At 58.2% G+C, this 226,425-nt stretch carries 218 protein-coding genes, 1 pseudogene and 1 other annotated feature (1 of these 220 running past the window's edge); of the genes and pseudogenes, 98 read left to right on the forward strand and 121 right to left on the reverse strand.

Annotation, left to right across the window (positions count from 1 at the left end):
• Window positions 1-435 precede the first annotated feature (435 nt).
• On the forward strand, window positions 436-1,068 hold the full coding sequence (locus SPE70_RS09710; protein WP_016160693.1) for an ECs1377 family protein: 633 nt from the start codon (window positions 436-438) through the stop codon (window positions 1,066-1,068).
• Here SPE70_RS09710 and SPE70_RS09715 read toward each other — a convergent pair.
• Complete coding sequence (locus SPE70_RS09715; RefSeq protein WP_032691162.1) at window positions 1,047-1,235, reverse strand: hypothetical protein; 189 nt, start codon at window positions 1,233-1,235, stop codon at window positions 1,047-1,049. The two genes, SPE70_RS09710 and SPE70_RS09715, sit on opposite strands and share 22 nt — an antisense overlap.
• Before the next feature lie 467 nt (window positions 1,236-1,702).
• Here SPE70_RS09715 and SPE70_RS09720 point away from each other — a divergent pair, with 467 nt between their 5' ends.
• Together SPE70_RS09720 and SPE70_RS09725 are read left to right on the forward strand one after the other, a co-directional pair.
• Window positions 1,703-2,389 (forward strand): KPN_01159 family EAL domain c-di-GMP phosphodiesterase, encoded by a 687-nt coding sequence (locus tag SPE70_RS09720; RefSeq protein ID WP_016160694.1) that lies wholly within the window; start codon window positions 1,703-1,705, stop codon window positions 2,387-2,389.
• A 129-nt stretch (window positions 2,390-2,518) separates the two neighbouring features.
• Window positions 2,519-2,929 (forward strand): Spy/CpxP family protein refolding chaperone, encoded by a 411-nt coding sequence (locus SPE70_RS09725; RefSeq protein WP_049138355.1) that lies wholly within the window; start codon window positions 2,519-2,521, stop codon window positions 2,927-2,929.
• 75 nt (window positions 2,930-3,004) lie between these two features.
• Here SPE70_RS09725 and SPE70_RS09730 read toward each other — a convergent pair whose 3' ends face one another.
• Complete coding sequence (locus SPE70_RS09730; RefSeq protein ID WP_012542133.1) at window positions 3,005-4,507, reverse strand: UbiD family decarboxylase; 1,503 nt, start codon at window positions 4,505-4,507, stop codon at window positions 3,005-3,007.
• A gap of 120 nt (window positions 4,508-4,627) precedes the next feature.
• On the opposite strand from SPE70_RS09730, the gene SPE70_RS09735 reads away from it, so the two are divergent.
• A complete protein-coding gene (locus SPE70_RS09735; RefSeq protein WP_008807694.1) occupies window positions 4,628-5,518 on the forward strand; it encodes a LysR substrate-binding domain-containing protein in 891 nt (296 codons plus the stop codon).
• 6 nt (window positions 5,519-5,524) lie between these two features.
• On the opposite strand, the gene SPE70_RS09740 is transcribed toward SPE70_RS09735, so the two are convergent.
• Both SPE70_RS09740 and SPE70_RS09745 read right to left on the reverse strand, forming a co-directional pair.
• Window positions 5,525-7,309, reverse strand: a complete 1,785-nt coding sequence (locus SPE70_RS09740) for a sensor domain-containing diguanylate cyclase (protein ID WP_064170192.1) — start codon at window positions 7,307-7,309, stop codon at window positions 5,525-5,527.
• A 73-nt stretch (window positions 7,310-7,382) separates the two neighbouring features.
• Entirely contained in the window at window positions 7,383-8,591 is a 1,209-nt protein-coding gene (locus SPE70_RS09745) for an HD domain-containing phosphohydrolase (RefSeq protein WP_022066222.1), read from the reverse strand.
• A gap of 308 nt (window positions 8,592-8,899) precedes the next feature.
• Here SPE70_RS09745 and fraE point away from each other — a divergent pair, with 308 nt between their 5' ends.
• The 4 genes from fraE to SPE70_RS09765 all read left to right on the forward strand — a co-directional run bounded on the left by fraE (window position 8,900) and on the right by SPE70_RS09765 (window position 12,636).
• Window positions 8,900-9,943: a fructose-asparagine asparaginase gene (fraE, locus tag SPE70_RS09750; RefSeq protein WP_016160699.1), complete on the forward strand. Its 1,044-nt coding sequence runs from the start codon at window positions 8,900-8,902 to the stop codon at window positions 9,941-9,943.
• Between the two features lie 656 nt (window positions 9,944-10,599).
• Window positions 10,600-11,514 (forward strand): kdo(2)-lipid IV(A) palmitoleoyltransferase, encoded by a 915-nt coding sequence (gene lpxP, locus SPE70_RS09755; RefSeq protein ID WP_008807690.1) that lies wholly within the window; start codon window positions 10,600-10,602, stop codon window positions 11,512-11,514.
• Between the two features lie 89 nt (window positions 11,515-11,603).
• Window positions 11,604-12,242 (forward strand): leucine efflux protein LeuE, encoded by a 639-nt coding sequence (gene leuE, locus SPE70_RS09760; protein ID WP_004203730.1) that lies wholly within the window; start codon window positions 11,604-11,606, stop codon window positions 12,240-12,242.
• Between the two features lie 130 nt (window positions 12,243-12,372).
• Window positions 12,373-12,636 (forward strand): DUF2534 family protein, encoded by a 264-nt coding sequence (locus SPE70_RS09765; RefSeq protein WP_004203731.1) that lies wholly within the window; start codon window positions 12,373-12,375, stop codon window positions 12,634-12,636.
• Window positions 12,637-12,695: 59 nt separating this feature from the next.
• Here the strand turns inward: SPE70_RS09765 and SPE70_RS09770 are convergent, their stop codons facing one another.
• The 4 genes from SPE70_RS09770 to SPE70_RS09780 form a co-directional block, all read right to left on the reverse strand.
• Window positions 12,696-12,821: a hypothetical protein gene (locus SPE70_RS09770; protein WP_012542130.1), complete on the reverse strand. Its 126-nt coding sequence runs from the start codon at window positions 12,819-12,821 to the stop codon at window positions 12,696-12,698.
• A gap of 119 nt (window positions 12,822-12,940) precedes the next feature.
• Window positions 12,941-13,015 carry a protein YoaJ gene (gene yoaJ / locus SPE70_RS26410; protein ID WP_004892898.1) on the reverse strand — a complete coding sequence of 25 codons (75 nt, stop codon included), beginning with the start codon at window positions 13,013-13,015 and terminating at the stop codon, window positions 12,941-12,943.
• Window positions 13,015-13,116: a YoaK family small membrane protein gene (locus SPE70_RS09775; RefSeq protein ID WP_004150782.1), complete on the reverse strand. Its 102-nt coding sequence runs from the start codon at window positions 13,114-13,116 to the stop codon at window positions 13,015-13,017. Before SPE70_RS09775 ends, yoaJ begins: the two co-directional genes overlap by 1 nt.
• Window positions 13,117-13,173: 57 nt before the next feature.
• Window positions 13,174-14,187, reverse strand: a complete 1,014-nt coding sequence (locus tag SPE70_RS09780) for a sensor domain-containing diguanylate cyclase (RefSeq protein WP_022066221.1) — start codon at window positions 14,185-14,187, stop codon at window positions 13,174-13,176.
• Between the two features lie 301 nt (window positions 14,188-14,488).
• Between SPE70_RS09780 and SPE70_RS09785 the strand changes: the two genes are divergently transcribed.
• The gene (locus SPE70_RS09785; protein WP_008807687.1) at window positions 14,489-14,728 is read left to right on the forward strand and encodes a putative hemolysin; all 240 of its coding nucleotides are present in this window, start codon (window positions 14,489-14,491) and stop codon (window positions 14,726-14,728) included.
• Here the strand turns inward: SPE70_RS09785 and SPE70_RS09790 are convergent.
• Complete coding sequence (locus SPE70_RS09790; RefSeq protein ID WP_168443357.1) at window positions 14,718-15,056, reverse strand: DUF488 domain-containing protein; 339 nt, start codon at window positions 15,054-15,056, stop codon at window positions 14,718-14,720. The two genes, SPE70_RS09785 and SPE70_RS09790, sit on opposite strands and share 11 nt — an antisense overlap.
• A gap of 4 nt (window positions 15,057-15,060) precedes the next feature.
• Complete coding sequence (locus tag SPE70_RS09795; protein ID WP_012968516.1) at window positions 15,061-15,570, reverse strand: 2-thiouracil desulfurase family protein; 510 nt, start codon at window positions 15,568-15,570, stop codon at window positions 15,061-15,063.
• Window positions 15,571-15,715: 145 nt separating this feature from the next.
• Between SPE70_RS09795 and SPE70_RS09800 the strand changes: the two genes are divergently transcribed.
• A complete protein-coding gene (locus SPE70_RS09800) occupies window positions 15,716-16,408 on the forward strand; it encodes a CTP synthase C-terminal region-related (seleno)protein (protein ID WP_049164006.1) in 693 nt (230 codons plus the stop codon).
• Between the two features lie 31 nt (window positions 16,409-16,439).
• Here the strand turns inward: SPE70_RS09800 and SPE70_RS09805 are convergent, their stop codons facing one another.
• Window positions 16,440-17,615 (reverse strand): CynX/NimT family MFS transporter, encoded by a 1,176-nt coding sequence (locus SPE70_RS09805; protein WP_162493322.1) that lies wholly within the window; start codon window positions 17,613-17,615, stop codon window positions 16,440-16,442.
• A 106-nt stretch (window positions 17,616-17,721) separates the two neighbouring features.
• Here SPE70_RS09805 and SPE70_RS09810 point away from each other — a divergent pair, with 106 nt between their 5' ends.
• Window positions 17,722-18,516, forward strand: coding sequence for an AraC family transcriptional regulator (locus SPE70_RS09810; RefSeq protein ID WP_008807682.1), 795 nt, complete (start codon window positions 17,722-17,724; stop codon window positions 18,514-18,516).
• On the opposite strand, the gene SPE70_RS09815 is transcribed toward SPE70_RS09810, so the two are convergent.
• From SPE70_RS09815 to SPE70_RS09825, 3 genes and pseudogenes are all read right to left on the reverse strand, one after another.
• A complete protein-coding gene (locus SPE70_RS09815) occupies window positions 18,500-18,946 on the reverse strand; it encodes a DUF441 domain-containing protein (protein WP_012968512.1) in 447 nt (148 codons plus the stop codon). The genes SPE70_RS09810 and SPE70_RS09815 overlap by 17 nt on opposite strands.
• Before the next feature lie 117 nt (window positions 18,947-19,063).
• Entirely contained in the window at window positions 19,064-19,564 is a 501-nt protein-coding gene (locus SPE70_RS09820) for a YbaK/prolyl-tRNA synthetase associated domain-containing protein (RefSeq protein WP_008807680.1), read from the reverse strand.
• A 95-nt stretch (window positions 19,565-19,659) separates the two neighbouring features.
• Window positions 19,660-19,819 (reverse strand): annotated as a pseudogene (locus tag SPE70_RS09825) (hypothetical protein).
• Between SPE70_RS09825 and SPE70_RS09830 the strand changes: the two are divergent.
• Window positions 19,814-20,950, forward strand: a complete 1,137-nt coding sequence (locus SPE70_RS09830) for a glycosyltransferase family 9 protein (RefSeq protein ID WP_168443356.1) — start codon at window positions 19,814-19,816, stop codon at window positions 20,948-20,950. The pseudogene SPE70_RS09825 and the gene SPE70_RS09830 sit on opposite strands and share 6 nt — an antisense overlap.
• A gap of 171 nt (window positions 20,951-21,121) precedes the next feature.
• Here the strand turns inward: SPE70_RS09830 and SPE70_RS09835 are convergent, their stop codons facing one another.
• The 3 genes from SPE70_RS09835 to umuD all read right to left on the reverse strand — a co-directional run bounded on the left by SPE70_RS09835 (window position 21,122) and on the right by umuD (window position 23,312).
• A complete protein-coding gene (locus tag SPE70_RS09835; RefSeq protein ID WP_002901096.1) occupies window positions 21,122-21,364 on the reverse strand; it encodes a DinI family protein in 243 nt (80 codons plus the stop codon).
• Between the two features lie 263 nt (window positions 21,365-21,627).
• Entirely contained in the window at window positions 21,628-22,890 is a 1,263-nt protein-coding gene (gene umuC, locus SPE70_RS09840; protein WP_008807677.1) for a translesion error-prone DNA polymerase V subunit UmuC, read from the reverse strand.
• Between the two features lie 2 nt (window positions 22,891-22,892).
• Complete coding sequence (gene umuD / locus SPE70_RS09845) at window positions 22,893-23,312, reverse strand: translesion error-prone DNA polymerase V autoproteolytic subunit (protein ID WP_008807676.1); 420 nt, start codon at window positions 23,310-23,312, stop codon at window positions 22,893-22,895.
• 494 nt (window positions 23,313-23,806) lie between these two features.
• On the opposite strand from umuD, the gene SPE70_RS09850 reads away from it, so the two are divergent.
• A complete protein-coding gene (locus SPE70_RS09850; protein WP_023339960.1) occupies window positions 23,807-24,583 on the forward strand; it encodes a BPL-N domain-containing protein in 777 nt (258 codons plus the stop codon).
• Window positions 24,584-24,609: 26 nt separating this feature from the next.
• Here the strand turns inward: SPE70_RS09850 and SPE70_RS09855 are convergent, their stop codons facing one another.
• Together SPE70_RS09855 and SPE70_RS09860 are read right to left on the reverse strand one after the other, a co-directional pair.
• Window positions 24,610-25,197 (reverse strand): TetR/AcrR family transcriptional regulator, encoded by a 588-nt coding sequence (locus SPE70_RS09855; protein WP_022065835.1) that lies wholly within the window; start codon window positions 25,195-25,197, stop codon window positions 24,610-24,612.
• A 386-nt stretch (window positions 25,198-25,583) separates the two neighbouring features.
• The gene (locus tag SPE70_RS09860; RefSeq protein ID WP_023322391.1) at window positions 25,584-26,792 is read right to left on the reverse strand and encodes a pyridoxal phosphate-dependent aminotransferase; all 1,209 of its coding nucleotides are present in this window, start codon (window positions 26,790-26,792) and stop codon (window positions 25,584-25,586) included.
• 68 nt (window positions 26,793-26,860) lie between these two features.
• On the opposite strand from SPE70_RS09860, the gene SPE70_RS09865 reads away from it, so the two are divergent.
• The gene (locus SPE70_RS09865) at window positions 26,861-27,958 is read left to right on the forward strand and encodes a glutamine amidotransferase-related protein (RefSeq protein ID WP_023322392.1); all 1,098 of its coding nucleotides are present in this window, start codon (window positions 26,861-26,863) and stop codon (window positions 27,956-27,958) included.
• Here the strand turns inward: SPE70_RS09865 and SPE70_RS09870 are convergent.
• Genes SPE70_RS09870 through SPE70_RS09900 form a run of 7 tightly spaced genes read right to left on the reverse strand, consistent with a single transcriptional unit; the run spans window position 27,942 to window position 34,620 of the window.
• Window positions 27,942-28,865, reverse strand: a complete 924-nt coding sequence (locus SPE70_RS09870) for a dihydrodipicolinate synthase family protein (protein WP_023297410.1) — start codon at window positions 28,863-28,865, stop codon at window positions 27,942-27,944. The two genes, SPE70_RS09865 and SPE70_RS09870, sit on opposite strands and share 17 nt — an antisense overlap.
• Window positions 28,866-28,875: 10 nt before the next feature.
• Window positions 28,876-30,045 (reverse strand): M24 family metallopeptidase, encoded by a 1,170-nt coding sequence (locus SPE70_RS09875; RefSeq protein WP_016160709.1) that lies wholly within the window; start codon window positions 30,043-30,045, stop codon window positions 28,876-28,878.
• Complete coding sequence (locus SPE70_RS09880; RefSeq protein ID WP_064170190.1) at window positions 30,032-31,132, reverse strand: mandelate racemase/muconate lactonizing enzyme family protein; 1,101 nt, start codon at window positions 31,130-31,132, stop codon at window positions 30,032-30,034. Before SPE70_RS09880 ends, SPE70_RS09875 begins: the two co-directional genes overlap by 14 nt.
• On the reverse strand, window positions 31,129-32,304 hold the full coding sequence (locus tag SPE70_RS09885) for a M20 family metallopeptidase (RefSeq protein WP_049154942.1): 1,176 nt from the start codon (window positions 32,302-32,304) through the stop codon (window positions 31,129-31,131). Before SPE70_RS09885 ends, SPE70_RS09880 begins: the two co-directional genes overlap by 4 nt.
• Window positions 32,305-32,317: 13 nt before the next feature.
• Window positions 32,318-33,058, reverse strand: coding sequence for an amino acid ABC transporter ATP-binding protein (locus SPE70_RS09890; protein WP_012968502.1), 741 nt, complete (start codon window positions 33,056-33,058; stop codon window positions 32,318-32,320).
• A complete protein-coding gene (locus SPE70_RS09895; protein ID WP_008807665.1) occupies window positions 33,055-33,780 on the reverse strand; it encodes an amino acid ABC transporter permease in 726 nt (241 codons plus the stop codon). The genes SPE70_RS09890 and SPE70_RS09895 overlap by 4 nt, the downstream gene beginning before the upstream one ends.
• Before the next feature lie 27 nt (window positions 33,781-33,807).
• Window positions 33,808-34,620, reverse strand: a complete 813-nt coding sequence (locus SPE70_RS09900; RefSeq protein WP_022065841.1) for an ABC transporter substrate-binding protein — start codon at window positions 34,618-34,620, stop codon at window positions 33,808-33,810.
• 192 nt (window positions 34,621-34,812) lie between these two features.
• Between SPE70_RS09900 and SPE70_RS09905 the strand changes: the two genes are divergently transcribed.
• Both SPE70_RS09905 and SPE70_RS09910 read left to right on the forward strand, forming a co-directional pair.
• Window positions 34,813-35,709, forward strand: a complete 897-nt coding sequence (locus SPE70_RS09905; protein WP_012542124.1) for a GntR family transcriptional regulator — start codon at window positions 34,813-34,815, stop codon at window positions 35,707-35,709.
• Between the two features lie 51 nt (window positions 35,710-35,760).
• Window positions 35,761-36,546, forward strand: a complete 786-nt coding sequence (locus SPE70_RS09910) for an SDR family oxidoreductase (RefSeq protein ID WP_012542123.1) — start codon at window positions 35,761-35,763, stop codon at window positions 36,544-36,546.
• A gap of 122 nt (window positions 36,547-36,668) precedes the next feature.
• Here the strand turns inward: SPE70_RS09910 and SPE70_RS09915 are convergent, their stop codons facing one another.
• The gene (locus tag SPE70_RS09915; protein WP_012542122.1) at window positions 36,669-38,111 is read right to left on the reverse strand and encodes a DHA2 family efflux MFS transporter permease subunit; all 1,443 of its coding nucleotides are present in this window, start codon (window positions 38,109-38,111) and stop codon (window positions 36,669-36,671) included.
• Window positions 38,112-38,276: 165 nt separating this feature from the next.
• On the opposite strand from SPE70_RS09915, the gene SPE70_RS09920 reads away from it, so the two are divergent.
• Window positions 38,277-38,864, forward strand: coding sequence for a TetR/AcrR family transcriptional regulator C-terminal domain-containing protein (locus SPE70_RS09920; protein ID WP_012542120.1), 588 nt, complete (start codon window positions 38,277-38,279; stop codon window positions 38,862-38,864).
• A gap of 143 nt (window positions 38,865-39,007) precedes the next feature.
• Here the strand turns inward: SPE70_RS09920 and SPE70_RS09925 are convergent, their stop codons facing one another.
• The 7 genes from SPE70_RS09925 to SPE70_RS09955 form a co-directional block, all read right to left on the reverse strand.
• Window positions 39,008-40,141: an FAD-dependent oxidoreductase gene (locus tag SPE70_RS09925; RefSeq protein ID WP_032732801.1), complete on the reverse strand. Its 1,134-nt coding sequence runs from the start codon at window positions 40,139-40,141 to the stop codon at window positions 39,008-39,010.
• Window positions 40,142-40,467: 326 nt separating this feature from the next.
• Window positions 40,468-40,812, reverse strand: coding sequence for an SLOG family protein (locus SPE70_RS09930; RefSeq protein ID WP_022065847.1), 345 nt, complete (start codon window positions 40,810-40,812; stop codon window positions 40,468-40,470).
• Window positions 40,813-40,877: 65 nt separating this feature from the next.
• On the reverse strand, window positions 40,878-42,530 hold the full coding sequence (locus SPE70_RS09935) for a Na/Pi cotransporter family protein (protein ID WP_110236038.1): 1,653 nt from the start codon (window positions 42,528-42,530) through the stop codon (window positions 40,878-40,880).
• Between the two features lie 14 nt (window positions 42,531-42,544).
• Window positions 42,545-42,769, reverse strand: a complete 225-nt coding sequence (locus tag SPE70_RS09940; RefSeq protein WP_032732804.1) for a hypothetical protein — start codon at window positions 42,767-42,769, stop codon at window positions 42,545-42,547.
• A gap of 75 nt (window positions 42,770-42,844) precedes the next feature.
• Entirely contained in the window at window positions 42,845-45,538 is a 2,694-nt protein-coding gene (mgtA, locus tag SPE70_RS09945; protein WP_012542116.1) for a magnesium-translocating P-type ATPase, read from the reverse strand.
• A 315-nt stretch (window positions 45,539-45,853) separates the two neighbouring features.
• Window positions 45,854-46,060, reverse strand: coding sequence for a hypothetical protein (locus SPE70_RS09950; RefSeq protein ID WP_224224395.1), 207 nt, complete (start codon window positions 46,058-46,060; stop codon window positions 45,854-45,856).
• A gap of 439 nt (window positions 46,061-46,499) precedes the next feature.
• On the reverse strand, window positions 46,500-47,405 hold the full coding sequence (locus SPE70_RS09955; protein ID WP_016160723.1) for a LysR family transcriptional regulator: 906 nt from the start codon (window positions 47,403-47,405) through the stop codon (window positions 46,500-46,502).
• A 167-nt stretch (window positions 47,406-47,572) separates the two neighbouring features.
• Between SPE70_RS09955 and SPE70_RS09960 the strand changes: the two genes are divergently transcribed.
• Window positions 47,573-48,322, forward strand: a complete 750-nt coding sequence (locus SPE70_RS09960) for an SDR family oxidoreductase (protein ID WP_012542112.1) — start codon at window positions 47,573-47,575, stop codon at window positions 48,320-48,322.
• 89 nt (window positions 48,323-48,411) lie between these two features.
• Here SPE70_RS09960 and SPE70_RS09965 read toward each other — a convergent pair whose 3' ends face one another.
• Together SPE70_RS09965 and SPE70_RS09970 are read right to left on the reverse strand one after the other, a co-directional pair.
• The gene (locus SPE70_RS09965) at window positions 48,412-49,005 is read right to left on the reverse strand and encodes an ester cyclase (protein WP_023297418.1); all 594 of its coding nucleotides are present in this window, start codon (window positions 49,003-49,005) and stop codon (window positions 48,412-48,414) included.
• Window positions 49,006-49,007: 2 nt separating this feature from the next.
• Window positions 49,008-50,117 (reverse strand): alkene reductase, encoded by a 1,110-nt coding sequence (locus SPE70_RS09970; RefSeq protein WP_022065495.1) that lies wholly within the window; start codon window positions 50,115-50,117, stop codon window positions 49,008-49,010.
• 100 nt (window positions 50,118-50,217) lie between these two features.
• On the opposite strand from SPE70_RS09970, the gene SPE70_RS09975 reads away from it, so the two are divergent.
• On the forward strand, window positions 50,218-51,153 hold the full coding sequence (locus SPE70_RS09975; RefSeq protein WP_032739602.1) for a LysR family transcriptional regulator: 936 nt from the start codon (window positions 50,218-50,220) through the stop codon (window positions 51,151-51,153).
• A 13-nt stretch (window positions 51,154-51,166) separates the two neighbouring features.
• On the opposite strand, the gene SPE70_RS09980 is transcribed toward SPE70_RS09975, so the two are convergent.
• Together SPE70_RS09980 and SPE70_RS09985 are read right to left on the reverse strand one after the other, a co-directional pair.
• Entirely contained in the window at window positions 51,167-51,997 is an 831-nt protein-coding gene (locus tag SPE70_RS09980) for an oxidoreductase (RefSeq protein WP_032739978.1), read from the reverse strand.
• A 102-nt stretch (window positions 51,998-52,099) separates the two neighbouring features.
• Window positions 52,100-53,107: an AraC family transcriptional regulator gene (locus SPE70_RS09985; RefSeq protein WP_064170186.1), complete on the reverse strand. Its 1,008-nt coding sequence runs from the start codon at window positions 53,105-53,107 to the stop codon at window positions 52,100-52,102.
• A 226-nt stretch (window positions 53,108-53,333) separates the two neighbouring features.
• Here SPE70_RS09985 and SPE70_RS09990 point away from each other — a divergent pair, with 226 nt between their 5' ends.
• The 7 genes from SPE70_RS09990 (at window position 53,334) to SPE70_RS10020 (ending at window position 59,550) form a co-directional block, all read left to right on the forward strand.
• The gene (locus SPE70_RS09990; RefSeq protein WP_008807647.1) at window positions 53,334-54,191 is read left to right on the forward strand and encodes a MurR/RpiR family transcriptional regulator; all 858 of its coding nucleotides are present in this window, start codon (window positions 53,334-53,336) and stop codon (window positions 54,189-54,191) included.
• A 128-nt stretch (window positions 54,192-54,319) separates the two neighbouring features.
• A complete protein-coding gene (locus SPE70_RS09995; protein ID WP_022065498.1) occupies window positions 54,320-55,648 on the forward strand; it encodes an aspartate aminotransferase family protein in 1,329 nt (442 codons plus the stop codon).
• Window positions 55,645-56,199, forward strand: a complete 555-nt coding sequence (locus SPE70_RS10000; RefSeq protein WP_012968484.1) for a carboxymuconolactone decarboxylase family protein — start codon at window positions 55,645-55,647, stop codon at window positions 56,197-56,199. The genes SPE70_RS09995 and SPE70_RS10000 overlap by 4 nt, the downstream gene beginning before the upstream one ends.
• Window positions 56,200-56,326: 127 nt before the next feature.
• On the forward strand, window positions 56,327-57,079 hold the full coding sequence (glnH, locus tag SPE70_RS10005) for a glutamine ABC transporter substrate-binding protein GlnH (protein ID WP_008807644.1): 753 nt from the start codon (window positions 56,327-56,329) through the stop codon (window positions 57,077-57,079).
• Window positions 57,080-57,130: 51 nt separating this feature from the next.
• Window positions 57,131-57,787 (forward strand): glutamine ABC transporter permease GlnP, encoded by a 657-nt coding sequence (gene glnP / locus SPE70_RS10010; RefSeq protein ID WP_012542106.1) that lies wholly within the window; start codon window positions 57,131-57,133, stop codon window positions 57,785-57,787.
• Window positions 57,788-57,789: 2 nt separating this feature from the next.
• A complete protein-coding gene (gene glnQ / locus SPE70_RS10015; protein WP_012542105.1) occupies window positions 57,790-58,512 on the forward strand; it encodes a glutamine ABC transporter ATP-binding protein GlnQ in 723 nt (240 codons plus the stop codon).
• A 21-nt stretch (window positions 58,513-58,533) separates the two neighbouring features.
• On the forward strand, window positions 58,534-59,550 hold the full coding sequence (locus SPE70_RS10020; RefSeq protein ID WP_064170185.1) for a C45 family autoproteolytic acyltransferase/hydolase: 1,017 nt from the start codon (window positions 58,534-58,536) through the stop codon (window positions 59,548-59,550).
• On the opposite strand, the gene SPE70_RS10025 is transcribed toward SPE70_RS10020, so the two are convergent.
• The gene (locus SPE70_RS10025) at window positions 59,547-60,737 is read right to left on the reverse strand and encodes an MFS transporter (RefSeq protein WP_032730094.1); all 1,191 of its coding nucleotides are present in this window, start codon (window positions 60,735-60,737) and stop codon (window positions 59,547-59,549) included. The genes SPE70_RS10020 and SPE70_RS10025 overlap by 4 nt on opposite strands.
• Window positions 60,738-60,912: 175 nt before the next feature.
• Between SPE70_RS10025 and SPE70_RS10030 the strand changes: the two genes are divergently transcribed.
• On the forward strand, window positions 60,913-61,794 hold the full coding sequence (locus SPE70_RS10030) for a LysR family transcriptional regulator (protein ID WP_022065501.1): 882 nt from the start codon (window positions 60,913-60,915) through the stop codon (window positions 61,792-61,794).
• Between the two features lie 9 nt (window positions 61,795-61,803).
• Here the strand turns inward: SPE70_RS10030 and SPE70_RS10035 are convergent, their stop codons facing one another.
• The gene (locus SPE70_RS10035; RefSeq protein ID WP_064170184.1) at window positions 61,804-62,856 is read right to left on the reverse strand and encodes an SDR family oxidoreductase; all 1,053 of its coding nucleotides are present in this window, start codon (window positions 62,854-62,856) and stop codon (window positions 61,804-61,806) included.
• A 97-nt stretch (window positions 62,857-62,953) separates the two neighbouring features.
• Between SPE70_RS10035 and SPE70_RS10040 the strand changes: the two genes are divergently transcribed.
• Window positions 62,954-63,841, forward strand: coding sequence for a LysR family transcriptional regulator (locus SPE70_RS10040; RefSeq protein WP_049138604.1), 888 nt, complete (start codon window positions 62,954-62,956; stop codon window positions 63,839-63,841).
• A gap of 105 nt (window positions 63,842-63,946) precedes the next feature.
• A complete protein-coding gene (locus SPE70_RS10045; protein WP_012968478.1) occupies window positions 63,947-64,258 on the forward strand; it encodes a hypothetical protein in 312 nt (103 codons plus the stop codon).
• Window positions 64,259-64,379: 121 nt separating this feature from the next.
• Here SPE70_RS10045 and SPE70_RS10050 read toward each other — a convergent pair whose 3' ends face one another.
• On the reverse strand, window positions 64,380-64,862 hold the full coding sequence (locus SPE70_RS10050) for a glutathione peroxidase (protein ID WP_012968477.1): 483 nt from the start codon (window positions 64,860-64,862) through the stop codon (window positions 64,380-64,382).
• Window positions 64,863-65,020: 158 nt separating this feature from the next.
• Here SPE70_RS10050 and SPE70_RS10055 point away from each other — a divergent pair, with 158 nt between their 5' ends.
• The gene (locus tag SPE70_RS10055; protein ID WP_050887684.1) at window positions 65,021-65,584 is read left to right on the forward strand and encodes a hypothetical protein; all 564 of its coding nucleotides are present in this window, start codon (window positions 65,021-65,023) and stop codon (window positions 65,582-65,584) included.
• 45 nt (window positions 65,585-65,629) lie between these two features.
• On the opposite strand, the gene SPE70_RS10060 is transcribed toward SPE70_RS10055, so the two are convergent.
• Both SPE70_RS10060 and yeaG read right to left on the reverse strand, forming a co-directional pair.
• Window positions 65,630-66,913 (reverse strand): YeaH/YhbH family protein, encoded by a 1,284-nt coding sequence (locus SPE70_RS10060; protein WP_012968476.1) that lies wholly within the window; start codon window positions 66,911-66,913, stop codon window positions 65,630-65,632.
• Window positions 66,914-66,998: 85 nt separating this feature from the next.
• Window positions 66,999-68,933, reverse strand: a complete 1,935-nt coding sequence (gene yeaG, locus SPE70_RS10065) for a protein kinase YeaG (protein WP_008807632.1) — start codon at window positions 68,931-68,933, stop codon at window positions 66,999-67,001.
• A 416-nt stretch (window positions 68,934-69,349) separates the two neighbouring features.
• On the opposite strand from yeaG, the gene SPE70_RS10070 reads away from it, so the two are divergent.
• Both SPE70_RS10070 and SPE70_RS10075 read left to right on the forward strand, forming a co-directional pair.
• Entirely contained in the window at window positions 69,350-70,096 is a 747-nt protein-coding gene (locus tag SPE70_RS10070) for a MipA/OmpV family protein (protein WP_008807631.1), read from the forward strand.
• Between the two features lie 61 nt (window positions 70,097-70,157).
• Window positions 70,158-71,042 (forward strand): aldo/keto reductase, encoded by an 885-nt coding sequence (locus SPE70_RS10075; RefSeq protein WP_023297424.1) that lies wholly within the window; start codon window positions 70,158-70,160, stop codon window positions 71,040-71,042.
• A 55-nt stretch (window positions 71,043-71,097) separates the two neighbouring features.
• On the opposite strand, the gene SPE70_RS10080 is transcribed toward SPE70_RS10075, so the two are convergent.
• Window positions 71,098-71,982 carry a D-hexose-6-phosphate mutarotase gene (locus tag SPE70_RS10080; RefSeq protein ID WP_008807629.1) on the reverse strand — a complete coding sequence of 295 codons (885 nt, stop codon included), beginning with the start codon at window positions 71,980-71,982 and terminating at the stop codon, window positions 71,098-71,100.
• Between the two features lie 74 nt (window positions 71,983-72,056).
• A complete protein-coding gene (gapA, locus tag SPE70_RS10085) occupies window positions 72,057-73,052 on the reverse strand; it encodes a glyceraldehyde-3-phosphate dehydrogenase (RefSeq protein WP_008807628.1) in 996 nt (331 codons plus the stop codon).
• Between the two features lie 337 nt (window positions 73,053-73,389).
• On the opposite strand from gapA, the gene msrB reads away from it, so the two are divergent.
• A complete protein-coding gene (gene msrB / locus SPE70_RS10090) occupies window positions 73,390-73,803 on the forward strand; it encodes a peptide-methionine (R)-S-oxide reductase MsrB (RefSeq protein ID WP_008807627.1) in 414 nt (137 codons plus the stop codon).
• Window positions 73,804-73,846: 43 nt separating this feature from the next.
• The gene (locus SPE70_RS10095; RefSeq protein WP_004203787.1) at window positions 73,847-74,125 is read left to right on the forward strand and encodes a YeaC family protein; all 279 of its coding nucleotides are present in this window, start codon (window positions 73,847-73,849) and stop codon (window positions 74,123-74,125) included.
• A gap of 96 nt (window positions 74,126-74,221) precedes the next feature.
• On the opposite strand, the gene yajD is transcribed toward SPE70_RS10095, so the two are convergent.
• The 5 genes from yajD to sppA all read right to left on the reverse strand — a co-directional run bounded on the left by yajD (window position 74,222) and on the right by sppA (window position 79,800).
• Window positions 74,222-74,566, reverse strand: a complete 345-nt coding sequence (gene yajD, locus SPE70_RS10100) for an HNH nuclease YajD (RefSeq protein WP_002901254.1) — start codon at window positions 74,564-74,566, stop codon at window positions 74,222-74,224.
• A 147-nt stretch (window positions 74,567-74,713) separates the two neighbouring features.
• Window positions 74,714-75,967, reverse strand: a complete 1,254-nt coding sequence (locus tag SPE70_RS10105; protein ID WP_032735322.1) for a chitinase ChiD — start codon at window positions 75,965-75,967, stop codon at window positions 74,714-74,716.
• A 170-nt stretch (window positions 75,968-76,137) separates the two neighbouring features.
• Entirely contained in the window at window positions 76,138-76,779 is a 642-nt protein-coding gene (pncA, locus tag SPE70_RS10110; RefSeq protein WP_023339980.1) for a bifunctional nicotinamidase/pyrazinamidase, read from the reverse strand.
• A 9-nt stretch (window positions 76,780-76,788) separates the two neighbouring features.
• Window positions 76,789-77,808 (reverse strand): asparaginase, encoded by a 1,020-nt coding sequence (ansA, locus tag SPE70_RS10115; protein WP_008807624.1) that lies wholly within the window; start codon window positions 77,806-77,808, stop codon window positions 76,789-76,791.
• A 138-nt stretch (window positions 77,809-77,946) separates the two neighbouring features.
• A complete protein-coding gene (gene sppA / locus SPE70_RS10120) occupies window positions 77,947-79,800 on the reverse strand; it encodes a signal peptide peptidase SppA (RefSeq protein WP_008807623.1) in 1,854 nt (617 codons plus the stop codon).
• A gap of 165 nt (window positions 79,801-79,965) precedes the next feature.
• Between sppA and SPE70_RS10125 the strand changes: the two genes are divergently transcribed.
• The gene (locus tag SPE70_RS10125; RefSeq protein WP_008807622.1) at window positions 79,966-80,517 is read left to right on the forward strand and encodes an NAD(P)H nitroreductase; all 552 of its coding nucleotides are present in this window, start codon (window positions 79,966-79,968) and stop codon (window positions 80,515-80,517) included.
• 623 nt (window positions 80,518-81,140) lie between these two features.
• On the opposite strand, the gene phoC is transcribed toward SPE70_RS10125, so the two are convergent.
• On the reverse strand, window positions 81,141-81,887 hold the full coding sequence (gene phoC, locus SPE70_RS10130) for an acid phosphatase PhoC (protein WP_008807621.1): 747 nt from the start codon (window positions 81,885-81,887) through the stop codon (window positions 81,141-81,143).
• A gap of 225 nt (window positions 81,888-82,112) precedes the next feature.
• On the opposite strand from phoC, the gene selD reads away from it, so the two are divergent.
• The 3 genes from selD (at window position 82,113) to SPE70_RS10145 (ending at window position 86,259) form a co-directional block, all read left to right on the forward strand.
• Window positions 82,113-83,156 (forward strand): selenide, water dikinase SelD, encoded by a 1,044-nt coding sequence (gene selD / locus SPE70_RS10135; protein ID WP_008807620.1) that lies wholly within the window; start codon window positions 82,113-82,115, stop codon window positions 83,154-83,156.
• A gap of 4 nt (window positions 83,157-83,160) precedes the next feature.
• Window positions 83,161-85,107 carry a DNA topoisomerase III gene (locus tag SPE70_RS10140; RefSeq protein ID WP_016160745.1) on the forward strand — a complete coding sequence of 649 codons (1,947 nt, stop codon included), beginning with the start codon at window positions 83,161-83,163 and terminating at the stop codon, window positions 85,105-85,107.
• Window positions 85,108-85,278: 171 nt separating this feature from the next.
• Complete coding sequence (locus SPE70_RS10145) at window positions 85,279-86,259, forward strand: NAD(P)H-quinone oxidoreductase (protein WP_016160746.1); 981 nt, start codon at window positions 85,279-85,281, stop codon at window positions 86,257-86,259.
• A 43-nt stretch (window positions 86,260-86,302) separates the two neighbouring features.
• On the opposite strand, the gene gdhA is transcribed toward SPE70_RS10145, so the two are convergent.
• The gene (gene gdhA / locus SPE70_RS10150) at window positions 86,303-87,646 is read right to left on the reverse strand and encodes an NADP-specific glutamate dehydrogenase (protein ID WP_064170181.1); all 1,344 of its coding nucleotides are present in this window, start codon (window positions 87,644-87,646) and stop codon (window positions 86,303-86,305) included.
• 182 nt (window positions 87,647-87,828) lie between these two features.
• Window positions 87,829-88,239: a pyrimidine (deoxy)nucleoside triphosphate diphosphatase gene (locus SPE70_RS10155; RefSeq protein ID WP_038422809.1), complete on the reverse strand. Its 411-nt coding sequence runs from the start codon at window positions 88,237-88,239 to the stop codon at window positions 87,829-87,831.
• Window positions 88,240-88,325: 86 nt separating this feature from the next.
• On the opposite strand from SPE70_RS10155, the gene SPE70_RS10160 reads away from it, so the two are divergent.
• Window positions 88,326-88,940 carry a CDP-alcohol phosphatidyltransferase family protein gene (locus tag SPE70_RS10160; protein ID WP_064170180.1) on the forward strand — a complete coding sequence of 205 codons (615 nt, stop codon included), beginning with the start codon at window positions 88,326-88,328 and terminating at the stop codon, window positions 88,938-88,940.
• Between the two features lie 49 nt (window positions 88,941-88,989).
• Here the strand turns inward: SPE70_RS10160 and SPE70_RS10165 are convergent, their stop codons facing one another.
• From SPE70_RS10165 to xthA, 8 genes are all read right to left on the reverse strand, one after another.
• Window positions 88,990-90,297 (reverse strand): sulfurtransferase, encoded by a 1,308-nt coding sequence (locus SPE70_RS10165; protein ID WP_023297431.1) that lies wholly within the window; start codon window positions 90,295-90,297, stop codon window positions 88,990-88,992.
• Window positions 90,298-90,390: 93 nt separating this feature from the next.
• Window positions 90,391-91,023, reverse strand: coding sequence for an ATP-binding cassette domain-containing protein (locus tag SPE70_RS10170; RefSeq protein WP_023297432.1), 633 nt, complete (start codon window positions 91,021-91,023; stop codon window positions 90,391-90,393).
• On the reverse strand, window positions 91,023-92,558 hold the full coding sequence (locus SPE70_RS10175; protein ID WP_064170179.1) for an ABC transporter permease family protein: 1,536 nt from the start codon (window positions 92,556-92,558) through the stop codon (window positions 91,023-91,025). The genes SPE70_RS10170 and SPE70_RS10175 overlap by 1 nt, the downstream gene beginning before the upstream one ends.
• Window positions 92,531-93,709, reverse strand: coding sequence for an ABC transporter substrate-binding protein (locus SPE70_RS10180; RefSeq protein WP_012542085.1), 1,179 nt, complete (start codon window positions 93,707-93,709; stop codon window positions 92,531-92,533). The genes SPE70_RS10175 and SPE70_RS10180 overlap by 28 nt, the downstream gene beginning before the upstream one ends.
• Before the next feature lie 2 nt (window positions 93,710-93,711).
• Window positions 93,712-94,272, reverse strand: coding sequence for a carboxymuconolactone decarboxylase family protein (locus SPE70_RS10185; protein WP_008807736.1), 561 nt, complete (start codon window positions 94,270-94,272; stop codon window positions 93,712-93,714).
• Entirely contained in the window at window positions 94,269-94,979 is a 711-nt protein-coding gene (locus tag SPE70_RS10190) for a TVP38/TMEM64 family protein (protein WP_012968466.1), read from the reverse strand. Before SPE70_RS10190 ends, SPE70_RS10185 begins: the two co-directional genes overlap by 4 nt.
• On the reverse strand, window positions 94,966-95,622 hold the full coding sequence (locus tag SPE70_RS10195; RefSeq protein ID WP_012542082.1) for a TVP38/TMEM64 family protein: 657 nt from the start codon (window positions 95,620-95,622) through the stop codon (window positions 94,966-94,968). Before SPE70_RS10195 ends, SPE70_RS10190 begins: the two co-directional genes overlap by 14 nt.
• Before the next feature lie 213 nt (window positions 95,623-95,835).
• On the reverse strand, window positions 95,836-96,642 hold the full coding sequence (xthA, locus tag SPE70_RS10200; protein ID WP_064170178.1) for an exodeoxyribonuclease III: 807 nt from the start codon (window positions 96,640-96,642) through the stop codon (window positions 95,836-95,838).
• A 438-nt stretch (window positions 96,643-97,080) separates the two neighbouring features.
• On the opposite strand from xthA, the gene astC reads away from it, so the two are divergent.
• From astC to spy, 6 genes are all read left to right on the forward strand, one after another.
• Window positions 97,081-98,301: a succinylornithine/acetylornithine transaminase gene (gene astC, locus SPE70_RS10205; protein ID WP_064170177.1), complete on the forward strand. Its 1,221-nt coding sequence runs from the start codon at window positions 97,081-97,083 to the stop codon at window positions 98,299-98,301.
• Window positions 98,298-99,332 (forward strand): arginine N-succinyltransferase, encoded by a 1,035-nt coding sequence (gene astA, locus SPE70_RS10210; protein WP_002901491.1) that lies wholly within the window; start codon window positions 98,298-98,300, stop codon window positions 99,330-99,332. Before astC ends, astA begins: the two co-directional genes overlap by 4 nt.
• Window positions 99,329-100,807, forward strand: a complete 1,479-nt coding sequence (gene astD, locus SPE70_RS10215; protein ID WP_008807741.1) for a succinylglutamate-semialdehyde dehydrogenase — start codon at window positions 99,329-99,331, stop codon at window positions 100,805-100,807. Before astA ends, astD begins: the two co-directional genes overlap by 4 nt.
• A complete protein-coding gene (gene astB, locus SPE70_RS10220) occupies window positions 100,804-102,129 on the forward strand; it encodes an N-succinylarginine dihydrolase (protein WP_008807742.1) in 1,326 nt (441 codons plus the stop codon). Before astD ends, astB begins: the two co-directional genes overlap by 4 nt.
• Window positions 102,130-102,138: 9 nt before the next feature.
• Complete coding sequence (astE, locus tag SPE70_RS10225; RefSeq protein ID WP_032735341.1) at window positions 102,139-103,104, forward strand: succinylglutamate desuccinylase; 966 nt, start codon at window positions 102,139-102,141, stop codon at window positions 103,102-103,104.
• Window positions 103,105-103,447: 343 nt separating this feature from the next.
• A complete protein-coding gene (spy, locus tag SPE70_RS10230) occupies window positions 103,448-103,933 on the forward strand; it encodes an ATP-independent periplasmic protein-refolding chaperone Spy (protein WP_008807744.1) in 486 nt (161 codons plus the stop codon).
• An 88-nt stretch (window positions 103,934-104,021) separates the two neighbouring features.
• On the opposite strand, the gene cho is transcribed toward spy, so the two are convergent.
• Window positions 104,022-104,885 carry an excinuclease Cho gene (gene cho / locus SPE70_RS10235; protein ID WP_043875474.1) on the reverse strand — a complete coding sequence of 288 codons (864 nt, stop codon included), beginning with the start codon at window positions 104,883-104,885 and terminating at the stop codon, window positions 104,022-104,024.
• A 98-nt stretch (window positions 104,886-104,983) separates the two neighbouring features.
• Window positions 104,984-105,811, reverse strand: coding sequence for an ammonia-dependent NAD(+) synthetase (gene nadE, locus SPE70_RS10240; protein ID WP_008807746.1), 828 nt, complete (start codon window positions 105,809-105,811; stop codon window positions 104,984-104,986).
• Window positions 105,812-106,093: 282 nt separating this feature from the next.
• Here nadE and osmE point away from each other — a divergent pair, with 282 nt between their 5' ends.
• The 8 genes from osmE to chbG all read left to right on the forward strand — a co-directional run bounded on the left by osmE (window position 106,094) and on the right by chbG (window position 112,018).
• Window positions 106,094-106,432, forward strand: a complete 339-nt coding sequence (osmE, locus tag SPE70_RS10245) for an osmotically-inducible lipoprotein OsmE (RefSeq protein ID WP_008807747.1) — start codon at window positions 106,094-106,096, stop codon at window positions 106,430-106,432.
• A 278-nt stretch (window positions 106,433-106,710) separates the two neighbouring features.
• The gene (chbB, locus tag SPE70_RS10250; RefSeq protein ID WP_002901547.1) at window positions 106,711-107,031 is read left to right on the forward strand and encodes a PTS N,N'-diacetylchitobiose transporter subunit IIB; all 321 of its coding nucleotides are present in this window, start codon (window positions 106,711-106,713) and stop codon (window positions 107,029-107,031) included.
• 19 nt (window positions 107,032-107,050) lie between these two features.
• A complete protein-coding gene (locus SPE70_RS10255; RefSeq protein WP_012542074.1) occupies window positions 107,051-107,167 on the forward strand; it encodes a hypothetical protein in 117 nt (38 codons plus the stop codon).
• Window positions 107,168-107,178: 11 nt separating this feature from the next.
• Window positions 107,179-108,537, forward strand: coding sequence for a PTS N,N'-diacetylchitobiose transporter subunit IIC (gene chbC / locus SPE70_RS10260; protein WP_008807749.1), 1,359 nt, complete (start codon window positions 107,179-107,181; stop codon window positions 108,535-108,537).
• Between the two features lie 53 nt (window positions 108,538-108,590).
• Window positions 108,591-108,938 (forward strand): PTS N,N'-diacetylchitobiose transporter subunit IIA, encoded by a 348-nt coding sequence (gene chbA / locus SPE70_RS10265; protein WP_004140356.1) that lies wholly within the window; start codon window positions 108,591-108,593, stop codon window positions 108,936-108,938.
• Between the two features lie 27 nt (window positions 108,939-108,965).
• Window positions 108,966-109,790: a transcriptional regulator ChbR gene (gene chbR / locus SPE70_RS10270; RefSeq protein WP_012968458.1), complete on the forward strand. Its 825-nt coding sequence runs from the start codon at window positions 108,966-108,968 to the stop codon at window positions 109,788-109,790.
• A 110-nt stretch (window positions 109,791-109,900) separates the two neighbouring features.
• A complete protein-coding gene (locus SPE70_RS10275) occupies window positions 109,901-111,247 on the forward strand; it encodes a 6-phospho-beta-glucosidase (RefSeq protein ID WP_064170175.1) in 1,347 nt (448 codons plus the stop codon).
• Window positions 111,248-111,259: 12 nt separating this feature from the next.
• Window positions 111,260-112,018 carry a chitin disaccharide deacetylase gene (gene chbG / locus SPE70_RS10280; protein WP_008807752.1) on the forward strand — a complete coding sequence of 253 codons (759 nt, stop codon included), beginning with the start codon at window positions 111,260-111,262 and terminating at the stop codon, window positions 112,016-112,018.
• Window positions 112,019-112,075: 57 nt separating this feature from the next.
• Here the strand turns inward: chbG and katE are convergent, their stop codons facing one another.
• Window positions 112,076-114,334 (reverse strand): catalase HPII, encoded by a 2,259-nt coding sequence (gene katE / locus SPE70_RS10285; protein ID WP_064170174.1) that lies wholly within the window; start codon window positions 114,332-114,334, stop codon window positions 112,076-112,078.
• A 205-nt stretch (window positions 114,335-114,539) separates the two neighbouring features.
• Here katE and cedA point away from each other — a divergent pair, with 205 nt between their 5' ends.
• Complete coding sequence (gene cedA, locus SPE70_RS10290; RefSeq protein WP_004151919.1) at window positions 114,540-114,779, forward strand: cell division activator CedA; 240 nt, start codon at window positions 114,540-114,542, stop codon at window positions 114,777-114,779.
• A gap of 57 nt (window positions 114,780-114,836) precedes the next feature.
• On the opposite strand, the gene SPE70_RS10295 is transcribed toward cedA, so the two are convergent.
• The 4 genes from SPE70_RS10295 to hxpB form a co-directional block, all read right to left on the reverse strand.
• Window positions 114,837-116,228, reverse strand: a complete 1,392-nt coding sequence (locus tag SPE70_RS10295) for an L-cystine transporter (protein WP_008807755.1) — start codon at window positions 116,226-116,228, stop codon at window positions 114,837-114,839.
• Window positions 116,229-116,363: 135 nt separating this feature from the next.
• Window positions 116,364-116,954 carry a metal-dependent hydrolase gene (locus SPE70_RS10300; protein ID WP_002901611.1) on the reverse strand — a complete coding sequence of 197 codons (591 nt, stop codon included), beginning with the start codon at window positions 116,952-116,954 and terminating at the stop codon, window positions 116,364-116,366.
• A gap of 91 nt (window positions 116,955-117,045) precedes the next feature.
• Complete coding sequence (gene kduD, locus SPE70_RS10305) at window positions 117,046-117,807, reverse strand: 2-dehydro-3-deoxy-D-gluconate 5-dehydrogenase KduD (protein WP_063106090.1); 762 nt, start codon at window positions 117,805-117,807, stop codon at window positions 117,046-117,048.
• A 149-nt stretch (window positions 117,808-117,956) separates the two neighbouring features.
• Window positions 117,957-118,625 carry a hexitol phosphatase HxpB gene (gene hxpB / locus SPE70_RS10310; protein ID WP_012968454.1) on the reverse strand — a complete coding sequence of 223 codons (669 nt, stop codon included), beginning with the start codon at window positions 118,623-118,625 and terminating at the stop codon, window positions 117,957-117,959.
• A gap of 188 nt (window positions 118,626-118,813) precedes the next feature.
• Between hxpB and SPE70_RS10315 the strand changes: the two genes are divergently transcribed.
• Window positions 118,814-119,350: a YniB family protein gene (locus tag SPE70_RS10315; RefSeq protein ID WP_008807758.1), complete on the forward strand. Its 537-nt coding sequence runs from the start codon at window positions 118,814-118,816 to the stop codon at window positions 119,348-119,350.
• Window positions 119,351-119,379: 29 nt separating this feature from the next.
• Here SPE70_RS10315 and yciA read toward each other — a convergent pair whose 3' ends face one another.
• The 5 genes from yciA to SPE70_RS10340 form a co-directional block, all read right to left on the reverse strand.
• The gene (yciA, locus tag SPE70_RS10320; protein ID WP_008807759.1) at window positions 119,380-119,778 is read right to left on the reverse strand and encodes an acyl-CoA thioester hydrolase YciA; all 399 of its coding nucleotides are present in this window, start codon (window positions 119,776-119,778) and stop codon (window positions 119,380-119,382) included.
• A 99-nt stretch (window positions 119,779-119,877) separates the two neighbouring features.
• Window positions 119,878-122,061 (reverse strand): TonB-dependent siderophore receptor, encoded by a 2,184-nt coding sequence (locus tag SPE70_RS10325; RefSeq protein ID WP_032730986.1) that lies wholly within the window; start codon window positions 122,059-122,061, stop codon window positions 119,878-119,880.
• A gap of 271 nt (window positions 122,062-122,332) precedes the next feature.
• On the reverse strand, window positions 122,333-122,872 hold the full coding sequence (locus tag SPE70_RS10330; protein ID WP_008807761.1) for a septation protein A: 540 nt from the start codon (window positions 122,870-122,872) through the stop codon (window positions 122,333-122,335).
• 54 nt (window positions 122,873-122,926) lie between these two features.
• The gene (locus tag SPE70_RS10335) at window positions 122,927-123,670 is read right to left on the reverse strand and encodes a YciC family protein (RefSeq protein ID WP_008807762.1); all 744 of its coding nucleotides are present in this window, start codon (window positions 123,668-123,670) and stop codon (window positions 122,927-122,929) included.
• A gap of 25 nt (window positions 123,671-123,695) precedes the next feature.
• The gene (locus tag SPE70_RS10340) at window positions 123,696-124,109 is read right to left on the reverse strand and encodes a YkgJ family cysteine cluster protein (protein WP_074188469.1); all 414 of its coding nucleotides are present in this window, start codon (window positions 124,107-124,109) and stop codon (window positions 123,696-123,698) included.
• 269 nt (window positions 124,110-124,378) lie between these two features.
• On the opposite strand from SPE70_RS10340, the gene ompW reads away from it, so the two are divergent.
• On the forward strand, window positions 124,379-125,017 hold the full coding sequence (gene ompW / locus SPE70_RS10345) for an outer membrane protein OmpW (protein ID WP_012542066.1): 639 nt from the start codon (window positions 124,379-124,381) through the stop codon (window positions 125,015-125,017).
• A gap of 84 nt (window positions 125,018-125,101) precedes the next feature.
• Here the strand turns inward: ompW and ybiX are convergent, their stop codons facing one another.
• The 3 genes from ybiX to SPE70_RS10360 form a co-directional block, all read right to left on the reverse strand.
• The gene (gene ybiX / locus SPE70_RS10350) at window positions 125,102-125,779 is read right to left on the reverse strand and encodes a PKHD-type hydroxylase YbiX (RefSeq protein WP_008807765.1); all 678 of its coding nucleotides are present in this window, start codon (window positions 125,777-125,779) and stop codon (window positions 125,102-125,104) included.
• A gap of 48 nt (window positions 125,780-125,827) precedes the next feature.
• On the reverse strand, window positions 125,828-128,146 hold the full coding sequence (locus SPE70_RS10355; protein WP_162822772.1) for a catecholate siderophore receptor Fiu: 2,319 nt from the start codon (window positions 128,144-128,146) through the stop codon (window positions 125,828-125,830).
• Window positions 128,147-128,814: 668 nt separating this feature from the next.
• Entirely contained in the window at window positions 128,815-129,762 is a 948-nt protein-coding gene (locus SPE70_RS10360) for a quinone oxidoreductase family protein (protein ID WP_064170173.1), read from the reverse strand.
• A 74-nt stretch (window positions 129,763-129,836) separates the two neighbouring features.
• On the opposite strand from SPE70_RS10360, the gene SPE70_RS10365 reads away from it, so the two are divergent.
• On the forward strand, window positions 129,837-130,295 hold the full coding sequence (locus SPE70_RS10365) for a MarR family winged helix-turn-helix transcriptional regulator (RefSeq protein ID WP_021441594.1): 459 nt from the start codon (window positions 129,837-129,839) through the stop codon (window positions 130,293-130,295).
• 43 nt (window positions 130,296-130,338) lie between these two features.
• Here SPE70_RS10365 and SPE70_RS10370 read toward each other — a convergent pair whose 3' ends face one another.
• Window positions 130,339-131,247, reverse strand: a complete 909-nt coding sequence (locus tag SPE70_RS10370; protein WP_012542062.1) for a LysR family transcriptional regulator — start codon at window positions 131,245-131,247, stop codon at window positions 130,339-130,341.
• A 128-nt stretch (window positions 131,248-131,375) separates the two neighbouring features.
• Here SPE70_RS10370 and SPE70_RS10375 point away from each other — a divergent pair, with 128 nt between their 5' ends.
• The 3 genes from SPE70_RS10375 to SPE70_RS10385 are packed head-to-tail and all read left to right on the forward strand — an operon-like array spanning window position 131,376 to window position 135,051.
• Window positions 131,376-132,686, forward strand: a complete 1,311-nt coding sequence (locus SPE70_RS10375; protein WP_032701181.1) for an MFS transporter — start codon at window positions 131,376-131,378, stop codon at window positions 132,684-132,686.
• A 14-nt stretch (window positions 132,687-132,700) separates the two neighbouring features.
• Window positions 132,701-133,789, forward strand: coding sequence for a tartrate dehydrogenase (locus tag SPE70_RS10380; RefSeq protein WP_064170172.1), 1,089 nt, complete (start codon window positions 132,701-132,703; stop codon window positions 133,787-133,789).
• A gap of 2 nt (window positions 133,790-133,791) precedes the next feature.
• On the forward strand, window positions 133,792-135,051 hold the full coding sequence (locus tag SPE70_RS10385) for a glycerate kinase type-2 family protein (protein WP_022065857.1): 1,260 nt from the start codon (window positions 133,792-133,794) through the stop codon (window positions 135,049-135,051).
• A 218-nt stretch (window positions 135,052-135,269) separates the two neighbouring features.
• Here the strand turns inward: SPE70_RS10385 and trpA are convergent, their stop codons facing one another.
• From trpA to SPE70_RS10410, 5 genes are read right to left on the reverse strand one after another with little or no spacing between them, the layout of a single operon-like run.
• Complete coding sequence (trpA, locus tag SPE70_RS10390; protein ID WP_038422372.1) at window positions 135,270-136,079, reverse strand: tryptophan synthase subunit alpha; 810 nt, start codon at window positions 136,077-136,079, stop codon at window positions 135,270-135,272.
• Window positions 136,079-137,272, reverse strand: coding sequence for a tryptophan synthase subunit beta (gene trpB, locus SPE70_RS10395; protein WP_012968449.1), 1,194 nt, complete (start codon window positions 137,270-137,272; stop codon window positions 136,079-136,081). The genes trpA and trpB overlap by 1 nt, the downstream gene beginning before the upstream one ends.
• A gap of 9 nt (window positions 137,273-137,281) precedes the next feature.
• On the reverse strand, window positions 137,282-138,640 hold the full coding sequence (gene trpCF / locus SPE70_RS10400; RefSeq protein WP_064170171.1) for a bifunctional indole-3-glycerol-phosphate synthase TrpC/phosphoribosylanthranilate isomerase TrpF: 1,359 nt from the start codon (window positions 138,638-138,640) through the stop codon (window positions 137,282-137,284).
• A gap of 3 nt (window positions 138,641-138,643) precedes the next feature.
• Window positions 138,644-140,239, reverse strand: coding sequence for a bifunctional anthranilate synthase glutamate amidotransferase component TrpG/anthranilate phosphoribosyltransferase TrpD (gene trpD / locus SPE70_RS10405; protein WP_004148109.1), 1,596 nt, complete (start codon window positions 140,237-140,239; stop codon window positions 138,644-138,646).
• The gene (locus SPE70_RS10410) at window positions 140,239-141,801 is read right to left on the reverse strand and encodes an anthranilate synthase component 1 (RefSeq protein WP_064170170.1); all 1,563 of its coding nucleotides are present in this window, start codon (window positions 141,799-141,801) and stop codon (window positions 140,239-140,241) included. Before SPE70_RS10410 ends, trpD begins: the two co-directional genes overlap by 1 nt.
• 34 nt (window positions 141,802-141,835) lie before the next feature.
• Window positions 141,836-141,931: a sequence feature (Trp leader region), on the reverse strand.
• A 159-nt stretch (window positions 141,932-142,090) separates the two neighbouring features.
• Here SPE70_RS10410 and rnm point away from each other — a divergent pair.
• Together rnm and SPE70_RS10420 are read left to right on the forward strand one after the other, a co-directional pair.
• Window positions 142,091-142,954 (forward strand): RNase RNM, encoded by an 864-nt coding sequence (gene rnm, locus SPE70_RS10415; protein WP_012542055.1) that lies wholly within the window; start codon window positions 142,091-142,093, stop codon window positions 142,952-142,954.
• A gap of 16 nt (window positions 142,955-142,970) precedes the next feature.
• Window positions 142,971-143,591: an L-threonylcarbamoyladenylate synthase gene (locus tag SPE70_RS10420; protein WP_008807778.1), complete on the forward strand. Its 621-nt coding sequence runs from the start codon at window positions 142,971-142,973 to the stop codon at window positions 143,589-143,591.
• A gap of 21 nt (window positions 143,592-143,612) precedes the next feature.
• On the opposite strand, the gene SPE70_RS10425 is transcribed toward SPE70_RS10420, so the two are convergent.
• Window positions 143,613-144,521: a DMT family transporter gene (locus SPE70_RS10425; RefSeq protein WP_023339994.1), complete on the reverse strand. Its 909-nt coding sequence runs from the start codon at window positions 144,519-144,521 to the stop codon at window positions 143,613-143,615.
• Between the two features lie 111 nt (window positions 144,522-144,632).
• Between SPE70_RS10425 and gcvA the strand changes: the two genes are divergently transcribed.
• Complete coding sequence (gcvA, locus tag SPE70_RS10430) at window positions 144,633-145,532, forward strand: transcriptional regulator GcvA (protein ID WP_032691360.1); 900 nt, start codon at window positions 144,633-144,635, stop codon at window positions 145,530-145,532.
• Between the two features lie 929 nt (window positions 145,533-146,461).
• Here the strand turns inward: gcvA and SPE70_RS10435 are convergent.
• The 3 genes from SPE70_RS10435 to SPE70_RS10445 all read right to left on the reverse strand — a co-directional run bounded on the left by SPE70_RS10435 (window position 146,462) and on the right by SPE70_RS10445 (window position 148,680).
• Window positions 146,462-147,838 carry a PAAR domain-containing protein gene (locus SPE70_RS10435; protein ID WP_044650180.1) on the reverse strand — a complete coding sequence of 459 codons (1,377 nt, stop codon included), beginning with the start codon at window positions 147,836-147,838 and terminating at the stop codon, window positions 146,462-146,464.
• Window positions 147,838-148,344 carry a PAAR domain-containing protein gene (locus SPE70_RS10440; protein WP_004190748.1) on the reverse strand — a complete coding sequence of 169 codons (507 nt, stop codon included), beginning with the start codon at window positions 148,342-148,344 and terminating at the stop codon, window positions 147,838-147,840. The genes SPE70_RS10435 and SPE70_RS10440 overlap by 1 nt, the downstream gene beginning before the upstream one ends.
• A gap of 102 nt (window positions 148,345-148,446) precedes the next feature.
• Window positions 148,447-148,680 carry a hypothetical protein gene (locus tag SPE70_RS10445; protein ID WP_071527864.1) on the reverse strand — a complete coding sequence of 78 codons (234 nt, stop codon included), beginning with the start codon at window positions 148,678-148,680 and terminating at the stop codon, window positions 148,447-148,449.
• 147 nt (window positions 148,681-148,827) lie between these two features.
• Between SPE70_RS10445 and rluB the strand changes: the two genes are divergently transcribed.
• Window positions 148,828-149,730, forward strand: a complete 903-nt coding sequence (rluB, locus tag SPE70_RS10450; RefSeq protein WP_008807781.1) for a 23S rRNA pseudouridine(2605) synthase RluB — start codon at window positions 148,828-148,830, stop codon at window positions 149,728-149,730.
• A gap of 60 nt (window positions 149,731-149,790) precedes the next feature.
• On the opposite strand, the gene cobO is transcribed toward rluB, so the two are convergent.
• Both cobO and SPE70_RS10460 read right to left on the reverse strand, forming a co-directional pair.
• Window positions 149,791-150,381, reverse strand: a complete 591-nt coding sequence (cobO, locus tag SPE70_RS10455; RefSeq protein WP_002901749.1) for a cob(I)yrinic acid a,c-diamide adenosyltransferase — start codon at window positions 150,379-150,381, stop codon at window positions 149,791-149,793.
• Window positions 150,378-151,139, reverse strand: a complete 762-nt coding sequence (locus SPE70_RS10460; protein ID WP_008807782.1) for a YciK family oxidoreductase — start codon at window positions 151,137-151,139, stop codon at window positions 150,378-150,380. Before SPE70_RS10460 ends, cobO begins: the two co-directional genes overlap by 4 nt.
• Before the next feature lie 255 nt (window positions 151,140-151,394).
• On the opposite strand from SPE70_RS10460, the gene sohB reads away from it, so the two are divergent.
• Window positions 151,395-152,441 carry a protease SohB gene (gene sohB / locus SPE70_RS10465; protein WP_046881583.1) on the forward strand — a complete coding sequence of 349 codons (1,047 nt, stop codon included), beginning with the start codon at window positions 151,395-151,397 and terminating at the stop codon, window positions 152,439-152,441.
• Between the two features lie 47 nt (window positions 152,442-152,488).
• On the opposite strand, the gene SPE70_RS10470 is transcribed toward sohB, so the two are convergent.
• Window positions 152,489-152,740 (reverse strand): YciN family protein, encoded by a 252-nt coding sequence (locus SPE70_RS10470; protein WP_002901761.1) that lies wholly within the window; start codon window positions 152,738-152,740, stop codon window positions 152,489-152,491.
• 406 nt (window positions 152,741-153,146) lie between these two features.
• On the opposite strand from SPE70_RS10470, the gene topA reads away from it, so the two are divergent.
• From topA to acnA, 4 genes are all read left to right on the forward strand, one after another.
• The gene (gene topA, locus SPE70_RS10475; RefSeq protein ID WP_008807785.1) at window positions 153,147-155,744 is read left to right on the forward strand and encodes a type I DNA topoisomerase; all 2,598 of its coding nucleotides are present in this window, start codon (window positions 153,147-153,149) and stop codon (window positions 155,742-155,744) included.
• 341 nt (window positions 155,745-156,085) lie between these two features.
• A complete protein-coding gene (gene cysB, locus SPE70_RS10480) occupies window positions 156,086-157,060 on the forward strand; it encodes an HTH-type transcriptional regulator CysB (RefSeq protein WP_008807786.1) in 975 nt (324 codons plus the stop codon).
• Between the two features lie 245 nt (window positions 157,061-157,305).
• Window positions 157,306-157,473, forward strand: coding sequence for a YmiA family putative membrane protein (locus tag SPE70_RS10485; RefSeq protein ID WP_002901776.1), 168 nt, complete (start codon window positions 157,306-157,308; stop codon window positions 157,471-157,473).
• Window positions 157,474-157,863: 390 nt separating this feature from the next.
• The gene (gene acnA, locus SPE70_RS10490; RefSeq protein ID WP_324726582.1) at window positions 157,864-160,536 is read left to right on the forward strand and encodes an aconitate hydratase AcnA; all 2,673 of its coding nucleotides are present in this window, start codon (window positions 157,864-157,866) and stop codon (window positions 160,534-160,536) included.
• 46 nt (window positions 160,537-160,582) lie between these two features.
• On the opposite strand, the gene ribA is transcribed toward acnA, so the two are convergent.
• Window positions 160,583-161,185, reverse strand: a complete 603-nt coding sequence (gene ribA, locus SPE70_RS10495; protein WP_008807788.1) for a GTP cyclohydrolase II — start codon at window positions 161,183-161,185, stop codon at window positions 160,583-160,585.
• A gap of 163 nt (window positions 161,186-161,348) precedes the next feature.
• Between ribA and pgpB the strand changes: the two genes are divergently transcribed.
• From pgpB to yciH, 5 genes are all read left to right on the forward strand, one after another.
• The gene (gene pgpB, locus SPE70_RS10500) at window positions 161,349-162,116 is read left to right on the forward strand and encodes a phosphatidylglycerophosphatase B (RefSeq protein ID WP_032730147.1); all 768 of its coding nucleotides are present in this window, start codon (window positions 161,349-161,351) and stop codon (window positions 162,114-162,116) included.
• A gap of 136 nt (window positions 162,117-162,252) precedes the next feature.
• Window positions 162,253-162,561 (forward strand): LapA family protein, encoded by a 309-nt coding sequence (locus SPE70_RS10505; RefSeq protein WP_012542047.1) that lies wholly within the window; start codon window positions 162,253-162,255, stop codon window positions 162,559-162,561.
• A 6-nt stretch (window positions 162,562-162,567) separates the two neighbouring features.
• Window positions 162,568-163,737, forward strand: coding sequence for a lipopolysaccharide assembly protein LapB (gene lapB, locus SPE70_RS10510; protein ID WP_008807790.1), 1,170 nt, complete (start codon window positions 162,568-162,570; stop codon window positions 163,735-163,737).
• A gap of 191 nt (window positions 163,738-163,928) precedes the next feature.
• Window positions 163,929-164,666 carry an orotidine-5'-phosphate decarboxylase gene (gene pyrF, locus SPE70_RS10515; protein ID WP_012542046.1) on the forward strand — a complete coding sequence of 246 codons (738 nt, stop codon included), beginning with the start codon at window positions 163,929-163,931 and terminating at the stop codon, window positions 164,664-164,666.
• On the forward strand, window positions 164,666-164,992 hold the full coding sequence (gene yciH / locus SPE70_RS10520) for a stress response translation initiation inhibitor YciH (RefSeq protein WP_063106095.1): 327 nt from the start codon (window positions 164,666-164,668) through the stop codon (window positions 164,990-164,992). The genes pyrF and yciH overlap by 1 nt, the downstream gene beginning before the upstream one ends.
• A gap of 129 nt (window positions 164,993-165,121) precedes the next feature.
• On the opposite strand, the gene osmB is transcribed toward yciH, so the two are convergent.
• The 7 genes from osmB to SPE70_RS10555 all read right to left on the reverse strand — a co-directional run bounded on the left by osmB (window position 165,122) and on the right by SPE70_RS10555 (window position 171,667).
• The gene (gene osmB / locus SPE70_RS10525; RefSeq protein WP_002901783.1) at window positions 165,122-165,340 is read right to left on the reverse strand and encodes an osmotically-inducible lipoprotein OsmB; all 219 of its coding nucleotides are present in this window, start codon (window positions 165,338-165,340) and stop codon (window positions 165,122-165,124) included.
• Window positions 165,341-165,613: 273 nt separating this feature from the next.
• Window positions 165,614-166,363: a DNA-binding transcriptional regulator YciT gene (locus tag SPE70_RS10530; protein ID WP_008807793.1), complete on the reverse strand. Its 750-nt coding sequence runs from the start codon at window positions 166,361-166,363 to the stop codon at window positions 165,614-165,616.
• A 71-nt stretch (window positions 166,364-166,434) separates the two neighbouring features.
• A complete protein-coding gene (locus SPE70_RS10535) occupies window positions 166,435-166,614 on the reverse strand; it encodes a protein YciZ/DeoL (RefSeq protein WP_012542045.1) in 180 nt (59 codons plus the stop codon).
• Between the two features lie 158 nt (window positions 166,615-166,772).
• On the reverse strand, window positions 166,773-168,707 hold the full coding sequence (locus tag SPE70_RS10540) for an exoribonuclease II (RefSeq protein WP_063106096.1): 1,935 nt from the start codon (window positions 168,705-168,707) through the stop codon (window positions 166,773-166,775).
• A gap of 81 nt (window positions 168,708-168,788) precedes the next feature.
• The gene (locus SPE70_RS10545) at window positions 168,789-169,946 is read right to left on the reverse strand and encodes a carboxymuconolactone decarboxylase family protein (RefSeq protein WP_012542042.1); all 1,158 of its coding nucleotides are present in this window, start codon (window positions 169,944-169,946) and stop codon (window positions 168,789-168,791) included.
• A gap of 190 nt (window positions 169,947-170,136) precedes the next feature.
• Window positions 170,137-170,925, reverse strand: coding sequence for an enoyl-ACP reductase FabI (gene fabI / locus SPE70_RS10550; RefSeq protein ID WP_064170168.1), 789 nt, complete (start codon window positions 170,923-170,925; stop codon window positions 170,137-170,139).
• Between the two features lie 199 nt (window positions 170,926-171,124).
• A complete protein-coding gene (locus tag SPE70_RS10555; RefSeq protein WP_063106167.1) occupies window positions 171,125-171,667 on the reverse strand; it encodes a HutD/Ves family protein in 543 nt (180 codons plus the stop codon).
• Between the two features lie 247 nt (window positions 171,668-171,914).
• Between SPE70_RS10555 and SPE70_RS10560 the strand changes: the two genes are divergently transcribed.
• Window positions 171,915-173,294, forward strand: a complete 1,380-nt coding sequence (locus tag SPE70_RS10560) for a purine-cytosine permease family protein (protein WP_063106097.1) — start codon at window positions 171,915-171,917, stop codon at window positions 173,292-173,294.
• A gap of 44 nt (window positions 173,295-173,338) precedes the next feature.
• Here the strand turns inward: SPE70_RS10560 and sapF are convergent, their stop codons facing one another.
• From sapF to SPE70_RS10590, 6 genes are all read right to left on the reverse strand, one after another.
• Window positions 173,339-174,148, reverse strand: coding sequence for a putrescine export ABC transporter ATP-binding protein SapF (gene sapF / locus SPE70_RS10565; RefSeq protein ID WP_004140269.1), 810 nt, complete (start codon window positions 174,146-174,148; stop codon window positions 173,339-173,341).
• Window position 174,149: 1 nt separating this feature from the next.
• Window positions 174,150-175,142 (reverse strand): putrescine export ABC transporter ATP-binding protein SapD, encoded by a 993-nt coding sequence (gene sapD, locus SPE70_RS10570; RefSeq protein WP_008807804.1) that lies wholly within the window; start codon window positions 175,140-175,142, stop codon window positions 174,150-174,152.
• The gene (gene sapC / locus SPE70_RS10575) at window positions 175,142-176,032 is read right to left on the reverse strand and encodes a putrescine export ABC transporter permease SapC (RefSeq protein WP_008807805.1); all 891 of its coding nucleotides are present in this window, start codon (window positions 176,030-176,032) and stop codon (window positions 175,142-175,144) included. The genes sapD and sapC overlap by 1 nt, the downstream gene beginning before the upstream one ends.
• On the reverse strand, window positions 176,019-176,984 hold the full coding sequence (sapB, locus tag SPE70_RS10580; RefSeq protein WP_008805241.1) for a putrescine export ABC transporter permease SapB: 966 nt from the start codon (window positions 176,982-176,984) through the stop codon (window positions 176,019-176,021). The genes sapC and sapB overlap by 14 nt, the downstream gene beginning before the upstream one ends.
• Window positions 176,981-178,624, reverse strand: a complete 1,644-nt coding sequence (gene sapA / locus SPE70_RS10585) for an ABC transporter substrate-binding protein SapA (protein ID WP_012542027.1) — start codon at window positions 178,622-178,624, stop codon at window positions 176,981-176,983. Before sapA ends, sapB begins: the two co-directional genes overlap by 4 nt.
• Before the next feature lie 333 nt (window positions 178,625-178,957).
• Complete coding sequence (locus SPE70_RS10590) at window positions 178,958-179,866, reverse strand: SDR family oxidoreductase (RefSeq protein WP_162499979.1); 909 nt, start codon at window positions 179,864-179,866, stop codon at window positions 178,958-178,960.
• A gap of 107 nt (window positions 179,867-179,973) precedes the next feature.
• Between SPE70_RS10590 and SPE70_RS10595 the strand changes: the two genes are divergently transcribed.
• On the forward strand, window positions 179,974-180,816 hold the full coding sequence (locus SPE70_RS10595) for a helix-turn-helix transcriptional regulator (protein ID WP_008805238.1): 843 nt from the start codon (window positions 179,974-179,976) through the stop codon (window positions 180,814-180,816).
• Here the strand turns inward: SPE70_RS10595 and SPE70_RS10600 are convergent.
• Window positions 180,771-183,104 carry a helix-turn-helix domain-containing protein gene (locus tag SPE70_RS10600; RefSeq protein ID WP_064170166.1) on the reverse strand — a complete coding sequence of 778 codons (2,334 nt, stop codon included), beginning with the start codon at window positions 183,102-183,104 and terminating at the stop codon, window positions 180,771-180,773. The genes SPE70_RS10595 and SPE70_RS10600 overlap by 46 nt on opposite strands.
• A 171-nt stretch (window positions 183,105-183,275) precedes the next feature.
• Here SPE70_RS10600 and SPE70_RS10605 point away from each other — a divergent pair, with 171 nt between their 5' ends.
• A complete protein-coding gene (locus SPE70_RS10605) occupies window positions 183,276-184,445 on the forward strand; it encodes a M20 aminoacylase family protein (protein ID WP_008805236.1) in 1,170 nt (389 codons plus the stop codon).
• A gap of 25 nt (window positions 184,446-184,470) precedes the next feature.
• Window positions 184,471-185,862, forward strand: a complete 1,392-nt coding sequence (locus SPE70_RS10610) for an MFS transporter (RefSeq protein ID WP_008805235.1) — start codon at window positions 184,471-184,473, stop codon at window positions 185,860-185,862.
• Here SPE70_RS10610 and pspF read toward each other — a convergent pair.
• Complete coding sequence (gene pspF, locus SPE70_RS10615) at window positions 185,853-186,842, reverse strand: phage shock protein operon transcriptional activator (protein ID WP_008805234.1); 990 nt, start codon at window positions 186,840-186,842, stop codon at window positions 185,853-185,855. The two genes, SPE70_RS10610 and pspF, sit on opposite strands and share 10 nt — an antisense overlap.
• A 152-nt stretch (window positions 186,843-186,994) precedes the next feature.
• On the opposite strand from pspF, the gene pspA reads away from it, so the two are divergent.
• The 8 genes from pspA to SPE70_RS10655 all read left to right on the forward strand — a co-directional run bounded on the left by pspA (window position 186,995) and on the right by SPE70_RS10655 (window position 193,999).
• On the forward strand, window positions 186,995-187,663 hold the full coding sequence (pspA, locus tag SPE70_RS10620) for a phage shock protein PspA (RefSeq protein ID WP_004203910.1): 669 nt from the start codon (window positions 186,995-186,997) through the stop codon (window positions 187,661-187,663).
• A gap of 55 nt (window positions 187,664-187,718) precedes the next feature.
• Window positions 187,719-187,943 carry an envelope stress response membrane protein PspB gene (pspB, locus tag SPE70_RS10625; RefSeq protein WP_002901911.1) on the forward strand — a complete coding sequence of 75 codons (225 nt, stop codon included), beginning with the start codon at window positions 187,719-187,721 and terminating at the stop codon, window positions 187,941-187,943.
• Window positions 187,943-188,302, forward strand: a complete 360-nt coding sequence (gene pspC, locus SPE70_RS10630; protein ID WP_004203911.1) for an envelope stress response membrane protein PspC — start codon at window positions 187,943-187,945, stop codon at window positions 188,300-188,302. The genes pspB and pspC overlap by 1 nt, the downstream gene beginning before the upstream one ends.
• A gap of 28 nt (window positions 188,303-188,330) precedes the next feature.
• Window positions 188,331-188,549: a phage shock protein PspD gene (pspD, locus tag SPE70_RS10635; RefSeq protein ID WP_064170165.1), complete on the forward strand. Its 219-nt coding sequence runs from the start codon at window positions 188,331-188,333 to the stop codon at window positions 188,547-188,549.
• A 102-nt stretch (window positions 188,550-188,651) separates the two neighbouring features.
• Window positions 188,652-190,049 (forward strand): YcjX family GTP-binding protein, encoded by a 1,398-nt coding sequence (locus tag SPE70_RS10640; protein WP_008805233.1) that lies wholly within the window; start codon window positions 188,652-188,654, stop codon window positions 190,047-190,049.
• Window positions 190,046-191,107 (forward strand): YcjF family protein, encoded by a 1,062-nt coding sequence (locus SPE70_RS10645; RefSeq protein ID WP_008805232.1) that lies wholly within the window; start codon window positions 190,046-190,048, stop codon window positions 191,105-191,107. The genes SPE70_RS10640 and SPE70_RS10645 overlap by 4 nt, the downstream gene beginning before the upstream one ends.
• A 197-nt stretch (window positions 191,108-191,304) precedes the next feature.
• On the forward strand, window positions 191,305-192,846 hold the full coding sequence (gene tyrR, locus SPE70_RS10650) for a transcriptional regulator TyrR (RefSeq protein WP_012542019.1): 1,542 nt from the start codon (window positions 191,305-191,307) through the stop codon (window positions 192,844-192,846).
• Between the two features lie 100 nt (window positions 192,847-192,946).
• The gene (locus tag SPE70_RS10655; protein ID WP_023297459.1) at window positions 192,947-193,999 is read left to right on the forward strand and encodes an AbrB family transcriptional regulator; all 1,053 of its coding nucleotides are present in this window, start codon (window positions 192,947-192,949) and stop codon (window positions 193,997-193,999) included.
• A 70-nt stretch (window positions 194,000-194,069) separates the two neighbouring features.
• Here SPE70_RS10655 and tpx read toward each other — a convergent pair whose 3' ends face one another.
• Entirely contained in the window at window positions 194,070-194,576 is a 507-nt protein-coding gene (gene tpx, locus SPE70_RS10660; protein WP_008805229.1) for a thiol peroxidase, read from the reverse strand.
• 102 nt (window positions 194,577-194,678) lie between these two features.
• Between tpx and ycjG the strand changes: the two genes are divergently transcribed.
• The gene (gene ycjG, locus SPE70_RS10665) at window positions 194,679-195,644 is read left to right on the forward strand and encodes an L-Ala-D/L-Glu epimerase (RefSeq protein ID WP_032735364.1); all 966 of its coding nucleotides are present in this window, start codon (window positions 194,679-194,681) and stop codon (window positions 195,642-195,644) included.
• Here the strand turns inward: ycjG and mpaA are convergent.
• Window positions 195,641-196,348 (reverse strand): murein tripeptide amidase MpaA, encoded by a 708-nt coding sequence (mpaA, locus tag SPE70_RS10670; RefSeq protein ID WP_008805227.1) that lies wholly within the window; start codon window positions 196,346-196,348, stop codon window positions 195,641-195,643. The genes ycjG and mpaA overlap by 4 nt on opposite strands.
• Before the next feature lie 72 nt (window positions 196,349-196,420).
• On the opposite strand from mpaA, the gene SPE70_RS10675 reads away from it, so the two are divergent.
• Complete coding sequence (locus SPE70_RS10675) at window positions 196,421-196,537, forward strand: hypothetical protein (protein ID WP_012542015.1); 117 nt, start codon at window positions 196,421-196,423, stop codon at window positions 196,535-196,537.
• Window positions 196,534-198,150 carry a peptide ABC transporter substrate-binding protein gene (locus SPE70_RS10680; protein ID WP_022066380.1) on the forward strand — a complete coding sequence of 539 codons (1,617 nt, stop codon included), beginning with the start codon at window positions 196,534-196,536 and terminating at the stop codon, window positions 198,148-198,150. The genes SPE70_RS10675 and SPE70_RS10680 overlap by 4 nt, the downstream gene beginning before the upstream one ends.
• Before the next feature lie 37 nt (window positions 198,151-198,187).
• On the opposite strand, the gene SPE70_RS10685 is transcribed toward SPE70_RS10680, so the two are convergent.
• From SPE70_RS10685 to SPE70_RS10700, 4 genes are read right to left on the reverse strand one after another with little or no spacing between them, the layout of a single operon-like run.
• Window positions 198,188-199,594 (reverse strand): MmgE/PrpD family protein, encoded by a 1,407-nt coding sequence (locus SPE70_RS10685; protein ID WP_064170164.1) that lies wholly within the window; start codon window positions 199,592-199,594, stop codon window positions 198,188-198,190.
• Window positions 199,595-199,600: 6 nt separating this feature from the next.
• Window positions 199,601-200,275, reverse strand: a complete 675-nt coding sequence (locus tag SPE70_RS10690; RefSeq protein ID WP_064170163.1) for an amino acid ABC transporter permease — start codon at window positions 200,273-200,275, stop codon at window positions 199,601-199,603.
• Window positions 200,275-201,066: an amino acid ABC transporter ATP-binding protein gene (locus SPE70_RS10695; RefSeq protein WP_008805223.1), complete on the reverse strand. Its 792-nt coding sequence runs from the start codon at window positions 201,064-201,066 to the stop codon at window positions 200,275-200,277. The genes SPE70_RS10690 and SPE70_RS10695 overlap by 1 nt, the downstream gene beginning before the upstream one ends.
• Window positions 201,067-201,071: 5 nt before the next feature.
• On the reverse strand, window positions 201,072-201,860 hold the full coding sequence (locus SPE70_RS10700) for a substrate-binding periplasmic protein (protein ID WP_016160850.1): 789 nt from the start codon (window positions 201,858-201,860) through the stop codon (window positions 201,072-201,074).
• 95 nt (window positions 201,861-201,955) lie between these two features.
• Between SPE70_RS10700 and SPE70_RS10705 the strand changes: the two genes are divergently transcribed.
• Both SPE70_RS10705 and SPE70_RS10710 read left to right on the forward strand, forming a co-directional pair.
• The gene (locus SPE70_RS10705; RefSeq protein ID WP_008805221.1) at window positions 201,956-202,843 is read left to right on the forward strand and encodes a LysR family transcriptional regulator; all 888 of its coding nucleotides are present in this window, start codon (window positions 201,956-201,958) and stop codon (window positions 202,841-202,843) included.
• Window positions 202,844-203,014: 171 nt separating this feature from the next.
• Window positions 203,015-203,959, forward strand: coding sequence for a LysR family transcriptional regulator (locus SPE70_RS10710; RefSeq protein ID WP_064170162.1), 945 nt, complete (start codon window positions 203,015-203,017; stop codon window positions 203,957-203,959).
• On the opposite strand, the gene SPE70_RS10715 is transcribed toward SPE70_RS10710, so the two are convergent.
• Window positions 203,956-205,023 (reverse strand): ABC transporter substrate-binding protein, encoded by a 1,068-nt coding sequence (locus tag SPE70_RS10715; protein ID WP_023297462.1) that lies wholly within the window; start codon window positions 205,021-205,023, stop codon window positions 203,956-203,958. The genes SPE70_RS10710 and SPE70_RS10715 overlap by 4 nt on opposite strands.
• Before the next feature lie 223 nt (window positions 205,024-205,246).
• On the opposite strand from SPE70_RS10715, the gene SPE70_RS10720 reads away from it, so the two are divergent.
• From SPE70_RS10720 to SPE70_RS10730, 3 genes are read left to right on the forward strand one after another with little or no spacing between them, the layout of a single operon-like run.
• Window positions 205,247-206,815 carry an ABC transporter permease gene (locus SPE70_RS10720; protein ID WP_012542007.1) on the forward strand — a complete coding sequence of 523 codons (1,569 nt, stop codon included), beginning with the start codon at window positions 205,247-205,249 and terminating at the stop codon, window positions 206,813-206,815.
• Entirely contained in the window at window positions 206,812-207,555 is a 744-nt protein-coding gene (locus SPE70_RS10725; RefSeq protein ID WP_008805217.1) for an ABC transporter ATP-binding protein, read from the forward strand. The genes SPE70_RS10720 and SPE70_RS10725 overlap by 4 nt, the downstream gene beginning before the upstream one ends.
• Window positions 207,556-207,578: 23 nt before the next feature.
• Window positions 207,579-209,366 carry an aryl-sulfate sulfotransferase gene (locus SPE70_RS10730; RefSeq protein WP_110216534.1) on the forward strand — a complete coding sequence of 596 codons (1,788 nt, stop codon included), beginning with the start codon at window positions 207,579-207,581 and terminating at the stop codon, window positions 209,364-209,366.
• A 152-nt stretch (window positions 209,367-209,518) separates the two neighbouring features.
• Here the strand turns inward: SPE70_RS10730 and SPE70_RS10735 are convergent, their stop codons facing one another.
• Window positions 209,519-209,905 carry a VOC family protein gene (locus SPE70_RS10735; protein WP_012968423.1) on the reverse strand — a complete coding sequence of 129 codons (387 nt, stop codon included), beginning with the start codon at window positions 209,903-209,905 and terminating at the stop codon, window positions 209,519-209,521.
• 331 nt (window positions 209,906-210,236) lie between these two features.
• Window positions 210,237-211,121, reverse strand: a complete 885-nt coding sequence (locus SPE70_RS10740; protein WP_023340007.1) for a LysR family transcriptional regulator — start codon at window positions 211,119-211,121, stop codon at window positions 210,237-210,239.
• Window positions 211,122-211,293: 172 nt separating this feature from the next.
• On the opposite strand from SPE70_RS10740, the gene SPE70_RS10745 reads away from it, so the two are divergent.
• From SPE70_RS10745 to SPE70_RS10755, 3 genes are all read left to right on the forward strand, one after another.
• Window positions 211,294-212,430: an alpha/beta hydrolase gene (locus SPE70_RS10745; protein WP_032737094.1), complete on the forward strand. Its 1,137-nt coding sequence runs from the start codon at window positions 211,294-211,296 to the stop codon at window positions 212,428-212,430.
• Window positions 212,431-212,495: 65 nt separating this feature from the next.
• On the forward strand, window positions 212,496-213,698 hold the full coding sequence (locus SPE70_RS10750) for an MFS transporter (protein ID WP_064170160.1): 1,203 nt from the start codon (window positions 212,496-212,498) through the stop codon (window positions 213,696-213,698).
• A gap of 78 nt (window positions 213,699-213,776) precedes the next feature.
• Window positions 213,777-214,646 (forward strand): aldo/keto reductase, encoded by an 870-nt coding sequence (locus SPE70_RS10755; RefSeq protein WP_040968414.1) that lies wholly within the window; start codon window positions 213,777-213,779, stop codon window positions 214,644-214,646.
• A gap of 24 nt (window positions 214,647-214,670) precedes the next feature.
• On the opposite strand, the gene SPE70_RS10760 is transcribed toward SPE70_RS10755, so the two are convergent.
• The 7 genes from SPE70_RS10760 to SPE70_RS10790 are packed head-to-tail and all read right to left on the reverse strand — an operon-like array spanning window position 214,671 to window position 226,054.
• The gene (locus tag SPE70_RS10760) at window positions 214,671-216,869 is read right to left on the reverse strand and encodes a glycoside hydrolase family 2 protein (protein WP_008805210.1); all 2,199 of its coding nucleotides are present in this window, start codon (window positions 216,867-216,869) and stop codon (window positions 214,671-214,673) included.
• The gene (locus tag SPE70_RS10765; RefSeq protein ID WP_064170159.1) at window positions 216,859-219,552 is read right to left on the reverse strand and encodes a hybrid sensor histidine kinase/response regulator; all 2,694 of its coding nucleotides are present in this window, start codon (window positions 219,550-219,552) and stop codon (window positions 216,859-216,861) included. The genes SPE70_RS10760 and SPE70_RS10765 overlap by 11 nt, the downstream gene beginning before the upstream one ends.
• A 2-nt stretch (window positions 219,553-219,554) precedes the next feature.
• Window positions 219,555-219,989: a globin family protein gene (locus SPE70_RS10770; RefSeq protein ID WP_008805208.1), complete on the reverse strand. Its 435-nt coding sequence runs from the start codon at window positions 219,987-219,989 to the stop codon at window positions 219,555-219,557.
• Complete coding sequence (locus SPE70_RS10775; RefSeq protein WP_039103184.1) at window positions 219,986-221,380, reverse strand: DUF3131 domain-containing protein; 1,395 nt, start codon at window positions 221,378-221,380, stop codon at window positions 219,986-219,988. Before SPE70_RS10775 ends, SPE70_RS10770 begins: the two co-directional genes overlap by 4 nt.
• Window positions 221,365-222,912: a DUF3131 domain-containing protein gene (locus SPE70_RS10780; RefSeq protein WP_008805206.1), complete on the reverse strand. Its 1,548-nt coding sequence runs from the start codon at window positions 222,910-222,912 to the stop codon at window positions 221,365-221,367. Before SPE70_RS10780 ends, SPE70_RS10775 begins: the two co-directional genes overlap by 16 nt.
• Entirely contained in the window at window positions 222,909-224,240 is a 1,332-nt protein-coding gene (locus SPE70_RS10785) for a DUF3131 domain-containing protein (protein WP_032700987.1), read from the reverse strand. Before SPE70_RS10785 ends, SPE70_RS10780 begins: the two co-directional genes overlap by 4 nt.
• A complete protein-coding gene (locus SPE70_RS10790; RefSeq protein ID WP_004179513.1) occupies window positions 224,237-226,054 on the reverse strand; it encodes a glycosyltransferase in 1,818 nt (605 codons plus the stop codon). Before SPE70_RS10790 ends, SPE70_RS10785 begins: the two co-directional genes overlap by 4 nt.
• A gap of 276 nt (window positions 226,055-226,330) precedes the next feature.
• Here SPE70_RS10790 and opgC point away from each other — a divergent pair, with 276 nt between their 5' ends.
• Window positions 226,331-226,425, forward strand: partial view of an OpgC domain-containing protein gene (opgC, locus tag SPE70_RS10795; protein WP_136047421.1) — the start only. 1,123 nt of this gene lie beyond the right edge of the window; the window shows 95 of its 1,218 coding nt (coding positions 1-95); the start codon lies at window positions 226,331-226,333; the stop codon falls past the right edge of the window.

Here is a 226,425-nt window from a genome sequence, read left to right on the forward strand (position 1 = left end):
CATGTTGTTAAACCTGTGGCCGCGCGTTTCTCCTGGATGCCATGGGGGCGGGGCAACCCTGCGGCGCGGGTTGATGATAGACATTTTATGATGACAAATTGATGACAGTAAAATGAACGTACAATAGCGCCGGGCTTTCTTTTGACTAAATAAATTTATTCGGTGGCTGTTAAGGCAGAACTTAACTACTTTATGGTGAGGGGCGTCATTCGGCGATGGCTAACAGTGAGGGAGCAACGATGCAATTACTTGATTTATTCGCAGGTTTATTGTGGTTAAGCAGCGTTATTTTCCTGCTGTATCTCCTTGATGTGGTCATCACCCGTTATCTGTATCGTAAATAACCGGGAAGGGGATGCGCGAGGGCGCTCGGCATAGGGTACTGCGCCAGAGGATGTTATTATGACGCCGGACTGATTCAGAAAGGAATGCGCGGTGGCCGGGAGAATTGATTACGATATTGAAAAATACCAGTTTACCGAAGCCGGTGAGTCGCCACGGCTCAGAGCGCAGTGGCGTGAGGTCTATCTGGAGTGTCGTCAGCAGCAGGCCGGGGCTGAGGAGCGTCTGCGCATTGCGCTATTGAATGTCGACTATGTCACCAGCTTCGAATTGCCTTTTCGCCTGCTGCTGGTGCGCGCGCCGCAGCTGATCGCCGACGTGCGCGATCAGCTGCAGCTCAATCGTAAAGCCGCCGTTTTCAACGGCAAACGTTACGGTTGTGTCTACAGTCTGAAGCAGGATTTACAGCCGATTCCGGAGTCCTTCCATTACCACCTGTCAAACCGTATCCGTCGCGTCGATCCGCAGGGACCGACGGCAGCCCCGTACCAGCAGATTGCCCGCGAGATAAAGCCGGCCCGGGAGCGGCTTCGCCATGCGTTACTTGCCGGCTTGCCGGTTACCGCGCTTGATGCGCTGTTCTGGTTCGGCAGTCAGCGGGTGGCGGCGGACATTGCGCAATTGCGCCGGTCCGGCATGGGAATTGTCACGGAAGAGGTGGAAGCCTGCGATAATCTGTTCAACACCACCCGGCGAGTACCGGTTTATCGTCTGACCAGTAAATGATGCGGCGAGCCTTCGCCCAGTCGTTGCTTCGGCAGGCAGCTCACCATTGCCCCGTCAAACCAAACGCACTGCATGCTGCCGGTGTGCCGCGGCGCAGGGCCCAGCCATGCGCTGGCGATGAGCATGAATAGCATCAGCCCCAGCGGAATCACGTTTATTTTTTTCACTGCCTGTCATCCACTTCACTCTTCTTCGCTGCAGGATAGCGGGAAAGTATGACGTTTTGTCTACTGAGTCACACTTTTTTATTGAGGACTCATGGCATGCCAGGCGAAGCGGCGCCTCAGGACGCAGCGTTATTCATATTCGGCATAATGATATGACTAAAACTGGCGGCTTGTATTTTTCATTTTTATTACCCCTCTCTTTTTTTACCTGGCAGCACAAAGCGTGAGACGACCAGGCTTTACGCAGAATACTCTGGTAACTGTCTGGTTTGAAACAATATTTTAATTGACTTTTCAGAGGGAGTTACAGCAGTGGCTAATTTATATTAATTCAATTTACCGATCAATAAATTATATCTTGATAGTTTTTAACTATCGAATGATTATTATCGATCACTTTAAACTATTTTTGTTGGCGGAAAATATATGACATGCTTTAACCCTTTCTTATTTTTGGTATTTTTTAAATGGTTGAAGAAAACGTGAAAAATACCTCTTATCGCTTCGTTCTGGAGCCCGCTATTAGCGATGACGGCAGCTACCACTCGTGGGAGTTGCTTACTAAAGATATTATAGCACCCGCACAAAATACCACCTCTGCGTCGACGTTTTCTTTCTCCACGCTTACCGAACGCGATAAGCTTGCTCTATTTATTCGGCAAATCGAGTTACTTTCTGTATTTGATTTCGCCCGGGTCGATAATAAGCCGATATCGCTGAACATTGATGATTTATTAAGCCACTTTATTCTGACGGATCGCTATCTCTGTGATTTCCTGCGCTCCTGTAAACACATTGCTCTGGAAATAAATGAGAACTTTCACGAGTTTATCGCCGGACGTGAGCTGACGGCGCTGAGCACGCTGGCGGCGCTTTGCCCGGTCTGGCTGGATGATTTTGGCCGCGGACGGACGTCCTTCCCGCTGCTGGAGCGCTTCCGCTTCGATTGCGTCAAAGTGGATAAAGATTACTTCTGGGATAAAGAAAACGACCCCGCTTTTCCCGGGCTGTTGCAATCTATTCATACCCTGACCAGCCATGTGATCGTTGAGGGGATTGAAACCGAAAAGCAAAAACAGTTAATCAGCGCCGCCGGGGATATCATTGGACAGGGCCGTTACTGGAAGGATGAATATATCTTTCTGTGCTGCTGACCCGGGATCTGATTTCTGTTTCTTACCATCCTTTTTTTATCCAGTTTTAAATTAACCCTTTGTTACAGATAGTCTTTATTAGCGCAGTGATAATCGCCTCTCATTTTCTTTTTTGAAGGATCATTCACTGTGAATACTCGCTTGCGTAACACCCTGCTCGCCATTGCGCTGACCACCGGCTTTACGGCAGCCAGCCAGGCCTCGACCTCCGCCGATGTACCGTCTGTCTCGCAGGATCCGGTCGTCCAGCACCTGAAGCTGAGTGAAGAGCAGGTCGCCAAAATCCAGGCGCTGCGTCAGGGATTCGAAAACAATGTAAGCCAGATTAAAATCAGCGGCTATCAGGATGGTGCCCTGGCAGACGTTATTCACTCCGGGAAATGGGATGACGCTAAGGTCAAACAGCAGCTGGCCGCCTTTGGCCAGCTGGATCAGCAGGTGCGGTATTATCGTGTGAAATACTACTTCGACGTGAGCCAGGTGTTGACCCCCGAGCAGCGTGAGCAGGTGAAAAAAGACCTCTCCGCCGCGATCAACTAACCCTGCGTCAGCCACCCGCTGCAGGTGATGCTGGCCCGGAAGATGCCGCCGTGCTCCGGCGGCTACCACCTGATTTTACTGACCGTGGTTTTTTTCCAGCCGGGCAAAATACTCTGGCGCAAACGGACGCGGATCGACATCGGCAAACGGTGCGCGCTCGAAGTGTGATTTCAGCGCCCACGGCACCGTGCAATCGAAGATTGTCTTGCAACTGATACCTTCTCCGCGGATCGACGGGCTGTATGCCGGGGTCTGGGAAGGATCCAGCTGGTGACCACGGATGCCGGGGATTGTCGTGATGCTGACATCCCCCTGCATACGGGTGGTCATCGCCCACAGGATATCGTCGCTGTCAAAGATATCCACATCTTCATCGACCAGAATGATATTTTTCAGCTCGGAATAGGTCGCCAGCGCCAGCAACGCGGCCTGCCCCTGACGCCCTTCGTCGGCGGGCTGGCGTTTTTTCACCTGCAGGATCCCGAGGAATTTACCGCCGCCCGCGGTGTGGGCGTAGACATTTTGTAAAAAGCCCGGGATAGCAGCCTCGACAGCATTCCAGATACTGGCTTCCGTTGGCAGCCCGGCGAGGGTGGTATGCTCTTCGCCCGGCCCTACCAGCGTCTGCAGAATCGCATTGTTTCGCATGGTCACCGCTTTGACTTTAATGACCGGCAGCGACGGATTGGCGCCGCCGCAGTAACCAGGAAATTCCGGCATCGCATGGCCGCTGTTGGTGTGCTGATCTTCTCTGACGCGTACCCCCGGCAGCAGTTCCCCTTCGATAACGATCTCGGCGCGAGCGATGGCTTTCTCCGGGACGCTGACGCCCTGTACCAGCTCTACCGGACGCTGACGCAGCGCGCCGGCGACGCCCAGTTCGTTATAGCCAAACGGGGTGGTTGGCGCTTCAAAGCAGGCGCCGATATAGATAGCCGGATCGAGACCCATATTGATGGTTATCGGCAGCGGTTTGCCGGCGGCCTCGGCTTTCTGACGAAACACTTCGATATGGCGGCCAGCGGCGAGAAACATCGACAGCTCATCCCGGCCCTGGACGCACAAGCGGTGGATGGTGACGTCGGTGAGCGAGGCGTCGTCGGGATCGCTGGCCAGCGCCAGGCCCAGGCAGAAGAAGGGACCGGCGTCGATCGGGGTGTTGGTGGGCGCCGGGAGCAGGGTGCGCAAATCAAAATCCGGATCGTCGGCCAGAAAGACCTGTTCCTGACAGGGGGCGCTGCTGGCCGGAACGACCACCGGCGCGACCGGTTTTTTCACCGCTTTGCCTACCTCCAGCGCCAGCTGTGAGGCTTCGCAGCCCAGCAGCAGTGCGGCCCGCTGGCGGCTGGCGTGCATGCCCACCAGAATGCGCGAGTGCGGATAGCCCTTAATATTGTTAAACATCATCGCCGGGCCGATGCGCGTGGGGCGCTTCACGGTGCCGCCCGCGCCGATGTGGCGATAGACGCCGGCCAGCTCGGCATTAGGGTCAACCGGATGATCGGTTTCGAGGTACTGATTGTCATGCTGTTGTAGCAGCGCGATGGCGTCGCGCAGATCCTGAATCGGTGCGGTCATGATGTTCTCCTTAGCGTGTCGATGCGCACAGTATGCTTCGCAGGCTAATGGTTATCAATTGCATCATTCATGCATTATTGATAATATTTTTATTATCAATTTACATCGCGGAGTTCGGCCATGTCCTTGCGAGCGTTACGCCATTTTGTGGTCGTTGCTGAAGAATTACATATGCATCGGGCGGCAGAGCGGTTACATATCGCCCAGCCCGCCCTCAGCCAGCAGATTAAACAACTCGAGCAGCGCCTGGGCGTGGTGCTCTTCTCTCGCGCTAACCGGCGCCTGACCCTCACCGCCGCGGGCGAGGCCTTCTTGCAGAAGACGCGGCTGGCGCTGGAGATGGCCGATCAGGCGGTCCTGGACGCCCAGCGCACCGCGCGAGGCGAGCAGGGGCGATTGCATCTGGGCTATGTCTCCAGTGCGATGTATGACAGCAAACTGCCGGGGCTCCTGCGCGAGCTGCGCGCTGACTGGCCGGGGATTGAGCTGTCGCTGGTGCAGGGGGATGTGCAAATGCTCTACGAAGCGCTGCTGGATCTGCGTCTGGATATCGCCATCATCCGCGCGCCGCTGGCGTCACCGCCGGACGCGCTGGTGGTCAGGCCATTTGTGCGGGAAAAACTTTGCCTGGCGCTTTATCAACAGCATCCGCTGGCAGGCGTGGGGGCGCTCAATCTGGCCTCGTTGCGCACTGACAACTGGATCTCGCTTGACGATCCGCAGGGCACCGGACTGGAGCAGGTATTTATTGACGCCTGTCGCGTCGCGGGTTTTACGCCGCAGGTGGTGCAGCGAATTAACGATGTCACCTCGATGATTAGCCTGGTCTCCGCCGGGGTGGGGGTGGCGCTGGTGCCGGTCTCGGCGCGGGCCTTACGCCTTGATAACGTGGTGTATATCGATCTCCAGGATCGGCTGGCGGAGAGTGAGCTGAGCATGGTTTACCACCGCCATTTCCGTTCGGCGGTGGTGCGGAAAGTTATCTCGCTGCTTAATGCCGCTGAGCAATAATCCCGCTTAGCGGGTCTTCAGGCGGCCAAAGCTGACAATCCTTGAACGGCCCAGCTCTTTCGCCCGGTACAGCGCGGCGTCCGCTGCGCGCAGCAGGCTGTCGCTTTGGGTGTGCTGCGGGTAGCTGGCGATGCCAATCGACACATCCACCTGGCCTATCTCGGTCAGGCCATCGCGCAGCGTCATATTGTGCACCTGGGTGTAGATCTCGCTGGCGCACTGGTGCGCCCCGGCTTCGTCAATCCCGGGGAGTAGCACTAAAAACTCCTCGCCGCCGTAGCGGAAAGCCATGCCGATATCGCGCACCGCGCGCTGCACAATGGTCGCGACGCTCTTAATCACCAGATCCCCGGCTTCATGGCCGTAGCGGTCATTGATGGCTTTGAAGTGATCGATGTCGATCATCAGGCAGCTCAGCGGGGTGTGGGTATGGACCGCCAGCGCCATCTGCGAGTGCAGCGCTTCATCAAGATGATGGCGGTTACGCAGGCCGGTCAGCGAATCGAACAACGCTTTTTCCAGCAGGGCGCTGCGTAAACGCTGATTGGCGAGCGCCAGCCCCAGCGCTTCGGCCATCAGCTCCAGGTAAGCCCGGGAAGGGGCGTCACTGGCGGTGACGTTCTGAAAGCTCAGCAGACCGATCGCTTCGCCCTGGGCGATGAGCGGTACGCAGAGCGACTGGCCGGCGTGCGCCTCCGGCAGATGATAGCAGGTGATATCGGGCTCACCCTGCACCGGCGGATGGCTGAGTCCCCGCCGTATCGCCCAGCAGTCGTCGGGAGCAAAGGACGTCGTCTCCCCGGCGGGCGACAGCCACTGCGCCACGCAGCGCATCTGCCATGGATCGGTATCCAGAATATACAGTTTACCGGGGATCGTCGGGGCGATGTTCGGCGCGAACAGCTCCGCCACCTTAATCACATCCTCTATGGTTTCACAGCCCTGCAGACGCTGGGTCATACGCGCCAGCAGTTCACGGATCGCCCAGTCGGAGTCGCGCTGCTGCTCCAGCTGCTGGCGGGCCAGGCCGTTCTCGCGAAAAATGCGGATCGCCTGGGCCATATCGCCAATCTCATCCACCTGGGTGAAGTGCGGCGTCTCCACCGCATAGTCCTGGGAGGCGAGACGCTGCACCACGTCGCTCAGACGGACCACCGGGTACAGCACCCGGCGTTTGAGAATGAAGCCGAGGACAAACAAAAACATCAGGGCGGTCAGGCCGACCATGATTTCCGACAGCGTACGCCAGATCCGCGAGCGCTCGGTGGCCTGGTCGATAGCGATGGCGGCGCGATGCTCAAGCATCTGACGGAAGCGATCGATCTGCGTCTGCATGCGCTCCAGTTCGGTCTCATACGCTTTGCCGTACAGCACCGCGATGGCCGCTGGCGCATCGCCGCGGGCGACATGCGTCAGGGCCGCCTGCTGTTCATCCTGAAGCTCATCGGCGATCCGCAGACCATCCTGGAGTAGCGCCAGCTCCTCGCGGCTGGCGCCGTTATCTTTCAGTCCGGCCAGCCGCTGCTCAATGCTTTTGTCGGTCTGCTGCAGTTGCTGATACTGCGTAAGCGTCTCCGGCGAAGGCTTAACCACGTACAGCCGGGCGAGGTCAGACAGCGCCCAGGCGTCGTTTTCCACCTCGTCGGAGAGGGTATCAAAGACCTGGCGCTGTTGTACCGCCTGGCGTTCGACGCGGTCGGCGCTGGAGGCCATAAGCATGGCGCTGCCGGATGCCAGCGTCAGGCCGACGGTGATCCCGTAAGCCCAGTTGGTGATGGTGGCGATTCTCACCCTGTATTTCCTTGCATGCAGATGAAGCTGTTTTAATTATAGAACTCGCCCCCCGCCATGACGGCGGCCTGCCTCAGGGGCGGTGCTCGCTGCGGGGGTGTTCGAGGGTCTGAAGAATGATGGCGTGCAGCGTTTCCGCATGGTGGCGCAAAACGAGAAAGACATCGCTATCCAGAGCGCCATTTATAACATCCGCTTCCATAATCTGTAAGGCCTCCTGCCAGGCCATTCCTTTACGATAAGGGCGATCTTCGGTCAGCGCGGTGAAAATATCGGCGATAGAGATAATACGGTCGGCGAGGGTCAGATGATCTTTTTCGAGATGCAGAGGGTAGCCGCTGCCGTCCAGTTTTTCATGGTGATTCGACGCCCAGTTAATGATGTCGCCGAGCTCGCTGTAGTCGCTGAGGATCTCGCCGGTCATATAGCTGTGCTCGCGCACCTGGCCCAGTTCGTCATCATCCAGTTCGCCCTCTTTTTCGAGGATGGAAAGCGGGATAGAGATCTTGCCGATATCGTGCAGATAGCCGGCAATCTGAATTTGCTGGCAGATGGGCTCCGGCAGTTGCATCCAGCGGGCAAGCTGGCGGGCGATTTCCCCCACCATGATGCTATGGGTGGCGGTAAAGCTGCTGTAGGTGTCGACAATTTTGGCAATCAGCAGGCAGATATCTTTCAGACCATGAATATCCAGATACAGCGTGTTGATGGGACCAATAATTTCCAGCAGCCGTTGAATATGGCCGGGATGAAGGTGCTGCCAGAAGTTCGCATTTTCAGCGACCTCGCACAGCATATCGCACAGCGGCGGATCGATCTCCCGGTGCAGGGAGACGAACTGTTCCACCACCGCCCGTGTGGGCCAGCCGGCCACGTGACTCCCGGCAGGCAGCAGCCGTTCAAAGGCATCGGCGAAATAGACAATATGCTGTTCGCGGCTACCCCGGTGGTCCGGGCTAAAATGGTGATCGCGAATGAAGGGGACAATGGGCAGAAAGGTCACTAACCCTTCCAGCATCGCCGCCCCCTGGCGCTGATGCGGATCGTGGATGTTATCGATGGCATCCAGCGAATGAATGGTGCGTTTATCTCCCAGCACGCCGATATCGTGCAGCAGCGCGGCGCAAAAAATGGTCTGCTGCCGCTCGGCAGGCAGCCCCAGCCTTTGCGCCAGCGTCAGGGCGATTAAGGCCGTTCGTTGCATATGCCGGTGCAGTTCAGGGTTAATGATCTGAATGACTCTGGTCGTCAGCATTAGCGCTGATTTCAGGGCAATACGCATTTCTGTTCTCCGTACGCGTTACCTGGCGGGCAAAAATGACCTCGCGGGTGACGGAAGTGTCGATAATCTGATCGCAATGCGTGTTGTGTAGTTGGCTGCTGAACAGGTTAATACCCAGAATGTATCAGGTTCATAGCGCTGCCCGATTCAGAGCCTGCCGTGCACCAGATTTGGGCGATGTTGATGCGAGAACCTTATTATTGTCTGATAGTTAACCATTTCCCCCCCAAAAAATAAATAAATTCTGGCAAGCCCTTTGCATTAAGCAAGCGTTAGTTTGATTAATGTCTATGAAGGGAGTGACCTGTATGAATTTTAGAGCATTACTTACCATTGCGTTACTGACGATGAGCAGTCTGGCATTTAGCGAGACGCGTCTACCGCATATTGTCATTTTAGCCACCGGCGGGACAATTGCCGGTTCGGCGGCCAGCAATACCCAGACAACGGGTTATAAAGCCGGGGCGATTGGCGTGCAGACGCTGATTAACGCCGTGCCGGAAATGAGTAAAATCGCTCATGTCGAGGGCGAGCAGGTGGCGAATATCGGCAGTGAGAATATGACCAGCGACATTATCCTGGCACTCTCGAAGCGGGTGAATGCGTTATTGGCCCGGGATGATGTCGATGGCGTGGTGATCACCCACGGCACGGACACCCTCGATGAAACCCCTTATTTCCTCAATCTGACGGTCAAAAGCAACAAGCCGGTGGTCTTTACCGCGGCGATGCGTCCGGCGACGGCGATCAGCGCCGACGGGCCGATGAACCTGTTGGAAGCGGTCACAGTCGCCGCCGATCCTGATGCCCGGGGTCGCGGGGTGATGGTGGTGCTGAACGACCGCATCGGCGCGGCGCGCTTCGTCACCAAAACCAATGCCACTTCGCTGGATACCTTCCGGGCGCCGGAGGAGGGCTACCTTGGCGTCGTGGTGGGCGGAAAACCCCAGTTCGAGACGCGCGTGGATAAAATTCACACCCTGCGCTCGGTGTTCGATGTCCGCCAGCTGAAGACCCTGCCGAAGGTGGTGATCATTTATGGTTATCAGGACGACCCGGAGTATATGTACGACGCGGCGATCGCCCATCATGCCGACGGTATTATCTACGCCGGAACCGGGGCGGGGTCGGTGTCGGTACGTAGCGCTGCGGGCATCAAAAAAGCGCAGCAGGCGGGCATCGTGGTGGTTCGCGCCTCCCGTACCGGCAGCGGCGTCGTGCCGCCGGATGACAGCCAGCCTGGGCTGGTGTCCGACTCCCTCAACCCAGCGAAAGCGCGTATTCTGTTGATGACTGCGCTGACGCAAACGAAAGATCCACAGCTGATCCAGCAATATTTCCACACCTACTGATCCTCTGCGGCCAGGGCGTCGCTCACGCCTTCGCTGCGGTTTGCCCCACAGTGACCCGATGTCGGGTCACTGTCTGCGCTAAACGCCGCGCTTTATGCGTATAAGGCGTAAAGAAATATTTTTTTACGGCGGGTGTGGGTGGTATTAAAGTGCAAACAACTGGCAAGACGCTTATTTTTAAAGCATCTTTAAATAAGTCTATTCTTAATTATTCCCTTAAGGCGATTTTAATATTCCTTATGCCGACGGATAAAAAATGTTTCACTCTGAAGCGGGAGTGCTTTAATTCTTTCGCGGTACAGACGACGATCTTGTGGACGCGGGCAGGCTGCGGGCCACGTGGCTGAGCGGGCTCAGTCCCCGGCAGACAAGGCGTTCTCGCGGCGGGTTTCGGTTATGCCTGTTAGTAACGCTGATGATTAGCGTGAAAATGATATGCACGATGAATATATTAAGAAGAGGATAAGATTTAAGTTTACATTTGGTAACATTTGTGCCGCAATTATGTTTTTTTGTCAGCAAGTTGTTTTTTACTTGCCGGAGGGAATTTCAGCGGATTAGTATTGTCGAACTTGCTGTACGTACCGCCTAATGATGATAAATGGATTCTGTTTTCCTTAAGCGTTACCACATAATTAATGTTTACAGGAAAAATCATGGCCTGCGTATTTAATAAACAACTTTTACACCCGCGCAACTGGCTGACCTGGTTTGGGCTCGGCATCCTCTGGTTAATCGTGCAACTGCCTTATCCGCTGCTGCATTTTATTGGCACCAGCGCGGGTCGCCTCTCCCGACGCTTTCTCAAACGCCGCGAACATATCGCCCGGCGCAATATTGAGCTCTGCTTCCCGGACATGTCGCCGGCGGCGCGCGAGACCCTGATCGATCAAAACTTTATGTCGCTGGGAATGGGGCTTATCGAAACCGGCATGGCCTGGTTCTGGAGCGACGAGCGGGTCAAAAAATGGTTTGATGTCGAAGGATTTGCCAACCTTAATCATGCGCTTAGCGGCGGCAAAGGGGTGATGGTGGTCGGTGTGCACTTTATGTCGCTGGAGCTGGGCGGGCGCGCGATGGGGCTGTGCCGTCCAATGATGGCCACTTATCGTCCGCACAACAGCCCGCTGATGGAGTGGGTGCAAACCCGTGGTCGCCTGCGTTCGAACAAAGCGATGATCGATCGCAACAACCTGACCGGTCTGGTGCATGCCTTAAAATCAGGTGAAGCGGTGTGGTTTGCTCCCGACCAGGATTACGGTCCTAAGGGCAGCGTGTTTGCGCCGTTTTTCTCTGTCCCACAGGCGGCGACCACCAACGGCACCTATGTTCTGTCTCGTTTATCGGGTGCGAAAATGCTGAGTATCAGTATGGTGCGCAAGCTGGATCGCCAGGGCTACAGCCTGCATATTAGCGAAGTAATGAATGATTATCCGGGTGAAGATAAGCAGATCGCTGCCGGCTATATCAACAAGGTGATCGAGCGCGAGATTTTGCGTGCCCCCGAGCAGTATCTGTGGGTGCACCGTCGTTTTAAAACCCGCCCGCTGGGTGAACCTTCCGTCTATTAACCTTCCCGCACAGGCTGCGCTTTCAAAATCCCGACAGTTGGGGTAACGTGAGCCGGATCATGTTTTAGTCGTGCGCGAAGGAGTGCAGAGTGTTCGCTGAGTTTGGTGTTCTGAATTATTTGACCTACCTGGTCGGGGCGGTGTTTATCATCCTCGTTCCTGGCCCTAATACGTTTTTTGTGCTGAAGACGGGCATTGCCCACGGCGTGAAGAAAGGCTATCTGGCGGCGGCGGGCGTCTTTATTGGCGACGCGGTGCTGATGTTTCTGGCCTTTGCCGGCGTGGCGACGCTGATTAAGACCACGCCGGTGCTGTTTAACGTCGTCCGCTACCTCGGGGCGATCTACCTGCTGTGGCTGGGGGGTAAAATGCTCTACGCGGTGCTGACCCAGCGCGATGGCCAGGCCGACGCCAGCGCGGAGCCGGCGAGCGCGATCCTCAAGCGCTCTCTGACCCTGAGTCTGACCAATCCGAAAGCGATTCTGTTCTATGTGTCGTTTTTCGTGCAGTTTATCGATGTCAACGCCAAAGCGCCCGGCGTGGCGTTCTTTATTCTGGCGCTGACCCTCGAGGTGATTAGCTTCTGCTATATGAGCTTTTTGATCCTCTCCGGCTCGTTTGTCACCCGCTACGTTAAAACCCGCAAGAAGCTGGCCAAACTTGGCAACAGCCTGATTGGTCTGGTTTTCGTTGGGTTCGCCGCGCGCCTGGCTACCCTGCAGTCCTGATCCCCTCGGGCCGGTTACCCGCTGACCGGCCCGCCGTCTCTTATTCTGCCCTGTAACAAAAACCCTTCATTTTTTATTGCATTGGTGTTACATATACAGCCGTTTATCGCTCAGCAAAAAGGAAGCCCCGATGATTCTGCAAAAACTCCTCAGCAATAAAAACTGCAAAAAATACTGTCTGTCGCTCGCGGCGGTGTTTGCTATCGCGCTGGCGGTGGTGGGGCGGGCGACCTTCGGGGGCGTGGTGAGCGAGTACAATATGCCGTACTCAGAGTGGACGACGTCCATGTTCTTCCTGCAGGGGGCGATGGTGACGGTTTACAGCATTGTCTTTACCGCGCTCTTCGCTATCCCCCTCGGCTTTATTTTCCTCGGCGACGAGCGCCAGGATTAAGCGTCAACGGGCGAACCGCGGTTCGCCCTGTCTTTTCGGCTCATCAACAGCCTGAAGGATTAATCATCGTCATGATAGTGATGATGGTGGTGATGGCGATGGGCGTGGTACCCATCGTCAATAATGCATCCCGATAACAGCGTGCACAGCGCAATAATCAACGGTAACACGATCGGTTTTTTCATCCCTTACTTCTCCCGCTATTCTGCTTTCCCCGGGGCAGAGAATGCCGCGGTGGATAACGTGAGTGTAAAGGGTTAACTTGTTGATGGGATAGGATAACTCCGCAATATCGCCGCCGCGATCACCACCAGCCGAACTGGCTGCCGGCCACCGCCACGATGGCGACAACCAGCATAATAATGGTGCTTTTTTTCATTATGCCCCACCCGGCGCCGCATAGCCGCCGACAAAAAACCAGCCGAGAAAGACGACGGCGATGATAAAGATCGCCACCGGGAAAAGAATACCCAATTTCATGATAGTGTCCCTGTACCCACGAATGATGCCCTGCATGATACTGGATATCGCGGTACTTTAGTCAATATGAATGAAATTCTCCTGACGGCGGGACTTCTTATCCTGGTACATCGCCTCATCGGCGGCGCGTAAGGCCGCTTCAACATCGATACTCTGCGGATCGCAGATGATCACCCCGAAGCTGGCGCCTTCATAGTCGATATGCTGTTCGCCGAGGAAGTAGACGCCGCACAGGGCCTGGCGCAGGATCGCGACATACGCTTGCTGCGCCGCGGGCTCCTGGGCGCTACCGACGATCAAAAACTCATCGCCGCCAAGACGACCAACGATATCCTCACGGCGCGCGACGGCGGTGAGTCGTTCGCCGACCTGTACCAGGAAGCTGTCGCCGCACGGATGACCGAACCGATCGTTAATGGCTTTAAAACCGTCGAGATCGATAAAAATCAGTGACACCTGCTGCTGCTGGGCGCGGGCGGAGGCAAAGCGTAGCGCCAGCTGCTTAAACAGCGCACGGCGATTAGGAAGCTGGGTGAGCTCATCGGTCGACGAGTGCAGCTCCAGCGCGACGTTAGCCGCCTGCAGCTGTTGCACCAGGGTGTCTTTTTCCACGTAGTGGGAAATGAGCTTCGCGAACAGGCCCATCACCTGTTCACCTTCGAGATTATAAGGTTGCTTCTGTCGGCTGGTGGCGCAGAGGGTACCGAACAGCGAGCCATCGGCCAGGCGGACGGGAATGCTTAAAAAGGTGGCGATCCCCAGCTCCTGGGCGGCGATGCAGGAGTGCCAGCGATGGGCCACGTCGTTGCTAAACGTGCACTGATCCTCAAGGGCGCGTTTGCACAGGGATTCATCCCAGGGGACGGAGAATCCTTCCGGGATCTGCATCTCGCTGCTGTTATGGGCGAACATCACCTGCTGCCGCTGGGCGTTGATATCGATGCGGGTAAGATAGGTGGACTCCATTCGGGTCACCGCCTCAAGCATCTCCAGCAGCTGGCGCACCAGGGTTTCCAGGGACTGTTCCGCAGCGAGGGTTTGCGACACCCGGGCAAGAATAAAATCTGACATGAATAATACAGCTCCAGCACGCCAAACGTCACCCCAGCATAATGGGCTGCAAACGGACATCAGCGTCGAATAAACAGTGATATTTTTAAATTTATCACATCTGTTTGGGGAATACTTGTCCACGCGGCAGGAAAAAAAGCCCCGTCGGGGGCGACGGGGAAAAACTCATTGATTATGGAATGATCTGTTCTCTGGTCAGTTCGAGAACAGGGGCTACTCTACGGGGGAAAAGTGCAGGCAAGATGGAGAAAACGTGGAGATTCAGGCTAAAATCCCCGGGCATTCAGGAAAGGGAGGAACGATGAAAAAGTTACTGGCTATTCTGCCACTGGTATTAGCCGGCTGTGCCCAGCCGCAGTCCACCGCGCCGACGAAAACCATCGGCATGGCCAATCCCGCGTCGGTGTACTGTCAGCAATCCGGCGGTACCCGGGTGCCGGTGCAAACGCCGCAGGGCGTTAGCACCCAGTGCAAACTACCCAGCGGCGAAACCCTCGACGAGTGGGCGCTGTGGCGCCGGGATCATCCGGCTAAATCGTAACCGGCAGGGCCGCCAGCCAGGCGGCCAGCACCTGGGCATGATTCTGCTCGGTGTTCTTCGCAGCGTACAGCAGCGTCAACGGCTGGCGCTGCGCCAGCGCCGCCAGCCGCAGGCCCGTTTCACGATGGGCGTCGAGCTCCTGGCGATAGCGCTGGCTGAAGTGGGCGAAATCGATCGCTTCGCCGTGAAAGGCTTTTCGCAGCTCAGCGGAAGGCGTTAACGCCTTACACCACTCATCACAGGCCAGCGCCTCTTTTTTAATCCCCCGCGGCCAGAGACGGTCGACCAGCACCCGGTAGCCGTCGCTGCTTTCCTGCGGGTCATACACCCGTTTACATTGAATCATCATCCTGCTCCCTCTGTGCCATCCAGGCGAGCAACTGCGGGATTTGCCCGTCGGAAAATACCGTGATGCCGTGAGCGCGCAGCAGATCGGCCGCGACCCCGGCGCCCGCTTTGCGTCGTCCGCGAAAGGAGCCGTCATAGACAAACTGGCTGCCGCAGGTAGGGCTGCCATCGGTGAGTAACGCTGCCTGACAGCCCGCTTCCCGGGCGGCGCTGAGCGCCAGCCAGGCGGCCAGCTGGTAATGTCCCGTGACGTCGCGGCCGTCGCTTTCCACGATCCGCGCCCGCCCGGCAAGGACATCTCCGCCTGCGCCGCCGACGATCTCCGCCGGCAGACGGGGCGTGGACAGACCGGCCGCCAGCTCCGGGCAGTGGATCACCAGCCGCCCCGTCTGCTGCCAGCGGGACAGCGTCGCCGCCAGCTGTGCCTTCTCGCTACCGTTATACCGCACCTGGAATCCCATCAGGCAGGCGCTGACCAAAAGCTTACTTTTCATCCTTTCTCCCTTTCACGCTTGCTCCAGTATACCTTACCCGCCGGCGGGGGCGGTGGGGCGAAAATAAGGATTGTGTTCCACTGGAGGGATCGCTATCCTGACGTGCCTTGTGCTGCTCGTCTCGTCCAGACATAAGGAACCTGCTATGAAACCCCCTTTACGCCTCGCCCTCGTCGGCGATTATCACCCCGATATTGTTGCCCATCAGGCCATTCCCCTGGCGATAGACGATGCTGCCGCCGTGCTGGAGCAGCCGGTGAAATATGATTGGCTCGCCACCCCGTCGATCGTCTCCGGCGAGGCGCTGGCCGAGTACGATGCCGTCTGGGTCGTTCCCGGTAGCCCGTATCGTCATCCGCAGGGGGCCTTTACTGCGATCCGCTATGCCCGCGAAAACGGCATCCCTTTCCTCGGCACCTGCGGCGGCTTTCAGCACGCGGTGATTGAATACGCCCGTAACGTGCTCGGCTGGCAGGATGCCGGTCATGCGGAAACTGACAGCGAAGGGCGGATGGTGATCGCTCCCCTTAGCTGTTCGCTGGTGGAGACCTCCGCCGTCGTCGAGCTGCGGGCGAATACGCTGATTGCCCGCGCCTATGGCCGGGAGAGCATTGAAGAGGGCTACCACTGCCGGTACGGGGTGGACAGCGCGTTTGCCGGAGAGCTGGAACAGGGCGATCTGCGCGTCACCGGCTGGGATGAAGAGGGTGAGATCCGCGCCGTCGAGCTGGTGACGCACCCGTTTTTTGTCGCCACGTTGTTCCAGCATGAACGCCACGCGCTGGATGGGCGTCCCTCGCCGCTGGTCCAGGCGCTGATTCGCGCCGCGGCACAATAAACCTACCGGCAGCGGGCGCTGCCGGTCATCTTCAGGAATGGATTTCCCGGTCACGTCCGGCGAGGGCGCCGCAGACCGCCATCACCAGCGAAATCAGCGCCACCGCCAGCAGCGGAATATGCCAGTCGCCATTGGCATCGTGGATCTTACCCATCAGCGGCGGCCCGCAGGCGGCCAGCAGATAGCCGACGCTCTGCGCCATCCCTGACAGCGCCGCGGCCTGGTGCGCCGAGCTGGCGCGCAGGCCGATAAACGTCAGGCCGAGGATCATGGTAGCTCCGGAGCCAAAGCCGAACAGCAGCGTCCAGCCGATCGCCAGCCCTGGCAGCAGCCACAGCCCGGCGGCGCTGATGGCGCACATCAGGGCGACCAGCACCGCGATCCCACGCTGGTCGCGCAGCCGATGCAGGATCAACGGTATCGCCAGACCTGGCGCGGCGGTCGCCAGCTGCAGCAGGCCATGCAGCGAGCCGGCCTGCGCTTCGCTATAGCCCATACTCTGTAGAATCGACGGCAGCCAGCCGATAATCACGTAATAGACCAGCGAGTTGATGCCGAGGAACAGCGTCACCTGCCAGGCCAGCGCCGACCGCCAGATCCCCCGATTATGCATGGCGCCTGAGCCGGTCAATGGCGCCTCCGCCCGGCGCCGGGACTGTGGCAGCCAGCTGAGGAGCGCCAGCAGCGGGAAGACCATCAGCAGCAACAGCGCGCCGCGCCAGCCGAATCCGGCCATTGCCACGGGAACCACCAGCGCCGAGCCGAGCGCCGCCGCGCCGCCCATCGTCAGGGAATAGGCGCCGGTCATCCGCGCGACATGCTGCGAGAAATCGCGTTTAATCAGCCCGGGCAGCAGGACATTGCCCAGCGCAATACCGCAGCCGATCACCGCCGTGCCGATAAACAGCAGTGCAGCGGAGGGCAGGGAGCGCAGGGCAATGCCGGCGCAGATTAGCAGCATCGCCAGCAGCAGGCTGCGTTCCATGCCGAACCGGCGGGCAACTCCTGCCGCCAGCGGCGAAACAAGGCCAAAGGCCAGCAGCGGCAGGGTAGTGAGTAGCCCGGTCTGCGCGGTGGTCAGGCCATAGTCGCTACGAATCGCGTCCAGCAGCGGCGCCGCGCCGGTAAAGACCACGCGCAGGGTAGTGGCGATGAGCAAGATACCGGCAATCAGCAGCGCGGGGCGGCGGCCGGTAGAGGAGATCACAGAAGACATATCATTCTCAAGGTAACTAACGAGGGGGTTACGATAGCGACTTTGTCCTCTGTTTAAATCAAGCTAAAATGACAGATTATCGCTAATATCGGACAACATGATGATCGGACTGGGTCTGGATGGTTATGAACCGGACAGTGGCCACGAATCGGCCATTGCCTTTCGTATTCAGGTGGTGGAGGCGGAGCAGTATATTCCGGCGCATTCTCACCGTAAGGGGCAGCTGATCCTCGCCCTGCACGGCGCCTTGACCTGCGAGGTGGAGAACGCGATGTGGATGGTGCCGCCGCAGTATGCGGTGTGGGTCCCGGGACAGCTTTCCCACAGTAACCGCGCCACCCCCGGCGCCCAGGTGTGTTTCCTGTTCATCGAACCGGGCGCCGCGCCGATGCCGGACCGCTGCTGTACGTTAAAGATTTCTCCGCTGGTGCGGGAGCTGATCCTCACCCTGGCGGAACGCGGCGGGGAGTTGCTGGCCGCCCCTGCCACGGCCCGGCTGGTGCAGGTTCTGTTTGATGAGCTGCCCCGGCAGCCGCAGGAGCACCTGCAGCTGCCGGTATCAAACCACCCGAAAATTCGTCAGATGGTGACGATGATGGCCGAGGATCCGGCGCGCTGGCAGACCCTGAGCCAGTGGGCGGCGGTGTTTGCGATGAGCGAGCGCAATCTGGCCCGCCTGGTAGTGCGCGAAACGGGGCTGAGCTTTCGCCGCTGGCGCCATCAGCTGCAGCTGATCCTCGCGCTACAGCTGCTGATCCGCGGGCAGACGGTGCAGCAAACGGCTCAGGCGCTGGGCTACGATTCCACCACCGCCTTCATCACCATGTTTAAAAAAGGGCTCGGACAGACGCCGGGCCGCTATCACGGCAGCCTGGCTACGACTTCCCAATAAACAATGAGATGATCCCGGCGGCAATCAGCGGTCCGACCGGGACGCCGCGAAACAGGGCGACGCCGAGTACCGTGCCGACCAGCAGCCCGGCCACCAGATGCGGCTGGGAGCCCATCAGGGAGACACCGCGCCCGCCGAGCCACGAAACAAACACCCCGACCGCAATCGCCAGCAGTGATTTCCAGTTCATAAAGGAGTGGATCAGCGTCGAGGGCGGCAGCGTACCGCTGGCGATAGGCGCCATCACGCCGATGGTTAAAATAATGATCCCGACGGTCAGCCCCTGTTTCTCAATCCAGGGAAAGAAGGTGTTCAGCGGTGTAACGCGCACGATAATCAGCACGAGGATAGAGATCGCTACGGTGGTGTTATGGCTGATAAAGCCGAGCGCCGCCAGACCCAGCAGGATCAACAGGGTGGTATCAAACATGTACAGAGGTCCTTGCCAAAAAAAGAAAGCCAAAAAATATCCCGCTTACTCTACGCATCGTGGCGTGAATAAACAGGATTTTTACGCCATGCGGCGAAAATCAGGGCGGATGCCCGGTTAGCTAAGGCGGCGAAAGGTCGCGATCTCCGGTCGGGCGATATGTAAATAATCCTCGGTATCGAGAATGATCGACCGATCCAGGCGTCCAGCGTTAAAGGCGATTTGTGGAAAGCGCTCAAACAGCAGCGGGTCGGCCACCAGCCGCAGCGCCGGATGGAAGCTGAAGGGGGGAATGGCGCCGAACACGCAGGCGGTGAGGGCATCCACTTCCGCCGGACTGGCCAGCGAGGCTTTGCTGCCGCCGATATGCCGGGCCAGGCTGGCGAGATCGGCCTGCTGATCGGCGGCGAGGATCGCCAGCACATGCTGGTTGACGCCGTTTCCTTTTACTTTACAGACTAGCGCTTTTGCGCCCTGGCCAAGCGCGGTGCCGCGGATCGCCGAGACGGCTTCGCACTGGCCGACCGCGTCATGCGCCATCACCCGGTAGCGCGCCTGGTGTTCGTCGAGCAGCGCGCACAGCCGCTGGTGGATATTACCTTCTACTGCTTCAAGCATAGCGTCCTCCTGACATCATCAAGCCGCCAGCTTAGCGCTGTTGCGTCAGCCTGCCAACGGTGGGCCGGGAAATTCACCATTCGCTCATTATTGCTTCACAGTGCTGTGGTGCAATCTCGCAGGCGCAGCAGATGAGTTTTGTAAATAAAAAAAAGAATGATTTTCATTTTCAATCGAACTTTTTTTATTTCGCTCAGTCTCTATCGGACGACACAGAATATTAATAATTGCCGTAATGAGGTTAGGATGATGCACGATGCAACCATGCAGGGTTCCCCACGCAAGAAGTTTAATAAAATAAGGGAGCTCAACAGACGGCGGAATTACTTTACTAAGAAAGTACGTAATGCCCTGCGGGTGGGAGTGGCGAAAGCGCTCTGGGACCGCCGACGCCGGCAGCCGGTGGATTTGTCGTCCGCGAAAACTGTCTTACTCATGCGCAATGAGGGGGCGGTCGGCGATGTGGTGGTGGATTCCGCGCTGGTAAAATGCCTGCATCAGTCAGGTTATATCGTTGATTTTCTACTGACGACCTCTAACTGCCAGGTGATGCGCTATAACCCGCGGATCCGCCATATTTATGAAGCTGAGCCGGTCAATTCCGCTGACTTTTTGCGTAAATTTAACCATAACGTTCCCCGCGACGTCATTAATGAACTGGCTAATAATAAGTACGATATTATTATTGACCCTTCGCTGTTCGATATTCCCGTGCATCGCCTGCGGCTTTTTCGACAAATAAAAGCCAAATCAGTACTCGGGTTTAATAAATGGCCATCGATTAAACATTACTCTCACTCTTTTGATTTTGACTGCCAGCGCTGGCACGTAACGAAGACGTTCGCGTTGATCGCCGACTATCTCCAACTGGACACCCGCGCTCTGGACACTTACGACCTGGCGGTGCCCGGGCCGATTATGCAGGAGGTGGCGCAGTATCTGGCGTCGCTGAGCGGAAAAGCGGTAGTGATTAATATTTTTGCCGGCCATGCCGACCGGAGTCTCTCCCAGACGCAGCTGGCCGAACTGCTCGACAAGCTGCGGGCTCGCCATCCGGGGCTGGCGGTTATTCTGCTCGATCACCGGCGTGAGATCCGCATCTCGCTGCCGCCGGAGGTGGTGATTAATCCGTTTAACACGCTGCACCATGCGATGGCGCTGATTGCCCAGGCGGAGCTGATTATCTCTCCGGACACCTCGGTGGTGCATATGGCGGCGGCGTGGAACAAACCGCTGATCGCGGTCTATAAGGACGTTCTGCTCAATAACCGGCTGTGGGCCCCGGGCTATGACAACGCCAGGCAGATCATTGTTAAATGCGGGAAGGTCCATCAGCATCGCGAGCTGGTGGATAGAATTATAGCGGCGCTACCGGAGACGCTGTGAGGGCGATGAGGGGAGGCTGGTAGGGCTCACCTGCTGGCCGTATGCAAGAGCCAGCAGGTGAGCGAAGGTTGCATTGCCAGTCTGCAACCGCCGCTATTGTACTGTTGCCCGCTGCTCTGACACATCCGGGAAAGCTCTTAAAGAGATGGCCGCCGCCAACGACGGGCGGCTTCACTCTTCAGTGAGCCACATATCCGCTTCTTCAAACATCTCCTGCACCGTACGGCTGATCAGCTCTTTTTCATGCTTGCTGGCGTCGGTGTTGATCGCCGGCAGCGTCATCATCGGCTTCACCCGCACTTCCGCTTCCGGGAAAATGCGCTGCATGCGTTTGGTCAGTTCGTTAAGAATGGCCTCTCTGGCACCCGGCAGCCCGGCAAAATTGCGCTTGTCATAAATCAGTTCCACAAACATCTTCTGTCCTCTGTATGCTGATCGCGGGCGATAGTTTTACTGTATTAATGTACAGTGTCAAGCGAATGCCGCGGTGCTGCTCATCCGCAACCTCGTGCGGTAGACGGGCTGCGCGCAAAAGCAGCACCTCGTCCGCCGGCGGTCAGGCAGGCCTCACTGACGAGCGGAGGGGATTTCCGCGCTGCAAAGGCGTTATCGCTGATTGCGTAGGCCTGGTAAACGCAGTGACCTTCACCCGAAGCGATGTCATTACCTGCGTACATTCATTTCGCGACGGGCAGGTCTGAATATCGGGTGGTGTAAGCCGGGGAAAGCATTTCACGCTTCATCGCCCAGGATTTTTCGATCCCCTGACCGGCAAACCAGACCTTTCCTTTCCCGGATTGATTTAATTGGTCGATAACGTCCATTAACGCAGCACTATTTTTGCGCGGCGCGTTATCGTCAAATAAGTTTAGCTGCGCTATGCCATTACTGAAGAAATCAGCAAGCATAACACCGGCTTTCATATATCGATAACCATCAATCCAAATTCTCTGCAGGCAGTTTGTGGCACAATTTATAATGTCACGGGTATCATTAGACGGCGTTAATAGCTTCATTGACGCTTGGTTGCCATAATATGTTTCATTAACGGCGTGCGGACTCGTCCGGACAAATACGCTAACGAAGCGGCAAAATTGATGCTCACTGCGTAATTTTTCTGCTGCTCGCTCAGCATAGGCGCAAATGGCTTGATGCATATCTGAATACTGCGTTACCCGGTTGCCAAAAGAGCGACTACAAATAATCTGTTGTTTTGTTGGGGAAAATTCTTGTAGCTCAAAACATGGCTCACCACGCAGTTCGCGAACGGTCCTTTCCAGCACCACATTGAAGTGCTTTTTTATGACCCATAATGAGCTTTCTGCCAGATCCAGAGCGGTATTAATACCCATTAAATTAAGTTTTTTACTCATTTTTCGCCCAACGCCCCAGACCTCTTCAACAGGGACAAGGGCGAGTAGCCTGCGTTGGCGCACAATATTGGATAAGTCGACAACGCCGCCCGTGCCGCGCCATGTCTTGGCGGCATGGTTAGCGAGCTTGGCTAATGTCTTGGTTTGCGCAATACCTACGCCCACCGTTAAGCCAGTATTTTTCAATACGTGAGTTCTTATTTCATGGCCGAAGGTGGATAAGGGGACGCAATTCATTACTCCGGATAAATTAATAAAGGCTTCATCGATGGAGTAGATTTCTATTGACGGAGACATTGCCGTGAGCGTTTGCATAACACGGTCACTGAGGTCGGCATAAAGCGCATAGTTAGAACTGAAAAAATGAACACTGGAATAATAAGGGTTATTTTTTATTTTAAAGAAAGGTTCGCCATTTTTTATACCGAGGGATTTTGCTTCGGCAGAGCGAGAAATAATGCAACCATCGTTATTGGACACGACCACAATAGGCTTCCCCTTTAAATCAGGGCGAAAAACCGTTTCACAAGAAGTATAGAAGTTATTGACATCGACGAGGGCAAACATAATTATTTATGCGCTTTAATGCTAAAAATGACCACGCCAAATATTTCTAATTCTTCGGCATTATGAAACGAAATGGAAGCGTAATCGCGATTGTGCGGCACTAGCTGTAAAAAAGGATGAGTGCGAAGTTCTTTCACGGTGAATTCACCTGCGATAGCCGCAATGACGATATCACCATGTACGGCAGACAGTGAGCGGTCAACCACTAAAAGGTCTCCATCACTGATGCCGGCATCACGCATAGACTCTCCGCTGACTTTGATGAAGTAGGTAGCACTCGGATGTTTTATCAATAATTTATTGAGATCCAGCCTGTCCTCAACATAATCCTGAGCGGGGCTGGGAAATCCGCAGGGTACCCTCTCGGAGAAGAGGGGGAGCATGAGTGGGGGCGAAATCTCAGTTGGCCGAGTAAACTGCATGGTATCGATCCTCGAATACTGTTTTTATATACAGTATTATTGAATGTGCTGATGGATCAAGGCGCACGTGACGTTGTTTTTATAACTACATGAATATAATGATGATTTATGTAAAGCATGCCATGTGGTGTTGTTGCTGAACTGCCATCGCTGTGTAGCGCGACCAGTACGCCCAGGTTGATGTTTGCCCGGTAAGATGACCGCGGTATTACATGGAGCATGATCGACTATTTTTTCACCCTCTCTTCGGTATTTAATGTTATTGAGAAGGCAATAAGATATGACAATATCTCATTAAAAGATATTTATAAAATATTGTCGCCTTTACCTTACAGAATAAATAAACATTATTTATTTTAACTAAAACGTCTTGACAAATTTGAGGTTGAGGATAAATTTGAGCAGTCGCTCTAATTTATCGTCATCATCTTCGGGATCCGAAAGTGATACGTTGTGATTAACCATGAAACTACATAATCAGGGGATCTACTGACATGAAAATTTTTTTCCAGGGCACCAGACTTAAAAAAGCAAAAATACTAACGGTTGCCTTTTCTTTCGCCTTTTTCACCGCATCGGTGCTGGCAAAGCCCTCGCAATCAGAGAGTTATAATGTCGCCGTTTATCGCGGGGAGGCCGGGTGCCCAGGCTGTTCTGAAATGGTGGTAAAATCGCTGGTCGCGACAGGCCTGCCTCTGCACATCTCTTATGTTGGCGAAAAAGAAAAGCTGAAATTAAATGTGCAAACACTGAAAAAATTCGACCTCTATATTCAACCTGGCGGCGGTCAGGATATACCCGGATCTTATCAAGCCCTGGGTGATGAAGGGGCAGAGGCTATCCGTAATTTTGTGAAAAGCGGCAAATCCTTTCTTGGTCTTTGTATGGGGGCCTATCTTGCCGACAAAGACTGGATAGGGCTTATTGATGCGCCTTTAGAGTCAGAGGTGGGAAGACCCGGTTCGCAGGCCGTTGATGAAGGCGATTATACCCTGCAACTGACATGGAATAATAAACAAGAGCCTTTTTACTACCAGGATGGGCCTTATCTCAACAGTAGTATCTCAAGTACTGGATTCCAGCCGATCGCTTACTACAAGAATGGAGATATCGCCATTGGTAAGTACCGGTATGGTAAGGGAAACATCATCCTGTCAGGTCCGCATCCTGAAGCCGATGAGACCTGGATAGACAGCGCTGCGCCAGGGAATACGACGGCAGAAAGTAAAATGCAGCGTATTTTAAGTTATCTCAATATAAAAAAGGGTTAACTGATACGCTACCTTGCTTCACCCACTCAGAAATCTTTTTTAAGTATTTTAAAGGCAAGCTCAGATATTTCATTAAGAAAAATGCTGCGTCTGTCTTCTGAATAATCGAGGATCAGCAAGCTGGAATACCCATCAATTAATGTGTTTATTTGTCTGGCTGAGGTAGCGGCGTTTTCCGCAAGGAACTCGCCTTCCTGCATCCCTACGCTAATGATGCCTTCAAGAATAGTGATCCATTGCAGGGAGTGATCGTGCACTAATTTAGCATAATCCGCATCGCGTGCTGCCATTGGCCATAGTTCAAGGTAGAGCAGCCAGTGTGCCGAAGGTGCATCGGGTAACAGCGTTCTGATATAGAGGTTTACTCTTTCACTAGCGCTCATTTTTTCTGACGCGTTTAAAAACGCATGACATTCTTGTATGTCATTTTCAAACATATACTGAATAGTGGATTTCTTGAGCGTTTCCCAGTCTCGATAATAGTGATAGATATGACTTCTGGAAATATTCATTTTCTGCGTCAAATCACGGGTTGAGACATTGCTAAACCCTTTTTCTCTGAACAGTTGTAGCGCAGCTATTTTTATCAACTCAGAAAAATTGGCCGTTTTCAATATTTCAACCTTAATCACTATCCATTAAAGCGCGAACTATATCATAATTTCTGAAACCTTGCACGTGTTCAACATTCGGGGATAGCTGTTAGCATTGTGTTTTTTATAGAATTAACAAAATAACGAAAATCTATTTTGTGGGTCTGGTATAAATTCAGCTGCAGGGAGGTTGCTTTATTATTAGCTATGCGCAGGATGCTATTCCTGCCGCGTGCGGTAGTGGCCGCAACGGTGGAGTGGAAAACCGGGAAAGAGAACGTCGCTATTACCCGGTGAGCTATCATGATGACAACGTGCTTATCGGCAAGGTAGGCGATAAGCACGGCATTTTTCAGACCGAGCGTGGTTTGCCGCCGCGTGGGTAGCCGCTGCGCCACCACACGCTTTTAACGCAATTGCGCGCAGGCGCCCGCTATCCGCTGGCAGGCTTGGGTTAGCAGGCCATCTTCTATCGCATACGCAATACGCAAATACCCCGGCATTCCAAACGCGGAGCCGTGTAAAACGGCCACCTGGGTTTGTTCTAATAGCCAGTTCGCCAGCGCGCTGTCGTTGCGAAGGATTTCGCCGCCAGGGGTCATCCGGCCCATGAGCGCCTGGCAGTTAGCAAACACATAGAATGCCCCCTGGGGAGCGGTGGCGCTCAGGCCATCGGTGGCGGCAATCATTCCCAGCACCTGCTGGCGGCGTTTATCTAACACGTTGAGCCAGCCGTCGAAGAAATTGGCTGAGTGGTTAAGCGCTGCGACCGCCGCAGCCTGCGAAATACTGCTGGGGTTGGAGGTGCTTTGTGATTGCAGGATCTGCATGGCGGCAATCAGCCATTGCGGCCCTCCCGCATAGCCCAGACGCCAGCCGGTCATGGCGTGGCTTTTGGACACACCGTTTACCGTCAGGGTACGTGAAACCATCTGCGGGGCGGCCTGGGCAAAAGTGGTAAAAGGGATATTGTCATAGCGCAGCGGCTCGTAAATATCGTCGGCCATCACCAGCACCTGTGGGTAATCCGCCAGCACCGCAGCCAGGGCACGCAGTTCCTGCTCGCTGTAAATCGCCCCCGTCGGGTTGCCCGGCGAGTTGAGGATCAGCCAGCGCGTTGATGGGGTGAGGGCGGCGGCCAGTTGTTCCGGCGTCAGCTTCCAGCCGTTTTGTTCATCACAGGGCACAATCACCGGTTCGCCATCGGCCAGAGAGACCATATCCGGATACGAGACCCAGTAGGGGGCGGGAATGATGACCTGCTGCCCGGCGTCGAGGGTGGCCAGAAAAGCATTGAAAATAAGCTGCTTGGCGCCACTGCCTGCGATGATCTCTTGCGGACGGTAATGCAACTGATTGTCGCGAGCGAACTTGGCGGCAATGGCCTCCTTTAACGCGGCGGTGCCGGAAACGGCGGTATACTTAGTCTGATGATGCACGATCGCTTCAATGCCCGCATAGCTGATATGGGCCGGGGTAGCAAAATCCAGTTCTCCTTCGCCCAGGTTGATAACCGGCTTGCCTGCGGCTTCCAGTGCCCGTACCTGGTCAGAAATGACCGCTGTCGGTGAAGGGCGTACAGATTGCATACGACGGGCGATTTGACTGTTATTCATAAATCCTCTTTTGTATCTAATGATTCAATTAATACAATTAGGTCCCCAACCTCAGCAGGAAACTCGCCGTGTCACCGATCTTTATTCTCGATAACACCTCTGCGCCCGCTCGCTACGGTATTACCGCCAGCCTGTGGGCTAATCGTCTTGGACTACCTCTCTGGAGCCTTCGCCCCGACTTCGCCGGCGATGTTCCCGACAGCCATCAGCACGTCATTCGTGCCGGGTACTGCGTGACCAGCGGCCTCTGGCGCAGCGATACGCTGCGTGAAGAGGTGCGCGATATAGCCAGCCTGCCTGAGTCAGATGCTGTCATTGTGCTGGCGTCCTCGCAGGCAGCGCTTATCGCCGACCTGCCGGGCCAACGGCTGTTCAGCGATGACCGCAACCAGCGCCTGACGCTCAGCGACGGGCAACATACGGTGTTAGACCTCACCGCCGATCGCTATGGTCGCTGGGATGCCGGGGAGCCATCCTCTGCCGGGACGTCCTTGCGCATCGCACTGATTGGCCGTGAGTCAGACCACCGTCTGGTCTACCCCGCCACGCTTGGCTCACTGGGTGATGCCGCGGCGTCGCTGGGGCTGAACCTGGAGGTCCATTTCTTCGCGCCGGTCAGTCTGTCCCCTGGGTTACACGACCTCCACGACGTCCAGGGCGTCGTGTTGCCAGGCGGTTCCTCGATGGCCGCCGTCAAGGGACAAATCCGCGTGGCGGAAGATACGCTTGCCCGCGGACAGCCCACGCTGGGGTTATGCCTGGGAATGCAGAGCATGATGACCGCAGTCGTGCGCCGACGTCCGGGTTGCGAATCAGCCATTCCCGCCGAAGTGGCTCCGGATGAGGCTCTGCACAGCTTTGTTCCCTTTGTTGATGGCCGTCATCGCTGCGGCGTATTCCCTTTTTCCTTCGGGTTGATCCCCGGTGATATCCGCGAAATGCACTACAACCATCGCTACTGCTTTAACACCGACTTATTACCGGCGCTGGATCGCAGCGGGGTCAGCGTCAGTGCGCAAACGGACGATATCGTGGAGGCCATCTCCCAGCCGGAACTGCCGTTCTGGCATGGTGTGCAGGGGCACCCGGAACTGATGTCCCGCCCGGATGCGCCCCATCCGCTGTTCGTCGCCTTTTTACGGGCGGCGCTTAACGCGCCAGCGTAACGCCGCTACGGCTGTCGCTGGCAAGCGCCGACATGACGTGAGTCAGCTCCGCCAGCGCCGCGTCGTCGATCGGTTTTAACGGTGCGCGTACGGTGCCGCCGTTAAAACCGCGCAGCGCCATCGCCGCTTTCACCAGCTGCGGCTGACCATGTTTGCGCGCCAGCGCGCGATACGCGTACCACAGCTGATGCAGATCGCGGGCCGTGGCGGCATCGCCCTGTTCCACGGCCCGGAAGGTATTGATAATCAGCTCCGGCAGCGCGCCGCTGTTGGTGGTGCTGATGCCGTCAAACCCGGCCATCATTGGCCCGAGGAAGGCCAGATCGGAAGCACAGAACAGGCGCAGACGCCCACGCAGACGGTTGGCAATCTGGTCGATGGCGGTGGGGTTGAGATCGCCCTGTTTGATGCCGACCACGTTGGGGATCTCTGCCAGTTGTTCCAGCAGCGCCGGGGAGAGGGTGATGCCGATGCCCGGCGCGTTGTACACCAGGATGCCGGTTTTGGATAAGGGAGCCATCTCTTTGAAGTAGCTGACGATCTGTTGGTCAGTGATTTCGCTAACAAAGGGCGCGGTCACCATCGGCAGGCCGCCCAGCTCGCTTGCCAGCAGCGTCAGCTCGCGGGCATCGCGCGGGTCGGCGCTGGCGCTGCACAGCATGACCGCCACGCGGTCATCCACACAGGCCATGACTTGATGAAACAGCTCACGGCGTTCTTCGACGGTCATCACCGGGAATTCACCGTAGGTGCCGCCAATCAGCAGACCGTCATAACCCAGACCAATCACGCGTTCAATATTTTCACGTAACGCCGGAAAGTCGATCGCGCCGCTGGCGGTGAACGGGGTGACGGTGATGTTGAAAATACCGCGCAGGCGTTCACGGCATTCATTGATATCTTTCATTTTTCTTTCCTTACAGCAGTGTGAGAGGGCGAGCCAGGGAACCCAGCTGACGATATCCGGTTTCGGTCACCACCACGGTTTCACTGACGCCGACGGTAAATTGACCGTAGATCCGCAGAGCCGGTGGAATGTGGAAGGTCATTCCTGGCTGCAGCTCAGTGGTGACGCCACGATACAGACTGAGAATGCCGCCTTCGCCCCAGTCCGGCGCAAAGGCGATACCGATGGAGTAACCGGTGCGTTTTTTGAAGTTTTCGGTGAACCCGGCGCGATCAATCACCTTCTGGCAGGCCAGGTGCGGCGCTTCGCAGGTGGCGCCTGGACGAATGGCATCAAGAGAGGCCTGCAGGGCTTCCTGACACACTTTTTCCATTTCGATGGCGATAGCGGGCGGCCGCCCCAGCCAGGCGGAGCGCATCATCGCGGCGTGGTAGCGGTCGTGAGCCGCTGACATTTCCAGAAATACCGGGTCGTTATCCTGCATCACCCGACGACGCCATGTGCCATGCGGCACGCCGCTGCGTGGGCCGGTCGAGACCAGCGGTTCCATGCCGACATACTCGGAACCGGCGGCAATGGCGGCCCCCATCATCGCCGAGACCAGCGCGTTTTCGTCTGCGCCGCTGCGAATCGCCGCCATGCCCGCGCGCATGCCCGCGTCCACATAGCGCGCTGCGATGGCGATTTTTTCCACCTCCGCCGCCGATTTCACGGCGCGCAGCGGCTCGATGACGCCCGCGGTATCGGCAATGGTGCCGAGCCTGGCCTGCAGGGCTTCATACACGGCAACCGGCAGGAACCAACCGCGTTTGTCCAGCCCAATCCGTTTGTGGAGCCAGCCGCGCTGTTGCAGCATGCCCACCAGGAAATCCACCGGGTTATCGCCATCCTGGTAGATGGCGGCGTCAGAAATAAAGGTGTTGGCGATAAAGTTAAAGTATTCGAGCTGGCGAATCACAAACACCGGATCCCCTTCTACCGGCAGCAACAGCGCCTGGAAGGTGTAATAGCCCGGTGTTTGCTGACCGGTGAGCCAGAAAATGTTTTCCGGGCCGGTAACGATCATGACGTCCACGCCCGCGCGGCTTAAGCGTTCGCGGGTGCGTCGAATGCGTTGCGCATATTCATCAGCGCTAAAGGCGGACTCACTGCCCTGAATCACATTGTTAACATCTTGCATGAGTAAACTCCTGGAGTAAGTGGGCCTGCGCGGCATTAAACTGCACGCCCAGACCGGGTGAGTCATTGACGGTGACCAGGCCATTGCGGTATTCCAGCCCGCTGACGGGATCATCCGTTAAGCCATCGGCGCCATACAGCTCGGCAAATGCCGGTTGCACGACACGACACAGCTGGAGCGCGGCGGCGGTGGCAGCATGGCCTTCATTCATCTGGCCAATCATGAATGGCACGTCGGCGAGTCGCAGCCGGTTGGCGGCGGCCAGCGTCGGCGCAAGGCCACCCAGTTTCACCAGTTTGAGATGCCCCCACAGCGCACCTTTGGCGGCGATCAGCCGGGTGATGGCGGCATCACTGTTGAGGCTTTCGTCGAGCATGATCGGGATGCCGTAGGCGTACAGCTCCGCAAGCTGGCTGTCGTTTGCCGGGCTTAACGGCTGTTCGATGTAGCTGAGCTTCAGCTCGCGCAGAGACGGGAATGCCGCGTGAGCCTGCGCCAGAGACCACTGGCCGTTCACGTCAATCGCCAGCGAAATCTGCTGGCCGAACCGCTGGCGCAGCCGTTGCAGACGGGCCAGGTCGGTAGCGAAATCCGCCACGCCTGTGCGCAACTTCAGCTGGGTGAAACCGCGAACGACATAGCGTTGCGCCTGCTCCAGCATCTGTCTCTCGCTGCCCCAGAACAGGGTCTGGTTGGTGTGCCACGCAGGCAGGTCATCCCGCGCCCCCAGCCAGGCGGCAACGCTTACCCCTTGCTGACGCGCCAGCAGGTCGTGCAAGGCCATATCCAGCACCATGCGCGATGGCGGCAGGAGCGTGCAGTCTTCGTCATCTAGCGCGGCGAGTCGCGCGGCGGGCGCCTGGCGCCAGTCCCAGCGGCGAAGTATCTGAAGCAGGTTGTTCAGCACCTGCTCTTCGCGGTAGCCATGCAGGTAGCGAATGTTGAGCCGCACTTCGCCAATCCCGGTCACCCCCTGGTCTTCCAGACGCAGCCAGAGCGTGTCGAGCGCCGTCACCGGACCAGAGGCAGCGGTATGCAGCGTCACATCGGCGTAATGCAGATCTCCCCGAAAGAGCTGCGCTTTCATAAACCGGGCTCCGGCGGCAGCATGGCGAGCGCAATATCGAGATAGAGGTAGGCCGCTGCGATAAATTCATCGACAGGGACAAATTCATCGGGTTTGTGAGCCACGGCCAGCGAACCGGGGCCAATCACGACGCCTTTTGCGCCCAGCGAACGGAAATGCACCAGGTCACATCCCCCCTGAAAACCAAACGGGCCGGGTTCGCTCTGCCCATGACGGCGACAGGCAGCAAGGCTTTGCTCGACAATGGCTTCGCGGCTGTCGGTTTGCGTCGCGCCGCCGGTAGTGGGCTGCCAGGCGATAATTTCGGCTTCCACACCTGCATGTGCGTATGCGTGGTCGAGCAGTTGCTGCAGTTCGGCTTTGACGACCTCTTCGTCTTCGCCCGGAACCATGCGACGGTCAAGCAGCAGCTCACAGCTGTCTGGCACCACGTTGTCCGCATGGCCGCCGTGGATGCGGGTTACCGTCAGGCTGGCGTTGCCGACCAGATCGTGGCAGCGGCAACGCACCTGCTGGTGGTGGGCTTCTTCAATCAACCCTAAAAGGCGCGCCGACTGGTAAATCGCGTTAACCCCCAGCTCCGGCGTACCAGAATGCGCGGTGACGCCTTTAACCCGCACGCGAGGACGTAAGCTGCCTTTGTGGGCGGAGAAGGTGGCATTTGAGGTCGGCTCGCCAATCACCGCGAAATCAATCGCCGGCGGATTATCGCGGACGTAGAATTTCGCCCCTTCGCTGGCGACCTCTTCATCGGCGGTGAACACCCCCATCAATGTGCCGGACCACTGCTGACGGTTGGCAGCCAGCAGACGCAGGGCTTCAACCATCGCCACCAGCGGGCCTTTGGCATCGCAGGCGCCGCGTCCGTACAGGCGTCCGTCACGCTCGGTGAGCGTGAAGGGATCGCTGGCCCAGCCGCTGCCCGCCGGAACGGTGTCAAGGTGGGTGTTAAAGGCGAAACACGGCCCCGGTCCATTGTTCAGAATGGCGATAACGTTGGTCCGCCCCGGTGCGTATTCGCTAAAGGAGAGATCGAACCCGGCGGTCAGCAGCCAGCCTTCCAGACATTCGGCGGCTTCGCGCTCATGGCCCGGTGGATTCTCCGTGTTGATGGCAACCAGCGTCGCTAAGTCCTTTTTCATACGAGCGCTGTCAACCTGATAACTGGACATAGGAACTCCGTGATTAATGTAATATTTGCGTCAGGAAGCGCTGCGCGCGGTCGCTGACATGGCCGGCGAAGAAATCGCTGGTGTTGGCGCGATCGATAATTTCGCCGTCTTCCATAAACAGAATTTTGTTAGCGGCCCGACGGGCGAAGCCCATTTCGTGAGTCACCACCATGCTGGTCATGCCTTCCGCGCTGAGCTCCGCCATGACTTCAAGCACTTCACGGATCATCTCCGGGTCGAGGGCGGAAGTGGGCTCGTCGTAGAGCATCAGCTCGGGCTTCATCGCCAGCGCCCGGGCAATCGCCACGCGCTGCTGCTGTCCGCCGGAGAGCTCGTCCGGAAAATGGTCTGCACGTTCGTTGATGCGCACTTTTGCCAGCAGGTTGTCCGCCAGTTTGCGGGCATCAATACGGTTCATTCCCAACACCGTCATCGGGGCCAGCATGATGTTTTCCGCTGCGGTCAGGTGCGAGAACAGCTCGTAGTTCTGGAACACCATGCCAATGCGCTGACGCAGTTTGTGCGCCGGCACATCGCCCCGGCTGATGTGCTGGCTGGCGAAGAACACATCGCCGCTGTCGGCGGGCGAGAGCATGTTGACGCAGCGTAGCAGGGTGGATTTTCCCGAGCCGGACGGGCCAATCAGCACCACGGTTTCTCCGCGTTGCACGGTCAGAGAGCAGTTTTTGAGTACGGTCTGGCGACCAAAAGTCTTATCAATGCCGATCATCTCCAGCAGCGGTTTCTCACTCATGGTTCCTCCCGGACGGTTTTCGGTAATTTAAACAGGCGAGTCAGCCGCTTCTGGCTTTTGCTGCGGCGCTGCCTGGGATCCAGCACGCGTTCCAGCCACGACTGGAAGATCATGAACAGGCTGGTGAGCAGCAGGTAATAGATGCCCGCAGCGCAAAGCGCTTCGAAGTAACGGAAGCTGGCGCTGGCGGCCTGGTTAGCGACCAGCAGCAGTTCCTGAACGGCGATAACCGAGACCAGCGCGCTCGATTTCAGCATGCTGATCATCTGGTTACCCATCGGCGGCAGAACGATGCGTGCGGCCTGAGGCAGAACGATTTTTCGCATGATCTGGCCGTGAGTCATCCCCAGCGCCATGCCGGCGGTGCGCTGGCCGCTTTTCACCGCCTGCAGGCCAGAGCGCAGAATTTCCGCCATGTAGGCGCCTTCATTGAGCGAAAGGGCCAGCACTGCACAGGTAAACGCGGAGAAGCGTAAGCCGAAGCCTGGCAGCACGTTGTAGACAAAGATTATCTGGAACAGCACCGGCGTCCCGCGAAACAGCCACAGGTAGAAAAAGGCCAGCCCTTTCCCGGCGCGAAACGGCGCTTCCTGCAACAGCGCCAACACCAGGCCCAGCACCACGCCACACAACAGTGAGCAGAGGGTAATCAGTAGCGTCATCCACGCACCCCGAATAAATTCGGGGGAGAGGAAGTACTGCCACATTAAATCGATCGACATAGCGTTCTCCGGTTAATGGCAAACGGGTTAGAAAAGGGCAACGGAGTCTGGGAAGTTCCACTTCTTGATCAGTTGCGTGTAGGTGCCATTTTTGACGAGGCTCTGCAGACCTTGCTCCAGCAGGGCCTGGGTTGCGGTATCGCCTTTACGCACGGCAAAGGCGATGTGAGTATTCGCTTCGAACTCAGCGCCAACCGCTTCGAACATGCCGGCTTTTTCGGTAAACAGGGCGACGGTGCCCGGCGTGGAGAGGAACTCGGCATCGGCACGTCCCTGGGCGACGGCCACGGCGGAATCGGTGGCGGCGGGGAACGTCATGACGTTGATGGCCGGTTTTTTGGCCTCCACGCAGCGCTGATTGTCTGCCCGCGCCTGGCTCTCTTCGATCCCGCCGAGCGTCACGGCGATGTTTTTGCCGCAGAGGCTCAGGTCACGTCCGGTGATGTTGGCCGGGTTACCTTTGCGGACCACCACGCGGCTGCCGATTTTCAGATAGGGTACGAAGTCAACCTGCTCGGCACGGGTCGGATTGACGTACATGGCGGAGTTGATGATATCCAGACGTTTACCCTGCAGCGCCGGAATAAGCCCTTTGAATTCCATCGGCATTGGCGCCGGCGTCAGTTGGATCTCTTTGCTTAGCGCGTTGATCAGGTCGATATCGAAGCCGGTAAGCTTGCCTGCTTTCACGTATTCAAAAGGCATGAACGTCGCTGCCGTTCCATAGGTCAGTTGACCCTTGGCGATGGTTTCCACCGCCGCATGGCTGACCAGCGGCAGGGCGGTCAGCGCGAACATCAAAGTACGCACATGGCGAAACAGAAAAGAATTGCTGGACATAGTCGTCTCCTGGCTAAGGTTTAAATTGAATTTAGTGAGTCAATAAATACAATTATGCGTGTGAAAAAAATGTCTCATTCTGGTGCGTATTGCACGTTAAGCGTGCACTCCTTGCTTTACTTTGCTGCGTTTTGTTGCTCGTGATATTGTATATATCGACCACAACAATGCACTTCAGGGAATCGTGAATTCATGCAGCCTGACTCCACTGCGAGCAGTCGCCGGATAGCCCGGCAAATACTCGACCTGATATCTGAAGCAAGATTCGATCCAGGTCATCATTTACGTGAGCAACATCTTGCCGATGCGTTGGGTGTTTCGCGTACGCCGGTACGTGCCGGGCTCAAGGAACTGACCCGAATGGGGGCGGTTGAAGCGCGGCCAAACCAGGGTTTTTTCCTGCTTAAACGCAGTAATGAGCTGGATCAGCTGGAGATTGAGCAGTCCAAGAGCAATGACCAGAAGTTGTACGAGCAACTGGTCCATGACCGCATTGCAGGTATCCTGCCGGAATCCTTTACCCAGACCGAAATCAGCCAGCGCTATGATGTTGATCGCGGCGTGCTGACCCGTACACTGGTGAAGCTATCGGAGGATGGCCTGATTGCCCGCAATGCAGGGCATGGCTGGCGCTTTCTGCAAACCCTGAACTCCGATATCGCTCTGCGCAATAGCTACGGTTTTCGCCTGATGATTGAACCGATGGCGTTGCTGACGCCCAACCTGCATGTTGACCGGCAGATGCTTAAACGTCTGCGCGCCCGGCATCTGAGACTCATCACCCACCCGGACATTACGCAGGTCCCGGCCAAAGAGATTTTCGAAACCGATGCGGCGTTTCATGAGTTGCTGGCAGAGGCCAGCGGCAACCTGTTTGTATTACAGGCTATTCAGCAGCAAAACCGGCTGCGCCGCCTGCTGGAATTTGGTAGCTATCACAATAAGCGTCGCGTAAAAGAGTGGTGCGAAGAGCACGTTGCCATCATTGATGCCCTGCGAGAGAACAAACAGGAACAGGCGGCAGAGTTGATGAGAAAACACCTGCAATACGCGTTTGACCAGGTCAATGTAAAAAGCCCACGCGTATAACTGGCATCACTATTGCACATAATGCTCCTGAAAATACAATCAGGAGCATTTATGAATTTGCAGATACAACAGCGTGTGGCACTGGTTTGCGGTGCGGGAAGTGGTCTTGGACAGGCTATCGCCTGCTCGCTGGCGCAGGAAGGCGTGAAGGTCGCCGTGACAGGCCGCAACAGAGAGAAGCTGGCGCAAACGGTGGAACGCATCACTCAGCTGGGCGGTACCGCCCGCGCCTGGCCGCTGGATTTTGCCGTCCCGGAACAGTTTGATACGGTCATCGCCGATATCCGCGAGCACTGGGGCGACATCGATATTCTGGTCAATAATTCCGGTGGCCCACCGCCCACGCTGGCACAGGGGACGGACGGCGCCGTCTGGCAACAGCAATTTTCAGTGATGGTCGCCTCGTTAATCCAGCTCACCGATAAACTACTGCCCGCCATGCGCAGCCGTGGCTGGGGACGCATTATTACCTCCACCTCGTCCGGTGTGATTGCCCCTATTCCGGGTCTCGCCCTGTCGAATGCGCTGCGCATGAGCTTACTCGGCTGGTCGAAAACCCTTGCCGCTGAAGTGGCGGCCGACGGCGTCACGGTGAATGTGATGGTGCCTGGGCGCATTGCTACCGACCGGGTGGGTCAGCTGGATGCTATCAAGGCGAAACGGGAACATTCCACTGCGGAAGCGGTCGCGGAGAAGAGTCGTCTGAGCATTCCGGCGGGACGTTATGGCCACCCCCATGAGTACGGCGCTACCGCTGCCTTTTTGGCAAGCCAGCCTGCCAGCTACATTACCGGGGCGGTGATCCGGGTCGATGGCGGATTGATTGGTTCGGTTTAGTGGGGAGTCGCGTGCAATGCCAGTCGCTGGTGTCGTTGACTGGCATTCACGCCTCTCTCGCGCTCATTCAGAATGAGGTGTTAACTATTGCGTACCGGGTGCGGGACAGGACGCCAGACCGGTTATCTTGTTTCTTCCCGCGTTGATGATCCCTGATGGTTCACCATGAAAAGTGCTGAAAGGGTGAGCAGTATGGCGCCGCTGATCAGTATCCACCCGGCGTGCTGAAAGGCGGCTAAGCTACCCTGCGTATGCGCCAGTCTGACGTAGCACGCCGTCACCAGGGCCGCGCCAGCCATCGCGCCAACACGCTGCAGGATGTTGAGAATCGGTGCTGCATCAGAAACATGACGGGTACCCGCCATCGCCAGGCCTGCCGCCATCGCCGGCACTGTCGCAAGGGCTAAACCGAACCCTCTGATAGCGAGTGCGCTACCGACCAGGAGGTAGCTACTGCCTCCATCAATCATGGCCAGCGGCCATGTCGCTAACACCGAGATCAAGCCGCCAACGATCAGCACCACGCGAGGACCCAGCCGGTCTGAGAAATAACCGGCGACCGGGAATCCTATGGCAGAACCGATTAACTGCGGGGTAAGGAGCAAACCCACGTCAGCCAATGCTTCATGGCAAACGTCGCGGAAATACAACGGGAGCAGGAACTGTCCACCAAAATTCACCGCACCTCCGATAGCCATCAGCAACGCCGATAATGTGAAGCCACGATGTTTGAAAAGGCTGAGATGAAGTAAAGGCGAGTCAATGCGAAAAGAGCGAAAGATAAACAAGCCGATAAACAGTGCGCCCACGCTGAGTAAGATAATGTTCCCGCTATTTTCACCACTATTCAGGCTGACGCCTTTAATACCCTCCATGAGCAGGGGAAGGCTACAAAGAATCAGTATTAACCCCATCCAGTCCAGGGAGAGCGGCTTATCATTTTTTATTGTCGGGCGAGGGAGTAATTTCCATCCCGCAAGCCAGGCACAGAGAGATAAGGGGACATTAATAAAAAACAAGACTCGCCATCCGCAGACCTGAAGCAGCACGGCCCCCAGAGACGTTCCCAGTAAGGGCGCAATGACGATAGCCACGCCTATCGTACCAATGATCCGCCCGAGGCGCTCACGACCGACCACCAGACCCAGGATCGTCTGCCCGGCCGGCACGAGTAACCCGCCTGCCAGACCTTGCATTATTCTGGCGGTGAGCAGCACCTCGATATTCGGGGATAACGCGCAAACTGCCGAGAAAACACCAAATAAAATAAGTGCATAGAGCCAAAGTTGGGTGGCGCCAAACCGTTTTACCGCCCATGCGCTAACCGGAACGCCTGCGGCCAGCGCCATGAGGTACGCGGTGGCTATCCACTGGATGGAGGCGTCCGTCACCCCAAGGCCGTTTGCCATGGTCGGAAGCGCAGCACTGAGCATGGTGGATGAGAGCATGGTAGCGAATGCACCAAGGGTGATGATGGCGGCTTGCATCCACAAAACCGGCGGGATGGCATTGATGGGGCCAGCATGGTTTGTTTTCTTTACCTGCGTATCTCGATTGATATTCATGGGATGACCTTTAGGTGCGATGCGTTAAAAATCTATCATTGATCAATTTTTCTATCAATGATAGATTTATTTTCATCAATGGCGCCGGTAGGCTCCTGGTCAGGAGAAGATCTCTTTTCATCTACCACGGGCTCGGTTGGATGCATTAACAACAGGATGAACACCATGGCTAAAATTCAGCGGGATCAGGTCATTAATGCTGCATTAGCACTCTTAGATGAAGTCGGGCTGGAAGCGATAACGACGCGAAAGCTGGCGCAAAAGCTGGGGGTAGAATCCGCAACGCTGTACTGGCATTTCAGGAACAAGGCCAGCTTACTGGAAGAGATGGCCGCAACTGTTTTGGCCAGGCACCATTCGCTTCCGCTGGCTGAAGACACGGCCGAGTGGGCAGACTGGCTGGCAAATAACGCGCGCAGTTTCCGCCGCGCGCTTCTCGCTCATCGGGATGGCGCACTGCTCCATGCGGGGACAACACCGGCGCGGGTAGGAGGGGAAACGTTCTACCCAAAGGTGGCTTACCTTATGCGGGCCGGCTTTTCTGAGGCCGAAGCCGCAATGATATTACTCACTATTAGCGAATATACCCTGGGATGCGTATTGGAGGAGCAGTCTCGTACAGACAGACATGATGATGAAAGATTGTCTACACCCTCAACAGAAATCAGTCGTATCGATGCGCTTACCCACCAACATCCGGATACCTGTTTTGAGTTCGGTCTGTCTTTGATCATGAAGGGGTTATTAAAATAACTCGTTCCAGATTTCAGCTATTGCGACAGCGTTTTAATGATTTTATATCCGGAGCGTTATTCTCCGGACATTACTGAACATTGACCTCCCGATGGCGGGAGGGTTATTTGTTCATGGCGCAAGAATCACCGCAGCGTCGGGGATCAGGATCCTGTTTTATACTGGTTAAAAAAATGCAACAACGCGCCGGGTGTCTCGTCCCCAAAGAGAATGCCTGCCATTGCCTGCGCGTCGTTGGCCGCACTTTCGACGCGGATAAACATCTGTTCTTCATAAGCGGACAGCGCGGCTTCAGGATTATCTGCATTGGCCGCAATCGCGAGTCCCAGCTCAGCGCCATCCTCTAACGCGAGATTAGCGCCTTCGCCGAACGGCAGCATAAGATGCGCGGCGTCGCCCAACAGCGTTACGCCTGCTGTTCGCGGCCATCGAAGTCCGGGAGGTAAAAAGTGAATAGGGCGCAATACGGGCTCACCATCACCCTCCGTAATCAATGTTTGCAGTGGATGCGCCCAGCCATCGAATTCATCGACTATGCGTTGCACGTCAACCTGTGCATTAGCGGACGTCACGTCAGCGAACCAGGCCTGGGGTTGGCACAGAGCAATGTAAACGTGGATCACGCCGCCAGGCTCCCGGTGCGCCATGATACCCTTGCCTGGCGAGAGCGCAAAAAATGAGCCGCGGCCTACTGCTTGCGCGCAAGCCAGATGATCAGTATCAACGTGACTAAGCCAGCGCTCGACATACGAAAATCCCGCATAGGCAGGGACAGCATCGGTGACCAGAGCGCGGACACGCGACCAGGCACCATCTGCGCCCACCACCAGGGAGACCCTGGTGGTGGCGCCATCCGTAAAGTACAAACTATGCGTGCCGTCATCATGGGGGACGATATCTGCCACTTTACGGCCCCATTGCACGGTGTCCGCAGGAAGCGACTCCAGCAGCAGCGTGCGAAGCGCGCCGCGAGAGACTTCTGGTCGGCCGCCCAAACCATCATCGAACTGCTCGAACAATACGTTGCCCTCTTTATCGAGTACGCGCGTGGATTGACCACCAGGAAGAATAAGGGCCCGGAAGGCATCGTACAGGCCTGCCGCTATCAGCGCCCGCTGGCCATTATGATCGTGGATATCCAGCAAGCCACCTTGTGGGCGGGCCTCGGGAGAGGCTTCAGCTTCGTAGACCACAGAGGAAATGCCGTGAACATGTAAAACACGTGCGAGCATGAGGCCGCCGAGTCCTGCACCGACGATGGCAATGGATGAGGTCATTTTTTCGCTCCAGGTAAGGTATGGCGGGTGTCGTTGTCCGGCTGTTCCTGGTTTCGATACCGCGCGAATAAGGGGGGTGGACGTGAAATCTCATCCCGTGGACCAACGGAAGCCTGAGGGTATGCTGAGCGGTATTGCCCATAATGTTCCCGGACAATTGGGGGGCCGGGCCCCCCGCCTGACTGTCCTCTCTGCGCTCAGCTTACACTTAGACGAGCAAGGTTCTCTATATTGACCATTGCTGGTTAATCGTCAAGGCCGTCATTCAATACCCCTTCAGCGGACGCCAGCCTGTGGCCATGGTCACCGAACTTCACCCACTCAGGTTAAACGACGTCGATGACGCGGATCCCTCTGTGTTTCGCCATCTTTATGCACTCCGCCGTATCTTCTCCGCCAGGAAATGCCAGCAGTACGTCAGGGCGGCTATCTTCCAGCATAAACAAATTGCGCCTTGTCTCCGCATATTTTCCGTGCAGCGCCCAGTTTGCCGGGTAGCGGATCACGTGAACGTCGATCCCGCGCGCCCAGTTTTCTATCGCGCCGCCCAGCGCCTGGTGCCCTCCGTGAATCAACACGTTAATTGTCTGTGTACGGGCATAGAGATCCAGCACATGGGTGATGGTATGGGTGTCGGCATAAAACCGACCCGAGCAGATTAACACTCGCATTTTTTGTACCTTAACGTTGCTTGCCTTGAAAAGGATCTCGTCCGCGCGCTGGCGGTTATTGTTTTTTAAACATCCGGCGGCGTTTCAATAAACCGCAGCGAGGTATCGCCCAGGCGGTCAATGACCGGGTAGGCGACGGCGGCGATATGGTGATGCACGCGGCGGTAGTCCCGTAGCACCCGCTGGAAAATGTCGCCGGATTCCGCCCAGGCATTCTTGTCCTCCCGCAGTTTTTTGAAGTGCTCGCGGCTGGCGGAGGCCTCCAGCTGGCGGATGGTTTCTTTGCGCTGCACCAGCTGGTGGGCAGCAGACAAGTCTTCACGCAGGAATGCCGCTATTCCTAAGTTCAGGCTGGTGAGGATCTCCGCATGCAGCAGGCGAATATGGTGTAATTCAAAGTCGTTAAACTGCTCTCCCCGGCGTGCGCGGCGCGTGGCCAGCTGGGTCAGATTGCTGGAGAGAATGTCGCCCGCGTGCTCAACATTGATGATGAACATCAGGATCTCCTGGGCACGATCGGCATCCGCATCATTCAGCCCGTCCTGACCAATGTCGGCGAGGTAGGCGCGAACCGCCGCGCTGAGCAGATCGACCGACTGCTCCAGCTGGCGGATGTCATCGGCAGCCTGTTTTTCCTGGGTCACAAACAGCACCAGCAGTCGGTCCAGCATGATGGTTAGCATGTCGGCGGCGCGCAGCGATTCGCGAACCGAATTGGACAGGCCGATATAAGCCACTTCCAGACCCGCATCGTCGAGATACATCGGCATACCCGGGTCGCCTACGCGCTCTTCTTCCGGAAACAGTCGCTCCAGGAAGCGAGCCATTGGCACGTTCAGGCCGATAAATAGCAGCGCGAGCGCCACGCTAAAGGCGGTATGAAACCACACTACCAGCTGCGGCGTGTTCAGCCCGGATTTACGGGCGATCGCCATCAGCAACGGCAGAAGCAGTAACGCCAGCGCGCAGCCGGACAGGCGGACCATCAGGTTGCCAACCGGCAGGCGGCGGGCCACCGCGGACCCGGCGTTTAACACCGGCGGTAACGCGCCGCCGATGTTGGCGCCAAGCACCAGCACCAGGGCCGTAGACGGGGTCAGCGTGCCGGTACCGGCGAGGGAGGCGATCAGCAAAATCATCGCCACGCTGGAGTGGCACAGGAGCGTCAGGAGCGCCGCCACCAGCAGGGCAATGAAAATATCGCCCTGTAGCCCCTGCATCACGGCATGAAACACCGGCGTGACCTCAATGTCCTGCAGCGTGCCACCCAGTAAATGCAGCGCCAGTAGCATCAGGCCGAGGCCAATCAGGGCGCAGCCCACGCTTTCAAAGCTGGAATGGTCGCGTAGCTTGAAAACCACAAACCCGGCCAGCAGAAGCAGCGGAATGGCGATTTCCATGTTAAAGCTCATCAGCTGGACCACCAGCGTGGAGCCGATGTTGGCGCCGAGCATCACCGCAAGCGCGGGGGCAAGGCTTAGCGTACCTGCGGCGGTAAATGACGTCGCCATCATACTGACCGCCGTGCTGCTTTGCAGAATGCCGGTAATGCCAATGCCGGAGAGCAGGGCGGTCCAGCGGTTAGTGAGGTGGCGTCCCATCCAGTTGCGCAGCGGCGTGCCGAAGCCGCGCTGCAGCGCCGTTGAAATCATATGGCTGCCCCAGAGCAGCAATGCGATGGCGCCAGCCAGGTGAATTAACAGAGTGGTTCCGGACATTATGAATTCCCCCTCTACAGGGCGGGTAGTGAAATAAAACGCAGTAACCTGATCGAAAAACGATGTGTGGCGCTGGCGAGGTTCAGTAATGCTTTAGTGTGTTGATAGTTAATCTTCCCTCCGGCGTACCATGCCAGGGCACGGACGCGAAGGGTGCGGGTTATTTTCATTAAAAATAAGACAATCAACGCGATGGTCTTATTTTTAATCAGGAAAATGAGGGAATGTTGCTTTTCCATAATGCTTCCAGCCTGTGTGGCCTGCCTGAAAGGTGCCGCCGAAGCGGCACGTGAATCACCGTCTTTAACGCAGAATTAGTGCCACTGCCTGAAGCGACGGATGTAGAACGTTTTCATGCCCTGCGCCACGCAGCAGTAGGCGAGCAGGGTGCCGACCAGCCACGGGAAGTACTGCCACGGCAGCGCCTGCAGCCCAACCAACGGCCCAAGCGGAGAGAACGGCACGTAAATTCCAATAGCCATAATCAGACCGGTCATCATCAGTACCGGCCAGGCGGCGGTGCTCTGAATGAACGGAATTTTCTGGGTACGCAGCATGTGCACCACCAGCGTCTGCGACAGCAGGCCTTCAACGAACCAGCCGGACTGGAACAGGGTCTGCATGTGTTCGCTGTTAGCGCTGAACACAAACCACATCAGCGCAAAGGTCGTCATGTCAAAAATGGACGAGGTCGGGCCAATCCAGACCATAAAGCGGCCGATGTTTCTTGCATCCCACTTGCGCGGTTTGCTCAGGAACTCTTTGTCCGTTTTGTCCCACGGCAGCGCGAGCTGGGAGATGTCGTACATCAGGTTTTGCAGCAGCAACTGGATCGCGAGCATCGGCAGGAACGGAATGAACGCGCTGGCCACCAGTACCGAGAACACGTTGCCGAAGTTGGAGCTGGCGGTCATGTTCAGGTATTTCATAATGTTGCCAAATGTCTCGCGGCCTTTGATAACGCCTTCTTCCAGCACCATCAGGCTCTTTTCCAGCAAGATGATGTCGGCCGATTCCTTGGCGATATCGGTGCCACTGTCGACCGAGATACCCACGTCGGCATCGCGCAGAGCAGGGGCATCGTTAATGCCGTCACCGAGAAAGCCCACCGTATGACCGTTGGCCTGCAGCGCCTTCAGCACGCGTGATTTCTGCAGCGGCGTTAGCTTGGCGAACACCGTGCGCTCTTCCACCAACTGCTGCAGGGCCGTGTCGCTCAACGCCTCAATCTGCGGGCCGAGTACCGGTTCGCCTGGTTCCAGTCCCACCTGGCGGCAAATCCGCGTAGTGACAATCGCGTTATCGCCGGTCAGCACTTTGACTGCGACGCCAATATCCATCAGGGCAGCAATCGCCGGACCCGCGCTCTCCTTAGGTGGATCGAGGAAGGTGAGGAAGCCGCGGATAATCAGATCGTGCTCATCAGCGGTGCTGTACAGTCTTTTCGCTTCGGCTTTCGGAATGTCGCGCGTAGCGACCACCAGAACGCGGAAGCCGTCTTTGTTGTAGTCGTTCGCCATCGCCAGCATGGCGTCACGGCGCTGATCGTCGAGGGGGATAACCTTGCCATTCTCTTCCATGTGGGTGGCGATGCTCAGCATCTCCTCCACGGCGCCTTTGCACACCAGCAGATGATTGCTCTGGCTGTCTTTCACCACAATCGACAGGCGACGGCGCACGAAGTCGAACGGCATCTCATCGACTTTGCTGTACCCCTGAGGTTGCACAAAGCCCGACTCATTTTCAGAGAAGTAAATGACCGCCTGATCCATCAAGTTTTTGATGCCGCTTTGATAGTGGCTGTTGAGCCAGGCCAGCGCCAGCACGGACTGATTTTTCTGACCGTGCGTGTCGACGTGGTGCTCAAGGATGATTTTATCCTGCGTCAGGGTGCCGGTTTTGTCGGTGCACAGCACGTCCATCGCGCCCAGGTTCTGAATCGCGTTAAGGCGCTTAACCACGACTTTACGCTTCGCCATGGCCACCGCGCCCTTGGCGAGGTTGGCGCTGACGATCATTGGCAGCATTTCTGGCGTCAGGCCTACGGCGACGGCCAGAGCAAACAGCAGGGCATCCCACCATTCGCCCTTCATCAGGCCGTTAATCAGGAACACCACCGGCACCATCACTAGCATAAAGCGGATCAACAGCCAGCTGACGCTGTTCACCCCGCGGTCAAACGCCGTTTGCGCCCGGGTGCCGACAATCGCTTTTGCCAGTGAGCCAAAGTAGGTCCTTGGCCCGGTCGCCACCACGACCGCCTGAGCGGTGCCGCTGACAACGTTGGTCCCCATGAAGCAGATGTTAGGCATATCCAACAGATTTTCGTTGTCAACCGCCTTGTCGTGCGCGGATTTCTGCGCCACGTCGCCGAGGGTGTCGTACTTCTCAATCGGCAGCGCTTCGCCGGTCAGGACGGCCTGACTGATAAACAGGTCGCGTGATTCGATCAAACGGACGTCGGCCGGGATCATGTCGCCCGCATAGAGCTGCACGATATCGCCCACCACCAGCTCGCGCATCGGGATTTCACGTGGCGTTCCTTTTTGCCCGGCGTGTTCGCGACGAACGACCGTCGCGGTGGTGCGAACCATCGCTTTCAGCGCTTCGGCCGATTTGGCCGAGCGGTGTTCCTGCCAGAAGCGCACCAGTCCGCTGAGGGCAACCATGGTGCCGATGATTATCACCGTCGTCAGGTCGCCGTCTTCGCCATGGCTGGTGGGCAGCCAGTAGTCGGTGAAGAAGCTGATCCCGGCGAGAATGGCGAGCACATAAATAAACGGGTTGTTAAACGCCATCAGTAGCTGGATCAGCGCGTGCGGTGGCTTGTCATGAGTCACTTCGTTCAGGCCATCCCGCTCCAGCCGGGCATTTGCCTGGGCTTCCTGCAGCCCTTCCCGGGTAGTGTTGAGGTTGACCAGGGTTTCTGCGATACCGTTTTGGGCTTCCTGGGCGGCACGCATAGACAGCGTGCTTTTTTTATTTCGGTTCTTGATTTGTACAGTCATGGTGCTGCTCCTGTCGCCGGGCGGCAGCAGGCTTTTTACGGTAAGACCCGGATTAAGGGCGGCCGAAAATAGCCCGATGTCGCATCAGCGATCGGTTTTAATTAATTTCGCACAGGGCTTCCCGCTGTTTATTATTAAAAATAAACAGGCGTGAAGTTTATATTTTGTTTTATTTGGACGTGATTATTCCTGCCGATGTACAAGTATGAATACATCAGTGAATAAACAGGTACCAGCAGTGACTTAACTCAGCGTGACGCACGAAAACGGGCTGCGGCATAGCGCGCAGACACGGCCTACGGCGTAACGGCTGAATCAGGCGACGAAGGGGCGACTTTGTGGGTCTTCGCCATCAGAGAAGCGGCAACGACGCTCCAGCTGGCCGGTGACAGGACTGACGCGCCAGTTAGTAATGCGTTGATTCAACTCGCTGATTTTCGAAGAGAATATAGAGCTTTGCTGTTTTTTGCGCGCAGACGACACCCGATCGCGGGGCGGCCGGACACGCAGCGTTGATGTCATGGTTTTGACACCAGGAAAAAGGGTAGATTTGAAGTTCATAACACACCTCGGGACCGTGAAAACTCTGGTCGAGGTGGGACAACACGAGAGCATCAGGCTCCGGCGAGACACACCAAAACGAAGAAGTGATCACAATCGATTTTATGTTTACTTGTCCGAATAACCGTTAAGGCCATATTCGGACCGCTACTAAATTCAGTATCCATTAGTCTCTTATGTCAGATTAGGAAAGGCCACAACTTAGGCCCATGAAATCTACCCATAGCCAATGTTATTGTCAACCCATTCATATCAATTTAAATCTTCGTTTATATTTTGTGTAGAAACATCAAATCGTAGATTTAATCATTGGTGTTTTTCGGACGGTCGTAAAAAGGAAAAATAGCGGTCAGTGCGTTCAATTGTGGACCACCCTCGGCGCTGCGTCAGATAACGCGCTTTATCCCTGCACCGCAGCCGGAAAAACCGCCGCCAGCCATTCAATAAAGACGCGGAGCCGGGGCGGCACGTGCCGGTGCCGGGCATAGACGACGTGAAAGGGATAGGGGGCCGGGCGCCAGGCGGCGAGGATCTCCACCAGCTTGCCACTTGCCAGCGCGGGTTTTAGCGAATAGGTAAAGGTTTGCACAATGCCTAAGCCCGCCTCGCCGGCGGCAATATGCGCGTTGCTCTCATTGATGCCGAGATGGGGCTCTGTCTTGAGCTCGGTACTGACGCCGTGACGCGTAAAGCGAAACGGAAACGCTCTGCCGCTGGCCGGCGACAGATAGCTGATGAGCTGGTGGCCATGATGGAGTTCATCCGGCGAGGCGGGCGTGCCGCAGCGCTGAAGATAGCCAGGGGTGGCGCAGGTGACCAGCGTCGCCTCGCCGATTTTACGGGCGATCAGCGTCGAGTCATCCATCGGCCCGCCGCGGATGGCGCAGTCAATATTGCCGCTGATGAGGTCCGCGGGTTTATCGGCCACCTGTAAATCGATACGGATATCCGGCCAGGAGGTCATAAAGTCCGCCAGCAGCGGGATCAGCACATCGCACGCGGTCGACCCACCGATGGCGATCCGTAGATGGCCCTTCGGCTTATTGTGGGCGGTATTGAAGGAGGCGTCGATCTCTTCCAGGTCTTCCAGCAGGCAGCGAGCTTTTTCATAGTACTCCCGTCCTTCCGGCGTCACGGTAATACGCCGGGTGGTGCGCTGCAGGAGGGAAACCCCCAGGTGCGCTTCCAGTTGCTTGATGGTTTTGCTGAGCGTGGCGTTGGGCATATCCAGCGAGTCCGCGGCGCGGGTAAAGCTGCCGGCTTCGACAACGCGGGTGAAGGCTTTGAGGGCTGAAAATCGGTCCATTATTCGCAGTATCCTGGTTAGCGGGCGTCCATTATCCACGGAGGGGAAAAGTGTTTTTCAGATTAGGCCATTTTTCCGCCTCTTTGAGGCGATTACAGTGCTTTCCATACCCGGCGGGGCGCTTTTGCGAGCCTGGCCTGTTTATACTCTAACCAAGGAAATGCACCATGAGCAAAAAACTTGCGGATAAAGTGGCGTTAGTGACCGGCGGCAGCACCGGGATTGGCCTGGCGTCGGCGAAAGCGCTGGCGGAGCAGGGCGCGAAGGTGTATATCACCGGCCGCCGACAGGAGGAGCTGGATGCGGCGGTAAGATTCATCGGGCCCGCCGCCCGCGGGATCCGCGCCGACGCCGCCGTGTTAAGCGACCTTGACGCGGTATTTGCGACCATTGCCGACGAGTCCGGCCGCCTGGATGTGCTGTTCGCCAATGCTGGCGGCGGGGATATGCTGCCGCTCAGCGCCATCACCGAGGCGCACGTCGAGCGGATTTTCGCCACCAACGTGCGCGGGGTGGTGTTCACCGTCCAGAAGGCGCTGCCGCTGCTCACCGACGGCGCCTCGGTGATTTTGACCGGCTCTACGGCGGCGGTCAAAGGGACGGCGAACTTCAGCATCTATAGCGCCAGTAAAGCGGCGGTACGCAGCCTGGCGCGTTCCTGGGCGCTGGAGGTGAACGATCGCGGGATCCGCATCAATGTCGTCAGCCCGGGGCCGGTGCGTACCCCGGGTCTGGGAGGACTGGTCGCGGAGGCGGACCGTCAGGGCTTGTTCGACGCCCTGGCCGCCAGCGTACCGCTCGGGCGGCTGGGCGAGCCGGAGGAGATTGGCAGGACGGTGGTATTTTTAGCGTCTGACGAGTCGAGCTTTATTAACGCCGCAGAGATCTATGTCGACGGCGGAATGGCGCAAATCTAAGCACAGTCTGTCGCCAGGCGAGCCGCCCCGGCGGATACCGGGGGGCTCGTGGTTATGGCGATCGCTTACTCACCGCTCGGGTGGGCAGCTTATTGCGCGCCCAGCTGTTTCATCAGCGTCAGGTTATCTTCAATATGCCAGTTGGCGGCAATTTTACCGCCGCTGATCTGATAGATATCGGTGGCGATAAAATCGATATTTTGTCCCTTACCCTTCCGGGTGCCGAAGGTCCCGGTAAAGTGGCCATGAAAATGTAAGTGTGAGACCACCCGGTCACCGGCCACAATCATTTGTTCGACATCACAGCGTAAATCCGGCACCGCCTGACGAAACGCTCTGGAGGCGAGGATCGCGCCTTCCGGCCCTTGTCGGCGCCCTTCCGGGGGCGTTTTATCGATAAAATTCCCCGCCAGCGCCGCCCGGGCCAGCGCTTCATCACCGGTATTCCAGAACGTGGCGTATTGCCTGGCGACATATTCATTGGCGACGCGTGTGGCAGGGGGAAGGCCGTTGTCAACGATGAGCTGGGCTGGCTTCAGCAAACCCTGCGGGGCTGAAAACGCGGAGCCGGATATCCCGGCAAGCAGCAGCGCTGTGGCGCAGCGCCGCAGCGCGATGCCGCGTCTGGCCTGCGCGCAGACAACAGCGAAACTACGGCTGGCAGGTAACATTTTGCGGGTCATTTTCACTCTTTATGCTCCGTATAGAAGGGATAGTCGGTATAGCCCACCTCTGTCCCGCCAAACAGCGTGGCGGGATCGCTGACGGTCGCCAGCGGCCAGCGGTGCTGAAGCCGCTGCGGCAGGTCAGGATTAGCAATAAACGGCCGGCCGAAAGCCACCAGGTCGGCGAAACCGGCGGTGAGGATACGTTCCGCCTTTTGCTGATCGTAATTGCCGGCCACGATCAGGGTGCCGCTGAAGGTCGCGCGCAGCGTGTCACGAAAGTGCTGGGGAACGGCTGGCGCATCGTCCCAGTCCGCCTCCGCCAGGTGGATAAAGGCGATACCCTGCTGTTCGCACCAGGCCGCCAGGGCAAGGATGGCGTCGATCACCTGCGGGTCGTTCATCCCGCGCTGGGTAATGAAGGGGGAAAGGCGGATGCCCGTCCGCTCGCGGCCAATGACGTCGCCGATGGCGGTCAGCACCTCCTGGGCAAAACGGATCCGGTTGCTCAGGCTACCACCGTACTCATCAGTACGCTGGTTGGCGGTACGCCGCAGGAACTGGTCGATCAGATAGCCATTGCCGCCGTGCACTTCCACACCGTCAAACCCCGCCGCTATCGCATTGCGCGCCGCCTGACGGTAATCGGCGACAATACGCTGAATATCCGATCGGGAGAGCGCCCGCGGCGGTGGGCAGTCCACCATCTGGCCCCGGCCTTGCTCATCCACCACCCAGACCTGGGCGTCCGGCGCCAGTGCCGACGGGGCCACGGGTTGCCCATCCGCATGAAAACGAGCGTGCGACATCCGCCCCACGTGCCAGAGCTGAGAAAAGATAACGCCGCCAGCCTGGTGAACGGCCCCGGTCGTCAGCTGCCAGCCGGCAATCTGCTCAGCGGAATGCAGGCCAGGCGTCCAGGAGTATCCCTGTCCCTCAGGAGAGATTTGCGTCGCCTCCGTGACGATCAATCCGGCGCTGGCGCGCTGGCGGTAATATTCCGCCATCAGCGCGGAGGGGATATTTCCGGGCTGCAGGGCGCGCGCCCGGGTCATGGGAGCCATGACGATGCGGTTTTTCAACGGCAGCGTGCCGATGCGGTAACGATCGAAAAGTGAGAGGCTGTTCATACGGGTGTCCCTTGCGAGTGGAATGAAAATCACTTTACAGTCGGGATCTGATTTTGATAATTAGGCTAAAATCAGATTCACTTTTCAGGAAATACGAAAAATGGGCAAGCTGGAAGATATGGCGCTGCTGGTAGCTGTCGCCGAGGCGGGGGGACTCTCCGCCGCCGGCAGACGGTTATCGCTCTCACCGGCCACCATGACGGCCCGCCTGAAGGCGATGGAGGAGCGCTACCAGACCCGCCTGTTCCATCGTTCCACGCGCGCGATCACCCTGACCAGGGCGGGGGAAGATTTTTATCATGCCGCGCGGCGCGTACTGGAGGAGGCCCGTCACGCCGAATCGTTGCTGACGCAAAAGGAAGGGGTGCTGAGCGGCAATATTCGTCTTTCCGCCCCCTCCGACTTTGGCCGACAGTATCTTAGCCCGGCCATCGTCGACTTTTCCCGCCGTCACCCGGAGGTCACGTTTTCCGTGTTCTTAGGGGAGCGCGTGGAGGATCTGGTCGCCAACCGGCTGGATATGAGCATTCGCGTCGGTAACCTGCCAGACAGTAGTTTGGCGATCCGCCATATCCGCCCCAACCACCGGGTGCTGGTGGCTTCGGAGGCTTATCTTGCTACCCACGGAACGCCTGCCTCCCTCGACGAGTTGCACCATCACCGCTGTCTGGCGCTGGAGCGGCACGGTGTGGTGATGAATGAATGGCGCTTCGAGGAGGCGGGAAAGGAGCGCGTGGTGCGGGTGACGCCGGCGATGGTCTGCGACGATGGGGCACTGCTGCGGCAGTGGGCGCTCAGCGGGGCGGGGATCGCCGGTAAATCATGGTGGGATGTGAAGAGGGATGTCGAGGAGGGACGGCTTCAGGTGCTGTTTGCCGAGCGCTTCACCGGATTCAGCCCCTTAGACCGCAAGGAGGTTGGGCTGCAGTTTGTTTTTCCCCAGCGAAAGCTGCAGCCGCCGCAGGTGTCGGCGTTTATGACGTTTTTTATCGACTGGCTGGGGGAGTCATCCCCCTCCAGCGCGAGGCGAAGGTGAGCAGAACATGACCTCAGCGCATCTGGCTGAGGATAATACGATCGAAAAGACGGTCGCCCAGCCAGACACGCATCCGGATAAGCAGTTTGGCATACTTACCGACGGCATAACGGGGGCGTGGATTTGAGGCCTTCACCGCGACCAGGACCGCCTCGGCGATCGTCTGCGGGTCGCTGCCGGTGCCATGGCCGTACGTTTTTTGGATCGACAGGGCGACCCCTCTTACCAACTGACCATACGGTCCTGTGGCCGAACGTTTGACAATACTTTCACTGGCCGCATCGCCGAAGCCGGTTTCAATCACTCCAGGCTCGATGATAACCACCTTGATGCCGAAGTCGGCAACTTCCAGCCGCAGGCAGTCTGACCACCCCTCAAGTGCATGTTTGGTGGCGTGGTACCATGCGCCGAGGACGCTATACATCTTCCCGCCCATGGAAGAGATATTGACAATATATCCGCGACGGCGGGCGCGCATCGCGGGAAGCAGTAGTTGCGTGAGATGCGCCGCGCCGAAGAGATTGACCTCAAACTGGTAGCGAGCCTCATCGATACCGATCTCTTCGACCGGGCCATACAGGCCAAAACCGGCATTATTGACCAGTACATCGACCCCTCCGGTCTGAGACAGAATGGTGTTCACGACCGCCAACCGATCGTCCTGTCGTGAGAGATCCATCTGCAGGCATTGGGCCCCTAGCGAAGCCAGATCGTCCATTTTCCCGAGCTGCCGGGCAGCAACGTAAACCTGGTAACCCTCCTGGATAAGACGACGGGCAATGGCTTTCCCCATCCCTGACGATGCGCCGGTGACCAGCGCGGTTTTCTTTTCCTGAATAAACATAAGCACCTCGGCAAGTAGACTGCGCTGAGTGTGCCTGCTGTCAGGCGCGGTGTCGCTGGCACGGTGCGCCACAATACTGGCAAAGCGCGCCATGACGCGCGCTTAGTTGAGGCGCATCATGTCTCTGAGGGTTTCTGGCGTCTGGCCGGTCCACGCCATAAAAGCCCGATAGAAGGAATTCGGATCTTCAAAACCGAGCAGAAAGGCGATCTCATAACCGGAAAGCGTGGTATTGAGAAGATAGTGGCGAGCCAGCGCTTCGCGACAAGCGTGAACAAGGGCGCGATAATTCTCTCCCTCCTGCTCCAGCCTGCGCTGCAGGGTGCGTTTGCTCATTCCCAGACGTTGCGCCGTATTGTCGATAGAGGCGTCGTTGCCCGGCAGAAGCTCCAGCAGGACTGCATGAACACGTTCAGCCGTTGAGGCCTGATCGCTAAGCTGGCTGAGACGACGCTGCAGCTCCGGCTCAAAGACCTGCCACATACCCTCGTTCACCGTCAAAAAGGGCCGCAGGGCATCAGCGGCGGCAAAGCTGATGGTCGCCCGCTTTCCACGCTGTATGGTCGTGCCGAAGAAGGCTGAAAAGTGGTGGGTCTGCTGGCGGGTGAGGGGCTGTGAGAGCGTTACTTTCACGGCCTGAACCGGTTCGCGGGTGGCCAGTCGGTTCAGACGAAGTAAAAATGCCAGCTCTGCCACTTCCAGAGAGGCAGGGATTTCTGTTGCTCCCATCCAGCGCGGAGACACTGTCAGCGTGCCGTTCTGCACGACCGTCGTCTCCAGCACCATGGGGGCAATAAGCAGTTTATACTTGGCCAGCCGCTGGACCGCCTGCATCATGTGGGTACTACACAAGGCGGCGAACAGCGGGGGATCAAACACTTCCGCAGAGACCCTTTCTACAAAGGGCAAAGGAAAGGCCTGATCGTCGCTTTCTTTTTCCAGCACGCGCCAGAAACGCAGATACTCATCGGTAGTCAGACCGCGATTGATGTCTGAAAAGGTGTCGTCCGGCAAACCGGCCTGGCGGAGGAGATGTTCAGGCTCCATCCCTGCGTCTTTGAGCAGCGCTCGCCAACGGAGATTGAGAGAAAAAGTGCGGTTGCGTGCCATGGTGAGATTTCCAGCAGTGAACAGGGCTTTGATGTGCAACGCCCCCTGATAAGAGCATACCTTTTCCCACCCGCCAGTGACATTCCTCTTGCGCCATATTTGAAGTAAAGCACGCCAGCAATGAGAAGGGGGAACGGATGTGACCCGCGGGGTCGTTAGCCACCTATAGAGTCTTGATCTCAAATATGATTAGATAGCTTTCACTTAAAACCAGTAAGTAGCTGCCATGAATCTCAGGGAAAAAATCATTAATGAATTCGGCGGGTTGTCGCCCGAGCTGCAACGCGCCGCCGAGTTCTCACTGCAAAATGCCAGCCAACTGGTGGTGTTATCGATGCGTGCCTTCGCGGCGGAAGCCGGGGTAAAACCGGCGACGCTGCTGCGTCTGGCGCAGCGGCTGGGTTACCGCGGCTGGAGCGAGCTGAAAAGCGATTTCATTGACGACCTGGGGCTGCGCAATGATACGTACGTATCAAAAGCGGAAAAAATGATGGCCCGCGGCACGCAAACGCAGCTGTATAAAGAGGTTTTTCAGGCGCATCAGGCGAATCTGACCTTTACGCAAAACGAAAATGCGCAGGAGATGGAGCAGGCGGTGACCTTGCTCGATAGCGCGGAGAATGTCTATATCTGCGGATTCCGCGCCAGCTTTCCAATCGCGTGGTCGCTGTTTTATGTCTATCGACTGTTCAACCGGCAGGTATCGTTAATCGATGGCCTGGCCAGCAATATCGAAGTTTTCACCCGCGAACTGACCAACCGGGATTGCGTCTTACTCACCAGCTTTGCCCCCTATTCACGCGAATCACTGGATGTTTTACGGGCAGCCCGGCAGGCAGGGGCGAAGATCCTCGCCATTACCGACTCGCCGGTTTCCCCCTTAGCGCAGGCGGCAGACTGCACGCTGCTGTTTTCCATCGACAGTCCGTCATTTTTCCCTTCCGTGGTCTCCGGCATGGGGCTGGCGGAGTGTTTACTGGCGATGCTGGTGGTGCGCCACGGCCGGGAGGCGGTGAGTAAAATTGAAAGTGCCGAACGCTATCTTATCGATTCTGGCGTCTATGTGATCCCCGGTAAATCCTGATAAATGATTCAAATGTATCTGGTATAAGAATTATAGATGCATTTATATCTTTATTTCGTTGACGTGATCCAAATGGATCCTGCAAGATACGCTCAATTAATGTAGCGGATTCAGGAGCAGAACCCAGTATGAGTCATGTCATTCACCGCAGCCTGCGTAGCACGCCGATCGTGGCCTCACGTGCCCAGGGGGCCTATATCTTTGATGCCCAGGGAAAGCCGTATCTTGATGCCTGCGGCGGGGCGGCGGTTTCCTGCCTCGGACACGCACACCCTGATGTGCTGGCGGCGATGCACCGCCAGATCGATCAGCTGGCCTATGCGCATACCAGTTTTTTTACCAGTGATGTCGTGGAGCAGCTGGCCGACCATCTCACCCGCACGGCGCCCGGCGAGCTTAACTATGCCTACTTTGTCTCGGGCGGATCCGAGGCAATAGAGACGGCGCTGAAGATGGCGCGGCAGTACTTTGTGGAGATCGGCCAGCCATCGCGCACCCGATTTATCGCCCGTAAACAGAGCTATCACGGCAATACGCTGGGCGCGCTGGCGGTGGGCGGTAACGAATGGCGCCGTCGCCAGTTTGCCCCCTTATTAATGGATGTTATCCGCGTCTCAGCCTGCAATGAGTACCGCGATCGCCGGGCTGACGAGACCCAGCAACAGTATACCGAACGTCTGCTCAATGAGCTGGAGCAAGCCATTCTTGAGGCCGGCCCGGAAACGATTATCGGTTTCTGTGCGGAAACGGTGGTGGGGGCGACGACGGGGGCCACGCCGCCGACGCCGGGCTATCTGAAGGGGGTGCGCCGCCTGTGCGATAAATACGGCATCCTCTATATCGCCGATGAGGTGATGTGCGGTATGGGGCGTACCGGGACGCTGCACGCGTTTGAACAAGACGACGTGGTGCCTGATTTAGTAACCATCGCCAAGGGACTCGGCGGGGGTTATCAGCCGATTGGGGCGGTACTGGCGAGTGAGACCATTGTTTCCGCGCTGAAGGCGGGCAGCGGGTTGTTCCAGCATGGCCACACTTACATTTGTCATGCTACCGCCGCGTCGGCAGCGCTGGCGGTGCAGCAGGTGATTGCGCGCGATAATTTACTGGCTGCCGTCAAACAGCAGGGCGCCTATCTGCAACAGGCCCTGCGCGAGGTGTTGGGTGAGTTACCGCATGTCGGCGATACGCGCGGACGCGGCCTGTTTGCCGGCGTCGAGCTGGTGCGCGATAAAGACAACAAAACCCCGTTCGATCCTGCCCTGAAGCTGCATGCTGCGATCAAAGCAAATTGTATGGCGCGTGGGTTGATGGTCTACCCCATGGGCGGCACGATCGATGGTCAGTATGGCGATCACATCCTGATCGCGCCGCCGTTTATCATCACCCCGGCGCAGATCGACTTTGTGGTCGATACGCTGAACAGCGTGATCCGCGAAGAGACGGGAAAATTATGATCAATCGTTTACCGCCCCTGGCGGAACAGGAATGGGACGAGCGGCAACGTCAGTTAGCGGAAGAGATCATCAATGGGCCGCGCGGCGCCTTACTGCCGCCTTTTGAGCCGCTGTTACGTAGTCCCGAGCTGATGGCGCATGCCCAGCGTATGGGGGAGTATTTACGTTATCGCAGCGCGCTGGGTCAGCGTCTTTCTGAACTGGCGATTTTGCTGACAGCACGGCACTGGTCACAGCCGGTAGAGTGGGCGATCCATGCGCCAATAGCACGTGAGAAGGGCATCTCTGCCGCGGCGGTGCGGGCGATTAAGCAACGGCGCCCGCCAGACGATCTCCGGCCCGATGAGCAGGTGATCTATGACTTCTGTCAGCAACTGCATCAGCAGCAAAAGGTGAGTGATAGCACCTGGCAACAAGCCGTTGATTTATGGGGTGAGAAGGGCGTGGTGGATCTGATTGGGATAAACGGTTATTACAGTTTTCTCTCCATGGTGATGAACAGCGCCCAGACGCCCGTACCGGATACCACCGACTCTCTATTTTCTGAATAAGTTAGCCTTTTCATTCGGGCGCATAATAATGCGCCCTGCATATCAAGTGTTGTTATTGGTTCTTCCGGCGATATATATCGCAGGCTGATATTCGTTGCATGCCATTTCATTGACGCTGAGGGTAATTATGACTGGACTATTTAATAAATTAAAACTGACGCTGGCTTTGGTTATTTGTTCAGCCAGTTTTGTGACAGCAGCCCAGGACAAAATAACGGTGGGCGTGGATACCGCCTTTGTCCCTTTTGAATTTAAACAAGGTGATAAATATGTCGGCTTTGATATCGATTTGTGGGATGCTATCGCAAAGAAAATGCATATCAGCTACGAATTAAGGCCGATGGATTTCGGCGGCCTTATCCCCGGACTGCAGTCGCGTAATCTGGACGTGGCGATGGCCGGCATAACCATTACCGATGCGCGTAAACAGGTCGTGGATTTCAGTGATGGGTATTATAATGCCGACCTGTTAATAGCCGTGAAAAGTACTGATAATTCCATTGCCAAATTCAGTGATTTGACCGGGAAAAAAGTTGGCCTTAAGCAGGGGACGGCGGCGGCCAGCTTTATGAAAAGCAAATATAAAGCGAATTATATCGAGTTCCCGAACATCGATAACGCCTACCTTGATCTGCAGGCCGGCAATCTCGATGCCGTCGTTCACGATTCGCCAAATGTCCTTTACTATGTGAAGACGGCGGGTAATGGCAAGGTCAAATCCACCGGTGAGACGGACAGCATTCTGCCACAGCAATATGGCTTTGCGATGCAGAAAAACAGCAGCCTGACGCCAAAAGTGAACCAGGCTCTGCAGGCCCTGCGTGCCGATGGCACCTACGACAAGATTTACGTTAAGTGGTTTGCTAAACAGCCGAAATAACCCTGCCAGGTCGGAGCGATCCGACCTCATTTCTTCTTGACGGGTAGAATGATGAATTTTGACAGTCGCTATATTTGGGATGCTTTACCGCTGCTGATGCAGGGCTTGCAGCTGACGCTGATTATCTCTTTGTCCGGTTTGTTAGGTGGGTTAATCATTGGCTTGCTGGCGGGAACCTGCCGCGCATTAGGCGGAACAATATCAAAAACGGTATCGCTGGTGTTTGTGGAATTAATCCGTGGAACGCCGATCATGGTGCAGGTGATGTTTATCTACTTCGCCCTGCCGATGGTGTTGCCAGTGCGTATTGACCCGGTTCCTGCCGCAATTATTACCATTGTGATTAACTCCGGCGCTTATATAGCGGAGATCACCCGGGGCGCGATTCTGTCGATCAATAAAGGTTTTAAAGAAGCCAGCCTGGCGATGGGGTTATCGCCACGCAGCACCCTATTACATGTCATTATGCCGCTGGCTTTTCGGCGAATGATCCCGGCATTAGGCAATCAGTGGATTATCAGTATAAAAGATACCTCGCTCTTTATTGTGATTGGCGTGGCAGAATTAACCCGCCAGGGACAAGAGATTATTGCCGGTAACTTTCGGGCGCTGGAGGTGTGGACGGCGGTGGCGATGATTTATCTGTTTTTGACATTGTGCCTGAGCTTCCTGCTGAAACAACTTGAGAAAAGGATCCATATTTTATGAGCATGGTTGAATTTAGCGCGGTGGCGAAAAACTTCGGCGCCACTCAGGTGCTGCACGATATCAATTTAAAGATTGAAGCGGGCGAGGTGGTGGTGATCATTGGCCCGTCCGGCTCGGGAAAATCGACCCTGTTGCGCTGCATTAACAAGCTGGAGGAGATCTCTTCGGGAACGCTGCTGGTGGCGGGCATGCATATTACGGATCCGCACGCGAATGAGTGTGATATTCGCCGCGAAGCCGGTATGGTGTTTCAACAGTTTCATTTGTTCCCGCATCTGACCGCCCTTGAGAATGTCATGTTCGGTCCGGTTCGCGTGCGTAAGCAGAGTAAGGCCGCGGCGCGGGAGCAGGCGCTGGCGTTGCTGGACCGCGTGGGTCTGCGTGAACGCGCCAACCACTATCCGGCAGAGCTCTCGGGGGGGCAGCAGCAACGCGTGGCGATAGCTCGTGCCCTGGCGGTAAAACCCAAAATGATGTTATTTGATGAGCCAACATCCGCTCTCGATCCCGAACTGCGGCATGAGGTGTTAAAGGTCATGCGCTCGCTGGCCGAAGAGGGCATGACGATGGTGATTGTGACCCATGAGATTGGCTTTGCCAGAGAGGTGGCTTCCCGGTTGATCTTTATTGATGGCGGCACCATTGCCGAAGATGGTTCACCTGAGGTGCTGCTCACTGCCAGCAGCAATCCGCGTCTGCAAGAGTTTTTGCAACACGTATCCTGAACATAAGTGAATGATAACAATATGAAAAAAATCGCAATCCGTGGTTCCGCCTATGCGGTCGGTCAGCAGCTTGGCGCGTTTGGTCGTGAGGCCTGGCATACTAAAATCAGGCAAACAGCGCTGTGGCAAACCGTAACCGCCCTGAAAACGGCGGAGCAAACCCAGCGCATGCGCGCAGCCGTCCAGGCTCAGTGGCCGCAGATCTGGCAGGAGCTGGAGGGCATGGCGGAGGGGCTGCAGGCGCCGGTGGATGAGGTGTTTGCCTGGAACTGTCGCGGCGATCTGGTGCGTTCGACGTCGGATGGCTGCACTACCCTGGCGGGGATAAGCGCTGAGGGCGAGTTAATTATTGCGCACAACGAAGACGGTTTCCCGCAGCTGCGCGGTGACTGCGCCATCGTCCACGTGACACCGGATGTGGGCCTCGCCTTCACCAGCTTCGCCTACCCCGGCTCCCTGTGCGGGCACACCTTCGCGGTGAATGAGAAGGGGATAGTCAATACGGTCAACAATATTCGTGCCGTGCATCGCCCCGAGGGGATGCCGCGCCAGATACTGGCCCGCGCATCGCTGAATGCCACCACGTTAGATGAGGCCATTACCCTGCTGACCGCGACACCGCGCGCGGGCGCGTTTCACCACACGCTGGGTCAAATGGGCGATAGCCATCTGTTTAGCGTGGAAGCTACCGGCTCCGGCAGCTCAGTGCGCGAGCTGACCGCCACCTTTGGGCATGCCAACCATCTGATCCATCCCCAGCTTGCGACCATTGAACAGATCGTGACCGGGAGCTCCGGCTCACGCCAGCAGCGCCTGGACGCGTGGCTGGCGACAACCCCATCGCTGGATGGGGTGACAGCGAAAGCGATGCTCTCCGACCAGCATGATCCGCTGTTACCGATTTACCGGCTGTCTGCGGAAGATCCGGATGACGAAAATACGCTGGCGACGGCCATTTTTACCCTGAGCGCGACCCGGGTCGCATGGCAGGTCTTCACCCTGGATCGTGAAAACGCGGTTTTGCAGGGCAGCCTTTAGCCGACTGAGGGCGTTTTCAGCAGGGCGATCAGCAGCGTACTGCACGCCATGATCCCCGCCGCCAGCCACACCATGCCTGACAAGCCCGCAGTGGCGATCAGCTGGCCGCCGACAAGCGCCCCGGTGCCGATGGCGGCATTAAAAATAGCCACGTAAATGGCTGACGCCGGCTGGGCGACCGCGCCTGCGCTGCGCAGCAGCCAGGTCTGTAAGCCGACAAACACGATCGCGATACCGGCGCCCCACAGGGCTAACAGCAGCCCGCTAAAACAGAAAGGCAGGAGCGCAAGCCGTCCGGTGCCGAGGAGCGCCAGCGCGCCCCCGCTCAGCAGCAGTGAAGCAAAAATCAGCCCCTTCAGATGACGGTCGATAAGCTTACCCGCGATAACGTTACCCACCAGCCCGGAAACCCCTGACAACAGCAGCAGACCGGAGAGAGCGGTCGCCGGTACTCCCTGCAGTGTTATCAGCAGCGGTTCAACGTAGGTGAAGGCGGCAAAGTGAGCGGTAATGATGCAGGCCGTGGCGCCATACAGGCCGCAGAGCAGCGGATTACGGAAGATATCGCGATAAACACCCAGCCTGACGGGGGTGGACGCGGCCAGCGCGGGCAGCGTCGAGCATAGCACTGCCGCTGCGGCCAGTGACAGCAGGGCCACCGCCAAAAACGCGTGTCGCCAGCCCGCCAGGGTGGCGATAAAGCTCGCCAGCGGTACCCCCACTACGCTTGCCGCCGACACGCCGCCAAAAATGATTGCCGTAGCCAGCCCCAGCCGGTGCGGCGGGACCAGCTGCGCGGCGACGATGCCAATTAAGGCCCAGAAGGCGCCATGCGCCAGGGCGCCAATCATGCGGGCGCTCATCAGGGCGAACATGGAATAAGACCGGGTCGCGGCGAGGCAGGAAAGCGCCAGGGTCAGCATCAGCCCGACCAGCAGCGCCTTGCGTGAAATACGCGCCGGCATCGCGCCGGAAAGCAGGGCCGCCAGGGCGCCCACCCAGCCGTAGGCGGTGACGGCAAGCCCCATACCGGATTCCGTCTGGTGAAAATCCGCCGCCAGGGCGCTGAGCATGCCCACCGGCGCCAGTTCGCTGGTGACGATCGAAAAGGCGCAGATCCCGAGCGCAATGACGGCTATCCAGACGCGCGCCGGGGTTGGGTTAAGGGGTAAAGCAATCTCTTTCATGTCAGGCGTATCCTAAGAAGAGGGAAGTCGCGCATGGTGCACGGACGTTCAGGTGAGGAGAGAACCGGCGATCGGATAGCCTGTTTGTCTCCGCGAGTGGCGTGCAGTATCATCCCTGCGAAAATGATAAAAAAGAGCAGAAAACGGAGAGCCGTTTTCCATAATTGGAAAGTAGATGACAGCAGAGTTTAACTGGGATGATGCGCGCATCTTCCTCGCCATCGCCCGGGCGGGAACGCTAAGCGGCGCCGCCGACAAGATGAACATGGGGATTGCCACGGTGTCCCGCAGGCTGGATCGGCTGGAACAGTCGCTGAAAGTCCCGCTTTTCAGCCGCCATCAGAGCGGCTATCGCCTGACCGACGATGGCGAAGCCCTGCTCGCGCGGGCGGAGGCGCTGGAATACGCAGGCCTGGCGTTCGGCGAGGCGGCGCAACTGCAGGGGCATGTCGCCGGGGTTGTCCGCCTGGCTACCTCGGACAACCTGGCCACGCATTTTATTCTGCCCTCCCTGAAAGGGCTCCTGGACCACTATCCTGACCTGCGGGTGGAGGTGCTGAGCGGCGTGCAGCCGGTGAACCTGCATCGTCGGGATGCCGATCTGGCGATCCGTATGGTCAAGCCTGACGCCGGGCATTTGACCTTAAAGCGGCTGGGGACGGTGGGGTTTGGCGTCTATGGCGCCGCCAGCTATCTGGCCGGCGCGGACGGCCTGTCGCTGAGCGAGTCGGACTTTGTGGGATGGCCGGAGACTCACCAGCACCTGCCGGCCGCCCAATGGATCACGCGCACCCTGCGAGGGCGACCGTGTAAAGTCGAAGCCAATACGCTCGTGGCCCAGGTTTCCGCGGTATCAGCGGGGCTTGGGCTGGGCGTCCTGCCGCACTTTATGGCGCGGGCCAACGGGCTGCAGTGCCTGCAGCCGGAGATCGGTGCGGATCAGACACTTTGGCTGGTGATGCATTCCGACCTGGCCGGGTCCAGACGCGTGCGGGTTATCGCCGACCATCTCATCACCCTCTTTGCGGACCATCAAGACCGGCTGGCGTTGCCCTGACGCTAACGCTCAGGGGATCACCCGCGCCGTTCTCAGCTGCGAAAACAGGCTGAAAAACATCTCGTCTGTGGCCTGCATCCGCTGGAAGCCAGCCCGGCGCAGTTTACTGCCATCGCCAAACATATCGTACTGCCAGCCGAACACGAAATCGGCAAACTGACCGTCGCTCAGGCGCAGAATGTCCGCTTCCACCAGCCGCTTTCCGGCCAGCTCGCGCCAGACGGCACGGTAGTCATTGAATAGCTGATGAAATGAGAGCCTGACGGGCGGGGTGCATTCCAGTTCAAACCACTGCGCGATGCGCGGCCACAGCTCGCACCAGCGCCAGATATCACCATTATTGACGTTGAAGGCCTCGTTTTCCCCCGCCGGTGAGGTGGCGGCCCACAGCGTGGCCTCCGCCAGCAGGTCGGCGTCAGTATGATCGACAATGCTGTGCCAGGTGGTTAACGTGCCGGGAAAGCGCAGCGGTAAACCCAGGGCTTTGCACAGTGACGCATACAGCGCGATGCTCAACGCAAGATTCATGGCATTACCCGGCACCGGGCTGCCCACCACGCCGGGCCTGATAGCGCTCCAGTGCCAGGTTTTGCCTTGTTGAAAGTGGCGGAGCCACGCAAGTTGAGCGGCGTTAAATTCAGCCCCGGGTACGCCGGGGTCGCTTTCCCGCGCCGGGGTTTTAAAGGGGCCAAGATGGGCGCCATACACTTTATACCCCTGCATCAGGCTGACCGCCTGCAGCGGGGCGTTTTGTTCGACGTGGCTGACCAGATTACGCAGCATGGTAACGTTCGGCTCCACCATCTCGCTCCAGTTTCCGGCATTCATCCAGGCACTGTAAAAAATGTGGGTCACGGTGGACAGCGGCTGGAGCGCTTGCGCACTGTGCCGGGCATCGCGTAAATCGACGTGAATCATCGGGATCGCCCCCGGTTGCGACAGAGCGCGGTGGCTGAGGCCGATAACCTCCCATCCACGATGTAACAGGGTGTTGACCAACTGGCGGCCAACGATGCCGCTGCTGCCAGCGACCAGTGCGACCTGAGAGGATGTCTTGTTCATGGTGTTTCTCCTGGGAAGGTGACCGACACAGTGTGCTAGATTATTTTTTTGCCACCTATCCCATGAAACGGATGACACTTATCAGCAGAATCATGAAATGAATAATAAGCTCACCGCCATCGCCACCTTTCTGCGCGTTGCCGAAGCCGGCTCATTTTCCGCAGCCGCCCGGCAGCTCGGGATGAAGCAATCTGCCGTCAGTCAGCAGATCGCCGCGCTCGAACAGGAGCTTGGCGTGGTGTTACTCCATCGTACGACGCGGGCCATGATGCTTACCGAGCAGGGGGAGCATTACCGGCGTGATATGCAGCGGGTGCTGAACGCCATGCAGGAGGCGGAAAGGCGGCTCAACCCGGCGGAGCCTCAGTTTCAGGGACGAGTGCATGTCCAGCTGCCAAGCGGTCTCGGCAGTCTTCTGCTGCCGCATCTGCTGGCGCTGCAGAAACAGTATCCTGAACTGCACCTGATGCTGTCGCTCGACGATCGGATCGCCGATCTGATTACCGAAGGGGTGGATGTGGCGCTGCGTCTCGGCCATGAGCCGCCGCCATCCCATGCTGCGCGGGTTCTGGCGCGGATTGAAACGGCGCTCTTTGCGGCACCAGGTCATTACGCCGTCCAGTCCGTGGACGACCTGGCGGAGTATCCACACGTTCGGTTTAGCGGCATCCCGCTTGATGCTCCGCTGCGGATAATTTCCGCAGACGAGACGAGAGACGTGCAGGTTAAGACCGTTTTTCGGGCCAACACCAGCGATGCGCTGTTGCAGGCGCTGGAATCCGGTATCGGCATCGGAGGGATGCAGCGACCGCTGGCGGCCAGGGCACTCAGGGCTGGAAGGCTGGTGCCGATCCTGGCTGACTGGCGATTACCGGACCGTTTCCTGTATGCCGTCTATCCCGATGCCCGTTTTATTCCGCCGCGGGTCAGAAGCGTGATCGCCTTGATTGAGGCGCGACTGCCTGAGCTCGCTGTGGGGAGCTGAGGGTAAGGCGCTCCCCCATTCAGAACCGTGCGCGGTATCGTGCCGCTCCCCTGCAGGTGGTTTCTGATGTTAAGGTGAGACGTTTATCACCACAGGAGAACGCAAATGATTGTCAGGACCTGGCACGGCTGTGTGCCATTGCAACATGCCGAGGGGTTTGCCCGCCACCTTGAGCAGACCGGCGTGGATCACGCCCGGGGTATCCCCGGTAACAGAGGCGCGCTGGTGCGCCAGGAAAACCAGGGCGAATGGGCGCATTTTTTTCTCGCCACCTACTGGCAGGATCTTGCGGCGGTCAAAGCCTTCGCAGGCGAAGATTATCACGTCGCGGTCACCTATCCGGACGACGACGCATTCGAACTCCTCTCCGACCCCTACGTGTTTCAGCATGAAGTTGAGGCCGTGTCGCCACTGTAGGCTGATGACCGGGCAGGTGTAAGATCGGCCAGCAACAGACGGTTGCTGGCCGCGTGAGAGCGACGTCTACCTTGTATGGGCAGCCAGCCGCCGCTGGGTGAACGTGGCATGACGGGAACACTCAGCGCGTGAGGGCCGCGACAATGGAGGCCTCCATTTTCTCCGGCGTCGTCAACGGCGCAAAACGCGCGAGGGGTGTGCCGTCGCGAGCGATGAGGAACTTGGTGAAATTCCACTTGATCCGTCCGCCGAGCACGCCGGGCAACGCTTGTTTCAGATAACGAAACAGCGGGTGTGCGGCGGGGCCGTTGACGTCCACTTTCTCAAACATCGGGAAGCTCACGCCGTAGTTAACGTGACAGGTCTGCTCGATTTCATCCGCACCGCCGGGTTCCTGCTTACCAAACTGGTTGCACGGGAAACCAAGCACTACCAGCCCCTGAGCCGCGTACTTTTTGTAGAGCGCTTCCAGGCCAGCGTATTGCGGTGTGAAGCCACAATGGCTGGCCGTATTCACCACCAGAACCACCTTGCCAGCATAGTCAGACATTGAGAGGGGCTGGCCGCGCAGGCGGGTAGCCGTCAATTGATAAAAAGGGGTCATAGCAGGCTCCTGAGAGTAGAAACAGTTCAACGCTGACGATCGCGCGAATGTTTGAAGCAGATTAGGCAGTTATGATACACAGGGTTAGGGATTTGTACCTGGAGTGTTAAAAAAACGCCAGATGTCATAGAGAAAATCGCAAACAGGAACGGCTGAAAATGATGAAATATGTCTTATCGCTGGTGGTGGTAGCGATGCTCGCAGGATGTACCAGCACGCCAAACTTGCCGCCTCGGGATACCATTGTGGCGATGAAACCCACAGAGTCCGGTATTGTCGCCAGCTCAGCGAAATACAGTTACCGCTTTGTCCGTGACGGTGTGCCTCAGGAATATCAGCGTTATAAGACCTTTTATGAACGCTTTCATCAACAGGCTTCCGGCGTGCGGGTTAACTTTGTCGTGGAACAACATGAGGTGACGGCGGAATATCTGGTGGTGATGGATCAGCGCAAACTGGATGCCGGGCAGCATAGCGAGCTGGTGAATCAGTATCATGCGGTGCAAATTGATAACGATCGCCTCGGGGTGTTGTTTAAAGCGACAGGATTTTGGACTGCATCGGACGCGTCAGATCTGGCCGCCGCCTACCAGTTAGCGCACCCCGTTGTGGTATCAATCAATGATAAGACTAAAACGATTAGCTCGCTTGGCGCCGTCGCCATGGCCCCGTTGTTTCCATTTTACATGATGTATGGATGTGCCATCGGGCCTTGTGTCTGAGGAAAACAGCCAGCAAGTCACTCGACTCACTGGCTGAGTATTTAATTAAGCTTCACTTTTAGATGACTGCTTGTGAAACAGTTCGCGGAATACCGGGTAGATATCTTCCTGGTCGCGGATATGCTGCATGGCGAAATTATCAAAGGTCGCCTGCAGATGTTCATACTCGCGCCACAGGGTTTGATGCGCCCGGCGGGTAATTTCGATGTAGCTGTAATAACGCACCACTGGCAGAATTTTCTTCGCCAGCAGTTCGTGGCACAGCGGGGAGTCATCGGCCCAGTTGTCGCCATCCGACGCCTGGGCGGCGTAGATGTTCCACTGCGCCGGGTCATAACGGGCCTGCACCACTTCATCCATCAGCTTCAGGGCGCTGGAGACGATGGTGCCGCCGGTTTCCTGAGAATAGAAAAATTCGTGTTCATCCACCTCTTTTGCCTGGGTATGGTGGCGGATATAGACCACATCGACGTTTTTATAGGTCCGGCTGAGGAACAGATACAGCAGGATATAAAAGCGCTTGGCCATGTCTTTGGTGGCCTGGTCCATCGAGCCTGAGACGTCCATCAGGCAGAACATCACTGCCTGGCTGGAGGGCTCCGGCCGTTTTTCATAATTTTTGTAGCGCAAGTCAAAGGTGTCGATAAACGGCACCCGTTCAATTTTGGCGCGCAGCTCAGCAATCTCTTTGCGCAGGCGTTCCTCCTCCAGCAGCTGCACCGGTTCGCTGCGGCTGATGGTCTCCAGATCCTCCTCCAGGGCGCGCAGTTCACGGCGCTTGCCAGCGGTCATCGCCGTACGCCGGGCCAGCGAGTTCTGCAGCGAACGCACCACGCTGATGTTGGCTGGCACCCCATTCGAGGTAAAGCCCGCGCGATGGGTTTTAAACTCGTTCAACTGCCGGTGCTGATTCTTCTTCAGGTTCGGCAGGGCGAGATCTTCAAATAACAGATCCAGGTACTCATCTTTCGAAATCTGGAAGACAAACTCATCCTTCCCTTCGCCGTCGGCGCTGGCTTGCCCCTGACCGCCGCCACCGCCGCCGCCACCGCCCTGCGGGCGCTCAATCCGGTCGTTTTGCACAAAATGATCGTTGCCCGGGTGGACGCGGTTGCGCAGGCCGCCGCGACCCTGATGAAACATCGGCTCGTTGATATCGTCCGTCGGGATCGAGACGGATTCTCCGCTCTCAATATCGGTGACCGAGCGCTTGTTGATAGCCTCGGAAATCGACTGTTTAATCTGCGCCTTATAACGGCGCAAAAAGCGCTGGCGATTGACGGCGCTTTTGTTTTTCCCGTTCAGGCGTCGGTCTATGAACCAGGTCATATGCCCTCCTGTACTGCATTAGCCAACTTTGCTTATCATCATTCAGCTGCAGTTGACCCGGCGGCGTGCCGCCGGGCTTGACGCATCAGGACGATTTACGAACCCGCAGGTACCACTCGCAGAGCAGGCGAACCTGTTTGCGGGTGTAGCCTTTTTCCATCATGCGGTCGACAAAGTCGTCGTGTTTTTTCTGCTCATCGGTTGATGTTTTGGCATTAAACGAAATGACCGGCAACAGCTCCTCGGTATTAGAGAACATTTTCTTCTCGATAACCGTGCGCAGTTTCTCGTAGCTGGTCCAGTTCGGATTACGTCCGCTGTTGTTGGCTCTGGCGCGCAGCACAAAGTTGACGATTTCGTTACGGAAGTCTTTCGGGTTGCTGATCCCGGCCGGCTTCTCAATTTTCTCCAGCTCAGCATTCAACGACTCACGGTCAAACAGCTGACCGGTGTCCGGATCGCGATACTCCTGATCCTGGATCCAGAAGTCGGCGTAGGTGACATAGCGATCGAAAATGTTCTGCCCGTACTCGGAGTAGGATTCCAGATAAGCGGTCTGGATCTCTTTGCCGATAAACTCGGCGTATTTCGGGATCAGATAGCCTTTGAGGAATTCCAGGTAGCGCTCGGCGTTCTCCTGTGGGAACTGTTCGCGCTCAATCTGCTGCTCCAGGACATAGAACAGATGCACCGGGTTGGCGGCCACCTCGACATGGTCGAAGTTAAACACCCGTGACAGGATCTTAAAGGCAAAGCGGGTGGAGAGCCCGTTCATCCCTTCATCCACCCCGGCGTAATCGCGATACTCCTGATAGGATTTCGCTTTCGGGTCGGTATCTTTCAGGCTTTCGCCATCATAGACCCGCATTTTCGAGTAGATGCTTGAGTTTTCCGGCTCTTTCAGGCGCGACAGAATCGAGAAGCGCGCCAACGTTTCCAGGGTGCCCGGGGCGCACGGCGCGTGGGTCAGCTCGCTGCTGTTGAGCAATTTTTCATAGATGCGGATCTCTTCGGAGATACGCAGGCAATAAGGCACCTTGACGATATAGACGCGGTCGAGGAAGGCCTCATTGTTCTTGTTATTACGGAAGGTCACCCATTCCGATTCGTTGGAGTGGGCGAGGATTATCCCGTTAAACGGCAGGGCAGAGATCCCTTCAGTCCCGTTGTAGTTCCCTTCCTGGGTGGCGGTTAGCAGCGGATGTAGCACCTTAATCGGCGCTTTAAACATCTCGACGAATTCCATAATCCCCTGGTTGGCACGGCACAACGCACCGGAGTAGCCATAAGCGTCCGGGTCGTTTTGCGCATAGTGTTCCAGTTTACGGATATCCACTTTACCCACCAGCGCCGAAATATCCTGGTTGTTTTCATCACCGGGTTCGGTTTTGGCGATGGCGACCTGCTCAAGAATCGATGGCCAGACTTTGACCACGCGGAATTTAGTAATATCGCCGCCAAACTCGTGCAGGCGCTTGGCCGCCCACGGCGACATGATGGTGCCGAGGTAGCGGGTGGGCACGCCATACTCTTTCTGAAGGATCTGGGCATCCTCCTGCGGATTAAACAGGCACAGCGGGTGATCGTTGACCGGGCTACGCTCGCCGTTGGCGCTCAGCACATAGATGGGCACGCGCTGCATCAACGCTTTCAGCCGTTCAGCCAGCGACGATTTACCACCGCCCACCGGCCCCAGCAGATAGAGGATCTGTTTCTTCTCTTCCAGCCCCTGGGCGGCATGCTTGAGATAGGAAACGATCTGCTCAATGGCGTCTTCCATACCGTAAAACTCTTCAAAGGCCGGATAGCGTGCGATGACCCGGTTTGAAAAGAGACGGGATAGCCGCGGCTCGAGAGCCGTATCAACCATGACGGGTTCACCAATGGCCATCAACAGACGTTCTGCCGCATTGGCATAGGCACTGCGATCTTGCCGGCAGATGGTAAGAAACTCCTGCAGTGTGAACTCTTCGTCCTTGGCAGCTTCATAGCGCTGGCGATAGTGATCGAATATATTCATGGCATGCCGTCCTTTCGTTTTTTAGCACAGGTTGAGAGCCGTTCATATGAGTAGTGGGGGCCCCCGGAAGACATAAGCTGAACGTCGCTCTCCAGATATCCAGCAACCCTTATGCCAGGTTGCGGGTGGAGTAGCGTGAATGTGCCCTGCAATTACACCTTCTAAATTTAAGCGTAGATGCATTTAGAAATCTTGCATGCCGCAGAAAATCAATTTCAATGACATATCAATAACTCATCCTGAAAATGACGCTTTTTGACACGCCAGGACGCGAAGCTGTCACCGGGCTGTCACCTCATGGTAAGAGAAGGGTGGGAAAGTGAACGATTTGTGTCATGTCGGGTAAAGAATTTGAGGCATGAGGCCTACGACGGTAAACTGCACGGGCTGATAATTTGACAACGGGAATATGGATTGTGACTAAAATCAAACTTCTGGCACTCGGCGTGCTGATTGCGACGTCCGCCAGCGCGGCGCATGCCGACGGGAAGTTCACTCTTGGGGCTGGCGTAGGCATCGTCGAGCATCCGTATAAGCAATATGATGCGGATGTCTACCCGGTGCCGGTCATTAGTTATGAGAGCGATAACTTCTGGTTCCACGGTCTGGGCGGGGGCTACTACCTGTGGAACGACACCAACGATAAGCTGTCAATAACGGCCTACTGGTCGCCGATGTACTTCAAGCCGGGCGACAGCGACAGCGCGCAAATGCGTCAACTGGATAAACGTAAATCGACCGTGATGGCCGGTCTGTCTTATGTCCACAACACGCCCTATGGTTTCCTGCGCACGACGATTGCAGGCGATACGCTGGATAACAGTAATGGTATCAACTGGGATCTCGCCTGGCTGTACCGCTACACCAATGGTAACCTGACGCTGACGCCGGGCATTGGCGTGGAGTGGAACAGCGACAATCAGAACGAATACTACTATGGTGTCTCGCAGCATGAGTCCCGTCGCAGCGGCATGCGCAGCTACGATCCGGACAGCAGCTGGAACCCGTATCTGGAGCTGTCGGCTAACTATCGCTTCCTCGGCGACTGGAGCGTATACGGCATTGCACGCTATACCCGTCTGTCGGATGAAATTACCGACAGCCCGATGGTGGACAAATCCTGGAGCGGCCTGATCTCAACCGGGATTACCTACACCTTCTGATTGTGCATCATTACAGTGCGCTTTATGCATCAAAACAGGGCTTCACGCCCTGTTTTGCTTTATGGTGGTGCAGAAAGCTAAAGAGGAGGAGACGGTGAAAAAAACAGTACGCTTTGGCGAGCAGGCGGCGGTTCCGGCCATCGGGCTGGGCACCTGGTATATGGGCGAAAACAGCGCCCAGCGTCCGCAGGAAGTGGCTGCACTGCGCGCGGGCATCGACCACGGACTGACGGTGATCGATACGGCGGAAATGTATGCCGACGGTGGGGCGGAAGAGGTCGTCGGGCAGGCGATCCGCGGCCTGCGCGATCGCGTGGTGCTGGTGTCCAAAGTCTATCCCTGGCACGCCGGCGGAACGGCGATGCGCCGCGCCTGTGAAAACAGCCTGCGCCGGCTGCAGACCGACTATCTCGATATGTATCTCCTGCACTGGCGCGGGGATATCCCGCTGCAGGAGACGGTCGAGGCGATGGAGAGGCTGGTGGCCGAGGGCAAGATCCGCCGCTGGGGCGTCTCTAATCTGGACACCGACGATATGCAGGCGCTGTGGCGGACGGCGGGTGGCGAACGCTGCGCGACCAACCAGGTGCTCTATCATCTCGCATCGCGGGGCATTGAATACGATCTCCTGCCCTGGTGCCAGCAGCACACTCTGCCGGTGATGGCCTACTGCCCGCTGGCGCAGGCGGGGCGCTTACGCGATGGACTTTTTCAGCATACCGATATCATTAATATGGCTAACGCGCGGGGGGTGACAGTCGCACAACTGCTGCTCGCCTGGGTGATTCGTCATCCGGGAGTGCTGGCGATCCCGAAAGCGGCCAGTATTGAGCATGTGGTGCAGAATGCTGCCGCGCTCGATATCGTCCTCAGTGCGGAAGAGCTCGCGCAGCTGGATCGCCTCTATCCACCACCGCAGCGAAAAAACCGGCTGGATATGGTTTAATCAGCACCTCAGCCAGCGGAGAAAAAAGCCCCGTCGGGAACGGGGCTTTTTGCTGTTAGCGTTTTTTCAGGCTGATGGTCTGCGCCAGGCGAGAGGGGGTCTCTTCGCTGGCTTTCTGCGGCTGGGTCACGCAACAGGTTTCGACGCAAACGAAGGTTTTGTAACCATCGTCCGGCATGTCGCCCATGCTGACGGACAGCGCCGGGCCCGGGTTCCAGGCCACCACGTTGTGCTGATGATGGTGCACGACGTCGATAGTGCGGTTAAGCGCATCGTCATGGATCACGCTGCAGCTGTCGGCGTTGAGGTAGACGCGGTCGGTGCGGTCCGGGAAGGTCTGCACGCCGTTGCTCAGGACGCCTTCTTCGGCATTCTTCACTTTATCGATATAGCGCTCGCCAAGACCACTCACTTTCACCGCTGCGATATCGCCGACGTTGAAGTAGGTATGCAGGGCAGAGGTGGTCTCGAATTCACCGTGGGCTTCCAGCTCGATTTCGCAGGTTTTGCCCAGCTTGAAGCGGGCATAGAGGGTGAATTCGTGCGGCCAGAGCTTCATGGTTTCGGCGCTGTGCTGGAGCGCAAAGGTCAACATGACGCCGCTGTCGTCTTCGTCATGACCTTCCAGGGTCCATGGCAGATTGCGGGCAAAGCCGTGCGACGGCAGACCCTGCTGCGCGGAAGGGCCAAACCAGGGCCAGCAAATCGGCACGCCGCCGCGCAGGGCGACGCCCTGTTTAAATGGGGTGTTGTTGCTCAGCCACAAGACTTCTTCTTCACCGGCGGGTTTCCAGGAGAGCAGGTGCGCTCCCTGCAGCGCCACAGAGGCTTTCACCTGCGGATGGTCGATGACAATCAGCTCCAGGTCGTCCAGCTGGCGACGGGAGATCACGGGAGAAATGGTTTCATTCACCGGGAGAGCAAAAATTTTATTTATCATTGTGCAATCCTATCTCTGCAGACAAAAAAAAGAGCGACCGAAGTCGCTCTTACAGATTACTTTTTCATCTCAACTTATTTGGAGATGTGAGCAATCAGGTCCAGAACTTTGTTGGAGTAGCCAGTTTCGTTGTCGTACCAGGAAACCAGTTTCACGAAGTTGTCGTTCAGTGCGATACCTGCTTTAGCATCGAACACGGAAGTGCAAACTTCGCCGTTGAAGTCGGTAGAAACAACGTCGTCTTCGGTGTAACCCAGAACGCCTTTCATTGCGCCTTCAGAAGCGGCTTTGATGGCTTTCTTGATTTCTTCGTAGGACGCTGCTTTTTCCAGACGAACGGTCAGGTCAACAACGGATACGTTCGGAGTCGGAACGCGGAACGCCATACCGGTCAGTTTGCCGTTCAGTTCTGGCAGTACTTTACCTACTGCTTTAGCAGCACCGGTAGAGGACGGGATGATGTTCTGAGCTGCGCCGCGGCCGCCGCGCCAGTCTTTGTGAGACGGGCCATCAACGGTTTTCTGAGTCGCGGTGGTCGCGTGGACGGTGGTCATCAGGCCTTCAACGATACCGAAGTTGTCGTTGATAACTTTAGCCAGCGGTGCCAGGCAGTTGGTGGTGCAGGAAGCGTTGGAAACGATGTCCTGGCCAGCGTAAGTTTCGAAGTTAGCGCCGCGAACGAACATCGGGGTGTTGTCTTTGGACGGGCCAGTCAGAACGACTTTTTTCGCGCCAGCGGTGATGTGTTTACGAGCGGTTTCGTCGGTCAGGAAGATACCGGTTGCTTCAGCAACAACGTCAACACCAACTTCGTCCCACTTCAGGTTAGCCGGGTCACGTTCAGCGGTAACACGGATTTTTTTACCGTTAACGACCAGATGACCGTCTTTCACTTCAACGGTACCGTCGAAACGACCGTGAGTGGAGTCATACTTCAGCATGTAAGCCATGTACTCTGCGTCTAACAGGTCGTTGATTGCAACGATCTCGATGTCAGAACGTTTCTGAGCAGCACGGAAAACAATGCGACCGATACGGCCAAAACCGTTGATACCTACTTTGATAGTCATATATTCCACCAGCTATTTGTTAGTGAATAAAAGGTTGCCTGTAAAATTACAAAAACCTTACGCAGCGTCAAGCGGAATCGTGTCAATCATTGCGACAAATCAATCCTGAGCACACCTTGCGCGATTGATTTGCCTCACTCTCCCTTTGAGCCCAATTCCATATGGGGGCTGCGCGCGGAATTTTAAAGGGCATTTAAGATAAAAACGTGATTTAAGTCACAATTATCTGGCTGCCTGTTGGCACCGCATAAGTTTAGAACAAAAGTGCACGCTTCATTGTTAATGTTTTGTTAGAATTGGAGCGAAAGTTGTCCATTGCAAAGCGAGATGTAAGCCCATGGCGAATAAACCCTCCCCGGAAGAGCTGAAAAACGGCTTAAGCGAAATGCAGTTTTACGTGACGCAGCATCACGGCACCGAACCGCCTTTCACCGGACGGCTGCTGCACAACAAGAAAAATGGCGTGTATCACTGCCTGGTGTGCGATGCGCCGCTGTTTAACTCCCAAACCAAATACGACTCCGGTTGCGGCTGGCCGAGCTTCTATGAGCCGGTGAGCGATGAGGCCATTCGCTATCTGACCGACAATTCGCACGGCATGCAGCGCATTGAAATCCGTTGTGGAAATTGTGACGCCCATCTCGGCCACGTATTTCCGGATGGCCCACAGCCGACCGGCGAGCGCTATTGTGTGAATTCGGCGTCGCTGAGCTTCACTGATGAGCAGAATGGCGAGCAGATTAAGGGTTGAAGAAACGATTCAGCAAATTATTCCAAGCGGAGTGGAGCGGAAGATGGATATTGAGCAAATTATCGACAGTATGACGCCGGAAGTTTACCAGCGTCTGGCGACGGCGGTGGAGCTGGGAAAATGGCCGGATGGCGTGGCGCTGACGCCGGAGCAAAAGGAAAATAGCCTGCAGCTGGTGATGCTGTGGCAGGCCCGGTATAACACCGACGCCCAGCACATGACCATCGACACCCGCGGGCAGATGGTGATGAAGAGTAAACAGCAGCTGAAGGAAGATTTCGGCATCGTGCCAAAGCCGATCGCCACCGTTAAGCTGCAATAAAGCGCCAGCCGGCGGCGCGTGGTTCCGGCGTCGGGGTCACCCCGGGCCGGACAGCATCAGCGTGAACGACCGCGCGCAGCGGCCAGATCGGCATGCTTACTTTTTGTTCATCATCGCTTTCAGATCGGCAAACGGGTTGTAGGTGGCCTCACCGACGCTCTTTTGCGCATCTTCGCCCGCCACCACCGTGGAGCCATACTGATCGGCTTCGGTGTACTTGGAATGTTCGTGATCGTGACAATACAGGCACAACATCTCCCAGTTACTCCCATCTTCCGGGTTATTGGAGTGGTCGTGATCGATGTGGTGCACCGTCAGCTCGCGCAGATTGGAGTAGACAAACTCCCGTGAGCAGCGTCCGCACACCCAGGGAAAAAGCTTGAGCGCCTTTTCGCGGTAACCCACTTCCAGACGCGCGTAATTTTTGGGGATATAGGCCATGGCCCCCTGCCTCCTGTCAAACGGTTAAGCTGCGCCAGCGCGTGGCGCAGCGGATAACTGGCATCATAACCTATCCCGGGCTGCGCGATATACCTGCATTGCAGGCGATGTTGTCTGCGTCACGCAGCCCGAGGGGAAGGGGCGTGACTAGTGTTTGATCCCCAGCGATTCCGCCAGCTGACGGGCCAGCTGATTCTGGTCATCGGCGCCATATTCCCAGAACATGGCCCCGGCGAGGCCCTTCGCCTTGATATAGTCCGCCTTAATGGCCACCGATCGCGGGTTCTCATACGACAGGGCGAACAGCGGCTTGCCCTCCGCGGACTGCACTGACAGCCACGGAACCTTCGCTTCATCGTCCCAGTGCTCGGTAAAACGTTTTTGCGGATCGTTGAGCAGTTTGCCCACGATATCGTTGTATTTTACGTAGGTGTCTTTGCTCAGGTCATAACCCAGTGAGGCAAACAGCGCGACCTCCTGTGGCCCAAAATAGGGCTGGGTGACCGGATTGTTTTGCGCATCCGCTTTCGTCCAGTCAATCCCCGGTTCAACTGCCCTTTTCGGTACCCGGCCATAAAAACCAATCCCGAGGTTCATCTGGCTGGGTTTAAGCCCGGCGGCCAGGTAATTGTTGACCACAAAATCGGCGCTGTATTTATCCGCCGCGGCGACCGTTGGCCAGTGGCTGGAGTCATACAGGTTCGAGTTGAAGTACTGCGTGCCGTAGGCCATGTCGTAGGTCATCAGGTTGATGTAGTCGAGCGATGGCGCAATCGCTTTAACGTCCACCCAACTTTTCGGACTTTCTGCGTTAGCCCCCACGGCAATAGTCACCAGTTTCCTGGTACCAAACGCTGCGCGCAGCTCTTTTAACAGCGCGGTAAAGTTATCGCGATCGGCCGGTTGACTGGCAACCAGCCCCCAGGCGCCGTTGACCGGAAACTCCCAGTCGAGGTCAATCCCATCCAGACCATATTTTTCAACAATTTCCTGCGCAGACTGAATAAACACCTTACGGGTTTCTTTGCTTGCCGCCGCGCCGGAGAAACCGCGCGCCCCCCAGCCGCCGACCGACAGCAGGACCTTGAGGTCCGGGTTCTGTTTACGCAGGGCCGGGAGCTTTTGCAGATCCGCCTGCACCTTCGGCGACAGCCAGATCTCGTGCAGATGAGCGGGATCCTTCAGGGCCGCATTAGTCTCGTCTTTTTCATCGTTATAGATAAGACCAAACGAGTAGTTGAGATGGGTGATCTGCCGGACGTCCAGCTTATCGATATCGCCGCCGGGCCCGGCAGTGACGTCGCCGCCGCCGTTAAAATAGCCGACGGACATCAGAGGTTGGGCAGAGAGCGTGGAAGCGCAAAGCAAGGGCAAGGCTGCCAGCAAGGGCAAACGTTTCATAGTGGTTCCTCTTTGACATAAAAAATAACCACGCCACGGAAATGGCGTGGCGAAAAAACAGCCTTGCCAGACTACCAGCAATAACCTGTTGAAACTGCGAGAGAGTTCAATTTATGGACGATAGCGAGGCGGCAGAAGAAGACCCGGCGCGAGGGCGCCGGGGGGAGGGATCAGGCCTGAGATTCCCGCCAGTCATCGAGGGTATACAGCGTGGCGCCCGCGGCGGCCATCTCCATAAACGCCTGGCTGCTGTCCTGCGGCTGCAGGTTAACGCCGCGACAGCCGTCGATGATGACATTGACCGTATAGCCCAGCGCCAGGGCATCCAGCACGGTGAATTTGACGCAGTAATCGGTGGCGAGGCCGAGCACGGTCAGTTCCACGATGCCCTGGCCGCGCAGCCAGCCGTCCAGTTCAGTTTTCTGCCGGTGACCGTTGTCAAAAAAAGCGCTGTAGCTGTCAATGACCCGGTTTTGCCCCTTATGGAACACGGCGTTGATCGCCTGCTGTTTGAGCAGCGGATGCAGCGCCGCGCCTTCGCTGTGCTGTACGCAGTGATCCGGCCAGAAGGTCTGCGCCAGGCCGTCGAGTTCGCCCTGGGTGTAGGGTTCCACCTGGTGCTGGCTGGCGAAGCTGCCGTGATCCGCCGGGTGCCAGTCCTGGCTGGCGACGATGGGCTCGCCGCGCGCCAGGCTCCAGTCGATAAGCGCATTAGCCACCTCGACGGTACTGTCGCCTTCAGGAACCGCCAGCGCGCCGCCGGCGCAAAAGTCGTTCTGCAAATCAACCAGTAACAGCGCTCGATGTGCCATACGTCCTCCTTAAGCCTCGTCGGGGGTGAGTTCGCCACGCAGATTTTGCTGCATCGCCGCGCGAATGGCGTCAACATCCAGCTGCTGGCTAAGCAGATAGTGTAGCTTGGTCAGCGTCGCTTCCACCGTCATATCGAAACCACTGATGACCCCCGCCTGGGCGAGGGCGTTGCCGGTGGCATAGCCGCCCATGTTCACTTTCCCGGACATGCACTGCGTCAGATTGACCACCACAATACCGCGCTGGCTGGCTTCCGCCAGCACCTGAATAAACTCGCCATTCTGTGGGGCATTGCCGACGCCATAGGAGCGGAGGATCAGCGCTTTCACCGGCTGGCGCAGGAAATTGCGTACCACGTCGGCGGAGATACCTGGGTAAATCGTCACCACGCCAATCGGCTGCGGGGTGATGGGGTGCACGATAAGCTCTCCGCGGCCCTGCGGCGCCGGCGGGGTACCGAGGCGGCGGATATGGATCCCGGCTTCCAGCAGCGGCGCGAGGTTTGGCGAGGCGAAAGCGTCGAAGCCGTCGGCGTGGGCTTTAGTGGTGCGGTTGCCGCGAAACAGTCGATTGTTGAAGAACAGCGCCACTTCGTTAATCGGATAGTTGGCGGCAACGTAGAGAGCGTTGAGCAGGTTAATCTGACCATCAGAACGCAGCTCGGCCAGTGGGATTTGTGACCCTGTCACAATGACCGGCTTGCCAAGGTTTTCCAGCATGAACGACAGCGCCGAAGCGGTAAACGCCATGGTGTCGGTACCATGGAGGATCACAAAGCCATCATACTCATCGTAATGGCTGCGGATATCGTCGGCGATGTGCTGCCAGTCCTCGGGGGTCATATCGGATGAATCCATCAGCGGATGGTATTCATGGATCGTGAAGTCCGGCATCTCCGGACGATGGAACTCAGGCATCAGCGCCAGCTGACGCTGCAGATGGCCGGAAACGGGTACATAGCCGTGTTCAGAGCGCTGCATACCGATGGTCCCACCGGTGTAGGCAACGTAAATCGATTTTTTTTGCATAGCATCGCTTAGGTTGGTCGTAGACAGGCGCAGTATAAAGAGACGCAGGAAAAAATACAGTGTCGGTCGCTGGCTTTGTGGCGGTGTTGGCTGGAGAGGGAAAAAGGCTGCCCCGGGAGACGGGGCAGCCGCTGCGTACTAACGGATGTTGGCGCAGGTCAGGCAAAAGGCATAGCGGTTCTGCGGGTCGTTAAACGCCGCCAGCTTGTCGCTCTCCGCTTTCACCGTCTCGGCCGCCGCGGCGACTGGTGCAGGCAGCCAGGCCTGAATGGCCGCCGGCAGCGAGGCGCGTACCGAGCCGGTCAGGCTATCCAGCACCATCGAGAAGAAGGTCGGCTCTTCCTGATAGTAGTTGAGGTGCCAGGTTTTCAGCTTCGCCAGCTCGGCGGCTTTAGCCACCGCATCGTCGAAGTCGCCGAGGCTGTCGACCAGGCCGTTGGCTTTGGCATCTTCCCCGGTCCAGACGTGTCCCTGGGCAATCTGGTCGATTTTCTCCGGCGTGCTCTTACGGGCGTTAGCCACCAGGGTGATAAAGCGCTGATAGCCATTCTCAATGCTCAACTGCATCAGCTGCTGCACTTCCGGCGGCAGCGCTTTGGTGCTGGAGACATCCGCCAGCGGCGACGTGGCGACGCCGTCGGTATGGACGCCAATCGACCCGAGGGTATTTTCCACGGTGTTGATTACGCCAAAGATGCCGATGGAGCCGGTGAGGGTGCTCGGGTTCGCGACGATGTAATCCGCTGGGGTGGAGATCCAGTAGCCGCCAGATGCAGCCATGCCGCCCATCGAGACCACTACCGGTTTACCGGCGGCTTTGGCTGCAGCCAGCTCTTCACGGATAATTTCTGAGGCGGTCACGCTACCGCCCGGGCTGTTAACGCGCAGAACGATGGCCTTAATTTTCGGGTCGAGGCGCGCATCGCGAATTTGCGCCGCCGTGGTATCGCCACCAACGTTGCCCGGGGTCTCCTCGCCATCCATGATGGCGCCGTTGGCAAAGATCACCGCAATGGCGGAACCTTCGTCAGACGGTGTCTTCACGTTGTAGTCGTAATAGCTGATCGCCCGGTAATTGTTATCCGTTTTGCTCCAGCCAAACTGTTTGGTCAGCGCCTTTTCCACTTCCGTGGAGGTCGCCAGCTCATCCACCAGCTTATTGTCCAGCGCATATTTTGCCGTATCGCCGCCCACTTTACGCAGGCCATCGATAATGCCCTGGGCGCCCGGGAATAGCTGCTGGGCGGTGATCTGGCGGTTGGCGGCAATGGTGTTGAGGTAGTTCTGCCACAGTTCGCCAATCCAGCGGCTGTCCGCCTCGCGGGCGGCAGGGGACATATCATCGCGAATGAAAGGCTCGACGGCGGATTTATAGGTGCCGACGCGGAAGACATGGGTGGAGACCTTCAGCTTATCCAGCAGTGATTTGTAGTACAGCCCATTGGTGGCGAAGCCGTGCAGGTCAACCTCGCCCTGTGGTGAGAGCCAGATTTTGTTGGCAAAGCTCGCCAGGTAGTACTGGCCCTGGCTGTAGCTGCTGCCGACGGCATAGACCGGTTTGCCGCTGTCGCGGAACTCACGCAGCGCTTTACCTATGTACTGCATGGACGGCTGATCGCCGCCAACGAAGTTTTTCAGATCCAGCACAATACCGGTGATATTGCGGTCATCTTTCGCCTGGCGAATGGTCTGCACGATATCGAACAGAGAGTTCTCCTGCAGACGGTCCGAGCTGGCGCCAAACAGCTGGCGGCCAATTACGCCGAGCTTGCTGCTGGCGGAAGGTTTATCCACCACCACGCCGGTAATATCCAGCAACAGCGCGCCGCGCGCGGCATGTTCGCTGGTAGTGGTGCTGAACTGGCTCCAGATACCGATACACACCAGCACCAGCACCAGGAAGATCGCATTCAGAGCCAGTTTGCGAATAAAGTTGAGTATCCGCCACGTCCATTTAAAAAAGCTGGCAATCAGTCGCCAAAGGGTTCGCATGTCTTCTCCCTAACGTTATCTAAAAAGGGCTGGCCGCAGGGGCCGCCGCGTCTGGCTATCCTAAAGAGTGAGCCGTCGGTTGTCAGCAGGAATCACCGACCACGCTGTAACAAAATCCTTGTGCATGTTAATTTTATGAAAAATGACATCACAGGAGTTATACAGATGGATGCTCTCGATCTACTGCTTAATCGCCGGAGCGCTTCTCGCCTGGCGGAACCTGCCCCGGCTGGCGAACAGCTGGAAAACATTCTGCGCGCCGGGCTGCGCGCCCCGGATCATGGCACCCTGCAGCCGTGGCGCTTTTTTATTATCGCCGATGACGGCCGCGAGCGCTTCAGCCAGCTGCTGGAAAAAGGGGCCACAGAGGCCGGCCAGGATGAGAAGGGAATAGAGAAAGCCCGCAATGCGCCGTTCCGCGCGCCGCTGATCATTACCGTAGTCGCGCGCTGTGAAGACCACCCGAAGGTGCCGCGCTGGGAGCAGGAGATGTCCGCTGGCTGTGCGGTGATGGCGATGCAGATGGCGGCCCTGGCCCAGGGATTCAATGGCATCTGGCGCAGCGGAGCATTGACCGAGAGCCCGGTGGTGCGGGCCGGCTTCGCGTGCCGCGAGCAGGATAAAATTGTCGGCTTCCTCTATCTGGGGACGCCGCAGCTAAAAGCCTCAACCACCATTGCCCTGCCGGATACCGCGCCGTTTGTGACGCGCTTCTGAGTCGGTGCTTGTGATGCCGGGTGGCGGCTCGCGCCTGACCCGGCCTACGTTCGTACGACCTGTCGTTAATTTATTCACTTTTCTTGCTGAAACTGCCGGTGCTGACGGCCTCAAAATCGCTGAGACGTTCCCGGCAGGCCGGGGCAGCCCGCATGGATGCGGGCTGAGGGCCGTGTTTTGCAGGGACGCTGCCTCGGCCCGACCCGAAGCCTGCAGGGATAAGTCGAAGGGACCGCGCAGCGGCGATTTTGCTGGCCGGAGCCCGGGGGTACAGGGGGCGGCGGCGACTGGCCGCCCCCTGTGCGCTCCCGGCGCCATGAGTGACATAACGCAGACGATTAACCGGGAGCGCAAACTACGCTGAAGCCACAGATAACATAAACAACCACACTGCAGTGCTTCCCCTCACCCTGGCCCTCTCCCGGAGGGAGAGGGAACCGTCCGGCTGGCCGCGCAAGCGCAGCGCCGCCGGGCGATGGCAGCAGGCTCGGAGCCGCATCTATGCCGGGTGGCAGCTCGCGCCTGACCCGGCCTACAACCCCTACCATTCGAATCAATCGCGGTTTTTGTAGCCCGGACAAGGCGCGCCAGGCGCCGCATCCGGGAGTTCAACGGCGATGACGTTACTTCTGCGTTTTGGCGAATTCGTCTTTGGCTTTCTGCAACTGCTGCTGGAAGGCCGGGTTGGTGTGCAGCGTAGCGACCACCGCGGAGCCGACGATGCGCGCCGCATCGACATCGCTCTGCCAGTGATAGCCGCAGATCACCCGGCTCTCGCCGAGCTCATAGCCGCGCTTCAAAATTTCATTTTGCCGCTGCGGGTTGATCTCCGCCAGCACCAGGGCGGTGGCCCAGCCGATAGAGGTATGCCCGGACGGGTAAGAGCCGTTTTTCGACAGCTTGTCCTGCTCGGTGGTGTTGCAGGTGGAGACGCCATAGAACGCAAACGGGCGAATGCGCATGTATTTCTCTTTCGCGCCGCGGGTCGCCAGATCGCCGGCGTCTTCAATCATATTGGTCAGCAGTTTGTGGAGCTGAGGCGCGTCTTTCTCGGTGATTGGGGAACCAAAGGCGCTGGAGAAGGCATTGGCCACGCCGCCCGCGCTGAGGTTGGCATCCTCTGCCGCCAGCTTCCCGCGCTCGGTATTGCGCAGCAGACGCCCCTGCTCATACATCGCCTGATCGTTTAAGAACGCGATACTGCCCACCGCCGGCGGCGGTGGCAACAGCGCCAGGCTGTCGATGGCCTGGGCATTGGTCAGATAGTAGAGATCGGGCTTGGTGGTGACATCGTTCCCGGGGGGAACCAGAGCAAAGGCGTTAACGGAGAAGAAACTGGCCAGGCAAAGAGCAAGAACACGCTTTTTCATTAGAATTTCCTTACGTCATAATCATTCCAGAGAAGACAGTTCTGTGTTGTCACATTTCTGTCATCTTTAAGTAAAAGTGAAAATGGTCGGGAAAAAATTGCCGTGTCTCGCAAAAACGGCTTTTTGTCTGCTTAATGAGCAACCATACGCGATTTCAGACTGTCGTACTTACCACCCTGGCGTTTGGGCGCTAACATAGCGGGATTGCAATGACAGGAGATGTCCATGAGCGAGCAAGCCATTCGTTTAACGCAATACAGCCACGGAGCCGGTTGTGGTTGTAAAATTTCCCCGAAGGTGCTGGAAACCATCCTGCATAGCGAGCAGGCGAAGTTTGTCGATCCGAACCTGCTTGTCGGCAACGAAACCAGCGACGATGCCGCCGTCTACGATCTTGGTAACGGCACGTCAATCGTTAGCACCACCGATTTCTTTATGCCGATCGTCGATAATCCGTTCGACTTTGGCCGCATCGCCGCCACCAACGCCATCAGCGATATTTTCGCCATGGGCGGGAAACCGATTATGGCGATTGCCATCCTTGGCTGGCCGATCAACACCCTGGCGCCGGAAATTGCCCGTGAAGTGGTCGAGGGCGGGCGCTTTGCCTGCCAGCAGGCCGGGATCGCGCTGGCAGGCGGCCATTCCATTGACGCTCCGGAGCCGATCTTCGGTCTGGCGGTCACCGGCGTGGTGCCCACCGAGCGCATCAAGAAAAACAGCACTGCGCAGGCGGGCTGCAAACTGTATCTCACCAAACCGCTGGGGATCGGTGTGCTGACCACCGCGGAGAAAAAATCGCTGCTCAAGCCAGAGCATCATGGACTGGCGACGGAGACCATGTGCCAGATGAACCTCGCCGGCGCCGCGTTTGCCGCCATCGACGGAGTGAAGGCGATGACCGACGTCACCGGCTTTGGCCTGCTCGGCCATCTCAGCGAGGTGTGCCGCGGGGCCGGCGTGCAGGCGCAGCTGCGCTATGCCGATATCCCAAAACTGCCGGGGGTGGAAGGCTATATTGCCGCCGGCGCGGTGCCGGGCGGCACCGGGCGCAACTTTGCCAGCTACGGCCATCTGATGGGCGAGATGCCGGCGGAGTGGCGGGACCTGCTGTGCGATCCGCAGACCTCCGGCGGCCTGTTGCTGGCGGTGACTCCGGAAGCGGAAGCCGAAGTCCAGGCCGCTGCGGCGGAGTTCGGCATTAAGCTGGCCGCCATTGGCGAGCTGGTCACCGCCCGCGGCGGACGACCCATGATCGAGATCCGTTGATTCGATGCGGTTGTTTATTGCGGAAAAACCGAGTCTCGGTCGGGCTATCGCCGATGTGTTGCCTAAACCGCACCGCAAAGGCGATGGCTATATTGAGTGCGGCAACGGGCAGGTGGTCACCTGGTGTATCGGCCATCTGCTGGAGCAGGCGCAGCCGGACGTCTATGACAGCCGCTATGCCCGCTGGAATCTCACCGACCTGCCGATTGTGCCGGAGAAATGGCAGCTACAACCCAAACCCTCGGTCACCAAACAGCTCAATGTGATCAAGCGTCTGCTTGGCGAGGCGCAGGAAGTGATCCATGCCGGCGACCCCGACCGTGAGGGGCAGCTGCTGGTGGACGAAGTACTCGATTACCTGCAGCTGGCGCCGGAGAAGCGTCAGCAGGTGCAGCGCTGTCTGATTAACGATCTCAACCCGCAGGCGGTGGAGCGGGCGATCAATCGCCTGCGCGCCAACAGCGAGTTCGTGCCGCTCTGCGTGTCGGCGCTGGCGCGGGCGCGTGCCGACTGGCTGTACGGCATCAATATGACCCGCGCCTATACTCTGCTGGGGCGCAACGCCGGCTATCAGGGGGTACTGTCCGTGGGGCGGGTGCAGACCCCGGTACTTGGCCTGGTGGTTCGCCGTGATGAAGAGATTGAAAACTTCGTCGCCAAAGACTTCTTCGACGTGAAGGCGCATATCGTCACGCCGCAGGAGGAACGTTTTGTCGCCACCTGGGTGCCAAGCGAAGCCTGCGAACCTTATCAGGATGAAGAAGGGCGTCTGCTGCATCGTCCACTGGCTGAGCACGTGGTTAAGCGCATCGAAGGCCAGCCGGCGCTGGTGACCGGCTATAACGATAAGCGCGATTCCGAACCCGCGCCGCTGCCATTCTCGCTGTCGGCGCTACAGATTGAGGCGGCCAAACGTTTCGGCTTCAGCGCGCAAAACGTGCTGGATATCTGCCAGAAGCTGTACGAAACCCACAAGCTCATTACCTACCCGCGTTCGGATAGCCGCTACCTGCCGGAAGAGCACTTCGCCGGCCGTCATGCGGTGCTGAATGCGATTGCCGTCCATGCGGCGGACCTGCTGCCGCAGCCGGTGATGGATCCGGAGATCCGCAACCGCTGCTGGGATGATAAAAAGGTCGATGCGCACCATGCGATTATCCCGACCGCCCGCAGCAGCCAGGTCAAGCTCACCGATAACGAAGCGAAGGTCTACCACCTGATCGCCCGGCAGTATCTGATGCAGTTCTGCCCGGACGCGGTGTTCCGCAAATGCCAGATTGACCTCGAGATCGCCAACGGCAAGTTTGTCGCCAAGGCGCGTTTTCTGGCAGAGGCTGGCTGGCGGACGCTGCTGGGCAGCAAAGAGCGCGATGAAGAGAACGACGGCACGCCGCTGCCGGTGGTGGCCAAAGACGATGAACTGCTGTGCGAGAAGGGCGAAGTGGTGGAGCGTCAGACGCAGCCGCCGCGCCACTTTACCGACGCCACGCTGCTGTCGGCGATGACCGGGATTGCCCGTTTCGTGCAGGATAAAGATCTGAAGAAGATCCTACGCGCCACCGACGGTCTCGGCACAGAAGCGACCCGCGCCGGGATTATCGAGCTGCTGTTCAAGCGCGGTTTCCTGACCAAAAAGGGGCGTTATATCCACTCCTCGGACGCTGGCCGGGCGCTGATTCACTCCCTGCCGGAGATGGCCGCGCGTCCGGATATGACCGCCCACTGGGAATCGGTCCTGACGCAGATCAGCGAAAAGCAGTGCCGCTATCAGGACTTTATGCAGCCGCTGGTGGGGACGCTGTTCCAGCTGATCGATCAGGCGCGGAGCACGCCGGTGCGTCAGTTCCGCGGCCTGGCCGCGCCAGCCGGGGCGAAAAAACCGTTCACTAAAGGTAAAGGCAAGCCGAAAGGGAAAAAAGCGGCAGACGATGCTGCGCCGCCGCCGCAGTAACCCGCCGGTGGTCGCGAGGATGCGAATCCCCGCGGCCACCGCTTCTCCGCCAGCCAGGTCAATGGTCTACACTAAACAGCCGGGCAGGGCTTGACGACTTTCCCCCCTGAATGCGTCTTCGCGCTTGCCGATAATGTTGCTCATTTCTCTCACCGGCGATAAGGAGGACCCGTGAAATATATCGCTATTAGCCAACCGGGCGGCCCGGAGGTATTGCAGATCCGCGAAGGAGAAATCCCTGCTATTGGGGAGAATGAGGTGCTCATTGAGGTGAAGGCCGCCGGCGTCAACCGGCCGGATATCCTGCAGCGCCAGGGGCTGTACCCTATGCCCAAGGGCGTCACCCCCGTACCTGGCCTGGAGGTGGCGGGCGTTGTGGTTGAGGTCGGCGCGCAGGTCACAGCGTTTGCGCCCGGCGATCGCGTTTGTGCGCTCACCAACGGCGGCGGCTATGCCGAATACTGCGCCGTGCCGGCAGGCCAGACGCTGCCGATCCCGGCGGGCCTCAGCTTTAGCGAAGCGGCCGCCATTCCGGAAACGTTCTTCACCGTCTGGGCGAATGTCTTCCAGCTGGGTAAGCTGCAGCCTGGCGAAAGCATCCTGATCCACGGCGGCGCCAGCGGGATTGGCACCACCGCGGTCCTGCTGTGCCACGCGCTGGGGATGACCGTCTATGCCACCGTTGGCCAGGACGAAAAAATCGCTGCCCTACGTCCCTATGCTACGGCGATTAACTACAAAACCGATGATTTTGCGGAAAAAATCGGCCAGCTGACCCACGATGAAGGCGTGGATGTCGTTCTGGATATCGTTGGCGGCCCTTACTTTAACCGCAACCTTGGACTACTGAAAAAGGATGGACGGCTGGTGATCATCGGCTTTATGGGCGGACGAATCGCTCATGAGGTTGATATTCAGACCCTGATGCTCAAACGAGCCACCGTCACCGGCTCAACCATGCGCGGCCGGACGGCGGCGGAGAAACAGGAGATTGCCGAGGCGCTGCGGCGCCACGTCTGGCCGCTGCTTGAGGCAGGGAAATGCAAGCCGATGATCTACGCCAGCTACCCGATGGCGGAGGTTGCCGAGGCCCATGCTTGTCTGGACAGTGGTCAGCATCTGGGGAAAGTGGTGATCACGATGACGTCGTGAGACGCATCCCGGCGGGCAGCCGCCGGGATGGCGTCAGGGGAAGTTAAATCACGCCCTGGGCCAGCATGGCATCCGCGACTTTCACGAAACCGGCGATATTCGCACCGCGCACGTAGTTGGTCTGCTTCGCTTCGCCGCCGTACTGCACGCAAGCGTGGTGGATATCCAGCATGATGTGATGCAGACGGGCATCCACTTTTTCCGCTTTCCAGCCCATGCGCGCGGCGTTCTGCGCCATCTCCAGACCGGAAGTCGCCACGCCGCCGGCGTTGGCCGCTTTGCCCGGGGCAAACAGCACGCCAGCTTCCAGGAACAGGTCGGTTGCGGCGATGGTGGTCGGCATGTTGGCGCCTTCCGCCACGGCCTTCACGCCATTGGCAATCAGCTGGCGGGCGGCATCGACGTCCAGTTCGTTCTGGGTCGCGCAAGGCAGGGCGATATCCACCGGCACTGACCACGGCTGCTGGCCTTCAAGATAGGTGAGGCCAAATTCGCGGGCGTAGTCGGCCACGCGGCCATGGGCACGCTCTTTAATGTCGATCAGGCGGGCCAGTTTTACTTTGGTGAAGCCCGCTTCGTCAACGACGGTGCCGTTGGAGTCGGAGGCGGTGACCACCCGCGCGCCAAGCTCCATCGCTTTCTCAATGGCGTATTGCGCGACGTTGCCGGAGCCGGAAACCGCCACGCGAGCGCCTTCGAAGCCGAGACCGTGACGTTTGAGCATCGCTTCGGTGAAGTAGATCAGACCGTAACCGGTGGCTTCCGGACGGATCAGGCTGCCGCCAAAGGAGAGGCCTTTACCAGTAAAGACGCAGGCGCTGTTGTTGGAGAGCTTGCGCATCATCCCGGCCATAAAGCCGACTTCGCGGCCGCCGACGCCGATATCGCCCGCCGGTACGTCGGTATCCGGGCCAAGGTGGCGATAGAGCTCGGTCATCAGCGCCTGGCAGAAGCGCATCACTTCGCCATCGCTCTTGCCTTTAGGATCGAAATCGCTGCCGCCTTTCCCGCCGCCCATCGGCAGGGTGGTCAGGGCGTTTTTGAAGGTCTGCTCGAAGCCAAGGAATTTGAGAATCGACAGGTTAACCGACGGGTGGAAACGCATCCCGCCTTTATACGGGCCGATGGCCGAGTTGAACTGCACGCGCCACGCGCGGTTGACCTGGACCTGATTGCGGTCATCCACCCACACCACGCGGAACTGGATCACGCGCTCCGGTTCCACCAGACGTTCCAGCAAAGCAAGCTGACGATAGCGCGGATTTTCCTCAAGGAAAGGCCACAGGGTGGTCATCACCTCCCGGACGGCTTGAGCAAATTCGGTTTGATGAGGATCGCGCTGTTGAACGCGGGTGAGAAAGCCTTCCAGAGTGCACGTCTGATCCATAGATATAAGTTCCCCTTATGGTTGTGGTTGCATGTATTTATTATGATTCGGTCCTTGAAAAAACCGATTTTCCGACTATAACACCGCTAATCCTTAGGCAAGCAAGGAAAAATTAAGCCGACAACAAAATTTATAATTGTCCGCCCGTCATAACTAAAAACGATGACGAGGCGGCGGGCGGATCAGCGGCCGGAAAGGGTCGGGCGCTGGGCGATAAAGGCATGCAGCAGAGGAATATCGGCCGGGGCGAGATCGAGGGTTAAGGCGTCAGCGGGCAGGCACCAGCGCAGCTGAGTGTGATAGTGGGCCAGCGGTATGCCCTGAAAGTGCGGCACCCACCAGGCGTGCAGATGGATCTGGCGGCCGGAGACTTCCCGCTGATGGCTGGCGATATAGCATGCCGGGTGGGCGATGATGCCCATCTCCTCCTGTAGCTCGCGGGCCAGCGCCTGCGGCTGGCTTTCACCAGGCTCCACTTTGCCGCCAGCGAACTCCCACATCCCCGGCTGGTCGGCGTGGGGCGGACGCTGTGCCAGCAGAATCTTGCCATCCTGTTCAATAATGGCTGCGACAACATCAATCATTTTTAGCATAAGCATCAAGGTGAATAAGACGAATCTGGCCTATTATCACCGCCATAGACCTTGACTGACAACCGCCAACCCTGCTGGAGACCTCCGTGCTTGATAGCCACCTGCATCCGCGCCTCAAACCCCTGCTTAATGCTGTCGCCGGCGCGCTTGACCGCCCGGGTATTTCACCGGACGGGCTGACGCTCCTCGGTTTTGCCATCGGCGTGCTGGCTCTGCCCTTTCTGGCGCTGGGGTGGTATAGCGCGGCGCTGGTCGCTATTCTCTTCAACCGCCTGCTGGATGGTCTGGACGGCGCTCTGGCGCGGCGGCGCGGGCTCACGGACGCGGGGGGCTTTCTCGATATCGCACTGGATTTTCTCTTCTACGCCCTGGTGCCGTTCGGCTTTATTCTGGCGGATCCGCTGAACAATGCCCTGGCGGGGGCCTGGCTGCTGTTTGCCTTTATCGGCACCGGCAGCAGCTTTCTCGCTTTTGCCGCACTGGCGGCCAGGCATCAGATCGCCAATCCCGGCTACGCCCATAAATCGCTGTACTATCTTGGGGGCCTGACGGAGGGGACGGAGACCATCCTGTTGTTTGTCCTCGGCTGCCTGTTTCCGGCGTATTTCGCCTGGCTGGCGTGGCTGTTTGGCGCGCTGTGCTGGCTGACGACGGCGACGCGCATCTGCAGTGGCTACCAGACCTTAAAGCGGGTGGTGTGAGCGGGAAAGCGCGCGTCGCTGGCTGGGGGCGACGCGCTGGTGGGGCGTGTTACTGACTGCTTTCCGGGCCGCGTTCGCCGCGGGCGACCGGATTGTGCGGGTTGCTGCTCCATTCGTACCAGCCGCCGTCGTACACCGCGACGTGCGGCCAGCCCATGGCGCGGGCATACATGAAGGTTTCCGAGGCCCGCCAGCCGGTCCCGCAATAGAACGCCACCTGCTGGCTCGGCAGAATGTTCCACTGGCGCCACAGGGTAGCGATATCGTCAGCGCTGCGCATGGTGCCGTCCGGGTTATGGAAGTCTTCCATGTGCGTGGAGTCGCTCCCGGCGTGGCCCCAGCGGGCGCCGGCGATGTCGCCCTTCGGCTTGATATAGCTGTAGCCGCTGGTGGTGCCGATAAACTCCGGCCACGAGCGGACGCTGACCAGCGAGGCGTCCTGACGATGCAGCAGCCCGCGGGCTTGTTCGGTATCCAGCATCAGCTGCGGCTGGCCGGGGATCGGCGCGCCGAAGTCCTGCGCCGGCTGCTGCGCCGGCGGCATGCCGCGCTCGACCGGCAGCCCGGCGTCGGACCAGGTCTGCCAGCCGCCGTCAAGCAGGCGCACGTCTTTGACCCCGGCGTACAGCATGATCTGCGCCACCCGCGCTGCGGCGTAGACGTCGCGACCGTAGAGGATCACCGTGGTGTCATGCCGGATGCCGTGCTTCGCCAGCATCGCTTTCAGCTGTGCGTCGGACACTTTATTCCACAGCGGTTCGCTTTCCACCTCATTGGTATCGATATAGCCCGCGCCAGGGATATGGCTCAGCAGATAGAGTTTCGGCGCTCCCCAGGCGGCTTCGAACACTTTCCAGTCGCCGGTCGGGGCGGCGGCTACGCGTTTTCCCTGCTGCAGGTCGTGCAGCCACTGGGGGTAGACCAGCTGTTCAAAGTGCGGCAGCTTTTGCAGGCGGTCGGTCTGGCTCAGCGCATCGCTCAGGGTGCTGAGCCGGGTGAAGCCCGCTTGTTTCAGCCGCGCCGCGACGCTGGCATTATCTTCCGGGTTGCCGTACAGCGCGACGGGGGTATCCGGCTGGATCTGGTGCTGCTTAGCCCAGGCGCGGAGCTGATCGTCGCTCATGGCGCCGAGCCAGCGGGCGGAAAGATTCAGGGCCTGCGGCTCATGACCTTCGGGGCCGTTGGCGCGCTGAGGCCAGCCGTTGTAATAAGCGCTCAGGCGGGTGTCAATGGCCACGCCGTGCTGCTGTTGCAGGTGGGAGAGAGTGAGCGCTGGCATGGTTTCAGCGGCGCAGGTGGTGGAAGCAGCAAGCCCCATAAGCAGGGCGAGTGCGGTCAATTGAGAAACACGTTTCATCGAAATGCCCGACGGTAAAAAGTGGAGGGCGTATTCTCCGCTCGCCAGGCGCCGATTTCTTTGCGGTAACGCAGGTTTGCACGCTATTGCTCTTCATTGCCAGGTCTCCATCGCCAGGCAGCGTCCCGCCGGCGGACCGTCCTCGCGATCGTGGGTCACCAGGATCGCCGGAATGGCCTGGCGGGCCAGTTCCTCAAAAACCCAGCGGCGGAACGCGGCGCGCAGGGTGGCATCCAGACGGCTGAAGGGTTCATCGAGCAGCAGCGCCTCGGGGCGCGCCAGCAGGGCGCGCAGCAGGCTCACCCGCGCCCGCTGCCCGCCGGAGAGCGTGGCCGGGTCGCGTGGGGCGAAGCCATGCAGCCCGGCGCGGCTGAGCGCTTGCTCCACTGCGGCTTTTCGCGCCTCGCCGCGCACACTCTCCGGCAGCGCCAGCTGTAAATTTTGCCCGACGCTGAAATGGTCGAACAGTAACGGGTCCTGAAACAGGATGCCGATGCGTCGATGCTCCGTCGGCAGCGTATCGCAGCGACGTCCATTGAGCCACAGCTCGCCCTCGGCGCGGAAGTCGCCGGCCAGGGCGCCAATCATCCAGGCAAACAGCGTCGATTTTCCGCTACCGGAGGGGCCCATCAGCGTCAGCACTTCTCCAGGCGCCACCGAAAAGGCGACCTCCCGCAGCAGCGGCTGACGTTTCACGCTCAGGGTCAGATGGTTTACGGTTAGCACTAGCGAAGTCCTCGTCGATAGCGGCCCGCCAGCCAGGCGAGAAGGGCCGTCAGGGTAAAGCATACCGCCGGCAGCAGTAATTGCCACAGCGCCTGGGCGGCGAGCGTCTGCACCTCGCCGCCGCTGCTGAGCGCCACCGCCTGACTGGTGAGCGTCGGGATACGGCCTGCCCCCAGCCATAGCGTCGGCAGATACTGCGCGATGCTCACGGAAAAGCCCACCGCCAGCGCGGTCAGCAGCGGGCGGGTCAGCGAGGGCAGGGTCAGCAGCCAGAAAATACGCGTGGGCCCCCAGCCGAGCGTGCGGGCGATAATCGCCATCCGCGGGTCGCGCTGGCGCCAGGCCGGGCGCAAAATAAACAGCATCCATGGCACCACCCACAGCAGATGGCCCCACAGAACGGTCCACCATTCGCCGTCTAGCCAGGCGTACAGCGCCAGCCGGTACTGGCCAGCGGCCAGCGGCAGGGCCGGGAGGACCAGCGGCAGCCAGACCCAGCCATCTCCCCGCGTCGGGCCGCAGGCCAGCCACAGCAGGCAGACAGCCGCGCCGAGGGCGCAGGCCGCCAGCGCCAGGCCAAGGCTGTTGCCGAGGGCATCCATCTGCGGTGGCGCTGAGCGCGCCAGCCCCGCCAGCAATAGCGCGCCCAGCAGACCGCTCAGCGGCAGCAGCGCCGCCAGCAGGCGGCCGGGCAGGGCATGAGGATGAGGGTGACGAATACCGCGCAGATTGGGCTGGTACTGGCGCTGTATCCGCCACCATCCCCAGGCCACCAGCGCCAGCCCGCCGAGGATCGTCATCAGTAACAGGCTGGCCAGCGCCCCTTTGGCCTGCTGCAGGTCATCGCCCTGGCTTAACCACTGCCACGCCAGCACGGCGAGAGTGGGCGGATTGCCGGGCCCCAGCACCAGGGCGACATCGACCGCCGACAGACTCCAGGCGGTGGCGGCCAGCAGCACCATGCCGAGGGCGGGCAGCAGGGCGGGCAGCACCAGCCAGCGCAGGCACTGCCAGCGGCCGTAGCCGAGGCTCTTCAGCGCGGTCGCCTGGTCGGCGAGGCGTTTCTCCCCCAGCAGGCCATAGATCACCCACAGCACAAAGGCGCTCTCTTTCAGGGCCATCGTCAGGCCAAGCCCGATGCCATACCGGTCGACCGGCGGCGTCAGAAGCGGCAGCCACTGCCAGATCCAACCCCCTTCGGCGAACAGCAGCAGCGCCGCCGTCGCCAGGGCAAGATGGGGTACCGCCAGCAGCAGCGGCAGACGGGAAGCCAGTCGCCGCCAGCGGAGCGAGGGCCAGAGGGCAGCGACGACGGTCAGGGCGATCAGCAGCGCGCCGCCGACGGACAGCAGCGTCGAGACGAGCGTGGCGGCCAGCGCCTGGCCCAGCTGCGGGTCGGCGAACAGCGCCCGCCAGTGGGCCGGGGAGCGCGCAGCGCCCACCAGTTCCCCGGCGGCGGGGAGCAACGGCAGATAGATCGCCGCCATCGTCCCCCAGGCCAGCAGGATCAGTGGGTACCGTAGCGGCGCAGCCATTCCTGCTCCAGCGCGTCAACCCATGCCGCGTGCGGCTCGGCAAGCACCGGCGGTAGATCCTGCGGCACGGTAGCCGCCAGCGCCTGACGCTGGCCGTCAGGCAGACGCTGCGGGTCCAGTACGCTCGGATCGCCCCAGACGGCGGCATCGGCCTTGCGCAGCTGCGCTTCAGGCGAGAGCAGGAAATTGGCCACCACTTTGGCGCCAGCGACGGCGCGGGCGTTAGCCGGGATGGTAACGAAATGGACGTTGCCGAGGGTCCCCGCGGTGAAGCCGAAGCTGTAGCTGTCCGTCGGTAATTCGCCGCTGGCGGCTTTCTGCCGGGCGTGCAGCGGGTTAAACGTGAGTGATAAGCGGAGGGTGCCATTGTTGAGCATGGTATCCATCCGTGCCGGCGACGCCGGGAAATCCTTGCCCGCCCGCCACAGGGCCGGGTGCAGCGCATCGAGATAGCGCCACAGCGGGGCCGTGACCGCCGCGAAGGTCGCCGTCTGCGGCGGCTGGCGCAGGGCGGCCGGCTGGTCGGTGAGGGCGATCAGCAGTTGCTCCAGCAGGGCGGTGCCGGTGAAGTCCGGCGGCCGCGGGTAGGTCACGCTGCCGGGATGGGCTCTGGCGAAGGCCAGCAGCGCCTGCGGGCTGGTGGGCGGCTGCGGCGTTTGCCCGCGGCGGGCGATAAACGTCAGCTGGGCGCTGCCCCACGGCGACTCCGTACCGTCGGTGGCGACAGAAAAGTCCTCCCGAACCGGCTTTTGCAGATCGACAAAGCGCCAGTTGGGCAGCGATTCGGCCCAGCCGGTGAGCAGCAGGTTGGCCTGCTTAAGCGTGCGAAAGTTTTCGCCGTTGATCCACAGCAGATCCACCGACCCGCCCCGGCGACGGCCGGCCTGCGCCTCGCTCTGGATGCGTTTCACTGCGTCGGCGGCGTCGGCGATGGGGACAATACGCAGGTCGATCGCGTAGTGGCGTTTGACCTCCTCGCTGACCCACGCCAGATAGCGGTTGACGGCCGGGTCCCCGCCCCAGGCGTTAAACCAGACGGTCTGCCCGCGGGCTTCCGTTTGGATCTGCCGCCAGCTGTCGTTGGCATTAACCGCCAGCGGCCAGAGCAGCAGCAGGCACAGACAGAGGCTGAAATCACGCAAACGGCGCATCGTTACTCCTTATTCTGCGGGGAAGAGGTGGGCATCTGACACAACCCCTGGGCCGGGATCGCCATCGCGGCATTGAACCGCGCTGATAAATTTTGCAGGCCGATCAGGGCGGTCAGCTCGGTGAGCGCCCTGGCGTCAAAATGCGCGGCCATCGCGCTGCGCAGGGCATCATCCACCTCCGGCGGCGTCTGGGTGGCGGCTTCGGCATAGGCCAGCGCCAGACGCTCTTTTTCGCTGAACAGCGTACTGCTGCGCCAGTCGGCGACCGCCAGCAGCTTGTCCTGGCTGCCGCTCCGCGCCGCGAGGGTCATGCTGGTGATATCGATACAGAATTCACAGTGGCACAGTTGGGCGATGCGGGCGCTGACCAGCGACCGCAGCACCGGATCCAGCGGCGAGCGGCGGCGTTCAATGTAGCCCACGAACAGCGAAACCAGGTAAAACAGCCATGGGATCCGTCCCCACCAGCGAATGGGGCTCAGCACCTGGCCGTAATGCCGGCGGTGCAGCCAGGCCTGCGGACGAAGGATCAGGGGGACAGAATCCAGCGGGGGTAAGCTCATGGCGACGATCTCTTATGACGTTCACGGTAAATATTTTTGGCGATAGAGATGACCACCGCCAGGGTAAAAAGCAGCGAAAGCCCGGTGGCCAGCCAGAAGGTGCCCCCGGTGAGCAGACTCCCGGCCCAGGAATAGACGATAGTCGCCGGCAGCTGGCCCACGCCGGTGGCCAGCATAAAGGGCCAGAAGCGCAGCGAGGTTAGTCCGGCGGCATAGCTGACCGGGTCAAACGGCACAAACGGCAGCAGGCGGCAGACCAGGATCGTCTGCGGGCCAAAGCGAGTGAAATAGCCGTCGACGCTGCGTAGCACCGCGCGGCCGGTGAGTTTTTCCACCACTTCGCGCCCCAGCGCTCTGGCGATGCAGAAGCAGAGCCCGGCCCCGACCATGGCGCTGAACCATGACAGCGCACCGCCCCAGAAGGCGCCGAACAGGGCGGCGTTCGCCAGGGTAATCAGGAAAGCCGGCAGCGGAGCGACGATCGCCTGGAGGATCATCAGCGCAAATGAGACCAGCGCGGCCTGCGGCCCCCAGGCGGCGATAAACCCTCTGACCTGCTGCGGATCCAGGGAGGCTAACGCCGTCAGACTCTGCTGCAGAAAGGTTCGCCCGCCGGGGAACCACCACCAGGCGGCCAGCCCGGCGACGGCCACCACGGCAAGGGCCAGCCGGGCGCGGCGCAGGTGACGGCGATCAGGTTGGGTCATGGCGCACCTCCTCGCCGGGCGTTGCCATACGGCGGGCGCGGGCAAACCGTTTGCCCATCTGCACCAGGGCAAACAGCAGCCCGCCGGCGAGGCTCAGTTTGAGCGCGAAGGCGAGAGTTACGCCCTCGCGGGCCAGCTCGCTGGCCATTACCGAATAGATGACCAGGCCCGGCAGGGTAGTCACGGCGGAGATCAGGGTAAAGGGCCAGAAAGGGATCGCCGTCAGGCCGTAGGCGTAATTCTGAATGTTGTAGGGAAAGAGCGGCACCAGGCGGGTGAGGATCAGGAAATCGCAGCCGCTGCGGGCGATACCGCGCTCAATCGCCTGAAAGACGGCGGTATGGCCCACATAGCGCTGCAGCAGATCGCGCCCAAGCCAGCGGGCGATTAAAAACGACAGCGAAGAGGCGAGGGTGGCGGCGGCAAACGAGAGCAGGGAGCCTGTCAGCGGGCCGAAGAGCATCCCGCCGGCGATCACCAGCAGGCTGCCGGGGATCAGACACAGGGTGGCAATGATAAACAGCGCGACATAGACCAGATATCCCCAGGCGCCCTGATGGCGCAGGGTGTCCTGAAGCAGATGAAGGTGAGTCAGCAGATCGTGGAGACCGACGCGATGGCTGATAACGGCCAGCGTGGCCACCAGCGCGAGAAGTCCCAGCCCTTTACCAATGGCCGGATGACGGCTTCTTTTGCATGAGGGGTGCTCCTGTACAGTCTGGACGCAGTGGACATCAAAAAGTGCGCGCGACAGTATCCTGTTCCGACGACCGTCACAATGGTTTACCGTCGCTTTGTTGATTTTGCTCAGGAAATTCTGCCCCCCGCACAGCGGGAGGCGAGAGAAGGGCGTAAATTATGGCCGGAAGGTGGCCCACACCGGCGCGTGGTCGGACGGTTTTTCCATTCCGCGGATCTCATAATCGATTCCGGTCTCCACGCAGCGCTGGGCCAGAGGCTGGCTGGCCAGCAGCAGGTCGATGCGCAGCCCGCGGTTATCTTCGAAGCCTTTGGAGCGGTAATCGAACCACGAGAAGTGCTCCTGATTGTCCGGATTAGCCTGACGCCAGGTATCCACCAGGCCCCAGCCCAGCAGGCGATCCATCCACTCCCGCTCTTCCGGCAGGAAGGAACATTTGCCGGTACGCAGCCAGCGTTTGCGGTTCTCTTCACCAATACCGATATCGAGATCGGTGGGACTGATGTTCATATCGCCCATGATCAGCACCGGATTCTCTTTGTTGAGTTCGGTCTCCAGATAGTTCTGCAGATTCTGATAGAACGCCGCTTTGGCCGGGAATTTGGTTTCATGATCGCGGCTTTCACCCTGTGGGAAATAACCGTTAATCACCGTGACGTTGCCGAAAGGCGACGGGATCTCCGCCATGATGATGCGGCGCTGAGCCTCTTCGCCATCGTCCGGGAAACCGCGGCGGACGGCAATCGGCGTCTCTTTGGTCAGCAGCGCGACGCCATAATGGCCTTTTTGTCCATGATAAAAGACGTTATAGCCGAGTTTGGCGACCTCTTCGAGAGGGAACATATCGTCGTGAACTTTGGTTTCCTGCAGGCCAATCACGTCCGGCTGGTGTTTTTCGACGATGGCGGCCAGTTGGTGTGGGCGGGCGCGCAGGCCGTTGATATTAAAAGAGACGAATTTCATAGTCGCTGCCACTGTGCAAGGTGAATAGTGCAGGGATGGTAGCAGAAATTCGCCTGGCTGGCTGCCACCGGATGCGTCATTCTGCCAATCGCTGCGCATGAGCGTGCCGTAGTTGCCCCTTTTACGGGCATGCCGCGCCAAAAAAGGGCAAATATCTACGATAAATTTCGCAGAGGATCACAATTACAGAATTATATCTTACCGTTGCATAACTTATCTTCTTTAATCACTGTTTATCCCCCTTTATCGGATACTTATTCACTAAATATGCATTTTATGTGAATAGCGTTCGGCTGTAACTCCTTGATTCTGCGTTATCTCAACCGGTTTATGCATTTTTATCGCTGGCTGGCACGAACCGTGCAATCTACATTTACAGCGTGATAACTCATATTTATTAACATTATTGCTACTTTTAATTTACCGGAAGAGGTCGATATGTCTCAGTCAATTACGCGTAACCACTTTGATGAATGGATGATGCCGGTCTACGCGCCAGCGGCGTTTATTCCGGTGCGGGGCGCCGGGTCGCGGCTGTGGGATCAGCAGGGCAAAGAGTATATCGATTTTGCCGGCGGCATCGCCGTGAACGCGCTGGGGCACGCCCATCCGCGTCTGGTGCAAGCTCTGACCGACCAGGCCGGCAAATTCTGGCATACCGGCAACGGCTACACCAATGAGCCGATCCTGCGTCTGGCAAAAATGCTTATCGATGCCACCTTCGCCGACCGGGTCTTCTTCTGTAACTCCGGCGCTGAGGCCAATGAGGCGGCGCTCAAGCTGGCGCGTAAATATGCCCACGACCGCTTTGGCAGTGAAAAAAGCGGCATCGTCGCTTTCCAGAACGCCTTCCACGGGCGGACACTGTTCACCGTCTCGGCGGGCGGTCAGCCGGCCTACTCCCGGGATTTTGCCCCGCTGCCGCCGCAGATCCAGCATGCGGTGTTTAACGATCTCGAGTCGGCAAAGGCCTTAATCAATGACCAAACCTGCGCGGTGATCGTCGAGCCGGTGCAGGGCGAAGGGGGCGTGGTGCCGGCCAGCGGCGAGTTTTTACGCGGCCTGCGCCAGCTTTGCGACCAGCACAACGCTCTGCTGATTTTCGATGAAGTGCAGACCGGGGTCGGGCGCACCGGCGAGCTGTATGCCTATATGCACTACGGCGTGACGCCCGATGTGCTGACCACCGCCAAAGCGCTGGGCGGCGGTTTCCCTATCGGCGCGCTGCTGGCGACAGAGGCCTGCGCCAGCGTGATGACCGTCGGTACCCACGGCACCACCTACGGCGGCAACCCGCTGGCCGGGGCGGTGGCCGGCGAGCTGCTGTCGATCGTCAACACCCCGGAAGTCCTCTCCGGCGTCAGACAGCGCCACCAGTGGTTTTGCGAGCGTCTGCAGGCGATCAACGCCCGCTATGGTCTGTTCAAGGAGATCCGCGGCCTGGGACTGCTGCTCGGCTGCGTACTGAACGACGCCTGGGCCGGGAAGGCGAAAACGCTCAGCAACCTGGCGGCGGAAGAGGGGGTGATGATCCTGATCGCCGGCGCTAATGTGGTGCGTTTTGCGCCGGCGCTGAACGTCAGTGAAGAAGAGGTGAATAGCGGGCTGGATCGCGTCGAGCGGGCCTGTGCGCGTTTCGTGGCAGGAGTCTCATCATGATGGTTATTCGACCGGTGGAGCCGGGCGATTTGCCCGGGCTGCTGAAGCTGGCAGCGGAGACCGGCGGCGGGCTGACCTCGCTGCCGGTGGATGAAGCGACCCTCGCGGCGCGGATCGCCCGCTCGCAGCAGACCTGGCGCGGCGAGCTACCGAAAAGCGAGCAGGGCTATGTCTTTGTGCTGGAGGAGAGCGAAAGCGGCGCGGTGGTGGGCATCTGCGCGATCGAGGTGGCGGTGGGGCTCAACGATCCCTGGTATAACTACCGGGTCGGCACCCAGGTCCATGCCTCGAAGGAGCTCAACGTCTATCAGGCGTTGCCGACGCTGTTTCTCAGCAACGACCATACCGGCAGCAGTGAGCTGTGTACCCTGTTCCTCGACCCGCAGTGGCGCAAAGAGGGCAATGGCTATCTGCTGTCGAAATCGCGCTTCTTATTTATGGCCGCCTTTCGCGAGCGCTTTAATGAGAAGGTGGTCGCCGAGATGCGCGGGGTGATTGACGAGCAGGGCTACTCGCCGTTCTGGGAGAGCCTGGGCAAACGCTTTTTCGCCATGGAGTTTTCCCGCGCCGACTACCTGTGCGGCACCGGACAGAAGGCTTTCATTGCAGCCCTGATGCCCAAGCATCCGCTGTATATCGATTTCCTTTCCCCTGAGGCGCAGGCGGTGATCGGCAAGGTTCATCCGCAGACCGCCCCGGCCCGGACGGTGCTGGAGAAAGAGGGGTTCCGCTACCTGAACTACATCGATATTTTCGACGGCGGCCCGACTCTGGAGTGCGACATCGACAGGGTGCGGGCGATCCGCAAAAGCCGTCTGGTGACCACCGAGGCCGGTGAAACCCCACCCGGTGACTGGCCGCTGTGCCTGGTGGCGAATGAACAGTATCACCAGTTCCGCGCTCTGCTGGTGCATGCCGACCCGGATGGCGACACCCTGACCCTCAGCGCCCGCGAACTGGATATGCTGAAGTGTCATGCCGGCGACCAGGTGCGCATGGTGCGCCTGATCCCTGAGGAGAAAACCGCATGAGTCTGTGGATTAATGGCGAGTGGCGGCCCGGTCGTGGGCCAGGTTTCAGTAAACAGGATCCGGTTAACCTGAAGGTTGTGTGGCAGGGCGAAGCGGCGGATGCCGGGCAGGTTGCTGAGGCGGTGGCGGCTGCCCGCCAGGCGTTCCCGGCCTGGGCGCGGCTGCCGTTTGCCGCCCGTCAGGCGATCGTTGAAAAGTTTGCCGCCCTGCTGGAGGCCAGTAAGGCTGAGCTGACGGCGATGATCGGCGCCGAGACCGGAAAGCCGCGCTGGGAGGCGGCCGGGGAAGTGACGGCGATGATCAACAAGGTGGCGATCTCGGTGAAGGCCTACCACGTCCGCACCGGCGAACAGCACAGCGATCTGCCCGACGGTGCCGCCACGCTGCGTCACCGGCCGCACGGCGTGCTGGCGGTGTTTGGCCCCTATAACTTTCCCGGCCATCTGCCGAACGGGCACATCGTGCCGGCGCTGCTGGCGGGCAATACTGTGGTCTTTAAACCCAGCGAACTCACCCCGTGCAGCGGCGAAGCGGTGGTGAAACTATGGCAGCAGGCCGGCCTGCCCGCCGGGGTGCTCAACCTGGTGCAGGGCGGTCGGGAAACCGGCGAGGCGCTCAGCGGTCAGGCGGATATCGACGGGCTGCTGTTTACCGGCAGCTCAACCACCGGTTTTCATCTGCATCGCCAGCTGGCCGGGCAGCCGCAGAAGATCCTCGCGCTGGAGATGGGCGGCAATAACCCGCTGATCGTCGACGATCCGCGGGACGTGGATGCCGCGGTGCATCTGACCATCCAGTCCGCCTTTATTACCGCCGGCCAGCGCTGCACCTGCGCCCGCCGTCTGCTGGTCCGGCGCGGCGAGGCGGGCGATGCCTTCCTCTCCCGGCTGGTGACGGTGTGCCAGCGGCTGATCCCGGCGGCGTGGGACGCCGAGCCGCAGCCGTTTCTCGGCGGGCTTATCTCTGAACCGGCCGCGCAGAAAGTGCATCAGGCATGGCTGCAGCGGGTCGCCGCTGGCGCGGTCACGCTGCTGGAGCCACGTTTATTGCAGGCCGGAACGTCGCTGCTAACGCCGGGGATTGTCGACATGAGCGACGTGGCCAATGTTGAAGATGAAGAGGTGTTTGGCCCGCTGCTTGGCGTCTGGCGCTACGACACGTTCGAGGAGGCGATTGCCTTAGCCAACGCCACCCGCTTCGGCCTCTCCTGTGGGTTAATCTCTCCGGAACGGGAGAAGTTTGATCGACTGCTGCTCGAGGCGCGGGCAGGGATAGTCAACTGGAACAAACCGCTGACCGGGGCGGCGAGTACCGCGCCGTTCGGCGGCACCGGGGCGTCCGGTAACCATCGTCCGGGGGCCTGGTATGCCGCCGATTATTGCGCCTGGCCGATGGCCAGCCTTGAATCGCCGACCCTGACGCTGCCCGCCAGCCTGAACCCGGGGCTCGACTTTCTGGCCGGGGAGGCGTCATGACCGCCCGCGAAGTCAACTTTGACGGTCTGCCCGGGCTGACCCATCACTACGCCGGGCTCTCCTTTGGCAACGAGGCTTCCACCCGGCACCGCCACCGGGTGTCGAACCCGCAGCTGGCGGCAAAGCAAGGGCTGAAAAAAATGAAAGCCCTCGCCGACGCCGGCTACCCGCAGGCAGTGATCCCGCCTCAGGAGCGGCCCAATGTGCCACTCCTGAGGCAGCTGGGCTTTAGCGGCAGCGATGAGCAGGTGGTGGCCCGGGCGGCGCAGCAGGATCCGGATCTGCTGTCGGCGGTGAGTTCGGCCTCGGCAATGTGGGTGGCGAACGCGGCGACGGTCTGTCCCTCCGCCGATTCGCTGGATGGCCTGGTGCACCTGACGGTGGCGAATCTGCAGGATAAATTCCACCGCGCCAGCGAAGCACCGACCACAGAGGCGCTGCTGCAGGCGATATTCCCCGACCGCACGCGATTTGCCATCCACCCGGCGCTGCCCGCCTCGGCCTGGTTTGGCGACGAAGGGGCGGCGAACCATAACCGTCTCGGCGGCGAGTATGGCGCCCCCGGCGTCCAGCTCTTTGTCTATGGCCGCCGCCGGGGGAGCGAGGAGGCCCCGCGTCGCTATCCGGCGCGGCAAACCCTTGAGGCCAGCCAGGCGGTAGCGCGCCTCAATCAGGTCAATCCCCGTCAGCTGATCTTCGCCCGCCAGCATCCGACGGCGATCGACACGGGGGTTTTTCATAACGATGTTATCGCGGTGAGCAACCGTCAGGTCCTGTTCTGCCATGAGCAGGCCTTTGCCGACCAGACCGCGCTTCTCCAGCAGCTGGCGCAGCGGGTGCCGGGTTTTACGCCGCTGGTGGTCCCCGCCAGTCGGGTCACGGTGGCAGAGGCGGTTGCCACCTATCTGTTCAACAGCCAGCTGCTGAGCCGGGCGGATGGCAGCATGGCGCTGATCCTACCCCACGAAGCGCAGGAGCATGCCGGCGTCTGGGAATACCTCAATGAGCTGCTGGCCGGGGACAACCCCATCGCCGCGCTACAGGTGTTCGATCTGCGCGAGAGTATGGCCAACGGCGGCGGTCCGGCGTGCCTGCGCCTGCGGGTGGTGTTGACGGCCGAGGAGTATCAGGCGGTCAATCCGCACGTCCTGATGAACGATACGCTGTTTGCCACCCTCAATGACTGGGTGGATCGCTACTATCGCGATCGCCTTACCCAGGCCGACCTCGCCGACCCGCAACTGCTGCGGGAAGGGCGTGACGCGCTGGATCGGTTGACCCAGATCCTGCAGCTCGGTTCGGTTTATCCATTTCAGCAATAAGGGGGCGCGGTGGAACATTTTCTGGCATTAACCCTGGCGGGGCGTTTGCCCCACCATTTTCACGGCGAGACAGCGCACTTTCGCTGGCACTGGTTGGGAGAGGGGATCCTCGAGCTGACGCCGCATGCGCGCTGCGAGCGTGGGCTGGTACTCTCCTGCGCCATTCATGGCAACGAAACGGCACCGGTGGAGATAGTCGACCATCTGGTGCAGCGACTGGTCCGGGAGGCACTCCCGCTGCGCTGGCGGTTGCTGGTGATCGTTGGCAACCCACCGGCGCTGCGGGCGAATAAGCGCTATCTGCACAGCGATATGAACCGGATGTTTGGTGAGCGCTGGCGGCAGTTTCCGCTCAGTAAGGAGACGCAGCGGGCGCAGCGGCTGGAGCAGGCGGTGGCCCGCTTCTATCGCGACCACGATGGTCCGCGCTGGCACCTCGATCTGCATACCGCGATCCGCGGCTCGCTACATCCGCGCTTCGGCGTGCTCCCGGCCCGCGATACGCCGTGGGAAGAGGATTTTCTTCACTGGCTGGGCGGCGCCGGGCTGGAGGCGCTGGTGTTTCATCGCCAGCCAGGCGGGACCTTCACCCACTTCAGCTGCGAACGGTTCGCGGCGCTGGCCTGCACCCTTGAGCTGGGCAAAGCGCTGCCGTTGGGTGAAAACGATCTGACGCAGTTTGCCGCCGCCGAAGGCGCGCTTTCCCGGCTGCTGGTGGGGGATCTGGCCATTGCCGACGCCCCGGCGCCGCTGCGCTACCGGGTGGTACAGCAGATCACCCGCCATAGCGATGATTTCCGCTTGCATATGGCGGATCAGACGCTGAACTTCACCCCCTTCGAACCCGGCACGCTGCTGGCGGAGGAGGGCGAGACGCGGTATGTGGTGGGGCCTGAGCCGGAGTATGTCCTGTTTCCCAATCCGACGGTGGCGAAGGGACTGCGCGCCGGCCTGATGCTGGAGAAATTATCCTGAGGGCAAGCCGTCCGCCGGGCGGCCTGCTTTATTTCGCGCGTCTTTTTTCGCCATCTTATTTTTTCGTGCGCCAGTGTAAATTTGCAGATTATTCCTGGTAAAATGCTTTGTTTTTAATCTCCCCTCCTTTATACTCTCCATAATTTCTCTGAAAAACAGTAAGTTATTTATTTTTTATTGCAATTCTTCGGCTAAATTCCTTATTTTCTCCATAATTGGCGAGAAACTGTTTTTTACACTTTCATTGTTTTACTCTTGCTCTGACTAATTGACGATTAACGTCGTAAAGTTAATCTCGTCAACACGGCAACGCGCCGTAAGAATAACGTAAAGTAAGGATTGAATGATGAAGAAACTCACTGCACTGTTTGTTGCCTCTACTCTGGCTCTGGGCGCGGCTAACCTGGCACACGCCGCCGACACCACCACCGCGCCGAGCGACAGCAAGCCGATGATGATGCATCATAAAGGCGGCCCGGGTCAGCATGACATGATGTTTAAAGGCCTGAACCTGACCGATGCGCAGAAACAACAGATCCGCGACATCATGAAGAGCCAGCGTGAGAACATGAAGCGTCCGTCCCTCGACGAACGCCGCGCGATGCACGATCTGATCGCCAGCGACACCTTCGATAAGGCGAAAGCGGAAGCGCAGATCGATAAGATGGAAGCGCAGCATAAAGCGATGGCGCTGTCCCGCCTGGAAACGCAGAACAAGATCTACAACATTCTGACTCCAGAGCAGAAAAAACAGTTCAATGCTAATTTTGAGAAGCATCTGACAGAACGCAACGCGCCGGCAGGTAAAATGCCTGCACCTGCTGAATAATGTAGCGAACTGAATCAAGACCGCCGGTCTTGCCCAATAATGCCATCAGGCGTTGGGCAGGGCCGGCGGTTTTTTTATTGGTGGTTTCTCAGCCAAGCGGGTGCAGCGGGTAGTTGCCGCTGAGCAGGGGCTTACAGAGGATCTTGTAACCATCCTGGTCGAATCCGGCGGGCAGACGGGTCAACTCAGCGGCCTGGTCGAGCGAGTCGACGGCGCCCAGCCACAGCCAGTTATGAATGACGTGATACTGCGTCATATCCGGGCCGCGCTCCTCCAGCGCCACCGGTCCCGCCCACGGCCAGCACACCAGCTGCAGTTTACTCATCTGCGCCAGCAGGCGATCTCTGTGCGCCTCCACGCTCTCCTTTCCACAGCAGGCGCCGGCGCAGCGGCCCAGCGCGGAGCGAAAGCAGGCGCGGCCGCGGCTGAGCGGTTCCAGACCAAGCAGGCCATAACAGAGGCGCTGTTCGTCGGCAAGGCTCTGCAGCATCTGCAGCGCCGCCCGCCGGTTGGCGAACAGGCCATAGAGATGCTGCTGGTGCGAGAAATCAACCTCGCGGGCATAGACAATCTGCGGCCGGTGGTCCGCAAGTCGCCAGGCGCAGAGCTGCTTGTTACGCCGTAGCCGCTTGTTAAACAGCGGCTGCTGCTCTTTAATCAGCCGCGCCTCCAGCAGCAGCGCTCCCAGCTCGCCTGCGGTGCGCTGCCAGGTGATACGCCGCGACTGACGCAGCATCGCGGCCTCTTCGGGCGTGCGCAGGTGAGATAACACACGGCTGCGAAGGTTGACGCTCTTACCGATATAGAGCGGCATTGTGTCGCTGTCGCCGTGAAACTGATAGACGCCCGGCAGCTTTGGCAGCGCCTCCAGCCACGGGCGAAGATGTTCGGGATATTCATAGATCGCCGCCGCTTCAAACTCCAGACGCGGGGCAGATTGCTTTCTGGCCACAATAACTCCTGATACTGTCTATCTATCCAGTATAGCAGGCGGTTTTTGCGGCGAAAAGCGCAAAAAATAACCCCGGCGCGGGCCGGGGCGGGGAGGGACTATTTTTTCCAGAAATCGTCAAAGACGGTGATCGGTGGCCGACGCTTGTGTTCGGTTTTCAGATACCAGCCTTCGATCGTTTTGGCGATACTGGGATCCAGCGTTTTGCCTTCCAGATAATCGTCGATGTTCTCGTAGGTGACACCCAGGGCCACTTCATCCGGCAGGGAGGGGCGATCGTCTTCCAGGTCGGCGGTCGGCAGCTTCTTATACAGATGTTCCGGGCAGCCGAGATGGGCCAGCAGCTGTTTGCCCTGACGTTTGTTCAGGCGGAAAATTGGGTTGATGTCGGTGCCGCCGTCGCCATATTTGGTGAAGAAGCCGGTAATCGCTTCCGCCGCATGGTCGGTGCCGACCACCACCCCTTTGGTCATTCCGGCGATGCTGTACTGGGCCTTCATCCGCTCACGGGCTTTTTCGTTACCGCGAACAAAGTCGCTCAGTTCGATCCCCGCTTCGCGGAGCGCCTGTTCACTGGCCAGTACCGAGGCTTTGATATTCACCGTCAGCACCCGGTCAGGCTGGATAAAGGCGATGGCGTCCTGGCAGTCCTGCTCATCCGCCTGCACGCCATAGGGCAACCGAACGGCAATAAACTGCAGGCTGCTGTCGCCCGTTTCGGCACGCAGTTCATTAATCGCCATCTGGCACAGTTTCCCCGTCAGGGTGGAGTCCTGGCCGCCGCTGATACCCAGCACCAGCGATTTAATAAACGGGTAGGTCTGCAGGTAGGACTTCAGGAAATCGACGCTGCGGCGGATCTCGCCGGCGACATCAATCTGCGGCTTTGCGCCCAGCGCCTGAATAATCTCTTGTTGTAGCGTCATCGCGCCCTCCGAAAGTGAATCTGTTTGGCAAGCTGTTGGCTTAAAGCTACCTCTTTGCCGCTGAAACGACAAGGACCGGGGTTTTGACTGCCGGAAAAGAAGGCAATCAATGACATAGGATTTCATTATAGATGCCACTACGCGGGAGAAACCGCCGGTCGACAGCGGCGCGTCAATCCTGTTTACGCAATAACACAATCAGACATGATTTCGTTGTTCGGCTTGAAAAATAACACTATTTATTCCAGGCTTATCGTTACACAGTAGAAGAGAGGAACCAAAATGAACAAAAGCTTAGCAGGAATACTGGGCGTCACCGTCGCGTTAACCTTACTGGCGGGCTGTACCGCTTACGATCGTACCAAAGACCAGTTTACCCAGCCGGTGGTGAAAGATGTGAAGAAAGGGATGTCGCGTCAGCAGGTGATGCAGATCGCTGGCAAACCTTCAACGGAAGTGACCATGGTTCATGCCCGCGGCACCTGCCAGACCTACATCCTCGGTCAACGGGATGGTAAAGTAGAGACCTACTTTGTGGCCCTCGACGACACTGGCCATGTGATTAACTCCGGCTACCAGACCTGCGCCGAGTATGATACTGACCCGCGCAACGCCAAGTAAGCTTCCTACTGTTTACTGAGCCCTACGTAAGCCCGACCACTGGTCGGGCTTTTTTGTGAGTACTGATGCTTATTTAATTGCGCGAATTATTTGGGTGAAAATGTGAGGGTAGTCAAAACCAGAGGTCAATGAGAGACAATTCTGTTCAACAGCGAATTATCCTGGCGGCTCAGCTTGCCGTATACTCAACCCATAAACAGAATTAACCGGATGTTACCAGTCTTACCGGCTCTCAGCGGTTGCTGAAGGCCCTGGTCTCACACATTGAGGAAGCGTTCATGGAAAAGAAACACATTTATCTCTTCTGCTCGGCAGGCATGTCTACATCACTGCTGGTCTCCAAAATGCGCGCGCAGGCAGAAAAATACGAAGTCCCGGTCATTATTGAAGCCTATCCCGAAACCCTGGCAGGTGAAAAGGGACCGGAAGCCGACGTGGTATTATTAGGACCACAAATTGCGTATATGTTACCGGAAATTCAGCGCCTGCTGCCGAATAAACCGGTAGAAGTCATCGATTCTCTTCTGTATGGCAAGGTGGATGGTTTAGGTGTATTGAAAGCCGCCGTCGCGGCCATTAAGAAAGCTGCAGCACAATAATTTTAACTTTTAAAACTCGATGTATTTTGACGCCTGGCGGCACCCTGTTGCCGGACGTCAAAAAATAAAGAGTTTATTTTCCCGTCAAAGAGTAATTTCATACATCATCGCCGTAATAGTTTATTGCGGCTTTTAAGGGTATTGACTATGAGTAAAGTGATCGACTCGCTTGAAAAGGTACTCCTTCCTTTTGCAGTGAAAATAGGAAAGCAGCCGCATATTAATGCGATTAAAAACGGATTTATTAAGTTAATGCCGTTGACCCTCGCCGGGGCCATGTTTGTATTAATTAACAACGTTTTTCTGAGCTTCGGCGAAGGCTCTTTCTTTTATTCTATGGGCATTCGACTGGATGCCTCCACCATTGAAACCTTAAACGGCTTTAAGGCTATCGGCGGGAACGTCTATAACGGTACCCTCGGCATTATGTCGCTGATGGCGCCGTTCTTTATCGGCTCCGCGCTGGCGGAAGAGCGCAAAGTTGACCCGATGGCCGCGGGCCTGCTGGCGGTGGCGGCCTTCATGACCGTGACCCCGTATAGCGTGGGCGAAGCCTATGCGGTGGGCGCCAACTGGCTGGGCGGGCAGAACATCATCTCCGGGATGATTATCGGTCTGGTTGTCGCAGAACTGTTCACCTTCGTGATCCGTCGTAACTGGGTGATCAGACTGCCGGACAGCGTGCCAGGGTCAGTATCGCGCTCTTTCTCCGCGCTGATCCCGGGCTTCTTGATCCTCTCTATCTTCGGCATTATCTCGTGGGCCCTGTCGAGCTACGGCAGCAACTTCCACCAGATCATCATGGACTCGATCTCCACGCCGCTGGCGGCGATGGGCAGCGTGGTCGGCTGGGCATACGTTATCTTTAACTCCCTGCTGTGGTTCTTCGGTGTGCACGGTTCCCTGGCGCTGACGGCGCTGGATAACGGCATCATGACCCCGTGGGCGCTGGAAAACATCGCGCTGTACAACCAGTACGGCTCGGTTGATGCGGCTATCGAAGCAGGCAAACAGTTCCACTTCTGGGCCAAGCCGATGCTCGACTCCTATATCCTGCTGGGTGGCTCCGGGGCAACGTTGGGTCTGATTATCGCCATCTTTATCGCTTCCCGTCGCGCTGACCATCGTCAGGTGGCGAAGCTGGCACTGCCGTCAGGCATCTTCCAGATTAACGAACCGATTCTGTTTGGTCTGCCGATCATTATGAACCCGGTGATGTTCATCCCCTTCGTGCTGGTCCAGCCGATTCTGGCAGCCATTACGCTGGCGGCTTATAGCCTGGGGATTATCCCTCCGGTGACCAACCTGGCGCCGTGGACCATGCCGACCGGTCTGGGAGCGTTCTTTAACAGTAACGGCAGCGTGGCCGCCCTGCTGGTAGCCCTGTTCAACCTTGGCGTCGCGACTCTGGTCTACCTGCCGTTTGTGGTGCTGTCGAATAAAGCGCAGACCGTCATCGAGCAGGAAGAGAGCGAAGAAGACATCGCTAACGCACTGAAATTCTGATACCGCGCGGTACGGGCAGTGCCCCGTACCGCCTGATAAATGAGGGAAATATTATGTTTGATCTGGACAACATCGACGCGGTAGAAACCCCGGAAAATGACCTCGAAGAGGTGGTGATGGGGTTGATTATCAACTCCGGACAGGCCCGCAGCCTGGCCTATGGCGCGCTGAAGCAGGCGAAGCAGGGCGATTTTGCCGCGGCGAAAGCGATGATGGAGCAGTCGCGCCAGGCGCTGAGCGAGGCGCATCGCGTGCAGACCCAGCTTATCGAAAGCGACGAGGGCGAAGGCAAAATGAAGGTCAGCCTGGTGCTGGTGCATGCTCAGGACCATCTGATGACCTCGATGCTGGCCCGTGAGCTGGTCGCCGAATTGATTGAGCTGCACGAGAAGGTACAATAGGCCATCGCGACGATGAGGCAGCCCAGGATGATGACCACCGAGATCAGTACCGCCAGAGAACAACAGCTGTTCAACGGGAAGAACTTTCATGTGGTCATCTATAACAAAACGGAAAGCGTGAGCGGGCTTCACCAGCATGATTACTACGAATTTACCGTGGTATTAACCGGGCGCTATTACCAGGAGATCAATGGCAAACGGGTGCTGCTGGAGCGCGGGGATTTCGTCTTTATCCCGATGGGTTCGCACCACCAGAGCTTTTACGAATTTGGGGCGACGCGCATCCTTAACGTCGGCATCAGCAGACGCTTCTTTGAGAAACATTATCTGCCGCTGCTGCCGTTTGGCCTGGTGGCCTCCCAGGTTTACGCCGTGCAGAGCGCTTTTCTCGGCTACGTTGAGTCGGTCATCGCCTCACTCAATTTTCGCGAAACGGAATTTGACGAATTTATCGAGCTGGTTTCCTTTTATGTCATTAACCGTTTACGCCACTATCGCGAAGAGCCGGTTGCCGATGTTATTCCGCAATGGCTAAAAAATACCGTTGAGGCCATGCACGATAAGCTGAAATTCGGTGAGGGCGCGCTCGAGAATATGGTTCGTCTCTCGGGAAAAACGCAGGAATATTTAACCCGGGCGACCCAGCGCTATTATGGTAAAACGCCGATGCAGATAATTAATGATATCCGTATTAACTTTGCCAAAAAGCAGCTGGAAATTACCAACTATTCGGTGACGGATATTGCGTATGAATCCGGGTACAGTAGCCCGAGCCTGTTTATTAAAACCTTTAAAAAACTAACGTCGTTTACGCCGAGCAGTTATCGCAAACATTTGACCAGTATTAATTAAACCCGCGCGGTTTTAGCCGCCAGGTTTATACCGTAAATCATTCAAATTAACTGTCCGCATTGTTGCGGAGAGCGGCCTGCGTCCAGGCGTAGCGCCCAAGGGAGAAAAAGATGAGCCAGAAATTAAAAATAGTCACTATTGGCGGCGGCAGCAGCTATACCCCGGAATTACTGGAAGGCTTTCTGAAACGTTACCATGAACTGCCGGTCACTGAACTGTGGCTGGTGGATGTGGAAGAGGGCCAGGAGAAGCTCGATATTATCCATGCTCTGTGCGAGCGGATGGTGGAAAAAGCCGGCGTGCCGATGAAGGTCTATAAAACGCTGGATCGCCGTGCGGCGCTGCAGGGCGCGGATTTTGTCACCACCCAGCTGCGCGTGGGCCAGCTGAAGGCGCGTGAAAAAGATGAGCGTATTCCGCTGAGCCACGGCTACCTGGGCCAGGAGACCAACGGGGCGGGTGGGCTGTTTAAAGGGCTGCGCACCATCCCGGTGATTTTCGATATCGTAAAAGATGTGCAGGAGATTTGCCCGGACGCGTGGATCATCAACTTCACCAACCCGGCGGGCATGGTCACCGAGGCGGTCTATCGCCACACCAGTTTCAAACGCTTTATCGGCGTGTGCAACATTCCTATCGGCATGAAGATGTTCATCACCGACGTGCTGCAGCTCAGCCCGAGCGATGAGCTGAATATCGACCTGTTCGGTCTGAATCATCTGGTGTTCGTCCGCGACGTGCTGGTTAACGGCGTCTCGCGCTTCGATGAACTGCTGGACGGCGTGGCCTCTGGCCGCCTGACCGCGAACTCGGTGAAAAATATTTTCGACCTGCCGTTTAGCGAGGGGCTGATCCGCTCCCTGCGCCTGATCCCATGCTCCTATCTGCTCTACTACTTTAAGCCAAAAGAGATGCTGGCGATTGAGATGGGCGAGTACTATAAGGGCGGCGCGCGCGCTCAGGTGGTACAGAAGGTGGAGAAACAGCTGTTTGAGCTATATAAAAATCCAGATCTCAAGGTTAAGCCGAAGGAGCTGGAGCAGCGCGGCGGCGCCTATTACTCCGATGCCGCTTGCGAAGTGATCAACGCTATCTATAACGACAAGCAGACTGAGCACTATGTGAATATCCCGCATCATGGCCACGTGGATAATATCCCGGCGGACTGGGCGGTCGAGATGAGCTGCACCTTAGGTCGCGACGGCGCGAAGCCGACGCCGCGCATCACCCATTTCGATGAGAAGGTACTGGGGCTTATCTACACCATCAAGGGGTTCGAAGTGGCGGCCAGCCAGGCGGCGATCAGCGGCGAGCTGAATGATGTGCTGCTGGCGCTGAACTTAAGCCCGCTGATCCATTCCGATCGTGACGCCGAGCAGCTGGCGCGGGAAATGATTCTGGCGCATGAAAAATGGCTGCCGAACTTTGCGGCGACTATCGAAAAACTGAAATCTTAACAGGAGCGGCCAATGGAACGCGTATTGATCGTCAATGCCGACGACTTCGGCCTCAGTAAAGGGCAGAACTACGGCATTATCGAGGCCTGCCGCAACGGCGTGGTGACATCGACCACGGCGCTGGTCAACGGCGCGGCCATTGACCACGCCGCCCAGCTAAGCCGCAGTACCCCGGAGCTGGCGGTCGGCATGCACTTTGTGCTGACGCTGGGCGAGCCGCTGTCGGCCATGCCGGGATTAACCCGCGAAGGCCGGCTGGGCAAATGGATCTGGCAGCAGGCAGAAGAAGGTCGCCTGCCGCTGGAGGAGATCGCCCACGAGCTGGCGTGTCAGTACCGTCGTTTTGTCGATCTCTTCGGTCATGAGCCGACGCATCTCGACAGCCACCACCATGTGCATATGATCTCCCCGATCTATCCCATCGTGGCGGCCTTTGCCCGCGAGAAGGGTATCGCGTTACGTATTGACCGCCAGGTGGCGGCGCAGAGTGGGCTCGATCAACAGGCGGCGCGCAGCAGCGCAGGCTTCAGCAGCGAGTTTTACGGCGAAGCTGTCTCTGAGGAACTGTTTCTGCAGACGCTGGATGCCTCAATCGCCCGCGGGGAGCGTTCCCTGGAGGTGATGTGTCATCCGGCTTTTGTCGATCAGACCATTATGGGCAGCGCCTACTGCTACCCGCGGCTGGGTGAGCTTGATGTGCTGACGTCTGCCGCGCTGAAAGCGGCGGTAGCCGACCGGGGTTATCGTCTGGGAACCTACCGCGACGTGTAAGCCCGATGGGGGAAAGGGAAAGTGAATCAAGCCCGGCACCGTGTGCCGGGCTTTTTACTACGCCGGAATAGCGGCGATTTTTGGACTTCTCGACCACACGCGATGCGCCGTCATCAGGGCGAGCAGTGTGTCCGCCGCTGGCGTGTCGAGAGCATCGGTGACGATGACCCCCTCTTCACCCTGGGCTGGGACCTGCAGAACGGACGTCAGCTGTCGCGCATCCCCTGCCAGCAGGATCGGCTTCAGATGCTTATAGGCTTCCAGCAGGTAATAGCGCGCGTCGCCGCTCTGGCTCAGGGCGCAGAGGTCGCCGCCAGGCACCACTACCGCATCCACCGTCAGCGATGGGGAACCGGCGAAGGTGCCGGCGATCGGCAGGGGAGAGCCATCGTCGGCGATGACTTCGCCCATCCGCGAGTAGAGCAGCTTGCTGTGCACGCCCTGGGCCTGCAGCGCCTGCAGAAGATGGACCAGATCCTGCGCCGAGGTGCGTTCGTTGAGCAGGACGGCCACTACACGGCCTTTCACATCCCCTTCGGCGTCGGCGTAGAGGCTGAGGCTGGGGTCTTTCTCCACGCCGTTGACCGGGGAGGGCAGGGTAATGTTACGCTGATCGTCGCTCAGTTCGATACCTAAGTTCGCCCCGACCGCTTCCGCCAGCTTAGTATCAATGTGGGCCAGATGATCGACCACCCGCTCGCGGATCCAGGTGCGGACCACTTTGCTGAGTTCGAAGCTGAAACCATCGATAATATGCTGCTGCTCAATCGGCGTCTGGCTCAGCCAGAACAGACGCGGCTGGGCGTAATATTCGCCGAACGAAGGGCTGCGCTGGCGGATTTTTTCGCCGTCGACGCGCTCGGCGAGGGACTCAAAGCCGCCGCGTTTGGCCGCTGGCGGCGTCTCGCGCGGCCAGTTGTCGTTAATGGAGTTGGGCTCATAGTTGGCCGGATTGGTGTCAATGTCCATCCGGTGCATCCCGTCGCGCTGGAAATTGTGATACGGGCAGGTTGGACGGTTGATGGGGATTTCATGGAAGTTCGGCCCACCCAGGCGGCTAATTTGCGTATCGGTGTAAGAGAAGAGGCGCCCCTGCAGCAGCGGATCGTTGCTGAAATCAATGCCCGGTACGATATGCCCGGGATGAAAGGCCGCCTGTTCGTTTTCGGCAAAGAAGTTGTCCGGATTGCGGTTGAGGACCATCTTGCCAACCCGTAAGACCGGCACCAGCGCCTCGGGGATCAGCTTGGTGGGATCGAGCAGATCGAAGTCAAAATCAAACTCGTTCTCCTCGGGGATGAGCTGCAGGCCAAGCTCAAATTCCGGGTAGTCCCCGGCTTCGATGGCCTCCCACAGGTCGCGGCGATGAAAATCAGGGTCGCGGCCGGTCAGCTTCTGCGCTTCATCCCACACCAGCGACGCCTTGCCGGCCACCGGTTTCCAGTGGAAGCGAACGAAGGTGGCTTTGCCCTCGGCGTTGATCAGACGGAAAGTGTGGATCCCAAAGCCTTCCATGGTGCGATAGCTGCGCGGGATGCCGCGATCCGACATCGCCCACATCACATTGTGCAGCGTTTCCGGTTGCAGGGAGACATAGTCCCAGAAAGTATCGTGGGCGCTCTGTCCCTGCGGGATGGCCCAGTGAGGCTCAGGCTTCACGGCGTGGACAAAGTCGGGGAACTTCATCGCGTCCTGGATGAAGAAGACCGGTGTGTTGTTGCCGACCAGGTCAAAAATCCCTTCGTCAGTGTAAAACTTGGTAGCGAAGCCGCGAATATCGCGGACGGTGTCCGCCGACCCCGCGCCGCCCTGCACGGTGGAGAAGCGCACAAAGACCGGGGTGATCTTATCGGCTGCCGAGAGAAAATCGGCTTTGGTCAACGCCGCCAGGCTTTTGTAGGGCTGAAAGTAACCGTGGGCGGCAGAGCCGCGGGCATGAACGATACGCTCCGGAATTCGCTCATGGTCAAAGTGGGTGATCTTCTCCCGCAGAATAAAATCTTCCAGCAGCGTTGGGCCGCGGGCGCCGGCGCGCAGCGAATTCTGATCGTCGGCAATACGTACGCCCTGGTTGGTGGTCAGCGGATAGTCTTCTCCGCCTTTACGCTGCGGCTCCAGGGCGTCAAGTTTGCTGCTGTGGGTTTCCGGTGCTTTCAGGCTGCCGGGGGCGGTCGGTTCGGCGCCTGGGGCGGTGGGTTTCGGCGTGGGGCGCCACTCCTGGTCATCCGGCGCCAGCGAGTCGAGCCCCGGTTTCGCTTCCTCGCTGTCGTGGACCGGTGCCTGCTGGTGGTGAGGGTTTGGGTGCTTATCAGACATTACTCGTCTCCTGCTTTCATTGCTAAAAGTGGTCGTTGATAAACCAAAACCCTTCTAACTATAGAACATTACGCTGCCTGCGCTCGGCGCAGGGGCAGGGAGTTATCCTAAAATGCGCATCGGCGGCAGGGGGGCGACGAACGGGCCCACAATCGGCTATGATAGAGGTTTATGTTTCCCGCTCTGTTTAGTGAATCCATTTGTTATGAAACCATTGCGCCAACAAAATCGCCCTGTCATTAGCTACGTGCCGCGCGTGGAGCCTGCGCCTCCGGAACATGCCGTGAAAATGGACCATTTTCGCGATGTCTGGATTTTGCGCGGGAAGTATGTCGCCTTTCTGCTGATGGGGGAGCATTTTCGCCGCTCGCCAGCGTTCAGCGTGCCGGAGTCGGCCCAGCGCTGGGCTAACCAGGTGCGTCAGGAAGGTGAGATTGAAGCCTGAGTCTGCTGCAGAAATAAAAAAACCGCTGATAATCAGCGGTTTTTTTGTGCTTACCGTTTAGCGATGCGCCAGCTCGGCCTCTTCTTCGCTATCGAAAATCGACTTGTCGGTCTGGCGCAGCCACTGGCTGGTCAGGGTCCCGGCGGTCATTGAGCCGTTAACGTTCAGCGCGGTACGCCCCATGTCGATCAGCGGTTCGACGGAGATCAGCAGCGCTACCAGGGTCACCGGCAGGCCCATCGCCGGCAGAACAATTAGCGCGGCGAAGGTGGCCCCGCCGCCCACCCCGGCGACGCCCGCCGAGCTGACGGTGACGATGCCCACGAGGGTGGCAATCCACATCGGATCCAGCGGGTTAATGCCCACGGTCGGCGCGACCATGACTGCCAGCATGGCCGGGTAGATACCGGCGCAGCCGTTCTGGCCGATGGTGGCGCCAAAGGAAGCGGAGAAGCTGGCAATTGACTCCGGTACGCCCAGGCGTCGGGTCTGCGCTTCCACGTTCAGCGGAATCGACGCGGCGCTGGAGCGGCTGGTGAAGGCGAAGGTGATCACCGGCCAGACTTTACGGAAGTACTTCAGCGGGCTGATGCCGTTAATCGCCAGCAGCAGGCCGTGGACGACAAACATAATGCCCAGCGCAATGTACGAAGCTACCACGAAGCCGCCAAGTTTGATGATGTCCTGCAGATTCGACCCGGCAACCACTTTGGTCATCAGGGCCAGTACGCCGTAAGGGGTCAGCTGCATCACCAGACGAACCAGCTTCATCACCCAGCCCTGCAGGGTATCGATGGCCGTCAGCACGCGCTGGCCTTTTTCCACATCCTCTTTCAGCAGCTTAAGCGCTGCCACGCCGAGGAATGCCGAGAAAATGACGATACTGATGATGGAGGTCGGGTTAGCCCCGGTCAGGTCAGCAAACGGGTTCTTCGGCACAAAGGAAAGGATCAGCTGCGGTACGCTGAGATCGGCCACTTTTCCCACATAGTTGCTCTGGATGGCGTTCAGACGGGCTGTTTCTGCGCTGCCCTGAACCAGACCCTCGGCGGTGAGGCCGAACATATTGGTCACCAGCACGCCAACCAGCGCAGCGATAAGCGTGGTGAACAGCAGAGTGCCGATGCTCAGGAAGCTGATTTTTCCCAGCTGAGAGGCATTATGCAGCCTGGCCACCGCGCTCAGGATCGAGGCGAAGACCAGCGGCATCACAATCATTTGCAGCAGCTGGACATAGCCATTACCGACGATATTGAACCACTGGATGGAATCCTTCAGCACCTGGCTGTCAGACCCGTAGATCAGCTGCAGCGCCAGACCAAAGACCACACCAATGGCCAGACCAACCAGCACTTTCCTGGCCAGGCTCCACTGTTTATGGCGAGTTTGCCCCAGCGCAAACAGTAATACGGCGAACACGACTACGTTCGCTATTAATGGAAAGTTCATCCCCGTTCTCCTGATATTTTTATAACCTGGGCTGGTGGATAACCAGCTCTTATGACGGCAAGGTTAGCAGAAGGCGTTATCAAGGACTTATATTCAAATGGAATGGGTTATAACCAAATGGTGTTTTCCGGCGGTTTATCGGCCACTCTGATGACTAATGAAGCGATTGAAGGTGATTTGCAGGGAATTGATCACTCCGGAAGACCAGCGTATTGCGCTGTTGTCCGCCAGCGTCTGCGGCATCCAGACGGCATAGACGAACAGCGCCATGCATAAAGCGCGCTCCAGTTGGTTACCCTTGCGCGGCGCGAGGATCGGCAGCCGGAAGCGCCAGCGGCAGGGCCACAGCAACGGCACCCCGGCGGGGGTGAGCATATCGGCGAGGATGTGGCTGAGATAGCCCAGCACCAGGCCCTGGAGGGCGTCCGCCGGGACAATCCAGCTGTCAGGCACCTTGAGGTAGAATAGCGTCAGCGCGCCAAAGACGGCCAGCAGGCTGTGGGTGAAGCCGCGGTGGCCAAAGGCCCGCGCCACGGGCTTTGAGATCCAGCTCAGTCGTTGGCCGAGAAATGACTTAGGGTGATCGATGTCCGGCAGCAGGCAGGTCAATACCGCAGAGGGCACAATATGCCACCAGTCGCCCTGCGCCAGCACCGGCGTTAACTCTGCGTTTTTGGCAAATACTGCGCAGGCGATTGAAAAGAAGAGATGGCCTTCCGCCGTCATGATAACACACCCTAAACTGTCGATTCATACAGTATAGGGTTTTTATACAGTGTACGGAAGAGGTGACGGTGTAACTCTTTGTCACAAATTCTCAGCGCGCCAGCCATCCGCCATCAACGGCCAGCGTATAGCCGTTAATATAGTCGGCGGCAGCCGAGGCGAGAAACACCACCGGCCCCTGCAGGTCTTTGGGGTCTCCCCAGCGACCGGCGGGAATGCGCTCGAGGATCGCCTGGTTACGTTCTTCATCTTCACGCAGCGCCTGGGTGTTATTGGTGGCCATATATCCCGGCGCAATGGCGTTGACGTTGATGCGCTGTCCGGCCCATTCGTTGGCCAGCAGGCGGGTCAAACCCAGCACGCCGCTTTTCGAGGCGGTATAGGAGGGGACGCGGATCCCGCCCTGAAACGAGAGCATCGAGGCGATGTTAATGATTTTGCCGCCATCGCCCTGGCGAATGAACTGCCTGGCGACCGCCTGGCTGAGAAAGAAAACCGCTTTGAGATTCAGATCGATCACCGCGTCCCAGTCGCTTTCCGTGAAGGTCAGGGCATCATGGCGGCGGATAATCCCGGCGTTATTGACCAGAATATCGACCCGACCCATCGCCGCGACCGCCTGGTCGACCAGCACGCTCATCTCATCCTGACGGCTGAGATCCGCCTGAATGGCATGAAAGCGGCGACCCAGCGCCAGAACCTGTACTGCCGTGTCATGGGGAATTTTACGGTTGATGCCGACGATATCGCACCCGGCCTGCGCCAGGCCCAGCGTCATCCCCTGTCCCAGTCCGGTATCGCAACCGGTCACGATGGCGACCTTACCCGTCAGGTCGAAGGCGTTCAGTACCATATTCACCTCTGTCAGCTGATCTTCAGGCGTACGATGACGCCACCTGTGACCAGCATAGAGGCAGGAAAACAAAATTACAATAAAAATGAAACGACGTTTTGATTTTATTGCCGGCGGCGTGACAGCGATCGCGTCACCCGCCAGCGTCCTTACCCGAGCAGGGCTTCGGCAGTCAGGGCCTGCAGTGACGGGAGCTTGACGTCCGCCAGCACGAAGCGCGGGTCGCGGCTGTTCTCCGCTTCCGGTACCACGATAGCGCGCATGCGCGCGGCTTTGCTGGCGATCATGCCGTTGACCGAATCCTCCAGCGCGACGCAGCGCTGCGGGTCGACTCCCAGGGCAGCGGCGCAGTTGAGGTATACCTGCGGGTGCGGTTTGCTCCAGGGCAGATGTTCCGCGGAGGCGAGCGCATCAAACTGGTCACGCAGTTCGAACATGTTGAGCACTTTCTCCAGCATCACCAGCGGCGAGGCCGAGGCCAGGCCCACCTTCAAGCCCTGCGCTTTACACAGGGCCACCGCCTCGCGTACGCCCGGTAGCAGCGGGCGTGAGGCTTCCACCAGCTCGATGGCCCGGCGGATAATGCGCGCGGTGGCTTCTGCGCGATCGACGCCGTGCCACGGCTGCTGGGCATACCACAGATCCACCACAAGGTCGATTCGCAGACCAAGCAGGTCGGGCAGTTCATCGCGGCGGCGGGTATCCACCCCCAGGCTTTCCATGACCTCGACCTCCGCCTGATCCCAGAGCGGCTCAGAGTCAATCAGCAACCCGTCCATATCAAAAATCGCGGCCTCAATGCGGCGCTTCGCTGACATATGTCCTTCTCCTGTTGCGTAATCAGATAAACGAATCGGCATTCATGGTATATCATACCGCGCGTTATTGGGCGAAATTCGCCGTGGAAGATAGACTTATACCCGACACATTCGGATCAGCGAGGAGCGCCTGCGCCACGCAACAGGCGGCAGGCGAATCACCAACGCGTCTTTAACAAGGGGAACTCATGACGTACCAACAAGCTGGACGCATAGCGGTTATCAAACGCATTTTGGGATGGGTCATCTTTATTCCCGCCGTGCTGTCGACGCTGATTTCTGTCCTCAAATTTATGTATGAGCACAGTGAAAAGAAACCCGGCATTGACGCGGTAATGATGGATTTTGCGCATGTCATGATTGAGATGATGCGCTTTAACACGCCGTTCCTGAACTTTTTCTGGTACAACTCGCCGCTGCCGGATTTCCACCACAGCCTGAACATCGGCTTCTGGATCATCTTCATTCTGGTTTTTGTCGGCATGGCGCTGCAGGCCTCCGGCGCGCGGATGGCGAGGCAGGCGAAATTTCTTCGCGAGGGGATTGAGGATCAGCTGATCCTCGAGCAGGCCAAAGGCGCAGAAGGGTTATCCCGTGAGCAGCTCGCTGAGCGGATCGTGGTACCGCGCCATACCATCCTGGTGCAATATTTCCCGCTGTATGTGCTGCCGGTGATCGTGATTATTATCGGCTACTTCTTCTTCTCGCTGCTGGGCTTTCTGTAAGCCAGGTGCCCGGTTAGCCGGGCACCATATTATTCTGCCGGCAGAGCCCGCGGTTTACCCTGATTATCGACGGCAACGTAGATAAACAGCGCTTCCGTCGCCTTATAGCGCTGGCCAATCGGTTCAGAAGAGACTTTTTTCACCCACACTTCGATGTTAATCGTCACTGAGGTGTTGCCGCGCTTCACGCAGCGGGCGTAGCAGCACACCACGTCGCCGACGGCGACCGGGCGTAAAAAGGTCATCCCATCCACGCGCACGGTCACCACGCGACCCTGAGCGATCTCTTTGGCCATGATGGCGCCCCCGATATCCATCTGCGACATCAGCCAGCCGCCAAAAATATCCCCGTTGGCATTGGTATCCGCCGGCATCGCCAGGGTGCGTAAAACCATTTCGCCCTTCGGGGCAAGATCTGTAGTTGTCATGCTCTACTCTGTTGTGGTCAAAGACGATCAGCGGGATGCTACTATGAAAACGGGGCGGAGAGAATAGGGGAAAGCGCCCGCAGAGGCGGGCGCGGCACTTCAGAAGGAGAGGGTAACGCCGGCATAATACGCGCGGCCAGGCTCATTGTAGGTCGAGGCGCCGGCGTTTTCGCGATACAGTTGTTTATCAAATAGATTACTTATTCCGGCATTCAGGCGAATATCCCGATTTAGCTGATACTGAGTACCAATACCCACGATGGAATAGGCGCCAACCTCGGTGGTGGCAAGGGTCCCGGTTTCGTTGCGGATCTCCGCATACTGACGCGGCTTCTGACGGCCATAAAGCGTCCAGTTCACATTCGCAGACAGGGCGTCGTTTACCTGCCAGTCGAGCATCGTGTTAACGGTATATTTCGGGATAACCGACAGCGGGTTGCCAGTCTCTTTACTTTCAGATTTGAGCATCCAGGTGGCATTGGTCCGCCAGCTGAGGACATCTCTCAGCACCGGGATCAGCAGATTTCCTTCCAGCCCCTCGACCACGGCTTTGCCGCCGTTCTGCCACTGCAAAATATTATTGCCGCTGGAGGTATAGCCCAGTACCTCTGTTCCGGAGACGATTTTGTTTTTGTAATCGTTGCGAAACCAGGTGACTCCGGCAGCGTAACCATTAAGGTTGAATTCGATACCGATCTCTTTGTTAATACTGATCTCCGGATCGAGGTCAGGGTTGCCCAGCAGATAGCAGCTGCCTTCAGCGATAGTGTTCGGACAACCGTTGCCGCGGGTGGAGAGCAAATAGCCTTCACTGGATTGATAGAGGTTAGGCGCTTTAAACACGCGCGCGATACCGGCCTTCAGCGTGAACATATCGCTCAGCGCCTGAGACAGATTGAGGCTTGGGCTCCAGTTGCTGCCAAACTGATTATGATAATCGAAGCGGATGCCGGGGATCAGGTTGGTGCCAGGCACGGCTTCGATATTATCTTCCAGATAGATACCGGTGAGGGTGGCGCTGTTTTTGGTACTACGTTGCGTAGGGTCGCCCGAGGTCCCAGGGATAGTCTCGCCGTTGCTGTTAGTGGCCTGCATTGATGCCGGGTCGTCGAGCTGATCATGGTTCCATTCCATTCCCAGCGTCAGCGTCTGGTCCGCCAGCCAGAAGAAAGGCACATTGAATTCCGAGGTAGTACGCCAGGATTCCAGACGGCTGGTGGCATAATCCTCACTGTTGATCATGCCCTCGACGCGGCCGGTGGAGCCTTCCTGCAGGCGGGTATTGTTGGTTTTCTCGTAGTAAACACCGGCTTTGGACTGGCCCCAATCCCATAGACCGTTGTAGGTCAGTCCCCAGGACTGGCGATAGAGGCGATTAGTTTCGTGGCCGTACAGGGAGTCCACCAGCCCGTTCGGGCTAAGATTGCCGTTGCTGTACTGGGTATCACCAGCATAGATATTCCCCTGACGACTATAGGCGTAGCTGAAATCGAGGATCTGTTGCGGGGTCATTTTCCATGACAGCAAGGCGTTAATATCTTTATTGCGTACCCCTTCGCGCCCCGCAGCGTAAGAGCCGTTTTGCGCATGGTTAATATCCCAGGCGTCGGGTTCCGTTTTATTGATATTGCCATACAGGCGCATCGTCAGCGCTTCGCCGGCCAGTGGGCCGCTGAGATTGAAGTTAGCGCGATTGGTCGTGCCTTCCTTGTTGTTTTCCGGCTGGTTGGTAAAGAAAGACAGCGAACCGTGCCAGTTGTTGGTCGGGCGTTTGGTAATGATATTGACCACTCCGCCCGCCGCGCCGGAACCATAGCGCGCGGCTGCCGGACCGCGGAGAACTTCAATCCGTTCGACCATCTCTGCAGGTACCCAGTTGCTGTCGCCCCGGGTATCTCGTTCACCGCGCCAGCTATAGCGAACCGCGTTACGTGACGTGACCGGTACCCCATCTATCAGGATCAGGGTGTTCTCCGGCCCCATGCCGCGGATATCAATCTGGCGGTTGTTGCCCCGACTGCCGCTGGCGCTGTTGCCGGTCAAGTTCACCCCGGGCATTTTACGGATGATGTCTGAGAGATCGTTGACCGGCGGCTGCTTAGCAATATCATCTGCCGTGATAATCGACACCCCGGGCTGTTGCTTAAGCACCTCTTCCGCCGTACTGCGCACAATCATCGTTTCGGTATCTTGTTCTGATTCTTCAGCAAAGGCGTTAGGGGCGAGGAGACTGGATATGACCAGCGCCAGGGTCGTGGGGACAGAATATTGCGGCGATCTCATGTAAATATCCTTTTCAAAGCAATTCAAAATGAGATCGAGAATATTAATGATAACCATTATCATTACAATGCAATGAGATGAATCTCCATAAAATCCTCACAATTACCGCAACTTTTTATGCAGTTGAGAGAAATCGTGAAGAGAGCCTGCACAGTGTGGCCAGGAAGCTGTCAGCGTATGCGCTGAGGTTGTGTGGTTGCAGGGAATGTTTGCCAGCGCAGTGAGATTATAGGGGGCGCGCGCGGCGCGCGATGGCGCGCCGGTGGAGGAGTTAGTGGTGGTCGTCCTGCGGCATATGGCGGTAGATGTAGATCCCGCTCAGCAGGGTAAAGACCAGCGTGAGGGCGGTTAAGCCAAAGACCTTGAAGTTCACCCAGATATTCTGCGGCAGCCAGAAGGCGATATAGATATTGGCCAGCCCGCAAAGGATAAAGAACACCGCCCAGGCCAGGTTAAGCCGCGACCAGACCTGCTGCGGCAGGGCCAGCTCTTTGCCCAGCATGCGCTGGATCAACGGCTTTTTCATCACCCACTGGCTGAACAGCAGCGCGCCAGCGAACAGGGCATAGATCACCGTCACCTTCCATTTAATAAACTCATCATTGTGGAAGAAGAGAGTTAACCCGCCGAAGACGGCCACCAGCACAAAGGTGATCAGCGCCATTTTTTCGACTTTACGGTAGCGTACCCAGCTGTAGATCAGCACGATAGCGGTCGCGACGATCAGCGCGGTGGTGGCGGCGTAGATATCGTAAAGCTTATAGAAGGCAAAGAAGACCACCAGCGGTAAAAAATCCAGAAACTGCTTCATACATCGATCCCGTCTTTCAGGACGGACCGGGGAAGACCCCGATCCTGGTTAAGATTAGTTGCGGATAAGCATATACACGCGGAATAAATAGATCAGCAACAGGGCGGATATCAGGTTGCTGATGGTATTGATGACCACCGCGCCGACGTTTGGCGTCAGGACAGCAAAGCTGGAAGCGAACAGTAACAGCAGGGTTTTTGCCACCAGCCAGCCAATGATAGCCGGCGCCACCAGCCGCAGATTGGCCCACGCCAGACGCATGCTGCTGCGCATGGCGCTGAGGATACCCATTTTGTCCTGCACCAGCATGATCGGCGCAAAGGCCAGCACGATGGCCAGCAGCACGCCGGGCACCAGGACCAGCATCATCCCCATCTGCACCAGGAAGGTAGTGAAGAGGATCAACAGCAGCAGCTTCGGCAGCACCGGGGCTGAGGCGCCGATGGCACGCAGGGCGCTAACGCGATGACCGGCGGAGACCAGCTGGATCAGCAGCAGAACGCCGCCGGCGAGGATCGCATTGCCCACCAGACCCGAGAAGGTTGATGCCGCCGAGGCGCGCAGCAGAACCTGCTGCTGCTCCGGCGTCATGTTCTGCACCAGCTCAAACAGCCCGGCGCTACCGGCGAGGTTATCGCCTTCGCTGAGTATCGACAGCTGCTCGTCACTGGGTGAAAAGGCATGGCCAAGTACTACCGTAATAAACGCGCACAACAGCGCAATCAGCAAAATGGTAATGAACTGATTACGAAAAAAATTCCCGGTGTCACGGTAGACGGACTTCGCCGTGATAGACATGCATTCTCCTTGAGTGTCGCAGGTGTTAACTAGCCGGCGATTGTACCGCAAATCGTTCCGTCGTAGCACTCTCTGCACCATTCAGGGCAGGTATATCTTTGTAAAGAGGCCGCAATGGCGGTAGGCCATAGCGCGCCCGCGCCCGGTTGCAGGCGTCATTTCCCTCACCATTCTCACCGGACATGGCGAATTCGCGGCACGGTGAGGGACGGTTTTCATAAATAGTGCAGTGGACGGCGTCACCGATGTCGCCTGACAGCGCCGCGCAGCGGCTCTGTCGCTGGTTGGTGCCGCTCATGCAGCGCAGGAAAGGGGTCAGCGGCTCGGTCAGCGCGGAAGGCACCAGGCCACCCGCGTCGTCGGCTTCCGCCCAGTAGAAAGAGACACGAAAATACGCACAACAGGCACCGCACGTCATGCACGGGTTGATTTCACTCATAATTACACCTGAAAAAAACGCATCAACACAGATTGTCGGCAGTTAACTTATCCAGCCGCTTTTGCGGCGGCAAGAGGGGGAGAAATATTTTTTTTCGCGAAAAGTGAAAATTGATGTGAGAAGGATTCAGGGTATTGCGATCGGTAGCAAAAATTAATCTGGATCAATAAATGTTAAATCTAAGGTTTTAGTGTGATCTAAAACAGATCAAACGTAACTCGTTATAGGTATATTTGGCCGCGCTGAAAAACCATAATGAGGAAGTGGATATGAAGAAGTTAGCAGCGGCGGCATTAATTCTTAGCACGCTTTCCACCGGCAGCGTCTGGGCGCATGAAGCGGGTGAATTTTTCATTCGTGCCGGGACCGCCACCGTCCGACCGACGGAGGGCTCTGACAATGTGTTAGGCAGCCTTGGCAGTTTCAATGTCAGTAACAACACCCAACTGGGTTTAACCTTTACCTATATGGCCACCGATAACATCGGCGTGGAGCTGCTGGCGGCAACGCCGTTCCGCCATAAGGTCGGCACCGGGCCAACCGGGACTATCGCCACCGTCCATCAGTTGCCACCCACCCTGATGGCGCAGTGGTACTTTGGCGATGCGCAAAGCAAGGTGCGCCCGTACGTGGGGGCGGGTATTAACTACACCACCTTCTTTAATGAAGACTTTAACGATACCGGCAAGGCGGCCGGGCTTTCCGATCTGAGCCTGAAGGACTCCTGGGGCGCGGCAGGGCAGGTCGGCCTCGATTATCTGATTAACCGTGACTGGCTGCTGAATATGTCGGTGTGGTACATGGATATCGATACCGATGTGAAATTCAAAGCCGGCGGCGTGGACCAGAAAGTCAGCACCCGTCTGGATCCGTGGGTGTTTATGTTCTCCGCGGGTTATCGATTTTAAATCCTGCTGAAAACTGGCCAACGGATGGCCAGTTCATTGTCACGTCACACCTGTCTGCCGCAAGCCTTCGCCATCGATAGCGGATCACACTTCCGTCCACTGGCGCAGTAGGTTGTGATACATGTTGAGCAGGGAGAGGACCTCTTCTCCGTCGCCAAAGCGGGCCTTCAGAGACTGGATGGTGCGGTCCAGGTCGTAAAGCATCGCGCGCTGCTTATCGTCGCGGACCATCGACTGGATCCACAGGAAAGAGGCCTGACGTACGCCGCGGGTAACCGGGGTGACGCAGTGCAGGCTGCTGGCGGGATAGAGCACCAGATGCCCGGCCGGGAGCTTCACCCGGTGCTGGCCATAGGTGTCTTCAATCACCAGTTCACCGCCCTCATAGCTCTCCGGCTCGCAAAGAAACAGCGTCGCTGACAGGTCAGTGCGCATCCAGCCCGCCTCGCCGTTCTGGCGAACGGCGCCATCGACATGAAAACCGTAGGTCTCCCCTGGCCCATAGCGGTTAAACAACGGTGCGGAAATCGTCCGCGGCAGCGCGGCGGAAAAAAACTGCGGGTGGCCGCGCAGCGCGTCGAGCACGGCGGCTTGCAGGCGGGCATACAGCGGCGTACGGGTATCGATCTGCTGGTTCTGTTTGACGGCCGCCCCCTGGCTGCCCACCGTAACCCGTCCGTCGACCCACTCGGCCTGCGCCAGCTGCCGGGTAAATTCCGCCACCTGGTCTGCCGATAGCACGTCAGGAATGTGATACATCATCGCGGTGTTCTCTCTAAAAGGTGGGGCGCAACGGCCCCACGCACAGACTCAGAAGTGGACGTTCGCCGTCAGCATAAAGGTACGGGGTTCGCCCGGATGATAGCGATAGCCGCTCTTGTTGATGGAGGCCACGTAATCGGTATCAAACAGGTTGTACATATTGAGCTGCAGATCGAGGTTGCTGTTGACCCGATAGCCCAGTTTGGCGTCGGCGACCCAGTAGCCCTCGGTGTGATCCGGGGTACCGACCGCGCCATCGCTGCCCCGGCGCAGGCTTCCGACATAGCGCACACCGCCGCCGACGGACAGATCGCTGGTGGCCTGATACTGCGTCCACAGCGTAAAGGCATGTTTCGGGGTGTAGGCCAGGGCGGAAGATCCATCCTGCGCTACGTTCTGTCCCTCCGTCACTGTCGCATGCTGCTGCGTGTAGCCGGCGATGATCGTCCAGTCCGGGGTCAGGTTTCCGGTTGCGGAGAGTTCATACCCCTCCACGCGCTTTTTGCCGTACTGCGACCAGGTTCCGTCATCGTTGGCGGCCACTTCGTTTTCAATATCGGTACGGAATAACGCCGCGCTGAGCAGCAGACGGTTGTCGAAGATTTGCCACTTGGTGCCCAGCTCGCTGGATTTCGCCTTCTGTGGCTTAAAGTCGGTTCGGTTGGCGCTGTTGCCGCTACCGCTGGCGGCCAGGGCGAAACTGCTGCCCCCCGGCGGCTGCTGTGAGATGGCGTAGTTGACGTAGACATTGCCCTGCTCGGTTAAGCGGTACAGTGCCCCGGCTTTCCAGTTAACCAGATTGCCGGATTTGGCGGTATCCACGGTGGTGACCGGGCTGCCCGTCGACTGGCCGGGCGGGCAGGCGATAGCCCCGCGTCCGCTGCCGCCGCAGGCGGTGGCGCTGTCATATTTAGTATGATAATTGTCGAGACGTAGCCCGCCGTTGACCTCAATCCGTTCGGTCAGCGTCAGCGTATCGAAGGCATAAATCCCGAAGGTATCAGTCTGGCCGTTGGCATTCGCCCCGTTTCTGTCCAGCCCGCCAATCGACAGGTTGCTCACCGGATGGTAGAGATTCACCGCCGGCGCGGTCATGGCGTTAACGCCATAGTTGGTCTGGTTTTCCCGGGTAAACTCCACGCCGGCGCTGACGTCATGGCCTATCGAGCCGGTATTGAAGGTCGAGGTGATATTGGTCTGGTTGGTCAGAATGCGGTTGCTGACATCTTTGGTATTAACCAGACGCGACCAGCTCCAGGTGTTGACGTCATTGATATCGGGGGCGGTGATATTGCTCGCGCCGCCCATCACCGCGGTCAAAAGATACTCCTGTTTCACCCGCGACCAACGGGTGGTATTGCGCACGGTGGTATTGTCCGTCAGATCGTGTTCGAAGCGCAGGGTGCCGCTGTCGGTGGTGGATTTATCATAATCGGAGTCGGTGCCATAGAAATTGCTGGTATCGACCTTACCGGCGGAGTTGAGCGCGGCATACTTCGGCGAAGGCGCCGAATAGCCCGGCAGGCCGACGGTGGGGATCCCGCCATCCGGGGTGTTGTTCTGCCGGACGTGCAGATAGTTCAGATACAGACGAGTTGGGGTATCGAGGCCGAAGGCCAGCGACGGCGCGATGCCATAGCGTTCGTTTTCAATGCTATCCCGACCGGCGTCATGGGTTTTTTCCCCCATCAGGTTCAGACGGAACGCGGCGCTGTCGCTAAACGCCTGGTTCAGGTCGAGCGTTCCCCGACGCGACCAGGCGCTGCCGATGCTGGCCGAACCGTCGATCCCGGAGTCAAGGCGCGGTTGCTTGCTGATCATATTGATCGATCCTGAGGGCGCGCTGCGGCCATAGTCCGTGCCGGCGGGTCCTTTGATGACTTCCACCTGCTGGGTGTTGAAGGTATCGCGCGTCACGCTGCCGATGTCGCGGATGCCGTCCACATAGATGCTGTTAGAGGTATCCACGCCGCGCATGTAGATGGCATCCCCGGTGGTTGAACTGCCATTCTCGCCGGCATAAAACGCCCCGACGCCGGGGACGTTTTTGAGGGCGTCAGTCAGGTTGGTGACTCCCTGATCTTTAATCACCTGTTCCGGGATCACGGTGATGGTGCGGGTGGTATCGACCAGCGGTTTATTGAACTTGGGATCGCCGGAGGCGCCGGGAGAGTAGAGTGAGGGCGGAGTGGCTTCCACCACCAGCGTCTCTTCACTATTTTTGACTGATTTTTCCGCTGCGATGCCCGTTGCCGGTGAGGCCCCCAGACACAGACCCGTAAACAATGCCAATGAGTTGAAACTGCCAAACGGCAGAGAAGCGTTTTTTTCCATGATAAATGCAGGCTTATTTTTTGTTATGAGCACATACCACACCGCGCAAAAGCGACGTTTTTCGTCGTCTGGCTTGCGCTGACCCGGTGTGATTCTATAAATGATAAAAAGAATAGTTATCATTCGCCTTAATATTTACATAGAAATGTTGACGTTTAAACATATTTCTTCATCGCGATTTACATAGTTCATAAATTTTGAACGAAAAGGGCGGGGATGAAGCAAAAGAGCGGCTGGAAGAGGCCGGTGACAGGCCGCGCCGCGAGGTGACAGGCGCCAGGGCTAACCCGGCGCTTCGTGGTTTTTGGCATAAAAGATGCCCTCCTTCTGCGCGAGGAGAACGCCGTTCTGGAAATTGGTGTAATGAAAAATAGCGGCCCACCGATCCCTCTGCAGGCACTGTTCCGCGACCGCGTTATTGGGGGGACGACCAGCGAGCGTTCTCCCGCCGCGTGACGGAGAACAATGCCGCGCCGTATGTCGTCTGGAGCAGGCGGCGGGCCACTGCTGGCTGCGGCAACTGGTGCGTGAGGTGTGTCGCGAGTAAAAAAAAGCCCGCACAAGTGCGGGCAAAAATACTGGAAGCAATGTGAGCAATGTCGTACTGAATACCTGAGTTATTTACTCAACTATTCAGTAATGAGAAAGATAATATTTCTCATTTAAGATATCAACCCCATCTTTTGTGCGGAAGCGATTTTTTATCCGAGGGTGAAAACCGTGCGCTTCTGGCTGTCGTCCTGCGGCCAGGCCGCCGCGATCTCCTGCAGCGGCCGCGGGGTGGTGGCGATGGTGAATTTACCCGGCACCGCCGCCTGCAGCATTTCACCCGTCGCCGCCAGCAGCTGCGGCATCGACAGGCTACCGATACCGCTGCCCATCAGCACGAGCGGTGCGGAACGCAGAACTGCGCCATTTAACGCGATATCGGCGCCAGCCAGGGACCCCACCTGCACATAGCGCACCGGTCTGCCGGCTGGGGTATATTTCGCCAGGGCCGGCAATAACACTTCCGCGCTGTGTCCCCACAGGTAATCGATGACCACGTCAATCTGCGCGGCGCTGGTCGCTGAAAATTGCCCGCTCAAGGTTTTATCATCAGCGGTTAACTGAATACACTCATCGGCGTCCAGCGCCGCCAGCGTCTGCGCATTCCGTCCGGTTGCAATGATTTTTTTCGCCCCCAGATAGCGGGCAATCTGCACCGCCAGCTGACCGGCGCTGCCGGTGGCGCCGTTAATCAGCACCGTTTCACCGGCCTGGATCTGGGCGCGAGTCACCAGAGACGCCCACGCGGACATGCCGGGATTGGCCATCGCCGCGGCGCTAACATCATCGAGCGCATCCGGCACCGGCAGGCAACTCTGCAGGGCAACCGGCGCCTGCTGCGCCATACTGCCGAAGGGGGCGGTGGGGAAGGCGAAATAGACGCGCTGGCCCTGAGGTGTGGTGCCGACGCCATCGATACCGGGCACAAAGGGCAGATTGCCGTCGAAGCTGTAATGGCGTCCGGATGCGCGGGCCTTAACCACATGGCTCAGCGCGGCGGCGCGGACGTCAATGATCGTCTGGCCGGGCGCGGGCTGCGGGTCGATAAAATCGGCCCAAACCGGGCCTTCTGCGAGGTCAAAAACCACGGCTGCTTTCATAAATTATCTCCTGTCGGGAATTATGTGTAAAATACACATATTGTTTTGCAGCACTATACGCGGAAAATTAATATATGCAAGATGCACATAATGACTACGACATTACCGACTTTCACGGCGCGCTACTGGATATCATCAGCGTGATGAACCAGCCGCTGCGCGACGAGCAGATCCTCCAGGCGGCCGGCGTCCAGCTGGAACAGATGCTGTTTCCGCTGCTGGTGGCGGTAGGACGCCATGGCCCGGTGGGAGTTGTTGAGCTGGCGGATCATTTAGGGCGCGATTACACCACCGTCAGCCGCCAGGTGAAAAAACTGGAAGCCCAGGGACTCGCCTGTAAGCAACCTAACCGTCATGACCGACGGATCAGTGAAGTGACGCTTAGCGCCAGCGGACAACAGATGATCGACAGTATTGCGGTAGCGCGGCGGCGGTTAATGAATCAGGTGCTGGCGCAGTGGCCGGAAGAGGAGGTGCAAGCGCTGTTTCGCTTAACGCGCAAATACGCCGACAGTTTGCAGCAACCTGGCTAAATTCTCGCGTGCTGCCGCCCTGGCGCAACAATCATCTTGTTCGTCACAAATCACGGGTCAGCTCGTCGATGTTGTCGGAAAGTATCTCCAGCAGGGATCGTACATAGATATTGTTATTTCCCTGATGCCACATCGCGCTGAGGGGAAGGCCTTCGATATGTTTTTTGGGCGTGAGCGCAAGGTATTTCACGCCGTCCGCATTCATGTCTTTATAGGACGCAGGCACCAGAGCAATGCCGAGTCCTGCGGCAACAAAACTCAGGATAGTCTGCTTCTCTTCAGCATACTGCGCGATAACAGGCATGCTGCCACCTTCCTTGAAAATATTCATTGTCAGGTCATGGCTGTGACGCCGGGTGCGTCTTTCCGGCAAGATAACAGGCTCGTGCCGAAAGTCATCGATACTGACTTCATCATAACTGACCAGCCGGTGGTTAGTGGGCACGGCGAGCACGCAAGTTTCATTGGCGATAAATCGCGTTGTCAGCATGGCATCAATGTGTTCCGGCGGGCGCACAAAAACCACATCCAGCCACCCTGAAATGAGTCGGGGGATAAGTTTGTGAGATTTATCTTCTGTAAGATGAATATCTGCTTCAGGAAAACGCCTGACGAAAAGATTAAGCAATTCAGGAAGTAATCCTTTGGCTGCGCTGTCGATAGCCCCGATCCGCAACGTTCTTTTCTGCAACAGGCTATTTTTCCGGAATCGCTGCCGTAGCGCATCGAAATCAGCAATGACCGTTTTGGCCTCATTTAAAAAGGCGGCGCCTTCAGGTGTTAGCGACACGTTGCGGGTCGATCGATTCAGTAGCCTGATCCCCAAATCATCTTCCAGTAGCTTAATAAAGCGACTCAGTGACGCAGGCATCATTTCGAGTTTACGGGCAGCCCGGCCAAAGTGAAGCTCATCACCTAATACCACAAAGCAACGTAGCTGATTTATATCCATTTTTTCACCAAAACCTGATTATACAAATTATTTATATAAAGCCGTGCCGATGATAAAGCGGTTCAAAACTTCATACTGGGATTATTACAAAACGATAACAACCCTACATCACTATGGAGCATCCCGTCATGAAAAACGACCTCGAAAAGAAGGTGATGCGTAAGGTTACCCTGCGCATTATTCCTTTCATCATGCTGCTGTACTTCATTGCCTTCCTTGACCGCGTCAACATTGGCTTTGCCGCCCTGACCATGAATCAGGATCTGGGATTTTCACCCACCGTTTTTGGTCTGGGCGCTGGCATTTTCTTCCTGGGTTATTTTCTGTTTGAGGTACCGTCAAACTTAATTCTTCATAAAGTGGGCGCCCGCATCTGGATCGCCCGCGTCATGATCACCTGGGGATTCGTCTCTGGCTGCATGGCTTTTGTGCAGGGCACGACGAGCTTCTACATTCTGCGTTTTCTGCTCGGCGTGGCGGAAGCCGGTTTCTTCCCGGGTATCATTCTCTATCTCAGCTACTGGTTTCCTGCCGCCAGGCGTGCGCAGGTCACTGCCATCTTTATGGCCGCAGCTCCCCTGTCGACAGCACTGGGATCGCCGGTTTCGGCCGCACTGCTGGAGATGCATGGCTTCCTTGGCTACGCCGGCTGGCAGTGGATGTTTGTACTGGAAGCTTTGCCGGCGCTGGTGCTCGGTGTTGTGGTTCTGTTCTTCCTGACGGATCGTCCGGCCAAGGCCAAATGGCTAACTGATCAAGAGCGTGCCTGGCTGGAAAACACCATGCATGCCGAGGAGCTGGCGCGGGCGGCAAAACAGAGCCATTCCAGCGCATGGCGGGGACTGGCGGATATACGCGTCCTGGCGCTGGCGCTGGTCTATTTCGGTACCTCCGCCGGGCTGTATACGCTTGGCATCTGGTCCCCGCAAATTATTCGCAGTTTCGGTGCTTCCTCGCTGGAGATTGGTTTCCTGAACGCTTTTCCGGCGGTGATCGGCGTCATCGCCATGATCCTCTGGGCGCGTCATTCCGATCGAACCAAAGAGCGCAGCTGGCACGTCATTGGCGCCTGCCTGCTGGCGGCGGCCGGACTGATATACGCCGGTAACGTCAGCACATTGTTTACCGTGATGCTTGCCTTAACGCTGGTCACTGTGGGGATTAGCGCATCAAAACCCCCTCTGTGGAGCATGCCAACCCTGTTCCTCAGCGGCCCGGCTGCGGCCGCTGGCATTGCCGCTATCAACTCCATCGGCAACCTCGGCGGTTTCGTCGGCCCGATGATGATTGGCGTGATCCGCGAGCAAACCGGTAGCTACAGCTGGGGCCTGTATTTTGTCGCCGGATTGCTGGCGCTCTCGGCCCTCGTGGTCGTGATTCTTTCTGCCAGAGCGAACAAATCGCCGACGGCAGAGCTTCCACATCCTCATACTCATTAACTGGAGAAGTAACGATGCGTCACTACAAAATTGCTGCCATCCCTGCGGACGGTATCGGACCGGAAGTCATTTCGGCAGGTATTGAAGTCTTGCACGCGCTGGCGCGCCACGATCCGCAACTGAAATTTGATATAGAGACCTTTGACTGGGGGTCAGACTATTACAAAAAACATGGCGTGATGATGCCGGAAGAAGGGCTGAACATGCTGAAAGCATTCGATGCCATTTACTTCGGCGCGGTGGGGGCACCGGATGTCCCTGACCACATCACACTCTGGGGCCTGCGGCTGCCTATTTGCCAGGGCTTTGACCAGTACGCCAATGTGCGACCCACCAAAATTCTGCCGGGCGTCACCTCACCGCTGCGCAACCGCGGGCCTGGCGATCTTGACTGGGTCATCGTGCGCGAAAACTCCGAAGGTGAATATTCTGGTAACGGCGGCCGTACGCACCGTGGTTTACCTGAAGAAGTCGGTACCGAAGTGGCAATCTTTACCCGTGTTGGGGTGACACGCATTATGCGCTATGCCTTCAGACTGGCGCAGTCCCGTCCACGTAAGCTGCTGACCGTGGTGACCAAATCCAACGCCCAGCGCCATGGTATGGTGATGTGGGATGAGATTGCCGCTGAAGTGGCGCAGGAATTCCCGGATGTGCAGTGGGACAAAATGTTGGTCGATGCCATGACGCACCGTATGACGTTGCATCCCCAGACCCTGGATACCATCGTTGCCACCAATCTGCACGCCGATATCCTTTCCGATCTGGCTGGCGCGCTGGCGGGTAGCCTGGGCGTAGCGCCGACCGCGAATATTGATCCTGAACGCCGCTTCCCTTCCATGTTCGAACCGATCCATGGTTCCGCATTCGATATCACCGGCAAAGGGATTGCGAACCCCATTGCCACTTTCTGGACCGCGGTACAGATGCTTGAACATCTGGGCGAACGCCATGCCGCTGCGCTGATTATGGAAAGCATTGAGTATGTGTGTGAAAAAGGCATTCTGACGCCCGATGTCGGTGGCTCAGCCAATACCGCTGAGGTGACACGCGCCGTGGTGCACTACATTGACGCTAAAGCTGACATTGCCGAGACCGCATAACCATGAATAACGAACAGGCTGCAGAGATCCTGCAGGATATCTTCCAACATGCGGTCAACAGTGCCCGCGCCGGGCCGGTGACCCTGGCTAACCTGCCGGAAAAACCTCGCGGCCGTTGTGTGGTGATCGGTGCGGGTAAAGCGTCCGCGGCAATGGCGGCTGCCGTAGATGCAGCCTGGCCGGATGTGGCGGTGTCGGGCGTGGTGGTGACGCGTTACGGTTACGCGGTTCCTGCGGGCCGCATCCGCATTATTGAGGCGGCTCATCCCGTATCAGATGCCATGAGCGAGGTTGCCGCAATGCTGATTGTGGAGACGCTGCGCGGTTTAACTGCCGATGATCTGGTGCTGGCATTGATTTCAGGGGGAGGATCGGCGCTGATGGCGCTGCCCGCCCCGGGGTTAACGCTGGCAGATAAGCAGACCATCACCCGGGCCCTGCTCCATAGCGGGGCCAGCATCAAAGAGATGAATCTGGTACGTCGTCATCTCTCAGCGGTGAAAGGCGGAAAGCTGGCGACCATGGCGCAACCAGCGCGCATCGTATCACTGATTATTAGCGATGTGCCTGGCGATGATCCGACGGACGTAGCGTCTGGCCCCACCGTTGCCGATAACAGCGCACCACGTGATGCGCTCCGGGTACTGCAGCGGTATGGCATTGCGATCCCGAAGCCCGTTAGCGAACGGCTAAACCAGCCGGCCGGCCCGGTGGAAAACGCCGCGACAGGCGAGGTCAGGCTTATCGCCACGCCGGCGATGGCGTTAGCGGCGGCGGGGCTGGCCGCACGACAACATGGGCTCACCCCCCTTATTTTGGGGGATGCGATAGAAGGTGAAAGCAGGGAAGTGGCGGTGGTCATGGCCGGTATGGCGAAATCGGCGAAGCAGTATGGTCACCCGATTTCAGGGCCTGCTGTACTGTTGTCAGGTGGCGAAACCACGGTGACAGTAAACAACACTCCGCCTGGAAAAGGGGGCCGCAATACCGAGTTTTTACTCAGTCTGGCCTGTGCGCTCCAGGGGGAACACGGTATCTGGGCCATGGCGGGAGATAGCGATGGTATTGATGGTACAGAAGATGCCGCAGGTGCGATCGTCTTCCCGGATACGCTTGCGCGCGGCAAGCTGAGCGGTCTTAATGCAGTGCAATATCTGGATGGCCATGATAGTTACTGCTATTTTCACGCGCTTAATGATTTGCTGATCACCGGCCCGACGTTAACCAACGTCAATGATATTCGGGCAATATTGATTGCCTGACTGTATCGCTCTCCTGTGCCAGGGAGAGCGATATTTTTCCCTTTCAACATAGTTCAAATCTTCGGCATCCGCCCGCCATCCATTTCCACGTTAAAGCGCATCGCCTGGCGCCAAGGTGTCGATCATCGTTCCGTCTGATGTGTTGGCGTGCAAGATGACATGGAGGGGAAGGTAACGCGAGGAAATCGCCGCCTGGCGCGATACCAGGCGGCTGATGGTCAGGCGGTTTTGGTCGCCGCCTTCAGGCTCTGGACGAAGGCTTTCAGTTCGTCGAGCATGGTCTGCGGCTCATCGAGGTGGCGTTCGATGATTTTGACGATGGCGGAACCGGAGATAGCCCCGGCGGCTCCGGCGTCAATGGCGGCGCTCACCTGCTCCGGCGCGGAGATACCAAAGCCCTGCAGCGGCGGCGCGGCGTGATATTCCGCCAGCTTCTCCACCAGGTGGTGCAGCGGCAGTGCGGCGCGATTTTCCGCACCCGTCACTCCGGCGCGCGACAGCAGATAGGTGTAGCCGCGGCCATAAGAAGCAATCTGGCGCAGTAAATCGTCATCCGCATTGGGCGGGCAGATGAAAATCGGCGCGATGTTATGGCGCATCGCCGCCTGGCGGAACGGGGCGGACTCTTCCACCGGCACGTCGGCCACCAGCACCGAGTCGACGCCGACGCGGGCGCACTGGGCATAGAACGCATCGATGCCCGGGCTGAAGACGAGGTTGGCGTACATCAGCAGGCCGATTGGGATGGTCGGATGCTTCTGGCGGATCGCCGCCAGCATCTCAAAGCACTGCGCCGGGGTCACTCCCGCGGCGAAGGCGCGCAGGGCCGCGCCCTGAATGGTCGGGCCGTCCGCCAGCGGGTCGGAGAAAGGGATCCCCAGCTCAAGGGCATCGGCGCCACCTTCGATCAGCGCATCGATAATTTTGAGCGACTGCTCCGGTCCCGGATCGCCAAGGGTGACAAAGGGAACGAAGGCGCCTTCCTGGTGATTTTTCAGTTGGGCAAACAGCGTCTCATAGCGTTCCATCAGATTTCCCCTCGCGCTTTCAGGATGTCATGTACGGTGAAAATGTCTTTGTCGCCGCGACCGGAGAGGTTAACCACCAGCAGCTGCTCTTTTTCCGGGTTCTCGCGCATCATCTTCAGCGCGTGGGCCAGAGCGTGAGAGGACTCCAGCGCCGGGATAATCCCTTCGTGGCGGGAGAGCGCTTTAAACGCGTCCAGCGCTTCGTTGTCGGTGATCGACACATAGTCAGCGCGACCGGTGCTGTTCAGAAACGCGTGCTGCGGCCCAACGGACGGGAAGTCCAGCCCGGCGGAAATGGAGTAAGACTCTTCGATCTGGCCGTCGGCGGTCTGCATCATCGGCGACTTCATACCGAAGTAGATCCCCACGCGGCCATGCTTCAGCGGCGCGCCGTGCTCGCCGCTTTCGATACCGTGCCCGGCCGGTTCCACGCCGATCAGGCCGACGTTGGTTTCATCAATAAAGTCGGCAAACATGCCGATGGCGTTTGACCCACCGCCAACGCAGGCGATCACCGCGTCCGGCAGACGTCCCTCTTTTTCGAGGATCTGCGCTTTGGTCTCTTCGCCAATCATGCGCTGGAATTCACGTACAATGGTCGGGAACGGATGCGGACCGGCGGCGGTGCCCAGCATATAGTGCGCCTTCTCGTAGCTACCAGACCAGTCGCGCAGCGCCTCATTACAGGCATCTTTCAGCGTGGCGGAGCCGCTGTGCACCGGGATCACCTCGGCACCCATCAGGCGCATACGGAAGACGTTCGGCGACTGGCGCTCGACGTCCTTGGCCCCCATGTAGATACGGCATTTCAGGCCGAGCAGGGCGCTGGCCAGCGCTGAGGCGACCCCGTGCTGACCGGCGCCGGTCTCGGCGATAATTTCGGTTTTACCCATCCGTTTGGCCAGCAGGGCCTGGCCCAGCACCTGGTTGGTTTTGTGCGCGCCGCCGTGCAGCAGATCTTCGCGTTTCAGGTACAGGGTGGTGCGAGTACCTTCGGTCAGATTCCGGCATTTGGTCAGGGCCGTCGGACGTCCGGCGTAGTTTTTCAGCAGGTCAGTGAATTCCGCCTGAAAGGCCGGGTCCTTCTGCGCGCTGACAAAGGCTTCTTCCAGCTGGCGCAGGGCGGGCATCAGGATCTGCGGCACATACATGCCGCCGAATTCGCCGAAGTAGGGGTTCAGTAAAGTGCTCATTATTGCTCCTTAATATGCGCGCAGCGTCTGGAATACGGAGGCCAGTTTGCTGGCGTCTTTCATCCCGGGTTGCGACTCTACGCCTGAATTGAAATCGAGTCCGGCACAGCCGCTTTTGGCCGCTTCCACACAGTTATCGGCACCCAGGCCACCCGCCAGCATGACGTTGCGCAGATCCTGGCCCTGCAGCAGGCTCCAGTCAAAGCGCTGGCCGCTGCCGCCCTGGCCGTTGTCGAACAGGTACTTGTCGACATGGCAGAGCGTACGGGCCGGGAGGGTTTCACCAACGCTCAGCGCTTTCCAGATACGGACGTTGTCCGCGAGGGCGTCGCGCAGCGCGTCGATATAGGCCTGGTCCTCATCACCGTGCAGCTGCACGGCGGCCAGCCCCAGAGCCTGCGCGCGGGCGACCACCTCGTCCAGCGGCGCATTGCGAAACACGCCGACGTACTGCAGCGGCGCTGCGGCGATCACCGCTTTGGCCTGGGCGTCATTCACCGCCCGCGGCGAAGTCGGGACGAAAATCAGGCCACCGTAGATGGCGCCGGACTCCCAGGCCACCTGGGCATCCTGCGGGCGCGTCAGGCCGCACACTTTATTCTCGCCGAGCAGCACGCGTTTAACCGCCGCTTCCAGATCCGCCTGCTCCATCAGGGCGGAGCCGATCAGGAAGCCGTTGGCGAAGTGGCTCAGCTCGCGCACTTCAGCATAGGTATGGATGCCGGATTCGCTGATCACCGTGACATCCGGGCCGAGACGCGCCGCCAGCTGACGGGTGCGGTTAAGGTCAATCGACATATCGCGCAGGTCGCGGTTGTTAATGCCCACCACCTTCGCCTTCAGGGCGATGGCGCGCTCCAGCTCCTCTTCATTGCTGACTTCGGTCAGCACACCCATATTCAGGCTGTGCGCCACCGCGGAGAGCTGGCGGTACTGCTCATCGTCGAGCACCGAGAGCATCAGCAGGCAGGCATCGGCCTGATAGTAGCGCGCCAGGTAGATCTGGTAAGGGTCGATGGTGAAGTCCTTACACAGGATCGGCTGCGGCGCGACCTTGCTGACGATCGGCAGAAAATCGAAACTGCCCTGGAAATATTTCTCATCACACAGCACTGAGATCGCCGAGGCGTAGTGTTTGTAGATGCTGGCGATCGCCGCCGGATCGAAATCTTCGCGAATCAACCCCTTCGACGGCGAGGCCTTTTTGCACTCGAGAATAAACGCGGTGCGGGTGCCGGCCAGCGCGTCATAGAAATTGCGCTGCGTTGGAACGACCTCATTCTGAAAACTGGCTAATGGTTGTTGTTGTTTGCGGGCTTCTACCCAAATCGCTTTGTCGGCAACGATTTTTGCTAAAACGGTCTGCATTCTTTACCCTCTTGCCGCTAAGGCGGTCACTCTGTCATAGGCCGCGCCGCTGTGCAGCACATCCAGTACCTGCTGAGCGTTAGCTTTCAGATCTTCATGCCCGTGTAAACGCATCAACATGGCGACGTTGGCGGCGACGGCGGCTTCGTGAGCGGCTTCACCTTTACCTTGTAGCAAGCGCGTCAGAATGTCACGATTTTCTTCGGGCGTGCCGCCCGCCAGCTGCGCCTGATGGTAAGGCGTCAGGCCGAAGTCGTCAGCGGTCAGCTGATAGCTTTTGATTTCCCCGTTATGCAGTTCGGCCACCACCGTGGGCGCATGCAGCGAGACTTCATCCATCCCGCCGCTGTGCACCACCGCCGCGCGCTGATAGCCCAGCACGCGCAGGGTCTCGGCGATCGGCAACACCAGTTCCGGGCTGTAGACGCCAATCAGCGCCAGCGGCGGATGCGCCGGGTTGATCAGCGGCCCCAGCACGTTAAACAGGGTGCGGGTCTTCAGCTGCTGACGGACCGGCATCGCGTGGCGGAAACCGGTGTGGTATTTCGGCGCGAACAGGAAACAAACCCCCAGCTCATCGAGCGCCGCGCGGGATTTATCGGCGTTCATATCGAGATTGATGCCGAAGGCCGCCAGCAGGTCAGAAGAGCCTGATTTACTGGAGACGCTGCGGTTACCGTGTTTCGCCACTTTCAATCCACAGGCCGCAGCGACAAAGGCGCTGGCGGTGGAGATATTGATGCTGTTGCTGCCGTCGCCACCGGTGCCGACGATGTCGGCAAACAGGTAGTCCGGGCGCGGGAACGGCGCGGCGTTTTCCAGCAGCGCGGTGGCGGCGCCGGCAATTTCCTGCGGCTGCTCGCCGCGCACTTTCATACTGACCAGCGCGGCGGCCAGTTGCTCAGGCTTCACTTCACCGCGCACGACGGCGGAGAACAGCTGGTGGCTCTCCTGCTGGCTCAGGGTTTCCGCCTGATAGAGCTTCTCAAGGATCGGCTGGAGGGTGTTAGTGTGCTCCAGCTTCTGCAGCGCCCAGGCCAGGGTCTGCTCCAGCAGCCGTGCGCCCTGAGTGGTAAGGATCGATTCCGGATGGAACTGGAAGCCGCACACCCGGTCCGCATCGTGACGCACCGCCATCACCATACCGTTGAAATTGGCGTTAATCGTCAGCCCGGCGGGAATATTGCTGCCAACCAGCGAGTGGTAACGCGCCACCGGCAGTGGGTTAGCCAGACCGGCAAACATGGCCTGGCCGTCGTGCTCAATGCTGGATGCTTTGCCATGGAGGATCTCGCCCGCCTGGCCGACATAGCCGCCGTAGGCTTCGACAATAGCCTGATGACCGAGGCAGATGCCGATGATCGGCAGCTTGCCACGCATACGGGTCAGCAGTTCCGGCATGCAGCCAGCTTCGCTCGGCGTACCCGGGCCCGGGGAGAGCATCAGCACCGGGTTGTCCATGGTGCCCAGACGCTCAATCAGCGCCTGCGCCGGGACGGAGTTACGGTAAATCACCACGTTATGACCATTGGCCCGCAGCTGGTCTGCCAGGTTATAGGTGAAAGAATCGATATTATCGAGCAGCAGAATGTCAGCCATCAGAAAATCTCCTTCGCGTGATGGGCCTGGGCAATGGCGCGCAGCACCGCGCGGGCTTTATTTCGGGTCTCATCCGCTTCCGACTGGGGAACCGAGTCGAGCACAATGCCGGCTCCGGCCTGGACGGTAGCGATACCCTCCTGCACGTAGGCGGAACGGATGACGATGCAGGTGTCGAGGTCGCCGTGGGCGGTGAAATAGCCCACCGCGCCGCCGTAGCTGCCGCGGCGTTTACCTTCGGCGGCGGCAATCAGCTGCATGGCGCGGACCTTCGGTGCGCCGCTGAGGGTGCCCATGTTCATGCAGGCGCGGTAGGCGTGCAGCACATCGAGGTCCTGACGCAGTTCGCCGACCACGCGGGAGACCAGATGCATCACGAAGGAGTAACGGTCAACCTTCGTTAAATCGGCGACATAGCGGCTGCCCGGGGTACAGATGCGGGCCAGGTCATTACGCGCCAGATCCACCAGCATCAGGTGTTCGGAAAGCTCTTTATGGTCGGTGCGCATTTCCAGTTCGATGCGGCTGTCAAGATCGCGATCCAGCGAACCGTCGGCGCGGCGGCCGCGTGGCCGGGTGCCGGCGATAGGGTAGATCTCAATCTGACGGCTGACGGCGTCATATTTCAGCGAACTCTCCGGCGAGGCGCCGAACAGGGTGAAATCGTTGTCCTGCATAAAGAACATGTACGGGCTGGGGTTGCTCTTCTTCAGCACATCATAAGCGGCCAGCGGCGACGGGCAGGGCAGCGAGAAGCGACGGGAAGGAACCACCTGGAAGATTTCCCCGGCGCGGATCGCGCGCTGCATTTTGCGCACCACCGCACTGTACTCTTCATCGCTCTGGTCAACGTCGCACTGCATTTCGGCCACAGTGGTAACCGGCAGCGGCGCCGGCGGCTCGTTCAGTTGCTGACGCAGCTGGCTCAGGCGCTGCTCCAGGCGCTGTTTTTCACTCTCCAGCGGGGTGAACAGGCTGGCCTGAATGCGGGTATGCTTGGTCTGATGGTCGATGACCAGCAGAGTTTCAGCCAGATAGAAGCAGTAGTCCGGGCAGGCGGTGTCGCTCTGCAGCGGTGGAAGATCTTCAAAGCCGGCGACCAGGTCATAGGCGAACAGGCCGCCGAAGAACATCGCTTCACGCTCGTTGGCCGGGACGGTCACCAGCTCCTGCAGGAGACGGAAGGCGTCAAACACCGACAGTGAGCAGAGGCGGGCGTCTTCATCGAGCAGGGTGCTGACCGCGGGGAAGGTCAGGATGCGGCCGTTGGGCTGGCGCTGATTGGCGATCCCGGAGGGCAGCGCGCCGTCCAGCAGTTCCAGCAGCGCGGCGCCGTTAGCGGAAAGTGCCTGAATAGTGACAGTGTCACCAAGAGCGGTGATGCGCAGCGCGCTGTCGACCAGCAGCAGGCTTTTTAAGTCATCTTTGCTGTCGATATCAGCGGATTCCAGCAGCAGCGTGGCCGGACGGGCGCCACACAGTTGGTGGAATAACGCCGTCGGGTTCTCCCGGTAGATGGCGTCGCTGGTGAGAAGCTCGAGTGCCGGTTTGGATGTTTGCATTATTGTTCTCGCCTGTTCGTATTATTTTTTGTCCAATAAAAAGCCCGCTCATTGGCGGGCCGGGTATCTGTATGCTGAATGCAAAACGCGATCACGCCGCCCGTTATCAGGAGGTGCGCCACCAGCTGTGCAGAGTGATAAAGTGCATTTTCATCGTGATACCCCTTCATGTGAACTTGCGTACTAGTTAACTAGTTCAATGGAATAAAGTCAACCCTTGTTTGCAGATTTTCTCTGCCTGTCGGTATGATAATGCGCTTATTTACGTTGATGTCCAGCAGGAGTCCTTTTGAGCGACAGCCAATACGCAGTGATTTACGATCTGCACAGCCATACCACCGCCTCCGACGGGCGGCTGACTCCGCAGGAACTGGTCCATCGCGCCCATGAGATGCGCGTAGGCACCCTGGCGATCACCGACCATGACAGCGTGGCGGCGATCCCGGCCGCCCGGGAAGAGATCGCCCGTGCCGGATTACCCTTAACGCTGGTAAACGGCGTCGAGATTTCGACGCTCTGGGAGAATCACGAAATACATATCGTGGGTCTGAATATTGATATTGCGCACCCGACGATGACCGCGCTGCTGGAGGAGCAGAAAGCGCGACGCCAGCTGCGGGGCCAGATGATTGCCGAGCGTCTGGAGAAGGCGCGGATCCCTGGCGCCTGGGAAGGGGCGCTGCGGCTGGCGGACGGTGGCGCCGTCACCCGCGGCCATTTTGCCCGTTTTCTGGTGGAGGCCGGCCATGCGAAAAACATGGCGGAGGTCTTCAAAAAATACCTTGCCCGCGGGAAAACCGGTTACGTGCCGCCGCAGTGGTGTACAATAAAACAAGCGATTGATGTCATTCATCATTCTGGCGGCAAGGCGGTGATAGCCCATCCCGGGCGCTACGATCTCTCCGCCAAGTGGTTGAAGCGGCTGTTGGCCCACTTTAGCGAGCAGGGCGGTGATGCCATGGAAGTGGCCCAGTGTCAGCAGGCGCCCCATGAACGCGCCCAGCTGGCCACCCTGGCCGTGCAGTTTGGTCTGCTGGCGTCACAGGGCTCCGATTTTCATCAGCCCTGTGCGTGGATCGAGCTTGGCCGTAAGCTCTGGCTTCCTGCCGGCGTGGAAGGCGTCTGGCACAGCTGGGAAGCGGCCGCCAAATAAAAATTGAGAGGGAAGTATGAGCCAGTTTTTTTATATCCATCCGGATAACCCGCAGGCGCGGTTGATTAACCAGGCGGTGGAGATTGTGCGTAAGGGCGGGGTGATCGTTTATCCTACCGACTCCGGCTACGCCCTGGGCTGCAAAATTGAAGACAAGGGCGCGATGGAGCGGATCTGCCGTATCCGTCAGTTGCCGGACGGCCACAACTTTACCCTGATGTGCCGCGATCTGTCCGAGCTGTCAACCTACGCTTTTGTCGACAACGTGGCGTTTCGTCTGATGAAAAACAACACGCCGGGCAACTACACCTTTATCCTCAAGGGGACCAAAGAAGTGCCGCGCCGGCTGCTGCAGGAGAAACGTAAAACCATCGGCATGCGCGTCCCGTCTAACCCTATTGCTCAGGCGTTGCTCGAAACTTTAGGCGAACCGATGCTGTCCACGTCGCTGATGCTGCCTGGCAGCGACTTTACCGAGTCCGACCCGGAAGAGATCAAAGATCGTCTGGAGAAAGTGGTGGACCTCATCATTCACGGCGGTTTCCTCGGGCAGCAGCCGACCACGGTTATCGACCTGACGGAAGATACCCCGGTTGTGCTGCGCGAAGGCGTCGGCGACGTGAAGCCTTTCCTCTGATCGTCATCGTCGGGCGGTGGTTCATGCTCCGCCCGGCACCCCGCGTTTCCTTCCTGACGGCACGACAATCAACCACAGCGCCAGACCGATCAGCAGTGCGCCGAGAATCAGCCCTTTTTGTATGGTTTCTCCGAGGCACAAATAGCCCCACAGCGCCGCAAAAGGTGGGATCAAAAAGGTCACGGACAGCGAACGCAGCGGTCCTATATCAGCAATCAGGCGAAAATAGAGAATATACCCTGCTGCTGTACAGACCACGCCCAGCATGGCTATCGCTATCCACGGCAGGCTCTGTCGCCAGTCTATGACCGGACCATACCAGCCTGACCAGAGAAAGAAAGGCAACAGAAACAGCGTGGCGCCGACCTGGCTGCCCAACGCAACGCGCTCAGCCTCAAGGCCGCCCCGCTGCTGGATCCAACTGCGGGTCAGGAAGCCGGCCAGACCGTAACAGGCGGTCGCGATCAGGCAGGCCCCGATCCCCGGCAGCAGGAGGGCGGCGCTGAGGCTGGAGGTTGGGCTCGCAATGACTGCCACGCCAATGGCGCCCAGTAACGCGCCGCCGCCTTTGCGCAGGGTTAACGGTTCCGCAAAGCATAACGCGCCGATAAGCATTCCCATCATCGGCGCCGTGGCGTTGAGCGTGGCGGAGTACCCTGCCGGCAGCCACTGTGCGGCAAGGCAGTACATCAGAAAAGGAAGGCCTGAATTAATGACCCCCAGCTTCAGAGTGGATATGAATTTTCCCTGATACCCGCTCCATTTACCCTGCACGCCGAGTAACAGCCCGAGCGCGATAGCGGCAAACAGTACGCGAAGAAAAGCGCTGGTCATCGCCCCGAAGGCCGGGGTGGTGATGCGCATAAACAAAAAACTGGCGCCCCAGAGAGCGGCGAGCAGCAGCAGGCGGCCATAGTCGATAACACGCATGATTGACTCCTTGTATTCACGAAGGAAGTCAACTGTAGAACTCACGTGCAGCGTCCGACAAACGCGTTATGCTTACATGATTAAGTTATTCTTAACTGAGATGCCATGTCGATGAAACTTCCACCGCTGAATGCGCTGCGCTGCTTTGAAGCGGCGGCACGGCTGCTTAGTCTGAAGCAGGCCGCCAGTGAGCTTTGCGTTACGGCAAGCGCCGTCAGCCAGCAAATTGCCCGCCTCGAGGAAGCGCTGAATACCCCGCTTTTTATTCGTACTCCCCGACAGTTACAGTTAACGGAGGTGGGGGAGATCTACCTGCGGGCCGTTCAGCCCGCCTTTCTCCAGATAGCCGCCGCCACCCAGCGCCTGCAGGTGCCCGCGGGGCCAGAAAAGGTGACGCTCAGCTGTACCAGCGGCTTCGCCATTCAGTGGCTGCTGCCGCGGCTGGCTGATTTTGAACGACGTTATCCAAAGATTGAGATCCAGATCGGCACCACCAACCGGCGAGTAGATTTGCTGAGTGAAGGGATCGATTTTGCCGTGCGTCATGGTGTCGGCGGCTGGCCGGAACTGCAGGCTTACCGCCTACTGGATGACGACCTTATCCCGGTCTGCAGTCCGCAACTGATTGCTCCGCGCCGGTCCCTCGCCGGTGCGGGCGATCTGCTGCAGTATCCGCTGCTGCACGATGAGCATCGTGAAGACTGGGCGCTGTGGTGTGAGGCTGTGGGGCTGGAGCCGGACCGCGCGCGCCGCGGTCCGGTGTTCACTGATTCCAACGGCGTGACGGAGGCGGCGTTCGCTGGTATGGGGATGGCATTACTGCGACGTTCATTCATAGCGTCTGCGCTGACGCAGGGGCGGCTGGTTAATCCTCTGGCGCAGCCCATCGCCTGTCCGCTGGCCTATCATCTGGTTTACCACGAGACCGCGCTGCTGGCGCCTGCCAACCGCTGTTTTCGCGACTGGCTGCTCGGCCAGCGCCCGGCTGTTGTTGAGGAGGGCGCGCAGTGAGGGGGGCGCTGTCCGATAAAGATCCGTATGCGTGAATGGGCACCGGAGAATGAGGAAAATCTGTTCCATACTAAAGACGGGGCGCGGCGAACAGAAGCTTTCCCGACGAAGTTTTTCTTTTTACAGCGTACAGGTCGCGGAGAAGCGCTTTTTGTTGATAAATGAGAGCACCGTAACAGCTATACCGCAGATGAGGCTTAATCTTCCTAACCCGCAGATGATCAGTTCTGCTAAATTAATCATTTATCGACCCAAAGACAGATACCACCAATTAGTAGGGCAATAAAACCTACCAATGAACACAACAATTCGGCGATAAACCAGTATTTGATGTTTGCAGGTAGCTCCCGTACATAATCGACATCATCATTTTTTCTCTGAATAGACTTTTTGCCAAAGATCAATATGAGGGATCGCTATGCGCTAATTGCATACGTTTCCCTTATCCTCAGTTTCTTATGTAATTGATGATACTGATTGGGAGTGAATAAAATAGCCAAGTTTTGCTCTTGGCTATTTATTTCAATTAAATGAATAATGGTAAATAGAAAACTGATAACATCATGAATAGAAAAATAATACCGACCACGCAAAATCGTACTTTTACACGTAACCAATCGGTATACTGATTAGGAAGTTCTTTAATGAATCGAATTTGTTCATTATCCATTCCTCGCGTATGAAATGAGTTTTCTTTAAAATATAATGCTTTAATAAAAAATGCATCACGCATAAACGAGAAAAAGAACCCCCCATTCTGATAAATTAAAGCCTCTACTGGTCTTGCGTCAAATTTTTCAACAAATAGCGAACAGAGAGTAATGAATTTATTTTTCGAAATGCGATCGTAAATAATTGAAATAACCCCCGTAAGTATTAGGCATAGACACAATACCAATCCAATCGAGTTACGATGCATAATTATAAAATTAATTACCGAAAGTTTCATACAGCTGCTCTCCACCCCATTCACCGAATGCGCCACCTGCACTACTACCGACATAGCCTAAACCAGCCCCAGCAATCACAGAGCAAGCAAGCCCTCCGACACCAGCAGTACCAACACCGATAGCGATACAAAGAGGTATTGCTAAATAGCCACCAGCAACACCAACCCCCGTACCTACAGCAAAGCTACCAATCTCAGTATACTTTTTCTTGGTACATTCAGCTTCGCGACCAACAGAACAAGCCTCATTTATTTCATTTAGTGAATGCAGTCCGCTAAAACCAATGCCTAAATAACCAGTGTAACGCATTGCTTTTACGTATTTAGCTGCCCGTTCGATGTGGGTAGCATAGCCTTCAATGTCACTGATCCCCGTTTCATTCCATTTGTGGGTAATAGAACTGCTGGATAGGCCAAGTGCTTTTTTTATTTTTGTATACTCTCCGAATTTCATAGCCTTATTCAGGAATCTGACTTTAAGTATTGATTCAAGCTCTTTAAACAACAGGCTACGTTGAATGTAAAATTGTTCTCCTATCAACGAGCCTCTCGTTATGTAGGTATTCTTATACGTTTCTTGAATCTCTCTGAGTATTTTTTCGATACTCTCAAAGTATTTTCCAACAGGATCAGCAGCAAGGCCAATTCCTGTATCAGCGTAGCTGGTGAAATTAGCTATGGTTGCGTAGTGTTTGTGCAGCAAGTTAGCTTCCTGGATTGTCAGCGGTTCTAACGCCGCATCAACTCGCGCTTTCGCGGCTTTCATGTGGGCAATCTGCTCGTCGTCCTGTTTCTCTGGATCAACCAGAAGCATAATCGAACCAGCTTTGTATCTTTCATCCGGGCCGTTCAGAATAGAGAATAGCTCTTTTGCCCCTGCTGGTGGGGTTTCAGTGAATAACAGACGTTGCCACGCTTCCGTAGTACCGCCATAAGTGATAACGGCAAAACCTGCATCTATACCTGTTTTCTTTTTTGCTGTTTGGGCGTTCTGTTCCGGTTCTGACTCAATCGGTCCTGGAAGTTCAGGCATCTTGACGAGGTGAGGTAGATCAGTGTGCGTTACCGTTGCTTCTCCACCAAGTTCGTAATCATCATCCCAGTTTGAATTGATGAATTTGGATTTACAGGGGCAGGAGCTATAACTGTGTAGTGTTCCGGCAATCCTTTTGCCGTGTATGTCATCATCAAGCCCACCACAAATACGGTAAAGCCCTGGATGTTTACCACAAGTTACTTTATGCCCTTCACAGGACATATCTCTGTCAAAATGCTGGTGGTCGCTCCATCCTTCAGTGATAACGCCACCACATCGTGTCTTATCACCTCTGAATAAATAGTATCCCTTAACGCCCATCAGTGCTTACTCCCTGACACGGTCAAGAATCCTTCCGGGAGTTCGCGGCCTTCACGAAAAACCAGTTTGCTGCACGATTGTGGGGTAGAGATTATTTCATCACCATTATCAAGCATACTGCCAACGAGTGCAGCGGATGCGCCCTGCATGATTCGGGCCTTGCCAGCACCGGAAATAATAGTGGACTCGCTGCCATCAGCATATACAACCTTGTCACCTACCCGAGCAACTTGTAATCCTCCGGTAGTCGCACCGCCTGAAGCATGGCGAATGACTCCACCGCGACGGGTCAGACTTCCAACGACTGCAAACCGGAAAATGTGAGCTAACGGGCGGCTTAGATGCTGTTTTTTAATTTCCTCAAGTTCTTTCCGGGTTTTGTCATCGCAGAGTGACAAAAGCTCTTCGTCGTAAGGCGGTTGTGATTGGGCCTCATTAATTTCGGGTGTGATTTCGTTGGTATATTGCTGCATAAGTCCCTCTGCTTGTTGTGAATTAATCTTCATACGTAATTCATTGTACAAATAACACCCATGTGCCGGAAGTTGTTTTTCATAAAAATGAAACTGCGTTTTAAAATATTTATTTTGTGAATGTTATGGCGCGATTCATTTACTATCGACTATGTCGAAGCTTTTGCTGTACGGGCAATGCTGCGACTCCGTGACGAAGGTAAATGTGTAGATACTGTTGGAGTAGACACACAGCGTTTTCCCGTTCGCTGTGCTTGACTGTTCCGGATTGCTCATCGTTATACGTCCAAGTTCAGAAAGACTCAGGCGCACAAAACTTGTTGAATCATTTAGTCTAAAATTCGTGTAGTATGTGCGCCCACGAATCATTGTGTGACAGCTTGTGTGATACGTTGTTTGCCATGCTGTGTGCCATGAAATATTTACAGATCAGTGAGTTAAGTTGAGTTTTAGGCTAACTCGTTGTTTTTGAAAGCATACCAGACGCCTGGGAAGGCGACACCTTAAGGAAGCTCAATGAGCGAGAAACTGCAAAAAGTGCTGGCCCGCGCCGGCCACGGCTCCCGCCGTGAAATTGAAGCGAAAATCGAAGCTGGCCGCGTCAGCGTCGACGGAAAAATCGCCACCCTCGGCGATCGTGTGGAAATCGTCCCCGGTTTAAAAATTCGTATCGATGGTCATCTGATCTCGGTGAAAGAGTCTGCTGAGCAGATCTGTCGCGTGCTGGCTTACTATAAGCCGGAAGGCGAGCTGTGCACCCGTAACGATCCGGAAGGGCGCCCGACGGTGTTTGATCGCCTGCCAAAACTGCGCGGCGCGCGCTGGATTGCCGTTGGCCGTCTGGACGTGAACACCTGTGGCCTGCTGCTGTTCACCACCGATGGCGAACTGGCAAACCGCCTGATGCATCCGAGCCGTGAAGTCGAGCGTGAGTACGCCGTTCGCGTTTTCGGCCAGGTGGATGATGATAAGCTGCGTCAGCTGTCTCGTGGCGTGCAGTTAGAAGATGGTCCGGCAGCATTTAAAACCATCAAATTCACCGGCGGTGAAGGGATTAACCAGTGGTACAACGTCACCCTGACCGAAGGGCGTAACCGCGAAGTGCGTCGCCTGTGGGAAGCGGTCGGCGTGCAGGTCAGCCGTCTGATCCGCGTGCGCTATGGCGATATTCTGCTGCCGAAAGGCCTGCCGCGCGGCGGCTATACCGAACTGGACCTGGCGCAGACCAACTACCTGCGCGAGCTGGTGGAGCTGACGCCGGAAACCAGTTCTAAAGTTGCTGTCGAGAAAGACCGTCGCCGGATGAAAGCCAATCAGATCCGTCGGGCGGTGAAGCGTCACAGCCAGACCAGCGCTAACCCGCGCCAGGGTAACAACAGCAACCGTCGTTCCAGTACTCGCAATAAGACCAACGGTTAATGTTGTGCGTTCCGGTGGATTGCCGCCGGAACGCGTACTGCCTTTCGCCGTACCAGGCCCTCAGTAGTCAATTCCCATCTGCGCTTTAATCCCGGCATCAAACGCATGCTTGACTGGACGCAGTTCGCTGACGGTATCCGCCAGTTCAATAATATCGCGATGGCAGCCGCGGCCGGTAATGATCACCGACTGATGGGCAGGACGCTCACGCAGGGCGCTTAGCACCGATTCCAGCGGCAGGTAATCGTACGCCACCATGTAAGTCAGCTCATCCAGCAACACCAGATCGAGCTGGTCGTCAGCCAGCATACGGCGGGCATGCTCCCAGACCGCCAGACAGGCGGCGGTGTCGCTGTCGCGATCCTGGGTGTTCCAGGTGAAGCCTGTCGCCATCACCTGAAATTCGACGCCGTGGGGTTCCAGCAGGTTACGCTCACCGTTAGGCCAGGTCCCCTTGATAAACTGGATCACGCCGACTTTTTTGCCGTGGCCGACGGCGCGGGTCGCGGTGCCAAAGGCGGCGGTGGTTTTGCCTTTGCCGTTGCCGGTAAAGACCATCACAATGCCGCGTTCGTCCTGGGCTGCCGCCACCCGGGCGTCAACTTTATCTTTCAGCCGCTGCTGGCGTTCGCGGTAGCGTTCATCACTCATTGGGCAATTCCTGGCTTACGGCCCGGTTGGGCGTCAAAGGTCATTCCCGTCTTGCGGCGACTGTCGTCACCCATCAGCCACAGATAGACGGGCATAATGTCAGCGGGGGTCTTCAGTTTTAGCGGATCTTCCGTCGGGAAGGCGCTGGCGCGCATCCCGGTGCGGGTGCCGCCGGGGTTGATGCAGTTCACCCGCAGATGACGGCTTTGGTACTCGTCGGCCAGCACCTGCATCATCCCTTCGGTGGCGAATTTGGAGACCGCATAGGCGCCCCAGTTGGCGCGGCCCTGACGGCCAACGCTGGACGAGGTGAAGACCAGCGAGCCCGCATCCGAACGGAGTAATAAAGGAAGAAGCGCCTGGGTCAGCATAAAAGTGCCATTGACGTTCACCTGCATCACCTGCTGCCAGACCTCCGGCTTCTGCTCGTCCATGGGGCAGATGTCGCCGAGCAGGCCGGCGTTGTGCAGCACGCCGTCAAGACGGGGATAGTGCATACTTATCTGCTGCGCCAGCTGCTGGCACGCCTGCGGCGTGCAGGTTAGCAGGTCGAGGGTAAACCAGCGGGCGGGAAGGCCGCCCTCGCGTTCAATCTCCTGGGCGACGGCGCGCAGTTTTTCGTCGTTGCGGCCAAGCAGAATCACGCTGGCGCTATAGCGCGCGTAGGTCAGGGCCGCTTCACGACCAATCCCGTCGCTGGCGCCGGTGACCAGGATGATGCGATCTTTCAGCAAGTGGCGTTGCGGTTGATAATGCACGGCGACTCCTTGGGCGATCGGTTCCCGATCGCGCTTCATCTTTGGTATCTCACTTTTGCGCTGTTATGCCTGAAAGTGCTCGCCATTGCAATCGGCGAAGCGGAAAGTATTCAGAAAATTAATATCTTGCAACGATTTCAGCCTCGCTGAAAAAAAACGGAATCCGCTGCGCACAAGACACAAAGCACAAAGACTTCTCGCCAGGGGCTGATGTACACTGTGCAGCAACGTCAGTGCTTTACACAAGGTGAAAACGTGGAATTACTTGCTCAGTACGGCTTATTTTTAGCCAAGATCGCGACGGTTGTCGTCGCTATCGCGGTGATTGCCGCTATTATCGTCAACCTGGCCCAGCGTAAGAAGCAGCGCGGCGAACTGCGGGTGACCAATCTTAGCGAGCATTACAAAGAGATGAAGGAATCGCTGGCGGTGGCGCTGCTTGACGGCCCGCAGCAGAAACAGTGGCATAAAGCGCAGAAGAAAAAGCAAAAACAAGAGGCGAAGGCCGCGAAAGCGCGGGCGAAGCTGGGTAACGTGGAGCCGGAAGGCAAGCCGCGCGCCTGGGTGCTGGATTTCAAAGGCAGCATGGATGCCCATGAGGTCAACAGCCTGCGGGAAGAGATCACGGCGGTGCTGGCGACGGCGAAAGCGCGTGACCAGGTGGTGATTCGTCTGGAAAGCCCCGGCGGGGTGGTACACGGTTATGGGCTGGCAGCCTCTCAGCTGCAGCGGTTGCGCGACAAACAGATCCCGCTGACGGTGGCGGTTGACAAAGTGGCGGCCAGCGGCGGCTATATGATGGCTTGCGTGGCCAACAAAATCGTGTCGGCGCCGTTTGCGATCCTTGGCTCCATTGGTGTGGTGGCGCAGATCCCTAACCTCCATCGCTTCCTGAAGAACAAAGATATTGATATCGAACTGCATACCGCCGGGCAGTACAAACGGACGCTCACTATGCTGGGCGAAAATACCGAAGAAGGGCGGCGCAAGTTCCGTGAGGATCTCAATGAGACGCACCATCTGTTCAAGGATTTCGTCCATCGGATGCGTCCTGGACTTGATATTGAGCAGGTAGCTACCGGCGAGCACTGGTACGGGGTGCAGGCGCTGGAAAAAGGGCTGGTGGATGCGGTTGAAACCAGCGATGAGCTGTTGCTGGGGCTCATGGAGAGCCACGAGGTGATCGGGGTGCGTTATCAACAGCGTAAGAAAATGCTCGACCGCTTCACCGGTAGCGCCGCGGAGAGCGCCGATCGACTTCTGCTGCGCTGGTGGCAGCGCGGTCAGAAACCGCTGATGTAAACAACATAACGCGAGGCCAGGGCCTCGCGTTATCGTTTCCACCGGCCTTAATCGACCAGGTGATACTTGTCCGACAGCTCGTGGGCGAGGTACTTAAACATGTTAAATACCGCCGTACTCTTCGGCGTCGGTAAACCCTGCTCGTCAAGATAAAACTCACCGCTAAACACCAGGACATTGTTGCGCTGAACGACGTCGGTGGCTTCGATACCGGCTAACGTATCCTCATGTTCGCGAATAAGTTTGTTGGCTTTTTCGAGCAGCGTCTGGCGATCGATAGGTTGGGTTGTACCTTGCATAACGGACTCCTCTTTTTCTCCGCGCGTAGTTTACGCCGCGCGGCGGCGTGGGGCAAATTTTCCATGGACAAAACAGGGGTAATCGTAACCAGTGGAGAAACAGCCGTTTACTGGCGGGTTTCGCTTTTGCATGCTAATAAAGTTGCGTAACGAATTTTATCAGGTACAGTGTGACGCTTTCGGCGATCTGGCAACAGATTTGCTTGACATTCGGCCAAAAATTCTTCGTGCTATGTCACCTGACGCAAAAAAGTCAGCAAACTCAAACGCCTGGTTTTACGGAGATGAAGCGGGTGTTCAGGGTTGATATTCACCGACGGTGCCGCAACATATGAGGCAGTCGCCAGTGGAGGGTGTATGAATGTGCGATGTATTCCTGGATGAATCAAATTAGGTAAAGGTGAATATGGGTAAAGCTCTCGTTATCGTTGAGTCCCCGGCAAAAGCCAAAACGATCAATAAGTATCTGGGTAATGACTACGTGGTGAAATCCAGCGTCGGTCATATCCGCGATTTGCCGACCAGTGGATCAGCTTCCAAAAAGAGCACCGACTCTACCGCCACCAAAGGGGCTAAAAAGCCTAAAAAGGACGAACGTGGTGCTCTGGTTAACCGCATGGGCGTGGACCCATGGCATGACTGGAATGCGCACTATGAAGTACTTCCGGGTAAAGAAAAGGTAGTTTCAGAACTCAAACAGTTGGCGGAAAAAGCTGACCACATCTATCTCGCAACCGACCTTGACCGCGAAGGGGAAGCCATTGCCTGGCACCTGCGGGAAGTGATCGGCGGCGATGAACAGCGTTACAGCCGCGTGGTGTTCAATGAGATCACCAAAAACGCTATTCGTCAGGCCTTCGAAAAGCCGGGCGAACTGAATATCGATCGGGTTAACGCCCAGCAGGCGCGCCGCTTTATGGACCGCGTGGTGGGCTATATGGTCTCGCCGCTGCTGTGGAAGAAAATTGCCCGTGGTCTTTCTGCCGGGCGCGTGCAGTCCGTTGCGGTCCGCCTGGTGGTGGAACGTGAGCGTGAAATCAAAGCCTTCGTCCCGGAAGAGTACTGGGAAGTTGATGCCAGCACCACCACGCCGGGCGGCGACGCGCTGCCTCTGCAGGTGACTCACAAAGACGATAAGCCGTTCCGTCCGGTCAGCCGTGATGAGACCATGGCGGCGGTATCGCTGCTGGAAAAAGCCAGCTACAGCGTGCTGGAGCGAGAAGACAAGCCGACCAGCAGCAAGCCGGGCGCGCCGTTCATCACCTCCACGCTGCAGCAGGCGGCCAGCACCCGTCTCGGCTTCGGCGTGAAAAAGACCATGATGATGGCTCAACGTCTCTATGAGGCGGGGCACATCACCTATATGCGTACCGACTCCACCAACCTGAGTCAGGACGCGCTGAACATGGTTCGCGGTTATATCAGCGACAACTTTGGCAAAAAATATCTGCCGGAGAGCGCTAACCAGTACGCCAGCAAAGAAAACTCGCAGGAAGCGCACGAAGCGATTCGTCCTTCTGATGTGAGCGTGCTGGCGGAAACGCTGAAAGATATGGAAGCCGATGCGCAGAAGCTCTATCAGCTGATCTGGCGCCAGTTTGTCGCCTGTCAGATGACGCCGGCGCAATACGATTCCACCACGCTGACCGTGGCGGCGGGCGATTTCAAACTGAAAGCGCGCGGTCGTACCTTACGTTTCGACGGCTGGACCAAAGTGATGCCGGCGCTGCGCAAGGGCGATGAAGACCGGACGCTGCCGGTGGTTAAACAGGGCGACCGCCTGAGCCTGGTGGAGCTGACGCCTGCGCAGCACTTTACCAAGCCGCCGGCGCGCTTCAGCGAAGCTTCGCTGGTCAAAGAGCTGGAAAAACGCGGTATCGGCCGTCCTTCCACCTACGCTTCGATCATCTCGACCATTCAGGATCGCGGCTACGTGCGGGTGGAAAACCGTCGTTTCTATGCGGAGAAAATGGGCGAAATCGTCACCGATCGGCTGGAAGAAAACTTCCGCGATCTGATGAACTACGACTTCACCGCGCAGATGGAAGATCGTCTCGACCAGGTGGCCAACCACCAGGCCGAGTGGAAAGAGGTGCTGAACCACTTCTTCGGCGATTTTACCACTCAGCTGGAGACCGCAGAGAAAGATCCGGAAGAGGGCGGCATGCAGCCGAACCCGATGGTGCTTACCAGCATCGACTGCCCGACCTGTGGACGTAAAATGGGCATCCGTACCGCCAGCACCGGTGTTTTCCTCGGCTGTTCGGGCTATGCTCTGCCGCCGAAAGAGCGTTGCAAAACCACCATCAACCTGGTGCCGGAAAACGAAGTCCTCAACGTGCTGGAAGGCGATGACGCGGAAACCAACGCGCTGCGTGCCAAACGTCGCTGTCAGAAGTGCGGGACCGCAATGGACAGCTACCTTATCGATCCTAAGCGTAAACTGCACGTGTGTGGTAATAACCCGACCTGCGACGGCTATGAGATTGAAGAAGGCGAGTTCCGCATCAAGGGCTATGATGGTCCGGTAGTGGAGTGCGAGAAGTGCGGTTCTGAAATGCACCTGAAAATGGGGCGTTTCGGCAAGTACATGGCCTGTACCAACGACGAGTGTAAGAACACGCGTAAGATCCTGCGCAACGGCGAAGTGGCTCCGCCGAAGGAAGATCCGGTGCCGCTGCCGGAGCTGCCGTGCGAGAAGTCTGACGCGTACTTTGTGTTGCGCGACGGGGCGGCGGGTGTCTTCCTGGCGGCCAACACCTTCCCGAAATCACGGGAAACGCGTGCGCCGCTGGTGGAAGAGCTGTACCGCTTCCGCGATCGTCTGCCGGAAAAACTGCGCTATCTCGCCGATGCGCCGCAGCAGGATCCGGAAGGTAATAAAACGCTGGTGCGCTTTAGCCGTAAAACGAAACAGCAGTATGTGGCTTCCGAAAAAGAGGGCAAAGCGACCGGCTGGTCAGCCTTCTTTATTGACGGTAAATGGACTGAAGCCAAAAAGTAATCGTGCAGTATCAGGCAGGAAAAGCGCGCTTTTCCTGCACTAACGGCCGGCAGAGGCAGTGGATGCCTCTGCCGCGTTGTTTCCCCTTCTGGATGGTCTTTTCTTCCCCTTATAACCACCTATATTATTTTTCGTTAGTATCTATACACTGTTGATATAAATGATATAGTGGTTATAGCTAATCCCTTTTTTATTATTAAAACGTCTTATACATCATCGCTTTCAGGATGCGTTGCGGCGCCACTACGGCCAACTGCCGGGAGGCTGGCCTCACGGTCGACAAGTTGCCTGAACGTAAAGTGTATTAAGCGGCTTCATTTTACGCGCAAACGGATATCAGCATGAAACTACAACAGCTTCGCTACATCGTAGAGGTGGTGAACCATAACCTGAATGTTTCATCCACCGCCGAAGGGCTTTATACCTCCCAGCCGGGCATCAGTAAGCAGGTCCGCATGCTGGAAGATGAGCTGGGCATCCAGATTTTCGCCCGCAGCGGCAAACATTTAACTCAGGTGACACCAGCCGGGCAGGAGATCATCCGTATCGCCCGCGAGGTATTATCGAAAGTCGATGCGATTAAATCTGTCGCCGGGGAGCATACCTGGCCTGATAAAGGGTCGTTATATGTGGCGACGACCCATACTCAGGCGCGCTATGCGTTACCGGGGGTGATCAAGGGCTTTATTGAACGCTACCCGCGCGTGTCGCTGCATATGCATCAGGGCTCGCCAACCCAGATTGCAGAAGCCGTATCGAAAGGCAACGCCGACTTCGCCATCGCCACCGAGGCGCTGCATCTGTATGACGATCTGGTGATGTTGCCATGCTATCACTGGAACCGGTCGATTGTGGTGACGCCTGAGCATCCTCTGGCCGCGAAGGGCTCGGTTTCCATTGAAGAGCTGGCGCAGTACCCGCTGGTGACCTATACCTTTGGCTTTACCGGCCGTTCGGAACTGGATACCGCGTTTAACCGTGCGGGTCTGACGCCGCGCATTGTCTTTACCGCCACTGATGCCGACGTGATCAAAACCTATGTTCGCCTGGGGCTTGGGGTCGGGGTGATAGCCAGCATGGCAGTCGATCCGGTCTCTGACCCGGACCTGGTGAAGCTGGATGCGAACGGTATATTCAGCCACAGCACCACCAAAATTGGTTTCCGCCGTAGCACCTTCTTACGAAGCTACATGTATGATTTTATTCAACGTTTTGCACCCCATCTGACCCGGGATGTCGTGGATACCGCGGTGGCTTTGCGGTCGAATGAAGATATTGAAGCGATGTTTAAAGATATAAAACTTCCGGAAAAATAACCCTTAAAAAAATAATGGCATTCCCTGTGGGGAGTGCCATTGACTATCATGGTCCTAATTTAACATCTTAAACCTCGAACCAATCACAAAATTAATAATTTCTGGCAACACGTTTGTCATTATGCCCGCCGCGATCAAATAACCGGTTAAATATATTCCATCAGGCCTAAATTCACTGGATTAATCTTTTATCCATAATTAAGATTTATCTGTACCTGATGATTTGAGCAATTGGTGGTGACAATATGATAAGTAATATCGATTACATGAAACTGGCGATGTCATACGAGAATGACAAAACCGAAATCGATCCCGTTCTGCGTAGTCGCGTATGGGGCGTAGTGTTGGTAGGGCTGGCGATGTTCTGGAGCATCATCGCGCTTACCATCTGCAACATCTGGATTGTCAGCTAAAGCTGTAGGTCATCGTTGTAGATACATGTCATTTTTATGACAGTGAAAGGAAACTGTAATATAAAATCAGTGACCGGCAATACAGGGAGAATATATTTTGCCGCTGGATTCATCCAATCTGAAATCACTCACAAGAGCTAATCATAGCCAGCTGGCCGATTAGCTCTTTTTTTGTCCTCGTGTACTAATACAATATCGTCTTAATCATCGCTTCTGCACTATTTTGGTGCTATTTCTCCGATTCCAGGATAATTCCCGATTAATCACTGTCGACCTCGGCGCATTTAGCAATTTGGGTTGTTATCAAAGTGTTATGCTCGGTATGTGTTATCTTTAATGGAGACCCTGAGGAGAATCAGGGTATGCCATCCCTGAGATAAAGGAGGAGCTATGTCGTCAACCCTACGAGAAGCCAGTAAGGACACGCTGCTGGTCAACGAGAAAACCTGGCATTACTACAGTCTGCCGCTGGCAGAGAAACAGCTGGGCGATCTCAGTCGACTGCCTAAGTCGCTGAAGGTGCTGATGGAGAACCTGCTGCGCTGGCAGGACGGTGACTCGGTGACAGAAGAAGATATTCGTGCCCTGGCCGGCTGGCTGCAACAGGCCCATGCCGACCGGGAGATCGCTTACCGTCCCGCGCGCGTCCTGATGCAGGACTTTACCGGCGTGCCGGCAGTCGTGGATCTGGCCGCCATGCGCGAGGCGGTGAAGCGCCTGGGCGGCGACACCGCGAAAGTGAATCCGCTGTCGCCCGTCGATCTGGTGATCGACCACTCGGTCACCGTCGACCGTTTCGGCGATGACGAGGCCTTCGAAGATAACGTCCGTCTGGAAATGGAGCGTAACCACGAACGTTACGCTTTTCTGCGCTGGGGACAACAGGCCTTCAGCCGCTTCAGCGTAGTGCCGCCGGGCACCGGTATTTGTCACCAGGTCAACCTGGAATACCTCGGTCGGGCCGTCTGGAGCGAAGAGGTGAATGGGAAGTGGATGGCGTGGCCGGATACCCTGGTGGGCACCGACTCTCATACCACCATGATTAACGGTCTCGGCGTACTGGGCTGGGGCGTGGGCGGGATTGAAGCGGAAGCCGCCATGTTGGGTCAGCCGGTGTCGATGCTGATCCCGGATGTCGTGGGCTTTAAGCTCAGCGGCAAACTGCGCGAAGGCATCACCGCCACCGATCTGGTGCTGACGGTCACCCAGATGCTGCGCCAGCACGGTGTCGTCGGCAAGTTTGTTGAATTCTACGGCGATGGCCTGGATACCTTACCCCTGGCCGATCGCGCCACTATCGCCAATATGGCCCCGGAATATGGCGCCACCTGTGGTTTCTTCCCGATCGATGATGTGACGCTTAGCTATATGCGTCTGAGCGGCCGTAGCGAAGAACAGGTCGCCCTGGTGGAAGCCTATGCCAAAGCGCAGGGCATGTGGCGCCAGCCGGGCGAGGAGCCGGTCTTTACCAGCACCCTGGCGCTGGACATGGGCAGCGTTGAGGCAAGCCTTGCCGGGCCGAAACGGCCGCAGGATCGCGTGGCGCTCGGCGATGTGCCGAAAGCCTTTGCTGCCAGCGGCGAGCTGGAAGTTAACCATCCTCAGCGTCAGCGCCAGCCGGTGGATTATACGCTGAACGGGCATCACTATTCGCTACCGGACGGCGCCGTGGCCATTGCGGCCATTACTTCCTGTACCAATACCTCCAACCCCAGCGTGCTGATGGCCGCCGGTCTGCTGGCGAAAAAAGCCGTCGAGCGTGGCCTGCAGCCGCAGCCGTGGGTAAAAGCTTCCCTGGCGCCAGGCTCGAAAGTGGTGTCGGATTATCTGGCTCATGCCGGCCTGACGCCTTACCTCGACCAGCTCGGCTTCAATCTGGTGGGATATGGCTGTACCACCTGTATCGGTAACTCCGGTCCGTTGCCGGAACCTATCGAAGAGGCGATCAAAAAGGGCGATCTGACCGTCGGGGCGGTGCTTTCCGGTAACCGTAACTTCGAAGGGCGTATCCATCCGCTGGTGAAAACCAACTGGCTGGCCTCGCCGCCGCTGGTCGTCGCTTACGCCCTGGCGGGGAACATGAATATCGATCTCACCCGCGAGCCGTTGGGGCAGGGCAGCGATGGCGAACCGGTTTATCTGAAAGATATCTGGCCGAGTGGGGAGGAGATTGCCCGTGCGGTGGAACAGGTCTCCACTGAGATGTTCCGCAAAGAGTACGCGGAAGTATTTTCCGGTACCGAGGAGTGGAAAGCAATCAAGGTGGAGGCGTCAGATACCTATGACTGGCAGAAGGACTCGACTTATATTCGCCTGTCGCCGTTCTTTGACGAGATGGGCGTCGAACCGCTGCCGGTAGAGGATATTCATGGCGCGCGGATCCTCGCCATGCTGGGCGATTCAGTGACCACTGACCACATTTCGCCGGCGGGGAGCATCAAAGCCGATAGCCCGGCAGGCCGCTATCTGCAGGAGCATGGGGTTGCCCGGCGCGACTTTAACTCCTATGGTTCCCGTCGCGGTAACCATGAGGTGATGATGCGTGGCACCTTCGCCAATATCCGTATTCGTAACGAAATGGTACCGGGAGTGGAAGGCGGTATGACCCGACATCTGCCGGACCGCGAACCGGTGGCGATCTACGATGCGGCGATGCAGTATAAAGCGGAAGGCATACCGCTGGCGGTGATTGCCGGTAAGGAGTATGGCTCAGGTTCCAGCCGCGACTGGGCGGCGAAGGGGCCGCGCCTGCTGGGCATTCGGGTAGTGATCGCCGAGTCCTTCGAACGTATCCACCGCTCCAACCTGATCGGGATGGGGATTTTGCCGCTGGAGTTCCCGCAGGGCGTCACCCGTAAAACGCTGCAGTTGACCGGGGAAGAGCGGATTGATATCAGCAATCTGCAGTCGCTTCAGCCTGGCGCTACGGTGCCGGTGACCCTGACTCGCCCTGACGGCTCGCAGGAAGTGATCCCTTGTCGGTGCCGTATCGACACCGCGACCGAGCTCACCTACTACCGCAACGACGGCATCCTGCACTACGTTATCCGCAATATGCTGTAAAACAAAGGGCCAGCATCGCTGGCCCTTTCTCTTTTATTCAATCGGTTTATTCCGCCGGCTTGCTGTTCAGCAAATGGCCCATTTTGGCGGCTTTAGTATCCAGGTAGTGAGCATTTTTCGGGTTACGCCCGACGATCAGCGGTACCCGCTCCACAATGTTGATCCCGGCTTCGGTAAGAATTTCCACTTTTTTCGGGTTATTGGTTAATAACCGAACCTGCTCAACGTTGAGCAGTTTGAACATATCGGCGCACAGGGTGAAGTCGCGCTCATCGGCGGCGAAGCCCAGCTGATGGTTCGCCTCAACGGTGTCGTAGCCCTGATCCTGCAGCGCGTAGGCGCGGATTTTATTCAATAAACCAATGTTGCGTCCTTCCTGGCGGTGATAGAGCAGGATCCCCCGACCTTCTTCGGCGATATGCGACAGGGCCGCTTCCAGCTGAAAGCCGCAATCACAGCGCAGGCTAAACAGGGCATCGCCCGTCAAACACTCTGAATGGACGCGGGCCAGGACCGGCGACTGCCCCGAGATATCGCCATACACCAGCGCGACATGATCTTGTCCGGTTGCCAGTTCTTCAAAACCCACCATCAGGAAATCGCCCCATGGGGTTGGCAGTTTGGCTTCTGCCACACGTTTAAGCTGCATGTGATTCTCCAGATTCTGTCAGCACCTGAATGTGCTTTCTGTTTGCCGCTATTTTGCCACAAGGCCGGGACGTTCTCCTAATCGCGAACGGTTAGCCGCGTGGAAAGCGCACAAACGAACTACTTTCCGCTATGATGTTCATCTACAAGGAGAAGGAGAGAAAATGCTGTTGATTGCCCAACGAACCGCTCTCGCGGCAGCGCTGCTGCTTGTTATGCCTGTTACGGTCTGGCTGTCTGGTTGGCTGTGGCAGCCAGGACTGCCGGTTGCTATGTTGAAAACCCTCTGGTGGGTGACGGAAACGGTGACGCAGCCGTGGGGAATTATCACGCATGTTGCACTGTGCGGCTGGTTTCTCTGGTGTCTTCGCTACCGGCTGCGCGCGGCACTGATCCTGTTCCTGATTCTTGCCGCCGCCATCCTGGTGGGACAGGGGGTTAAATCCTGGGTCAAAGCGCGGGTTCAGGAGCCGAGACCCTTTGTCATCTGGCTGGAAAACTCAAGACAGGTGCCGGTGACGCAATTCTATGCGTTGAAGCGTAAAGAACGCGCTAAACTGGTGCATGCCCAGCTGGCGCAGGCGCAGGACATTCCGCCGTTTTTACGCAAGCACTGGCAGAAAGAGACAGGCTTTGCTTTCCCGTCGGGTCACACGATGTTCGCCGCCAGCTGGGCGCTGCTGGCCGCCGGGCTGCTGTGGCCGCGTCGGCGTTGGGGCACGGTCGCCGTGCTGCTGGTATGGGCGACGGCGGTGATGGGCAGTCGCCTGGCGCTGGGCATGCACTGGCCGCTGGATCTCATTGTCGCCACGCTGATCTCCTGGCTGTTGGTCACGGTGGCCTGCTGGTTGACGCAGCGCCTGTGCGGGCCGCTCTCGCCGCCGGGAGAAGAGGCGCAGGATATTAAAAAACGGATGCCCGAAGCAGAATAATGTTGATTTTAGCGGCATCCGACCGCATATCCTGTACAGTTGCCATGCTTTTTCATTCCACCGCTGCGGCGAAAATGATACTTTATAGGGCTGAAAGCGGGCTTTTTTTCGCGCAACCCACATAACGGGAAGTCATGTGAAATATTTACTCATTTTCTTACTGGTGCTAGCAATCTTCGTCATTTCAGTGACGCTGGGGGCGCAGAATGACCAACAGGTCACGTTCAACTATTTACTCGCGCAGGGTGAATTCCGCATTTCGACACTGCTGGCGGTGCTGTTCGCCGCAGGCTTTGCCATTGGCTGGCTGATCTGCGGCTTGTTCTGGCTGCGGGTGCGTGTCTCGCTGGCGCGCGCGGAGCGAAAAATTAAGCGCCTTGAGCACCAGATTGCCCCCGTCAGCCCGGTCGCTGTCGACGCAGGCGTGCCTGCCGTGAAGGAATAACCTCTTATGCTGGAGTTGTTGTTTCTGCTTTTACCCGTTGCCGCCGCCTACGGCTGGTACATGGGGCGCAGAAGTGCACAACAGTCCAAACAGGACGATGCCAACCGCCTGTCACGGGATTACGTGGCGGGGGTTAACTTCCTGCTTAGCAACCAGCAGGATAAAGCCGTCGATCTGTTCCTTGATATGTTGAAAGAGGATACCGGCACCGTTGAGGCCCACCTGACGCTCGGTAACCTGTTCCGCTCGCGCGGCGAGGTTGACCGCGCGATCCGTATTCATCAGAGCCTGATGGAAAGCGCATCGTTAACCTACGATCAGCGCCTGCTGGCCGTCCAGCAGCTGGGGCGCGACTATATGGCCGCCGGGTTGTACGATCGTGCGGAAGATATGTTCAAACAGCTGGTGGATGAGACCGATTTCCGCCTGAGCGCTCTGCAGCAGCTGCTGCAGATCTACCAGGCGACCAGCGACTGGCAGTCAGCGATCGAAGTCGCTGAACGGCTGGTGAAGCTGGGTAAAGAGAAACATCGTGGCGAAATCGCCAATTTCTGGTGTGAACTGGCCCTGCAGCAGATGGCGGCCAACGATCTGGATAAAGCGATGGCGCTGCTGAAGAAAGGCGCCGCCGCAGACCGCAACAGCGCCCGGGTCTCAATAATGATGGGCCGGGTGTGGATGGAAAAGGGTGATTACGCCAAAGCGGTAGAGAGCCTTGAGCGGGTTATCGATCAGGATAAAGAGCTGGTCGGTGAGACGCTGGAGATGCTGCAGACCTGCTACCAGCAACTGGGTAAAGCCGAAGAGTGGGAGGTTTTCCTGCGCCGTTGTGTGGATGAGAACACCGGGGCCACCGCTGAACTGATGCTGGCGCAGATCCTCGAGCAACGGGAAGGGGTCGAAGCCGCGCAAAACTACGTTACCCGGCAGCTGGAACGTCACCCGACCATGCGCGTCTTCCATAAGCTGATGGACTACCATCTCAACGAAGCGGAAGAAGGGCGCGCTAAAGAAAGCCTCGGGGTGCTAAGAAATATGGTCGGCGAGCAGGTGCGCAGCAAACCGCGCTATCGCTGCCAGAAATGCGGCTTTACTGCTCATACGCTCTACTGGCACTGCCCATCCTGCCGCTCGTGGGCCACCATCAAACCCATTCGCGGTCTCGACGGCCAATAAAGTCAAAAAAAATCCCGCCATTAGTTACAACATACTTATCGCTTCTCTCCTCTCCACGCGCGGCCCCGGCAGCGCCATCGTCCGGCCAGCGCTACTACAGCAGCCTGTTATTTTGTTAGCATCACAGGTAGAATGCTGCCCGTTTACCTTTTTTGCGCCGCCCTGGCGCCCATCAACACTAAGGTCTGGTCATGACGTCTACAGCTATCACATCTTCCCGCGCTGTCACATCCTCTCCCGTTGTGGTTGCGCTCGACTATGATAATCGCGATAAAGCGCTGGCATTTGTCGACCGCATCGACCCGCGAGACTGCCGCCTGAAGGTGGGCAAAGAGATGTTCACCCTGTTGGGCCCGCAGTTTGTTCGCGATCTGCACCAGCGCGGGTTCGAGGTGTTCCTTGACCTTAAGTTTCACGATATCCCCAATACCACGGCCCGCGCGGTGGCGGCGGCGGCCGAACTCGGCGTATGGATGGTGAATGTCCATGCCTCCGGCGGCGCGCGGATGATGACCGCCGCGCGTGAAGCGCTGCTGCCGTTTGGTAAAGAGGCTCCGCTGCTGATCGCCGTCACCGTACTCACCAGCATGGAGGCCAGCGACCTGCAGGATCTGGGCATTACCTTATCCCCGGCTGATTACGCGGCGAAGCTGGCAGCGCTGACCCAACGCTGTGGTCTTGACGGGGTCGTGTGCTCAGCTCAGGAGGCGGTGCGCTTCAAACAGGAGATGGGGCAGGCGTTTAAGCTGGTGACCCCGGGGATCCGTCCGCAGGGGAGCGAGGCCGGGGATCAGCGGCGGATTATGACTCCCGAGCAGGCCCAGGCGGCGGGGGTGGATTATATGGTTATTGGTCGCCCGGTCACTCAGTCGGCCGATCCTGCCGCAACGCTGCGGGCGATCAACGTCTCGTTGTCAAAGGAGGCATAATGAGCGATTCCAATAGCCGCCTGGTCTACTCTACGGAAACCGGGCGTATCGACGAAGCGAAACCGGCGCCGGTGCGGCCTAAAGGCGATGGTATTGTCCGTATTCAGCGCCAGACCAGCGGTCGCAAGGGCAAAGGCGTGTGCCTGATTAGCGGCATCGATGCTGACGATGCCGCGCTGAACGCCCTGGCTACAGAGCTGAAAAAGAAATGTGGCTGCGGCGGTGCGGTGAAAGATGGCGTGATCGAGATCCAGGGTGACAAACGGGATTTGCTCAAATCGCTGCTCGAGGCGAAAGGAATGAAGGTTAAGTTAGCCGGTGGCTGAGTGCTATTTCGGCAATAATTAAAGTAATGCTGAAATAACAAGGCCGCGGTGAATGCCGCGGCCTTGAATGATTTAACGTGCGTAAGTCAATTCGTGTGAATTATTCTTTTATTTCGTCAGGTAATTATATTATTTGCCAACCTGGTGACCAATAATACCACCGACCGCCGCGCCACCCAGGGTTCCGAGTGCGCTACCGTCAGTTAACACCGCACCACCGATGGCGCCGGCGCCAGCACCGATAGCGGTGTTACGGTCGCGTTTAGACATGTTAGAACAAGCGCTCAGAGACATTGCTACAGTGACAGCCAGAACGACGGCAGCCATTTTTTTGCTCGTTGAAGTCATCATTTTTTTCTCCTGAATAATCTATTCATGGATACTACGCTCCTTTAAGCATAGCCTGAAATAGCAGCTTTAGGGCAATTCCATGAAGTTAGGGTGCGCAGGTGTCACGAAAATCACGCAGGTGATAGTCACTTCCTGTTATATCGCTAATAATAATTTTACTTTTTTTTAAATGTATCGTCAGGTAAAAAATCTTAATTAGCAGCTCGGAATACTCTCAGAGCGTAATATCGCCCCGAATGGCGCATTGGCATGGCTCGGGGCGGGTAAAGATCAGACGTATGGCACGATATCGACGGTCAGGCCGCTGTGCAGTAACTGGTCGCGGCAGGCGGCCGGCAGGCGATCGTCGGTAATAACGCGGTTAAAGCGCCCGGCGGGACCGAGGGGATAGGGATGAACCGCGCTGAATTTCGAGCTGTCGCTGAGAATAATCGCTTCACAGTGCTTTTCCAGCACGGCGTTAACCACATCCGCACGCATCATATCGCGACCGGTAAAGCCGGTTTCTGCCTGCCAGCCATCGATCCCGATGAAGGCTTTGCTGAAATGCACCTGCTGGATGAACTGGCGGGTCAGCGGGCCCACCATGCTTTCACTGCGTTTCTGGTAAATCCCGCCCAGCAGGATCACCTCTCCCGGCGTCTCTTTCAGCAGATGGGCGATATAGCTGCTGACGGTTATGATGGTGATATCGCCGCGTTCGGCGAGGGTGCGCGCCAGCAGGGCGTTGCTGCTGCCGTTTTCGATGAATACCGTTTCGCCGGCGCTTACCAGCGCCGCCGCCCGGCTGGCCAGTTCACGTTTAATGGCGAAATGGGTCATCATGCGGGTTTCAACATCTTCACTGTCCAGTGGGACTGCATAGCCATGGGTGCGGCGCAAATAGCTCTGCTTTTCCAGCAGATTCAGATCCTGGCGAATGGTGACCTCTGAGACACCGGTCATCTTCGCCAGATCGGCGACGCTCATCCGGCCTTTATCAATGACCACTTGCAAAATACTTTGTTGTCGGGCGTTCATAGCAACATCACTGTTAGGGGGCTATATGGCGAGCAACCGGTATGAGTCACCGGTTGCGGCATGGGCGATAATCAGATTTCCCAGGGAGCCTTGGGCTGGTTTTTTTGCTCAGCGTCGTCCGCCGCCAGTGCCAGCAGCTCCGCTTTGAGGATTTCCAGATTATGGATCGCTGAGTGGTAATCACCGGCAACCAGAATATCCAGCACGGTATCGATACGTTGGGCGAGCAGGTGGGCATTCACATCTGACATGGCATTATCCTGGTAACAAAAACGAATGAAATCAATGATGCTAAAAATGGATGAAAAAGAGAAGCGAAAAAAACGCACAACCTTAATCGGTGCGACGGAAATAGCAGGATGGAGAGGAAAGAAGCAGCGGTTCCCGGAGGAACCGCTGTGAAGAGGCGTCAGACTGCCGGACGCGCAATAATGCTGCGAGTTTCCATGCGGACTTCGGCGATGGTGACATCGATAACGTCAGTCACTTTGTAGACCACCTCACCCTTGATCTGCACGGTGCCGTTCTCCTGGCTGCACACCAGTTCGTCGCGAACGGCGTGGAGGAAGGGGGCCGGAATAAAGGCGACCGCGCCATTGTCCACCAGGCGCACGCGCATCCCGCCGCGGCTGATGTCGATGATCTCCGCCGCAAAACGGGTATCGGTCCCGGCTTTATCGTTGAGGAAACGGGCATACAGCCAGTCGGCGACGTCGCGCTCTGCCATCCGGTTAAGACGACGGCGCTCCGCCATCTGTACGGTGGCATCATCCTGCGGGCGCGCAATGGTCTCGCCTTTGATGATGGCCTTCAGCAGACGGTGGTTGATCATGTCGCCATATTTACGGATCGGCGAGGTCCAGGTGGCATAGGCCTCAAGGCCGAGGCCAAAGTGCGGGCCTGGCTCGGTGCTGATTTCCGCAAACGACTGGAAGCGGCGGATGCGGCTGTCGAGGAATCCGGTCGGCTGGGCGTCCAGTTCCCGGCGCAGCTTGCAGAACCCTTCCAGCGTCAGCACCTCCGTCGGGTCGACGTGCACGTCGTGGGTTTTCAGCAGCGCCGCCAGCTGTTCGGTATTCGCCGGGTCGAAGCCGGTATGGACGTTATAAACGCCGAAGCCGAGCTTGTCGCGCAGAACGCGGGCGGCACAGATGTTGGCGGCGATCATCGACTCTTCGACAATACGGTTGGCAATGCGACGTGGTTCCGCGACGATATCCAGCACTTCGCCTTTTTCGCCAAGAACGAAACGGTAGTCCGGACGGTCTTTGAACACCAGCGCATGGGTCTGACGCCATTCGCTACGACGCTGGCACACGTCCTTCAACAGTTTAATTTGCTGCGCGATCGCGTCGCTGCCCGGCTGCCAGCTGCCGCGGCCTTCCAGCCAGTCAGAGACATCGTCATAGGCCAGCTTGGCTTTCGACTCGATGGTGGCGGCAAAGAATTCGATGTTGTCTTCGATGGTGCCATCGGCCTCCAGAGTCATCTGGCAGGCCAGCACCGGGCGCACTTCGTTAGCGCGCAGGGAGCACAGGTCGTCTGACAGCTCGCGGGGCAGCATCGGAATATTGAAGCCCGGCAGATAGTTGGTAAAGGCGCGCACTTTTGCGGCCTTATCCAGCTTGCTACCTTCGGCAATCCAGGCGGTCGGGTCAGCAATGGCGACCGTCAGCAGCAGTTTGCCATCAGCAGTGGATTCGACGTACAACGCATCGTCCATATCTTCGGTGCTGGCGCTGTCGATAGTGACGAAGTCGAGAGCGGTTAAATCGCGGCGCGTCAGCCCTTCATCGAGCATTTCCGTGGCCACGCCGTCCGGCGCTTCTTTTTCGAGGTTATGGCGCGCCAGGGTTACCCACCAGGGGACGAAGTGATCGTCGCTGAAGGTGATGAACTGGGTCAGCTCCGCGTAAAACCCGCGGTCGCCTTTTAACGGATGACGGCGCATCTCGGCGACGGCCCAGTCACCCTGTTTGAAATCATGCTCAACGCCACGGGCGGCGCGGCAGGGAATGGCATCTTTCAGCAGCGGATGGTCAGGAACGATAGCGAGGCGATCGTCTTTCTTCTGGACTTTACCGACGAAACGGGTCAGGAACGGCTCAACCAGGGTTTCTGGTTCGGCGCTTTCGCGATCTTTTTCAGAATGGATCACCGCGACGATACGGTCGCCATGCATCACTTTTTTCATCTGCGGCGGCGGAATGAAGTAGCTCTTCTGAGCGTCCACTTCGAGGAAGCCAAAGCCCTTTTCCGTGCCCTTAACGACCCCTTCCGCGCGCGGCGTCTGGGAATGCAGTTGCTGTTTAAGCTGCGCTAGCAGCGGGTTATCCTGAAACATAATTAGGTATTTTCGTGGCTAAAAGAGCGGCTGACATTTTTACGCGAATATGCCTGCCGCAGCAAGCGCTGTTTCAGCAATTTACGTCTGCTGACGCACATTGCCGAGGGCGATTTTCAGACGATTCATCCATCCGCACAGCCCGCTCCAGGTCAACAGATCGATCGCTTGTTCCGCAGAGAGTCCATATTCCGCGAGGGGCGTTAACTGGGCGGCGCTAAACCGGTCCGGCGAGCGGGTTAACAGCTGCACCGCGGTCACGAGAGACCGGGACTGAGGATGCTGCTGGAGCCAGTGATGGAGGGCCTGGTCGCCCTCCCGCAGATGACTGGCGAACTCCTCTTCACCCTGCCAGTGGGGGAGCCAGGCGTCAAAACAGGTGGGGCTGCCATTGGTGCGCGCCGCGAGTAAGGCGACCTGCGGGCCAAAGGTATCATCCGTGCTGAGCTGGCGGATCAAGGTCTCCAGAGGCGTGAACAACGGTGGGTCGCAGGCCAGCAGTGGGGCCAGCTCACCCAGACCGGGCAGCGACTGCCAGCCGGCGATGCGCCGCTGGCGCTCATCATCGGCATACTGCAGATCGGGATCCTCAAGGTCGCTCTGCCACTCTCCTGGTGGCGCGGTGAACAGTTCGGCAGGGGCCTCCTCTTGCTGAGGCATGCCGGGGATCCAGCGCACCGGATAGCCCAGCGCCGCCTGCAGGACGGCAATCGCCCGGGCCTGGAAGCCCACGAAACCGATAATCTGGTTGATCAGGATAATATCCCGGCTGGTTAAACCCACTTCGTCCAGCTGGCTGCGCGAGAGGGCGTTAATGACGGAGGGCGAACTGGCGAGCTGACGAGCATACTGAGTGATCTGCGCCAGGCGACGGTTGCTCTCGCGCGAAGAGTCAGGGCCAGGGAGGGGAGCCAGGCGGGCGGCATAGTGGTTACACAACCGCTGGACACCATAAACCTGGGCGACAGTCAGCGCGGTGCTCAGGCGATCGTAGGCGGTAAAGGTCTGCAGGCGACTCACCGCCACCTGGTCGGGAAACAACCGCTCTGCCAGCTGGCGAGCGGGGTGCAGCCAGCCTGCGTGGATGTGTAGCCAGGCTTCCGGCAGCGTCAGGTCCAGCAAAAAGCGGTCTTCAACATGGGCGGCTTCAGGGACAAGCGGTAGAACATCCACCGGGCAGATTGTTGACTGGGTTTCGTGATACCAGTGGTTTTTGCCATTCACGCGGCGTGGCTCCATGGGCTTTCCTTGTTCGGTATGTGGCGAACCGCCGTTCCGCGGATCGTTTATGCAGAACTATCCTGGCGTAACCCGGAAGCAGGAGAAAATATTGATACGTGCTAACAAATAGCCGATTGGAATAACAGGGGGAGCGTAAGGGATGGGGGGAAGGAAGAACCCTCCTCACCGGGGTGAGGAGGGAAAGAACTTACTTCAGTTCCAGCTCGTTCATGGCGGCGATATTGAACCCGCCGTCAACGTGAACGACTTCACCGGAGATACCCGCGGACAGGTTAGAGCACAGGAAGGCTGCGCTGTTGCCCACATCTTCAATGGTGACGGTGCGACGGATCGGGGTGACCGCTTCGCAGTGCGCCAGCATTTTACGGAAATCTTTAATGCCAGAAGCAGCCAGCGTACGGATCGGACCGGCAGAGATGGCGTTGACGCGAACGCCTTCCGGACCCATGGCGTTAGCCATATAGCGGACGTTAGCTTCCAGAGAGGCTTTGGCCAGACCCATTACGTTGTAGTTCGGGATCGCGCGCTCTGCGCCCAGGTAGGAGAGCGTCAGCAGAGCAGAGCCCGGGTTCAGCATGCTGCGGCAGACTTTGGCCATCGCCACGAAGCTGTAGGCGCTGATGTCGTGCGCGATTTTAAAGCCGTCGCGGGTGACAACGTCAACGTAGTCGCCGTCTAACTGGTCAGCCGGGGCAAAACCGATAGAGTGGACGAAACCATCGAATTTCGGCCAGACTTTTTCCAGCTCGGTGAACAGCGCGGTGATGCTCTCATCTTCAGCAACGTCGCACGGCAGCACAATGTCAGAACCCAGCGCGGCAGCAAATTCTTCTACGCGACCTTTCAGTTTTTCATTCTGATAGGTGAATGCCAGTTCCGCGCCTTCGCGGTGCATTGCTTGCGCAATACCGTAGGCGATGGACAGTTTGCTGGCGACGCCAGTGATCAAAATGCGCTTACCGGAAAGAAAACCCATAGCTTTAATCCTTATCGTTATTGCTTATTTTTACTTTAACAATCATAACGTTAACATTGTTATTTCAAAATAACTCAAATTTAGCCGGGAATTATATCCCACTGACGACCCCTTGTGTCACGATATTTTTCAGCCGCGCCCGCGGCGTGCGGAGCAAAAGCGTATCGCGATAGCTCCAGTATACTCTCTCTTCTGATGATTATTTGAGCGCGATCTCCGCCAGCAGCAGACACCCGTTGGCACTGAGGGGCTGCAGCTCGCCAGGGGATTCACCGCGCCAGCAGAGACCGCTGCCGGCCGCACTTCGCTGCCCGGCCAGATCCCACTCGCCCTGAAGAACATAAGCGACTCCCTCAGTAGCAGGGCGTTGCTGGTCGTTTATCACCTTTACACTCGCCGAGGCACGTCCGCGCTGGGTCATGATATTGAAGTCCAGCCCTGGCTCAACGATCCCGACGCTGGACAGCGCCCATTCGCCGGGGAACGCCCACGGCTGCCAGAGCGTCAGCGGATGGTCGATGTCCCCGCCGCACAGTCGTAGCGGTCGTCCCGCCAGCAGGGTGATCACCCGGTCGACGCCGGGGAAGGGGGAAAAAGGACCATCCGCCTGCAAAGTGGCGATGCTGGCTCGCCAGAGAAAGGGGGCGTCTGGAGCGGGTACGCAGATGATTTCGCGCGTCTCTCCGCCGCCGTTTTTCCACGGCGTGACGGGGAGCGTCGAAAGTTGAAAAGGGACCATCATGGGCAGCATACCTTAGTTAATCGCTTCCGGCGTCAACAATAAGCACCGCCTTGAGCTAGTTTAGTAACTTTCTGTAATACAAATATTTTACATATTCGTCACAAAATGAGAGTGCATGCAAGGCGCTGAGTTGTCAATGCTTGTATATACAAGAACGATTGAGTGAGGTGATATTAATAACTTGAGTGAGGAACCTATGTCTTCGTTTTCGTCTACAGACGGGCAGTCAAAGAGCAATTATGCTGGAATGAGTGAAAGGCGGTCGATTGATTACATCCCGGAAAGCGAACGGCATGGACACCCTTTTAGCCAGTTCACCCTTTGGTTTGGCGGCAATCTGCAAATTACGGCGATTGTCACTGGCGCTTTAGCCGTTGTGCTGGGCGGCGATGTAGTGTGGTCTCTGGTCGGGCTGCTGGTCGGTCAGATGCTGGGGGCGGCGGTGATGTCTCTGCATGCGCTGCAGGGACCGCGACTGGGACTTCCGCAAATGATCCTTAGCCGCGCCCAGTTTGGGGTTTTTGGCGCGGTGGTGCCGCTGGTGCTGGTTTGCGTCATGTATATCGGTTTTTCTGCCAGCGGCACCGTATTGGCCGGGCAGGCAATGGCCAAACTACTGAATATCAGCCACGTAGCCGGGATGCTGATATTCAGTGCGATTATTATCGTTATCGCCGTCCTCGGTTATAAGGTGATCCACAAGCTGGGCAAACTGGCGAGTATCGTCGGAATTCTCGCCTTCGTTTATATGTTCATCACGCTGCTACTTTCGGCCGATCTCAGTGCGCTCGCGCACAATAACCATTTTTCGCTGCCGACGTTTTTATTAGCCGTATCGCTCTCCTCATCGTGGCAGATCGCTTTTTGCCCCTATGTATCCGACTATTCGCGCTACCTGCCACGCGATGTTTCCGCCACGAAAACGTGGTGCTCAGTGTTTTTCGGCACCGTATTGGGCACCCAAACGTCGATGACGCTCGGGGGTCTGACAGCGGCCATTGCCGGCAGCGCGTTCCCTGGTCACGAGGTGAGCTATCTGGTGGGATTAGGTAAGAGTCAGGCGATGGCCATGGTTATCTATTTCGCCATCTGTTTTGGTAAAATTACCTTCACTACCCTCAATGCGTACGGCAGCTTTATGTCGCTGACCACCATTGTTTCCGCCTTCCGCCGGCAAACCGTGCTGTCGCAAAAGTGTCGCATTGCATTCGTGGTGCTGATGGTGACGGCTTCCTGCATTATCGCGTTGCTTAGCGAACCCGCTTTCTTAAAGCATTTCACGCATTTTCTTCTGTTTCTGCTGGCGTTCTTCGTGCCGTGGAGCGCCATCTGTCTGACGGATTATTATCTTATCTCGAAGGGCGCCATCGATATTCCGGCGCTAAGCGACCCGCAGCAACGCTACGGGTTCTGGAACCTGTACGCGATCACCCTGTATATCGTCGGTGTGCTTATCCAGTTGCCGTTCATTGAGAACCCGTTGTTCCATGGTTCGCTCACGTGGATCTTCGCCGGTAACGATGTCTCATGGATAATAGGCTGGTTTGGCACCGGGGTTCTTTACTACGCGCTGCGCCGCTTTGACCGCCGGTCGCTGCCGGCGCAGAGTCTTTTCCCTTCCACCTGAATGACAAGGGCGGCGTGAGGGCCGCCCCTGCCGTCGCCTGCCAGCTATTTCCCGTCTTTGCGCCAGGCGTCGGCGGTGAGGGCTTCACCGAAGTGGCCGGCGATCAGGCGTCGGGTCAGGTCGTGCAGCGGTGAGGCCAGCACATCGGCAGTGCTGCCGCGCTCGACCACTTCGCCGTTATGCATCACCAGCACTTGATCGCTGATGTGCTTCATCATTCCCAGGTGCTGAGTGACATAGATATAGGAGATGCCCTGTTTCTCCTGCAGCTCCAGCATCAGATTGATGAGCTGGGAGCGCATCGACATATCCAGCGAGGCCAACGCCTCATCGCAGACGATGACCTTCGGGCGCAGGATCAGCGCCCGGGCGAGGCCGAGACGCTGCTTCTGCCCGGGCGCCAACATATGGGGGTAATAGCTGACGTGGTCCGGCAGCAGACCGACCATGCGCAGCGTGTCGATAATCTGCTTTTGCCGCGCCTCGGCGTCGAGGTCGGTATTCAGCCGCAGTGGAAAATCGAGGATCTGCGAGATGCGCTGGCGCGGATTCAGTGAGGTCGACGGATCCTGAAAGATCATACGAATCTTCTGGCTGCGGTAGGAGTAGTCCCCGAAAGTCAGCGGATGGTCGTCGATCAACAGCTCGCCGCTGGTGGGTTCCACCATGCCCGCCAGCATCTTGGCGAGGGTGGATTTCCCGGAGCCGTTCTCGCCGATAATCGCCAGCGTCTGGCGTTCACGCAGGGTAAAACTCAGCGGCTTGACGGCCTCCACCGTCTGGCGGTGAAACCAGCCGGTGCGGTAGCGAAAGGTCTTACTGAGTTGGCGAACTTCCAGCAATGTTTCGACCATTTCACTCTTTCTCCATGTTCAGCGGGAAATGACAGGCGTACAGATGGTTGCGCGCCCCGGTAAGACGCGGCGTTTCGATACACTCGCGCTGGGCGTAAGGGCAGCGCGGCCCCAGACGGCAGCCGATGGGCAGCTGCTCCAGCAGAGGGATCGCCCCTGGCAGGGTGTTGAGGCGGCTTTTATGCGGCATGGCGCTGCCAAAATCCGGGATCGCGCGGATTAACGCCTGGGTATAGGGGTGATGCGGCAGGGTGACCAGCTCTTCGCTGGGCCCGCTCTCCACCGTCTGCCCGCAGTACATGACGTTGATTTTATCCGCCCATTTGCTGAGCATCTGCAGATCGTGGCTGATCAGCAAAATGGTGGTGTTGTTGTTCTGATTGAGCCGCGTCAGCAGGCGGATAATCTGCGCCTGAGTCGTTGGCTCCATGGCGTTGGTCGGTTCATCGGCGATCAGTAGGCGCGGCTGGTTGGCCAGGGCGATGGCAATCATCACCTTCTGGCACTCGCCCTCGGTCAACTGATAGGGGAAACTGCGCATGGCATCTTTGTGATCTTTAATGCCGACGCGGTGCAACAGCTCGATGGCCCGGCGCTTACGCCAGCCCAGCCGTTGCCACCAGCGCCCCTTGTAGGTCCAGCCGGGGATACTCTGAATCAGCTGTTGGCCGATGCGCTCAGAGGGATCAAGACAGGACTGCGGCTCCTGAAAAATCATCGACACGTTATGGCCGATCAGTTTCCGCCGCTCGCGGTTCGACAGTCGCAGCAGGTCGATGTCATCGAAGCGCATGCGGTCGGCGGTGACCCGCCAGTTGTCTTTGGTCACCCCGCAGATAGCTTTGGCAATAAGGCTTTTCCCGGAGCCGGATTCGCCCACCAGGCCGCGGATCTCGCCTTCAGTCAGGGTCAGACTGACGCGATCGACGGCTTTCACCCAACCTTCGTTGGTTCTAAATTCGATAGTTAAGTGACGAATATCGAGTAACGGCATTATTGTACCCCGGCAATGATCGCCCGGCGAATACCGTCGCCCAGCAGGTTGACCAGCAGTACGCTGAGCATAATTGCCGCCCCGGGCAGCATCACAGTCCACGGTGCGACATAGATAAGCTCCAGCGCATCGCCCAGCATGGCTCCCCATTCCGGCGAAGGCAGCTGGGCGCCGAGATCAAGAAAGCCCAGCGCGGCAATATCCAGAATAGCCATCGACAGGGCGCGGGTGATCTCGGTCACCAGGCCAGAGGCAATATTGGGCAGAATGGCGAACAGCAGAATGTTCAGCGTCGAGGCTCCATCGAGGCGGGCGGCGATGATGTACTCTTTCTCCAGCTCATCGTGGACCAGGCTGTAGACTGAACGTACCATGCGCGGGAGCAGCGCCAGCCAGACGGCGAACATCGCATGGCTGAGGTGCGGCCCGGCAAAGGCGACGACGATAATCGCCAGCAGCAGCGAGGGAATAGAGAGCAGGGTATCGAGGATATGGTTCATCACTGCCGAGCGCAGGCCGTGAGTCGACCCGGCAATCACGCCCAGCACCAGGCCAAACAGCGTCGCGCCGAGGGTGACGACAAAAGCGCCACCGACGGTTGGCGCCGCGCCGCTCAGCAGCCGGCTCAGCACATCGCGGCCCAGGTCATCGGTTCCCAGGAAGAAGGAGACTTCGCCATAGCGCGACCACGACGGCGGCAGCAACTGATAGCCAAGGAACTGCTGATCGATACCATAGGGGGCGAACCAGCCGCCGAAGACGCAGAGCAGCAGCAGGCCCGCGCAGCCGTACAGGCCGATCATCGCCGTGGTGTCACCATAGAATTTACGCCATACGGTGCGCAGCGCGCCGGGCGGACGCTTTTCCAGATAAACGCTATCGTAGGGCATACCATTCCTTATGTTTCAGCGGGTTAGCCATGGCACCGAGGATATCGGAAATCACGTTGACGATAATGACCAGTGCGCCAATCACCATGACGCCGGCGGAAATCGCCGCGTAGTCCTGCTGGCGGATCGCGTTGATCAGCCAGCGGCCCAGTCCGGGCCAGCTGAACACCATCTCGGTGATCATCGCCAGGGTGAGCATGGTGGAAAACTGCAGGCCGAGGCGCGGGATCACCGGCGGCAGGGCGTTGTGCAGTACATGGCGCAGTAAAATTTTGCGTCGCGACACGCCACGGGTGGCAGCCGCTTTGACATAGTTGGTGTCATACACCTCGCTGGTGCTGATGCGCATCAGGCGGATCACCTCGGTGGTGGGCGCCACCGCCAGGGTCAGCACCGGCAGCACCATATGCCGTGCGGCGCTGACGATCATCTCATGGCGCCATGGCGAGTCCGAGATCCAGGCGTCAATCAGCGCAAAACCGGTGACGGTTTTCACCTCATACAGCAGATCGAAGCGGCCAGAGACCGGAAACCAGCCAAGAGTCAGCGAGAAGAAGAGGGTCAGGAGCAGCGCCAGCCAGAACACCGGGATCGAGAAACCAACCAGCGCGACGGCGCTGATCAGGGTATCAGGCCATTTGTTGCGCATTACGCCGGCGATCATGCCCACCGGAATGCCAATCAGCAGGGCAAAGCCGAAGGCGAGGATGCACAGCTCCATGGTCGCCGGGAACACCTCGCGCAGCTGCTCAGAAATCAACTGGCCGTTAATGCTGGAGACGCCAAAATCCCAGTGCAGCACCCCTTGAAACCAGAACAGCCACGCATTCCACAGGGAGGCGCCCTGTAGCGGCGCATGAGGGGTGAAATAACTCAGGCTGAAGCCGATAAAGGTCAGAAAAAAGAGGGTGACCAGCAGCAACAGCAGACGACGCAGGGTAAAAATAATCATGGTTTTTTCACCTCTTCGGTTTTCTCCCGCGATACGCCAGCGAACGAAGCGTTACCGAAGGGGCTCAGCACGAGGCCTTTCATATCATAGCGATAGGCCTGCAAACGCAGCGAGGAGGCCAGCGGCAGGACCGGCAGTTCGCGGGCGAGGATCCGCTGTGCCTCTTTGTAAGCGTCCATCCGCGAGGAGAGCTGTTGCGAAAGCAGCGCTTTTTGCAGCACGTCATCAAATTCCCGGTTACACCAGTGGGCAAAGTTGGTTTGTGAGGCGATCGCCGCGCAGCTCAGCAGCGGCCGGAAAAAACTGTCCGGATCGTTACTGTCCGTCGCCCAGCCGGAGAGCGTCAGGTCATGGTTCATGTCCATCAGCCGCGCCTCCTGGAAGCGCCCCTCCACCGGCATGATGATCACCTTGACGCCAATCTGCGCCATATCCGCCTGGATCAGCTCCGCCGTTTTCAGCGGGCTGGGGTTCCATGCCTGAGAGCTGGTGGGCACCCACAGCTTGAGGGTCAGATTTTCCAGCCCCAGGGCCTTCAGGCGGGCGCGGGCTTCCTGGGGATTGTACTCAGTAATTTTAGCGTCGTTATCGTAGGCCCACGAGGCGCGCGGTAGCATGGATGCCGCCGTTTCCGCGGTGCCGTAGTAGATGGACTGCATCAGGCGCTGGTTGTTAATAGCCAGCGCCAGCGCATGCCGCACCTCAGGATTGTCCAGCGGCGGCTTGGCGGTGTTGAAGGCCAGCCAGGCAATGTTCATTCCCGGGCGCAGCGTCAGGCGCAGGCGCGGATCGTCGCGCAGGATCGTCAGCTGGCTGGCGGCGGGCCAGGCCAGCACGTCGCATTCCCCGGTGAGCAGTTTCGACAGTCGGCCGGTACCACCGGAGCCGAGGTCCACCACCACCTGCGGCATCAACGGTTTGCCGCGCCAGTAGTCGGGGTGACGCTGCAGGCGGATATATTGCCCGGAGCGGTACTCGGACAACTGGAACGGACCGGTACCGACCGGCTGGCGATCCAGCTGCTCCTGGCGGTCGTCTTTTGTTAAGCGGGCGGCATATTCGGCAGAGGTAATTGACGCATAGTGAGTGGCCAGATGCCAGAGGAACGAGGCGTCCGGCCGCTTGAGGCGAAACTCCACGGTCTGATTATCCAGCTTACGCACACTCTCCACGCTGTCAGCAAACTGCAGACTGTCGAAGTAAGGGAAGCTGCTGCCGTTGACGTTGTGCCACGGATGGTCGCGGTTAAAAATACGGCCAAAAGTAAAAATCACATCATCCGCGTTGAAGTCCCGCGTCGGGGTAAACCATGCCGTGCGTTGAAACGGGACATGGCGGCGCAGGTGGAAGCGGTAGGTGGCGCCGTTATCAAGGACTTCCCAGCTCTCCGCCAGCTCGGGGACCAGCCGGTAGGTATAGGGATCGACGTCAAGCAGACGATCGTAGATCTGAGCGGCCAGCGTATCGACAATCAGGCCGCTGCTGACTTTCTGCGGATTAAAGGTATTCACCTGGCCGCTGACGCAATAGACGAAACCGCTGTCGCGGATATCGGCGCGGTCAGGGAGCACAGGGGCGGCAAAGGCCTGCCCACACAGCAGGGAAACGGCTGCCAGGAGAGATGACAATTTCAGGCGCATATTTTCTGTTTGATTATAGAGTTGAACTCTATCTTATTAAGATTTATAGACATTCACCACCGCCTTCAACAAGCCTGAGGGATAATGCGGTTACCGGGAGCGTATAGTATTCAGTCAATTGATTAAAATAGTAGCGGAACCGAGTCTGTATATTGAAACATGGTAACTTTTTATCGCCGATATCGCCAGTCAGGTCTGTTTGGCCGCGGTTTGCCAGACGATGAAACAGACGCTGACGCCGGGGAGATATATTCAGTATAGCGGGGAGAAAGCAGAGGGACTGACGGGCAGAGGGCGAGCCCGTCAGAAAATTAAACAGAGGGTTTCGCTCGCTTATCGTGACAACGTCACTTTTTGGTAATCCATATTCCGCAGGTCCTCCAGCAGCCCGGGGCCAACCGGCTGCCACTGCAATCGCTCACGGGTCCATGCTGAGCTGGCGCGCAGGTCAAGGGCGGTAAACGGCGCAAACCAGCCGAACCAGGCGTCGACCTGCGACTCATCCAGGTGGGTCAGCGGCAGGTTTAATCCCTGAGCAATTACCGTAGCAATATCGCGTAACGCGATCCCCTCTTCGTCCACCGCATGGTAGCGCTCGCCGGCCGCGCCCTGCAGCAGGGCGCTAACGTACAGTCGCGCGACGTCATTGACATGGGCGGCGGACCAGCGGTTGCTTCCCTCGCCGCGCAGGGCCACCGCCCCGTTGGCGACCGCGCGTTCGATATAGCTGGTCAGTAGCCCCTGGCGCACGGTGTCATGTACCTGCGGCAGGCGAACCACCCGAACATCCACTCCCGCCTCCAGCAGTTGCTGACCGGCGAGCTCAGAGGCGGTGCGCGGGCTGGGGTGCCCTGAGTTGAAGAACGACTCCCGGGCCGGGACGCCGCTCCCGTCGTCGCCCATCAATGTGCCGGAGGTGATGACCAGCGGCCGCGCGCTGCCTTGCAACGCCCGACCCATGGTCAGGATCGCCTGGCGGTCTTTCTCGCAGTTGGCGGCAAAGCGGCTGAAGTCGTGGTCGAAGGCGGTATGGATCACCGCGTCAGCGCCCTCGACGCCAGCCAGTAGCGAGTCCGGGGCGTCCAGCGTGCCGCGGTGCACCTCGACGCCTGCCGCTTTCAGGGTCTGCGCTGCGGTGTCGCTGCGCGCGAGGCCGATAACCTGATGGCCCGACGCCTGCAGGGCCGGAAGAATACGTGAGCCGATAAATCCGCTCGCGCCGGTAAGAAATATACGCATCATGGATCTCCTGAACGGGTTTCAGGCGTATCCTACCTGCGATGTCATACTATAAAAGTAGAGACATTATCGGGGTATAAATTCTAACAGGCAGAACCCACAGGCAGATGATGAACACTTCTGACAACCATGCTTTAGGCGATTTTCTCCGCGCCCGGCGCCAGCGCCTCGATCCGGCGACGTTTGGCTTCCCGGCGGGACGCCGGCGCACGCCGGGGCTGCGCCGCGAAGAGGTCGCGCAGCTCGCCAGTATCAGCCCGACCTGGTATACCTGGCTTGAACAGGGGCGCGGCGGGGCGCCCTCCCGCGAGGTGCTGGAGCGGATCGCCTGCGGTCTGCGGCTGACCACCCCGGAGCGCGAGCATCTGTTTATTCTCGCCTTTGGCCATCCGCCGCAGACGCGTCTGACGGTGACAGATGATATGACGCCGCGGCTGCAGCGGGTGCTTGACGCTTTTACTATTCCGGCGATTATCCGCACCGCCAGCTGGGACGTCATCGCCTGGAACGCGGCGGCGGCCAGGGTGCTGACCGACTACAGCCAGCTACCGCTGGCGGAGCGCAACGTACTGCGTCGCCTGTTTACCCGACCTGAAGCCCGCTGCACGCTGGAGGACTGGCAGACGGTGGGGCAGCTTATCGTCAACGCTTTTCGCGCCGACGTCACCCGGATGGGGGCGACGACGGAAACTGACCAGTTGATCGCTGAACTCACGCAGCAGAGCGTTGAGTTCGCCCGTTTCTGGCAAAGCCATGACGTCGCCGGCCACGGAGAAGGCTATAAGCGCATTCACCATCCGCAGATGGGCCCGCTCGATCTGGAGTTCACCTCTTTTGCCGTGGAAGGCCGCCCCGATCTGTCGCTGCTGGTTTTCAACCCGGCGACGACGGAGAGCCAGCGCAAAATTCACGGATTGCTTGCGGGGGCGGGATCCTCGCCGGGAGCGCGCTGAGGCGTAAATTCGTACAGCGCCAAAGCGTTGCTTTCCAGCGAGTCGACCCGCAGCCAGTGTCCGTCAAGCCGGGCATCTTCCACACTGAGCGCCGGACGAGCCCGATGCATCAACCACTGGTAATCCTCAGCGTCGGGGCCGCTGCGGCTGCGAAAGGCGTCGACCAGCGGGAATAACGCGCCATGATGCTGATCGAACAGGTGCTGTTTGACGCGCCAGCCGCCCTCCAGGCCCTGCAGCCGCACGCTGTAGGGCTGGCTGAAACGCTGGATAAAGGCCGCTTCGCTGGAGAGCCAGGGATTGTAGACCACCGTATTGCGCAGCAGCAGCTGGTAGTGCCCCTGGTGGTGAAGCAACAGCAGGTTTTTATCCTGAAACAGGATCTCGCCGCGCAGCCGCCGCCAGAGCCACAGTACCCAGTAAACCGGGCGAGGCAGCCCGTGCAGATAGTGCAGCGCCAGGCTGGAGGTATCGAGCTTCCCGTTAGCGCGGGCTTCGCCCTGGAGGCCTGAATTTAACCAGAAGCCCGCCAGCCAGACCTGGTCCGCCACCCCCAGCAGATTATCCATCAACAGCGCGCCGCGAAAAAAGCGGCCGTTGGTATCCCGCGTATCGCCGGTCAGGGTATTCCAGGAGAGCAGCCACAGCGGCAGGTTAAGCTGTCGCTGGCGCAGGGCGCTGTGGATCTGCCGCAGCTTGTGCAGCGGATAATGTTCGCTGGAGGCCAGGCGGCTGCTGTCTGCCTGCGCCAGATCCAGTTGTTCGTTGGCATCTGCCTGGCAGGCGAGAAAATCCGCCTCCGCCAGCAGCGGTGAGTGAAACAACGGATCGTTACCGGGATCGCTGGGAGCAAAGCGGTGCCAGATCCCCAGCTGCGGCTGCGGCAGCAGGCGGTGAAGAACCTCGCGCTGCTGGCGCCAGGCCGCCTGGCGGGTCGCTTCGCTGGCCTGCGGCGACCAGTGCCAGACAAAGCGCCAGCTGTTGAGCGTGGCCGGCGGAAAATGGTTGGCGGCGAGCAGCAGAAACCGCTGCAGCAGGTCGCTGCGGGTGGTGACGCCGGTGTGGAGGATCACGTTCCAGCCCATCGCCGCCAGCCAGCTAAAAATCTGCTGCAGGTTATACCAGCAGGCGTAGCCGGCCATCTGCGGATCGTCCCAGCCGGTGCCGAACAGCCGGCTGCTGAGAAAGGGATCGTTGATATCGATGGCATACACCGGCAGGGCGCGGTGCAGCTGCTCCAGTTCCCGGCGCACATCCTCCCGTAGCAGGTCGTCCAGCTCGCGCACGGTCACCACCATCCGGGTATGGCGCAGCACAGCGGCGCGCGCCGGGCGATCGTGCAGGTTGATCTCCCGGGTCTGCGGCGGATTGATCGGCAGCGGGGGACTTTCCCGGTCGCGTGGTTCCGGTTCATTGAGGCGAGCATAGAGCCGGTCGACAGCGACCGGCTGCCAGCGGTCGGCCTGCGGCGGACGCGGTCGGGCAAGCTCCCGGGGATGCTGTTCACGATACTGGCGCGGCGTCACGCCGTGCTGGCGCTTAAACAGATCGCTCATCATACGGGTACTGGCGAACCCCTGTTCGCGGGCGATTTGCTGGGCGGGTTTGCGGGTGGTCAACAACTGATCGGCGGCGTGGCGCAGGCGCAGCGCGGTGAGGTACTGAACAAAACTCACCCCGACTTCTTTGTGAAATAAGCGTGACAGCCAGGCCTCGGAGACAAATTCCGCTGCCGCCACCTCCTGCAACGAGAAGCGGCGCTGATAGTTGGCGTCGATCCGCGCCACCACGCTGGCTATTCGCCGGCTCCAGTTCTCCGCTCCGCGGCGCGGCGTGGAGGCGATGGGCTGGCTGAAGCGCGTGGCCAGCAGGAGCGCTATCTCACTCAGCCAGCGGTTGGCCTCCAGTCGGTAATGGCCGGGATGCTTGACCAGGCCGCTCACCAGCAGCTGGCGCATCAGGCGGCGCAGGCCGTCCTCCGCATCCCGGGTGCGCGGCGTTATCTGATAGTCGACAGCAAAAAAAGCGCTGTCAAGGCGGGTCAGCCAGCTGGCGGAAAGGGTCAGGATCATCACTGCGTTGGTACCGGCGCTGCGCAGACTCCAGCGACGGTTGCGGTTAACGATCGCCAGCTCGTCGGCGGCGAGCGGCTGCGGCACACCTTCCGCCTCCGTCAGATTTACGCTCCCCTCCAGCACCCATAGCAGCGTCAGCTGATCGCCTTCTGTCTGGTTCAACTGACGTACATCGCGCACGGTGACGCTAAAGTCGCCTGAATGCTGCTCCACGTGACACTCCTCCGCAGACAAAAAACAACCCGTTATTTTTTGTCATAACTGATATGTATGAAAAACAGTCATTGATTTCTCGTCAATATAAAACAAAAAAGCGCACCTGAAAGCTGTTTCACCCGCATAAACTCGAAAGTGTCGTGCAAACACAACACAGGAATAACAAAAATGACACATCCGTTGCTTGAAGCCTTGCAGGTCAACGAGGCGCAATTTATTGCCCTGCGTCGCCAGTTCCACCAGCAGCCGGAGATCGGCTTTGAAGAACATCAAACCAGCAATGAGGTCGCTCGACTGCTTGGCGAGTGGGGATACGAGGTTCACCGCGGCCTGGCGGGCACCGGAGTGGTGGGCACGCTGCGCGTCGGCCACGGAAAAAAACGCCTCGGCCTGCGGGCGGATATGGATGCCCTGCCGATGCAGGAGCGGAGCGGGAAGCCGTGGGCAAGCCAGGTTGACGGGCGTTTCCACGGCTGCGGCCATGACGGGCACACCACCACGCTGCTCTACGCGGCTGAATATCTGGCGCGCACCCGCCAGTTTACCGGGACGCTGCAGCTGATTTTCCAGCCCGCGGAAGAGCTGTTGTACGGCGGGCGAGTGATGGTCGAGGACGGTCTGTTTGACCGGTTCCCCTGCGATGCCATCTTCGGCTTGCACAATATGCCGGGTCAGCCGCTGGGCAAGATCGGCCTGCGCGACGGGGCGATGATGGCCTCCTCCGATACGCTGCATATTGAGGTGAAAGGCGTTGGCGGCCACGGCGCGGTACCGGAGCATACCGTGGATGCCACGCTGGTCGCCTGCCATATCACCCTCGCGCTGCAGTCGATCGTCTCGCGGAATATCACCCCGTTCGAACCGGCGGTGGTCACCGTCGGCAGCATCCAGGCCGGACACGCGCCCAATATCATTAACGATCACGTGCTGATGAAGCTCACGGTGCGCACCCTCAATGAGCAGGTGCGCGAGACCGTGCTGCAGCGGATCCATGATATCGCCGTGGCTCAGGCGGAGAGCTTCAACGCCACGGCCACGCTGACGCACGTCAACGGCAGCCCGGTATTGCGTAACGATCCGGCGGCCAACGCGATGGTGCGGGAGGTGGCGACATCGCTGTTTGGCGCAGAGCAGGTGGGCGAGGTGAAGCCGTTTATGGGCAGTGAAGATTTTGCCTTCATGCTGGAACAGCACCCGCATGGCAGCTATTTCACCATCGGCGCTGGCGATGAGCCGGATCGCTGCATGGTCCATAACCCGGGCTATGACTTCAACGACGCGCTGTTGCTGACCGGGGCGGCGCTGTGGTGCGGTCTGGCGGAACACTATTTGCGTTAATCACCGGAAACAGGAGGGCCATGCGATGAGCACTGTCACCGTGAGCGACACCCCCTTTGTCGGCAGCGATCGCCTGCTGGTGGGGATTGTGCTAAGCGTTTTAACCTTCTGGCTGTTTGCCCAGTCGGTGATTAACGTGGTGCCGGCGATGAAAAGCAGTCTTGATATCTCCCTTGAAACCTTAACCCTGGCCGTCAGTCTCAGCGCGCTGTTCAGCGGCTGTTTCGTGGTCGCCAGCGGCGGCCTGGCGGACAAGTTTGGCCGGATGCGGATGACCACCCTCGGACTGGGGCTGAGCATCGTCGGCAGCGCCATGCTGGTGGTCGCTCAGGGGCCGGGGCTGTTCCTGGCCGGCCGGGTGCTACAGGGGCTGTCGGCGGCGTGCATTATGCCGGCGACGCTGGCGCTGATTAAGACCTGGTATGAGGGGCGTGCGCGGCAGCGGGCGGTCAGCTTCTGGGTCATCGGCTCGTGGGGCGGCAGCGGTCTTTGTTCCTTCGTTGGCGGAGCCATTGCCACCGGGCTCGGCTGGCGCTGGATCTTCGTCTTCTCCATTGCCGTCGCTCTGCTGGCGCTGTTTTTGCTGCGCGGCACGCCGGAGAGCCGCAGCGCCAGCGCCAGCCAGCATAAGCTGGACGTCGGCGGTCTGCTGAGCCTGATTGCCGCGCTGGTGCTGGTGAATTTGTTTATCAGCAAGGGCCATGGCTGGGGATGGAGCAGTCCGCTGTCGTTGACCATGCTGGTCGGGGCGCTGGCGGCGGGGGCGGTATTTATCCGCAACGGCATGCGCAAAGGCGAGGCGGCGCTGATTGATTTTGCGCTGTTTCGTAACCGGGCCTACGGCGCGGCAGTGCTGTCGAACTTTCTGCTCAATGGGGCGATTGGCACCATGATGATCGCCAGCATCTGGCTGCAGCAGGGGCACCACCTGACGCCGCTGGAGAGCGGGATGATGACCCTCGGCTATCTGGTGACCGTCCTGGCGATGATCCGGGTGGGCGAGAAGCTGCTGCAGCGCTATGGCGCCCGGCTGCCGATGATGGCCGGGCCGGTGCTGACCGCGATTGCCATCGGCCTGATATCCTGCACTTTTCTCGATAAGGCGCTGTATATCGGGGTGGTGTTCGCCAGCAACGTGCTGTTTGGCCTCGGGCTGGGCTGCTACGCCACACCCTCAACGGATACGGCGGTGGCCAACGCGCCGGAGAACAAAATCGGCGTCGCCTCGGGGATCTACAAGATGGGCAGCTCGCTGGGCGGGGCGATGGGTATTGCCGTGACGGCGTCACTTTTCGCGCTGTTTTTGCCGCTGGGCATGGCCCATGCCGCCCAGTATGCCCTGTGGTTTAACGCCGTCTTATGCCTGGGGGCGATGGCGGTGAGCGCGCTGCTGCTGCCGCGCGCCTCTCACAGCTGATGTTTTTTCAGTAGCGCGCGGAGCTGGTGATAGGTTAACCCCAGCAGCTCCGCCGCCTGCTTCTGATGATACTTCGCCTGCTGCAGACTCCGCTGCAGCAGGCGTTTTTCCTGCTGGAGCTGAAAATCGCGCAGATCCAGCGGCAGAGCGGGCAGCTCGTCCCCGGACGCGGCCTCCGGCACGGAGGCCGCGGTCTGACGGAAAGGGTTGAGGATAATGGCGTCCAGCTCGTGCTCGCTGTCGCCGTGGCGATAGACCGAGCGCTCGACGACATTCTTCAGTTCACGAATATTCCCCGGCCAGCGGTAGCCGAGCAGCGTTGCGGTGGCACGTTCGCTGAAGCCGGGAAACAGCGGCAAACCGAGCTCGCGGCACATCTGAATGGCAAACTGGTTGGCGAGCAGCATGATGTCGCTCTGCCGTTCACGTAGCGGCGGAAGCTGCACCACGTCGAAGGCCAGACGGTCGAGCAGGTCGGCGCGAAAATGGCCTTCTTCCACCATCCGCGGCAGGTCAGCGTTGGTGGCGCACACCAGCCGGACGTTGACCTGCAGCGGCTGGCTGCCGCCCACGCGCTCCAGCTCGCCATATTCAATCACTCTTAACAGCTTCTCCTGCACCAGCATCGGCGCCGTCGCCAGCTCATCAAGAAATAACGTCCCGCCGTCGGCGCGCTCGAAGCGCCCGGGATGGCGCTTGCTGGCCCCGGTGAAGGCCCCGGCTTCGTGGCCGAATAGTTCCGAATCGAGCAAATTGTCGTTCAGCGCCGCGCAGTTCAGCGAGATAAACGGTCCCTGCCAGCGGCTGGAGAGGTAGTGGAGACGGTTAGCGATAAGCTCTTTCCCGGTGCCGCGCTCGCCGATGACCAGCACCGGTTTATCCAGCGGGGCCAGCCGGGAAACCTGTTCCAGCACCTCGAGAAAGCTGTTGGCCTCGCCCAGCAGATTATCCTTGTACTGCGCCATGATGAATTTCGCCATTAAGTAGTGTGATTAACCAGGTGACTGTAGCAATGCCCTGCACAATTCGCAACCACTCTGTTTAAAATCAATAAGATAAAAAGTTGGCACGTCATTTGTATTAGCTAAGCCACAGGTGAATGCCTGAAACCAGAACTATGAGGATTGAAATTATGGGTATTTTTTCTCGTTTTGCCGACATCGTGAACGCCAACATCAACTCCCTGCTGGAGAAAGCGGAGGACCCGCAAAAGCTGGTGCGTCTGATGATCCAGGAGATGGAAGACACGCTGGTGGAAGTGCGTTCCACGTCGGCCCGCGCGCTGGCGGAAAAGAAACAGCTGACCCGTCGTATTGAGCAGGCGGTCGCCCAGCAGGCGGAATGGCAGGAAAAAGCCGAGCTGGCGCTGCGTAAAGAGAAAGAGGATCTGGCCCGGGCGGCGCTGATCGAAAAGCAGAAGCTGACCGACCTTATCGCTCAACTTGATCATGAAGTGCAGCTGGTGGATGAAACGCTGGCGCGCATGAAAAAAGAGATTGGCGAGCTGGAGAACAAACTCAGCGAAACCCGCGCTCGTCAGCAGGCGCTGGCGCTGCGCCATCAGGCGGCGAGTTCGTCCCGCGATGTGCGTCGCCAGCTGGACAGCGGTAAACTGGATGAGGCGATGGCCCGCTTTGAATCCTTTGAGCGTCGCATCGATCAGATGGAAGCGGAAGCGGAGAGCCACCGCTTTGGCAAGCAGCAGACGCTGGATCAGCAGTTTGCCGAACTGAAAGCGGACGATGAAATCAGCGAGCAGCTGGCGGCGTTGAAAGCCAAAATGAATCAGTCCAACCAGTAAGTATGATTGCGCGGCGCGGCGTTGCGCCGCGGCTCACCCCCTGTAAGGAGTACACATGAGCATGCTTTTTCTCGCCATTCCGCTGACGCTGTTTGTGCTGTTTGTTCTGCCGGTCTGGCTGTGGCTGCACTACAACAATCGCGGCGCCAACGGCAGTCTGACGCAAAATGAGCAGCAACGGCTGCTGCAGTTGACCGATGACGCGAAGCGGATGCGCGAACGTATTCAGGCGCTGGAAGCGATCCTGGATGCTGAACATCCGAACTGGAGAGACAAATAATGGCCGGACTGGATCTGAATAAAAAACTGTGGCGTATCCCGCAGCGCGGGATGGTGAAGGGCGTTTGCGCGGGCATTGCTCAGCATCTTGATGTCCCGGTGAAGCTGGTGCGTCTGATTACCGTGCTGGCGATGATTTTCGGCCTCTTTTTCTTTGTCCTGGTGGCCTACATCATTTTGACTTTTGCTCTGGATCCGATGCCGGACAGTGAACTGTACGGTCACAAGGCGCCGAGCAATGGCGATCTGCTGGCCGCCGTGGATGCCGAACTGGCCTCCGGTGAACAGCGCCTGCGTGAAATGGAGCGGTATGTGACCTCCGACACCTTTACGCTGCGCAGCCGCTTTCGCCAGCTGTAAATCCTGTTTTTAACGAGTGAGGCAACGCATGAATAGCAAATGGCGACGCGCCGGGCAGCAGGTGAAGCCCGGTCTGAAAATCGTCGGTAAGCTGGCGCTGCTGACCGCGCTGCGTTACGGCCCGGCGGGCGTTGCCGGCTGGGCGGTTAAATCGGTCGCGCGTCGGCCGCTGAAAATGCTGCTGGCGGTGGCGCTGGAGCCGCTGCTCAGCCGGCTGGCCAACCGCGTCACGCGCGGGATGAAATAATGCCGCCGTGGGGAAGGCGCAAAAGGATTAACGTTGTCCTGCTTATCCCCGGCAGATAGCTTATGATGACGAGACATACCTTCAGGGCATAACGGACTGGCGATGAAGCGACTGAAAACTGAATTGAATGCGCTGGTCAACCGCGGGGTTGACCGGCATTTACGTCTGGCGGTGACCGGCCTGAGCCGGAGCGGTAAAACGGCGTTTATCACCGCGCTGGTCAATCAACTATTGAATATCCACACGGGCGCCCGCCTGCCCCTGCTGAGCGCCGCACGCGAAGAGCGGCTGCTCGGCGTCAAGCGCGTGCCGCAGCGGGACTTTGGCATTCCCCGATTCACCTACGACGAAGGGCTGGCCCAGCTGTACGGCCAGCCCCCCATGTGGCCAACCCCGACGCGCGGGGTGAGCGAGATCCGTCTCGCGCTGCGCTACCGTTCGAATGACTCCCTGCTGCGCCATTTTAAAGATACCTCCACGCTGTATCTGGAGATCGTCGACTATCCGGGCGAGTGGCTGCTCGACCTGCCGATGCTGGCACAGGATTATCTGAGCTGGTCACGACAGATGACCGGGCTCCTGCAGGGACAGCGTGCGGAGTGGTCGGCCCGCTGGCGGCAGCTGTGCGCCGGGCTGGATCCGCTGGCCCCTGCCGATGAGGCCCGTCTGGCAGATATCGCTGCCGCCTGGACGGACTATCTGCACGCCTGTAAGCGCGAAGGGCTGCACTTTATCCAGCCCGGGCGCTTTGTCCTGCCCGGTGAAATGGCGGGTGCGCCGGCGCTGCAGTTTTTCCCGTGGCCCGACGTCGACGCCATCGGCGAAGCCAAGCTGGCGCAGGCCGATAAACACAGCAACGCCGGCATGCTGCGCGAACGCTACAAATACTATTGCGAAAGGGTGGTGAAGGGGTTCTACAAAGAGCACTTCCTGCGCTTCGACCGGCAGATTGTGCTGGTGGACTGTCTGCAGCCGCTCAACAGCGGGCCGCAGGCTTTTAACGATATGCGTCTGGCATTGACCCAGCTGATGCAAAGTTTCCATTACGGGCAGCGCACCTTGTTCCGCCGGTTGTTTTCGCCGGTTATCGACAAGCTGCTGTTTGCCGCCACCAAAGCTGACCACGTCACGGTCGATCAGCACAGCAATATGGTGTCGCTCCTGCAGCAACTGATTCAGGACGCGTGGCAGAACGCCGCCTTTGAGGGGATCAGTATGGATTGCCTGGGGCTGGCGTCCATTCAGGCGACCCAGAGCGGGCTGATTGAGGTGAATGGCGAGAAAATTCCCGCCCTGCGCGGCGATCGGCTGAGCGACGGCCAGCCGTTGACCATCTATCCCGGCGAGGTGCCGGCGCGTCTGCCGGGCCAGGCCTTCTGGCAGCAGCAGGGATTTCAGTTTGAAAACTTTCGTCCGCAGGTCATGGATGTCGATCGGCCTTTGCCGCACATTCGCCTCGACGCGGCGCTGGAATTTTTGATTGGAGATAAACTGCGATGAGCGAACCGTTAAAACCGCGGATTGATTTTGATGGTCCGCTGCAAGCGGAAAAAATTCCGCCGCTGAAAAGCGCCCGCGCCTTCGACACCCTGGAGGCCGACAACTTCGCGCCAGCGCGGCTGGTGACCGGCGAAGAGGAAGAGGGGGCGGCGGAAGCGGTGGTGGAGTCGGTCCTGCGACCCAAACGCAGCCTGTGGCGGCGGATGGTCAGCGCCGGACTGGCGATCTTCGGCGTCAGCGTCGTGGCGCAAGGCGTGCAGTGGACGGCTAACGCCTGGCAGACCCAGGACTGGATTGCGCTGGGCGGCTGCGTCGCCGGGGCGCTGATCGTCGGGGCCGGCGTCGGATCGGTGGCCACCGAGTGGCGCCGTCTGTGGCGACTGCGCCAGCGCGCCCACGAACGCGATGAAGCGCGCGATATGCTGCACAGTCACGCGGTCGGCAAAGCGAAAGCCTTTTGTGAGAAGCTGGCGCAGCAGGCCGGGCTGGATCAATCGCATCCGGCGCTGCAGCGCTGGTATGCCGCGATCCACGAAACGCAAAGCGATCGCGAAGTGGTGAGCCTTTATGCGCAGCTGGTGCAGCCGGTGCTCGATGCCCAGGCGCGGCGGGAAATCAGCCGTTCGGCGGCGGAGTCGACGCTGATGATTGCCGTCAGCCCGCTGGCGCTGGTGGATATGGCGTTTATCGCCTGGCGTAACCTGCGGCTGATCAACCGAATTGCCACGTTGTACGGCATTGAGCTCGGGTATTACAGTCGTCTGCGACTGTTTCGCCTGGTGTTGCTGAATATCGCTTTCGCTGGCGCCAGCGAACTGGTGCGCGAGGTGGGGATGGACTGGATGTCGCAGGATCTGGCGGCCCGGCTGTCGGCGCGCGCCGCACAGGGCATCGGTGCCGGACTGCTGACCGCCCGCCTCGGGATAAAGGCGATGGAGCTGTGCCGCCCGCTACCGTGGATTGCCGATGATAAACCGCGGCTCGGCGATTTTCGTCGCGAGCTGATTGGGCAACTGAAAGAGACCCTGCAGAAAAGCAAAACCAGTCCGGAGAAGTAACCTCCGCTCAGAGACATTGCCGGGCAGGTTGGATCCCGGCTCGCCCAGGCGTTCATTTAACCACTGACCGCCTGACTTTACGGCACAACGCCCATTTTTCCGCCATGCTGTCAATAATTGTTGACAGTTAGCTTCCCGAAAACTCATTCCTGTCCTATTATTCTCCCGTCATTGGCACTTTTAGGGTGAACACTCCCATGCGTCTTGAAGTCTTTTGTGAAGACCGTCTCGGTCTGACTCGTGAATTGCTCGACTTGCTGGTGCTGCGCGGCATTGATCTACGTGGTATCGATATTGACCCTATAGGCCGAATTTACCTCAATTTTGCCGAACTGGAGTTCGCCACGTTCAGCAGCCTGATGGCAGAGATCCGCCGTATCGCCGGCGTGACAGACGTGCGCACCGTGCCGTGGATGCCGTCTGAGCGTGAACACCTGGCGCTCAGCGCGCTGCTGGTGGCGATGCCGGAGCCGGTGCTGTCGCTGGATACCAAAGGCAGGGTGGAACTGGCCAACCCCGCCAGCTGCCTGCTGTTTGGCCAAAGCCAGGCGAAGCTGCGCAACCATCCGGTGGCCCAGTTGATCGCCGATTTTAACGTTCAGCGCTGGCTGGAGAGCAGCCCGCAGGAGACGCATGCGGAGCATGTGGTGGTGAATGGACAGAACTATCTGCTGGAAGTGACCCCGGTCTATCTGGAAGGGGAGCATAACGAACGGGTGCTGACCGGCGCCGTGGCGATGCTGCGCTCAACCGTGCGCATGGGACGTCAACTGCAGACCATGACCAGCCAGGACACCAGCGCCTTCAGCCAGATCCTCGCGGTGGGGCCGAAAATGCGCCACGTGGTGGAGCAAGCGCGCAAGCTGGCGATGCTCAGCGCGCCGCTGCTGATTGTCGGCGACACAGGTACCGGCAAAGATCTGCTGGCCCATGCCTGCCATCTGGCCAGCCCGCGGGCGGGCAAACCTTATCTGGCGCTCAACTGCGGCTCCATTCCCGAGGACGCGGTCGAGAGCGAGCTGTTTGGCGACGCGCTGCAGGGTAAGAAGGGCTTCTTCGAGCAGGCCAACGGCGGCTCGGTGCTGCTGGATGAAATTGGCGAGATGTCGCCGCGAATGCAGACTAAGCTGCTGCGCTTCCTCAACGACGGCACCTTCCGCCGAGTTGGCGAGGATCATGAAGTGCACGTCGATGTGCGGGTGATCTGCGCGACGCAGAAAAACCTGGTCGAACTGGTGCAGAAAGGGCTGTTCCGCGAAGATCTCTACTATCGCCTCAACGTCCTGACGCTGTATCTGCCGCCGCTGCGCGACTGCCCGCAGGACATTATGCCGCTGACGGAGCTGTTCGTGGCCCGCTTTGCTGATGAGCAGGGCGTCCCGCGGCCGAAGCTCTCCGCCGATCTCAGTACGGTGCTCACCCGCTACAGCTGGCCCGGCAACGTTCGCCAGTTGAAGAATGCTGTCTATCGCGCGCTGACCCAACTGGAGGGATTTGAGCTGCGTCCACAGGACATTCTGCTGCCGGACCATGACGTCGCGTCGCTGCCGGTGGGCGAGGAGGCGATGGAAGGGTCGCTGGACGACATCACCCGCCGCTTTGAGCGCTCGGTGCTGACCCAGCTCTATCGCAGCTACCCCAGCACCCGGAAGCTGGCGAAGCGGCTGGGGGTGTCGCATACCGCCATCGCCAATAAACTGCGTGAATATGGTCTGAGTCAGAAAAAGGGCGACGAATAATCCCGCCAGGCCGGCGACCCACGTCGCCGGCATTCGGCCTGCAAAGCGGGCCAAACCTGTATATACTGGTTTTTTAATCCTTTTTCCGGGGTGGTGCATCTTGGCGTCGCGTCGCGCGATCGGGCAATGGCTGGCATTGCTGCTGCTCTCTGTTCTCTTTTCCTCGCTGCTGTTACGCCTTCATTTGCCGGCAGCGCTACTGCTGGGGCCGCTGATCGCCGGTCTCATTTTGAGCCTGCGCGGGGTGAAGCTGAGCATCCCTCGTCCCTGTTATCTGGCGGCGCAGGCCATCGTCGGCTGCATGATCGCCCGGGCGATTAATCCCTCTGTTTTTGGCGTGCTGTTCAACAACTGGGCGCTGGTGCTGGCGATCCTGTTGACCACCCTGGCGATTAGCGGCCTCACCGGCTGGTTGCTGGTTCGCTACAGCGCGCTGCCGGGCGCCACCGGCGCCTGGGGAAGCTCTCCCGGCGGCGCGTCGGCAATGGTGGTGATGGCCCAGGAGTACGGGGCCGATGTGCGGCTGGTGGCGCTGATGCAGTATCTGCGGGTGCTGTTTGTCGTCGGCGCGGCGGCGCTGGTGGTGCGCTATGCGTTGGGCAATGAAGCGCAGGAAATGACTCAGGATATTGTCTGGTTTCCATCGTTGACCCTGAATTTCCCTTTCACGCTGCTGCTGACGGCGCTAGCCTGTTGGCTGGGCATGCGGCTGCGCATCCCCTCCGGGGCCATGCTGTTGCCGATGCTGCTCGGCGCGCTGGTCCAGGGCAGCGGCTGGATGATGCTGGAGCTGCCGGAGTGGCTGCTGGCGATGGCCTATGCGGTGCTGGGCTGGACGGTGGGGCTGCAGTTTAATAAAGCCATTTTTCTGCTGGCGCTGAAGACGCTGCCGCAGATTATCGCCTCTATTCTTGGGCTGATCCTGATGTGCGCCCTGATGGCCCTTGCCCTGACCCACATTCTGCAGATGGACTTTATGACCGCCTATCTGGCCACCAGCCCAGGCGGGCTGGACACAGTGGCGATTATCGCCGCCGGCACCCGGGCGGATATGTCGTTCATTATGGCGCTACAGACGCTGCGGCTGTTTACCATTTTACTGACCGGCCCGGCGATGGCGCGGGCTATCTCCCGCTATGCGCCACGGCAATAAAAAGCCCCCGCAGAGCGGGGGCTGAGCAAAGAGAATGTCCGCGGGCGCGATGCGCCCGGGCACGCTGTTATCAGGCTTTCAGAGCGGCCAGCGCGGCGTCGTAGTCCGGCTCTTCGGTGATTTCGTTCACCAGCTGGCTGTAGACGACCTGATCGTTTTCATCGATAACGACCACGGCGCGAGCAGCCAGGCCAGCCAGCGGACCGGCGGCGATGGCGACACCGTAGTCAGCGAGGAACGACGCGCCGCGCAGCGTGGAAAGGGTCACCACGTTGCTCAGGCCTTCCGCGCCGCAGAAGCGGGACTGGGCGAACGGCAGGTCAGCGGAAATGCACAGCACCACGGTGTTGTCCAGTTCAGCGGCCAGCTGGTTGAATTTACGCACTGATGCGGCACACACGCCGGTATCAATGCTCGGGAAAATATTTAGTACTTTACGTTTGCCGGCGTACTGGCTCAGCGCGACGTCAGAGAGATCTTTGGCGACCAGCGTAAACGGCTGCGCTTTAGCGCCTGCCTGCGGAATGGTGCCCTGAACAGAAACGGGGTTGCCCTGGAAATGCACGGTTTGTGACATGGTTATCTTCCTGTTTACATATAGTTAACGTCACGAGTAGTGTATGACATCCGCCAGCTACACGGCAAACCCTATTTAACATTGACCAGAGAGGACAAGGGAATGCGCAACGTGCGAGTGTATGAGGAAGCCTGGCCGCTACATACCCCTTTTGTGATCGCCCGCGGCAGCCGCAGCGAGGCAAAAGTGGTGGTGGTGGAACTGGAGGAGGACGGTGTGAAAGGGGTGGGCGAATGCACGCCTTATCCCCGCTATGGCGAGAGCATCGCTTCGGTCATGGCCCAGGTGATGGCGATCGGCGAGCAGCTGGAAGCGGGCCTCACCCGCGAACAGCTGCAGCGGCTGCTGCCGGCAGGCGCCGCGCGCAATGCCGTTGACTGCGCGCTGTGGGATCTGCAGGCGCGGCGCGAAGGCAAAACCTTGTCCCAGTTGCTGGGCGTGGCGTTGCCCAACCGGGTGATCACCGCCCAAACGGTGGTCATTGGTACGGCGGATCAGATGGCGGCCAGCGCCGCGGCGCTGTGGCAGAAAGGTGCCCAGCTGTTGAAAGTGAAGCTTGACGACCGGCTGATCAGCGAGCGGTTAATCGCTATCCGTCAGGCGGCGCCGGAGGCTACGCTGATTGTCGACGCCAATGAATCCTGGCACAGCGAGGGGCTGGCGGCGCGCTGTCAGCTGCTGGCGGACCTCGGCGTGGCGATGCTCGAGCAGCCGCTCCCGGCTGACGCCGATGCGGCGCTGGAAAACTTCGTTCATCCGTTACCGATTTGCGCCGACGAGAGCTGCCATACCCGGGAGAGCCTGCCGCGGCTGCGCGGGCGCTATGAGATGGTCAATATCAAACTGGATAAAACGGGCGGTCTGACCGAAGCGCTGGCTCTGGCCGGAGAGGCGGAACGGCAGGGATTTGAACGGATGCTGGGCTGTATGCTCTGTACCTCGCGCGGGATCGCCGCCGCGCTCCCTCTGGCGCCGCTGGCGCGCTTCGCCGACCTCGACGGCCCGTCATGGCTGGCGGTGGACGTTGAGCCGGCGCTGCGGTTCAGCACCGGCGTGCTTCATCTTTAAGCCTGCCAGCGCAGCAGATCGGTCATCGCCGGCAGGTAACGCTCCGTTGCCTCGTCGGCGGAGACCGGTGGGAACTCGGCGGTGATGCAGGGGAGCCCGATATCCGCGCACCAGCTGCCAAAGGAGCCCGGCGTGTCGTAGCCCACGCTGCCCACCAGCGGCAGGGAGAAGGCGTCGGCCAGCCAGTGCCCCAGCGGGCTGTGGCCCGGGTCTTCGATACAGGCCAGCGGATCGTGAAAGGAGACCACCCACGCCGGATGGATCTGGTGGATCAACTGACACAGGGCCTGGGTCTCCCGCTCCGAACCTGGCTGCTCGCCGGTCAACAGCACCACGTCGCGTTCCTCTGCCGCGCTGTTCCAGCGATAAACCGTTTCCCCTTGTTTCCAGTTAGCGGCCGGAAAGTTACGGTTGAGGTCAACGCCGCGGGCATTGGCACGCAGCCCGAGCTGACAGCCGTCAGGGTTGACCGTTAGCACCACGTGGTGACGGCGCAGCTCGGGTTTCAGGGTGCGCAGGGCGCAGGAGAGGGTCACAATCGACGAATTTTCATCACCGTGGGTGCCGGCAATAATCAGGCCGCTACGGCTGTCGGCCTGCGGCGCAGGAAACCACAGCAGCGGCGCGCCCAGTTCCGAGCTGCCGTACTGCCGGGTTCCCGGCGGAAAGTCGCCGCGCTGCGGACGAGGACGTGAAATAGACATAGGGCTTCCTGTGTGTCGTTATTATTCAGTGTTGGCGAAAAGCGTGTCGGGATCAAACCCATTCCCTGAGGCGTGAAATCCGACGACACATCAATTTTCTATCATATGTCGTTTGCAATTTCAGGTGATGAAACAAATAATTATCGCTCTGTTGGCGGTATTTTTTTCATTTTAAAGGGGATCTTATGAAGTATCCTGTCGCTTTGACATGCGGCGCGCTGTGGTTAGCCAGCGTATCTTCTTTAGCCTGGGCGGCGGACGTACCGCCGGGCACGGTACTGGCGGAAAAACAGCTGTTAGTACGCCATATCAAAGATGAACCCGCCTCGTTAGATCCCGCCAAAGCGGTGGGCCTGCCGGAAATCCAGGTGATCCGCGATCTGTTTGAAGGTTTAGTCAATCAGGATGCGAAAGGCAACCTGGTTCCAGGCGTGGCGACCCGCTGGCAGAGCAACGATAACCGCGTCTGGACCTTTACCCTGCGCGATGACGCGCGCTGGTCCGACGGCACGCCGGTTACCGCCGAGGATTTCGTCTATAGCTGGCAGCGTCTGGTGGATCCGAAAACCACTTCGCCGTTCGCCTGGTTCGCGGCGCTGGCGGGGATCGCCAACGCGCAGAACATTATCGACGGCAAAGCCGCGCCGGAGACCCTGGGGGTTACCGCCGTCGACGCCCACACTCTGCGGGTGCAGCTGGATAAACCACTGCCGTGGTTCAGCAACCTGACCGCCAGCTTTGCCTTCTACCCGGTACAGAAGGCGAATGTCGACAGCGGCGCGAACTGGACGCGGCCCGGCAGCCTGGTGGGCAACGGCGCCTATGTTCTGAAAGATCGCGTGGTCAATGAAAAGCTGGTGGTGGTGCCGAACACGCACTACTGGGATAACGCCAAAACGGTGATCCAGCAGGTCACCTTTGTGCCGATCAACCAGGAGTCCGCCGCCACCAAGCGCTATCTCGCTGGCGATATCGATATCACCGAATCTTTCCCGAAAAATATGTATCAGAAACTGCTGAAGGATATTCCGGGGCAGGTATATACCCCGCCGCAGCTGGGTACCTACTATTACGCTTTCAATACCCAAAAGGGGCCGACGGCGGACGAGCGGGTGCGACTGGCGCTGAGCATGACCATCGATCGCCGGGTGATGGCGGAGAAAGTACTGGGAACCGGGGAAAAACCGGCCTGGCGTTTCACGCCGGACGTGACGGCGGGCTTCACCCCCCAGCCGTCGCAGTTTGAGAGTATGAGTCAGGCCGAACTTAATGCCCAGGCGAAAGCCCTGCTGGCTGCCGCCGGCTATGGCCCGAATCGTCCGCTGAAGCTGACGCTGCTGTATAACACCTCTGAGAATCACCAGAAGATTGCCATCGCGGTGGCGTCGATGTGGAAGAAAAACCTCGGCGTGGAAGTGAAGTTGCAAAACCAGGAGTGGAAAACCTATATCGACAGCCGTAACACCGGCAATTTCGACGTGATCCGCGCTTCGTGGGTAGGGGACTACAACGAGCCGTCCACCTTCCTGTCGCTGCTGACCTCCACCCACAGCGGAAATATCTCGCGCTTTAACGATCCGGCGTACGACAAAATCCTCGCCCAGGCGGCGGTGGAGAATTCGGCCAAAGCGCGTAACGACGATTACAACGCGGCGGAGAAGATCATTATGGTCAAAGCGCCGATTGCGCCGATCTACCAGTACACTAACGGCCGGCTGATTAAGCCGTGGCTGAAAGGCTACCCGATCACCAACCCGGAAGATGTGGCCTACAGTCGTACCATGTATATCGTGAAGCACTAACCGGTCGTGGTTGCCTGACAATGTCAGGCAACCCTTGCTACGCCGGTAGCGAAAAGCCCATCAGGTCTGCCGAAGAGGAGTAATACCGAGCCGTTTCCTCCTCCATCACGCTCGTAAGCAGTTCGTTAACCTTTATCTTATGTCCGGGCAAATTTCGCCGCGCCTTGGCAATAATTTCCCCATCGCTAAGCGGGCGTTCGGCGCTGCCCAAGGGTTTGTAGCGTTCCTGCACTGCACATTCGCCACGGCTGTTTGTGACCACAACGCGCGCGCCAGGCTGGCGTGCCGGACCGTTCATCCGTTGTGTAAATTCAGGTGTGACAGTGGCCGTGACTTTATCCGCCAGCGCCAGCAAGGCTGGGTTTTGCATATTGTCTTCAGTATACCAGTCGGCACCCGGTGGCAGGCCAGCGGCGATCGCTGCCAGCGTCCACGGCAGGCTGAACTGCGCGTCGGTCACCGTTTGCGGCCGATAGTCCATCATATCATTGACCAGGCGGGGGAAGCTTTGTACCTCAATGGTGCGGAGATCCGCAACAGACCAGCCGGTCTGCTGCATGATGCCCTCCATGCATTCCAGCGCGCAGGCCAGCCAGCGGCAGGCGGGATATCGCTTAAAGCTACCGTAGCCAGCGTACCAGTGACTGCCGAGCTCATCGGTCAACCTGTCTGGCGCGAACTGGTCGGAGCCAATCATCCGCCAGAAACCCTGTTCGCCATCGAGTACATCAAGGCTGCCGCTGAGGCCTTGCTGCGCCATGATCACCGCCTGCACGGCGGCTTGCGCGGCGGGCGCCACGGCATCTTTGAGCGACAACAGCGGCCGTTGTCGCCAGTTATACTGGTGCAGGCTGGGGAGCGGTGTTAACGCGGCGGCCAGGCCCACCGCGTGATGTAATTGCTCAGAGTTTAACCCCAACAACCGACCGGCCACCACGGCTGCGCCGATGGATTGATGCTGCGCCACGCCGTAGACCTGGCTGAAGCGTTCTGCCGAAGGCTGGATGGCGTGGATGAGCCGGTTATTCACCTCGAAACCGGCCGCCAGGGTGGTAATCAGCACGTCCTGAGCTACCGGCTCAGGATTGAGGTCAAGCGCAACCATCGCGGCGGCAACCAGTGTGGCCCCCGGATGGCCGAGCCCTTTGCCGTCGATCTCCACACCGTCATCGTGATCCAGGCCGTTTATCATGGCGGCGTTCGCGAACGCGGCCGCCAATGGGCTGAAACCGGACTCACCGAAGACGCTACAGTGACCGTTTCCGCCAAATAGCCGGGAGGCGCGTATCATCGGTTCGCTGACCCGGTGGCCACTGGCCGCCCAACCGCAGGCGAGGGCATCCAGTAAATGCAGTCGAATTTTGCGCCGAACGGGAGCCGGGATAGCTGGCGCAGATAAGGTACTGGCAAAATTGACCAGCTGGCGTGTTGCGGAAATAGTCATGGTTACTCAACGTTTGAAGTAGCGGCTGTGGATCCGGCGCTCGGCATAGCTTGCCAGCAGTGACAGCGGAAGAATGGTGGCGACGAAAAACAGCGCCACAAAAGTCAGTGTCTCCAGAGGGCGGAAGGTGGCGGTACTCAGCCGTTGCCCTTGATAGAGGATCTCACCCGTTGCGATATAACTCGCCAGCACGGAATTCTTAACCGACATCACGCACTGGCTGACAAACGCCGGTAAAATTCGCAAAAAGGCTACCGGCGCGGTAATGCGAACTAATACTTTCAGCGGTGACATCCCCACCGACAGGCCCGCTTCGACCAGACCATGATCGACCGATTGCATACCAGAACGAAATATTTCAGCGAAAAATACGCTGCCATATAACGAGATGGCGAGGACACAGGTCAGATACGAGGAGAGGGTCAGGCCGAACAAAATGGGCAGACAGTAGTAGGCCCAGACAATCAGCACCAGAGGGGGGATTGAACGCACAATCTCAATCAACCCCTGGGTGGGTAAGCGGATGACCGCCCTGGACGCGCCGCGCAACGGGGCCAGCAGCGCTCCGCCAAGAATGCTTAACGTGACTGAGGCCAGCACAATTTTAAAGGTGGTCAATATCCCTTCCAGCAAAACCGCGTGATATTGCCACAGTATTGAGAAATCCCAGTGATAAGACATTAGCGCAGCTCCTCTGCCGTTACGCCGGACAGCGTCATAAAGCGTCGGATAGGGGCATCGGGCGGCCGTGACCAGATCTCCTGAGGGGATGCTTCTTCCACCAGTTTGCCATTATCCATCAACAGCAGCCGACTACATACCTGCAGGGCAAAACGCATTTCATGGGTAACCACCAGCATGGTGGTGCCGCTGGCCGCCAGTTCGGAAATAACGGACAACACCTCCCCGACAGATTCCGGATCGAGTGCGGAAGTCGGTTCGTCAAACAGGATCACTTGCGGCGCCATGGCCAGGGCGCGGGCGATAGATACCCGCTGCTGCTGACCGCCTGAAAGTTGAACCGGGAAGTCTCCGGCTTTTTCTTGCAGGCCCATACGCGTGAGCAGCGCCATGGCTTTTTCGATGGCTTTTTTACGCGGCAAGCCCAGGACCTGTACCGGACCTTCAATAATATTCTGCAATACACTGCGGTGTGGCCACAGATTAAAGTGCTGGAATACCATTGTCATTGAGGCACGCTGGCGCGCTAATGTGCGCTGTGTGACCTGTTTTCTCTGCGCGCCGTGAAAGCCTATTTCTTCCTCACCCAGCCAAATATGCCCACTATCCGGGACTTCAAGCATGTTCAGGCAACGCAGCAGGGTGGATTTACCCGCGCCGCTGCGGCCAATGATGCCAATCACCTCCGAGGGACGAACCGCGAAGGAAACATCATCTATAATTTTATTACCTGAAAATGATTTGCTAAGCGCTTCAATTTTCAGTAACGGTAATAATGATTGTGGGTTCATCAGAGTTATTTCGCTGGGTGAGTATATTTCTGCCATATTTTTTTCAGCGTGCCGTCTTTATCCAGCTGTTCGAGCCGTCCATTCAGCCACGCCTGTAATTCCGGTCGTTCTTTACGCAGGCCCATATTGGTTGCCTGTTCTTTGACCGGCTGTGGAATAATCATCGTGCCCTGATGACGCTTTTGAATATATTGCGCCATCTGGATATCGTTAGTGACGATGGCATCCGCGCGGCCGCTCTCCATCTGGAGCTGCATGTTGTCGCTATCGGGAACGATAATCCACTGGGCTTTGTCCAGTTGAGGCTGCAGCAGCGTGACGGCTGCCGAGCCATCAATCGCGCTGAGCCTGGTCTGCGAAGTGTTGATGGTGTCCCAGCGCTGATATTTCTGTGTCTCTTTTTCCAGAGTCAGGACGCCCATCTGGTGCGAGCCCATAGGGCGGGTAAAGTCGACGGCTTTGGCCCTTTCTGGCGTATTATTAAAACCACCTAAAATATCGAAGCGGTTGGACTGTAAACCCGCGACGGCGGTGCCCCATTGCGTATCAACGTATTCAATCTTGATATCGGTGTTTTTAAATATCGCCTGCACAACATCCGGAACCAGCCCGGTCCACTGGTTGGTCAGCAGATCTTTCTGATACCACGGCGGTGCGTTGACCGCACCGACGCGGATCACATGGTCTGGCAGAATCGTATTGATTTCTTCCCCGGCCTGAGCAGGAGACTGGGCTAAGAACATCCCCGGTATAAGCAACAATATCGACATGAAGCGTGATGTGAAAAATTTCATTTTATGCCCTCTGGTGAATATAATTATGGATTCTATAACCCTGAGTGCATATTTTTTAAATGCATAATCAGCATATCGTTATCAGGAAAATGGCAATGACACCCAAGCAACTCGAGGTCTTTATCAGTATCGTTCAGCTAGGTTCAGTGACAGCAGCAGCGGCGCAGCTGGCCATGTCGCAGCCTTCGGTGAGTAAAAGCCTGGCGCTTATCGAGCAGCAGATGGGGTTCAGCCTGTTTGAGCGCTATCAAGGGAAGATGCAGCCAACCGCGGAAGCCAGAGCGCTGTATAAAGAGGCGCTGCGCGTGCATCAGGACCGGCTTCGTTTTGAGCGTTTTGTTGATCACATCCGCCAGTATCGCGTTGGTCAGTTGCGGGTCTGTGCCACGCCTGCGCTGGCGCTGAATATATTGCCGCTGGCGGTGGCGCGTTTTCGGCAGAGCTTTCCGGATTATGGTGTGGTGGCGGATATGTGTCTCAACAATGAAATTGAGACGGCGGTTGAAGAAGGGCGTTACGATCTCGGTTTTCTGGTGAAACCCGGCTACGAACCAGAGGAGAACCCGTTGGCCATCTGCCGGGGTGAAATGGTGTGTGTGCTGCCCGGGCAGCATCCGCTGGCGCAGCAGACGGAAATCCATTGGCAGGATATCCCGACACGCGACCTGGTGTATATCACGACCGACGCGCGGCTGGTTGCCATGATTGCCGAAGAGGTGCCGGCGTTCCGCCAGCGCCAGGTGGCGGCGGTAGAAACCAACCGCTACAGCATGGCGATTAATCTTGTCAGACACGGCAACAACAGTATGACTATTGTTGACAGTTTTTCTCTACAGGGCGTCGACACCAGTGGTCTGGCGGTGCGGCCGTTCCGTCATGCGTTGCCGGTGTCTGTCGTCGCGGTGACGGATGGACACAGCACCCTGTCGCAGCCGGGCGAAGTGTTTGCGAAAGTGATGACGGAATTAATGGCTGAAACGTGAGATCAGCGTGAGGCTCTGTGGCTGGCCGCTCATGCAGGTTCATCACTATTCTGCAACGCGAACTTTCACCCCAGTCACGGTGCGCTAACCCACCGGGAGTGGTGTCTGTGGTTTACCGCCAGGCCGCCTTCCAGTACTTTTGTTGAATAGTAGAGGGAAGGGAGCGGATCGATGCATCTGGATTTTCGCCAGTTACGCAATTTTGTAGCGCTAGTGGAGTACGGCAGTTTTAATCGTGCGGCGGAGGCGGTTTGCCTGTCGCAATCGGCGTTTAGCCGCAGCATTCAGGCGCTGGAGCAGAGTGTCGGTCATCCTTTATTCGACCGCCAGAGTAAGCTACCGACGCTCACGCTGCACGGGCAAAAGCTGCTGCCTTATGCGCGTCGTTTTCAGGAACTCAATATTGAGCTTAGTAGCCAGCTGCGTGAGGCGGACGATGCGCAAAATGGCGAGGTCGCTTTTGGCTGCGGCCCGGCTCCCGGCGCGAGGCTGATTCCGGCGGCCATCGGAGAGTTTCATCGTCTTTTGCCGCAGGCGAGGGTGCGTTTTCACATTGATAACTGGCTTGCTCTGCATCAGGCGCTTACCTCCCAGCACTATCCTTTTGTGGTCGCCGATAGCTGGCAGGCCGAGCTTGACCCGCAGTTACGCGTGCAGCCGCTTAGCCCACAACGCTGTTTCTTTGTCTGCCATGCCGAACATCCGCTGGCAAAACAGGGGACGATCTCGATTCAGGAGATGTTGCGCTACCCTTTTGCCGCCCCCTATTTGCCGCCGGGGGTACGCAAGGTACTGGCGACCCTCAGCCAGCAACAGGACTTTACGCCCGCGATCCAGTGCGACCATATTTACGCGCTGCTTTCCACTCTGGCGCAAACCCACGCGATAAGCTTCGCCAACGAGGACGGCTTCGCGTTGTGCCAGCACAGCCATCGGCTGGTGAAACTGGAACTTAGCGATCTGCCAGATGAGTGGCGGCTAATGCAGACCCGGTTTGCCATTATCTCCCCGGTTCACGCGATTCAGCCGCCGCTGGTTGAGAGGCTGATTGAGATTATCCTCCATACCGACCGTCAGCATCAGCTTCAGCTGCTGGCGCAGGAGGAGAGGGATTAACCGGCGTTTTTCGCCTCACCTTTGGCATCGTACGGTGGCCAGCGGTTTTCCAGTTGCTGCGTTTTCAGCGCCTGCTCGACAAACTGGCCGTCCACCCACTGCTTAACGTCAAAAGCGCTGCGGATCAGACGACCCGATTTAGCCTGCTCGACGCTACTGCTGAAGCTGCCGGTCAGGAACGGGTCAATACGCGGTGAGGTGGTAAAGTTCAGATCCTGTGGCTGCAGCGCTTCCAGAAATAACGCCTTGGGGATCTGGCTTTGCTGCGCCATCTCAGCAGACCAGGCGTCTCGATTAGCCGGATCGCTGATTTCAGCGGCATTCTTCACCAGCACATTAACGATCTGCTGAGTCGCCTGCGGCCAGGTCTCGATAAACGTCTGCGTGCCGAGGAACCCCGCCTGAGTGGTGTTCTGGCGGCCTGAATCGCCGCTTTTAACCACCACATCAATTTTGTCGCCGCGTAGCGCCAGCAGGGAGACGCCTCCCCATACCGCATCGACGCGACCGGCCGCCAGCGCCGCTTTACCCGCGTTCCAGTCAAGGTTGATGACCTGCAAACTGCGCTCATTGAGGCCGGCGGTTTGCAGCGCCCGGTCAAAGGCCAGCTGGTCCGCCGTACCGCGATAGACCGCCACCCGTTTGCCTTTCAGGTCGGCCAGCGTTTTAATACCCGAGGCTTTGGTTACCGCGAGCCAGGATTCCGAGCCGCGGCTGCCCAGAAGCAGGCGTGTCGGCAGACCATTGGCCTTACCGATAATCGCCGCCAGATCGCCGAGGTAAACAAAATCAAGCTGTCGGTTGGCTAACGCTTCATTCACCGCCGGGCCTGCCCCCTTGAAAAACTGCCACTGCACTTCCACACCCTGCGGTTTAAACACCTCTTCCAGCTGATGGCGGATAAACGCCATGCCGACCGGCCCCTCAATAAAAGGTTGACTGCCGGCGCTCTGATCCGGCACGCCGATGCGAATGGTTCGTAGCGTCTCGGCCTGGGCGTTTGCCGCCAGACCGATGACCGCGACCAATGCCAGCAAGGTGCGGCTAAAAAATGCTTTCATCATAACGTATTGCTCCCTTGAGTTTTTTTCTCACCCTAAAGAGCCGGCGGGCCGTGTGTTAAATGCTTTTATTCGCCAAGCATGGGTGAAAAAAAGCTAAATCAGACGCCGCGTGCCCGCCAGGCTGAAATGCATTCGATGCATCGAGATTATTCACCTTACGCAATAGCGGGGCAGCGTGAGTCACGTTTTCATAGCGGCATCACTTTCCGATGAGTGGACCGATATGTCGCAGATGATCTTAAGAACCGATGCCCCTGGCAGGCCGGGTTTCCGGCTTAACGGCTGGCCGTGGCTGCTGCCAGCGCTACTGTTGTTGCTGTGGTACATCGCCGCCCGCGAGGGATGGATGCCCGCGCAAATTTTGCCCGCCCCGTCGGTGGTTGCCGATACCGCATTGTCGCTGCTGAGCGGCGATCTGCTGGCGCAGTGGGGATTTAGTCTCCAGCATCTGGCGCTTGGCCTGCTGCTGGGCGCCATCGCCGGCACGCTGCTCGGGGCGCTGTTTGGCCTGGTGCCAGCGGCCGCGCAGCGGGTGGAACCGCTGTTCTACGCGCTGGCGCAAATTCCGACGCTCGGTTGGATCCCGCTATTGATGGTGCTGTTCGGGATTGATAACGGCCTCAAGCTGGCGGTTATCGTGAAAACCACTGTGGTGCCGATGACCATCAACACTCAGCAGGCGGTAGCCAGCGTGCCGCAGACCCTGAGCGAAGCCGGCAGGGTGATGAACTTCTCCCGCTGGCAGCGGCTGCGCTGGCTGGTGATCCCGGCAAGCCTGCCGGGCTGGTTTACCGGTCTGCGTCTGGCGCTTTCGCAGGCCTGGGTATCGCTTATCGTTGTCGAGCTGTTGGCTTCTTCCGAAGGTATTGGCTACCTGATGGTCTGGGGCCGCCAGCTGTTTCAGCTGGATATTGTCTTTGTCACCATCGCGGTGGTTGGCCTGAGCGGCATGCTGATGGAGTGGGCGGCGAATCGGGCCTGTTCCCGACTGGTGTTCTGGCCGCAACCAGCCGCCGGACGCCTGGCGTGGAAACCGCAGGCCAGCTGGCGGGCGTTACCGCTGCCGATAGTCCTGCTGGCGCTGTGGCAGCTGGCCAGCCAGTGGGGCTGGATTGATAGCGGATTATTTTCTTCGCCGCTGGCGGTGGCGGCACGTTTTGTTCAGGGGATCCTGAGCGGAGAGCTGAGCGCCGCGATGCTGGCCAGTCTGGGGAGAGCGGTTGTCGGCGGCGCGCTGGGGATTGCCGGCGGTTTGCTCTGCGGACTGCTGCTGGCGCTGCGCCCACGCGCCGGACAAATTTTTACCCCCACGCTTAACGTGCTGCGCCATATTGCTCTGTTTGCCTGGCTGCCGCTGCTGACGGCATGGGTGGGTAACGATAACGGCGGCAAAATCGTCTTTATCGCGCTGGCGTCGTTCTTTCCTATGTTCTTCAGCACTCTGCAGGCGGTGCTTCAGCGAAACCCGCAACTCGATGAAGTCGCCAGGGTGCTGCGGCTGGGCGAATTCGCGCGCCTGCGCCGGGTCATTCTTCCCGGTGCCGCGCCGGGGATCTTTGCCGGTCTGCGGCTGGCGCTGATTTACGCCTGGCTTGGCAATATCGGCGCGGAATATTTCATGTCCTCCGGCGTCGGGATCGGCAGCCTGATGATCAATGCCCAGCAGCTGCTGGATATGCCCACTATTCTCTGCGGCATGGTGCTGGTCGGTATCACCGGCGCGGCGCTGGATAAAGCCGGACGTTTACTGGAAATGCGCGCCACCCGCTGGCGTCAACAGGAGCAGTTATGACCTCTTCAACTCTGGTCTCTTTTCGCCACGTGCGTAAATCCTGGCAACAGGTGACGGCGCTACAGAATTTCAACCTGGATATCGCCGCCGGTGAACTGGTCGCGCTGGTGGGCAGCAGCGGCTGCGGTAAATCGACGCTGCTACGGATGCTGGTGGGCCTTGAGTCTGCCACCCAGGGGGATATTTGTATTAACGGCGAGCCGGTCACCGGCGTGGGCAAAGAGCGCGGCATTGTGTTTCAGGAGCCGCGCCTGTTCCCGTGGCTTAACGTGCTCGACAACGTGATGCTCGGTCTGGCGGATGAAAAGCTCACCCGGGCGACGAAGCGCCAGCGGGCACTGGAGATGCTGGCGCGCGTGCAGCTCAGCGAGTTCGCCAGCGCGCTGCCCGCGCAGCTTTCCGGCGGCATGGCCCAGCGGGTGGCTATTGCCCGCGGTCTGGTGGCCCGCCCGCAGATCCTGATGCTCGATGAGCCTTTCGGCGCGCTGGATGCCCTGACGCGTCACACCCTGCAGCAGGAACTTTTACAGATCCACCAAAGCGCGGGAACCACCACGTTACTGGTGACGCACGATGTGGAAGAGGCCGTCGCCCTGGCCGATCGCGTCGTCGTGCTCTCCCCGCGTCCGGGGCGGATACGAGAAATCGTGAACCTGGCGCTGCCTCATCCGCGCCAGCGTGATGATGACTCGTTTACCGCCGCCTGCCGACACATTCGCAACCTGATTACTTCTGTCTGATTTTATTATTTAAGGAGCAACATATGGGACATCCTTCCGTTTACCCGACCAGCGCCACACTTTACGATCCGCAGCGCGCCTGGAGCGGCTACACCCTTTTCCAGGCCACCGAACACGGCGCGGTACTGGTGGATATGAATGGTCACGTGGTGCGGGAATGGCCTGAACTGCATGGGTTTCCCAACAAAATTCTGCCCGGCGGCGCCATCCTTGGCCACAGCGGCGAGCGCGACCCGCGCTATGGCATGCAGGATATGCTCGATCTGATCCAGGTGGACTGGGAGGGCAACGTGACCTGGAAATTCGACCACTACGAACAGGTCAGCGACCCCGGCAATGAAACGCGTTGGATGGCGCGCGCTCATCACGACTATCAGCGAGCGGGTAACCCCGTCGGCTACTACGCGCCGGGGCTGGAGCCGCAGGTCGATGGCGGCAATACCCTGATCCTCGCCCACACCAATCTGGTTAATGAAGCGATCTCCGACAAGCTGCTGCTGGACGACACCATTATTGAAGTCGACTGGCAGGGCAATGTGGTCTGGGAGTGGCGCTGCAGCGACCATTTTCATGAGCTGGGCTTCGACGATGCGGCGCGCACCGCGCTGTACAATAACCCGAATATGCGTGCCAGCGGCGGCGGAATGGGCGACTGGATGCATATCAACTCGATGTCGGCGCTGGGGCCGAATAAATGGTATGACGCCGGCGATGTGCGCTTTCATCCCGACAATATTATCTGGGACGCCCGCGAATCCAACATTATCGCCATTATCGATAAGCAGAGCGGCAAAATTGTCTGGCAGCTCGGCCCGGACTACAGCAAACCGGAGCTGAAGCACATCGGCTGGATCATCGGCCAGCATCATGCGCATATGATCCCCCAGGGGTTGCCGGGCGCGGGCAATATCCTGATTTTCGACAACGGCGGTTGGGCCGGATACGGTGCGCCTAATCCGGCGTCGGCGGATGGGGTGAAAAACGCCTGGCGCGATTATTCACGGATCCTTGAGATCAACCCGCTGACCCTCGATATTGAGTGGCGCTACTCGCCTTATGAAGCGGACCTGCCACAACCGACTGATTCCTACCGCTTCTACAGTCCGTATATCAGCAATATGCAGCGCCTGGAAAATGGCAATACGTTGATTAACGAAGGTTCGAACGGCCGCATTTTTGAAGTGACCCGCGATCACGACATTGTCTGGGAATACATTTCGCCGTTCTGGGGTAAGACGCTGAATAATAATATGGTTTACCGCGCCTACCGCATTCCTTACGCGTGGATCCCGCAGCTTGCGCAACCACAGGAGACGCCGATTGCGGCAGTTGATGTCCGCACTCTGCGTCAGCCGGGCGCGGCGGCGGCGGGCCCGGCGCAGAGCGTGGTGCGCGTGGCGGGCGTACAGCCGTACAGTAAAAGCGCCGATGCGCTGTGCGTCGCAACCGATAACGATACTCTGCGCCGCAGTCCGAAGCTGTTCCGCGTTGCGGAAAGCGCATTCCGGCCGATAAGCGCGGCGAGTGAACTGGAGGGTGAACGACCCGTGCTGCTGTTCGTTGGCGCGGAGCGCTGTGTGCACTGCCGTAAACTCTGGCAGCTACTGGCCCATGAAAAACTCAGCCAGCGGATTGCTCAGTTTGAAACGCGCTATCTGGATGCCGACCTGCATCAGGAACTGGCCAGCGACCTCGGCGTACGCGGCCTGCCGACGCTGCTGTTGATAACATCGGGGCAGCCGATATCGCGCGCACCGACGCAATACTCAGTGGCAAGTCTGCTCAACTGGTTGAACAGTGTCAGTCTGTGATGCTGCCCGGGTAAGAGGATAACTGTGGCGCTGCGGCTTGCAGCGCCAGTTTCTCCCTCTCTCCCTCTCTCCCTCTCTGGCTACAGCAGAAAGCGCACTTTTCTGGCAGTATGGCCGACTGATACCAGGTCCAACCCTCTAAAAGCGAAGCATCAGAAGATCTCATCTGCTGGGTTTTTGTCATGATGCTCAACGTATTCGGCAATCATGCCATCCGGATGCCGAACCAGCATGTTCCAGCCGGTGGGCACGGCCTTCACCGGATTGATAATCGTTGCTCCGGTGGAAGGTAGATGTTTCTCCCAGGCGGTAATGTCGTTGACCAGGAAAGTGGCCTCGGTGGCGCGAAAAGGCGCCAGGCTTTGCTCGGTTCCGCCGATTAAAAGCACTGAACCCACCTGCGCCAGTTTGAGATCGTATTCGGGATAGTCGAAACGCAACCTTGCCTTCTGCGCGATAAGGTTTTCATAAAACGAAACGGTCTCTTCAAAGCGGGTAATCAGCACGCATCGACGGACCAGGATATTGAGGACTTTCATTACGCCTCCTTCGCCATTGACTGAGAGTTAGCGTAGCAGCCCTGAGGTGGAAAGGAATGCTTAAGCGTTTTGGAGGTATTTCAACAACAGGCGTGGGTAGGCGAAGAAAAAGGGTTTGCGTAGCAGGGAAATATGCGTTTTTTTAACTCGTTACGAAGCGGTGCTGTATTATAACTTTATGATCACATAGGTAAGTCGCAAAATTGATACTGATATCAGATCATTTCCGCCTCGCCTAACAATTTGCATGGTTCGGAATTAAGCGAAAGCTCTGAGTTCAGACCCCTCCACCAACCGCTACCGGTGGTCTGCTGCCTGCAGGCAACCTCAGCTACATTCGCAATGTATCAATGACCGCTCTCAGCGCGGGCGACACATTGCGGTGCGGGTAATAGAGAAATGAACCTTCCAGACGCTGGCTATAACGCTGGAGCACCCGGATAAGTGTGCCCTGGGCTAGATCGTCGGTAATCAGCTCTTCCGGGACATAGGCCAGCCCCAGACCGAGCCTCGCCGCTTTGGCCTCCATATAGCTATCGGCGAAAGCCCACTGTCCCTGAGGCGGGTGGGCGATTTTTTTGCCATCCACATTAAGTTCCCAGGCGTAAAGGCTGCCGTCGCCGAACTGATAAGCGATGCAGGGGTGGGCGACTAAATCGGCGGGCGTTTGTGGAAAGCCGTAGCGGCGAAAATGTTCCGGGGTACCGACAACAGCCATCTCCATATCGGGCGAAATGCGTACCGCAATCATACCACTCCCGACTTCCGGGCCCAGACGCACGCCCGCATCGAATCGCTCCGCAATAATATCGACAAACCGGCTTTCGCTGATCAGTTCCAGTCTGATATCGGGATAGCGGTGTTTAAATACTGCCAGCTTCGGCAGCAGGACTTTATCAATGGCATGCTGGCTGGCATTGATGCGTACCGTACCGGAGGGCGTTTGACGATAGTGGGCCAGCGTGGCGAGTCCCATATCTAAGGCGTCGAAACCGGATTCGACATTGTGATAGAGCTGCTCACCCGCCTGAGTGAGCGACAACCGGCGGGTGGTGCGCACCAGAAGCTGAACGCCCAGCCGCTCTTCGAGTTCGCGAACCGCACGGCTTACCCCGGACTGCGCCAGGCCAAGTCGTTGCGCTGCGGCGGTAAAACTGCCTTCCCGCACCACCTGCATAAACAGATAAAGGTCATTATAGTTTTCCCGTTTCGCCATTCTCCTGCCTCGTCATCCACATGCCATTTAGAACAATATGGTATTAATTTTAGCATTTTTTACCTACTAATCAGAACCATTACTGCTGGCTACACTAAGCGCACGACAATAAAGCAAAGCTGCATTGTCTACTGGAGACTTGTATTGATCACGTTTATTTAGGGGAATTTTGATGACGGTTTTCACCAAAAAACTGACAGCCGCGATACCCGCCATGCTGCTTTGCGCCTCATTAACTGGAGTGACAACGATGAGCTATGCTGAGACAATTAACCCGAATGCGCCTGTTTCACTGATTGAAAAATGGGATAAAACGTTTGCTGAGAGTTTGAAAGTGGATCACCGTAAGGTGACCTTCCAGAACCGCTACGGGATAACCTTAGTTGGCGATCTCTACCTGCCGAAGGATCGCGGTGAACGCAAACTGGCAGCTATTGCCGTGAGCGGTCCCTTCGGCGCGGTAAAAGAGCAGTCCAGCGGCCTGTATGCCCAGACGCTGGCCGAACAGGGGTTTGTCACCCTGGCGTTTGACCCATCCTATACGGGCGAAAGCGGTGGCTACCCACGCAACGTGGCCTCACCGGATATCAATACCGAGGATTTCAGTGCCGCGGTGGACTTTCTGGGCCTGCAAAAAGAGGTGGATCGCAACCGTATCGGTTTGCTCGGCATTTGCGGCTGGGGCGGTATGGCCCTAAACGACGCGGCGATGGACACCCGCGTCAAAGCGGTGGCGACCAGCGTCATGTATGACATGAGCCGCGCGATGGGGCATGGGGTAGGCGATGGCAAAGACCGCTACACGACAGCCGACCGCCGAGCGGTACTGCAGTACTTGAACGCGCAGCGCTGGAAGGATGCGGCAAACGGCACTTCCGCCCCCGGTGGGCATGACATATATGTTGATGATAAAGGCAACGTCAGCGCTGCCGATCGTATTTTGCCGGAAACCTTGCCCGCCAACCCCAATCCGGTCCTGAAAGAGTTCTTCGATTATTACCGTATGCCGCGAGGTTTCCATGCGCGTTCGGTTAATTCAACCGGGGCTTGGAATGCGACGATGCCGCTGTCGTTTATGAATATGCCGCTGCTGAGTTACGCCAGCGAAGTGACTATTCCGACGCTTATTGTGACCGGCGAACAAGCCCATTCACGCTATTTTGCCGAAGATGCCTTTAAGGCGATCGGCAGTAAAGAGAAAGCGCTGGTGATTGTCCCTGGCGCAAACCACGTCGATCTCTATGACAACGTCGCGGGCAAAATTCCCTTTGCTACATTCACTCAATTTTTCAAAACCAACCTGCAATAGCTCTCCTGTGCCGGAGACATCCCCAAAGCCGCCTGCAGGCGGCTTTGTTTTGTCGGAGATAAATAATGTCTGGATTACATAACACCCGCGCATACTGGAGCGGCGTCCTGGCGATGACGCTCTGCGTATTTGTGCTCATTGCCTCAGAGTTTATGCCGGTCAGTCTGTTGACACCCATCGCGGGTGATTTACACATTACCGAGGGATTAGCAGGCCAGGGGATCGCGCTTTCTGGCGCGCTGGCGGTATTGACCAGCCTGACGATTTCCCGTCTTACCGGGTCGCTGGACCGTAAATGGCTGTTGCTGGGGCTCACGGCGTTGATGGCGGCCTCAGGATTGATGATTGCCCTGGCGTCCAGTTTCCCGGTTTATATGCTGGGCAGAGCGCTCATCGGGATCGTCATCGGCGGCTTCTGGTCGATGTCGGCGGCAACGGCCATTCGGCTGGTGCCGCAACGCCAGGTCCCCCGCGCACTGGCCATCTTTAACGGCGGTAACGCGCTGGCCACCGTTGTGGCAGCGCCGCTGGGCAGCTACCTGGGGGCCACCGTCGGCTGGCGCGGTGCCTTTTTATGTCTTGTTCCGCTGGCGATGGTAGCCTTCATCTGGCAATGCGTTAGCCTGCCGTCGATGAAAAGCCAGCGCGCACCACAGCGGCAGGGAACCGTGCTGCGTCTGTTCCGCCGCTCGACGGTATCCCTTGGATTGCTGGCCTGCGGGCTGTTCTTTATGGGGCAGTTTACCTTATTTACCTATGTGCGACCGTTTCTGGAGACGGTGACCCGGGTCAGTTCTTCTGGTCTGCCCCTGATATTACTGGCGATTGGCGTCGCTGGTTTTGTCGGCACGCTGCTCATTTCGACCGTTCTGCACGCCCGGTTTTATCCGACGCTGGTGGCTATCCCTTTGGTTATGGCTGCGATTGTCGGAGCGCTTTTGCTGGCCGGGCACCATACCGGTGCTGTCACCGTACTGTTAAGCCTGTGGGGCCTGCTGGCGACGGCGGCGCCCACCGGCTGGTGGACATGGATTGCGCGGACGCTGCCCGAAGATGCGGAGGCGGGCGGTGGTCTTATGGTTGCTGTGATCCAGCTATCGATTGCCCTCGGGTCAACGGCAGGCGGCCTGGTGTTTGATAGTCTGGGATGGCACAGCACGTTTGCACTGAGCGGTCTGTTATTGCTGGGCGCGGCAGGGGGGACTTTTCTGCTCTCTGTCAAAATCAGATCATCTCAGCGCACTGCGATTAATGAATTGAATGCATAAGTCAAATCAGGAATGACAGGCTAATCGTGACCGCGTTCTTGTCTTACCATGATGTTTTAACAAGAGGGGAGCTTCACCGTGGAATATTCTGTATTAAGTAACAACCTTAAAATGCCGATGCTGGGTTTTGGCGTTTTTAAGGTGACCGATAAAGCAGAGTGTAAGCAGTCAGTGCTGAACGCCATTCGTACCGGCTACCGCCTTATCGATACCGCTGCCGTCTACGATAATGAAGATGCGGTGGGGGAGGCCGTTCGCGAAGCCATCGCCGAAGGTCTGTGTACCCGTGAGGCGCTGTTTATAACCTCCAAACTGTGGGTCCAGGACATGGCCAACACCGGGATGGCGAAAGCCGGGATTGCCGCGTCCTTAAAAAAATCCGGGCTGGAATATTTCGATCTCTATCTGTTGCATCAGGCGATGGGCGATTATTTCAGCGCCTGGCGCGCGCTGGAAGACGCGTATGAAGCCGGGAAGCTGAAAGCGATTGGCGTCTCCAATTTCTACCCCCATGTGTTAGCTAACTTCTGCGAAACTGTCAGAATCAGGCCGATGGTGAACCAGGTTGAACTGCATCCTTATTTCGCGCAGCCTGCGGCGCTGGAAACCATGAAGCATTATCACGTTCAGCCGGAAGCGTGGGCGCCGTTAGGCGGTGGCAGACATAATCCGTATCAAGAGGCGATGCTGCAGGGGATTGCCGATGCCCATCAAAAAACCATTGCGCAGGTTATCCTGCGCTGGAACGTGCAGCGTGGCGTCACGGTGATCCCTAAATCCACCCGCCAGGAGCGTATTGAAGAGAACTTTGCCATCTGGGATTTCTCGCTCACCGCGAGCGAAATGGCGCAAATCGGCGCCCTGGATTTAGGTTACGTTGGCGAAGCGGTGAAACACTTTAACCCTGAATTTGTTCGCGGCTGTCTGGGGGTGAAAATCCACGACTGACCGCGGCACCGATTGGCTCCATCTTCATCTCCCCGCCTGCGCCGCGGCGACGGGCTCGGTATGCTGGTTAGCACCCACGTGTTTGCCGCGACGGTTGTCAATGCGGTAGACGATCGTCACGGGCTGCGGGCCGGCGGGGGTGACGGTCAACTCCCTGACCATTTGGCCAGCGTCGGGCGGCAGGGTCAGCGAGGTTTCTCCCTGAGCGAGCATCTGGCCATTTTGCCTGACCTGCCAGGTCAGGCGGCAATTCTCGCAGGCTGCCCAGGTATCGTTAATCGCCCACAGGCGCACCGTCGCCGGGCTTCCCTGACGCCAGCTGGCGGTCACCGGCTCGATGGACGGCAGGATCGGCTGATAGGCGCGCTGCAGGGCATAGTAACCGGCCTTCGGCTGGCGCAGATAATCCACCACCCCCCAGTTGATGGAGGGCCATGTCTCGACAAACATAAAGTGGAACAGGGCGGTCACCGGCTGATAACGCTGGCGGCGATAGCTCTCCGCCGCCAGCGCCACCAGTCTGGCCTGATATGCCTGGGTGTTTTCAATCATCTCCTGAATATTGTTGCCTCGTGGAATACCGGCAAATTTAAAGGTCTGGAAAGGCTGAAAATTATGGTACTTCCATCGCACCCAGCCGGGGTCGTCAGCGGCGGTCGTTTTCGGCCACAGCAGATGAGCCGGGATAATGGTCTTCAGGGTGGAGAGCCGGGGCAGCGCCTGGGCGCCAAACTCGGTAATAATTCCGGTTTTCGCCGGGGCGAGCAGGTCGCGCAGGGTGCCGAAATACCAGCCTGCCCAGTAGTGCTCTTCGACAGCGGAAAAGCGATGCACGATGCGGGAGGTATCTTCCGCCAGCGCATCGCCCACCCGCTGCGTCAAGGTTTGATTTAAGGTTTTACGCCAGTCGGGGAAGCGTTTTTCCATCCACGGCGAGTTCCACGGCGGCTCGTTGTGGCCGCCCCAGACAATAATCGCCGGTGAATTGCCGAACTGGTCCATCATCGCCCGGGTCTGGCGCACAGCGTTCTCGGCGAAGGCGGCGCTGTCATCGTAACCCCATTGCAGGGGGACATCCTGCCAGATCATCAGTCCCATCTCATCGGCCACCTCATACAGCGCGCGGCCCGCCACGTGGCCGTGAACGCGGATGGCGTTGGCGTTCATCGCCGTGACAAGCCTGAAATCCCGACGGTACTTTTTCCGCGTCATGGTGCTTAGCCATGGGGAGCCAATATAGTTGCTACCCTTAATGAACAGCCGTCTGTCGTTGATGCGCCAGCCCTGATTATCCGCCAGCGCTTCCACCTTACGTAATCCGGTGCGGGTGACGGCGGTATCCATCATCCCCCGGTTATCCGTTAGGGTGGCGCGCACCCGGTAGAGGTTCGGCTTGCCTGCGCCCACGGGCCACCAGAGCTTCGCGGACGGCATGGGCAGCGAGACGTGCAGGACGCCTGCGGTTTTCTCCAGAGTGACCGCGAAGGCCTGGTGAAAACGTGGGCCGGAAAAATTGTCCGGGGTAGCCGTCAGGCGTAGCGTGACGGGGCCGGGCGTCACAGCCCGATAGCGGATTTCGGCACGCAGCATGGGCTGCTCCAGCCCCTGTTGCCAGTCCGGGCGCAGGATCACCTCGTCGATGGTGACGCCGCGGCTCAGATGGAGCTTCACTGGCGCCCAGATCCCCCCGGAGTTGGCATCCTGCCCCTGAACCGACCAGGCGCCGCCCGGGCGGGTGTCGTGCTGATTCAAGATCCCTTTCATCAGCGTTTTGTGCAGCGGCCAGATCTTTTGCGGGTCTTCATAGGGGCTGTCGACCCGCACGGCGAGCTGATTATGGCGGCGTACGGCCCCGCTGATGTCCACCGGGAAGCGCTGAAAATAGCCCTCGTGTCGGGCCAGCGTCTTGCCGTTGAGCGCCACCTCGGCAAAGTAATCGACGCCGTCAAACACCAGGGTAGCCATGGCATCCGGCGACAGGCCATGCAGGGTAAACTGATGGCGATACCACAGGGCGCCCTGATGATCGTATCCAGCGCTGTACCAGTTTGCCGGTACTCGCAGCGTGCGCCAGTCGCCATCCGAAGCCTGCGCGCCGTCGAAGGCGCTGTCGTTAGCGTCATGCACCCGCCATTGTCCGGCCAGTGACCAGGTCACCGGCGCAGAACCGGCATGCGCCAGCGGCAGGCAAACCATCAGCAGCAGAAGGCGTTTAACGATCACGGAGGACCTCCTGCGATCTGCGATGTAGCCACCGGTGGCAGCCTGTGGTTGCCTCGGCCAGCGCGTCGCGCAGGTCATCTGGCACGGTCTGGCCGGGCGACGTCGCCCGGCTCTCCATTTGCTGGAGCACCCCGGCAAGGCGTTGAAAGCCGAGGGTGACCGCCTCGCCGCGCAGTTTGTGGGCGGTGCGGCGCCACGTCTCCCGGTCATTAGTATCAATGGCGTGGGTGAGGGCGATGATCGCAGCATCAAGCCTTTCAGCGAAGAGTCCCAGCAGCTCCTCGACCAGCTCAGGATCGTCTGCGCACTGTTTTAGCAGGTGGGCCTCGTCCGGCAGGCCTTTCTCTTCCTCCAAACCGCTATCTTCCGCTGCGCCGACGCGGGCGATGGCTTCCCGTAGCGCCTCAAGACTCACTGGTTTGGCGATATAGCCGTCGAAGCCCATCGCCAGACAGCGCTCTCTATCGCCCTGCATGGCATGGGCGGTCATGGCCATCGCGGGCTGATGTTGCCTGCCCAGCGCCGGCGTCTCTTCGCGCAGCAGACGGATGGCGGTTTCACCGTCCATCTCCGGCATTTGCAGATCGATCAGCAGGAGATCCCAGCAGGCTGCGCGCCAGCGCTCCAGCGCCTCCCGGCCGTTGCTCACCACCTCGCAGCGGTGACCCAACTGCTCCAGCAGCCGTCTGGCGACCTTTTGATTAACCAGGTTGTCCTCAGCCAGCAGGATATGCAGCCCGGTCTGGTCCCTGACCGGTTCCGCAACGGGGGCTGGCGCTGTCGCCACCACCGGCGTGGGAAGGAGAATACCGGCGATAACCTGATGCAGTTCGCGCTGCGCCACCGGTTTATGCAGATAGTGGGCGATACCGATGCGCTTAAGCATATTGGCGTCAAAATGGCGGCTCATGGAGCTGAGCATAATGATCTGGCTCTGCCGGGCCTCGGGCAGGGCGGAGAGCTCCAGCGCCAGGGATACGCCGTCCATATCCGGCATCTGCGCGTCGAGCAGGATCAGCGGCCAGGGCGGCCCTTCGGCGGCCCGGCGTAGCGCCTCGCCGGCGTTGTCCACGCAGCTTGGCATCAGCCCCATCTGGCGAAGCATGGTGTCGAGCAGGCGCAGGTTGGTGCTGTTGTCGTCAACCACCAGCACCCGCTGGTTGTTGAAGCGGCTCAGCGGAGCGCTACCGGAGGCCGCGGCGTGCAGGCCTTCCAGCGGCAGGGTGAAGGCAAATTCGCTGCCCGCCCCGGGCTGGCTCTCCACCATCAGCTCGCCGCCCATCAGGCTGACCAGGCGGGCCGAAATGGTTAACCCCAGCCCGGTGCCGCCGTAGCGGCGGGTGGTAGAGCTATCGGCCTGGCTGAAGGCCTCGAAGATCGCCTTTTGCTTCTCCGGGGCGATGCCGATGCCGGTATCGCGTATGCGAAAGCGCCAGCGGCTTTCGTCGTCGGCCGGCGCAATCGCCAGCAGAACCTCCCCCTGATGTGTGAACTTCAGCGCATTACCCAACAGGTTAGTCAGGATTTGCCGCAGCCGGGGGCCATCGACGATCAGCACCTCCGGTACCGCAGGTGAGATGTCCACCAGCAGCTCAATGCCCTTTTCGCTGGCGGCAGGCATATGCGGGCGGATCAGCGACTGGATAAAGGGGCGGATCTCCAGCGGCTCTTCGTCCACCTGCATCTTGCCCGACTCAATGCGTGAGAAATCAAGAATGTCGTTAATAATGTGCAGCAGCGACTGGGCTGAGCTCATCACCAGCGAAAGGTACTCCCGCTGCTCCGCGGTCAGCGGCGTATCGAGGCAGAGCTGCGTCATGCCGAGAATGCCGTTCATCGGGGTGCGGATTTCGTGGCTCATATTGGCGAGGAAGGCGCTTTTCGCTTCGTTCGCCTCGCGGGCCTCCTTCGCCGCCTCAATGGCCAGCAGCTCTGCGGCTTTGCGCCGGGTAATATCCTGCAAGGTGCCGATCACCCGCTCTGCCTGCTGCTGCATGTTGAGGGTGACGATCTGCCCTGAGAGCAGCATCCAGCGCCAGCCCTGCGTCGGGTGCTGGACACGAAGTTCACATTCAAAAAACGGCATATGCTCGTTTTGCGAGGCGATCATCGCCTGTTGCAGGGTAGTGCGATCGTCCTCGTGGACCAGATTGAGCATAAAACGCAGCGGATAGCGCCACTGGGCCCGCGACTGGCCGACCATCGCCAGCAGGGTGTCATTCACCTGCAGGTTGTCGTGGGAGACCTGCCAGTCCCAGATACCGATCTGGATCGACTCCGCGGTGAATAAAAAGTCGTCATGAAGCTGGTGACGTGAGCGCCGGGCCTCGTCAAGCTCGGTGATGTCGGTATGCAGGCTGACAATCCCGCCATCCGCCAGCCGCTGATGCTGAATGTAAATCCGGCGGTTGCCCGACTGGCGGACCTCGCAGTGGTTCGTCTGGCGGCAGTTGCGGATAATCGCCTCGCGCAGCGTCTGTTGCCGGCCTGGGTCGATGTTATATCCGGCATCGATAAACTTCTCGGCCAGGCTCTCAATAGTGGCGCCGACGGCGAGCCAGGGTGCGATCGTTGGATAAAACAGCGCCACCTTATCATTCCAGGCCTGCAGCCGTTCGCGATCATCGTAGATCATCACCGCTGAGGGCAGGAGGTTGAGGTCGGTACGGTTAGCGGCATGCATGATTACTGGCCAACAGTTTGATAGTGGAGCTCCGCCTGGCGGCGCAGATACTCAAGACCAGGGGCGATCGCCATTGCCCATGCAGTGAGGATCTCTTCATCGCACAGTGGATCGCTGGCGCGGACGGTTTTGAGCATCGCTTCCCGCCAGAGGGCAAAAAACCGCGGCGGTAGACGCAGGCCTTCCTCGCTCTGCTCGCGTGCCAGCCGTTCCAGAAAATCGGGTACGAAGAGGTCGCCGTTGACCGCCAGCATGGCGAAAAAGCTTTTAAAGATCATCTGCTGGCCTTCCTCGCCGGAGCGTTGGGAGAAGTGCTGCTCGGTTTCCGGTGACATATGGATAAAGGTGCTGTAGAAGGCCTGGAAGAAGCGCTGTTTGTCGTGCTCCGGTACGACACGATTCAGACTGGCTTCAAAAAGATCGCGATAAAACTTCATGGTGCGCTCCTAATGACCCGTTCGCCCGGCAGGCAGCGGCGGGGCGGGTTAAATTCGTCCGTCGCGCGGTGGGCAAAGTAGCTGTTGTCATCCGCGAGGCCGTTTTTGAACAACGGCCCGGCGTTGTGTTTGTAAAACAGCGCCTCCAGCACCATAGCGTTAGTGGAGAGGGTGAGGGTGGCGTTGACGTCGCCGGTGGCCTCGACCCGTCCTTCAAACCAGCCGCGCTGCGAGTCGTTAAGATGGGTAGTGACCGCCATCAGCGCATCGGTATACTCGGTTTCCCACAGCGTCCACAAGACAAAGACCGCTTTGGTGGTCACCTGCGCCAGCCGGGGGTAGTACTTCCCGTCGTCCCCGAGCGTATTCCAGGCGTAGCCATTCCCCCAGACGGTGTCTTCCACGTGCCAGGGCGCCTGGGTAAGCGAAAAATCGGCCCGGGCGGTTAGCACTTTATCCTGTGTCCAGCGCGTTTTCTGGCTGAGCCATATCCCTTCCGCCCGTTCGCGCATGGCTTTTTGTACCTCTTCCGGCACGCCGGGCGGCTGCCAGCCGAACTCCAGTCCCGGTAGCATGGCGGGCAGAGTGGAGAGCACCACGGGTTGCCAGGTGGTTCGCGGGTCGCGGTCGTCAACGGCGAGGCGACGCTGATACATAATCACATTCCGCGCTGGGGGAGAGAAGGCCTTGCCGGCCGGGAATCCCCACAGGCGAAACGCGCTGGCGGCGTATTCACTGTCTCCCAGCCGAAGCTCCTCGCGGATCGTCTGCTGGCCGTTCTGCAGTGAGGCGGACCACAGCTCTCCGTCTTTATCGATCACCGGACAGAAGTTCCAGCGCAGGATAATTTTATCAATGTACTCGCCGTACTGCGGCGCGCGTTCGGCGGTGAGCCGCAGGGCGAGCATGAGTCGGGCCATATCTTTTGCTGACCAGCCGCTGGCCGCCGGTTTGCCGCTGAAGTCGACAGGGGTCGCCGTCTGAGTGGAGTATAGCCTGCCCGGAGAACCGCCGTCGGTCAGCGTCAGGCGATTGAGGGTGCCGAGCAGGGGCGTCAGGCGGGCGTCGAATTCCGCTTCCTTTACCAACCCCAGCTCTCTGGCGGCGAGCAGGGCGATAAGGGTGTCGCCCATCTGCCACAGCGTCGCGCGCGGCTGTTTGTCGCTGCCGTTGACCAGGCCGGTTTGCGGCTGGGTATTGTTCTCGACGTACCGCCAGGCGATCTGCGCCCACGTCCGCTCCTGCGGCGTCAGGCTGCTGATACGGGCGGTGGTGTGCCAGCCGCCTTTGGTCAGCCAGCGCCACCCCGCGCCTTCGCGACTGAACAGCGCCAGGGCGATAAGCAGCAGGAGGATGGCGACGGTCAGCCAGCGAGCTAGGGTTTTAAGCATTGCGCGGTCACCGGCGGAAGTTTAACGGGCTCGTCAGCCTTGCAGGCGGCGCACTGGCAGGCCTGGCAGGCGGGTTGGGTGCGCTGCGTGGTTCCGGTCTGTTCGCACCATGTCTTGACGGCAGGGGTATTGCTCAGGAAGGGGCGGTTGCGCGGGCCGTTATTGGGCTCAAAGAGATCCACCAGCTTTTTGTCCCACAGCGACGGCGCGAAATCGCGGTTTTTCGGATTGTCGCTGGAAAACTGCAGCAGTTTGCCTTCTTTTTTAAACAGCAGCGCTTCCAGCATGATGCCGTTATTGTTGGCGGTGAACTCATTGATTGGCCCGTCGCCGTTTTCATACAGTCCCTCGTAATAGCCTTTTCCCGCTTCGTTCGCATTTTCAATGGCGTCCAGCAAACGATCGGTATAGGGCGAGTTCCACAGCACCCACATCCCCATCGCCGCTTTGAGCGACACCGCGGCGCTGTTCGGTACGAACTGGCCTTTGTCGGTTATGGTGTTCCAGTTAAAACCGTCGCTGAACACGGTGTCATAGACAAAGTACGGGGATTTATCGAGCTGATGCTCGGAGCGAGCGGTGAGGATCCCAGTGATGGCGTAGCGATTCTCCTGGGCCTGGTAGACCCGGTCGGCAAAGTTTTTCATCCATGGATGGGAGTACTCGCGCGGGCTATCGTTCCGGTCAGCAGGATTATCAAAGCCAAACTCCATGCCATATAGCACGTAAGATTCACTGACCACATAGTTATGCTGGCTGGTTTGCCGCGGGTCGCGAGAATCATAGGGGACCATCACGCAGTAAATTTCCGCCAGCTCATAAGGCTGGGGCCGGCTGGCCTGACAGGTATTAAATCCCCACAGTTGAAAGCCCGCCGCGCCGTACTCCTCGTAGCCGAGGCGTCCTTCCTGAACGTATTTGGGCTGGCCGTTTTCCAGATAAGCCCCATACAGCGTGCCGCAGGGGTCGACCACATGGCTGAAATCCCACCCCAGCACCACGTTATCGATGCTGTTGCTGTATTCCGGATAGCGCTCCTTGATCACCTTCAGCCAGACCAGCATTCTGCCGATATCCAGCGCCGAATAGCCGATTTCACCCGGTTTATTCTGGTAGTTCACCTTTTGTCCGCTCACGGTGTTATAGGCTTTGTTAGGTAATTCGTTACGGAATAAATCGAGCTTATTCAGCGTGGCGAGAAACTTCAGCATCCGACGGTCGAACTCCGCCTTGTCAATAATTCCCAGCTCACGGGCCGCGGTCATGGCGGCCAGATAGGAGGCGCTGTCCCACATGGTGGTCGAGGGGTATTTGTTTACCGCATTGACCAGCCCGGTGGTGGGCTGAAAGTTGGCGACGAAATATTGCCAGGCATTTCTGGCGATAGTCATCTCCCTCGGCGTCAGCTCCCCGCTACGCGGGGCGTATTCCGCAGCCGGCAGACCGGTCGCGGCCTGCGCGCCGGAGAGTGAGAGCCACAGCGCCATGAGTCCGGCCAGCAGGGGAAAACGGGAAAAATAGGTCAGCTTCATGGCGTTGCTCCTGCTGAGGACGAGGGTAGAGGGGCAGGGCTCAGGCAGGCCAGACACAGCATCTGCCCCCGGGAAATGTAGGCCAGGCTTTCCAGCACGATCGCGTTGGTATCGCCGTCAACAACGTCGTTGACGCTGCGGTTGAGATTTAACCCACGCTGCCAGCCCTTGCCCGGGACCTGCAGCGTCTGGACCTGCTGGCGCAGCGCTTCGCTCCAGCTATTGCGGAACAGGGCGTACCAGGCAAAGGCGGTGCGGGTAGAGGTGATCGCCGTTTGCTCCGGGGTGGCACTGCGCGGGGCGAAGGCGCTCTGCGGCTGCCGGTCCGCCAGCGCGCTGGCATAATCCGGCGCGGGCTCGGCGTAGTCGGTGCTGATCGGCGGCTTGCTGACCCTCAGGCTATGACGGCGCTGCTGGATTTGCATGATGCGCCAAGCGATCTCCGCACTCTGCGCGTCAAAGCCCAGCTCAAGCCCGGTGAGCAGGTACGGCAGGCTGATCAGCGAAGGTTGCCGCCCCCACGGCGTGCGCAGCCCCTCGTCGGGCACCATGATGCCGTCGATGTCGATCATCTGCTGCCCCTGCGGCGGGTTGGTCACCGCCAGCCCCGCGGCGCTGTCGATCAGCCGCAGCGTATGGCTGGCATACAGCCGGTAGCCAAAGCTGTCCCGCGGTTCATCCGCCGCCAGCGCCCAGTGGTGCAGCGGCGCCGCGGCCTGGCTGGCGGGGCTGTTGCTGATGAGCGCGCCGACCCGCCACTGATTAAACAGATCCCGCACCGCGGCGGCGTGCTGAGGATAGCGCCAGAGCAGCGTTTGCAGGGCGGTGAGCAGGCGTCCCATACCGATGGCGGAGGAGTCCGGGTTGCCGAGGATCTGCAACGTGTCGGCATGGTACTGAGCGGCGGGCAATCCCTGGGCGTTGAGGGGCAGTTGACCGAGCGTAAACAGGGCGGCGGCAATGCGCTCATCGCCTTCGGCGGCGGTCACAATATGCAGCTGCTCTGCGGCGACCACGGCGAAAAGATAGCTGCCGACGCTCCACAGGCTAAGCCAGGGTTCGTCATCGTGCGCATTGGCCAGACCGTTTGGCTGAGTATTATTCACATAATACTGCCAGGCCACTCGCGCCCAGATCGCCTCGTCAAAGGTCAGCTCGCGCGGGGCAGGGAGCGGCGGAAAATCCTGGCTCAACGTCATCCCACCGCTGCTCTCGACGCGCGCAGGCATTTGTTTTTCCACCCATACGACAATCGCAAAACCCAGCAGGAAGCCAATGAGGATGGTGAGATAGCTGCGGGCGGAGAGCAGGGCGTCGCGGATCCTCATCGGCTCGCCTCCTGCTCTTCGGGGGGCGTCCACATGGCGGCGAAAATCAACGGCAGCATGGCGGCAATATTCACCGCGCCCCAGAAAATGTTGATGACGTACCCGGAGGGGTCGTCAACCTCACCGCGCGCCACCTGAATGCCGCCCCATATCAGCCCTGTCAGGGTGAGCAAAACGATGGCAATTTGCGGCTTGACGAGATAGAGAAAACGGCCCGTCTGTCGCTCTTTCGGCGTAACGTGAAATTTGATCTGCTCCCCGCGCAAAACGGTGTCCAGCGCCCGCAGATTCATCGAGAAAAAGGAGAGGTAAGAGGCCCGGCCGTCCCAGGCAGAAATGCCCCAGGTGCCGAACATAAAGGCCAGTTCGGAGACAATAAAAAAGGGTAAAAAGTGCAGATAGAAAGGGGTAGACCACGCCGACACTGGGGGAATGCCGGTGAAGAGATAGATAACAGGCGAGATCAGGAACACGGTGTTCCACACGCAGGCCAGATAGGACCAGAAGGTGGTCGCGTACATCAGCGTTTGCGGCAGCGAGAGTTTAAAGCGGCGTCGGCTGAAGATGTTGTCATGGAACAGGATATCCAGCGATCCGGCGGCATACTTAAAGCGCTGGATCATCCACGTCAGCATATCCTGCGGAGAGAGCATTTTGGACTCGATCCGCGGGTGCATTACTGAGCGCCAGCGGCGAGCAGCGTCGCCGTGCAGCAGGATGGAGGTATAAATATCTTCTGAGACGTGGAACTTATAGGGCGTCAGTTCAGTATCAAAGGCCACGTGGGGGCGCATGGCGTCCTGCAGCGCTTCCCGCGTTACCGGGTCGCGAATATCCCGCGTATGACGGTCGATCTCGGCGTCAACGCTCCAGACGTAGCTGCGCAGTGCCGCCTGCATCACCGCTTCCCGTCGGTGAACGGAGGCGGCACCACAGCAGAACGCGGCGTTAGCCCAGTTACGGCGCCGTAAAATCACGTCGTAAAACATGCGCGGATCGTTGAAAAACGGATCGCGACCGATGGTCACCGGACCGACGATTTTCTGCGCCAGCCAGCCCACCCCGTAGCCTGCGCCGCCAGCTTTACGCCGCAGCCAGCATGCCAGATCCTCCCCCTCAGGGAGATCGAAAAACCACTGCGGGGTCTGCACCCAGGCGACGTCCGGATCGCGAAAGTAGCCGAGCGTGTGGCTCAGCAGGGTTGGGAAAACGCGGGTATCGGCATCACAGATGATCAGAAAGTCGCCATCGGTATGTTCCAGCCCGTTGCGCAGGTTACCGGCTTTATAGCCGATATTACTCTGACGGGTGATGTAGTTCGCCCCCTCCTGCTCGCAGACCGCCTTCATTTCCGGGCGACGCCCGTCGTCAAGGACATGCACCTTATAGTCGAGCGGACCGGGATAGGTCATCTGCATGGCGTCACGGATCGACAGCCTGACCAGTTCCACGTCTTCGGAATAGGTGGCGATAAACAGATCGACTTTAATCGGCCTCGACTCCACCGCTTCATCCGCTCGCAGACAGTCGTTGATCTCCGTCGGGGGGACGCCTGGCGGAGGATCTTTTTCCTGCCATAAATTAATGGTGAACAGAACTGTGCCAATCCACGCCAGGGTTTCCGCCAGCACCAGAGGGATTGCATACCACAATGCGTCAGTGTTTAAGGACGCGGTCCAGCGCCAGTAAATATAATTGGCACCAAGAACCAGGGCGGCCACAGCGAATACCTGCCAGATCATTCTTACCCAGCTCGGAGTGCTGAGCGGCTCAGGCGGTCGACGATGTTCAAAACGGGAAAAATAAAAATCCATAGCAAGGATATCCTGATTCCGCGCTGAGTTTGAGTGACAGGTCTGTTATCGACCTGGTGCATTCAGCAGGACGCATTATGGCAGGTAAATAACAGTAAAATGAGTGTAGATGGCGGCGTAAAAATTTCAACAGCGTGAATTGAGAAGTGCCTGGATAGCTTAACATAGTGTGATGCATGCAGGGGGAATTTATAAAAAGGGCATTGCAAGATAGCGCATTCTACACTATCTAAATAATTTGTAATAAATGTTGCAGGGTAGACGACAGGATCCTCCATGAGCCAGGTTGCCTCAGCGATTTCGAAAAAAGAAACTGATAAATCAATAGCCTGGCGTTATTCTCTGGCGGGTGAACGCGACCTGCGTATCGA

The organism is Klebsiella sp. ZJOU C1 (assembly GCF_035620215.1).
Lineage (GTDB): Bacteria > Pseudomonadota > Gammaproteobacteria > Enterobacterales > Enterobacteriaceae > Klebsiella > Klebsiella variicola.

Excerpts from the sequence above, each read along its gene's own strand:
- SPE70_RS10765 (WP_064170159.1), bottom strand. The coding sequence starts at position 219,552 with ATGCATGCCGCTAACCGTACCGACCTCAACCTCCTGCCCTCAGCGGTG.
- SPE70_RS10710 (WP_064170162.1), top strand. The coding sequence starts at position 203,015 with ATGCATCTGGATTTTCGCCAGTTACGCAATTTTGTAGCGCTAGTGGAG.
- SPE70_RS10410 (WP_064170170.1), bottom strand. The coding sequence starts at position 141,801 with ATGCAAACATCCAAACCGGCACTCGAGCTTCTCACCAGCGACGCCATC.
- SPE70_RS09885 (WP_049154942.1), bottom strand. The coding sequence starts at position 32,304 with ATGTCCAGTTATCAGGTTGACAGCGCTCGTATGAAAAAGGACTTAGCG.
- SPE70_RS10730 (WP_110216534.1), top strand. The coding sequence starts at position 207,579 with ATGGGACATCCTTCCGTTTACCCGACCAGCGCCACACTTTACGATCCG.
- SPE70_RS09980 (WP_032739978.1), bottom strand. The coding sequence starts at position 51,997 with ATGTTTATTCAGGAAAAGAAAACCGCGCTGGTCACCGGCGCATCGTCA.
- SPE70_RS09795 (WP_012968516.1), bottom strand. The coding sequence starts at position 15,570 with ATGAAAAGTAAGCTTTTGGTCAGCGCCTGCCTGATGGGATTCCAGGTG.
- SPE70_RS10105 (WP_032735322.1), bottom strand. The coding sequence starts at position 75,967 with ATGAAACGTTTGCCCTTGCTGGCAGCCTTGCCCTTGCTTTGCGCTTCC.
- SPE70_RS09995 (WP_022065498.1), top strand. The coding sequence starts at position 54,320 with ATGAGTCATGTCATTCACCGCAGCCTGCGTAGCACGCCGATCGTGGCC.
- glnH (WP_008807644.1), top strand. The coding sequence starts at position 56,327 with ATGACTGGACTATTTAATAAATTAAAACTGACGCTGGCTTTGGTTATT.
- trpB (WP_012968449.1), bottom strand. The coding sequence starts at position 137,272 with ATGAGCACTTTACTGAACCCCTACTTCGGCGAATTCGGCGGCATGTAT.
- SPE70_RS09810 (WP_008807682.1), top strand. The coding sequence starts at position 17,722 with ATGATGATCGGACTGGGTCTGGATGGTTATGAACCGGACAGTGGCCAC.
- SPE70_RS10080 (WP_008807629.1), bottom strand. The coding sequence starts at position 71,982 with ATGATAAATAAAATTTTTGCTCTCCCGGTGAATGAAACCATTTCTCCC.
- acnA (WP_324726582.1), top strand. The coding sequence starts at position 157,864 with ATGTCGTCAACCCTACGAGAAGCCAGTAAGGACACGCTGCTGGTCAAC.
- SPE70_RS09870 (WP_023297410.1), bottom strand. The coding sequence starts at position 28,865 with ATGAAAGATATCAATGAATGCCGTGAACGCCTGCGCGGTATTTTCAAC.
- SPE70_RS10095 (WP_004203787.1), top strand. The coding sequence starts at position 73,847 with ATGGATATTGAGCAAATTATCGACAGTATGACGCCGGAAGTTTACCAG.
- glnQ (WP_012542105.1), top strand. The coding sequence starts at position 57,790 with ATGGTTGAATTTAGCGCGGTGGCGAAAAACTTCGGCGCCACTCAGGTG.
- SPE70_RS09920 (WP_012542120.1), top strand. The coding sequence starts at position 38,277 with ATGGCTAAAATTCAGCGGGATCAGGTCATTAATGCTGCATTAGCACTC.
- SPE70_RS10360 (WP_064170173.1), bottom strand. The coding sequence starts at position 129,762 with ATGAAAGCAGCCGTGGTTTTTGACCTCGCAGAAGGCCCGGTTTGGGCC.
- sapA (WP_012542027.1), bottom strand. The coding sequence starts at position 178,624 with ATGCGCCTGAAATTGTCATCTCTCCTGGCAGCCGTTTCCCTGCTGTGT.
- SPE70_RS10695 (WP_008805223.1), bottom strand. The coding sequence starts at position 201,066 with ATGAACCCACAATCATTATTACCGTTACTGAAAATTGAAGCGCTTAGC.
- SPE70_RS10125 (WP_008807622.1), top strand. The coding sequence starts at position 79,966 with ATGGATGCTCTCGATCTACTGCTTAATCGCCGGAGCGCTTCTCGCCTG.
- pspA (WP_004203910.1), top strand. The coding sequence starts at position 186,995 with ATGGGTATTTTTTCTCGTTTTGCCGACATCGTGAACGCCAACATCAAC.
- SPE70_RS09955 (WP_016160723.1), bottom strand. The coding sequence starts at position 47,405 with ATGGACCGATTTTCAGCCCTCAAAGCCTTCACCCGCGTTGTCGAAGCC.
- ansA (WP_008807624.1), bottom strand. The coding sequence starts at position 77,808 with ATGCAAAAAAAATCGATTTACGTTGCCTACACCGGTGGGACCATCGGT.
- spy (WP_008807744.1), top strand. The coding sequence starts at position 103,448 with ATGATGAAGAAACTCACTGCACTGTTTGTTGCCTCTACTCTGGCTCTG.
- SPE70_RS10540 (WP_063106096.1), bottom strand. The coding sequence starts at position 168,707 with ATGTTTCAGGATAACCCGCTGCTAGCGCAGCTTAAACAGCAACTGCAT.
- yeaG (WP_008807632.1), bottom strand. The coding sequence starts at position 68,933 with ATGAATATATTCGATCACTATCGCCAGCGCTATGAAGCTGCCAAGGAC.
- umuC (WP_008807677.1), bottom strand. The coding sequence starts at position 22,890 with ATGTTTGCCCTCGTCGATGTCAATAACTTCTATACTTCTTGTGAAACG.
- pncA (WP_023339980.1), bottom strand. The coding sequence starts at position 76,779 with ATGGCACATCGAGCGCTGTTACTGGTTGATTTGCAGAACGACTTTTGC.
- SPE70_RS10050 (WP_012968477.1), bottom strand. The coding sequence starts at position 64,862 with ATGACCCCTTTTTATCAATTGACGGCTACCCGCCTGCGCGGCCAGCCC.
- msrB (WP_008807627.1), top strand. The coding sequence starts at position 73,390 with ATGGCGAATAAACCCTCCCCGGAAGAGCTGAAAAACGGCTTAAGCGAA.
- SPE70_RS10470 (WP_002901761.1), bottom strand. The coding sequence starts at position 152,740 with ATGCAAGGTACAACCCAACCTATCGATCGCCAGACGCTGCTCGAAAAA.
- astC (WP_064170177.1), top strand. The coding sequence starts at position 97,081 with ATGTCTCAGTCAATTACGCGTAACCACTTTGATGAATGGATGATGCCG.
- nadE (WP_008807746.1), bottom strand. The coding sequence starts at position 105,811 with ATGACGCTACAACAAGAGATTATTCAGGCGCTGGGCGCAAAGCCGCAG.
- SPE70_RS09970 (WP_022065495.1), bottom strand. The coding sequence starts at position 50,117 with ATGAACAGCCTCTCACTTTTCGATCGTTACCGCATCGGCACGCTGCCG.
- SPE70_RS10075 (WP_023297424.1), top strand. The coding sequence starts at position 70,158 with ATGGTGGTGCAGAAAGCTAAAGAGGAGGAGACGGTGAAAAAAACAGTA.
- SPE70_RS10375 (WP_032701181.1), top strand. The coding sequence starts at position 131,376 with ATGAAAAACGACCTCGAAAAGAAGGTGATGCGTAAGGTTACCCTGCGC.
- SPE70_RS10325 (WP_032730986.1), bottom strand. The coding sequence starts at position 122,061 with ATGAGATCGCCGCAATATTCTGTCCCCACGACCCTGGCGCTGGTCATA.
- gcvA (WP_032691360.1), top strand. The coding sequence starts at position 144,633 with ATGAAACTTCCACCGCTGAATGCGCTGCGCTGCTTTGAAGCGGCGGCA.
- SPE70_RS10435 (WP_044650180.1), bottom strand. The coding sequence starts at position 147,838 with ATGGGCGTTAAGGGATACTATTTATTCAGAGGTGATAAGACACGATGT.
- SPE70_RS09785 (WP_008807687.1), top strand. The coding sequence starts at position 14,489 with ATGAAAAAGTTACTGGCTATTCTGCCACTGGTATTAGCCGGCTGTGCC.
- SPE70_RS10720 (WP_012542007.1), top strand. The coding sequence starts at position 205,247 with ATGTCGCAGATGATCTTAAGAACCGATGCCCCTGGCAGGCCGGGTTTC.
- SPE70_RS09950 (WP_224224395.1), bottom strand. The coding sequence starts at position 46,060 with ATGACATCAACGCTGCGTGTCCGGCCGCCCCGCGATCGGGTGTCGTCT.
- SPE70_RS09930 (WP_022065847.1), bottom strand. The coding sequence starts at position 40,812 with ATGCGAGTGTTAATCTGCTCGGGTCGGTTTTATGCCGACACCCATACC.
- SPE70_RS10780 (WP_008805206.1), bottom strand. The coding sequence starts at position 222,912 with ATGAAGCTGACCTATTTTTCCCGTTTTCCCCTGCTGGCCGGACTCATG.
- SPE70_RS10020 (WP_064170185.1), top strand. The coding sequence starts at position 58,534 with ATGAAAAAAATCGCAATCCGTGGTTCCGCCTATGCGGTCGGTCAGCAG.
- SPE70_RS10530 (WP_008807793.1), bottom strand. The coding sequence starts at position 166,363 with ATGAACGCCCGACAACAAAGTATTTTGCAAGTGGTCATTGATAAAGGC.
- SPE70_RS10035 (WP_064170184.1), bottom strand. The coding sequence starts at position 62,856 with ATGAACAAGACATCCTCTCAGGTCGCACTGGTCGCTGGCAGCAGCGGC.
- xthA (WP_064170178.1), bottom strand. The coding sequence starts at position 96,642 with ATGAAATTCGTCTCTTTTAATATCAACGGCCTGCGCGCCCGCCCACAC.
- SPE70_RS09775 (WP_004150782.1), bottom strand. The coding sequence starts at position 13,116 with ATGAAATTGGGTATTCTTTTCCCGGTGGCGATCTTTATCATCGCCGTC.
- SPE70_RS10790 (WP_004179513.1), bottom strand. The coding sequence starts at position 226,054 with ATGGATTTTTATTTTTCCCGTTTTGAACATCGTCGACCGCCTGAGCCG.
- SPE70_RS09720 (WP_016160694.1), top strand. The coding sequence starts at position 1,703 with ATGGTTGAAGAAAACGTGAAAAATACCTCTTATCGCTTCGTTCTGGAG.
- SPE70_RS10175 (WP_064170179.1), bottom strand. The coding sequence starts at position 92,558 with ATGGCTGCGCCGCTACGGTACCCACTGATCCTGCTGGCCTGGGGGACG.
- mpaA (WP_008805227.1), bottom strand. The coding sequence starts at position 196,348 with ATGTCTATTTCACGTCCTCGTCCGCAGCGCGGCGACTTTCCGCCGGGA.
- yciH (WP_063106095.1), top strand. The coding sequence starts at position 164,666 with ATGAGCGATTCCAATAGCCGCCTGGTCTACTCTACGGAAACCGGGCGT.
- SPE70_RS09770 (WP_012542130.1), bottom strand. The coding sequence starts at position 12,821 with ATGAAAAAACCGATCGTGTTACCGTTGATTATTGCGCTGTGCACGCTG.
- SPE70_RS09960 (WP_012542112.1), top strand. The coding sequence starts at position 47,573 with ATGAGCAAAAAACTTGCGGATAAAGTGGCGTTAGTGACCGGCGGCAGC.
- trpA (WP_038422372.1), bottom strand. The coding sequence starts at position 136,079 with ATGGAACGCTATGAGACGCTGTTTGCCCAACTGAAAAATCACCAGGAA.
- ribA (WP_008807788.1), bottom strand. The coding sequence starts at position 161,185 with ATGCAGCTTAAACGTGTGGCAGAAGCCAAACTGCCAACCCCATGGGGC.
- pspF (WP_008805234.1), bottom strand. The coding sequence starts at position 186,842 with ATGGCGAAATTCATCATGGCGCAGTACAAGGATAATCTGCTGGGCGAG.
- fabI (WP_064170168.1), bottom strand. The coding sequence starts at position 170,925 with ATGGGTTTTCTTTCCGGTAAGCGCATTTTGATCACTGGCGTCGCCAGC.
- SPE70_RS09990 (WP_008807647.1), top strand. The coding sequence starts at position 53,334 with ATGAATCTCAGGGAAAAAATCATTAATGAATTCGGCGGGTTGTCGCCC.
- SPE70_RS10180 (WP_012542085.1), bottom strand. The coding sequence starts at position 93,709 with ATGCGCCGTTTGCGTGATTTCAGCCTCTGTCTGTGCCTGCTGCTGCTC.
- SPE70_RS10025 (WP_032730094.1), bottom strand. The coding sequence starts at position 60,737 with ATGAAAGAGATTGCTTTACCCCTTAACCCAACCCCGGCGCGCGTCTGG.
- sapD (WP_008807804.1), bottom strand. The coding sequence starts at position 175,142 with ATGCCGTTACTCGATATTCGTCACTTAACTATCGAATTTAGAACCAAC.
- SPE70_RS09745 (WP_022066222.1), bottom strand. The coding sequence starts at position 8,591 with ATGCGTATTGCCCTGAAATCAGCGCTAATGCTGACGACCAGAGTCATT.
- SPE70_RS10535 (WP_012542045.1), bottom strand. The coding sequence starts at position 166,614 with ATGTCAGATGTGAATGCCCACCTGCTCGCCCAACGTATCGATACCGTG.
- osmE (WP_008807747.1), top strand. The coding sequence starts at position 106,094 with ATGAACAAAAGCTTAGCAGGAATACTGGGCGTCACCGTCGCGTTAACC.
- SPE70_RS10770 (WP_008805208.1), bottom strand. The coding sequence starts at position 219,989 with ATGAAGTTTTATCGCGATCTTTTTGAAGCCAGTCTGAATCGTGTCGTA.
- SPE70_RS10155 (WP_038422809.1), bottom strand. The coding sequence starts at position 88,239 with ATGCTAAAAATGATTGATGTTGTCGCAGCCATTATTGAACAGGATGGC.
- SPE70_RS10315 (WP_008807758.1), top strand. The coding sequence starts at position 118,814 with ATGACGTACCAACAAGCTGGACGCATAGCGGTTATCAAACGCATTTTG.
- SPE70_RS10640 (WP_008805233.1), top strand. The coding sequence starts at position 188,652 with ATGAAGCGACTGAAAACTGAATTGAATGCGCTGGTCAACCGCGGGGTT.
- SPE70_RS10705 (WP_008805221.1), top strand. The coding sequence starts at position 201,956 with ATGACACCCAAGCAACTCGAGGTCTTTATCAGTATCGTTCAGCTAGGT.
- SPE70_RS10610 (WP_008805235.1), top strand. The coding sequence starts at position 184,471 with ATGAGCACTGTCACCGTGAGCGACACCCCCTTTGTCGGCAGCGATCGC.
- SPE70_RS10385 (WP_022065857.1), top strand. The coding sequence starts at position 133,792 with ATGAATAACGAACAGGCTGCAGAGATCCTGCAGGATATCTTCCAACAT.
- SPE70_RS10775 (WP_039103184.1), bottom strand. The coding sequence starts at position 221,380 with ATGCTTAAAACCCTAGCTCGCTGGCTGACCGTCGCCATCCTCCTGCTG.
- SPE70_RS09905 (WP_012542124.1), top strand. The coding sequence starts at position 34,813 with ATGCAGCCTGACTCCACTGCGAGCAGTCGCCGGATAGCCCGGCAAATA.
- SPE70_RS10255 (WP_012542074.1), top strand. The coding sequence starts at position 107,051 with ATGTATTTTGACGCCTGGCGGCACCCTGTTGCCGGACGTCAAAAAATA.
- SPE70_RS10030 (WP_022065501.1), top strand. The coding sequence starts at position 60,913 with ATGACAGCAGAGTTTAACTGGGATGATGCGCGCATCTTCCTCGCCATC.
- yciA (WP_008807759.1), bottom strand. The coding sequence starts at position 119,778 with ATGACAACTACAGATCTTGCCCCGAAGGGCGAAATGGTTTTACGCACC.
- SPE70_RS10330 (WP_008807761.1), bottom strand. The coding sequence starts at position 122,872 with ATGAAGCAGTTTCTGGATTTTTTACCGCTGGTGGTCTTCTTTGCCTTC.
- SPE70_RS09820 (WP_008807680.1), bottom strand. The coding sequence starts at position 19,564 with ATGCTTGAAGCAGTAGAAGGTAATATCCACCAGCGGCTGTGCGCGCTG.
- SPE70_RS10555 (WP_063106167.1), bottom strand. The coding sequence starts at position 171,667 with ATGATGGTCCCTTTTCAACTTTCGACGCTCCCCGTCACGCCGTGGAAA.
- SPE70_RS10735 (WP_012968423.1), bottom strand. The coding sequence starts at position 209,905 with ATGAAAGTCCTCAATATCCTGGTCCGTCGATGCGTGCTGATTACCCGC.
- cobO (WP_002901749.1), bottom strand. The coding sequence starts at position 150,381 with ATGAGTGATGAACGCTACCGCGAACGCCAGCAGCGGCTGAAAGATAAA.
- SPE70_RS10680 (WP_022066380.1), top strand. The coding sequence starts at position 196,534 with ATGAAGTATCCTGTCGCTTTGACATGCGGCGCGCTGTGGTTAGCCAGC.
- sapC (WP_008807805.1), bottom strand. The coding sequence starts at position 176,032 with ATGCCCTACGATAGCGTTTATCTGGAAAAGCGTCCGCCCGGCGCGCTG.
- sapB (WP_008805241.1), bottom strand. The coding sequence starts at position 176,984 with ATGATTATTTTTACCCTGCGTCGTCTGCTGTTGCTGCTGGTCACCCTC.
- katE (WP_064170174.1), bottom strand. The coding sequence starts at position 114,334 with ATGTCTGATAAGCACCCAAACCCTCACCACCAGCAGGCACCGGTCCAC.
- chbR (WP_012968458.1), top strand. The coding sequence starts at position 108,966 with ATGATGACCACCGAGATCAGTACCGCCAGAGAACAACAGCTGTTCAAC.
- SPE70_RS10420 (WP_008807778.1), top strand. The coding sequence starts at position 142,971 with ATGAGCCAGTTTTTTTATATCCATCCGGATAACCCGCAGGCGCGGTTG.
- SPE70_RS09910 (WP_012542123.1), top strand. The coding sequence starts at position 35,761 with ATGAATTTGCAGATACAACAGCGTGTGGCACTGGTTTGCGGTGCGGGA.
- topA (WP_008807785.1), top strand. The coding sequence starts at position 153,147 with ATGGGTAAAGCTCTCGTTATCGTTGAGTCCCCGGCAAAAGCCAAAACG.
- rluB (WP_008807781.1), top strand. The coding sequence starts at position 148,828 with ATGAGCGAGAAACTGCAAAAAGTGCTGGCCCGCGCCGGCCACGGCTCC.
- astD (WP_008807741.1), top strand. The coding sequence starts at position 99,329 with ATGAGTCTGTGGATTAATGGCGAGTGGCGGCCCGGTCGTGGGCCAGGT.
- SPE70_RS10140 (WP_016160745.1), top strand. The coding sequence starts at position 83,161 with ATGCGGTTGTTTATTGCGGAAAAACCGAGTCTCGGTCGGGCTATCGCC.
- chbB (WP_002901547.1), top strand. The coding sequence starts at position 106,711 with ATGGAAAAGAAACACATTTATCTCTTCTGCTCGGCAGGCATGTCTACA.
- SPE70_RS10745 (WP_032737094.1), top strand. The coding sequence starts at position 211,294 with ATGACGGTTTTCACCAAAAAACTGACAGCCGCGATACCCGCCATGCTG.
- SPE70_RS10605 (WP_008805236.1), top strand. The coding sequence starts at position 183,276 with ATGACACATCCGTTGCTTGAAGCCTTGCAGGTCAACGAGGCGCAATTT.
- SPE70_RS10335 (WP_008807762.1), bottom strand. The coding sequence starts at position 123,670 with ATGTCTATCACGGCGAAGTCCGTCTACCGTGACACCGGGAATTTTTTT.
- phoC (WP_008807621.1), bottom strand. The coding sequence starts at position 81,887 with ATGAAAAAGCGTGTTCTTGCTCTTTGCCTGGCCAGTTTCTTCTCCGTT.
- SPE70_RS09850 (WP_023339960.1), top strand. The coding sequence starts at position 23,807 with ATGAAAATTTTTTTCCAGGGCACCAGACTTAAAAAAGCAAAAATACTA.
- SPE70_RS10275 (WP_064170175.1), top strand. The coding sequence starts at position 109,901 with ATGAGCCAGAAATTAAAAATAGTCACTATTGGCGGCGGCAGCAGCTAT.
- sppA (WP_008807623.1), bottom strand. The coding sequence starts at position 79,800 with ATGCGAACCCTTTGGCGACTGATTGCCAGCTTTTTTAAATGGACGTGG.
- pspD (WP_064170165.1), top strand. The coding sequence starts at position 188,331 with ATGAATAGCAAATGGCGACGCGCCGGGCAGCAGGTGAAGCCCGGTCTG.
- tpx (WP_008805229.1), bottom strand. The coding sequence starts at position 194,576 with ATGTCACAAACCGTGCATTTCCAGGGCAACCCCGTTTCTGTTCAGGGC.
- kduD (WP_063106090.1), bottom strand. The coding sequence starts at position 117,807 with ATGGTACTGAACGCCTTCGACCTGACGGGTAAGGTCGCCATCGTGACC.
- SPE70_RS10425 (WP_023339994.1), bottom strand. The coding sequence starts at position 144,521 with ATGCGTGTTATCGACTATGGCCGCCTGCTGCTGCTCGCCGCTCTCTGG.
- SPE70_RS10715 (WP_023297462.1), bottom strand. The coding sequence starts at position 205,023 with ATGATGAAAGCATTTTTTAGCCGCACCTTGCTGGCATTGGTCGCGGTC.
- gapA (WP_008807628.1), bottom strand. The coding sequence starts at position 73,052 with ATGACTATCAAAGTAGGTATCAACGGTTTTGGCCGTATCGGTCGCATT.
- SPE70_RS10185 (WP_008807736.1), bottom strand. The coding sequence starts at position 94,272 with ATGAGCTTACCCCCGCTGGATTCTGTCCCCCTGATCCTTCGTCCGCAG.
- chbG (WP_008807752.1), top strand. The coding sequence starts at position 111,260 with ATGGAACGCGTATTGATCGTCAATGCCGACGACTTCGGCCTCAGTAAA.
- SPE70_RS10725 (WP_008805217.1), top strand. The coding sequence starts at position 206,812 with ATGACCTCTTCAACTCTGGTCTCTTTTCGCCACGTGCGTAAATCCTGG.
- SPE70_RS09915 (WP_012542122.1), bottom strand. The coding sequence starts at position 38,111 with ATGAATATCAATCGAGATACGCAGGTAAAGAAAACAAACCATGCTGGC.
- SPE70_RS10000 (WP_012968484.1), top strand. The coding sequence starts at position 55,645 with ATGATCAATCGTTTACCGCCCCTGGCGGAACAGGAATGGGACGAGCGG.
- SPE70_RS10545 (WP_012542042.1), bottom strand. The coding sequence starts at position 169,946 with ATGGAGCCACGCCGCGTGAATGGCAAAAACCACTGGTATCACGAAACC.
- SPE70_RS10700 (WP_016160850.1), bottom strand. The coding sequence starts at position 201,860 with ATGAAATTTTTCACATCACGCTTCATGTCGATATTGTTGCTTATACCG.
- SPE70_RS09875 (WP_016160709.1), bottom strand. The coding sequence starts at position 30,045 with ATGCAAGATGTTAACAATGTGATTCAGGGCAGTGAGTCCGCCTTTAGC.
- SPE70_RS10365 (WP_021441594.1), top strand. The coding sequence starts at position 129,837 with ATGCAAGATGCACATAATGACTACGACATTACCGACTTTCACGGCGCG.
- SPE70_RS09895 (WP_008807665.1), bottom strand. The coding sequence starts at position 33,780 with ATGTCGATCGATTTAATGTGGCAGTACTTCCTCTCCCCCGAATTTATT.
- SPE70_RS09835 (WP_002901096.1), bottom strand. The coding sequence starts at position 21,364 with ATGTTTGTGGAACTGATTTATGACAAGCGCAATTTTGCCGGGCTGCCG.
- SPE70_RS09975 (WP_032739602.1), top strand. The coding sequence starts at position 50,218 with ATGGGCAAGCTGGAAGATATGGCGCTGCTGGTAGCTGTCGCCGAGGCG.
- SPE70_RS09985 (WP_064170186.1), bottom strand. The coding sequence starts at position 53,107 with ATGGCACGCAACCGCACTTTTTCTCTCAATCTCCGTTGGCGAGCGCTG.
- astB (WP_008807742.1), top strand. The coding sequence starts at position 100,804 with ATGACCGCCCGCGAAGTCAACTTTGACGGTCTGCCCGGGCTGACCCAT.
- chbA (WP_004140356.1), top strand. The coding sequence starts at position 108,591 with ATGTTTGATCTGGACAACATCGACGCGGTAGAAACCCCGGAAAATGAC.
- pgpB (WP_032730147.1), top strand. The coding sequence starts at position 161,349 with ATGCTGTTGATTGCCCAACGAACCGCTCTCGCGGCAGCGCTGCTGCTT.
- SPE70_RS09880 (WP_064170190.1), bottom strand. The coding sequence starts at position 31,132 with ATGAAAGCGCAGCTCTTTCGGGGAGATCTGCATTACGCCGATGTGACG.
- trpCF (WP_064170171.1), bottom strand. The coding sequence starts at position 138,640 with ATGCAGACCGTTTTAGCAAAAATCGTTGCCGACAAAGCGATTTGGGTA.
- SPE70_RS10590 (WP_162499979.1), bottom strand. The coding sequence starts at position 179,866 with ATGATGCGTATATTTCTTACCGGCGCGAGCGGATTTATCGGCTCACGT.
- ycjG (WP_032735364.1), top strand. The coding sequence starts at position 194,679 with ATGCGCAACGTGCGAGTGTATGAGGAAGCCTGGCCGCTACATACCCCT.
- SPE70_RS10380 (WP_064170172.1), top strand. The coding sequence starts at position 132,701 with ATGCGTCACTACAAAATTGCTGCCATCCCTGCGGACGGTATCGGACCG.
- SPE70_RS10060 (WP_012968476.1), bottom strand. The coding sequence starts at position 66,913 with ATGACCTGGTTCATAGACCGACGCCTGAACGGGAAAAACAAAAGCGCC.
- SPE70_RS09965 (WP_023297418.1), bottom strand. The coding sequence starts at position 49,005 with ATGACCCGCAAAATGTTACCTGCCAGCCGTAGTTTCGCTGTTGTCTGC.
- SPE70_RS09730 (WP_012542133.1), bottom strand. The coding sequence starts at position 4,507 with ATGACCGCACCGATTCAGGATCTGCGCGACGCCATCGCGCTGCTACAA.
- umuD (WP_008807676.1), bottom strand. The coding sequence starts at position 23,312 with ATGCAGTTTACTCGGCCAACTGAGATTTCGCCCCCACTCATGCTCCCC.
- SPE70_RS10685 (WP_064170164.1), bottom strand. The coding sequence starts at position 199,594 with ATGACTATTTCCGCAACACGCCAGCTGGTCAATTTTGCCAGTACCTTA.
- SPE70_RS09735 (WP_008807694.1), top strand. The coding sequence starts at position 4,628 with ATGTCCTTGCGAGCGTTACGCCATTTTGTGGTCGTTGCTGAAGAATTA.
- selD (WP_008807620.1), top strand. The coding sequence starts at position 82,113 with ATGAGCGAGCAAGCCATTCGTTTAACGCAATACAGCCACGGAGCCGGT.
- SPE70_RS10690 (WP_064170163.1), bottom strand. The coding sequence starts at position 200,275 with ATGTCTTATCACTGGGATTTCTCAATACTGTGGCAATATCACGCGGTT.
- lapB (WP_008807790.1), top strand. The coding sequence starts at position 162,568 with ATGCTGGAGTTGTTGTTTCTGCTTTTACCCGTTGCCGCCGCCTACGGC.
- SPE70_RS10165 (WP_023297431.1), bottom strand. The coding sequence starts at position 90,297 with ATGAAACGTGTTTCTCAATTGACCGCACTCGCCCTGCTTATGGGGCTT.
- yajD (WP_002901254.1), bottom strand. The coding sequence starts at position 74,566 with ATGGCCTATATCCCCAAAAATTACGCGCGTCTGGAAGTGGGTTACCGC.
- SPE70_RS09900 (WP_022065841.1), bottom strand. The coding sequence starts at position 34,620 with ATGTCCAGCAATTCTTTTCTGTTTCGCCATGTGCGTACTTTGATGTTC.
- SPE70_RS10645 (WP_008805232.1), top strand. The coding sequence starts at position 190,046 with ATGAGCGAACCGTTAAAACCGCGGATTGATTTTGATGGTCCGCTGCAA.
- ybiX (WP_008807765.1), bottom strand. The coding sequence starts at position 125,779 with ATGATGTATCACATTCCTGACGTGCTATCGGCAGACCAGGTGGCGGAA.
- pyrF (WP_012542046.1), top strand. The coding sequence starts at position 163,929 with ATGACGTCTACAGCTATCACATCTTCCCGCGCTGTCACATCCTCTCCC.
- SPE70_RS09780 (WP_022066221.1), bottom strand. The coding sequence starts at position 14,187 with ATGTCAGATTTTATTCTTGCCCGGGTGTCGCAAACCCTCGCTGCGGAA.
- SPE70_RS10055 (WP_050887684.1), top strand. The coding sequence starts at position 65,021 with ATGATGAAATATGTCTTATCGCTGGTGGTGGTAGCGATGCTCGCAGGA.
- osmB (WP_002901783.1), bottom strand. The coding sequence starts at position 165,340 with ATGACTTCAACGAGCAAAAAAATGGCTGCCGTCGTTCTGGCTGTCACT.
- gdhA (WP_064170181.1), bottom strand. The coding sequence starts at position 87,646 with ATGGATCAGACGTGCACTCTGGAAGGCTTTCTCACCCGCGTTCAACAG.
- trpD (WP_004148109.1), bottom strand. The coding sequence starts at position 140,239 with ATGGCTGACATTCTGCTGCTCGATAATATCGATTCTTTCACCTATAAC.
- SPE70_RS09815 (WP_012968512.1), bottom strand. The coding sequence starts at position 18,946 with ATGTTTGATACCACCCTGTTGATCCTGCTGGGTCTGGCGGCGCTCGGC.
- SPE70_RS09860 (WP_023322391.1), bottom strand. The coding sequence starts at position 26,792 with ATGAATAACAGTCAAATCGCCCGTCGTATGCAATCTGTACGCCCTTCA.
- SPE70_RS10040 (WP_049138604.1), top strand. The coding sequence starts at position 62,954 with ATGAATAATAAGCTCACCGCCATCGCCACCTTTCTGCGCGTTGCCGAA.
- pspB (WP_002901911.1), top strand. The coding sequence starts at position 187,719 with ATGAGCATGCTTTTTCTCGCCATTCCGCTGACGCTGTTTGTGCTGTTT.
- cysB (WP_008807786.1), top strand. The coding sequence starts at position 156,086 with ATGAAACTACAACAGCTTCGCTACATCGTAGAGGTGGTGAACCATAAC.
- mgtA (WP_012542116.1), bottom strand. The coding sequence starts at position 45,538 with ATGACTGTACAAATCAAGAACCGAAATAAAAAAAGCACGCTGTCTATG.
- SPE70_RS09940 (WP_032732804.1), bottom strand. The coding sequence starts at position 42,769 with ATGGAAAAGCAACATTCCCTCATTTTCCTGATTAAAAATAAGACCATC.
- sapF (WP_004140269.1), bottom strand. The coding sequence starts at position 174,148 with ATGGTCGAAACATTGCTGGAAGTTCGCCAACTCAGTAAGACCTTTCGC.
- SPE70_RS10370 (WP_012542062.1), bottom strand. The coding sequence starts at position 131,247 with ATGGATATAAATCAGCTACGTTGCTTTGTGGTATTAGGTGATGAGCTT.
- lpxP (WP_008807690.1), top strand. The coding sequence starts at position 10,600 with ATGGCCTGCGTATTTAATAAACAACTTTTACACCCGCGCAACTGGCTG.
- SPE70_RS09800 (WP_049164006.1), top strand. The coding sequence starts at position 15,716 with ATGAAACCCCCTTTACGCCTCGCCCTCGTCGGCGATTATCACCCCGAT.
- SPE70_RS10045 (WP_012968478.1), top strand. The coding sequence starts at position 63,947 with ATGATTGTCAGGACCTGGCACGGCTGTGTGCCATTGCAACATGCCGAG.
- SPE70_RS10295 (WP_008807755.1), bottom strand. The coding sequence starts at position 116,228 with ATGAACTTTCCATTAATAGCGAACGTAGTCGTGTTCGCCGTATTACTG.
- astA (WP_002901491.1), top strand. The coding sequence starts at position 98,298 with ATGATGGTTATTCGACCGGTGGAGCCGGGCGATTTGCCCGGGCTGCTG.
- SPE70_RS10190 (WP_012968466.1), bottom strand. The coding sequence starts at position 94,979 with ATGACCCAACCTGATCGCCGTCACCTGCGCCGCGCCCGGCTGGCCCTT.
- ompW (WP_012542066.1), top strand. The coding sequence starts at position 124,379 with ATGAAGAAGTTAGCAGCGGCGGCATTAATTCTTAGCACGCTTTCCACC.
- SPE70_RS10560 (WP_063106097.1), top strand. The coding sequence starts at position 171,915 with ATGAGTGAAAGGCGGTCGATTGATTACATCCCGGAAAGCGAACGGCAT.
- chbC (WP_008807749.1), top strand. The coding sequence starts at position 107,179 with ATGAGTAAAGTGATCGACTCGCTTGAAAAGGTACTCCTTCCTTTTGCA.
- SPE70_RS09935 (WP_110236038.1), bottom strand. The coding sequence starts at position 42,530 with ATGTCCGGAACCACTCTGTTAATTCACCTGGCTGGCGCCATCGCATTG.
- SPE70_RS09765 (WP_004203731.1), top strand. The coding sequence starts at position 12,373 with ATGATTCTGCAAAAACTCCTCAGCAATAAAAACTGCAAAAAATACTGT.
- cedA (WP_004151919.1), top strand. The coding sequence starts at position 114,540 with ATGAAACCATTGCGCCAACAAAATCGCCCTGTCATTAGCTACGTGCCG.
- glnP (WP_012542106.1), top strand. The coding sequence starts at position 57,131 with ATGAATTTTGACAGTCGCTATATTTGGGATGCTTTACCGCTGCTGATG.
- pspC (WP_004203911.1), top strand. The coding sequence starts at position 187,943 with ATGGCCGGACTGGATCTGAATAAAAAACTGTGGCGTATCCCGCAGCGC.
- SPE70_RS10485 (WP_002901776.1), top strand. The coding sequence starts at position 157,306 with ATGATAAGTAATATCGATTACATGAAACTGGCGATGTCATACGAGAAT.
- SPE70_RS10340 (WP_074188469.1), bottom strand. The coding sequence starts at position 124,109 with ATGAGTGAAATCAACCCGTGCATGACGTGCGGTGCCTGTTGTGCGTAT.
- SPE70_RS10300 (WP_002901611.1), bottom strand. The coding sequence starts at position 116,954 with ATGACGGCGGAAGGCCATCTCTTCTTTTCAATCGCCTGCGCAGTATTT.
- hxpB (WP_012968454.1), bottom strand. The coding sequence starts at position 118,625 with ATGTCAGCGAAGCGCCGCATTGAGGCCGCGATTTTTGATATGGACGGG.
- SPE70_RS10440 (WP_004190748.1), bottom strand. The coding sequence starts at position 148,344 with ATGAAGATTAATTCACAACAAGCAGAGGGACTTATGCAGCAATATACC.
- SPE70_RS10740 (WP_023340007.1), bottom strand. The coding sequence starts at position 211,121 with ATGGCGAAACGGGAAAACTATAATGACCTTTATCTGTTTATGCAGGTG.
- SPE70_RS09890 (WP_012968502.1), bottom strand. The coding sequence starts at position 33,058 with ATGAGTGAGAAACCGCTGCTGGAGATGATCGGCATTGATAAGACTTTT.
- SPE70_RS09830 (WP_168443356.1), top strand. The coding sequence starts at position 19,814 with ATGCACGATGCAACCATGCAGGGTTCCCCACGCAAGAAGTTTAATAAA.
- fraE (WP_016160699.1), top strand. The coding sequence starts at position 8,900 with ATGAATTTTAGAGCATTACTTACCATTGCGTTACTGACGATGAGCAGT.
- SPE70_RS09925 (WP_032732801.1), bottom strand. The coding sequence starts at position 40,141 with ATGACCTCATCCATTGCCATCGTCGGTGCAGGACTCGGCGGCCTCATG.
- tyrR (WP_012542019.1), top strand. The coding sequence starts at position 191,305 with ATGCGTCTTGAAGTCTTTTGTGAAGACCGTCTCGGTCTGACTCGTGAA.
- SPE70_RS10595 (WP_008805238.1), top strand. The coding sequence starts at position 179,974 with ATGAACACTTCTGACAACCATGCTTTAGGCGATTTTCTCCGCGCCCGG.
- SPE70_RS10750 (WP_064170160.1), top strand. The coding sequence starts at position 212,496 with ATGTCTGGATTACATAACACCCGCGCATACTGGAGCGGCGTCCTGGCG.
- SPE70_RS10785 (WP_032700987.1), bottom strand. The coding sequence starts at position 224,240 with ATGAGGATCCGCGACGCCCTGCTCTCCGCCCGCAGCTATCTCACCATC.
- SPE70_RS10445 (WP_071527864.1), bottom strand. The coding sequence starts at position 148,680 with ATGATTCGTGGGCGCACATACTACACGAATTTTAGACTAAATGATTCA.